Genomic DNA, 230,686 nt, shown 5'->3' on the forward strand with positions numbered 1-230,686 from the left:
ACAAGTAGCAGTCTCGATTGGTGCTAAAGTGAAACGCGGCGAACACTTGTTGATTACAGAGGCTATGAAAATGGAAACAACGATTCAAGCTCCTTTTGCAGGGGTTGTGAAGGCAATATATGCAGGCCCAGGGGATTCTATCTCATCAGGAGACTTGTTAATTGAATTAGAACATTAAAAAACAGCTATCACATGTCGCTCAGACAGTGATAGCTGTTTTTCTACACCTGTATACAAAAATCGCGTAACAGCCTTTAAAAAGCCGCTACGCGCTCTTGTATTACTTCTTCTGGCTGCGAGAGACAAGAAGAACGAGATATGTTAATAAACCAAATAATAAAGTGATAAACAATGAATGTAACAATGCAAAATAGAGATTTAATTTAGTCAGTACGACAATCATCCCTGTTGTTGCTTGTGCAAGTACTAATCCGAACGCTGTAATCCAACCCCAGTAAATGACACGTTGATCACTATAATGTTTAATCGCTTTAATTGCGATGAACCCAATCCATACGACAATCAATGCTGCAGCTAAACGGTGACCCATCTGTATCCACTCATACATATTATTCGGTAAACTGAATTCGTTATTGCGGCACAGAGGCCAGTCTGAACATACTAGGCCAGAGCTAGTATGACGAACAAGAGCACCAGTGTAAATAACAAAGTATGAATAAATAGTTACGCCAATAGTGTGGAAACGTAATGATTTACCTATGCGTATTTTATCTGCGTCAAACTTCTGGTCTACTTCAAACACTAATAAAGTCAGTAAGAAGACTGACGCAAAGGATATGAGTGAAATCCCAAAGTGCAAGGCTAGAATGAAATCACCTTGTCCCCATAATACTTGCGCTGCTCCAATCAAAGCCTGTAGAATCAAGAAAAATACTGCCATAAAAGCTAAAAATTTCGTTTCACGGACATGGCCAAGTGCTTTCCATGACCATACAGCCAGTATGACGATGAAAATACCTACTGAACCGGTAACTAAACGATGTGAGAACTCGATTAATACTTCTGCTGTGATGTCATCAGGAATCAGTTGTCCGTTACATCCTGGCCAATGTCTTCCACACCCCATACCGCTGTCGGTTTTGGTAACTAGCGCGCCACCCAGTAAGATAGCGAGCATTCCGATTGTAGAAGCTACTCCAAACCATTTTAAAAATCTGTTGTATCGCAAGTACGAAACACCTTCTTCTATTGAATTGACCATCAAAGGGTCGATTTACGTAAAATTTTGCCTGAACTCCAGAAATATTTTTATTGAGATATACAGTCGGATCTCAAAGGTTTCTATGGAATTGAAGCATCTATTGCAAGCTTTATGATAACGAAAAATTGCCAGAAACACAATGCATGAAGGTAATAAACCACTGATGTATAAGGCTTTTCACAAATTGTTCATAAAATAGTCTCTTTAACTTCACAAATGACAGTCGGAAATGCATTACTATATAGAAGGTGAAGGATAAAGACACAAAGGTTGCACAAACCGCTATAAATTGAGAAATGGTCTGGAAATGTGAGACGATTTTAGATATAGTAGGTGATAGGGTCTTCGCTGAAAACTTTGAAAGGAGGGTTATTATGTCAAACGGTCGAACGCTTTCGACAGTTGCAGATCCAAACGTAGAGACCATTACCTTGTGGAAAGACTTTTTGGCGCTGATCAAAATAGGAATTGTTAACTCAAATTTGATCACTACGTTCACCGGTCTTTTTTTGGCATTTCAATTCACTGGTAAAAGTTTTCTCCATAACTTCGATCTACTGGTATTTGCGATTTTAGGTACTGGATTGATCATCGCATCTTCGGGCGCAATGAATAACTTGATTGATCGCGATATTGATCCTGTCATGTCGAGAACAAAGTCGAGACCGACAGTAACAGGTAGATTTAAAGCTCCCGCTGTGATGACATTAGCCGTTACATTCCTAGTGGCCGGTGAAGTATTGTTATTCTCTGCATCAGCTATGGCAGGATGGCTTGGTATCTTGGGTGTATTCGCTTATGTTGTTTTGTATTCCATGTGGTCTAAACGTAAGCATGTAAGCAATACTGTAGTAGGAAGTCTTTCAGGAGCAATTCCACCCCTAATCGGATGGGCAGCTGTTGATCCTACACTGCCAATGGGAGCATGGGCATTGTTTTTAATTATGTTCATATGGCAACCACCGCACTTCTATGCGTTGGCAATGCGTAGGACAGAAGAGTATCGGGCGGCTAACATTCCGATGTTACCAGTAGTAAAAGGATTTGAACGGACGAAAAAGTCCATGCTTATGTGGGTATTGTTACTATTTCCACTGCCTTTTTTGTTACCACAGCTCGGTACCGGATTTATAGTATTTGCAACACTGTTGAATGTTGGGTGGCTTTATCTAGCTATCAAAGGATTTAAAGCCAAAGAAGATTTAAAGTGGGCAACCGGAATGTTCGTATATTCTTTAAATTATATGACAATCTTGTTTGTATCCATGATTATTTTCTCTATATTCATCTAACGTATCGGAATTCTTTCTTTAAAACAGGAATTCATCATAAAGGGGCACTCAGTCCTCCATAGTAGAAAAACATTTTTTTAGAAAGAGAGGTATTAGTTAGCGATGATTAAAGGACTCAAAAAGTGGCGTCTCTTTTCTTTACTAGCGGTTTTCGCTCTGTTCATGGCAGGTTGTGGTAATGAAGAAATTTCAACCTTCCAACCAGCTGGACAAGTCGCTAATGACCAGTTCAAGTTGTTGCTATTAGCATCAGGAATTATGTTACTGGTTATCATTGTTGTAGTAATTATTTACACTGTTGCATTATTCCGCTTCAGACGTTCGAAGTTGGGTGAAGATCACATACCAGAGCAAGTGGAAGGAAGTCACACACTTGAGCTGCTTTGGACATTCATTCCAATAGTATTACTTTTGATTCTAGCTATTCCTACTGTTCACTACACGTATAAATTAGGTGATGTGAAAGCAATGGGAGCAGTTGATGAAGATGGTAACGCCGAGAACTTAGTAGTAGACGTTACCGCGAAGTTGTATTGGTGGGAGTTTGAGTATCCTGATCTAGGTATTGTTACTGCTCAGGAACTAGTAGTACCTACTGATGAAAAAGTTTATTTCAACTTGATCGCAGCGGACGTAAAGCACTCATTCTGGATTCCGTCAGTTGGTGGTAAGCTAGATACGAACGTTGAGAACGTGAATAAATTCTATCTATCATTTGAGAAAGAATCTGAAGGCTTGAAAGACGGCGTTTTCTACGGAAAATGTGCTGAGCTATGTGGACCTTCTCACGCGTTGATGGACTTTAAAGTAAAAACATTACCGAGAGATCAATTTGACAGCTGGGTTGCAGCTATGCAAGAAACAGCAGAAAAACCTGTTGTTGCAAATGCTGACGGCGAAGAAGTCTTCTCTCAAAGCTGTATCGGTTGTCACGCTGTTTCAGGTGTAGGTGAGTCTGGTGCACAAGGACCAAACTTGGCTTCATTCGGTGATCGTAATCGTGTAGCAGGTTTCCTTGAACACGATGAAGAGAACTTGAAAGAGTGGATTCGTGATACACAGAAATATAAACCTGGCAATACGATGCCTTCATTCAGTAAAGATCAAATCTCTGATGAAGACTTAGATGCATTAGCTGAATACTTAATGGGCTTAAAGGTTGCAAAATAATTTTCAAGCGGAATTTGAATAGGAGGTAACACAGTGAGTTCAGTTGCTCAAAAAAGTGGCTTTGGCGCAACGCTATGGGATTGGCTGACAACAGTCGACCATAAGAAGATCGGAATTCTGTATCTCCTCGGGGGATTATTCTTCTTCGTTCTAGGTGGTATTGAAGCGATGATCATTCGTCTTCAGTTGATGACACCAAACAACGATCTCGTAAGCGCAGGGCTTTTTAATGATTTAATTACAATGCACGGAACGACCATGATTTTCTTGGCAGCAATGCCGATTCTCTTTGGTTTTATGAACGCAATCATGCCGCTTCAAATCGGAGCGCGCGACGTAGCGTTCCCATTCATTAACTCATTAGGTTTTTGGATGTTCGCATTTGGTGGTTTATTCCTTAACATCTCTTGGTTGTTCGGTGAAGTTCCTGATGCTGGATGGACATCTTATGCATCGTTATCACTTCACTCACCAGGACACGGTGTTGATTTCTATGCAATCGGTTTACAAATCGCGGGTGGTGGTACGTTGATGGCGGGGATTAACTTCCTTGTAACTATCATTAACATGCGTGCACCAGGGATGACGTATATGCGTATGCCTTTGTTTACATGGACTACGTTTGTAGCGTCTGCGATGATATTGTTCGCATTCCCTCCGTTGACTGTTGGATTGTTTTTCCTAACGTTTGACCGTATGTTTAGTGGTAACTTCTTTGATCATACGATGGGCGGAAACACGATTATCTGGGAGCATATTTTCTGGATCTTCGGACACCCTGAAGTATATATCTTGATCTTACCTGCATTCGGTATTTTCTCAGAGATATTCTCAGTATTCTCTCGGAAACGTCTTTTCGGTTATACTGCGATGGTATTCGCTACAGTACTAATCGGTTTCTTAGGATTCATGGTATGGGCTCACCATATGTTTACAGTTGGTCTTGGGCCGACAGCGAACGCAATATTTGCGGTAGCTACTATGGCGATTGCTGTACCTACAGGTGTTAAAATCTTTAACTGGTTGCTTACAATTTGGGGCGGTAGTATTAAAGTTACGACTCCAATGCTTTATGCTTTAGGTTTTATTCCTTCATTCGTAATGGGTGGAGTAACAGGCGTAATGCAAGGGGCAGCACCACTTGATTATCAGCTACACGATTCATATTTCATCGTAGCTCACTTCCACTACGTAATTGTAGGTGGGGTAGTACTAGCTATTTTTGCAGGTCTCCACTACTGGTGGCCAAAAATGTTCGGTACTATGTTGAATGAGTTATTAGGTAAAATTACTTTCGTATTCTTCTTTGTCGGTTTCCACATGACATTCCTAATTCAACACTGGTTAGGTTTCTGGGGAATGCCACGTCGTGTTTGGACATTTATGGATGGACAAGGTTGGAACATTGCGAACTTAGTAAGTACAATCGGTGCTCTTTTAATGGCAATTGGTTTTACAGTAATGTTAATCAACATCATTATGACAACTATTAAAAATGAGCGCGTTGGAAATGACCCTTGGGGCGACGGACGTACACTTGAGTGGGCGATTCCATCTCCACCACCTTTCTATAACTTCCCAGCAACTCCATTAGTTCGTGGTTTAGACACTCTATGGATTGAGAAGATGGAAGGTAGTAAGGAAATGATTACACCAGCTGAACCTATTACGGACATTCATATGCCGCACGGTTCAATCATCCCAATGTTGATGACTCTTGGATTATTCATTGCTGGATTCGGTGCAATGTTCCACCAAGAAACTTCATGGGGATTAGGAGTATTGATCTTTGGTCTTGCTTTCACATTCGTTGCAATGGCAGCTCGTTCATTGAAAGATGATCTTGGTTATTATGTAACGAAAGAGCAAATCTTGCAGGATCAAGAAAATATTAAAAGGGGGCGTAACTAATGGATTTGAATACAAAATTCACCCCTGAAACGTGGCCTGCTCATCCTGAGAGAGCTACTATGGAAGCAAAGAATAAATTCGTTGGTTTCTGGCTATTCCTTGGCGGAGAGACTATTCTCTTCGCTACGTTGTTCGCAACGTATATGGCTTTGAAAAACAAAGGTCCAAGTGGCTTTGGTTTCACAACGCAAGAATTATATACACTACCGTTAGTATTTGTTATGACAATGCTTCTTTTAACATCTTCACTAACAAGTGTGTACGCAATGTATCATTTGAAGAGTTTCAACTTCAAAAAAATGCAGTTATGGTTAGGTCTAACAGCATTATTAGGACTTGGATTCTTGATGTTAGAAGTGTATGAGTTTTCTCATTACGTTCAAGAAGGATTTACATTCAGTAATAGTGCGTTCAGTTCCGCGTTCTATACACTAGTAGGAACACACGGATTCCACGTTGCGGTTGGTTTAGTATGGATCACATTGTTGATCTTCCGTAACTCAAAGCGTGGATTGAACTTGTATAACGCAACTAAGTATTATACATTTTCACTTTACTGGCACTTCATTGACGTAGTCTGGGTATTCATCTTTACTGTAGTCTACTTGATGGGAGTGGTCGGTTGATGTCAGAAGTTCAAATGATTAAAAGATCTCCTGCTGAACAGTCACTGTCTCAACGTCGTGCAAAAGAAGCAATGCGCAGCCAAGTTGCGATGTTTGCTCTGATGATTTTCTTAACACTTGTATCATTTTCTATGGTGTTTGCTCATCTAAATGACGTTGCTGGTTTCTCAAAATTCTTTATCATTCCAACATTATTCCTCTTTGCAGCTGTACAAGTAGGTCTTCAACTTTACTACTTCATGCATATGAATGAAAAAGGACATGGCATTCCACAAATGTTTATGTTTACAGGTGCAATGTTAGGATTTTTAATCCCACTTACATTTGTAACAATCGTTTGGTGGTAAGCAACAAAAAGAGCTTATGGATTCTTCCATAAGCTCTTTTTCTATTCACTTTTAGATGAAATTGTCAAAGTTCGTACATTGAGTTATGCGATGTATGCTCGTATAATAGGCATAGGAAAGACTTTCGTTAACTTTGTGCTGTGATGGTGAGTGCATTGGGAATATCTCAGCACTACACACAGAATAGATTCAGCGAATTGATTATAAAAGGAGAGTGATTGTTTTGCCGTTAAGTATTTTTGGTTTTAGAGCTTTGTGGAGTCCTTATTTCTTAATAGCCATAGCACTTGGAATCGTTTTATATTATCTCATTACAGTTAAATGGCGTGATCGTTTCGAAGGGTCACAGCCGTTAAAGAAACACCAAGCTGTTTATTTTTTATCTTCCATGGTGTTGCTCTATATTGTCAAAGGTTCTCCAATGGATTTAATTGGTCATATTTTATTTTCCGTCCATATGGCTCAAATGGCTATATTGCTTTTAATCGTAGCACCGTTCTTCATTATCGGCATACCAAACTGGGTATGGGAAAAGCTTCTATCCTTCACGATTTTCAGAAAAGTATTCATGCTATTGACTAAACCGCTCATTAGTTTGTTAGTATTTACATTTATGTTCTCAATGTACCACTATCCACTCATATTGGACCAAGTGAAGTTAAGTTTGCCATTGCACACTATTTTCACCATCACGCTTTTCTTCTCTGCTATTTGTCTCTGGTGGCCTGTAGTCAATACGGTAAAAGGACAGCCACAATTACACGGTTTGAAAAAAATCGGTTATGTAATATTGAGCGCTTTGCTCATTACACCTGCCTGTTCTTTAATCATCTTTGTCGACGTACCTGTTTACGAAACATACAGCAGTGGTGAAGCGTGGCTACAAGCGATGGCATTATGTGTGCCAAGTGGAACTCTAGCTGGACTGTCAGGCCTTGGCATCTCGGGACCTGAGCTGTTCACAAATATGCCTACGCTGTACGATCAGCAATTAGGTGGTATCCTGATGAAAGTCATCCAGGAACTCGTTTATGTAGTTATTATCGGTCGCATTTTCTTAAGCTGGTCACAGTATGAAAGAGATAATGCGGAAGAAATTACTAGACAAGATTTACTCAAACGCCAGAACTTGACGATGCATGGCTGATTGAGCGAAAAGGAGTTAGTGTAGGATGGGACTACCACTATTACCGACGATCAGTACATTTTTCATCATCTTATCTGCGATTTTGGTTGCGGTTGGCTGGAATTTGATACGACAAAGAAAGATAGAAGCGCATCAAAAAACGATGATCGCAGCCGCTGTGTCTGCAGTTCTGTTCTTTATTATTTATATCTCTAGAACGGTATTTATAGGTAATACTGCTTTTGGTGGACCTGATGAGTTGAAAATTTATTACACAGTGTTTTTAATATTCCACATCATATTAGCAACGACAGGGGCCGTATTGGGAGTTATTACGATCAATGCAGGCTTGAAGAACAATCTTGCACGCCATCGTAAAATCGGTCCTGTTACAAGTATCATCTGGTTCTTCACGGCCATTACAGGAGTTGCAGTGTACTTGTTGCTGTATGTCTTCTACACAGGTGGAGAGACTACTTCTGTATTTAAAGCAATTCTTGGTATATGATATTTTACGTAAAACAGAAGCTACTCCCAATAGGGCGTGGCTTCTGTTTTTTATCGTTATATGCTATACATACTAAAAAGGATACCTACATCGAGGTATCCCTTTTAGTATTAAATCTTGAAATTCAGTTTAATGATGCCTGCTTCTCTTGCTGTATTAAAGAGTATGACGAGCAATGGTCCAATGAAGAAACCGAGAACGCCGAACAGTTTCAAACCGATGAACATCGCAATCAAAGTAGGTAATGGAGACAAACCGATTTGGGAGCCCATTACTTTTGGTTCAATAGTTCTTCTAATAACCAAGAGGATTACAGCTAATATTGCTAATTTTGTCCCCATTGCGATATCGCCTGAAATATACTGATAGATCGACCAAGGTGCCAAAATAATAATGGAGCCGAGTATCGGAATAATATCTATAATCCAGATGACCAAAGCCATCACTACCGCATACTTGGGAATAATCATTAGTAAACCGATAAAGGAAACGACTAGGATAATTAAACTAACAAGTAATTGAGCTTTGACGAATCCTAATATGACATACCGTAATCTGTTCATCATATAGTGTACTTTCTCTGCCGTAGCTTCTGTTAAATGAAAATAAAAGGTCTTTTTCAGGTTTGGTAATTCCAACATGAACAAAAATAATGCGATCATGAACACAATAAAGCTGACGAGGAAATTTGGAATGTCCGATATTAAGGCCAAAATGCGGTCGTAACTTAAAAGTGTAATGATTGAAATTCGAATTGATTCAATAATTTCATTGAATTCATTCTCCAGCATAGCCAAGATATCCTCAGGCATGCCAACCGTGTACTGAAATAGTTTACTTTGTGTGTTAATCCACACACTTGAGAGGGAGTTTAAATAGTTCGGTATTTCTTTTGTAAAATGAACTATTTTACCAATGAGTGTAGTGACTGTATAGAAAAGGAAAAGTACACTGATTCCAACAAATACAATAAAATTCACAATGACAGAAACTTTACGCTTCCATTTAAACCGTACTTCTACCCATTTTACAAGAGGGTCTAAAAAAAGGGCCGTTAGCAAAGCCAAAATGATGGGAATGGAAACGGGTAAAATATAGAATATAATGACCAATAGTACGATGATACTGAATGCAATCATGATATTTCGTTTTGTAAGCAATTTCAAAAGTGATCGTCCTCCACGTAGATACTGTTTTTATTATAACCAAATTAGTGGAGTAATAGTAGAAAAGCCGAAGAACATTTAGCTCTCCGGCTTTTTCGTATCATTACAAACTATATTGCTTTAACTCGTCATATACTTTCTTTAATGTTAGTTCGCAGTCCTTAACTAAGCTAGCAGGGAAGTCTTCTTCTTCGCCATACTCCACACCGTGTGGGTAGTAGTGCTTTCCTAGAACTGGTTGCTTTAGACGAACTGTAGCTTTTCTACCATCGATGTCGCCTTCTACGAGTTCACCGAAAACGCGCAAGTAGTATGTACCTTCTTTAACAATATACTTCTTGTCGAAAGTTACACGCTCATAATCCCATTGTCCGTCAATTTCAAGATTATTTTTATTCATGATTTCTTCCATTACTCGTAAATCTGCTACAAGGCCTTTAAGACCAATATTTTCAACATACATCTGTATATCCCCCTCTATGTTCGTCCTGACGAATACGTATACTATTATATCATAAAACAAATCGATTTTAGTTGCAATGACAACATTGTGTCAACGCTTTCTTTCCTGGCTTATATAGGTGACTATAGTGTATGTCTTCTGTACAATATAAGAAAGTTGCTGTTTTAAAATAGATTTTCATTTTAAATAAATATTCATTTCAAGATGATTTCTTGCGTTGCGCAATACTATCATAGAAGTAGCATATAAAGAGTGGAAAGGGAGATCACATGTGGAGAGTAGGATGGAAGATTCTTGTTTTGCTTTTGATTGTAATGGGAGTCTTTTATTTCATGACTGATAAAATAAGTGAAAATCTGCCTCTTGAGTCGCCAGTACAACACGGCTCACCGATTGCTGTACCTGAAAAAGGTCCACCGATAGCCGGCGAGGGTATGCCGAGACCAGAAGAAGGCATGTCAGTACATGTCGGGCAGAAAGTTGATGAGTTGGAAGAGGAATTTGGTAAACCGTCTAGGATTGAACCTTCGAGTTTTCAGTACGAATGGTGGGTATATACGGAACAACCGCGTTTTATGGCGGGAGTTTTGAATGGGAAAGTGAACCAAATATATACCGCTGATGGTACAACAGATGTAGCACCGTTTAAAATCGGACAAAATGTACAGGATATTCATCGTTTTACACCGATTGAATCAGAAATTGATGTAACGATTAAAGAAAATATTTATACATTTTCATTAAATAGTGAAGATATTAAAAATCGTATCCTAATACCATATGAGAATTTATTTGTACAATTATATATTGATCAAGAAGATGGTGGAATCGAAGGTGTACGGTTTATCAGTCCAAGTACTTTGGTTAAACATCAGCCTTATGATATGACCTATCTTGGAGAAATGATGGAAGCGCCAAAACCATCATCGACTGTTCAGACAGAAGTAGATCGCGCGATGGAGAGACAAACGTTTGAATTAACCAATCAATTGCGTGAAGAACATCAACTGCCTCTTTTATCATATAACGATAAGCTGGCCACACTTTCAAGAAAGCATAGCCAGGAAATGATATTCCGTAAATATAGTTCTCATGAAGAAGGACCTGTGGAAGTGTTTGCAGATCGTTTAAAAGATGTTGGACTAACTCCAAGCAAAGCAGGTGAAAACATAGCATTTAATTATATCGATGCGATTGAGACCGTGCACGGTTGGTTAAATTCTCCAAAACACCGGGATGTCTTACTGAATCCGAATTTCACGCATACCGGCATTGGTGTTTATAATAAATACTATACTCAGTCTTTTATAGCGCAGAATGAATTAGAAAACTCCATACATGACGACTAAGGAAGAATCCATGTACCTTCCTCATTTGATGCGATGCCTCGTATATGAAGGGGCATCGTTTTTTGCTTTGCATAAACTGCTGCTTTTTCTTGAATAACGGGTCGATTACATTTTAGTAATGGAAGGAATTCATCGAATGTGAGTTGGTCAAACCGTTTATAGTGAGAAGTGGTATGAGGATCTGCTGACATGACACCCGGCACATCTTTAAAAAATTCTACATGACGGGCTTGCAATGCAGAAGCTAATGCAATCGCCGTCAAGTCACTGCCACCTCTACCGAGCGTCATAAACTTCCCATGTATATTCATCCCTTGAAATCCAGGGACAATGATGCATGAGTGAGTTTGAAGCGTATTGACGATATGTGTACTATTAATTTTATCAATCGTTGCATTGCAGAATTCTCCGGATGTTCGAATGCCTGTATTTTGTCCATAGATAATCGTGTTGTCTATACCTTCCGTAGATAATTCTGCAGATAATACGGCTGCAGCGATTAATTCACCGCATGCAGCGGCCAAATCTCTGGCTTCGCCGGATTTTGAGAAGGAGTCCGTAAGGGTTAGCAAATCGTCTGTGGAATAGGCGTCGCCTCCTCTTCCCATTGCAGAGACTACAACGATGACGGCACGGTGTTTCGACAATGCTTGTCGAATATGCTGGATACACTTTGCTCGTTGTTGTTGATTCTGCATGGCAATTCCGCCGAACTTCTGGATAATCATAGGATCCCAACTTTCTTCGTGACATTCTTCTTACGCCTTTCATAGAATACTTTATGCTTCGTTTCATTATATTCTCTGATGAATAAAATGTTCGGGAAGGGGCGAGAGACCTTGCTTTTATCTGAATTACTTAAGGATTGGCCATGCACTATTTTACAGGGCTCAATTCGGCGGACAGTCGATGGAATCACGGAATCTTCAAAGAGGGTCAAGAAAGATTATGTATTTGTGGCAAAGAAAGGCGTTATGGCAGATGGAATGGCATTTATTGAAGAAGCGATAGTAAATGGAGCAAAAACTTTGGTAATCGATCGAGATAACCTAGATCTAACACGTATACCGGCAGAAATTACGGTAGTTCTCATACCCGATAGTTCGCTATTTATATCATATGGAAGCGCAAAGTTTTCAGATAATCCTGCCGAAGAATTACTTATTATTGGCGTTACGGGGACAAACGGTAAAACAACAGTTAGTCACTTTATCGGTCAATTATTAAGAGAACTGGGACATAAAACAGCCGTTATAGGAACGACAGGTCTTTATATTGACGGCAAGCTGGCAGAGTCGATTCAAAACTCCATGACGACGATTCCGGCTGAACAATTTCATCCTATTTTACGCAGATGTATTAATCAACAGGTGACCCATGTTGTTCTCGAAGCGTCTTCAATTGGATTATCCACTAATCGTTTAGCACACTGCCCGTTAACTGTAGGTGTTTTTTTAAATATTGGAATGGATCACTACGCTGAACATGGAGGTAGACAGCCGTATATCGATGCAAAAAAACTACTAATTCCATTGGCTGATCAGCTTGTGATGAATGAAGATGACGAGACAATTCACGCGATAGGGGAGGAGTTATCTGAAGCACCTATTTATTTCAGTAGACGACATATTAATGGCAAGCTACAACAACAGGTACTACTCTCAAATCTAGGTCATCATAACGAAATGAATGCAAGAGCAGCTATAGCGGCTCTTACGGCACTTGGCTATTCATTACGCGTGATAAAAGCTCACTTGCATGCGTTACGACTACCGGTTGGACGTTTGGAGAAATATGAAGAGGCGGGAGTTGAAGTGTATGTAGACTATGCACACACACCGGATGCATTGCAAGCGGTGTTGGAAGCTTTGTCTGAGTCCTCCAAACGGTTGACTACTGTATTTGGATGTGGAGGGGAAAGAGACCGTGAGAAGCGTCCACAAATGGGTGCAGTAGCCGCTCATTACAGTTCACATGTGATATTAACATCAGATAATCCGAGAACAGAAGAGCCATCCCAAATTATTGTGGACATTTTGGCAGGCATGGTGGGATTTGCAACACCTGTCGAAATCTTCGTCAATCGTCACCAGGCAATTCGTTATGCCATTACACAAGCGCAGCCAGGCGAGATTGTGCTCATAGCAGGAAAAGGGCATGAACAAATACAACAAATAGAGAATCAGACGATGCACTTTTGTGATATGGAAGAAGTGAAGAAATCATTTAGTTATAGAAATACCAAAAACTAAAAATCTTAATGAATAGTCGAGGAAGCAGTTTTTTGTTATGATAGGTATGATAGGAGGTGCGGCAATTGGTAATGATGACAGATGAGTGGATGCGAGTCATCGATATGGCGGAAGAACTTTCCGAGATGCTGCTGTGTTCTGAAGTGGTGAAAACCTATCAAGACGCACATGACCGTGTATATTCAAACGCTGATCTGCGAAAAAAGATCATTGATTTTACTAAAATGAAAGAACAATATGAGGACGTGCAGCGCTTTGGGCGCTATCATCCAGATTATAAAGTAATTATGAAGGAAATTCGTCTTCAAAAGCGTGAACTAGATTTACAAGATGAAGTGGCTGCGTTACGCCTGGCTGAAAACGACGTACAGGATTTGTTGGATGAAATAGGTATCCTAATTGGTCAGTCCGTTTCAGAAGCTGTGAAAGTACCAGCTGGCGACGGGACTTTCTCTAACAGTTCTTGTGGCGGCGGTTGTGGATCAGGCGGCAGCTGTTCTTGTTCAGCATAAATCATTTCATAAGAATGAGTAACCCCCTGCAGAAAAATCTGCAGGGGGTTACTTTTTTAAAATGATAGTAGAGAAAGAAGAAGGGAAAATGAATCGACGTTTCGGAGAGAAGTTTGCCTCACGCGCTAACGACGAGTCATCTAGTCACTTTGTATCTCTAATTTTCATTGAAGAACGTCAATAAGTGTTGTGGGTGACTTGTTATAAAACCGTCCACATCCAATTTGGCTAGTTTCGGAAGTTCGTCCGTCTCATTCAACTCATAAAATACCTTGATATTGAGATCTTGCAAAAAGCGAACAAATCCTTCTGAAGCCAGTGGGAATACACCGAGTTTTTCGGGTAGGCAGAATAGGTCTGCGTTCGGCCGGTACAGATGACCGAATTTGCTCGTGTAAGCGACGTATGCTTTTTTTATTTCTTCGCTACCGGCACCTAATGCAACCGAATTTTGCGCATATAGATTAAACCGATCAATTTGTTCATCGAATAGGCTAGTCACTACCACGCGTTCAGTAGCATCCATTTCTTTTAGTAATCGCCATAGTTTGGAAGGAATTAAACTTCCTTCATACGTTGTAGGACAATCACTCATAGAAACGACAAGTAATAGTTGAGGAAACTTTTCTAACAGTTCACGTAAAGACACAACAGATAGATCTCCATGCAGAGTATCAAAATTTTTAGCGTTATTATATTCGGTAAGGAGTTCATCTACTGTATAGTCGGCGATTTCATTGGAAAGCAAAAGTTCTTGGTTGGGCACTAAAAGAATTTCTTCATCTTTCGTAAGTTGTACATCGACCGCGAATCCGTGAACACCAAAATCAGCTATTTTCGTATAAGCGGTAAGTGGGTCAACTTCTGCATCAAGGCACAGTTGCGCGTTAGTTAAAATAGCTACTTCTGAAAAACTTAGCGCTATCTTTTCGGCGCGGGGTTCTTGCTTTGCTATCACTTTTGAAGCCGCCCAAGCAGCTACACTGGCAGCCCCCACAGTTAATGCGACGTTTGTTTTCCTTCCCAATTTAAAACCTCCTCCATCTTATAGTAAGTTCTCACTTTTTTGTTTAGCCGATGTTTATACTTCAACTGAACAGAAAATACTTGTATCCAGTCATCTTGTAAAAGAAAAGATCGAGTGGATTCAGATAAATGTCTTATTAAGTGTAACCTATTCCAGAGAAGGTGTGCAAACAAAGATTGAGGATCGGCCAGATATCACATATGTCCACGCAAACATTTCGTATGCAAGGTTGCAGGACTTTTCTCACCTATGGTATTGTATGGAGTAAGAAAGAGGGGGAGAATCATGATTGATCGACAAGGAATAATTGTCTATCTCCATCATTTAAAACAAGCAAAATCATTGCGCAAATTTGGGCATGTTCATTATATTTCAAAGCGAATGAAATACGTTGTGCTTTACTGTGATATGGAAGACGTGGAAACAACAATCACTAAGTTGGAGCGTTTATCGGCTGTACGGAAAGTATTGCCCTCACAGCGTCCCTTTGTCAGCACAATATATGAAAATGCAAAGCCAGATAAAGCAAAAGAATATGATTATAAAACAGGCTTGTAACTTGCTGCCGCCTATTAATTAAGCGGCGGCAACAAGTGATTTAAACGTAAGATACCAGTAATGTATTGGTAAAACAGCTCGTTCTCAGCGAATTCGGAGGAATGTTTTATTTCCACTCTGACGGGCTTTTTATTCAATGACTCTGCATGCTCAACAAACAAGTCATAACGTTTTGATGGTTTCTCTGCAGAATACCGAATTCCTTCTCTGCAAATATAGATTGGCATGAAGTGATTATTTTCAGTTGCAGGAGTAAGAGAAACGGCTAATGACAATTGTTCATTAGAATTGTGTTTGGATGAAAAAACATAGGACTTATGAATTCGGTGGGAGTTTGTAGACATTATTTCGAGTAATTCGTAGATGTCACTATAGCCTTCCCCTAGTTCGATAAAACGTTGTTGGATCATAATCAAGCGCTTCCTTTCAGGCGATTAGTAATGGTTCGTGTCCATCATACCATGTGATGAGGTGTTGTACGTTGAAAGTTATTATAAGGATACTGTTTCTTTTGGCGGCAGTAAACGGTGGACTCGTTTATTTGCATTATAGCCAATCGGTCAATGCAAATGGGGAAGGCACGAATTCAGGTACGTATCGTCAGGAAATCGAGGTCATCAACCGGGCGGATGGATTGTACATTCGTCACCACTTTTATAACTTATCCGAAGGTAGATACGAGATTATCTGGCCGGAAGGAAGCGTAGAGCGCGGATGCGAAGTAGAGGGTTCCTCTTCATGTGCTCGTCTGAATGATTCTAGTGTGGCGTTTGAAGTAGGTGAACGTCATCAACAATCTATTGCTTATAAATTGCCGAAAAAAACACCCCTTACCGGGCGTAAACTATTTAAGAAGCCATTTGTGTTTCTTCAGAATGCAAAACCATTAACTACAGTTCTTCACGTGACTGATGAGCAAGGTATTGGTGGCATGTGGGTGACGGGGTTGGAACGTGTAGGAAAAGCAAATAAAGAGCGGATTACCTATCGTTTATACCGTGGTGTAGGATTTGTAAATGAGCTGTATTGGCAACCGCAAGATATCCCAATTGCCTACTCTTCAAACAAGCTGACAATTTACGGTGAAGGTATCGACAAAAAGTATAATGAACGACTAGTGAAAATGCTGGAATCCATCGGTGGAAGTCATGTAAGTGTAGTGTTAGCTTCAGATAATCAGCCGCTGTATGCCGAGCGCTTTATTGTGGAGAAAACGAACAATATGTCGCAAGTAAGTAAACAAGTAGCCAGAATGAGTGTCCAGTCACGTTTTATTTTACAAGCGGACGAGCCGTCTATGAGTAGCATGATTGCATCTATTCTTGGAGACGAGCCTGTAGGAACAAAAGCGGAACAGGCAGCGTTTAGTCGATTGAAAGAATCTATCTCAGCAGAGCAGTATCAACAATTCCGTCAAAATGTCCAGAAGAAAATAGGTAAAGAGCTTACATCATCGGATTTGGATCAGTCGTTATCCACGATACTAGCGTTTGACACTCAGTATTTTAAAATGACGATGAAAGAGCAGCGGTATAACTATCCATTCCTGTTACTTGATCCACGCAGTGTATTGCTTGACGGAGAAAAAGTTCCAGAAGTGAAAGTCATCGTACAGGACGGTAAAAATTTTTACCCCGCAAAAGAGTTATTGACGAAGATGGGCTATTCGATACGTTCAAACGAGCAGTCGATTTATATCGACAGTCCAAATCGCACGTATCGTTTTTCTAAAGTACAACCTTTCTACATTATGAATAATCGCAAATATGATTATACGGAAAAGCCCTATACGTCCATCAATAAAAAGTTATACTTTGATGAAAATTGGTTACGACGAATCTTTTTAGTGTTAATTGATAAGTCGGATGAAACCGTTTCTATCGAACAAATTGAAAAGTTGATAAAGGAGATGGAAGAAGAGTGAGAGTCATTTCCGGTTCGAGAAAAGGTACGACTCTGAAATCCTTGCCAGGCACCTCTACACGACCGACATCAGACAAAGTGAAAGAGTCTGTTTTCAACAAAATCGGCCCTTATTTCGATGGAGGGATTGTTGTCGAGTTATTTGGCGGCAGTGGCTCCATTGCGATTGAGGCGTTATCAAGAGGAATGGAACAGGCAATTGTATTTGAAAAGAATCCTAAAGCGTGCGCTATTATTAAAACAAATGCAGAAAAGTGCCGAATGGAAGAATCTCTGCGGATTGAAAAAAAAGATGCCCGACAGGCTGCTGCAATTCTTAAGCAGAAAGAAATCTCTATTGATCTGCTATTTGTAGATCCCCCCTATGCAACGGTCGAATACTATGATGTGATTAAAGACGTAATAGCACAAGGATTATTGGCAGAAGATGCGACCATCATTTGTGAACATGATAAGCACATAGACTTGCCCGAACAGTACGATACATATAGTCAAATCAGTTCTGCCGTTTATGGAAGTACGGCAATTACGATTTACAAGAAAAGAGGCTAACAGCATGACGCAAATTGCAATCGTACCAGGGAGTTTCGATCCGGTGACGAATGGACATTTAGATATCATAGAACGAGCAGCAAAAACATTTCAGGAAGTACATGTTGCTGTAATGAATAACTCTTCTAAAAAACCGTTATTTACAGTGGAGGAGCGCATTGCGCTTATTCATGAAGCTACATCAAAGTATGACAATGTCAAGATCGATACATCTTCAGGACTGTTGATAGATTACGCACAAGAAATTAATGCATCTGTTATCGTTCGTGGCTTACGTGCAATTTCAGATTTTGAGTATGAAATGCAAATCACGTCGATGAACCGAGTACTGGATGAAAGTATTGAAACGTTCTTCGTAATGACAAAGAGTCAATATTCTTTCCTCAGCTCAAGTATTGTCAAAGAAGTGGCACGCTACGGAGGAGATGTCTCCACGCTTGTACCGCCACATGTCAATGTAGCATTAAAGGGGAAGTTCGAAAAGTACGGAAAGTAAATAATAAAAGGATGTCCTTTAAGGGCATCCTTTTTTATGCGGAATGAAGTGTACATACGAATAATTTTCCAAGTGTGAGTTAACAGTGAGTACGAAAAGATAGAAGCTCTAGTTAGCGACGTCTTCCCGGGGGAGAAATCTAGAGCCTCCTCGTCCGCTAACTGCAAAGATGTGCTCCTACTGCTCCTACCGCTCCGCTTTCGCTATCTGTGGGGTCTTAAGGATACTCTGATTCCCAATCGGTCGCTGCCAACTTCCGCTACTTGCTATCTCCGCATGTTCACTACTTCAATAAATCCAAATGAACAGCACAGGCACCAGCAACGTGTTCCAGACCCTTGCAATCACATAGGGGAGTATTCGTATGCCAGCGCTCTTGGCGATCGTCATGACCTGCATATGGATGCTCATACCGTTGATCGAAAGAATTGCCGCGATGAGCATCGGATACATCGCATCTTCGGCAAAATGTTCGGTAGCAGACTGGACGCCCGAAGTCATTTCAAACAGAGCGAGTAATAACGTTTTTGTCACTCCCATATCCACTGTGATGACGGAAGATATAGAATGCGATAACACATTGCCGAGAGAAGAGAAGAAAATCACTGTGGTGGCCACTAACAATATGACGGATGAACTGTCTTTAATAGAGCGAAGCAATGGAGATGTTTTATGTTGTATAGGGATGATCGGCGTAGTCGTCTGCTGATATCGGCTTCCCACAAGTGACATGGTCAGTACGAAAAATACGATATTAGCTAGATGGATGGCAATCAACAATTTCCAACCACTTGAAGTGCTGCCGAATAATTCGTTACCAACAAAGCCTATAATGAACATAGGTCCTGGTGCGTGACAGGATGCTACAAGTAAACTACTTTCAGCTGCAGAGATCTCACCATTTTTTTTCATTTCACTAACCGTCACGGCACCTACTGGGAAGCCTCCAAACGAACCAAGGACATAAGCTTTTATGTAACGACTCCATTGACTAGTGCCTTGCCTACTAGGCATCTTCAATAACCACTGAGTTAAAATGATATAGGGTAGCAAATAGGGAAGTAACGCATGCGTGAATAATTGGGCACCCGAAACGGCTCCTTCATGTGCGACATCGGGTTGTAAAATAAATAAAAAAATCAGCGCCCAGATGAAGAGTATATTACTCATAGTTCGGTACGGCAGGTTTGTGAATTCATAAGCATCTGTCGCACTCCTTCCTAATTTTTGAAATAGATTAAAATCTACCGTAATATATATGTAGTATTCGTACAGGCTATTAATGGAGGTGAACATTTATGAAAATGCGTAAATGGGGGATAGCAGCGTTAATCCTCGTGGTGGTAGCTGTTTTAGCACTTTATCCGTTAGATATGTATATTTCTCGACCAGGCGGAGCCTATGACCTGGCACCACTCGTAGAAGTAGTTGGCGGAGATACGGATGACGTGGGAACATTTAGTTTGATGACAATTGCAATTGGCAAGGCAACCCCTGTAACGTATGCTTGGTCAAAGTTTTCTAATAAAATGAAGTTATTGCCGGCTACGCAAGTGAGAAGGCATGGCGAAAGTGATGAAGAGTATGGAGTGCGTCAGAAAAAATTGATGACGGATTCTAAAACACATGCCATATCGGTAGCGTTTGAGAAGGCAGGATTGCCAATCGACAGAAAATTCGCGGGCGTCTTTGTAGCGGGTGTTCTACCGGTAGGTGCGTCAGCAGGAAAGCTTGAAGTGGGGGATATCATTCAATCGATTGATCAATTACAGCTCGCCTCAACAGAAGCGTTTATGCAAGAAATCAGTGATATGTCTGAAGGTCAGAAAGTTCATTTGCAAGTAGAACGGGGACAACAGAAATTGGATGTTCCAGTAGAATTAAAGGAACTTCCCGAGACGGATGGTCGAGTAGGCCTTGGGATAGAGTTTGAAGAGCAAGTCAAATTGGAAACAAAACCAAAAGTAAATATCCGTACAGAAGAAATCGGAGGGCCTTCAGCAGGATTGATGTTCACGTTGGAATTGATGAATCGTCTGGTGGATGTCGATTTAACGAAAGGGTATACGATCGCAGGGACTGGCGAGATGCTCGAAGATGGTTCAGTGGGGCGGATTGGTGGAATAGATTTTAAAGTAATGGCAGCTGATCGTCAAGATATCGAAATATTTTTCGCGCCTGATGATGAATTACCAGAAGAAGTGAAAAAGAAGAATCCGCAGCTTCGCTCAAATTATGAAGAAGCCAAAGAAACTGCGGATAAAATTGGTACGAAAATGAAAGTAGTCCCAGTAAAAACGATTGATGATGCATTAAGTTATTTGGAAAAGCTAGAAGAAAAGTAAGTTATCACAGCAAAATGGGCGGTGTTTTAAAATCGAGACCTGGCTCTCTTTGAATACCACACATATATATGTCTGTACTTTTAATATCCATCAGGAGTGATGGGTCTTTGTGAGAACCAGCTCGACTTATAAGCGGCAAAGTCACTTCTTTTTTCACTGTGCGCAAATAGCTTCTTCCGTTTACAGACAAACCTAGTAGCCGTAAATAAGACGGACTGGTAATTTGTGCGCGGGTCGATTTTCGATAACCAGTCAACACATGTACTAACATTCGTTGTATTCGTGTCCATGTGTAACGTTTGGATTTGACGGCTTGCATGAATTCTTGGAAAGTGGCGTGTTCTTTTGCAGCGCGCCATAAAGAAAACTCAATACCTTCCGTGATATCTGCAATGGAAGCCAACTGTTCAGGCCCTTCGCGAAGAATCACGAACCGAAGAAATGGGTAGAGATGATCCCAGCTTTGATGAGGCTGTTGATGAAGTAGTTTAAAGGAAGATGAAGGCATGAAAGATTGTACGTGTTCGACATCTGTCGCGAACAATTCTTTGCGTATTCCTGTTGCGCTGGCAATAGAATCTTCGGGTAACGCTTCATCATGATAATGTGTGCCTTTTCGCTCGAGCGTAACAGCCATCATGTTCGACTGAATTTCTCTTATGGCTTTCATATAATGAAAACCTAGGATGTTATTCGGTTCGGATAAATCAGCGAGTGGTTCATCAGTAGTGCGTGAAATTTCTTCATAAGCAATTCGCATTGCGTTCGGATAACTGATACCTTCTTGCATGGAACTCTTTATTGTTTTTTCATAAAGTTCATTATGTGTATTCATTGTGTCCAAACTATTCATAAATGGCGAGATGTGACCTTCTTCACTGCCAAAGCAAATATACTCGCATTGAAGGGCATCCAGGATTTGTATGGCCCCTTTCGCAAATTGAGGTGCATGGGCTGTGGAAAAAGCATAAGGTAACTCGATGACGAGGTCTGCACCACTCGCGAGGGCCATGCGCGTTCGTGTCCATTTATCGACAATCGCAGGTTCACCACGCTGAAGAAAATGCCCACTCATCACCGCGATGATGACATCTGCGCCCGTGAGCCTTTTTGCTTCATTGAGATGGAACAAATGGCCGTTATGGAAAGGATTATATTCGACGACAATACCAGTAGCAATCAATGAAATCCTCCTCTGTACTTGCGTATAATGAATTATACCGTTAAACTTATTAAGGTGACAAGAAAATATCTTGACATCCCATATTTAAAATACTATAATCAACATTGTTGTCTTGAGGTGATAGACATGAAATGGTCCATTCATCAATTACGGAAACATAGGCAAGGCCCGCTACTGTTTGACGAAGCAGTGAATTTGGATTCCGTGAAAAATCGGAATGAAGAAATTAGGGCAATTCAGCCTGTTCGAGTAAGTGGAACATGTACAATTGGTGAGAAAAAGTTAACATGCCGGCTTAAGTTAGAAGGTTCAATGACTTTGCCTTGTGCACGTACGTGGGAAGACGTCGATTATCCATTCTCCATTGAAACGGTTGAGCAATTCAGCTGGGACGAGGGGACACTTCAGACGGATGATGAAATTCATCCGGTTGATGGGGAAATAATTGATTTTACTCCTGTATTGGAAGAACTGATTTTGCTTGAAATCCCGATGCAAGTATTCTGTGAAAATGCAGATGAGATGCAGCAGGTGGAAGGCAAAGGTTGGTCCTATACAACCGATGAAGAATTGGAAGCGCAACGACAAGAAGCAGGAGAAAAAGTGGATCCTCGCTTAGCGGGATTGGCTAATTTTTTTGAAACCGATAAAGAGTAAACCCTTATAAGGAGGTGCCCCCCAATGGCAGTACCAAAGAGAAGAACTTCTAAAACGAAGAAAAATATGCGTCGAACTCATTTCAAAATCGAAGCGCCAGGTATGACTACTTGTAACAACTGTGGCGAAATGAAATTGGCACACCACGTTTGCAAATCATGCGGACACTACAAAGGAAAAGACGTTGTAGGCGAATAATTTAGATTCTACACAACGAATGTAAGACTACCTTGAGACCATGGCTCAAGGTAGTCTTTTTTGTTTTGTACAAAAATGGTATGCTAAATGAAAAAGGGGGAATTTTTTTGTCTTATTCTATAAAGATTGATCAATCAATAGCTTATTTTACAATTAATCGTCCTGCAATGCGAAACGCGGTAAATTATGATGTCATGAAAGGGCTTGAATCCTTTCTAGATAAAATCGAGGATGATCCTGAAGTTTCTTTCGCTGTCATTACAGGAGAAGGTGACTTGGCATTTTGTTCAGGCGGTGATCTTAGTGATTTTCACGGCTTTCAGACCGCGGAGGATGCATTCCCGATGCTGAGCAGGGGGGCTAGTATTTTATATCGAATCGCGACATTGCCGATGCCGACAATAGCGCTAGTAAATGGTGCAGCGGTTGGTGGCGGCTGTGAACTGGCAACGGCTTGTGATTATCGTTTGGTTGCATCGCATGCAAGAGCTGGATTCATTCAAGGTACGCTAGCAATTACGGCTGGTTGGGGAGGAGCCACACTGTTATTCGAGAAAAACGGCCCACATGACCGTTTACTGCAGTTTACAAGCATAGCGAGCATTCATTCACCTGAACAATTACTAGAGCTTGGCTGGGCAACTGAAGTGTATGAAGGGGATACACAAGCAGCGCTAGATCAATTTCTGGCTCCTCAGCTAAAAGTACATAGAAATGTACACCGTGCGTATAAATCGATCGCCACTAGGAAATGGAAAGCAAACGGGCTGGAGCACGCTATGCAAGAAGAGGCGCGTGTCTGCTCCGTTCTTTGGGAAAGTGACGCGCATCACGAAGCGGTTCAAAGATTTTTAACGAAAAGTAAGTAAACTTCCAGTCCCGACAGGCATACACTGTCGGGACTGTTTAAAATTTACTTGTAAACGGTTTCATGAATAAGATACACTAGTTAGTAAAGATAGTATTTTCAGCAAGTGTCAGCACTTAGAATAGAAGGAGTGATAGTATGCAAGAAGTAAAAGCAACTATGGCAGGGACAATCTTTCAGATTGAAGTGAAAGAAGGAGATACAGTGACGAAGGGACAAGTTGTCGTCATTTTAGAATCCATGAAGATGGAAATTCCACTAGAAGCTGAAGTGGATGGAACAGTGAGTAAGATCCACGGCACAGAAGGCGATTTTGTAGATGAAGATGAAGTGTTGGTTACCATTCAATCGTAACGAAAGGTGGGAAGTTCCTTGACTAATGAAACAACAAAGACAGCGTATAATGAAAAACTGCAAGAACTCACTGCTGATGTGATGGCGGGTGGTGCAGAAAAGTATCATGAAAAATTAGTACAACAAGGTAAGTTATTCGTCAGAGAACGGTTACGTCTTTTATTTGATGAAGGTAAATATGCCGAGGATGGTAAATTTGCGAACTGCGAAGCTAAAGATTTACCGGCAGATGGAGTAGTTACAGCTACGGGAAAAATCGATGGTCAAACAGTGTGTGTCATGGCTAACGACTCTACAGTTAAAGCGGGATCTTGGGGTGCGAGAACAGTAGAAAAGATTATCCGTATCCAAGAAACGGCTGAAAAGCTTCGTGTGCCATTACTTTATCTAGTGGATTCTGCAGGTGCACGTATTACAGATCAGCTAGACATGTTCCCGAATCGTCGTGGAGCTGGCCGCATATTCCATAATCAAGTGCGTTTATCGGGTGTCATCCCACAAGTTTGTCTTCTATTTGGGCCCTCGGCAGCAGGCGGTGCCTATATTCCGGCCTTCTGTGATATTGTCATTATGGTAGAAGGCAACGCCTCGATGTATTTAGGTTCACCACGGATGGCTGAAAAAGTCATAGGTGAGAAAGTAACACTGGAAGAAATGGGTGGGGCACGCATGCATTGTACAGTAAGTGGCTGTGGTGACGTGCTAGTAGATACTGAGGAGCATGCAATTTTAGAAGCTCGTAAATATCTCTCCTACTTCCCTGGGAATTTTGAAGCGTCTGCGAAATTTGCAGAACCACGCGAGGTGAAGCAAGGGCGTTCATTGGAAGAAATCATTCCCGAAAACCAGAATGCTCCATTTGATATGCATGAGGCAATCGATCAATTAGTGGATGACAATTCCCTCTTTGAAATCAAAAAGTTGTTTGCACCGGAAGTCATAACGACTCTTGCGCGTATTGACGGACGTCCTGTAGGGATCATTGCGAATCAGCCCAAAGTTAAGGGGGGCGTGCTGTTTGTGGACTCAGCGGATAAGGTAACGAAGTTCATTACATTATGTGATGCATTCTCTATTCCGTTGTTGTTCCTTGCAGATGTGCCGGGGTTCATGATTGGGACGAAAGTGGAAAGACAAGGAATTATCCGACATGGTGCGAAGTTAATTATGGCAATGAGCTCCGCTACTGTACCGAAGATTTCAGTCGTTGTACGTAAAGCATACGGAGCGGGCTTGTACGCAATGGCTGGTCCTGCATTCGAGCCAGATGTCTGTATCGCGTTGCCAACTGCGCAAATCGCCGTCATGGGTCCTGAAGCAGCTGTCAATGCGGTATACTCGAATAAAATCGAAGCCATTGCAGATCCGAAAGAGCGAATTGCATTTATTAAAGAAAAGCAACAAGAATATAAAAAAGAAATCGATGTCTATAAAATGGCCTCAGAATTGATCATTGATGAAGTGGTTGGGCCTCATAATCTACGGTCCGTGCTTGCTGAGAGATTTAGTTATTATGAAACGAAACAAATTACGAATTCTTCGAGAAAACATCCTGTCTATCCTGTATAATAAAACGTACCAACAGAGACGCCTTCACTGGGTCTCTTTTTTAAGGAGGAAAACTATGCGATTTGTAGTGGTAGGAGCGGGATCTATTGGATTATTGATCGGTTCTTATTTAGCTCAACACCAAGCAAATGTCAGTTTCTGGGTAAGGCGAGAGGAACAAGCGAAGCAGTTACGTGGTGGTCTTGTGAGAAGGCCAGAAAATAGTACATACGAAGTTGAATCAACAGTACATATTGAAGAGTTGCCAACAGATGCGTTATGGATTATTGCTGTGAAGTATGATGCATTGCCTATTGTACTCTCCGAGATTAGCGCTCTACCTATACAACCAAATTTATTGTTCATTCAAAATGGAATTGGACATTTGTCGCTGATTGAGCAGTATTCACTTGGGCATGTGTCATTCGCGACAGTCGAGCATGGTGCGGCAAGAATAGATGATCGGACAGTTTCACATAACGGTATTGGACCTATTAACATTGTGGAAAATGACAAAATTGCGCCAACTATACAATGGATGCAAGAAATTGACCCACAGAACTTTCCTATTACTAGGCAACAAAATGCAAAACAGTTACTATTTCGTAAAGTACTAATCAATTGTGCGATCAACCCACTGACGGCATTGTTGGAAATCAGGAATGGACAGTTATTAGACAATCCTTACTTCCATTTGTTATTCCGCCAGTTGTGTGAGGAATTGCTCAATAACTTTGAAGAGTATAGCGATCTATTGAGCTATAAAGATATAGAAGAAGTATGCCGTAAAACAGCGGATAATCAGTCTTCTATGCTGGTAGATAGAATAAAAGGACGGAATATGGAAATTGAAACTATTTTAACAGCAGTGTTGAAAGAAATTAATCAAAAAGGTGGCAGTGCTCCGTTTTTGCAAATTCTTGAGACTGCACTGCTTGGAATAAACAGGAGTGAATGTGGAGGATGTTGACGAATATACTCGGAGCGTTATTATTGTTCCCTTTTATTATTTTAGTTGTATTAATTATTGTTGCAAAAAAAATAGGATTACCTAAGAAAAAGAGAGTCGGATGGGCGGTAGACTGGACTACGCCGTTTATGGTTCTTACCGTTTTAATTTTGATTCGTGCGATTTGGGATGTTTGGGTACCTATCTTGTTAATCGGAGTATTGTGTTTGATTGCTATCGGATTTGCAGTTATAGAACGATCTAGGGAAAAAGAATTTCGTACATCTTGGGTGTTACGTCGAACATGGCGAGCGTATTTTCTACTCTTAACAGTAGCTTACTTTTTACTGTTTATTGTTGGAATTACGGTACAAATCATCCGCTACGTGAACTAATGAGTACTCATAAGCGTATCTATTCAACCTATTCGGAGGAGATGATATACTTGCGGTAGTATGGTACATAAAGGAGTTTGTGAGATGGACTTGGACACAATGGAGTTGCCAAAAAAGAATAAATTGATGGAAGCGTATCGTCACGATCCACAATTTTTCCATAGATTTTTTGAATATGAAATGACAACTGTAGGGTATGAAGACAGAGCAGAAGAATTACAGCGACGTTCTTTTCAAAGAGAGCAATTAGCTGCTGCGGTAGAAAGTTATATGTTGCCATTTGGAATATCAGACTTGGCTGCTCAGTATATACAAGAGCTGTCTAAAGATGCGTTGGTAGTGATTGGAGGACAGCAAGCGGGGGTTTTAACAGGGCCTTTATATTCTGTTCACAAAGCTATATCCGTAATATTATTGGCACAAAAACAACGAGAATTACTCAGGAAACCTGTAGTACCAGTTTTTTGGATTGCTGGGGAAGATCATGATATCAATGAAATCAATCATACATATACTGCAAAGGCAGGAAAAGCGATCAAACGGCAGTTTAAACAACCTACCATTTTAAAAACGATGGCTTCAGACACGTATTATGATCAAAAGGAAATGACCGCGTACATTAAGAAGATTTTTAAAAGTTATGGAGAGACATCTTATACGCAAAAATTATTGCATGATGTGCTGCAAACCGTAGAACAACAACAGAATTTCACGAATTTTTTCACTGCACTGATGAATGAACTATTTACTGAGCATGGATTATTATTTATGGACGCCGCTTATAAACCATTGCGTCAATTGGAATCGCCTTATTTCTCACAGATGATTGAAAACTCAGAAGCCATAGCGAAAAGCATTTACTATACAGAACAACAGCTTCTCGCTTACGGCTATGCAAAACCAATTGAATCGGAAGAGCAAGACGCCAATCTGTTTTATGTTCATGATACAGGCAGGGTACTACTCCGAAGAAAAGATGGCAAATTTGTCAATGAGCAAGCAGGAGTAACTTTTACAGAACAAGAAATGCATTATCTTGCAAAAAACGAGCCTTGGTTGCTAAGTAACAACGTAGCTACAAGACCTATTATGCAAGATCTCGTGTTCCCTGTTTTAGCATTTGTCGGTGGACCTGGTGAAATTGCCTATTGGTCTTTATTGAAAGAAGCATTTCAAATCATGGGAATTCATATGCCGGTAATCGTACCAAGGCTTTCCATTACTTTGGTCAACAGACAAGTCCAGGAAGCACTAAAGCTTACGGATATTACAATAAACCAAGTAATGAATCATGAACTACCGGAACTTCTGGAGAAATGGTTAGAGCAACAACGAGATGAACAATTCGATCGTTTGTTGACAGAAACGAAGAGTCAATTACAAACGCAATATGAACAGTTGCAGTCCCACCTAGAAGCAACAGATCCAGGACTCATACAATTACTTAGTAAAAACTTACAATTCCATAATAGTCAGTTCGATTATTTACTGAAGAAAAAAGAGCAGTCGATTTTGCTTAAGCATCACGTGCAATACGAGCGTTTTCATGTGATTTCAGAACAGCTATTTCCAGAAGGTTCCCTGCAGGAGCGTCTCTACTCGCCATACTTTTATATGAACCAGTTCGGTGAAGGGTTGATTGACGAGTTACTACAACAACCTTATACGTTTAATGGATCGCATCAGCTAGTCTATTTATAAGAAACCACTTAAACCCGTCATTCGTTCTATGAATGGCGGGTTTTGTTTGTGTGTAAAAGATTCTTTTGTAGATTTTTTTCTGGGAGTTGAATCTCTTTCGTTGCACTTCATGTTACAAAGCGAAGAAAAGATTGATGTTTTTTATGGATGAACTGGATCTAAAAACAAACGTACATAAGTTTAAATACAACACTATATCCCATACTAACTTCAGTAAGTGATCTGTTGCTCACCCTCGCTTTCCCTGCTGACTTGAATCATCACTAACAGAAGCTTCTAGCCTTTCGTACTTACCAGTTGACTCTCCGATTGTTTCTGGAAAATGTTGAAAGATAATAACTAGAGAAAATTGCGAAAAAAGTGGTTTTTTCGGGATACGGGCGAGAAAGTAAATCAGAAAGAAGTACTATTGACACATTTTAAAAAATATGCGAAGAAAAATGGCATAGTGGGTGGAGGAAAGTGGGGGGATGTGGTACATTATTTCATACAGTGGGGTGAATTATATGTTCATGGGTGAGTATCAGCATTCAATCGATATGAAAGGTCGACTGATCGTTCCTTCTAAATTTCGGGAGCTATTAGCAGAAGGCTTTATTTTAACCCGTGGACTGGATAATTGCTTGTTTGGATATCCACTGGATGAATGGCAAAAGCTTGAAGAAAAATTGAAAGCGTTGCCGGTTACAAAAAGAGATGCTCGTGCATTTACTCGTTTTTTCTTCTCAGGAGCATGCGAAGCAAGTTTGGATAAGCAGGGGAGAGTCAATATACCTGCAAACTTACTAGAATTCGCAAAGATTGAAAAGGACTGTATGATTATCGGTGTATCCAGCCGGATTGAAATCTGGTCTGCAGAACTGTGGGAAGCGTATTACGAGGAGTCAGAGGAATCATTCAATGACATTGCAGAAAACCTTATTGATTTTGAATTTTGAAAGCAGGCGGAATAACCATGTTTAACCACACAACAGTATTACTGCATGAAGCCGTCGAAGGCTTGAATGTAAAAGAAAACGGCATTTATGTGGATTGCACACTTGGTGGTGCAGGTCACAGTGAAGAAATTGCCAAACTACTTTCATCTGAAGGACAATTAATCTGCTTCGACCAAGATATGACAGCAATTGAAGCAGCGCAAAAAAAACTAGCGAACTTTACAGCACAAGTACACTTCGTACATGCCAACTTTAAAGACTTGAAAAATGAATTAGCAAAATTGGGAATCTCTCATGTAGATGGAATTTTATATGACCTAGGAGTTTCTTCTCCGCAATTGGATACACCTGAGCGAGGCTTCAGTTACCATCATGATGCACCGTTGGACATGCGTATGGATACATCTGCGCCATTGACAGCTTATGAAGTAGTCAATGAATGGTCGTATTCAGATTTGGTCAGAATATTCTTCCGCTATGGTGAAGAGAAGTTCTCAAAGCAAATCGTTCGTAAAATTGAAGAAGCACGCGCCAATGCGCCTATACGTACAACGGGAGAACTAGCTGAGCTTATTAAAACAGGTATTCCAGCAGCAGCCAGAAGAACTGGAGGCCACCCTGCTAAACGTGTTTTCCAAGCGATCCGAATTGCGGTCAATGATGAGTTGGGAGCAGCTGAACAATCTTTAACTGATGCGCTTACATTATTACGTGAAAATGGTCGGATTAGCGTCATTACGTTCCATTCACTTGAAGACCGCTTATGTAAAACTATTTTCAAGGAAGCTTCTTCTATGCCGGAATTGCCGCCAAACTTACCTATTATACCTGAGGGCATGGATCCAGATTTTCGTCTTATTACACGAAAGCCGATCATCCCTACAGATGAAGAAATAGAACATAATAAACGTGCCAGATCAGCGAAGTTACGAATTATAGAGAGAAAATAGAAAAGGGGAAACGAGCCATGGGACTAGAACAACGGAACTTAAATACGTCACAGACACCGGAGATCGAACAACATACAGACCAAAACCAGCCACAGGTTGTGCGCCGTGTGAAAAAACGTTTTTCTAAGGGCGAAAAGATATTGTTCACTTTATTTGCAGCATTTACAATCGGATCTTCATCTATGCTCTTACAGACACATTCTGATATAAACGCTGTAAATAAAGAAGTGCAGTTGATGAATACTGAAATTGAAAATACTGCCAAACAGAATAATGAATTGTCCATTCAAGTGAGTGACAAATCCACTTACGAACGTATTTGGAAAAAAGCACAAGAGAATGGTTTGAACCTTAACGAAGGTAACGTAAAGGTCGTACCTGGACGATGAAGAAGTTTCGCTTTCAATGGGGAGCCTTTCTAATGTTTGTAGTATTCGGAGGGCTCTTTTTCATATTATTCGGCAGAATTCTTTTTATTCAGATGACGGGCCAAGTAGATGGTAAAGAATTAGCGAAGATCGCTTCTAACCAATATGAAAGAAATGCAGTTTTACAAGCAAGTCGCGGGGCAATTGTAGATCGAAATGATGTGCCGATAGCATCGGATACATTAAGCTACCATGTGGTGGCTGTAGTGAACGAAGCTGCAAGTAAAAACAGCAAAAAGAAATATCACGTAGTCGATTATAAAGAAACGGCGAAAGTTTTAGCGAAGTATTTGCCGCTAAAAGAACGTGAAATTTACGATAAAATGAAAAATGCTAGAGAAGGCGCATGGCAAATTGAGTTTGGTCGTGCAGGCAAAGATCTTAATCGCGAAACGATGATGAAAATGAAGGAAGAACTCGATAGAAAAAAATTATCGGGTATTTTGTTTGTAGAAGGTAAAAAACGATTCTATCCTAACGGTCGATTTGCTTCTTACTTAGTGGGCTTTGCCCAGAAAGAAGAATTGGAAAACAACTTAACCGTTACCAAAGGGAAAATGGGGCTTGAAAAAACGTATAACAAGCAACTAACAGGTGTCGACGGAAAAGTGAATTACCAATCAGATGGTTGGGGGTATTTATTGCCCACCGCAAGCAAACAAATTGAAGAACCTCAAGATGGTCAAACGATTAAACTTACATTAGATAAGACAATTAGTAACTTCGTAGAAGAAGCGATGGATCAAGTTGAAGAAGAATATTCTCCGAAGAAAATGCTAGTTCTTGTGTCTAATCCTAAAACGGGTGAAATCCTGGCAATGAGTCAACGGCCGACGTTTAACCCAATGACGCGAGAAGGTTTGACAGAAAACTGGTTGAATGATGCAGTTGAGCAGACGATTGAACCAGGGTCTCCTATGAAAATGTTCACACTGGCTGCGGCGGTGGAAGAAGGTAAATGGGAGCCGGATGAATATTTTAAATCTGGATCGTATCGAATCTACGACCGAGTGATTAGAGATGTGAAAGTGGATGGCTGGGGCACGATTACTTTCATGGAAGGATTGCAACGTTCCTCTAACGTGGGAATGGCATACTTACTAGAAAGAATAGGCGATCAGAAATTCATTGAATACGTTCATAAATTTGGTTTTGGCAAACAAACTGGAATCGATTTGCCAAATGAAGCGCCAGGTGTTGTGCTAGATAATTATCCGGCTGAACGATTGACTACTTCCTATGGACAAGGATCTACAGTTACACCACTACAGATGATCCAAGCCGCTTCAGCTATCGCGAATAACGGTGTGATGATGAAACCATATGTGATCGACCAAATCATTGATCCGAATACGAACAAAGTGTTGGAGAACCATGAACCTGAAGAAAACGGCACACCAATCTCCGCAGCGACGGCTAAAGAAGTGCGTGAAATACTTGCGACAACAGTGACTTCAGAAAATGGTACTGCACAAAAGTATCATCTGGAAAATTACGCAGTAGGCGGTAAAACCGGTACAGCCGAACTTCCTAAAACAGAAGGAAAAGGGTATATGTCTGGCTCCGGGAACTACTTATACTCGTTCCTTGGAATGGCACCGATTGATGACCCACAGCTCCTAGTTTATGTAACTGTTCAGCAACCTGAACTAAAAGCAGGAGAACTAGGGTCTGACCCTGTATCGAAAGTCTTTAATCCGATTATGGAAAACAGCTTGAAATATTTGAACATAGCGCCAGATGATGAACAAGTGATTCCCGTGAAAAAAGTTGGGGATTATGAAGGAGAAGATGCAGAAACGGCTGCTTCTCTAGCAGTCGAGGACGGCTTCCAAACTGTGTTAATCGGTGAAGGCGGCAAAGTAACTAAACAAATACCAAAAGCTGACACGAAATTAACGGAGGACTCAATTGTTTTATTGGAAACAAAAGGGGATACGACATTCCCAGATATGACAGGTTGGTCTAAAAAAATGGTGCTCTCATTTACGAACCTTTCAAAGTTGGATATTCGAATCAACGGTGAAGGGTATGTGATTGGACAAAGCGTAACGGGAGGAACGTTAGTAAACAAGAAAGATCCGATTGTCGTTGAGCTTCGGACGCCTGAGCAGCAGTATAATAAAAAGAAAAGTAATGAAGATAAAGAAGAGAACGAAGAGGAGCAAATCATGGGCGGCTAATGTATAGCGCACGATTTCACAGCATACCTTAATAGAAAAAAAGGTAGTGAGTCATTGCGTTCATTTATTGATATGCAGTCAAAAAAACGTTTACGTGCAGCCTTCTTATGCTTTCTTATCTGTCTATTACTCGTTATAGGAAAACTATTCCACGTCCAAATCATCAAGCATGAATGGCTAAAAGAAAAAGCAGAAGAAAATTGGGATATTGAAATACCTTTTGGCGCTATGCGTGGAAATATTACAGACCGAAATGGTAAATTGATCGTTGGTAATAAACTAGCGCCTACACTGTATTTTATGCCAGCTCAAAATCCTGACATTTCCAACGACATACCTGCAATTGCCAAAATCCTTAACATGCCGCCAGAAAAGTTGGAAGAAAAGCTTAAGAAAAAAACATATATGGTGAAATTAGCTCCGGAAGGAAAAAACATCACGAAGGAGCAGGGGGATGAGATTACGAAACTGCAAGTAGCCGGCTTGTATGTAGGTGTCGATTTCGTCCGCCATTATCCATACGATGATCTGTTGGCACGTTTGATTGGTTTTACCGGCTATGACGGCAACGGCTTGGCAGGTATTGAGTATGCGTATGATGAGATTCTGAACGGAACAGGGGACAAAGTGCGACTGTTCACTGATGCTAAAGGAATTGCATTACCCCATGTAGAGGATAGCTTCGAACACGGAAAAGACGGCTCGACCTTGGAACTGACTATCGATCTGAAAATGCACCAAATTGTAGAGCGTGAACTGATCCAGGCGATGGAGAAATATGATGCAACACAGGCTCTTGCTATTATAATGAATCCAAAAACAGGAGAATTATTATCGCTAGCATCCGTACCTGGATTTGATCCACGTGAATACCAATCAGCGGATTCCACTATCTATAACCGGAATTTGCCTGTATGGATGACATACGAGCCAGGTTCCACATTCAAAATTCTTACATTGGCAGCAAGTTTGGAAGAAGACGTCATCGATTTGGAGAATGAAAGTTTTTATGACCCTGGTTACAAAGTCGTTGCAAACGCCAGATTACGATGCTGGAAACGAGAAGGTCATAAAGATCAAACATTTTTGGAAGTTGTAGAAAATTCATGTAACCCTGGATTCATTACGATGGGTCAGCGACTTGGTAGTGAAAGATTAGATCGCTATATTCGTGAATTCGGCTTCGGAAGCTCAACAGAATCAGGCATTGCTGGAGAATCGAAAGGTATTTTGTTTTCCAAGGAAGCATTTGGACCGGTTGAACAGGCAACCACTTCGTTTGGGCAAGGAATCTCTGTCACCCCAATCCAACAAGTGCAAGCAGTTGCCGCAGCGATTAATGGCGGTAAACTCTATAAACCCTATATTGTAAAATCAATAAAGGACTCTGAAGGTAAGACAATAAAAGAATTTGAACCTGAATTGAAAAGACAAGTAATCAGCGAAGAAACATCAGCTAAAGTGCGTTACGCGCTTGAATCCGTTGTGGCAAATGGATCAGGTCGTAATGCTTTTGCAGACGGACTACGAATAGGTGGTAAAACAGGGACAGCACAGAAAGTTGAGAATGGTCGCTACAAAGATGGTGACTATATCGTCTCCTTCATTGGTTTCGCCCCTGCAGATGACCCTGAACTACTCGTATACCTTGCTATCGATAGTCCAAAGAACTCTATTCAATTCGGAGGCGTCATTGCTGCACCGATTGTTGGACGGATCATTGAAGAAATTGCACCGATTGCTAACATCGAAAGAAGAAAAGAACAGTTGGAAAAAGAATACCGATGGGGGGACGCGATAACATTCCGTTCACCCGATTTACTTGGAATGAATGAAAAAGAATTGCTGTCTCAAAATTATACGTTCAAAATGAAGTGGCATGGAAAAGGTAAGAAAGTGATTCGACAGTTACCCGCTCCCAATACTTTGATGACGGTAGAGGACACCATTCATTTGTACACAGAATAAGCAGTACTTCATTGCCACGCAATTGATAGTAGAAGGAGAACTTAACATGACACTCGGCACTACAGTAACGATAATCGCTGTTTCATTTTTCGTATCAGCGATTATCGGGGTGATCATCATCCCATTACTTAGAAGGTTGAAATTTGGTCAAAGCATACGGGAAGAGGGTCCGCAAGCGCATTTGAAGAAAGCAGGCACTCCCACGATGGGCGGGCTCATCTTCCTTCTTTCCATATTAATTTCAACACTCACTTTATCTTACATAAACGACACATTAACTACTCATACGATTGTGTTATTGATCGTGCTGATCGGTTTCGGAATCATCGGCTTCCTAGATGACTTTATTATCATCGTCGCGAAACGCAACTTAGGATTGACATCACTTCAGAAATTAATCGGACAGATCATCATTGCGATCGTTGCCTTTTTCTTACTGAAACTCGGACCATTCGAAACGACGGTAATGATTCCTTTCACGGAATTTGGAATAGATCTAGGTGTGTTTTATGTGGCATTTTTGGTCTTTTGGCTTGTAGGTTTTTCAAATGCAGTCAACTTAACGGATGGATTGGATGGTCTCGTTGGAGGTACATCGACTATCGCATTCTCTGCATTCGGAGTATTTGCTTTAGCGTATGAGCAAAACGATATCGCGTTATTCGCATTCGTTGTAGCGGGCGCAATGCTTGGGTTTTTGTTATTTAATATTAAACCTGCGAAAGTATTTATGGGAGACACAGGTTCATTGGCATTAGGCGGTGCGCTCGCTATGATTTCAGTATTGATTAAACAGGAATTACTGTTGTTGATCATCGGAATTGTATTCGTAGTCGAAACGCTTTCTGTCATCATTCAAGTTATCAGCTTTAAATTGACTGGAAAACGTGTCTTTAAAATGAGTCCCATTCATCATCACTTTGAATTATCAGGCTGGTCTGAATGGAAAGTAGTGATTGTGTTCTGGGGTGTGGCATTGCTTGCTGCCCTTGTACCGGTCTTCTTGGAGGTCATGTAGATGAAGAATACAGAACAATTCATAGGGAAAAAAGTACTTGTAGTCGGTCTAGCGAAAAGTGGAGTGGCAGCAGCAGGTTTACTTCAACGTCTAGGTGCGGAAGTGGTAGTCAACGACTCTAAGCCGCTAGAAGGAAATGAAGAGGTAATAGAGCTTCAAACTCAAGGAATTGAAGTCATTGGTGGAGGGCATCCAAGTGATTTACTAGAACGAAATTTTGACTTCATCGTGAAAAATCCAGGGATCCCTTATAGTAATACATTAATAGCTAGTGCTGTGGAACGAAAAATCCCGATTTGGACCGAAGTGGAACTGGCAGGTATTCTCAGTGAAGCACCGATTATAGCCATTACGGGTTCAAACGGTAAGACGACAACCACTACATTGCTTTATCACATGCTCAATATGGCAAAGAAAAAACCGTTGATAGCTGGCAATATTGGCACTGTATCTTGTACAGTGGCAGAAAAAGCGCATGCGAATGAAGTAATTGTACTTGAAGCCTCTTCGTTCCAATTAGCTGGAACGGAAAGCTTTGCTCCGCGCATTGCAATTTTTACGAATTTATATGAAGCGCATTTAGATTATCATGGATCGATGAAAGAATACTTGGATGCGAAGTTGCAAGTGGCTCGCAATCAAACTTCGGAAGAATACCTGATTTTTAATGCGGATCAAAAGCTCATTAAAGAAGCAATAGAATCATTCGAATCTCAAAAAGTTCCTTTCTCAGTACTCGGAAAAACTAGAGAGGGTATTTCAGCAGATGAAGAATGGATTTATTGGTTAGGGGAACCTTTCATAGAAATTAAGCATATTAAATTACCGGGCCGTCACAATTTAGAGAATATCTTATCCGCAACAGCGGCAGCCATCTTGTCAGGGTGTGAAAAAACAGCGATAGAAAATGTATTGAGTTCTTTCACTGGTGTTCGCCATCGCATGCAATTTGTCCGTGAAGCGAAGAGCCGTACAATATACAATGACTCAAAAGCGACTAATACATTGGCGACGAAAAGTGCACTTTCCTCATTTAAGATGCCAATCGTCTTGATTGCAGGCGGACTGGACAGAGGTCATTCGTTTGAAGAATTACGGCCTTATATGAAAAATGTCCGTGCTGTCGTGACGATAGGGGAGACAGCAGAGCGTTTTGCAAAGTTTGCAATATCCTGTGGTGTGACAGAGACGGCCCAGGCATCTACTATGCAGGAAGCTGTGCAGAAGGCGTATGCGTGTAGCTGTGAAGATGATGTGATTTTATTATCGCCGAGCTGTGCAAGTTGGGATCAATACAAAAGTTTTGAAATTCGGGGCGACGAATTTATTGATGCAGTAATGAAGTTGTAAATTCTTTGTAATAGTTGGAGAGTAAAATGAAGAACTGACTGATTAATTTGAGGAAGGATGCGAACGCTGGAGAGAACCTACCGAATAATCTTTTTAACAACCGCCTTACTATTGTCGCTGATTGGATTAGTGTTTGTGCAATCGGCAGGATCTTATTGGGGAGAAGTGCATTATCAAGATTCTTCTCCATTTATCGTCAAGCAAGGCATTTATATGATTATTTCTTTGGCTGTTGCGTATGTGCTGGTCAAAAGTCCGTTAACATCACATCCTAAATTCTGGACCTATTGTTATATAGCTTCGATCCTCATGTTGGTAGCGGTATTAATCCCAGGTATTGGAGCGGTGCGAAACGGATCTCAAAGCTGGATTGCGTTCGGTCCAATCAGTTTGCAACCAGCGGAATTCGTAAAGGTAGCGTTGCTTGGAAAATTAGCAAGCGGTATGAAGAAACATAAAGACAAGTCTTGGCAATGGCAGCATTTCGCTTGGATATTATTACCGGCAACTTTGATCATGTTGCAACCTGACCTTGGCTCTGCCGTCATCATGATAGTATCTGCTTTTGTCATTCTTTTCTTAGCGGGCTATCCATTGTCATTCTTTATCTTTCTTTTCGTCTCAGGACTCGGTGCTTTTATCGCACTCATTCTAGCTGCACCGTATCGTTTGGATCGAATTAAGTCCTACATTGATCCGTGGAATGATCCTCTCGGTACAGGGTTTCAAAGTATTCAATCGTTATTTGCAATTGCCCCTGGTGGATTATTTGGTCATGGCTTCGGGAATAGTCGTCAAAAGTTTTTGTACTTGCCTGAACCTCAAAATGATTTTATCTTTTCCATCATCGCAGAAGAGATCGGCTTTATCGGAGCGGCATCTATCGTGTTGCTGTTTATCTTGTTATTCGCTTCTGCATTCGGTATAGCGATTCGACTGAACAACTGGAATTCGTTTTTAATTGTCACCGGTATGGTGTCCATGATTACTTTCCAAACATTTTTAAATATGGGAGTCGTCTCAGGTTTGCTTCCTGTGACAGGAGTGACGTTGCCTTTCATTAGTTACGGAGGGTCCTCGCTGTTGACCACGTGGCTAGCTGTTGGAACGATTCTACACTACTCTGCGAATAAAAGGGCAGGATGAAGGGAGAACAGGATGTGGAAAAAGTAATAGATATTGAAGATCGGATTCCATCCATGCGTAAAAAACGCAGAAGAAAGGCCAACATCAGCTTTCTTCTGCTCGTCGTGATATTCGTCCTTGTTCTTCTTGCCTTGTTGTATTTTCAATCTTCATTAAGTGATGTTTCAAAAATATCTATTAATGAGACTGTTTTACACGAAAGTGAGGAGTATAAAGATCAGAGTGGATTGTATAAGGGACAATCACTGTGGGGATTCCGTGCTAAAGATATTGAAAAAAATATCAAGGGGATTCCTGGTGTGAAAGATGCTAAAGTGAAACGTGATTTTTACAATGACGTTTCCATTCACGTAACGGAATGGGAACCAGTCGCTTATATAGAGAATCAAACACAATATGATCTATTGTTGGAAAATGGTGATCGCTTAGCAACGACTGATCCTGATATCCTTTCACATGCACCCATCCTAACTGGTTTTACCGATCCTGAAGTGACGGAACGAATGATCAATCAATTACAAGAGATGGATAGTACAGTTTTTGAACTCCTCTCAGAGCTTCGTTATCAAGAAGAAGATAAAATTGACGTATTTATGAGTGATGGATATGAAGTACATGCAGTGATTTTAGGTTTTGCTGATAAAATGTCCTACTATCCAGATATCATTGCTCAATTGCCTAAAGAAGAAAAAGGCGTGCTAGACATCGAAATTGGCGTGTACTTTAAAACATATACAGATTTCTACAAAGAACCAGTACCGATAGATGTGGAGCTTCCACAGCCTACTGAAGGGTCAAACGTAACAAAGGGCAAACCGGTCGAAGTAGAAATAAATAAGGAGGAAAAAAGTGAGCAAGAAACTGAAGAAAACTAGAGAGAAGCGCGGCAAGCAACTAGTGTTTTCCATCGTATTTCTAGTATTGGGCTTCATGCTTGCATTTTCCTATCGAACTATTGGCAGTAAGCAACAAGTGCTGGATTCAGAGCAAACCAATTTATTTCAGCAAGAGGAACAGTATCGCGCGGATTTAATCGATCAGCAAGAAAGAAACAAGGAATTGACAAATGAGTTACTCGAGAAACAACAACAAGTGCATTCGTATGAACAAGACTTCTCCGATAAAGAAAAGAATCATGCGGTTCTTGTAGAAAAAGCACGAGATTTACGATTATTGCTTGGAGATATTCCGTCAAAAGGTGCGGGGGTCAAAGTGACACTCGAAGATGCGGATTATGATCCTTCAGTACAAAACCCGAATGATTATATCGTCCATGAAAGTCACGTCTTACGTGTAATCAATGAATTGAAAATCGCAGGTGCGCAAGGAATGACGATCAACGGGCAACGGATTAATTCGAATTCGTACATAAAATGTACAGGCCCTGTTATTATGGTTGATGGTAGAACGTTTCCAGCACCTTTTATTATAGAAGCAGTAGGGGATCCGAAAGTGCTTTCTCCGGCGCTACATTTAAAGGGCAGTGTCATAGATGGCTTGTTGCGAGATAATATCGTCGTCACACTAGAAGAAATGAAGGAAGTTCAACTGCCTGCGATTCGTGACGAAGTATGATGGATTGTGGGGGGGTAGAGTGAAGCAAAAAACACACTGGAAGTTCACGTTGATTCTCGGTATAGTGGGATTTGTATTGGCTTTACAATATAATTCAATGAATACTACATCTCCACGGGACACACGGGATTTATGGGCGATTCGTAAAGAATTATCAAGTGAAAAGAAAATTCACTCTGAACTCTTGGATGAGATCAGGGGAATTGATCAGACGCTTGCAGCTTATAATGCATCACCTGAAGCCAATGCAGCAAGTGTATTGCAAGACACGTTGGATAAATTGTATAAACAAGCGGGATTCATGCCGACCACTGGTCCAGGATTTGTAATAGAGGTTGCGCCATCCCCAGAAAGTATTGCGTTCGGTTATGAAATAGAGCCAGTATCATCTGAACTGCTGGCTTGGTTTATTAATGTGGTGAATCAACAACAAGGTAATGAGTTGGAGATTGATGGCAAGCGCTTTACTACTTTGAGTTGGATCCGGGAAATCAATGGTAATCTGACAGTCAGTGGGGAAGTGGTTTCTACACCACCGTTCGATATTAAAGTCGTCTCACCTACGAAGGAAGCAAGTGAAAAATTGTACAATCAATTACTGACCACTACCATACAAGATGAGTTTTATTTGGACGACTTAATTTTGACAATTAGTGAACCAACGGACCGCGTTACGTTACAAGGCTGGACGGGCGGTTTTGAAAATCGATTTTTAAAAGAACAAACAAAGGAGTGATGACAAAATGTGGCTACCCTTACTTGGGCTCCTCCTTGGCGTTTCTCTAGGTTTGCTCTCGGATATACAGATTCCGCAAGTATATAATAATTATTTAACTATTGCGATTCTCGCTGCATTTGATACACTATTTGGTGGAATCAGAGCCTATCTTCAGCAAGTGTATGACGACCGAATATTCGTCAGCGGATTTTTCTTCAACATACTATTAGCAGCAGCACTTGCTTTTATTGGTGTACACTTAGGTGTAGATTTATACTTGGCAGCAGTTTTCGCATTTGGCGTACGATTATTCCAGAATATCGCGGTCATCAGAAGAATTCTGCTTGCGAAATGGACGGGTAGAAACAAAAATCCCGACACAAATGTGTAATATTAAATGTTTTTAGAAGAGGGTGTTGAAAATATTTAGACAAAGCAGTCATAATACAATAGAATGGAAGTTACTAGTTACATTAAGGAGGTGTCAATAATTGAGTAAATCAAATCATTACGTATCACTTGATATAGGATCATCCACAATTAAAGTCTTAATTGGGGAGATGGATCAAAATGCCCTGCATGTAATCGGTGTAGGAAATGTACAATCTGCTGGAATTCGCAAAGGAACAATTATTGATATTGATGCCACTGTCCAGTCAATCCGTAAAGCGATTGAACAGGCTGAAAGAATGACAGGCTTAAAAATTGAGGAAGTAGTTCTTGGCATACCTGCAAATGGTGTCCAGTTCCAAAACGTCAAAGGCGTTGTGGCAGTGAACTCTGAAAATCGTGAAATTACAGATGATGATCTAGAAAGAGTTATGAAATCATCACAAGTAATGAATGTTCCACCTGAAAGAGAATTCGTCAATTTAGTGCCAAAGCAATTTATTGTCGATGATTATGATGAAATCACAGATCCCCGTGGTATGATGGGAGTAAGATTGGAAATGGACGCAACGTTAATTACGACGTCCAAAACTCAACTACATAACATTTTACGCTGTGTAGAAAAAGCCGGTTTACAAATTCGTGAAATTTATTTGCAACCGTTGGCGGCAGGTACATTCGCATTATCTGAAGATGAAATGTATCATGGAAGTGCCTTTATCGATATTGGCGGAGGGTCAACTACGGTTTCGGTATTTGCTGAAAATCGTTTGATCAGTACGTCTGTATTACCAGTTGGCGGAGATCATATTACAAAAGACTTATCAATCGTCTTAAAAACACCTACAGAACAAGCTAGAATGATTAAGCATCAGTATGGACACGCTTATTATGATGACGCTTCGGATGAAGAATTATTTGAAGTACCAGTAGTAGGTTCAGATGCAAAAGATCAATACAGTCAGCGTTATATCTCTGATGTGATCGGTTCACGTCTTGAAGAATTGTTTGAATTGATTCTCGAAGATTTGTATGCAACAGGTATCCGTGACTTGCCTGGCGGTATCGTGATCACAGGTGGTACAGCTAAGCTGGACGGAATATTGCAGTTGGCTCGTGATGTCTTTAAAACAAGAGCTAGATTATACACACCAGAATATATTGGTGTCCGTGAGCCGATGTATTCTACTGCGGTTGGCTTGATTCGCTATGCGTATATGGAAGATGTGTTCTTTGGTTATGAAGAAGAGCCAGTTGGTTCACCTCAATCATCAGACTCCATTTATGAAGTTGCGGAACCTTTAGCTAGGCCAGTCAAACCGAAAAAGGAAAAAAGTCAAGGATTCATGAAACGCGCTAAAAAAGTATTCGACAATTTCTTTGAGTAAACATTGTGTTAGGTGGGAAATTGCAGATAATTTAGAGGAGGAAAATCAATGCTTGAATTTGAGACGAACATAGATGCATTAGCGGTAATTAAAGTTATTGGAGTAGGCGGCGGCGGAAACAATGCGGTCAACCGTATGATTGAACATGGAGTGCAGGGCGTAGAGTTTATCGCGGTAAACACGGATGCTCAAGCATTGCAATTATCATCGGCTGAAATTAAACTACAAATCGGTGAGAAGCTTACTAGAGGACTAGGCGCAGGTGCTAACCCTGAAGTAGGAAAAAAAGCAGCTGAAGAAAGTAAAGAGCAGATTGAAGAAGCTCTACGTGGCGCTGATATGGTCTTCGTTACAGCTGGTATGGGCGGCGGAACGGGTACGGGTGCAGCCCCGGTTATTGCTCAAATCGCTAAAGATATTGGCGCGTTGACTGTAGGCGTGGTTACACGTCCGTTCACTTTCGAAGGAAGAAAGAGATCTACTTCCGCAGCTGGCGGTATCGCAAGCATGAAAGAAGCAATCGATACGCTAATTGTTATTCCAAACGATAAATTGCTTGAGATTGTTGATAAGAACACTCCAATGCTTGAAGCGTTTAGAGAAGCTGACAATGTATTGCGTCAAGGTGTACAAGGTATCTCTGATTTGATCGCAGTACCTGGATTGATCAACCTTGACTTTGCTGACGTGAAAACAATCATGTATAACAAAGGTTCTGCATTGATGGGAATCGGTATGTCTACTGGTGAAAATCGTGCAGCGGAAGCAGCGAAAAAAGCTATTTCTAGTCCGTTGCTTGAAACATCCATCGATGGAGCCAAAGGTGTCTTAATGAATATTACAGGCGGCTCGAACTTGAGCTTGTTTGAAGTCCAGGAAGCAGCTGATATTGTTGCTACTGCATCAGACGAAAACGTCAATATGATCTTCGGTTCTGTGATCAACGACGACTTGAAAGATGAAATCATCGTAACAGTTATCGCGACAGGATTTAACGAAGAACAGTTAGCTCCTTCAAGACAAAGAGGTGCTGGTGTAACGGGTGGCATTCGCCCACAACGACCTGTACAACAGCAACCGCCAACACAAAGCAGATATGAAGAGCAACCACGTTACGAGCAACAATCTGAGCCTAGACAGCCACAGGTTAATCAGCATCAGCACGAAGAACAACTGGATATCCCAACGTTCTTACGTAATCGTACGCGTCGTAAATAATAAATAGAACAAGCTTCCCGCAGGAGATGAACTTCTCATGCGGGAAGCTTTTTTATGTTTGTTTAAGAGTGATTACGCTATGTGCTTAAAAATATGTCGAAGATTTTATCGTAAACCATCCAAAGCCCGACAGGTTTTTCATTAAAGCCATGATAATCTGTTTGTAAGGAGGCCGGCATATGTATGGAGAACTGATGATAGGGATCAATATGCTCTTTAACTACGCCATCCTATCATTCACTAATAAAGTTGGAAATCATCAAACGAGCAGGAGGAGGTTATGGAGCGCAGCATTTCTCGGAGCCTTCTTTATTACGTTGTTCCCGTATTCTGTGCTAGCGATGATCTTCACTTTCTTAGGAATGACGTATATTGCATTTGGACAAACGTTTGGTAGTTGGAAAAGTTCGATCCTCGCAGTACTGATCGCGGCTTTCTTCGCAGGAGGAATGTTGACCTTGATCTACGCACAGATTAGTATCAGCGTAAATCAGAGCTTTTTATTCGTAGCAATTGGTCTAACCTATCTTTCGTTATACATCGTGAAGCATAAATGGATTGATACACGCATGATGAATAAGTTAATGAGTTTCACGCTCGATTCAGAATTGAATTTATGGGGGGAAGTAATTCCGCTTAAGGTATTCATCGATACGGGTAATCATTGCGTAGAACCATTATCAGGAGATCCTGTACATTTTATTGGCTATCAGGCAGTAAAAGAACAGCTACCCGTCGACTTCGCTTCAGCACTAGAGTCATGGAATCCTGAAAAATCGCCAGACTTGGCTAGTTTTCCTACCACTTACCAAAGAAGTCTTCGGTTAATACGATTGCAGACTGTTCAAGGAGCTTCGTGGGCTGTCGGAATCAAGTACGATAGGTGGTTGCTCGAAGGTGAGTTAATGCCTGTAGGATATATTGTCTTGACTAGAGAACAGCGTCAATACCCTCAAGGTGCAGCAGCTATTTTACAAATGAGTGCGATGGATGTACTAAAAGAAGAAGGGAGAACGGCTATATGTTGATAGAAGTGAAAAAATGGGTGTCTTATATTGCGGGATTCTTCAGACGAAAAGGCGGCATATTTTATATTGGTGGACATGAATCCCTTCCTAAGCCTCTCGATAAAGAGCAGGAAGCAAAAATGATTGCAGCATTAATGAAAGGTGACCCAGCTGCACGTGACACATTGATCGAAAAGAACTTACGTCTCGTTGTCTATATCGCAAGACGTTTCGATAATACGAACACGAACATTGAAGATCTTATTAGTATAGGAACGATTGGACTAATCAAAGCAATCGAAACTTTTAAAGCGGATAAAAACATTAAGCTTGCAACGTACGCTTCCCGTTGTATTGAAAATGAAATTTTAATGCATTTGCGTAAAACAAATCGAATTCGTTCAGAAATTTCATTTGATGAGCCGTTGAATTCAGATGCGGATGGAAATGAGTTACTTCTATCAGATATCTTAGGTACAGATGAAGATATCATCACAGACGACGTAGAGAAAAAGCTGGAGCGTCAATATATGATTGATGCTATTTCCATTTTAGATGAAAGAGAACGTTATATTATGGAACAGCGATTCGGATTGATGGGAACGAATGAAATGACGCAAAAAGAAGTGGCGGATCTTCTTGGTATATCGCAATCTTATATATCTAGACTGGAAAAGAAAATAATTTCTGAGCTACGAGATCGACTAAATCAGCCCATTTCATAACTGGACTTATCGGCAGAAATTGGCGATTCGTGAATTCGCATATTCTAAAGAGTTGAGGACACACTACTCTGTACACTCACCTATAGAATGCGGAGGAAGAGCCAATGGTACGTACAAGAGTAGAGATTTGTGGGATCAATACGTCCGAGCTGCCTTTATTAACTGCAGATGTGATGAAAGAGACATTCATCCGTTTGCAAAGCGGTGACGAATTTGCCAGAGATGAATTGGTATTTGCGAATTTGCGTCTCGTACTTAGTCTTGTTCAGCGCTTTAACTATCGTGGAGAGCAGGCTGATGATTTATTCCAGGTTGGTTGTATTGGGTTGTTGAAAGCCATAGACAATTTCGATTTAAAACATAATGTCCGGTTTTCCACCTACGCTGTGCCGATGATCATTGGAGAAATCAAGCGACATCTTCGTGATCACCATGCTGTTCGTGTATCCAGATCATTACGTGATATCGCGTATAAAGCCATCAGGGCAAAAGAACAATATGTCAACGAACATCAACACGAACCAAGAATTTCAGATCTCGAGAAGATTACAGGCATACCGGAAGAAGATATACTCTTCGCCTTAGATGCTATACAAGACCCTATGTCGTTGCACGAGCCAATGAATAGCGATGGCGGCGATCCGATTTATATGATGGATCAGCTACATGATCAGAGAGTATCTGAAGACCGCTGGATGAACTACGTGTCCATTAAAGATAAGATGGGCGAGCTGGACGAACGTCAACAGCTAATCGTCTCCAAACGATTTTACCTCGGTCAGACGCAAACCGAAATCGCCAAGGAGCTCGGGATCTCACAAGCGCAAATCTCGAGAATTGAGAAGCATGCGATGGAACAGATTCGGCTTGGGATTGAGCAGAAGAAATAGTGATTGCGATTGATATACAGAGACTGTCCTTGCCACTTGAGAGTGGGGAGGGCAGTTTTTGTATTGTTAGCAATGCGAATGTGCGCCTAAAACGATAATCCACGTGTGTGATCATTGGCAGCATTATAGTATCCCAAACCCTATAACTATCACGGCAAGCGCTCATTAATTCGCCTAAGTGATCATAATAACTGTATAAGCGCTCATTAATCACCATAAGCGATCATACTTAGTCGGTGAACGCTCTAAATAGCCAATAAGTGATCAAACTGCTTTCGTAACCGCTCATTAAGCTTTTGCTCTATACCGTACATGAACTTATACATAGAAAAGTTAAAAAGTGCCACTATTTAAAATGAAGTCTGGAACTACTTACAGTCTAACGTGACGATGTAAGTGTAAGAGGTGGCGACTCCTGGAGGACCAGCGCAATATTTCACTTTGAAGTCAGTTTTCCGACGTTCTCATTAAAACTCACTATGCATAGTATGAAAGAAGGAGGGGAAACTATGCGTTTTTCCAGCTTGCAGAAAAAAGAAGTCATTGAACTGAAAAAAGGTTCTTTCCTTGGTTTTGTTCAAGATGCCACAATTGACATCGAAAAAGGTGAGATTGCGCAACTTCATATAGGCGAACTTGAACGCTCCTTTTTCTCAGACAGCAAGTCAAAGGGTGTTCAAAAAATCAATTACAAAGACGTCATGACGATTGGAAAAGATATTATCTTGATTGAGAATAAACGTCTCAACTAATGACTTATCGTTGATATATAATGCCCTAATTGATACAATGAAATAAAGATGATGAAAAGTAGTGATAATATGGAACAAGTAGAACAACGACTAGCAACTATACAAAAACAAATAAACGAAGCATGTGAAACGTCAAATCGTAGCTCGAATGACATTACGTTAATAGCTGTCACGAAGCAAGTGTCTCCCGCTAGAGCGCAGTCCCTACTAGATATTGGGATTACGGACTTAGGAGAAAATCGTCTCGAAGGATTGCTCGAAAAACAAGAAGCGATTGAAGATCGGGTAAAGTGGCACTTCATCGGTAACTTACAGACGCGCAAAGTTAAAGAATTAGTCAATACGATTGACTGCCTTCATTCTTTGGACCGGTTAAGTCTTGCGAAAGAAGTGAATAAGCGGGCAAGTAAGCCGCTAGATTGTTTTGTACAAGTCAATGTTTCAGGCGAAGAATCTAAATCCGGGATCACTCCGGATGAAGTAGATATGTTCTTTGAACAATTGGCAACTTACGAAAATATTCATGTAATTGGACTCATGACAATGGCGCAAAATACCGATGATGAATCTGTAGTTCGCAACACATTCCGTTCTTTACGTGAATTACGAGACAGAATCGCAGCTAAAGAATTGTCTTATGCACCGTGTACCAAACTGTCCATGGGTATGTCTAATGACTTTACAATCGCGATAGAAGAAGGTGCAACGCATATACGTATCGGCACTGCATTGGCCGGGTCAGAAAGCGGGGAAACTGAATGAGCCTCAAAAAACGACTAGAAAAAATGTTTTGGGTACAGGAAGAAGACTTAGTTCAACAACCGAAAGCTCAAAATAAACCAACAAAAGGTGAACAAGCAATGGCTCGTAAAGAGATGAAGAAGTTAGGTGGTAAGAAACGAGCTGTCAATAGTCGTCCTCAAGCATCTCAGCAACCACCATCATCTACACAAGCGCCAGTAATTAGTCTGCAAAGTCTACAAAAATCATCAAAAGTCATTCTACTCGAGCCGCGTTCATATGCAGAAGTAGAGGATATTGCAGAACATCTGAAAAACCGCCGTTCTGTCGTAGTGAACTTACAGCAGATAGAACGGGATCAAGGATTTCGTATTATTGATTTCCTGAGTGGTACAGTTTATGCCCTTGGTGGCGACATTCAACGAATTGGCGCAGATATATTTTTATGTGCACCCGACAACGTAGAAGTAGCCGGTAAAATTACGGAATTTCTATCAGAACAACAAGAACGATAGGCTACGCAACTTAGAACTTTCAACCAATGAAAGTCGAACAATTTGAATGAGGTGTACATGTTATTATGATCGCATTATTAAATAATTCTTATTTATTGATCTCTGGAGCCCTACAATTATATTCTATCCTGTTGGTCATTTATATTTTAATGTCATGGGTTCCTTCTACTAGAGAAACCAAATTTGGGCAGCTTATAGCAAAAGTAGCAGAACCATATTTAGGTTTTTTCCGTAAGTTCATACCGCCGTTTGGTATGATTGATTTTTCACCGATTGTCGCATTACTATCATTACAATTAATTAGCCGAGGGATTGGTCAGATTTATTTAATGATTTTCCAAGCATTAGTAAATTAAGTATAACCTTAACTGAAATTGGAAATCCTCACAAGGTGGGGATTTTTTTATATAAGGAGAAGAAATAGAATGGATTCGATATTTCAACATTTTCGTAAAGAAGAACAACCGTTTATTGAAAAAGTAAATAGTTGGGTGAAAGAAGTAGAAGATACGTACGCACCTAAGCTAACAGAGTTTATGGATCCACGTCAGCGCTTTATAACAGAATCAATTGTGAGGAATTCAGATCTTACGTTGACGGCTGAAGGTGGTTTTCACGATGCGGAACGCCAGCGTGTGTTAATCTATCCTGATTATTACACTCCGACCAAAGAGGATTTTCAAATCAGTATATATAAGGTGAACTATCCGCAAAAATTCGTCACAATGAAGCATTCCCAGCTTCTTGGATCTTTACTGTCTGTTGGAATTGAGCGTTCGCGGTTTGGTGATATTCAACTAACCGAAGAAGCAGTACAATTTGCGGTTGCTCAGGAAGTGTCTGAATACATCCATGTCCATTTCACTCAAGTCGGCAAAGTGAAAGTTTCTGTAGAGCCAGTTCTGAACACAGAAGACTTCATCAATGTAAAAGAAGAGTGGACAGAAGAGCTTCATATTGTGAGTTCATTGCGTTTGGATGTAGTTGTAGCGGCATTAACAAACAGTTCAAGAGCTAAAGCTTCGTCACTTATTAAGGCGGAGAAAGTAAAAGTGAACTGGGCTATGATTGATCAACAAGCATTTGAAGTAGAAGAATATGATGTTCTATCCATCAGAGGATATGGCCGCTTTAGAATCATGAGTATCGAAGGCCGTACAAAGAAAGATAAAATTCGGGTGATGATCGGTGCGCTAGTCTGAATTGAATCCTTGATAAATTAAGAAAAGTAGTGTTTAATCAAGTAGTAAACACAATCACATTGTAAACTATGTAAGCATACTGAAAGGAGAAAGCGTATTATGGCTTTAACCCCTACGGATATACATAACAAAACGTTTAATACGAAATTTCGTGGCTATGATGAAGATGAAGTGAATGGTTTTCTAGAACAACTGATGAAAGACTATGAAAATGTACTAAAGAAAAATGAAGATCTTGAAAAAACGGTTTCTGACAATGAAGTAAAGATTACTCACTTTAATTTAATAGAAGAAACGATGCAAAAATCGATTCTAATTGCACAAGAAGCTGCAGAAGACGTTCGTAAAAATGCTATTCAAGAATCAAAGTTAATCATTTCCGAAGCAGAAAAGAATGCAGATCGTCTTGTGAATGACGCACTTGCGCAGGCAAGAAAGATTGCACTCGAAGTGGAAGTGTTGAAGAAACAGTCAAAAGTATTCAAAAGTCGTTTCAAGATGATGGTAGAAGCACAACTTGATATGATCAATACAGAAGATTGGGACGACCTATTGAAGTATGAGTTGGATACATCTAGCGTAGAAAGTGTAGCTGAGCAAGAGTTAGATATTCCGAATGTAGACAGTCTAGACGAAGAACTAGTTAAGAAGAAGGAAGAAGCTTGACAACTTCCGAACACATTTTTATAATGAAAAGTAAATCAAAACGAAGAAGCGTTGACGGAAAGAGTACTTTCTGATATTGCCCATAGCGAGCCGGGGGCGGTGTAAGCCCGGTGGTACATCAAAAAGGAAAATCACTCCTGAGCTAGAACCTTTATGTAACTCTTGGTTCTCGGTATCACACTGCCGTTATTAGTGTCTAAGCGGCAATTGCTTTATGCAATTGCAAGTAGGGTGGTACCGCGAGAATGAACCTCGTCCCTTTTTGGGATGGGGTTTTTCTGATTTCTCAAGCGTAAGAGTGCCTGGAACTAGTTGATTTCATTTCTACAGAAAAAATGAATCACCCATATTTTAAGGAGGAATTATAATGGAATATAAAGATACATTGCTTATGCCGAAAACTGATTTCCCTATGCGTGGCAACCTGCCAAATAATGAGCCGAAAATGCAGGAAGAGTGGAATGAAAAGAATATCTATCAGCAAGTGCAGGAACGTACTGCAGATCGTCCGTCCTTCATATTGCATGACGGACCTCCCTATGCGAACGGTGACTTACACATGGGTCACGCACTTAACAAAGTATTAAAAGATTTTATCATTCGTTATAAATCAATGTCTGGCTTCCGTGCTCCGTATGTACCGGGGTGGGATACACATGGTTTGCCAATTGAGCAAGCACTTGTGAATAAAAAAGTTGATCGCAAGAAAATGAGCACAGCTGAATTCCGTAAAATGTGTGAAGAGTATGCACTTCAACAAATCGACAATCAGCGTACACAATTTAAGCGTCTCGGTGTTCGCGGAGATTGGGAAAATCCATATATCACGTTGAAGCCTGAATTTGAATCCCGTCAAATTCAAGTATTTGGTGAAATGGCTAAAAAAGGATATATCTATAAAGGATTAAAGCCTGTTTATTGGTCACCTTCAAGTGAGACAGCGTTAGCAGAAGCAGAAATCGAATATCAGGATAAAAAGTCCGCATCTATTTATGTAAGCTTCCCAATCCAAGACGGAAAAGGTGTACTGGATCATGATGTGAAGTTCCTGATCTGGACAACAACGCCTTGGACAATTCCTGCAAACTTAGGAATTTCTGTTCATCCTAAATTTACGTATGCAGTAGTAAAAGTACAAAACGAGAAATTTATAGTAGCAAAAGACTTAGTGGAGTATTTGGCGAAAGAATTGGAATGGGAAGAGTACTCAATCGAAAAGGAAATTCAAGGTGTAGAGCTTGATCGCATCGTTGCGAGACATCCATTCTATGATCGTGATTCATTAGTTATGCTAGGTGAGCATGTTACTGCAGATGCTGGTACAGGCTGTGTTCATACAGCACCAGGACACGGTGAAGATGACTTCTACGTGAGTAAGCAATACGGAATTGATGCATTATCTCCAATTGATGACCGCGGTGTCATGACGGAAGAAGCACCGTTTTTCGAAGGTATGTTCTATGAAGATGCGAATAAAGCAGTGACTGAAAAACTGGAAGAAGTCGGAGCGCTTCAAAAGTTGTCATTCTTCACTCACTCGTATCCGCACGATTGGCGTACGAAGAAGCCAGTCATCTACCGTGCAACTTCGCAATGGTTCGCTTCTATTGAATCGTTTAGAAGTGATTTACTCGAAGCAATTCGTACTACTACATTCACGCCATCTTGGGGTGAAACGCGTTTATTCAATATGGTCCGTGACCGTGGCGACTGGTGTATTTCTCGTCAGCGTGTATGGGGTGTTCCAATTCCGGTATTCTATGCGGAAAATGGCGAAGTAATTCTGACAGATGAAACGGTCAGTCATGTAGCAGATTTATTCCGGGAACATGGATCAAATGTTTGGTTCGAACGTTCTGCAAAAGAACTATTACCTGAAGGCTACACGCACGAAGGAAGTCCGAATGGCGAGTTCACGAAAGAAACAGACATTATGGATGTCTGGTTCGACTCTGGAACAACACATCAAGGTGTACTTGATGAACGTGATAACCTTCGTTATCCGGCAGATTTATATCTTGAAGGTTCGGATCAATATCGCGGTTGGTTTAACTCTTCATTGACGACTAGCGTAGCGATCAATGGTATTGCACCGTACAAAGGCATCTTGAGCCATGGTTTCACATTGGACAAAAATGGCCGTAAGATGAGTAAATCTCTAGGGAATGTAATCGTCCCTTCAAAAGTCATCAATCAACTTGGCGCAGACATCGTGCGTCTATGGGTATCATCTGTAGATTATACAGCTGATGTTCGTGTGTCTGATTCGAACTTTAAGCAAGTTTCAGAAGTCTACCGTAAGATTCGTAATACTATTCGTTTCTTGCATGGTAACGTAGCTGACTTTAATCCAGCTACAGATCGTGTAGCATTTGATGATATGCGTGCAGTTGATCAGTACGTCTATGTGAAGTTGCAAGATTTGACTGAGGAAGTGCTTACAGCATACGAGCAGTATGCGTTCCCTACTGTCTACCACGCAATCAATAATTTCTGTACAGGTGTACTCAGCTCGCTTTACCTGGACATTGCGAAAGATGTAGTCTATATCGAAGCTGAGAATCATCCAGATCGTCGTGCAATGCAGTCGGTGATGCATGATACCTTGATTACACTAGTCAAGCTCATCACACCAATCTTGCCACACACAGCAGACGAAATGTGGAAATATATTCAGTACGTTGAAGAAGATAGTGTCCAATTGACGGATATGCCTGAAGCTGATCATAAAGGCGAAGTAGCGGACAAGCTTCGTGAGCGCTTCGATAACTTGATGGATATTCGTGATGATGTTTTGAAAGCTCTTGAAGAAGCACGAAACGCGAAAGTAATCGGGAAATCTTTGGAGGCAAAAGTTACTGTTGTGTTGCCTGAAGCTCAACGTGGTATTTTGCAAGCAGAGGATATTGATTTCGCACAATTCTTCATCGTCTCGGACTTTGAAGAGAGTACAGATGCAGAGTTGCCGAATGCATTGAAACTAGAAAATGCAACGGTCTTGGTAGAACCTGCTGAAGGTGAAAAATGTGAACGATGCTGGACAATCTCTCAAACGGTTGGAGAAGATGCAGAACATTCGACACTATGTACACGATGCGCGACTGTTGTGAAAGAAAACTATGCGTAAGCAATTTTGATGTTACAGCCATCATCATTCATTCGTGGATGATGATGGCTTTTTTTGCATAGCGGGACTAAGAAACGTAATGGAAGACGAGTTTTTGTGGTAAACTAAAGAAGAAATTAGCTGGACGGAGGGTAATGAAGTGATCGTTTATTATGCAATCGCTGCACTGATCGTTGGCTTGGATCAGTTGACGAAATGGCTAGTTGTGAAAAATATGGAGTTGGGTGAACATATCTCTGTTCTGGATCCTTATATTGCATTGCTATCTCACCGTAATCGTGGTGCTGCATGGGGAATGCTTGAAGGGAAGATGTGGCTATTTTTTATTGTGACCATTGTAGTTGTAGCGGCTATAATTTATTTCTTCCATACAGAAGGTAAAAAGGATCGACTACTAGGTGTGAGTCTAATGTTATTGCTAGGCGGTGCGATAGGGAACTTTATCGATCGACTGGTAAGAGGAGAAGTAGTAGATTTCATTAGCGTCTTGATTCCTGTTATAAATTATGATTTTCCGATATTTAATGTGGCAGATGCCGCGCTGACAATTGCTGTCATACTTATTTTGTTACACGTAGTGCTTGATGAAAAAAAGAAAAAGAAAAAGGTGTCGTAATGGGAAGATTTGAATATGAAATAACAGAAGAACTTACAGGTAATCGAATAGACAAAGCATTGGCTACTCTACAACCGGACTGGTCACGTACGCAAATCCAGCAATGGGTAAAAGATGAACATATTAAGGTAAATGACAGTTCAGTTAAACCGAACTATAAAGTGAAAACAGATGATCAAGTCATTGTAGAGCTACCAGAAGTGGAAGAGTATGATGTAGAAGCTGAAAATTTACATCTTGAAATCGTTTACGAAGATCAAGACGTATTAGTTGTCAACAAACCGGTCGGAATGGTTGTTCACCCATCAGCAGGTCATGTGAGTGGAACTTTAGTGAACGGATTGATGCACCAAGTAACAGATTTGTCAGGCATTAATGGTGTCTTACGTCCTGGTATTGTGCATCGGATTGATAAAGATACTTCGGGGTTATTGATGGTAGCCAAAAATGATAAAGCGCACGTTTCATTAGTTAATCAGCTCGTCGCTAAATCAGTTAATCGTGTATATACTGCTCTAGTTCACGGACATATTCCGCATGATAACGGTACAATAGATGCACCAATCGGGCGTGACAAACGTGATCGTCAACGAATGGCGGTTGTGGACGAGGGGAAAAATGCAGTTACACACTTTAAGGTTCTTGAACGTTTTGGCGCATATACATTGGTTGAATGCCGCCTGGAAACAGGAAGAACTCACCAGATCCGTGTGCATATGAAATATATTGGTTATCCTCTTGTAGGAGACCCGAAATACGGTCAGAGAAAAACAATTGATTTTGGCGGTCAAGTACTGCATGCGGGTACTGTTGGTTTTGATCACCCGACAACAGGTGAATATATGGAGTTTACTGCGCCGTTACCTGAAAATTATAAACAATTACTCAATGAATTACGTTCGTAATAAGCGTTGACAAACGCTTATTACGAGTTGTATACTCTATTAAGCAATTGAATAGCGATACCTTTAACGTCAGTCCTGTGAGGCTGGGAAGGTTGCACGGAATTACATGATAGCTTACTGCGGTAAGTATCGATGTATGCTTTTTTCTGCACGTCCGCCCTCCAGTCTACTCTGACTGGAGGGCTTTTTTTATAAAAAAAGGTAAAAGGAAAGGGGATTCAATGATATGACGGAAAAAGCAGAAATACTAGATGAACAAGCTATCGCACGGGCGGTCACACGCATTGCCCATGAAATTATTGAAAAGAACCGAGGCATTGATCACTGTATATTAGTTGGCATCAAGACAAGAGGTGCGATATTAGCGAAACGCTTAGCAGATAAAATTGAACTGATTGAAGGTAAACCTATTAAAACAGGTGAACTGGACATCACATTGTACCGGGATGATCTTCAATTAAAGAATCAGCAAGGAGAAGCATTTGTACAACAGGTAGATATTGAACATGATGTAGCGAATCAAAAAGTCATCCTTGTAGATGACGTTCTCTATACAGGTAGGACGGTTCGGGCTGCATTAGATGCCATCATGGACTTAGGAAGACCTTCTTCCATACAGCTAGCTGTATTAGTAGACCGAGGTCATCGCGAATTACCGATACGTCCGGATTTTGTCGGAAAGAATATCCCGACTTCAAATGAAGAACGAGTAGTAGTGAGTGTGATTGAAAAAGATGGAACGGATGGAGTTACCATTCACACACGAACATTATAAGCGGCTGGGGGAAATGATAGATGAGTGTAAAAGTATTGGATGTACATGAAAAACCGCAACCTATTCGCTGGCTGGCACTAAGTTTACAGCATATGTTCGCCATGTTTGGCGCTACAATTTTAGTACCACAACTAGTAGGTTTAAGCCCTGCCATCGCTCTATTAACGAGTGGAATCGCAACGATCGTATTTATTATCGTGACAAAGTTTCAAGTACCAGCCTATCTAGGCTCTTCATTCGCTTTTATTGTACCGATTCAGATGGCGACACAATCGGGTGGTATAGGAAGCGCAATGATCGGTAGTATGTTCGTGGCATTGGTCTATGCGATTATATCGTTACTGATTTATAAAACTGGCTACAACTGGATTATGAAGTTATTACCACCTATTGTAGTGGGACCTGTCATTATGGTCATCGGATTGGCCATTGCACCGACAGCTATTAGTATGGCGAGCACGATTAATGTTAACGGAGCGGATGTATACAGTGGCTTACACTTTTCCGCGGCTTTAGTAACACTGGCTTCGGCAGTATTCTGCTTGATGTTCTTTAAAGGAATTATCAGCTTGATGCCAGTTCTCATAGGTATCGTAGTTGGATATATCTACTCCGCTTTCATTGGTATTCTAGATTTTAGCCAAGTGGTAGAAGCCAAGTGGTTTGCGGTACCGGAGATGCTGATTCCGGGTGTTGATTACGAGTTCGTCGTAACACCGACATTGCTGATCATTATGGTACCAATCGCGATTGTCACTATCTCTGAGCATATTGGGCACCAACTTGTTCTAGGAAAAGTAGTAAACCGAAATTATATTGAAAGTCCTGGATTACACAGATCATTGCTTGGCGATGGACTGGGGACACTAATGAGTGGTTTAGTCGGAGGACCACCCAAAACTACATACGGTGAAAATATCGGTGTACTTGCTATCACGCGGGTCTACAGTGTTTATGTGATCATGGGGGCTGCAGTATTTGCGATACTCTTCTCCTTTATAGGTAAAATTATGGCGTTGATTGCCACGATTCCTACAGCAGTACTCGGCGGGATATCCATTCTGTTGTTTGGTATCATCGCTTCATCAGGAATGCGGATGCTCATCGACCACAAGATCGACTTTGATAATCAGCGGAATCTTGTCATCGCATCCATCATTCTTGTCATAGGAATCGGTGGGGCGACTATCAACATAAGCGAAACATTCCAAATCGGTGGTATGGCACTGGCTGCAATTGTCGGAGTTCTGCTGAACCTAGTATTGCCAGGTAAAACAGATGATACTTTGATGGATGAGGAAGAATAAAAACAAAAAGCAGTTCGTGCATGAAGTACTTGCATTTCGTGAAGGAGGAACATCTGATGGAACATTTAGTTTCAATGAAAGACCTGACAGTGGAAGAAATCATGCTCATACTCGATCGAGCAGCGATTTTTAAGCGGCTAGGCTTCAGGGAATTGCCTGGAACATACACCGTCTGCAACTTGTTTTTTGAACCGAGTACGAGAACGAAAACAAGTTTTGAAATGGCAGAACGTAAAGTAGGCGCGCAAATCATCCCCTTTGAGACGAGTTTCTCAAGTACCTTAAAAGGTGAATCTTTGTATGATACGATTAGGACGTTGGAAGCAATAGGTTTGGATGCCTTAGTCATTCGTCATCCAGCAGATGGTTTCTATGAAGAACTAATTAAACGAACGAATGTTGCAATCATTAATGCAGGCGATGGGTCAGGTCAACACCCGACACAATCCCTGCTCGATATCTTCACAATACAAGAGGAATTCGGTCATTTTGAAGGACTGAAAGTATTGATTGCGGGAGATATCGCTCACAGTCGTGTAGCTCGCTCAAATGCAGAAGCTTTGCGGAAGTTAGGAGCTGAGGTCACGTTCCTTTGCCCACCAGAATGGGCGGGGGAATTCGACAGTGTCGATAATTGGGACGAAGTAATTGAAACGAGTGATGTTGTTATGCTCCTTCGAGTACAACACGAACGTCACAATACAGAGATGGCATATACGAAAGCTGCTTATCACGAGCAATACGGTCTAACTATAGAACGAGCAGCTAGAATGAAAAAAGGTGCAATCATCATGCATCCAGCTCCAGTAAATCGTGATGTAGAAATAGCGGATAGTTTAATAGAAAGTCCACAATCACGAATTTTTAAACAGGTAGAAAACGGTGTCTACATTCGGGCAGCTGTTCTAGAACTTATATTGAAGGGGCGGAAGTAATATGAACACGTTAATTCAACAAGTGCAAATGGTAAACGAAGAAGGCAAGATCGTTGAAACAGATATTAAAATTGCAGATGGAAAGATTACGGAAATAGGTAATCAACTAGCAACAGACGGATATGAAGTAATCGAAGGAAAAGGGTTACTCGTATCACCGGGGTTCATCGATGTACATGTACATTTGCGTGAGCCAGGTGGGGAACATAAAGAAACAATTGAAACAGGTACACATTCGGCAGCTAAAGGTGGATATACGACAATTTGTCCAATGCCCAATACGCGTCCAGTACCTGACACAATAGAAAACCTTGAAAAGGTCAATACATTAATTAAAGACAATGCTAAAATTCGTGTGCTTCCTTATGCGTCGATCACAATCAGAGAAGCGGGAAAAGAACGCACTAATCTTTCTGAATTAAAAGAACATGGCGCATTCGCTTTCACGGACGACGGTGTAGGTGTACAAGAAGCAGGTATGATGTACGAAGCGATGCAAGATGCAGCGAAGATCGACATGGCTATTGTGGCGCACTGCGAAGACAATACATTAATCTATGGTGGCGCAATGCACGAAGGAAAACGTAATAAAGAACTAGGCTTACCAGGAATTCCTTCCATCGCAGAATCCGTACATATTGCACGCGATATTTTACTTGCGGAAGCGGCGGGCGCACATTATCACGTATGTCATGTCAGCACAAAAGAATCGGTTCGCGTAATCCGAGACGCAAAAAGAGCAGGTATTCATGTAACAGGGGAAGTCAGCCCTCACCACTTGTTGTTGACAGAAGATGATGTGCCTGGAGATGATGCAGATTGGAAAATGAATCCTCCGCTTCGTGCCATCGAAGACCGCGAGGCATTACGTGAAGGTTTGATGGATGGCACATTAGATTGTATTGCAACTGACCACGCACCGCATACAGCGGATGAAAAAGCAGTAGGTTTTGCAAAAGCACCGTTTGGCATCACAGGATTTGAAACAGCATTTCCTTTACTCTATACAAATTTCGTCAAGCCAGGATACTGGACACTCAAACAACTTCTTGATTGGATGACAGTGAAGCCTGCAGAAGTGTTCAACTTGCCGTACGGTAAGCTTGAAGTAGGTGCTGAAGCAGATCTAGTATTACTTGATCTGGAAAAGCAACAAAAAATCGACCGTACGACATTTGTTTCAAAAGGTAAGAACACACCATTTGACGGAGTAGAATGCGCTGGATGGCCTGTAATGACAATTTTCGGTGGGAACATCGTATGGAAGGATGGTCAATGATGACAAAAAGATACTTAGTATTGGAAGACGGTTCCATTTTTGAAGGAAAAGCATTTGGAGCAGAAAATGCTTCAATAGGAGAAGCTGTGTTTGCAACAGGCATGACAGGATATCAGGAGACGATTTCAAATCCTTCAGGTTGTGGACAAATCGTTGTAATGACCTATCCGCTAATCGGTAACTATGGTATTAACCGAGACGATTATGAATCCATCGACCTAGCAATCAACGGTTTAGTCATCAGAGAGTTGACAGAAGAGCCTTCCAATTTCCGTAGCGGCATGTCACTAGGAGACTTGCTTATCTTAAAAGGGATCCCAGGCATCCAAGAGATTGATACGCGTAAACTAACACGCCTATTACGTGACAAAGGTTCGTTACGAGGTAAATTAACTGCTGCAGGAGAAGAGATCGATACCGATGCAACTGTTGCAGAACTTCAACAATATGAATTGCCGACAGATTTAGTAGCCAAAGTATCTACTAAGCGTCCATATCCAAGCCCAGGCTTAGGCAAGCGTGTCGTCGTCATCGACTATGGTATTAAACATGGCATTTTGCGTGAATTAAATAAGAAGGATTGCGATGTTATAGTCGTACCTCACGATACATCAGCAAAAGAAATTTCAGCGTTGTTCCCAGACGGAATTTTATTATCAAATGGACCAGGAAATCCTGAGGACGTAGAAGGTGCAGTCGAAACAATCAAGGAATTACTTGGCAAGAAACCTATCTTCGGTATCGGACTGGGCCATCAATTATTTGCCCTCGCATGCGGTGCTAAAACAGCGAAAATGAAGAACAGCCATATTGGCGGTAACTATCCAGTAAAAGACTTGAATACGAATCGTACCGATCTAACAGCGCAAAGTCATGGGTATGAAGTACTTGAAGATTCTTTAGCAGGAACAGGTCTTGAAGTGACACATAGAGCGTTAAATGACAATTGTATCGAAGGGCTTCGAAGTGAAAAGCTGGAAGCATTCGCTGTACAGTTTCACCCGGAAGCATCACCAGGACCACAAGATTCTAACTATATATTTGAGCGTTTCATTCAACTAATGACTGCAAGCAACCGAAAGGAGAATACTAATGCCTAAACGTACTGACATAAAATCCATCCTCGTGATCGGTTCAGGTCCAATTGTAATTGGACAAGCAGCAGAATTTGACTATGCAGGTACACAAGCCTGTTTATCTCTTAAAGAAGAAGGGTATCGAGTCATTCTGATCAACTCAAACCCAGCAACTATAATGACGGATACTGAAATGGCGGATAAAGTATATATCGAGCCTATCACACTTGAATTCGTTAGCCGCATTATTCGTAAAGAACGCCCAGATGCACTACTAGCGACTCTAGGCGGTCAAACTGGTTTAAACATGGCCATTGAATTGCACGAATCAGGAATTCTAGATGAACTAGGAATTGAGATTTTAGGTACAAAACTCGATGCAATCCATAAAGCGGAAGACCGCGATTTGTTCCGTACATTAATGAATGAAATGGGTGAACCTGTTCCAGACAGTGATATCATCCATAACATCGATGAAGCCTATGCATTTGTTAAGGAAATTGGTTATCCAGTGATCGTCCGTCCGGCGTTTACGCTTGGTGGAACGGGTGGCGGAATTTGTCACAATGATGAAGATTTAGAAGAAATCGTAGCGAGCGGTTTGAAATATAGCCCAGTTACACAGTGTCTTCTAGAGAAATCCATCGCAGGCTTCAAAGAAATTGAATATGAAGTAATGCGTGACTCCGCAGATAATGCAATTGTCGTATGTAACATGGAGAACGTCGATGCTGTGGGTATCCATACAGGAGATTCTATCGTAACGGCGCCATGTCAGACATTGACTGACCGTGAAAACCAGATGCTTCGTAACGTTTCATTGAACATCATTCGCGAGTTGAAAATCGAAGGTGGCTGTAACGTACAGCTAGCACTCGATCCGGATAGCTTTGATTATTACATTATTGAAGTGAACCCGCGTGTGAGTCGTTCATCTGCATTAGCTTCCAAAGCGACAGGTTATCCAATCGCGAAACTTGCTGCGAAAATTGCTGTCGGTTTAACGCTGGATGAAATGATGAATCCGGTAACAGGTAATACGTATGCTTGCTTTGAGCCTACATTAGACTATGTAGTAACGAAAATCCCGCGTTGGCCATTCGATAAATTCGAATCGGCGAAACGAAACTTGGGTACGCAGATGAAAGCGACAGGTGAAGTAATGGCGATGGGCCGTACTTTTGAAGAGTCCATCATGAAAGCTGTTCGTTCTTTGGAAACAGGTCAATTCGATTTATCACTTCCAGGTGGCAATGAAATGTCCGATGAATGGATCGAACAACGGATTCGCAAAGCTGGCGATGAGCGTCTATTCTTCATCGGAGAAGCATTACGTCGGGGTGTAACAATCGAAACTATACACGAGTGGAGCGCAATCGATTTATTCTTCTTACGTAAATTCGAAAACATCGTTCGGTATGAAGAGATATTGAAAGATAATCCGTATGATAAGGAAATTGGTTATAAAGCAAAACGTCTTGGATTCCCTGACATGACGATTGCGAAGTTATGGAAAACAACAGAACGTGAAGTATATGACTGGAGACAAGCTCAAGGTTTAGTTCCTGTCTATAAGAAAGTGGATACATGCGCTGGGGAATATGAGTCGGATACACCATACTTCTACGGTACGTATGAAGACGAAAATGAATCTGTAAGAACGGATAAGAAGAGCGTGATCGTCTTAGGTTCAGGCCCAATCCGTATTGGACAAGGTGTCGAGTTCGATTATGCGACCGTACATTGCGTATGGGCTATACAACAGTCAGGTTATGAAGCAATCATCGTCAATAATAATCCTGAAACAGTTTCGACCGACTTCTCAATCTCTGATAAGTTGTACTTCGAACCGTTAACGATTGAAGACGTCATGCATATCGTAGATCTTGAGCAACCTGAAGGTGTCATTGTACAGTTCGGTGGTCAAACAGCAATTAACTTAGCGGATGAATTGGAAGCGCGCGGCGTGAAAATTCTAGGTACATCACTTGAAGATATCGACCGTGCAGAAAATCGTGATAAATTTGAGAGTGCTTTGCATGAAATTGGTGTACCACAGCCACTTGGAAAGACGGCTTTATCAGTTCCAGAAGCAGTCGTTATCGCAACAGAAATTGGTTATCCAGTTCTAGTCCGTCCATCGTATGTATTAGGTGGTCGTGCAATGGAAATCGTCTACTATGAAGAGGAATTACTTCAATACATGGAGAACGCGGTAAAAGCTAGCCCTGAACATCCAGTATTGATCGACCGGTACTTAACAGGAACGGAAATCGAAGTCGATGCAATTTGTGACGGAGAAACGGTGTTAATTCCTGGCATCATGGAACATATCGAGCGTGCAGGCGTTCACTCGGGTGACTCAATTGCAGTCTACCCTCCACAAAACTTGTCGCAATCCATGATCGAAACGATTGCTGACTATACGAAACGTTTGGCACTTGGGCTCAAAATTCGCGGGTTAATGAATATCCAGTTCGTTATTTCAGAAGGACAAGTTTACGTAATCGAAGTGAACCCACGTTCAAGCCGTACAGTACCATTCTTGAGTAAAATTACGAATATCCCAATGGCAAATGTCGCAACTCAAGCGATCTTGGGTAAATCTATTTTGGAACAAGGCTATACCGACGGACTTGCACAAGCACCAGCAGGCGTCTATGTCAAAGTACCAGTCTTTTCTTTCGCAAAGCTTCGTCGTGTAGACATTACACTTGGGCCTGAAATGAAATCAACAGGTGAAGTAATGGGTAAAGATGTAACATTGGAAAAAGCTTTGTACAAAGGCTTAGTAGCGGCTGGAATGGAAGTAAAAGAATACGGTACTGTGCTAATGACAGTTTCCGATAAAGATAAAGAAGAAATTGTTGATATCGCAAAACGTTTCATTGAAACGGGATATCGTATTGTGGCAACAGAAGGTACGGCTAAAGTACTTGAAGCAGAAAATATTGAAGTGAGAACAGTAGGTAAAATCGGAACAGAAGGTCCGACGTTGATCGATGTTATCCAAAAAGGACAAGCGCAATTGGTGATCAACACTTTGACAAAAGGAAAACAACCGGCACGTGATGGCTTTAGAATTCGACGCGAAACAGTTGAAAATGGTGTACCTTGCTTAACTTCGATTGACACAGCTGCAGCGATGTTATCCGTCATCGAATCCATGACATTCCAGACGGATGCTATGCCAAAGCCGCAGGTGGTTCAATGATTATCCAAGATTTGATGACCGTCGAATCACAACAGGAAATCGCGAAAAATATTTTTGAAATGAAATTAACAGGCAAGTTGGTCGGAGAAATTACTTCTCCGGGCCAATTTGTTCACATACGAGTGTCGGATTCATTTGAACCGTTATTACGACGTCCGATTTCAATAGCCGAAATTAATCCTGAGAAAGATGAAATGACTATTATCTATCGCGCAGAAGGACGAGGCACTTCGCTTTTGTCTGAAAAGCGTGAGGGAGATATAGTGAATGTACTAGGACCCTTAGGAAATGGTTTTCCCGTTGAAGAAACAGCGGCTGGGCAAACAGCTGTATTGATTGGTGGCGGAATCGGTGTTCCTCCTCTTTATGAGTTGTCAAAACAGCTAACTGCAAACGGAGTGAACTGTATTCACATTCTTGGTTTCGAATCGGATCAAGTCGTTTTCTATGAAGAAGAATTTGCGGCTTTAGGTGAAACATATATCGCAACAGTTGATGGCAGTAACGGTACACAAGGATTTGTTACGAACGTCATGAGTGAGATATCTGATGACTTTGAAACGTTTTATAGTTGTGGACCTATGCCGATGCTTGATGCTGTACAAAAAGCGTATGTGCATAAAAAAGGATACTTATCATTTGAACAACGTATGGGTTGCGGAATCGGGGCTTGTTTCGCTTGTGTTTGTCATACGAATGAAAATGCAACAGATCAGCCATACGTCAAAGTGTGTTCGGATGGGCCAGTATTTCCAGCAGGGGTGGTGCAGATATGAATAGATTAGCGATGACGTTGCCAGGACTTGAATTGAAAAATCCAATTATGCCTGCATCCGGATGTTTCGGTTTTGGTAAGGAGTATGGTAATCTGTACGATTTGTCAAAGCTTGGAGCCATCATGATTAAAGCGACTACGGAAGAAATGCGTTACGGTAACCCAACACCACGTGTCGCTGAAACATCATCGGGCATGTTGAATGCTATTGGTCTTCAAAATCCTGGGCTACAAGGCGTGTTGAGTAATGAATTACCATGGTTAGAGAAATTCGATGTTCCTATCATTGCGAACGTCGCAGGATCTGAAACTGCTGATTACGTAGAAGTGGCGAAACAAATTTCAAATGCACCAAACGTTCATGCACTCGAATTAAATATTTCCTGTCCGAATGTTAAATGTGGAGGGATCCTGTTTGGCACAGATCCTGAAATAGCAAAAGAACTGACGGCAGCTGTCAAAGCGGTTTCTTCTGTACCTGTTTATGTAAAGCTGTCACCAAATGTCACGGATATTAAAGCAATGGCATTGGCGGTAGAAGCAGGTGGAGCAGATGGCATTACGATGATCAATACATTGGTCGGCATGCGTCTGGATGAAAAGACGGGTAAGCCGGTCATTGCGAATAAAACAGGTGGTTTATCTGGTCCTGCCATTAAACCAGTGGCAATTCGCATGGTCTATGAAGTAAGCCAAGTGGTTAACATTCCAATCATTGGAATGGGTGGCGTTACGTGTGTACAAGATGTCGTGGACTTTTTGTCTGCCGGTGCAAGTGCAGTAGCGGTAGGCACAGCAAACTTTGTTGACCCATTTATTTGTCCAACCATCATCGAGCAGTTACCAGCAAAATTGGATGAACTGGGAATTGACCACATTTCAGAATTGGTTGGAAGGAGTCATCGCGTATGAACCACTCACCAATTATCGCATTAGATTTTGATTCAGCTGAAAAGACATTCGATTTCCTAAAAGCATTTGATCACTCGGTCAATGTCAAAGTAGGAATGGAATTGTACTATAAAGAAGGACCTGCTATGATCGCACGATTGAAGGATGAAGGGTATTCCATCTTCTTAGACTTGAAATTACATGATATTCCGAACACGGTTAAATCAGCAATGAAAGTATTGGCTTCACTTGAAGTGGATATGGTCAATGTTCATGCGGCTGGCGGCAAGCCGATGATGGAAGCAGCACTTGAAGGACTGGAAGCTGGAACTGCTGTAGGCGTTAAACGTCCTGCATTAATCGCAGTGACTCAACTCACATCGACAGATGACCGTCAAGTGAAAGAAGAACAACTAATTAGCGTACCGCTTCGTGAATCAGTAGAACATTACGCGAAATTGGCTTCATCCGCACAGTTGGATGGTGTGGTGTGTTCCGTACAAGAAGCTAAAATCATTGAACAAGTATGCGGCAAGAATTTCTTCAAAGTGACACCTGGAATACGCTTGGCGCAAGGTGATGTCCACGATCAGAAGAGAGTGGCAACTCCGGCGAAAGCAAAGCAGGAAGGCTCTACACATATCGTAGTGGGCCGTGCGATTACAGGTGCCAACGATCCGCTTGAAGCTTATCAACATATAAAGACATTGTGGGAGGGAATTACATCATGACGAGAGAAAAAGAAGTTGCACACATCCTCTTAAATGTAGGAGCAGTTGCAATCAATCCAGAAGAGCCGTTCATTTGGGCTTCGGGAATCGAGTCACCGATCTACTGTGATAATCGTTTAACTATGGCAGATCCGGTAGGACGCAAAGAAATTGCAGAAGGACTTGCGGCATTGATCCGCGTTCATTATCCTGAAACTACAGTCATTGCTGGAACGGCAACAGCGGGTATCCCGCACGCAGCATGGGTTGCAGATATTCTAAAGTTACCGATGGTCTATATCCGATCTACTGCTAAAGCACATGGTAAGAGCCGTCAAATCGAAGGGAAAATCGAGCCGAATGCAAAGGCTGTTATTATAGAAGATTTAATTTCGACAGGTGGAAGCAGTCTGAATGCAGCGAATGCGTTGATCGCAGAAGACGTAGAAGTATGCGGAATTGTTTCGATCTTTACATACGAGTTGCAGAAAGCCGATGAGAAGTTTGCGGAGGCGAATCTTTCGTATCATAGCTTGACAAACTTTGCGGCGCTTGCTGAAGTTGCGAAGGAAGAAGGCGCGGTTAAGGAAGAGTCTATGAATGAATTGATGGAATGGCATGCAAAGTTGAAGCAAGGCACGTTGTAAGTGAATAAGTAAAAAACGGTTCCCAACTTCTGGAGCCGTTTTTTACTTTGAAAAGGAAAGAGGGGGCGTCGTTGATTGACGTTCTAGGGGGAACTATTCCCTACTGTTGAATGCTGAAGAATTGATTATAGGAGTAGAAAGCTGACCACTACTAATGAAAGTGGTCAGCTTTTTTAACTATACAATGATTTTATTTTCGGAGTTTACGTACTAAATCTTCGTCAGGTGTAACGAACGCTGTTTTCTGTTCAAAGTAAATGACGAAACCTGGCTTTGCGCCCGAAGGCTTTTTGACGTGACGAATTTGTGTGTAATCAACAGGTACGGAAGATGAATCCCGGGCTTTGCTGAAGTACGCTGAGAGTCCCGCTGCTTCTTCGATTGTTTGAGCATCTGGGTCGATGTCGTGAATGACGACGTGTGAGCCAGGTATGTCTTTTGTATGAAGCCATACGTGATCTCGAGCCGCTAGCTTGAATGTCAGGTAGTCATTTTGTTTATTGTTTTTTCCTACTGAGATTGGAATACCTGTGGAAGAAACGAATGCTTCCGGTTTTGGTTTCTTCAGCTTTACTTTCTTCTTACTTCTACGAGCACGCATGAATCCAAGTTCTACTAATTCTTGACGGATTTCTTCTATATCGATTGGAGAAGCTTGGTATACTTGCTGTTTGACCATTTCGAAGTATTCGATGTCGTCTTTAGTTTTTTCAAGCTGTTCTGCAATCCGAACAAGTGCTGTTTTTGCTTTTGAGTAACGTGAGAAATAGCGTTGTGCGTTATCAATTGGTGATTTTCTTGGATCAAGTGGAATGGTGACGGTTGTGCCTTGTTCGTAATAGTTTTCTACAGTTACTTCTTTATCACCTTTATGCAGCATGTAACTATTCGCGGTTAATAATTCACCATATAATTTTAACGTATCCAAGTCTTGTGCTGTTTCTTGTTCTTTTTGCAATTTCTTTGTTTTGTTTTCTAATTTGGTAATCTCATTTGACAACCAACGTTCTAAATCGATGGCCTGAGATTTCACGCGTTCCCGTTCCGCTCTCGCAAAATATACTTTGTCGAGTAAATCACCTAAAGTTGTGAACGTTTGCTTGGTTCCTTGTGCATGAGTTAATTCAATTGCAGAAAATAAAGTTTTTCTATCGTTCTCTACGACAGTTGGTTTCATCGCACCCAAGCTGAAGCTCTCAAGAAATGATCGCCACACAGTAAATGATTGCTTATCATCCTCTAAACGAGACAATAATTCCGCAGCGGTTAATGGGGAAAAACCTGCGAAATGTTTTACTACGTCTTTTGGGTCCTGCAAAGCGCCTACCAGTGTATTGAATTCCACTTCGGTTACCTCGAACGGATCCACTTTATCTTGTGGTGGTGCCGGAATATAAGGTTGCCCGGGTAAAACAGTACGGTAACTGTTCACAGAAGGTGGTAAATGTTTCATGCTGTCAATAATCATATCGCGTGAAGCGTCCAGTAAAATCAAGTTACTGTGACGCCCCATGATTTCAATGACTAACTTCCGTTCGATTTGGTCACCCAATTCATTTCTAGCTTGAACATGGATATTTACAATCCGGTCATTTTCAAGCTGTTCAATCGACGTAATCATCCCGCCTTCAAGTTGTTTGCGTAATACCATACAAAACAACGGTGGCTCTGGAGGGTTCGTTAACACTTCTTCAGTCAACTGCAATCGTGAAAATGAAGGATGTAACGATACTAATAATTTATGATTTTTATTATTGGCGCGGATTTGAAAAATAATTTCTTGAGAATTCGGCTGATGAATCTTCGAAATCCGACCAGTCTTCAGTTGTTGCAGTTCGCTTACCATTGCTTTCGTAAATAAACCATCAAATGCCATACGGATTCCTCTTTCATTTCGTTTTGTTCCATTTTAGCACTCATCGTATGATTATGGTATAATATGAACAGATTGCACACATGGGCCGTTTCATTTTAATGATAAATTTCTAGTATTTCCTAGACTTTCTTGTTAAAGTTACATGTTAGGAAGCATTATTAGTTGATTGGAGCGTAAGGCGGCGACTCCTAGGGGATTAGCGTGTGTCTTGAGACCCTGGACTGAACGAAGTGAAGGAAGCGGCTCAAGTCCACGCCCCCTGGAAAGCGTCCGCCTGAAGCACAAATCAACGGTGCGTAACAGGTATGGCGTGCTAATGAATACATAACAAAGAGGGATTACATGTACAAACATCGAGGACTCCTTATCGTCCTTTCTGGTCCATCCGGCGTCGGAAAAGGAACCGTACGAAAAGAATTATTTTCAAGTCCGGACACCAATTACGAATATTCCATATCCATGACGACAAGAAACCCACGTGAAGGTGAAGTTGACGGCGTTGACTACTTCTTCCGTTCAAAAGAGGTATTTGAAGAAATGATCGGAGAAGGAAAACTTCTCGAGTACGCAGAATATGTAGGGAACTACTACGGAACACCACTCGACTACGTTAACGCAACACTTGACGCTGGTCGTGACGTATTCCTTGAAATTGAAGTAGTCGGTGCAGCACAAGTGCGTGAAAAAGTACCAAACGGCCTGTTTATTTTCTTGGCACCTCCAAGTTTAAGTGACCTGGAAACTCGTTTGATTGGTAGAGGCACAGAAGCATCTGATATCATTGCAGACCGTGTATTAAAAGCAAGAGAAGAACTCGAAATGATGCACCTGTACGATTATGTAGTAGAGAACGACGAGGTCTCCAAAGCATGTGATCGAATCAATGCGATAGTTACGGCAGAGCATTGCAGAAGAGAACGTGTGGAACAGAGATACTTACAGATGTTGGAGGGAGAATAAACTATGTTATATCCATCAGTTGATTCACTAAAAGGAAAAGTAGATTCTAAATACACTTTAGTTACATTGGCAGCTAAGCGTGCGCGTGAACTACAAGAAAAGCAGAATGAATCACTTCAATCATACCGCTCGGTAAAAAGTGTTGGTAGAGCACTTGAAGAAGTAGCAGCAGGCGTCTTGATCAACATTGCAGCAGACGAATCAATTATTTACGAAGATGAAGTATGATTTGAAATAAAAACAACTCCCTTGGAATTCAACCGTTCTCAGGGAGTTTATTATTTTTGGAAAGGAAGAGAGTTCTATGAAGATCGATAATAAAAACATTTTACTCTGCGTCACAGGTGGTATCGCAGTTTATAAAGCTGTCGCGCTCGTCAGCAAATTGAGTCAGGCAGGCGCGAATGTAAAAGTCGTGATGACCGATTCTGCGAAAGAATTTGTTCAGCCATTATCCTTTCAAGTCATGTCACGCAATGATGTATATTTTGATACATTTGATGAAAAAGATTCCCGCGTCATTGCACATATAGATTTAGCTGACTGGGCCGATTTAGTGGTCGTGGCGCCCGCTACAGCTAACGTCATCGGCAAACTTGCAAACGGAATTGCAGATAATATGGTGACGACTATCTTACTTGCAACACAGGCAGACGTTTGGATTGCGCCTGCAATGAATGTACACATGTATGCCCATCCCGCAGTTATGCGTAATATTGACCAATTGCATATGGATGGCTACCAGTTTATCGAACCTTCAGAAGGTTTTTTAGCTTGCGGTTATGTAGGTAAAGGTCGCTTAGAAGAGCCTGAAAAAATTACTGAGTTAATTAGCAATCACTTTAACGAAGTTTCCTATCAGCCGTTACGCGGTAAAAAAGTTGTCATTACAGCGGGTCCAACCCGTGAACGTATAGACCCGGTCCGCTATGTATCCAATTTTTCAAGTGGCAAGATGGGTTACGCAATGGCGGAAGCAGCACAGAAATTGGGTGCTCACACTGTACTAATTTCAGGACCTGTCGAGCTATCAGTCCCAACAGGTGTTCAGGTGATACATGTAGAAAGTGCCGCTGAAATGTTTGATGCTGTAATCAGTCAGTATGATGATGCATCGATTGTAGTAAAATCGGCAGCTGTTGCAGACTATCGACCCAAAAGCATCCATGGTCAGAAAATGAAGAAAAAAGATGGCGACGATGTACTTGAATTGGAACGGACTACTGACATACTTAAAACACTTGGAAAGCGCAAAGAACATCAATTACTCATTGGCTTTGCAGCAGAAACGACAGATGTGATTGCTTATGGACAAAAGAAATTAGAATCTAAAAATCTGGATTATATTATCGTCAATGATGTCACCGATCCTGGTGGCGGTTTTGGTAGTGACACAAATGTTGTGACATTGCTTTCTAGAGAAGGAGACGCAATTCCTTTTTCCGCTATGCCGAAAGTTCAACTGGCCGAACAATTATTTGAAACCATTCTTCAGCAAGAAAGTAGTAAACTGCATGATCGCTGAAGTCATTGTAGATGTAGCAGCCTATCCAATTGACCGGCCGTTTGATTATGCCGTTCCTATTGATTGGGAGCATGTCATGGCACCGGGATTACGGGTCAAAGTTCCTTTTGGTCCACGAAAAGTTGCGGGCTATGTAACGGGGATCAAAGAGGAAAGCGAACTAGATCTTAATAAAATCAAACCAATAGCGGAAATTATAGATTTAGAGCCGGTTTTATCTACAGAATTATTAGCATTGTCAAAGTGGATGGCAACGGAAACGATTGCCTACGAAATCGATGCACTGCAAGTTATGTTACCTGCAGCTATGCGTGCTAAATATGAAAAGATCATGACTGTCATTAAGCCGGAAGAGCTTGACGACTCATTCCGTGCATTTTTGGGCAATCGCCAGCAAGTCACATTGAAAGCTATTCAAGATGCCAACTTATTAAATGAAGTAAAGAAATATAATGAACTAGGGATTGTTGAAATTGATACGGCAATCCAACAAAAAACTAAAATGAAAAAAGTGAGAATGATTCATGTACCGGATGCGAAGCAACTGAAAACTGCGCTGGATGAAGTACATCCAAATGCAAAAAAACAACAAGAACTACTTCGTTGGCTGTTGCTGCATCCTACGGAATCAATTGAAGCAAGTAAAATCCTCGATGAATCCGGCGTTACAGCTACTGTTTTAAAGTCACTTATAGATAAAGAAATAGTAGAACAATCGCAAGTTGAAGTGTACCGTGAATTAGAATCGCCTAAAATGCAAGATAGCGGTAAACCGGAACAACTAACAGACGAACAACAAGTTGCTCTTTCCGCGATTGAACAGTCGAGTGACAAGAACATTCAAGAAACCTTTTTACTTCACGGTATTACGGGAAGCGGTAAGACGGAAGTTTACTTACAGGCTATCGATCATGTGTTGAAACAAGGAAAAGAAGCGATTGTGCTCGTACCTGAGATTGCCTTGACACCTCAAATGACGGCCAGATTTAAAGGTCGGTTTGGAGAATTGGTTGCAGTTTTGCATAGTGGCCTGTCTGCTGGTGAAAAATATGATGAATGGCGCAGGATTCATCGTGGTGAAGTGAAAGTTGCGATTGGTGCACGTTCAGCAGTATTTGCTCCTTTTACAAACTTGGGGTTATTGATCCTCGATGAAGAACATGAGACTACCTATAAACAAGAAGAATCACCGAGATACCACGCACGAGATGTAGCTATTTGGCGTGCTGAGTACTATCAGTGTCCTGTTATTTTAGGAAGTGCGACACCTTCATTAGAGTCTTATGCTCGGGCTTCCAAAGGGGTCTATTCATTATTAACGCTATCAAAACGCGCGAAGAATCAAGCGTTGCCAAGTGTTGAAGTGGTGGATATGCGAGAAGAACTGAAAGCAGGAAACCGTTCGATGTTTTCTGTGGCACTTGCTGAAGGGATCCGAGATCGGTTAGCGAGAAAAGAACAAATTGTTTTGTTGCTTAATAAACGTGGATTTTCGAGTTTCGTGCTTTGTCGTGATTGCGGGACAGTTGTTGAATGTCCGAACTGCGATATTTCATTGACATACCACCGCGCTAGCGAAAGTTTGAAGTGCCATTATTGCGGTCATGAAGAGCGGGTACCTACGGAATGTCCGCAATGTACAAGCGAGCATATACGGTTCTTCGGAACTGGAACGCAGAAAGCGCAAGAAGAATTATATAATTTAGTACCTGAAGCTCGCGTAATTCGGATGGATATTGATACGACGAATACAAAAGGCGCTCATGAACGACTGCTATATGATTTTGGTGAAGGAAAAGCAGACATTTTACTTGGAACTCAAATGATTGCCAAAGGATTGGATTTTCCACGCATCACGTTAGTAGGCGTATTGGCAGCCGATACCTCTCTTCATCTGGCGGACTTCCGCGCTGCCGAAAAAACATTCCAACTATTGACACAAGTGAGCGGTAGAGCGGGACGTGATCAACTACCAGGTGAAGTGGTTATTCAGACATATGATCCTGAGCATTACGCGATTGAATTATCTAAAACACAGAATTACGTACCTTTTTATGAAATGGAGATGGATAGACGAAGACAACTCGGTTATCCACCGTACTATTATGTGACGGTTGTACAGTTCAGTCATGAAGATGTATTAAAAGCAGCTGACTATGCACACAAAGGCACTGAATTTATGGCAGAGCGTTTATCACCTGGTACAGTCATGATCGGACCGACAGCCGCCGCCATCAGTCGTCTCAACAATAGATATCGCTATCAAAGTTTGATAAAATACAAACATGAACCCGCACTTATACCGGTTCTGCAACAACTGTTGAAACACTACAAAACAAGTTGGGCAAAAGACGGCTTGGTCATGTCGATTAACCGTGAACCAACCTCGATCTTTTAACCTTTCTTCGAAGAAATGAGGAAATTATTTTGACTATATTAAAAATCGTACAGCACCCGTCGCCTATTCTCACGAAGCCATGCGAAGAAGTGACAGTATTTGATGATGAATTGGGTGTTTTACTTGATAATATGCATGAAACGATGATTGAACATGACGGTGTGGGCATAGCAGCACCACAAATCGGGAAATCCATTCGTGTAGCGATTGTAGACTTTGATGAAGAACAAGATATTATCGAAATGATCAATCCTGTCGTTACGGCAACTGGAGGATCGGAAGTAGAAGTAGAAGGATGCTTAAGTTTCCCTGGATTATTCGGAGAAGTAGAACGTCCTTTCTTCGTTAGGATTGAAGCGCAGGAACGTGATGGTAAGCTTTATGAATTAGAAGCAGAAGGCTATGAAGCGCGTGCAATTTTGCATGAGATTGACCATTTGAACGGAGTTTTATTCGATAAGAAAATTCAACGTATCGTGGACCCGTCTGAATTCGAAGACGACGAGGAGGATGACGAATGACAAAAATCATTTTCATGGGAACGCCTGAATTTTCTGTAGGTGTTTTGACGATGCTATATAATGATGGATATGAAATTCTTGCTGTTGTGACTCAACCGGATCGTCCGGTGGGCCGAAAGCGCGTATTGACACCTCCTCCTGTCAAGGAAGAAGCGCTACGTTTAGGTCTGCCCGTCATTCAGCCTGAGAAACTAAAAGGCTCTGTAGAGTTGCAGGAAATCCTCGAACTACAGCCGGATTTAATCGTAACAGCTGCATTCGGTCAATTGCTTCCGAATGAACTGCTAGAAGCACCGAAACTGGGTTGTATAAATGTCCATGCTTCTTTATTACCTAACTATCGTGGTGGTGCACCGATTCACCAGGCGGTCATGGATGGCAAGAAAGAGACCGGCGTCACAATCATGTACATGGCTGAGAAACTGGATGCGGGTGATATCATTTCACAAGTCACTACTCCAATTGAAGAAACAGACGATACGGGAACGATGTTTACAAAACTATCTATAGCAGGAACTACACTATTAAAAGAAACGTTACCATCGATTATTGAAGGCACGAATGAGCGTACAGTACAGGATGAGACGCAAGTGACATTTGCTAGAAACATCTCGAGAGAACAGGAAAGAATTGACTGGACGAGTTCTGCTCTTTCAATTTATAACCAAGTAAGAGGCTTACATCCTTGGCCTGTAGCCTATACAAAATTTGCTGGTGATCAAGTGAAGATTTGGTGGACACAAGTGGAAGAACAAGTATCTGATGCAATGCCAGGAGAAATCATCGGTCTAGAAAAAGATCGTATTATCGTACAGACAGGTGAAGGCTCATTGGCAATTACCGATTTACAACCAGCAGGAAAAAAACGAATGACAGCTACCGTATTCTTAAATGGAATCGGATCAAAATGGCAAGTGGGAGACAAGTTTGAATGACAAATTATAAAAAGAAAATTTGGCGTGGCAATGTACGTGATGCGGCATTATCCATGTTGATGCAAATAGAAGAAGAGCAAGCGTATAGTAATTTATTGCTTCATAAAACAATTGAAATCTATGATCTTCAACCAAAAGACCGTGCATTATTGACGGAACTAACTTACGGTACGTTACAACAACAAATGACACTGGATTATTACTTAGAACCATTTGTTAGAGGAAAGCTACAACCATGGGTACGACAGCTACTTCGTCTATCCGTTTATCAAATCATTTACCTATCGAAAATTCCTGAGCATGCGGTTGTCAATGAAGCAGTAAAAATTGCCAATAAGCGTGGACATAAAGGTGTTTCGTCGATGGTCAATGGAATTTTGCGTTCGATACTACGTGAAGGTGTGCCATCTTTAGATGAAATTGAAGATCCTGTCACTCGTTTGTCTATAGAGACAAGTCACCCTGAATGGTTAATCCGAAGATGGATTGAGCAATACGGCATGGAGGAAGCTACCGCTGCGGCAGTAGTCAACAATCAGCCGCCGATCACAACTGCGCGAATCAATAGAACGAAAACCAATATAGGTGAGGTAATCGGCTTGCTGAAAAAAGAAGGGATTACGGCAATTGCTGGCACTCTTTCTGACAGCAGTATACAAGTTGAATCGGGTAACCTCGCTTCTACAGAAGTCTTTAAACAAGGTTTATTGACAATCCAAGATGAGAGCTCTATGCTTCCAGCCATCGCGTTACAAGTGGAACCAGGTATGCGTGTATTGGATATGTGCGCTGCTCCCGGTGGTAAGACTACACATATTGCAGAACGTATGAAAAATGAAGGAGAAATTCAGGCGCATGATCTGCATCCACATAAATTACGTTTAATTGACCAAAACGCAGAACGGCTCGGGCTGACTTCTATTCATACAAATAGCGGGGATAGCAGAGAGTTATTGAAAACATACGAACCTCAATCGTTCGACCGTGTGCTAGTAGATGCGCCATGTAGTGGGCTAGGTGTTATTCGCAGAAAGCCTGAAATTAAATATAAAAAAACTCTACAAGATATTGAAAATCTGACAATCATTCAAAAAGAATTACTCGAAGTTGCCTGTCAGTTAGTAAAGAAAGATGGTCTTTTAGTATACAGTACATGCACGATTGATAAATCGGAGAACGAAGAGATTGTGGAATGGTTCTTGAAAGAGCAGCCAGACTTCGCACTCGTTCCACTCCATATACTTGAAGGAGACAATGAGCACCGCTATTTGCAGATATTACCGCACGACCATCAAAGTGACGGTTTCTTCGTAGCGACGTTACAAAGAATCAAGTAACCTGACCAATTGGAATGGAGGGTAGCCCATGGAATATGAAATACGGTCAGATACAGGACGAAAACGAACTGTCAATGAAGATGAAGCCGCCGTATTCGTTCATTCAGAAATGAAGACGATGCTCGCAGTCATTGCAGACGGAATGGGTGGTCATAAGGGCGGAGATTTTGCCAGTGCCACAGCGGTGCGTATGCTAGGTGAGCAATTCATGTCGGCTGATAAAGAAGTAGTAACGGAGCAGGATTGGATTGACTTGCTGTATGATGCAATCGTCGATATTAATCAGTTTTTGTATATAACCGCCCAAGAAGATGACACGTATAAAGGCATGGGAACTACGCTAGACCTTGCACTCATTTTGGATGATCACTGTGTAGTTTTTCATGTGGGAGACAGCCGGATTTATCAAGTGACAGGCAAAGCGATTCGTCAAATAACAAAAGACCATTCTTTTGTGAATGTGCTGATTGATAGCGGGGAAATTACGGAACAGGAAGCCGAAGTGCATCCACAGCGTAATTGGATTATGAAAGCGGTAGGTTCAGAGAAATCCATCGTACCTGATCGCTACTCATTTCCATTACCGCCACACTCGTATGTATTACTTTGTACAGATGGTTTGAGCAATAAAATCGAAAAAGAAAAAATGCTCGATATTATGTTGAATCAAAGTTCATTAGCCGACAAAGCAGATGAGTTTATCGACTTGGCGAACCAACGTGGTGGAGAAGATAATATTACAGTAATACTACTGGCTATTCCTGAAATCGAGGTGACTCCCGTATGATTGGAAAACGAATCGGAAAACGATACGAAATTATTCGGGTGATTGGTGACGGAGGTATGTCCAGAGTTTATTTGGCGCACGATATTATTCTCGACCGCGATGTAGCGATCAAAGTATTGCATTATGATTTTTCCAATGAAGATGAATTAAAAAAACGATTTCAGCGGGAAGCACTTTCCGCTACGAGCTTGACACATCCTCATATTGTCAATATTTATGATGTCGGTCAAGAAGATGAGCTCCATTACTTGGTGATGGAATACATAGCCGGCAAAACATTAAAAGATTACATCCACACTCATGGCGCATTGTTAGCAGAACATGCTGTGTCCATTATGAAGCAGCTTGTATCTGCCATATCACACGCTCATCATAACGGTATTGTTCATCGTGACATTAAACCTCAAAATGTGTTGATGAACGGTGAGGACGATGTGAAAATAACAGACTTTGGAATTGCAATGGCTTTGAATTCTACGGTACATACGAAGACGAACTCTGTTATCGGAACTGTCCACTACCTGTCTCCTGAACAAGCTAGGGGCGGTATGGCTACGAAGCGATCAGATGTATATTCACTTGGTATCGTATTTTATGAATTACTGACAGGAGAATTGCCATTTTCAGCGGAGACAGCGGTCGCGATCGCGTTGAAGCACTTACAAGAAGAAACACCATCCGTCCGTGATCAGTATCCTGAAATACCTCAAAGTGTAGAAAATGTCATTCTTAAGGCAACAGCTAAAGATTCTAGCTATCGCTATGCGACTGCAGATGATATGTATGATGACTTATTAACCGTTTTATCACCCGAACGATTGAATGAAAGTAAATTTGCCTTGCCGTTTGATGATGATAAGACTATGGCTATTCCTGCTATTAAAAGTGTTTCGAAATCAGCAATGGCAGAAGAAACTATGAAAATAGCTCCCGTAAAACCTGACCCAGTAGCACCAGTGAAAATTAAAAAGAAGAAATGGCCATATGTATTGGTTGGAAGCATTCTGTTACTAGTGTTACTGACATTCTTATTGGTTATGATGATGAAACCCAAAGAGATTATCGTACCTAAAGTAGTGGGTGAAGAAGAACTTGTCGCTACAGAGATACTTGAAAAAGAGGGCTTTGTCATAGATGAGCGTTTTGAAGAGACATCTGATGAATACACCGTAGGACAAGTGATTAAAACAGTACCTCAAGCGGGAAAGAAGCGTAAAGAGGGCGACGGCGTGAAATTATTTATTAGCTCTGGAAAAGATCCTATGGTGCTTAGTGATTATACGGGGCGTAACTTTGAAGCGACTAAACGCTTTTTAGATGGTTATGGATTTTTACCTATTGAATCAGTCGAAGTCTTTTCTGACGAGCCAAAAGGAACCATTCTTAGCCAACAACCTGAAGCCGATCAGTCTGTCATTCCTGAAGAAACGGAGTTGATCTTCACAGTAAGTAAAGGCAGAGAGTTGCAATCACTAGATGATTTATCGGGTATGTCCGCTAAACAACTAGAAGACTATGCGAAGAAATCTGGCCTGAAGATCCACATCGTCAGTGAGGAACATTCGGATAAAGTGGATAAAGGATATGTTATTTCTCAGAAGCCTTCTAAAGGAGAAAAAATGGAGAAAGGACAACGTGTGGATGTTGTAGTGTCGAAAGGGCCAGCGTCCAAGCCGATTAAATTGTTAGTGAAGACAGTGACGATTCCATATAACTATCCAGAAGAGCTGAAAGATGAAAATGTTGAAAATGATGAAGAAGATGAAATAGATTCTGAAGGAGATCCGAAACCCGAACCGAAGCTCATTCCTCAGAAAGTACAGATTTATATACAGGATCGTACGCACACGATGAATGATCCTATTGAGGAATTTGAGATTACTGAAGATACGACACGTAAGCTTACGATCGAACTTCTAGAAGGTGAGCGCGGAGGATATAAAATTATGCGTGATCAAACGGTAATTGAGGAAGATAAGTTCAACTATACAGATTTAGAATAGAGGAGGAGTTCGATGGCTGAAGGCCAAATTCGTAAAGCAATCAGTGGGTTTTATTACGTAGAGCATAATGGGAATTTAATTCAATGTAAAAGCCGTGGGGTTTTTCGATTAAAGAAAATTAATCCCTTGGTAGGAGACTTTGTTACGTATGTGCCTGACGGAGCTAATGATGCGACGATCACAGACGTTCATCATAGGAAGAGTGAGTTAGTCAGACCGCCCATTGCCAATGTAGATCAAGTGTTACTGGTCTTTTCAGTCGTGGAACCAAATATGAGTCTTCGTTTACTAGACCGATTCTTAACAGTCATTGAATCACATCAGTTAGAACCGATTTTGTATATTTCTAAAGAAGATATTGCCAACCCCAAAACACTAGAAGAAAATGAAGTGAATCTTGCATATTATCGACGTATCGGTTATACCGTACTACGTAATGTAGAGAATAAGCATTCATTACTTGAAACACTTCGCCCATATTTTAGCGGTAAGACTACCGTACTTGCAGGTCAGTCCGGTGTGGGGAAATCCACGTTATTGAATACGATATTACCTGAACTTCAACTAAAAACCGGTGTCATCTCGGATGCTCTTGGACGGGGTAAACATACTACACGTCATGTAGAGTTATTAGAAGTGGCGGATGGTTTGGTAGCTGATACACCTGGGTTTAGTTCTTTGGATTTCGAACATATCGAAAAAGAAGAACTGCGAGATTATTTTGTGGAGATTTCAGAAGCGGGTACGGATTGTAAATTTAGAGGATGTCTTCATCTAAAGGAACCGGGTTGTGCAGTTAAAGCACAAGTGGAAGAAGGAAAGATTTCGGAAGGTCGCTATAAGAACTATTTGCTATTCTTGCAAGAAATTACGGATAGAAAGCCGAGGTATTGATTATGATTAAAATTGCCCCATCTATTTTAGCAGCAGACTTTGCAAGACTTGGTGAAGAAGTGAAAGAAGTAGAGAAAGCAGGAGCTGAATTAATTCACATCGATGTAATGGACGGACATTTCGTACCAAATATCACAATGGGCCCCATTGTCGTCGAAGCGTTGCGTCCTTTGACGGAGTTACCGCTTGATGTCCATTTGATGATTGAGAATCCAGACGCTTATATCGAGGACTTTGCGACAGCGGGTGCGGATTATATTACTGTACACGTAGAAGCATGCCGGCATTTGCATAGAACATTGCAATTGATCAAATCGACGGGTGCTAAACCAGGAGTTGTATTGAATCCTCATACACCGATTGAGCAAATCATGCATGTCCTTGAAGATATCGATATGGTGCTGTTCATGACAGTCAATCCAGGTTTTGGTGGACAGTCGTTTATTCATTCGGTCCTACCGAAAGTGAAGCAACTCTCTGATATTATTAAACAACGAAATTTATCTATTGAAATCGAAATAGATGGCGGTATTAACGAAGAAACGATCAAACCTTGTGTGGAAGCAGGTGCGACGATTTTTGTTGCAGGCTCCGCGATTTATGGTAAAGAAGACCGTGCCAAAGCACTTCAAGCTATTAAATTAGCTGGTGAAAGTGTGATGGCGAAATGAAATATGCTATCGTGTGTGCAGCAGGCCCTATAGAAGAAGTGGTTGACTTAGCTGAATATGATCAAGAAGATACCGTGTATATCGGTGTAGACCGTGGTGCGTTGTATTTATTGGAAAAGGGAATTCAGCCCAACGAAGCAGTTGGCGATTTTGATTCTGTGACGGAAGAGCAGTTTAAGCAGATCAACACGAACGTAGAAATTGTCCATCGTGCGAATGAAGATAAAGATGAGACAGACACAGAACTGGCTGTGCAGCGAGCGCTAGCATATGAACCCGATTACATTGTCTTGACTGGTGTGACGGGTGGTCGCTTGGATCACTTACAGTCTGCTTTGCATTTATTGTATCGCATGCAAGCAGAAAATCGTAAAGTGAAATTCAAGATACACAATACGACGAATGATATCCGTGTCATGCTACCTGGTGTGAGACGAGTTAAGAAAGATTCACGCTATCCGTATACTTCTTTTTTCTCGTTTGGCCCCGTCGTAACAGGGTTGACGTTGACAGGATTTAAATACGAAACGGTAAATGAGCGATTAGAAATTGGTGTAACTCGTTTTACAAGTAATGAAACAGTGGCGGATGTTTGTACTATCTCTTTCCGTGAGGGCATATGCTTAATGGTAAGGAGTTCAGATTCCTGAAAGGAGTTGGGGGATTTGCGAGTATACACATTCACGCTTCCGAAGTTTGTCAGTAACATTGTGAGAAAGTGCGCAGTAGCTTTTCAAAAGGATGGCCGTACTAAATCAACCGTTGCTGCCAATCCAAAAGCCGCCAAGACAAAAAAACGCAAAAAAGAAAAATCACAAAGCGCCTAAGAAGGTGCTTTGTGTTTTTTTTTGATTTTACATAAGCAAAAAAGCACTGGTGATTCCTCGACCATTTGTCGAGGTTAACCGGTGCTTTCAGCTTTTAATCATTATACTCGTTGTACTTTGCCTGATTTTAAAGCTCTTGCAGATACCCAAACGCGTTTAGGTTTGCCGTCGATTAGGATTCTAACTTTTTGAAGGTTAGCGCCCCAAGTGCGCTTGCTAGAGTTCAAAGCGTGAGAACGAGTGTTTCCAGAACGAGCTTTACGTCCAGTAATAACACATTGTTTAGCCATTTTAGTTCCTCCTCGTGAATTATTTAGCGATTCACGTTACAATTCGCATACCATAGTACTTTATCATAAGCATCGAGTCGATGCAACATTTTATTTTGATACTCTCAAGGTTTTTTCCTTTACACTATATTTTAAGGGTTTCAATACTTTCATTCCTGATGAATTACCGTATAATGTACGTATGATGTGTCTAGAGATGGGGAGGAGAAGAGGAATGTCAATCGAACTGAAAAATGAGCATGGTACGATAGATATTACAAATGATGTAATTGCGCAAGTGGTTGGAGAGGCTGCGGTCGAATGTTATGGAATTGTGGGTATGGCTTCCCAACACCAAATTCGCGATGGTCTTACAGAAATTCTTCGCAAAGAAAACTTTTCCCGTGGCGTAATTGTACGTAACGAAGGCGATGCATTCCATATCGATATTTACGTCATCATGAGCTATGGCACGAAAATTACTGAAGTCGCCTATCAAGTACAATCAAAAGTGCAATATATAGTGAAAACGACATTGGGGCTATCAGTGAGTTCTATAAATATTTTTGTTCAGGGTGTTCGTGTAACGAACGTGTAAAAGGAGGCCTTTTAGTCAATGAGTTCAATCAATGGATTGCAATTTGCGAAGATGGTAGAAATGGGTTCGCATCATCTTCATCAAAATGCGGATTATGTGGATTCTTTAAATGTATTCCCGGTGCCAGATGGCGATACGGGAACGAATATGAATTTATCCATGACATCCGGTGCGAAAGAAACAGAAAGAAATGCTCAGGAACATATCGGTTTGACGGCACAGGCATTTTCAAAAGGGTTGCTTATGGGTGCTCGTGGAAATTCTGGTGTAATTTTATCTCAGTTATTCAGAGGGTTCAGCAAGCAAATTGAGAATGAGGCGGAAGTAAACGTAAAGCAATTTGCGGAAGCACTTAAATATGGTGTGGATACAGCCTATAAAGCTGTTATGAAACCTGTAGAAGGAACCATTTTGACAGTCGCCAAAGATGCAGCAAACGCGGCAGTTGAGCATATAGAAGATTCATCGGATTTAACAGCACTACTAGAAATTATTGTGGAAGAGGCTAAAGCTTCGCTGAAACGGACACCTGATCTATTGCCTGTGTTAAAAGAAGTGGGAGTAGTAGACAGTGGTGGACAAGGTCTCGTTTACGTATATGAAGGATTTTTGGCATGCCTAAAAGGTGAAGACTTACCTGAGAAGGTAGTCATGCACTCAATGGATGACTTAGTTATGACAGAGCACCACCGCAGTATACAAGGATTCATGAACTCAGAAGACATCGAGTTCGGCTACTGTACGGAATTCATGGTCAAATTGGATTCGGCTAAGTTGCTCGGTAAACCATTTGATGAGGCTATATTCCGTCAAGATCTAAGCGAACTAGGTGACTCACTGCTTGTCATTTCGGATGATGAAGTAGTAAAAGTACATATTCACACGGAAGAACCTGGAGATGCTTTATCTTACGGGCAGAAGTATGGTTCATTGACGAAGATGAAGATCGATAATATGCGTGAACAACATAGTGATATTATGGATCGAGATGAAGCGTCAATTTCGAAACCAGTCCAGCATAAATACGCGATCGTAACGGTCTCGATGGGCGAAGGAATTGCAGAACTTCTAAAAAGTATCGGAGCATCTGCCGTGATCGAGGGCGGACAAACGATGAATCCTTCTACGGAGGATATAGTTAAAGCAATTCAAGAGATCGGTGCAGAAAAAGTTTTGATCTTGCCGAATAATAAAAACATCATCATGGCTGCTGAACAAGCGGCTGAAGTGTTGGAGATTGAAGCTGCAGTCGTAGCAACGAAATCCGTACCGGAAGGCTTAGCGGCTATTTTGGCATTCAACCCTGAAGCAACGGTAGAAAAGAATGCCAAAGCAATGTTACAAGCGGCATCTGTTATTAAAACCGGTCAAGTCACTTATGCTGTTCGTGATACATCGATTGATGGTGTAACGATCCGTAAAGACGACTTCATGGGAATCGCACAAGGGAAAATCACTAGCTCCGAATCTTCATTGGAAGGCGTGACGAAGAACCTCATTTCTTCTATGATTGATGAAGAAGATGAGATCGTCACAATTATTTATGGTGAAGATGTAACCGCTGAAGAAGCAGAAAAGATTAGTGGTTATATCGAGGAACAATTCGAGCATGTGGATATAGAATTGTATGCTGGTAAACAACCGCTCTATCCTTATATTATCTCTGTTGAATAAAATACATTACGTTGTCCTGTAAGTAGGGACAACGTTTTTATTTTCCTGTCTTTTCATGGTAAACTGAAAAGAAGAACATTCGTTTTCTAACCAGGTTATAGAAAGGAGGTAATATTCACGTGGAGAACATCTTGAAAAATAGTGTAGGTACAGTAAAAGGAATCGGCAAAGCAACCACTGAACAATTTGAAAAACTGGGAATTTTGACGATTGAAGATTTGTTGTATACTTTCCCATATCGTCACGAGGATTTTCGTATGAAAGATTTGACTGAAACGCCGCATGGTGAGCGTGTCACAGTAGAAGGTCGGGTAGAGTCCGAACCGGCAGTGTTTTATTCCGGGAAAAACCGTTCAAGAATGCAAGTCCGTTTATTGGTCGGCCATCATTTGGTGAAGGCTGTATTTTTCAATCAGCATTACTTAAAAGATCGTCTGATCACGGGAATGCAAATAAACGTTACCGGTGCATGGGATCGGGGCCGTCAAACGATTACGGTGAATCGTCTACATACAGGTGAGCAAACTGACTTTGAGCCGGTTTATAGTTTGAAGGGGATTATGCATCAAAAAACGTTTCGTCGCTATATGCGAACTGTAATAGACTTAACAGCTCAAGATATAGAAGAGACACTACCGGTCGAGATGATGCAAGCATACAAGCTACCTTCTATAGCGCAAGCCTTAGAAATGGTCCATTTCCCAACTAAAGCTGAAGACGTGAAGCATGCTCGTAGACGTTTCGTTTATGAAGAATTATTACTGTTTCAGTTGAAAATACAAGGAATGAAAAAACTACGTAAAGAACAAGAAAAAGGACTTATTATCCAATACGATTTGGATTTGCTAAAGAAGTTCATCAGTACGTTGCCATTTGAATTAACGAATGCGCAAAAACGTGTAGTGAATGAATTATGTGCAGAGCTGAAATCACCACTCCGCATGAATCGATTACTGCAAGGAGATGTGGGGTCAGGTAAGACAGCTGTCGCAGCCATCGCTCTGTATGCAGTAGTTACAGCAGGATTTCAAGGAGCATTGATGGCACCGACAGAAATATTGGCTGAACAACACGCCGAATTATTAGCCAACTGGTTCGAACCATTCGGTGTGACGGTCGCTTTTCTTGCTGGATCTACAAAAGCGAAAGCAAGAAGAGAGTTGCTGGAACGCTTAGAAGCGGGGGATATTGACTTGCTAATCGGAACGCACGCGCTCATCCAACCTGAAGTGCAGTTTCATAAACTGGGCTTTGTCGTGACGGATGAACAACACCGTTTTGGAGTGCAACAACGTCGTGTCTTGCGTGATAAAGGCTTAAACCCTGATGTGCTATTCATGACTGCGACTCCTATTCCAAGAACATTAGCGATAACGGTATTTGGTGAAATGGATGTTTCGATCTTAGACGAATTACCAGCAGGGCGGAAAGAAATTGAAACACATTGGTTGAAGGAAGACTCTTTAATACCTGTGTTACAGAAGATGGAAAAAGAGTTGCGTGGGGGAAGGCAGGCGTATGTCATTTGTCCATTAATCGAGGAATCCGATAAATTGGATGTTCAGAACGCAGTAGAGGTGCACGCCGAATTGAGTAATTATTTCGGTGGTCGCTATACGGTAGGTTTGATGCATGGTCGATTGCCTTCAGCTGAGAAGGATCAGGTCATGCGGGAATTCAGCGAAGGACAGTTAAACATCCTTGTTTCCACGACAGTTGTAGAAGTAGGCGTCAATGTGCCGAACGCAACTTTTATGCTGATTTATGATGCAACAAGATTTGGCCTAGCTCAGTTACACCAATTAAGGGGGCGCGTTGGACGAGGATCAGATCAGTCATATTGTGTATTGCTCGCTAATCCTTCAACAGAAGAAGGAAAGATGCGGATGCAATCGATGACAGAAACAAATGACGGATTTGTTTTAGCGGAAAAAGATTTGGAATTGCGAGGGTCAGGAGATATTTTCGGCAGGAAGCAAAGTGGAATGCCGGAATTTAAAATGGCAGACTTGGTCCATGATTTTAAAGCACTCTCTATAGCCCGTGAGGATGCGGAACGCTTATTGAATTCGGATACGTTTTGGAAAAATGATGAGTATGCTACGTTACGTGGACGTCTTGAACAGTCAGGTGCACTCACTGATAAGCGGATAGACTGATAGAAGTGAAACATAGTATATTAGATAACCACTTGCAATCTGATATGCCTCTTTATATACTTAGTATTAATACCAAGTGCTAATCTGGAGGGATGTAGTAATTGAGAGTTCCGAAACAGGAGAGGCAACAATTACTCGTAACGCTGCTTGAAGGAGATCCATTTCTGACAGATGAAGACATTGCTAGACATTTTTCCGTGAGCATTCAAACCGTTCGATTGGATCGGCTAGAGTGTCATATTCCAGAATTGAGAGAGCGGTTAAAAACCGTAGCGTCACAACAAATGTTAGGTACAGTGAAGTCTATGCAAGCTGAAGAAATATTTGGAGAAATTATTGATGTGGAATTGGATGATAAAGCAATTTCAATCTTTGATGTAAAAGATGTGCATGTCTTTAAACGAAATGGTATTGCCAGAGGTCATCATTTGTTTGCTCAGGCGAATTCATTGGCTGTTGCAGTCTTAGATGATGATTTGGCATTGACGGTTCGTTCTACACTGCACTTCCAAAAGCCGGTTAGAGCCGGGGATCGTGTAGTGTCTCGTGCTACTGTGCGCAAGGAAACCTTGAAAAATAAAAGTACGGTCGTCGATGTCCTATCAACAGTAGAAAATGAGCCTGTTTTTTCGGGAGAGTTTCAGATGTACCGTACAACAAAAAAAGGCGGGTAAGTACATATGATTATTGCAGTAGACGCAATGGGTGGAGATAACGCACCCGGAGAGATTGTTAAAGGAGTATTACAGAGTCTTCATGCATTTGATGACATAACGATACATATATTTGGTGATGAGCAAAAAATGGCCCCATACCTCGAAACGCATCCACGTCTTCAAGTAGTGCACTGCTCTGAAATCATTGAACCTGATGATGAGCCCGTGCGTGCAATTCGAAAGAAAAAAGATGCTTCCATGGTTCGTATGGCGCAAGCTGTAAAAGACGGAGAAGCACAGGCATGTGTGTCAGCTGGTAATACAGGTGCACTCATGTCGGCAGGACTCTTTATCGTGGGGCGCTTGGATGGCATTCAAAGACCTGCACTGGCACCGACATTACCGACGATTGACGGTAGTGGTTTCGTATTGTTAGATGCTGGAGCGAATTCAGACAGTAAACCTACACAATTGGCACAGTTTGCTGTCATGGGTAGTATTTATGCTGAGAAAGTACGCGGAATCGACAAGCCTCGTGTAGGACTATTAAATATTGGAACGGAAGCTGGAAAAGGTAATGAGCTGACAAAACATGCCTACGAAGAGTTACAAGCTGCACCCATTAATTTCATTGGTAACGTGGAGTCGCGTGATTTGTTGAATGGCGTGGCGGATGTAGTTGTTACGGACGGCTTTACTGGGAATATGGTGTTGAAAACTATTGAAGGCACTGCCATGAATGTGTTTTCCATGATCAAAGATGTGTTCATGTCTTCGTTGAAAACCAAGCTTGCCGCGGGATTAGTGAAAGATGATCTCAAAGGTTTGAAGAAGAAGATGGATTACTCGGAGTATGGTGGAGCAGGCTTATTTGGTTTGAATCATCCTGTCATCAAAGCACATGGTTCATCGAATGCCAATGCACTTTTTAATGCAGTTCGCCAAGCCAGAACCATGGTACAATACCAAGTATGCGAAACGATTAAAAAAACAATCGGAGAGGAAGAGGAATCTTGAGTAAACTGGCATTTGTTTTCCCGGGACAAGGCTCACAAGCTGTAGGGATGGGGAAAGTATTCACAGAGAAGAATGAAGCGTGTAAGGCATTCATGCAAAAAGCTGATGAAGCTCTTGGTTTTGAACTGAGCTCATTGATGCTCCAAGGCCCTCAAGATGAATTGACGTTAACTTATAATGCTCAACCGGCTCTACTCACAGTTGGAGCGATGATCGCAGCACGTTTGGAAGAAGAAGGCATTACTCCAGACTATACAGCGGGACATAGTCTAGGTGAGTATACAGCTCTTGTTGAGTCCAAAGTTCTTTCATTTGAAGACGCGGTAGTGGCCGTTCATAAAAGAGGCTTGTATATGAATGAAGCTGTACCAGCGGGTAAAGGTGCTATGGCAGCCATACTTGGAATGGATCGTGATGTATTGGAGTCGATCACAGCGAATATCACCGAGTCAGGACATCCTGTACAACCAGCCAACTTAAACTGCCCTGGGCAAATTGTTATTTCTGGCGCAAAAGAAGGTGTGGATAAAGCATGTACAGCTTTGAAGGAAGCAGGTGCGAAACGTGCATTGCCCTTGAATGTAAGTGGACCTTTCCACTCCGTTCTCATGCAACCTGCAGCCGGAGAGTTACAAAAGACGCTTGAAGGCATCGATATGAAGGATGCAGAAATCCCGATCATTGCAAACGTTACAGCGGATGAAGTAACGAAGCAGGATGAAATAAAAAAAATATTGGTTGAACAATTGTACTCACCCGTACGCTGGGAAGAGTCTATTGAAAAACTACTTGAATTGGGTGTAACTCGTTTCGTAGAGTGTGGGCCAGGAAAAGTATTGAGCGGACTGATTCGTAAAATTGACCGTACAGCTAAAGTGTACCCAGTATATGATGAAGAAACGCTTGAAAAGTTGCTTGAAGAAGCGAAAGGATGGTCATGATGGGAAGATTCGATGGAAAAACGGCGGTAGTCACAGGGGCATCCAGAGGGATTGGGCGCACTGTCGCTTTACGTTTAGCTTCAGAAGGTGCTAAGGTAGTCGTCAATTATAGCGGTAGCCAAGATCGTGCAGAAACTGTAGCGGCTGAAATTCGTTCTGCAGGCGGGGAAGCACTTGTATTTCAAGCAAATGTCTCCGATGCTGATCAAGTAAAAGCTATGATGGATGAGACAATTAAACAATTCGGTAGTATTGATATCCTCGTCAATAATGCGGGTATCACGCGAGATAATTTATTGATGCGCATGAAAGAAGACGAGTGGGATGATGTATTATCGATTAACTTAAAAGGGGTATTCCTCTGTACAAAAGCTGTTACGCGCCAAATGATGCGTCAGCGTGCAGGAAGAATCGTTAATATGGCTTCTGTCGTAGGTGTTGTGGGAAATGCAGGGCAAGCAAATTATGTGGCGGCAAAAGCAGGCGTCATTGGTTTGACGAAAACAACTGCAAAAGAATTGGCAGCGCGTAATATTTTAGTAAATGCTGTTGCTCCAGGATTCATCACGACGGATATGACAGATGAATTGGGCGATGATATGAAAGAGCAATTATTGTCAACTATCCCTTTAGGCAAGCTAGGAAGTGCGGAAGATGTAGCGGGCACCGTTGCATTCTTACTATCCGATGAAGCTAAATATATAACCGGTCAGACCATCAATGTAGACGGCGGCATGGTGATGTAAACGAACTACTTCTTTGAAAGGGCTATTTATGGTTGCGTAACGAGGGGACTACCCTCTATAATTCAATAGTAGCTAATGAGCCGACTTTGGCCTTGAGAGGAGGTGACTATGTTGTCAACAGTACTTGAGCGCGTAACAAAAGTAGTTGTCGACCGTCTAGGCGTCGATGAAAGCGAAGTAAAACCTGAGGCTTCTTTCCGTGAGGATCTAGGAGCTGATTCACTAGATGTAGTAGAACTTGTTATGGAATTTGAAGATGAGTTTGAAACGGAAATTTCTGACGATGATGCAGAGAAAATTGCAACTGTCGGAGATGCAGTAACGTACATTACAGCAAAAGTAGGCGAATGACCTTTTTGGTGAGACACTTTCTTCCTTTCATCTGAAAAGGAGAAAGCGTCTCTTTTCGCTTTACAAGTGTGTACAGACTATTAATAGATGAGAGGCAGAGTAGTTTATGAAAAATAAAAGAACTTCGAAAGAAACCGTATCACACCCTACATTGCCACAAGCTGTACGCGAGAAATTCAGTACGCTCCAGCAGGAATTAGGCGTTCAATTCAAGGATGATAATTTATTGTATAATGCATTCACCCATTCATCCTATGTCAATGAACACCGTCGCAAGAAATTTTCCGATAATGAACGATTGGAGTTTCTTGGAGATGCCGTATTAGAACTAGGAGTATCCAAATTTTTATTCCGTACAGAACCGGCAAAAAGCGAAGGGGAACTAACGAAACTTCGTGCAGCGATTGTTTGTGAGCCATCACTAGTCAAGTTTTCAAATGAATTGAACTTTGGAGATTATATTCTTCTTGGTAAGGGAGAAGAACTAACTGGAGGTAGAATGCGTCCAGCATTACTAGCGGATGTATTTGAAGCATATATCGGTGCGCTCTACTTGGATCAGGGCATGGAAGTCGTTGAAGAGTTTCTAAAGCGAATCGTTTTTCCGAAAATTAGTATCGGAGCTTTTTCGCATGTGACAGATTATAAGAGCCGCCTGCAAGAGTTGGTGCAGCAGAAAAATAACGGACCCCTTCAATATGAAGTCATTGAAGAAAAAGGTCCTGCACATGCGAAAAAGTTTGTTACTGTAGTTAACCTCAATGAACAACAACTTGGAAAAGGAATCGGTAAATCCAAGAAAGAAGCAGAACAGGAAGCTGCCCGTCGAGCGATAGAATATTTATTGATGCAGACAACCGAAGGGGAGAACTAATCGTGTTTTTGAAGAGGCTGGAAATCGCAGGCTTTAAATCTTTCGCGGAAAAAATCCATATAGATTTCGTACCGGGAGTAACGGCCATCGTAGGACCTAATGGAAGTGGAAAAAGTAATATTATTGATGCGATTCGTTGGGTGCTGGGTGAACAATCTGCAAAATCATTGCGTGGCAGTAAAATGGAAGATGTCATTTTTGCAGGTAGTGATTCTCGGAAAGCGGTTAATTTTGCAGAAGTCACACTCATTTTGGATAATACACAAAATCTATTTCCACTTGACTACACTGAAATCAGTGTAACGAGAAGGGTTTTTCGATCCGGAGATAGTGCATACCTACTGAATGGTCAGACCTGCAGATTAAAAGACGTCACCGCGCTATTTATGGATTCAGGATTAGGTAAAGAAGCATTCTCTATTATATCGCAAGGTCGGGTAGATGAGATTTTGAATAGTCGTGCGGATGAAAGACGTAATGTCTTTGACGAAGCGGCAGGTGTCTTGAAGTATAAAACTCATAAACTGCAGGCGGAGCATAAATTGTTTGAGACAACTGATAATTTAGATCGAGTACTGGATATACTAAAAGAAATCGATGATCGGCTCGTCCCCCTTGAAAGGGAAGCGGGTTTGGCTCGTAAAGCGTCTAATTTGCGTACTGAACTTCGAGAGGCAGATGTTCGTTTACTCCATCACGATGCATCTGCCTTGCAACAGCAGATCTCTGAAAAAGAGGTAGTTGTGAACAATGATGAAGCAGAACAGCGAAAGATTTCAGCGATTCTCACACAATATGAACAGGAACTTGATCTTGACAAGAAAGACCTGATGAAAGCAGAGTTGCAACTGGATGATTTCCAAAACGAATTGATCAAACAGACAGCTGAAGCGGAAAAGTGGGAAGGTAGAAGATTACTGTCCGTTGAAAAGACCCGCAATACGAAGCAGCAAGTGGAGCGCATTAGACAAGAGCTACAAACTGCAGAGCAAACACACCGAATGGCCAAAGATAAACTTAGTACTATGCAGATGAAGCAGAAAGCGGCCAAGCATGAACTGGAAGAAGTTACAAAAGAAAGTAAGCAAGTCACGGCCATGTTAAACAGTTCATTAAAAGAAACTGAACAGCAAATTGAACAGTTAAAATCGGTCTATATTGAGCGTCTCAATGAAGAGGCTACTGTGCGTAGTGAGATCAAGCATGTAGAGGAGCGGCTTCAGGGAGAAAAGTCTTCTACAGAAAAGATTACGGTTCAGACTACGTTGCTTTCCGAACGCAAACAACAACTTGCTAAAGAACAGCGGGAAAAGACTCAGCAAATGAATACCGTTCAACAACAGCTAGACGAGCTAGAGAAGTCAGCTAGAACTTGTCAACAACAATTAACAGATGAAGAGCAGCGTCTATCTACACAACAGCAAATTTTGCAGAAAGCATTGCGAAAACAATCTGAAATGCAAGGAAGACTTCGTGCCCTGGAAAGTCTTGAAAAGGATTTTTCAGGGTTCTATTCTGGTGTCAAAGAAGTACTTCATGCGAAGCAACAACAACGTATACAAGGAATCGAAGGGGCTGTAGTGGAGCTCATTACGACAGAGCCGGCTTATACAAAGGCAATCGAAACAGCTCTTGGCGGTGCCATGCAACACATCATTACCACGACTGAGCGTGATGCAAGACAAGCTATCGGTTATTTAAAAACGAAAAACTTCGGTCGCGCTACGTTCTTACCAATGGATATCTTGAAGCCGCGTGAGCTTCCTATGAATAGCCGGCAAATACTCACTCAACGGCAAGGGTTCATCGGTACTGCGTTTGAACTGATTCAAACGTCCGCTGCCTATGAATCAGTCGCCAAAAACTTATTGGGCCAGACGATTATTGCTAGTGATTTAGAAGCCGCATCAGGTTTAGCAAAGACAATAGGCCATCGTTATCGCATAGTGACACTCGATGGGGATATTATCAACGCAGGCGGTTCATTGACGGGTGGTGGTGCGAAAGGTCAGTCCACGTTGTTTTCCCGTAAGGCGGAGCTGGAGACACTTTCAAATCAATTACAACAAATGGACGAATCGATTCAACAGGCTACTGCACAAACATCTGAAACTCGCAATTTAGTTGGCGCGAGTTTACATCTTCGTGATCAATTGCGCGTAAAGTTAGAAGAAACCCAACAGAAAAAGTCCTTTATTCATGCGTCTTTACAGGAAACAGAAATGGAATTGCGTTCCGTCGAAATGGAAATATCCACAATTGAAATCGGGCGTACAGATACAGTTTCTGCAGAAAAGCAGTTATCTACTAAAAAACAAGAGTTACAAACTCATCATGAAGCATTGAAAAGTGAACTTCAAGAGACGTTGGAAAAGCTAGAGAGCTTGGAGAGACTGGTAGAGAACAGACGCGAAGAGCAACAGTTATTACAGAAGAGATTGCATGATCTACAGCAAAAAATCGCTGTATTAAAAGAGCAAACCGCCTATCATTCGAGCAGTATAGTAGAAACGATCACTCAATTAAATGAATTAGAGTTAACAATTAGCCGCTTGCAAGAAGAACAGCAATATGTGCAGGAGTTTGTAATTGGCAAAGAATTAACTCCTGAAGAAATAGAGAAGCGAAGTCAACTAGCGAATGATGCAAAACAATACGTGCAACAAACGATTGAGGTAGAGAAAGCTAAGCGTGTTGAACAAGCTAAACGTGTTCGCGACCATGAACAGCGTATAAAAACGATCCGACAACAAGTAAGCACTATTTCAGAGCGCTTAAACACAATGAGGATCCAGTTATCCAGACTTGAAACGCAATATGAAACGGTCAGGGATCGGTTGGATGAAGAGTACGGTTTAAGACCGAATGAATTGCAGATTGAGTCATTGGACATTCCGTTACTTCGCAAAACAGTGGAAGATTGTAAGAAACAACTAGCAATTATAGGACCGGTTAACCCGAATGCGATTCAGGAATTCGAAGAGGTATCAGAGCGTCATGAATTTTTGCAATCACAGCGCAATGACTTAGTCGAAGCTAAAAATACGTTACAAGAAGCCATGGCAGAAATGGATCAGGAAATGAAGAGTCGATTTGAGACAACCTTTGAGGCGATCCGCAGTCATTTCCGTCGCGTGTTTAAGGATATGTTTGGTGGTGGAGAAGCAGATCTAGTTTTAACAGATCCAACGAACTTACTCACTACTGGGATTGATATCGTGGCACGACCCCCAGGAAAGAAATTGCAGAATTTACGTCTTTTATCCGGCGGAGAACGCGCATTAACCGTTATTTCCTTGTTGTTCTCTATTTTAGAAGTTCGCCCTGTTCCATTTTGTATTCTCGATGAAGTGGAAGCTGCACTGGATGAAGCGAACGTAGTACGATATAGTAATTATTTGAAGAAAGTTTCGGATCAGACACAATTCATCGTAATCACACATCGAAAAGGTACGATGGAAGGTGCGGACGTCCTATATGGCATTACGATGCAGGAATCAGGTGTCTCGAAACTACTTTCTGTTAAACTATCTGAAGTGGCAGAAGAAATCAGTAGCTAAGGAGTGAAATGAATGTCTTTCTTTAAGAAGATAAAAGATAAAATATCAGGGACGAATGAAGTGGTAGCAGAGAAGTTTAAAGATGGACTGACGAAGACACGCGATTCATTTACATCGAAAGTGAACGATTTAGTATTTAGATTCCGTGTGGTTGATGAAGAATTCTTCGAAGAACTGGAAGAAGTATTACTTCAAGCGGATGTCGGTTTTGAAACCGTTATGGAACTGATTGATTTGCTGAAAGAAGAAGTCCAACGCAAGAACATTAAAAACACGACTGGTATGCAGTCATTGATTTCAGAGAAACTTGTAGAAATCTATAATTCAGGCGAAGTAGTTTCTAGTGAGTTGAATATCGAAGAAGGTAGACTGAACGTAATATTGATGGTTGGCGTGAACGGTGTGGGGAAGACGACAACGATCGGTAAAATGGCTGCCCGCCTTAAAAATGAAGGGAAAACCGTTATGCTTGCTGCTGGGGATACATTCCGCGCAGGCGCCATTGAACAGCTTGTTGTCTGGGGAGAGCGTACTGGTGTAGAGGTTGTCCGTCAAGCGGAAGGTTCAGATCCGGCTGCCGTTATTTTTGACGCAGTGAAAGCAGCTAAGAAGCGTAACGTAGATGTTTTAATTTGTGATACAGCGGGCCGCTTACAAAATAAAGTAAACTTGATGAATGAGCTTGAAAAAGTACATCGCATCATTGGTCGTGAAATTGAAGACGCTCCTCATGAAGTATTGTTAGCTTTGGATGCGACGACTGGTCAGAACGCATTAATCCAAGCGCAAACATTTAACGAAGTGACGAACGTAACAGGTATTGTATTGACAAAACTAGATGGTACAGCAAAAGGCGGCATTGTACTGGCAATTCGTAATAAGCTCGATATCCCCGTGAAGTTTGTCGGTCTTGGTGAAGGTATCGATGACTTACAACCTTTCGACCCAGAGAAATATGTCTATGGGTTATTTGCGAACGGATTAGAAATGGAAGAAGCAGAAGAAATTGAAACCGAAACTGAAGAAGACAAGTAAAAGTACTTGACAGCAATACGTGTGCACGATATTATATAATAGTGACTGAAGGAGGTCGTGATCTTGCTTGAAAAAACGACAAGAGTGAACTTCCTCTTTGATTTTTATCAATCATTATTAACTGACAAACAACGTTTATATATGCAATTATATTATTTAGATGATCTTTCTCTCGGTGAAATTGCTGAGCAATATGGCGTATCGAGACAGGCAGTGTACGACAATGTGAAACGGACTGAGGCTATGCTCGAAGATTACGAGAAGAAACTCAATCTGTTCGAAAAGCATGAAGGTCGACTTGAAATTGTAGAGTTGCTAGAAGAAATGGCGCCTACTGAAAATTCAAATCGCTTCATGAAATTGCTACATACCTTAAAAGACTTTGAATAGGGGGGATTGTCTATGGCATTTGAAGGTCTAGCCGAACGCCTGCAAGGAACCATGAATAAAATTACAGGCAAAGGTAAAATCAACGAAGCTGACGTAAAAGAAATGATGCGTGAAGTGCGTTTTGCACTAATTGAGGCAGACGTTAACTTGAAAGTCGTTAAACAATTTGTCAAGACGGTCAGCGAGCGCTCAGTAGGTCAGGATGTAATGAAGAGTTTGACGCCTGGTCAGCAAGTGGTGAAAATCGTAAAAGACGAATTAACGAATCTAATGGGTGGAGAACAAAACCCTATTCAGTTCGCGCGTAAATCGCCTACGGTCATCATGATGGTAGGCTTGCAAGGTGCTGGTAAAACGACAACTACTGGTAAATTGGCCACAGTTTTACGTAAAAAACATAATAAGAAACCTCTGCTTGTGGCGGCGGATATTTATCGTCCGGCAGCGATCCAACAACTCGAAACATTAGGTAAACAGATCACGGTACCTGTATTTTCTATGGGAACTGATCAATCACCTGTTGAAATTGCTCGCAAAGCGATGGAAGAGGCAGAACGTGAGCATAATGACGTTGTAATCATTGATACAGCGGGTCGACTCCATGTGGATGAAGCACTCATGCAAGAATTGAAAGATATTCGTGAGTTGACTAATCCTGATGAAGTCTTCCTCGTAGTGGACGCGATGACAGGTCAAGATGCAGTCAACGTTGCCAAAAGTTTCGATGATACAATAGGAATCACTGGCGTCATCCTGACAAAACTTGATGGGGATACACGTGGTGGTGCGGCGTTATCGATTCGTACCGTTACTGAAAAACCAATAAAATTTGTTGGTATGGGTGAGAAGATGGATGCACTCGAACCATTCCATCCAGAGCGTATGGCATCACGGATTCTTGGTATGGGCGATGTCATGTCTTTGATTGAAAAAGCACAGGAAAATGTGGATGAGGATAAAGCGAAAGAGTTAGAGCAGAAATTGCGCACTCAAAGCTTTACACTTGATGACTTTCTCGATCAAATGCAACAAGTAAAGAAGATGGGACCACTCGACGAAATTTTGAAAATGATGCCGGGTGCAAACAAAATCAAAGGACTCGACAATGCTAAAGTGGATGAGAGTCAGATGGGTCGTGTAGAAGCAGTCATTTATTCTATGACGCTTGCTGAACGGGAAAACCCAGAAATTATTAATGCGAGCCGTAAAAAAAGAATTGCTACAGGGTCTGGAACTTCCACACAGGAAGTCAACCGTTTGCTGAAGCAGTTTGAGGAAATGAAGAAAATGGTTAAGCAAATGACCAACATGCAACAAAAAGGTAAGAAGAAAGGTAAAATGCCTGGTTTTGATGCGTTTTTTAAATAAAATAGAGGGTGTTAAGAAAAAACCCTTTACAAACAAATAAAAACTTGGTAATATACTATCTTGTGTGAAACTATTCGGAGGTGTAGATAATAATGGCAGTTAAAATTCGTCTAAAACGTATGGGAGCTAAGAGATCTCCTTTTTATCGTATTGTAGTAGCTGATGCACGTGCACCACGTGACGGCCGTCAAATCGATCAGGTTGGTACATACAACCCGCTTACAAAGCCAGCAACAGTTGAAATCAACGAAGAATTGGCTTTGAAATGGCTTCAAGATGGAGCTAAACCATCTGATACAGTTCGTAACTTGTTCTCAGAACAAGGTATCATGGAAAAATTCCATAACGCTAAATACAGCAAGTAATTTGGAGGGGTGGACATGAAGCAGCTGATTGAAACAATTGTAAAACCGTTAGTCGATTACCCGGACGACGTGAAAGTGGTATCTGAAGAACAGTCTCAACGAGTCGTTTATCAGTTATCAGTGAATGCGGAGGATATGGGTAAAGTGATCGGGAAGCAAGGTCGTGTGGCAAAAGCGATCCGTACGATTGTTTACTCAGCAGCAGGCAGCCACCACGGCAAAAAAGTGTATTTGGATATCTTGGATTGATCCAAAAGGAAGGAGCCTCGGTTCCTTCCTTTTTTGCACGAATAAATACTTTTAGTCATATAATGGAGGCGAAATAATGGAATGGTTTAATGTAGGCACGATTGTGAATACGCATGGTATTAAAGGTGAAGTTCGCGTAATGTCCAAAACAGATTTTCCAGATGAACGATATGAAGTGGGAAGTGAGCTCGCGATCTTCATGCCGAAAAGCAAAGCACCTACGTTTGTCAAAGTGATCAGTCATCGTAAGCATAAAAACTTTGATTTACTAATGTTCGAAGGATATCCGAATATTAATGACGTCGAGAAGTTTCGCGACGGTGTGATCAAGGTATCGGAGAAAGAATTGACAGAACTCGGGGAAAATGAATTTTATTATCATGAAATCATTGGCTGCCGTGTGATTACAGAAACAGGTGAAGAAATCGGTACGGTTACAGAAATTATCGAAACGGGTGCCAATGATGTATGGGAAGTAACGCCTACTGAAGGCAAGCCGCATTATATTCCCTATATCGAAGATGTTGTAAAGGATATCGATATTGATGAGCAGATTATCAAAATTGAATTGATGGACGGATTACTTTCATGATGAAAATCGACGTTCTCTCTTTGTTCCCAGAGATGTTTGAGGGTGTACTTCATTCTTCCATCATGAAAAAAGCGCAAGAACAACAAGCTGCATCGTTTAAAGTCACAGACTTTCGTGACTTTTCGACAAACAAACATAGAAAAGTGGATGATTATCCGTACGGAGGCGGTGCGGGAATGGTATTAAAACCCGAACCACTCTTTGCGGCTGTCGAAGCCGTCACTAACACTAGTAATGGTAAGCCTCGCGTTATCCTCATGTGTCCGCAAGGCGAACGATTCACGCAGAAGAAAGCAGAAGAACTTGCGAAAGAGCAGCATCTAGTTTTCATCTGTGGTCACTATGAAGGATACGATGAGAGAATTCGTGAATATTTGGTTACGGATGAAATCTCACTCGGTGACTTTGTATTAACTGGTGGAGAAGTGGCTTCTATGGCGATCATTGATAGTGTTGTGCGATTACTTCCTGACGTTCTAGGTAACGACCAGTCGGCTGTCCACGATTCGTTTTCGACGGGTATGTTGGAACATCCACAATACACTCGACCTGCTACGTTCAACGGCCTTGAGGTGCCTTCTGTGCTGTTGTCGGGCAATCATGCCGAGATTGATAAGTGGAGAGAAGAGCAGGCATTCATTCGCACGGCACAACGCCGTCCTGAATTATTGCAAGAAGCGCCGTTAACAGATTATCAAAAAAAACTCTATCAGCAATGGAAACAAAAAAGAGACTAAATTTGCTTGATTCGTTAACAGGCGTGTGCTATGATTTATAAAGCGCTTTTTAAGAGCGCCTATTTTACTGTTGTTCCGCTGCAAAGCAAAACGTGCAAGAGCATCAGAAAAGAAGGAGAGAAAAAATATGCAAAAACTAATTGCAGATATTACAAAAGATCAGTTACGCACTGAACACCCTTCATTCCGTCCTGGCGATACACTTCGCTTGCACGTGAAGATCATCGAGGGAACTCGTGAGCGTATCCAGTTATTCGAAGGTATTGTTATCAAACGTCGCGGTGGCGGAATCAGCGAAACTTTCACTGTGCGTAAAATTTCAAACGGTGTTGGAGTGGAGCGTACATTCCCATTACACACGCCTAAGCTAGCTCAAATTGAAGTGACTCGTCGCGGTAAAGTTCGTCGTGCGAAGTTGTACTACCTACGTAAACTACGTGGTAAAGCAGCACGTATCAAAGAACTCCGCTAATAAGATAAACAGAAACGAAGGGGGCCTTGCACTTGGCCTCCTTTCTTTTTGCTCAGAAAGACAATTGGCTGTACAATAATAACAGACAGGGCAGGAGGCTGGATTGATGGAAGAGAAAAAAACGAGAAGTGAAGGACTAGAATGGATTAAAGCATTATTAATAGCGTTTGGATTAGCCGCCATTATTCGTATCTTTTTATTCACACCCATCGTCGTTGATGGTATTTCCATGATGCCAACGTTGGAACATGGTGACCGCATGATCGTTAATAAAATCGGCTATACGATAGGTGAACCTCATCGTTTTGACATCGTAGTATTCCATGCACCTGAGCAGAAAGATTATATTAAACGTGTAATTGGTCTGCCAGGAGATACAGTGGAGTATAAAGATGATGTCCTTTATGTAAATGATGAAGCGTATGAAGAACCGTATCTCGAACAATACAAATCTGAAGTACAGGATGGCACACTGACGGAAGATTTCACACTGCAAGATGTGCCGCAAATCGATGCGCAAACAGTTCCGGAAGATCACATATTTGTTATGGGTGATAACCGTCGGAAAAGTAAAGATTCTAGACATATTGGAGCCGTATCAATCGATGAAGTCATCGGTAGTACGAGTGTAGTATTCTGGCCGATTAAAGATTTCGGTCTTGTGAAATAACGAAAGGAGACGATTCGAATGACTATTCAATGGTTTCCGGGCCATATGGCGAAAGCGAGACGAGAAGTCTCAGAAAAGTTAAAATTAGTTGATATAGTATTTGAATTAATTGATGCTAGATTGCCACTTTCATCACGTAATCCTATGATAGACGAAGTCACGCAACAGAAACCGAGATTGCTGATTTTGAATAAGATGGACTTAGCGGATGAAATACAAACTAAACGCTGGATTACCTACTTTGAAAAGCAAGGCTTACGTACAGTTGCTATTAATTCATTTGAAGGTAAAGGTCTCCAAACAGTCACCAGGGCTGCTAAAGAAATTTTGCAGCCGAAGTATGATCGCATGAAGCAGCGAGGCATACGTCCTGGGGCAATTCGCGCCATGATTGTCGGCATTCCAAACGTTGGTAAATCTACGTTGATTAACCGATTAGCTAAGAAAAATATCGCTAAAACAGGAAATAAGCCAGGCGTAACGAAAGCGCAACAATGGATCAAATTCGAGAAAGAATTAGAACTTCTGGACACGCCGGGAGTGCTTTGGCCGAAATTTGAAGATCAACAAGTAGGTTATAAATTAGCTCTAACGGGGGCAATTAAAGACTCCGTATTGAATATGGAGGAGCTTGCAGTATATGGACTTCGGTTTTTGGAGTCGCATTATCCTGATAGACTGGCACAGCGCTATGAAATGACAACAGTGGGTGACAATATCCAATCGTTGTTCGATAAAATCGGCGAACGTCGAAAAGTATATACAGTAGGCGGAGAAATCGATTATGACAAAGTAGCAGAAATGATCGTACAAGACATCCGCGACCAGCAAGTAGGTAAATTAACATTCGATTTTCCTGAAGAATTCGAATGACTAGAAGCAACGGCTTGGAACTCTGTTTCCGAACCGTTGCTTTTTTGTCGAAAAAACCATATGGAAACCGATATAATACGTAGACAAACATATTTTAGATGGACAGGTGAAGAAATTGACAACGATACAGCAAATAAAAAAACAATTACTAGAGTTACAAGAACCAAATGATTGGCTTACAGAACTTGAAAACGACACTAGAAAGGGTGTCCAGCAAGCAATTATTCAATGGCGCACTCGATATACTAAAAAACAAGCACTTATTCAAGAATTTCAAAAGAAAATAGCGTTTGATGATTCCTATAGATCCTCAAGAGTTTTGTTAGTCGCTGGAATTGACGAAGCTGGGAGAGGACCTCTGGCGGGACCGGTAGTTACAGCTGCGGTTATACTACCTGAAGATTGTTCGGCCCTTATCGGATTGGACGACTCGAAAAAAGTTTCCAAGGAGAAGAGGCAGGAATTTGCTCGACTAATTAAGGAACAGGCTGTGGCGTACGCCATACACGTGCAGCCTGCTAAAGTAATAGATGAATTGAATATATACCAGGCAACAAAGCAATCAATGGAAGTAGCTATAAGTGAACTTGAGATTGCGCCACATGCGGTTTTAGCAGATGCCATGAATTTGCAAACAGTTTGCCCGTGTTATTCCATTATAAAAGGAGATGAAAAAAGCTTAACTATCGCAGCTGCTTCTATATTAGCCAAGACTACACGTGATGAACTGATGAATGAATTGCATGAGGAGTTTCCTTGGTATGCATTTAATGAAAATGCAGGATATGGAACTGCGAAACATTTACAAGGACTTGAAACGCATGGATTTTCCGAACACCATCGCAAATCATTCGAGCCGATCAAAACGATGTGGAGGGATCGACAATGAATTTACATTCATTATCTGCTTCATTTGCAAAAACTGCTACGGAAACTCAGCCGCTATCTCTAAAAGAAGGACAAATGATACATGGAAAGATCACACAATTATTTCCTGGTCAAATGGCGCAAGTTCAAGTTGGAAATCAACAGTTGTTTGCTAAATTGGAAGTACCCATGCAAGCGGGAGATCATTATTACTTCAAAGTCAATGGCACTGAACCTGAATTGCAGTTGCAGGTTGTTTCCGGTCCAATGCGTGGTGGAGAAGGTCAGTCGGCTCAATTAACCCAGTTAATGGATTCACTGCATGTACCTAAATCACAAGAAATGAAAGATATACTCGTGACGATGATTAAGCAAAAAATTCCTATGACAAAAGAAAATATGCTTGAGGCTGTCCAACTTCTGAAATCGTTACCAGATGGAATGAAAGCTGAGGCACTTGCTACGCTTGGTAAAATCGCTGAAGCAAAACTACCTTTCACGCCAGTTATATTTCAATCGCTTCTACAAGCTCAGACAGGCACGATTGCGCAGCAAATGACGACGTTACTAGCTACCATCCAAAATGAGCCTAATCTTCCTCCAACGATGCGTGAGCAGCTTCTAACGACGATGCAATCTCTGACTTCCCCTATGAGCCGGGTGATAGGGAAGGAACTGCTTAGTCAAAGTGTATCTCAATTGCTAAATCCACAAACGAGTAAAGCGGATCGGTTTGAAGTACTGCGCTTATTAAAAAATGCTGATATACTGCCAGCTCGAACATCGTTGGCCAATTTGCCTCAAGTACTGGCTGACCTGGTCACTAAAGCGAGTATGCAACCTGCTAGTGCTACAAGTAGCATAACGAATCAAGCAGATGCTAGTAAAACCATCCACTCTTTATTAAGTCAACTGGGTCAAACACCGGCCGCAAATCACCAAACAATAAAAGCGATTGTGAAAAATATTACACAACAATTACCGAACACAGCGCTTTTGGAACCTGTAAAAAATGCGTTGCAGACTGTAATTAATCAGTTGACCGAACAACCGCTGACGGATCGTTCTAAAGCTACTGTGGTTGAACAATTTAGTAAAGTGTTTATCCAAGCTCAAGCTATCGCAACACAAACAACCGCGACATCGGGACTAACTAGCATAGCGCAACAAGCTGTAGTTACCCCAGCTACCATGCAATCGGTCCATACAGCAATTGGTCAAATAAGCCAATTGCCAGTAGCAAACCAAGAAGCAATTAAAATAAACGTACAGCATTTGACCCAACAGCTGAGTAGTAATCCAGCTTTACCTGAATCAATGAAAAATGCATTACAAAATGTATTGAATCAATTTGCTCAGCAACCAATGACAGATGGTGCAAAAACAATGCTAGTCGAACAACTTAGTCAAACATTGGTGCAACAAGCGAGCAAGCAAGAAACAGCCGTTGTGCCATTACAGCAACAAACTATCATGAAAGAGGTACAACAGTCAGTTCCGTCGCTCTTAGTACCGCCTGAGAAAGTGGATGAGGTACTTCGGGCATTGATGCAAACGGCTGAAAAATCAGGGAATAATCAAGTGAAACAACTCATCCATACAGCTGAAGCTCAAGCATCACAGACGATGAACGGAGCTGCCATGAAAGAGACTATCCAACACGTATTCAGTACATTAGGAGTGAATTATGAAGCAATGCTTGGAGGAAAAGAATCTGATGCAGCCAATTTGGCAAGTACATTAAAACCACAATTACTAGCCATGCTTCAGGACCCATCGCTTTCACCCGCATTACGTGATGCAGCAGAGACAATGGTGCTTCGCATGAATGGGACTTTACTCCAATCAGGGGATACAGGCACACAACAACAGCTGATTATGCAACTACCACTTGAACTATTCGGTAAGAAAATCGATGCTACGCTGCAATGGAATAGTCGGATGAAGGAAAATGGGAAAATCGATCCGGCGTTTGCGCGGATATTGTTTTATTTAGACTTGGAATCACTATCGACAACATTGGTTGATATGCATGTGCAAAACAAAGTTGTAAACTTAACGGTTTTTAATGATTTACCATCTCTAAAAACGACTGGACCACTCTTTCAAGATGTATTAAAGGATGGCCTAGAAGGAGTTGGCTACAAACTTTCTGGTGTTACTTTCAAACCATTCACAGAAAAACAGCACGATATCAAAAAAACGGTCAGCACCTTCCAATTAGATGAGGGAGGAGTAGATTACAGGATATGAAAGAACAACAACGATTTACTAGAAAAGAAGCCATTGCACTGTCCTATGACCCTGAAGTATCAGATGCTCCGAAAGTAATAGCCAAAGGTAAAGGGAAAATAGCGGAGAATATTCTGGAACGTGCGAAAGAACATGCTATTCCTGTGCAAGAAGATCCAAGTCTGCTGGAGTTACTTGGTCAATTAAATGTCAATGAAACAATACCAGAAGAACTATATCAAGCTGTATCGGAAGTATTCGCTTATATATATCGTTTAGATCGTGAAAAAAGTAAGATGAAATAAGAGGGAGTTTAAATTGTTGAAAATTAAAGAATTTTGTTTTGCAATAGCGATTCTTGGACAAAGTGTGACGGTTTGATTACAATAAAGCAGTAGTTGAACTTCAAGCAATTGTAAATCGAATGGAGGCAGTACGTATGAACATCCATGAATATCAAGGGAAGCAGCTATTAAGAGATTATGGAGTGGCTGTTTCAAAAGGCCGTGTCGCGTTTTCACCGAAAGACGCAATGGCAGTGGCAAAAGAAATTGGGACAGTACCTATCGTGGTAAAGGCCCAAATCCATGCAGGTGGACGAGGTAAAGCAGGCGGAGTCAAGATTGTGAAAACTCTTGACGAAGTGCGCGCAGTGGCAGCTGATTTAATCGGTAAGCAACTCGTTACACACCAAACAGGTCCTAAAGGACAAGAAGTAAAGCGTCTTCTTGTTGAAGAAGGAATTGATATCGAAAAAGAATTTTATATTGGTCTTGTCGTTGACCGGGCAACAGATCGTGTAACATTGATGGGATCTGCAGAAGGCGGCGTGGAAATCGAAGAAGTGGCAGAACATAGCCCTGAAAAGATTTTCTATGAAGTAATCGACCCAGTAGTTGGATTGGTTCCTTTCCAAGCGCGTCGTATGGCGTTTAATATGGAAATTCCTAGCAATTTAATTAATAAAGCAGTAAGCTTTTTCCTAGGTTTATATAAAGTGTTCAGCGAAAAAGATGCATCTATCGTTGAAATTAATCCACTTGTTGTTACAAAAGATCAACGAGTACTTGCGTTGGATGCGAAATTCAACTTTGACGACAATGCTACATTCCGTCATAAGGACATTATGGAATTACGCGACTTTGATGAAGAGGATCCGAAAGAAATTGAAGCATCCAAGTATGACCTAAGCTATATTTCCCTTGATGGAAATATTGGTTGTATGGTAAATGGAGCCGGTTTAGCGATGGCTACAATGGATACGATCCATTTCTACGGCGGAGAACCCGCTAACTTCTTGGACGTTGGGGGCGGTGCAAAGAAAGAAAAAGTTGCTGCCGCTTTCAAAATCATTTTATCCGATCCAAAAGTTAAAGGTATTTTTGTCAATATCTTTGGTGGAATCATGAAATGTGACGTAATTGCTGAAGGTGTCATTGAAGCAGCTAAAGAAGTTGGTCTTCAAGTACCACTTGTTGTACGTCTTGAAGGAACGAATGTAGAACGCGGGAAAGCCTTGCTGAAAGAATCCGGTATTAATATCGTTGCAGCGGATTCCATGGCAGAAGGCGCGAAAAAAATCGTTGAGTTGATAGGATAAGAAAGGCAGGTACAAATCATGAGTATTTATGTGAATAAAGATACAAAAGTCATTGTACAAGGAATTACAGGTTCCACTGCCCTGTTCCATACACAGCAAATGTTGGAATATGGTACGAAAATTGTCGCTGGCGTAACGCCTGGTAAAGGCGGTCAGACGGCGGAAGGCGTGCCGGTATTTGACACTGTGGAAGAAGCAGTAAAAGAAACAGGCGCAACAGTTTCCATTATTTATGTACCTGCACCATATGCAGCAGACGCAATTATGGAAGGCGTTGACGCAGGACTAGAAATGGTAATCTGTATTACAGAACATATTCCTGTCCTTGATATGATTAAAGTGAAACGTTATATGGAAGGCAAAGAGACGCGATTGATTGGTCCGAACTGTCCGGGTGTTATTACGGCAGACGAGACGAAAATTGGTATCATGCCAGGCTATATTCATACAAAAGGGCACGTGGGCGTAGTTTCTCGTTCAGGTACATTAACTTATGAAGCGGTTCACCAGTTAACTCAAGAAGGCATTGGTCAAACTACAGCTGTCGGAATTGGTGGAGACCCGGTAAATGGTACGAACTTTATCGATGTCTTGAAAGCATTCAACGAAGATCCAGAAACATATGCAGTAGTCATGATCGGTGAAATTGGTGGTACTGCAGAAGAAGAAGCAGCCACTTGGATTAAAGAAAATATGACGAAGCCTGTAGTAGGCTTTATCGGCGGTCAAACTGCACCTGAAGGTAAGCGTATGGGACACGCAGGTGCTATAATTTCCGGTGGTAAAGGGACAGCTGCAGATAAAATCAAAGCTCTACAAGCAGCTGACGTTCAAGTTGCGGAGACACCTTCAGTCATAGGTGAAACATTAATTAAAGTTCTGAAAGAAAAAGGACTATACGAGAAATGTAAAACAAAGTAAACTGAAAGGAGTAGCTTAATTGCTACTCCTTTTTTCGTGCTCATGCTTGTAGTGTCGAACGGAGGAGAATTCGATGCTATATACCCATCAGCAACTACAATTACTGAACATACAATATATCCATCCCGTACCTTTTAATCGTTTTACAAGGCTTTTGAAGGAAAACCCTTCATTAGAAGATTTACATTCTTATTCAGCTCTGCAATGGTCGCGGATTTTTAATATACCGATAGAAAGATTGGAACAGTTTTCAGTGAAATTTAATGAGATATCTTGTTTTCCGATAGTAGAAATGCTGAAGGAAAACGGTGTAACCCCCATTACTTATTTTCATTCGAATTATCCTAGTGAATTAAGACAATTATGTGATCCTCCTGCGGTTCTTTATACTAAAGGGAATGAGGTTTTGTTGAAAAAGCAACTTCGTGTAGGGATCATTGGCTCTCGTAAAGCTACAAGCTATTCCAAAATGGCGCTGGAATTTATTGTGCCACCGCTCGTCGATCATCAAATCCCAATTGTTTCAGGCTTAGCAGATGGAGCGGACACGATGGCTCATCAAGCGGCTATCGAATATGGCGGGGAAACAATTGGCGTACTAGGTCATGGGTTCTCACATATGTATCCAAAAAAGAATCAAAAAATAGCTGAAGAAATGGCGAAAAATCATTTACTCGTGACGGAGTATCCACCATACTTTCCGCCAGCAAAATGGACATTTCCTATGCGCAATCGAATTATCAGTGGTTTGTCTAGCGCGCTAGTCATTACAGAATCTGTCGAAAGAAGCGGAACGATGAGTACAGTGGAGCATGCTCTTGATCATGGAAAAGAAATATTTGCAGTACCTGGTGCTATAGATTCCCCTCTTTCAGCGGGTCCAAATAAGCTGTTGGATGAAGGAGCCAAGCCGTTGTGGAGTGGTTATCAGATTGTTGATTCTTTACTATAAACCGGCATAACCTCTTTTTGGCAGATGTTTAAAAGGTTGCATTATCCTGAAAACTGTTATACATTTTGCAACAGATATTCTTTTGCTGAATAAATATAAAGAAATCTCTCTGAGGAGGGAACGATATGGCAGATTACTTAGTAATAGTGGAATCGCCTGCTAAAGCGAAAACGATTGAACGTTACTTAGGAAAAAAGTATAAAGTTAGTGCATCACTTGGTCATTTACGTGATTTACCCCGCAGTCAAATGGGTGTAGATACCGAAAATAACTATGAACCGAAGTATATTACGATTCGAGGAAAAGGACCGATACTTCAAGATTTAAAAAAAGAAGCAAAAAAAGCGAAGAAAATTTTTCTCGCGGCTGACCCGGATCGTGAAGGGGAAGCAATAGCTTGGCATTTATCACATCAATTAGGTGTAGATATCGAATCAGATTGTCGCGTAGTATTCAATGAAATTACAAAAGAAGCAATCAAAGAATCATTTAAACATCCACGACCTATTGATATGGATTTAGTAGACGCGCAACAAGCCAGAAGGATTTTGGATAGATTAGTAGGCTATAACATCAGTCCGATCCTTTGGAAGAAAGTTAAGAAGGGATTATCCGCAGGGCGTGTGCAATCAGTGGCTTTGCGTTTGATCATCGACCGGGAAAATGAAATCAATGCATTTGAACCAGAAGAGTACTGGTCCATCACTTCACAATTCACTAAAGGTGATAAAACTTTTGAAGCACAATTTTATGGCGATGCTTCAGAAAAAGTGAAACTGACGAATCAGGAACAAGTGGAAAAAATAGTCAACTCAATAAAACCGGACGAATTCGAAGTATCCAAAGTAGTGAAGAAAGAACGTAAACGTAATCCGGCATTGCCGTTTACAACATCATCCCTTCAGCAAGAGGCAGCACGTAAGCTGAACTTCCGCGCGAGGAAGACGATGATGCTTGCACAACAATTATATGAAGGAATTGCGATTGGAAAAGAAGGTACAGTCGGTTTGATTACGTATATGCGTACCGATTCGACGAGGATTTCTGATACCGCAAAAGAAGAAGTGAAATCATTCATCCATACGATGTATGGTGAAGAGTATATTTCAACTAGTACGAAAAAAGCGAAAGCTAAAGCGAAGACACAAGATGCGCATGAAGCAGTAAGACCGACTTCAGCTATGCGACCACCAGATGCAATGAAAGCGTTCTTAACGAGAGACCAACATCGTCTATATAAACTGATCTGGGAACGTCTCATCGCAAGTCAGATGGCGCCAGCGGTTTTGGATACAGTAACTGCTGATTTTTTAAATGGAGATATTCGTTTCAGAGCATCGGGATCACAAGTGAAATTCCCAGGCTTTATGAAAGTTTATATCGAAGGCAATGATGATCAACAAGAAGAAAAAGAGAATATACTACCGCCGCTTGAAGAAGGCGAGCGAATTAAATATGCAGACATAGATCCAAAACAGCATTTCACACAACCGCCACCAAGGTATTCGGAGGCACGTTTAGTGAAGACACTTGAGGAGCTAGGTATAGGTAGGCCTTCTACGTATGCACCCACACTTGATACCATTCAAAAGCGTGGCTATGTCACACTAGATGCCAAGCGGTTTATTCCAACAGAACTTGGGGGAATCGTACATCAGGCAGTTAATCAATACTTCCCAGATATTATCGATATCGAATTTACAAGACAGATGGAGCAGCGTCTTGACCATGTGGAGGAAGGCACAATCGAATGGCGTACAGTGATCGATGATTTCTATCGCGATTTCGAAAAGCACGTAGAAGTAGCCGATGCCGAAATGGAAAAGATTGAAATTAAAGATGAGCCAGCGGGTGAAGATTGTGAAAAATGTGGTTCTCCGATGGTTTATAAGATGGGCCGCTACGGAAAATTCATGGCGTGCTCTAATTTCCCGGACTGTCGTAATACAAAAGCCATTATTAAACCAATTGGCGTGAAATGTCCAAAGTGTAAAGAAGGCGAAGTCGTTGAACGTAAAAGTAAAACGAAGAGAATCTTCTTTGGTTGTGATCAATATCCTGAATGCGACTACGTTTCATGGGATAAACCGATCACAAGACCATGTCCGAAATGTCAGCACACAATGGTCGAAAAACGCCTGAAAAAGGGTGTTCAAATCCAATGTACTGATTGTGATTATAAAGAGGAACCGCAAGGCTAAAGTGATAAAAGTAATTCAACATAATGAGAAAGAGGTAGTTGTAATGACGCAAATTGTAAATGTGATTGGTGCAGGATTAGCTGGAAGTGAAGCTGCTTGGCAATTAGCTAATAGAGGAGTCCAAGTGAAATTATTCGAAATGCGTCCCGTGAAGCAAACCCCAGCCCATCATACAGATAAATTTGCGGAGTTAGTATGCAGCAACTCGTTGCGTGCCAATAACCTGACGAACGCAGTAGGTGTGATCAAAGAAGAGATGCGTCAATTCAATTCATTAATTATTCAAGCTGCGGATGATTGTGCAGTACCTGCTGGCGGTGCGCTTGCAGTAGACCGTCATGAATTTGCTGACAACGTTACTGAAAAGATCCGGAATCATCCGAATATAGAAGTCATTAATGAAGAAGTGACAAAATTACCGGAAGGAATTACGGTAATCGCATCTGGACCACTAACGTCGCCGGCGTTAGCTGAAGAAATTCGACAGCTAACTGGAGAAGATTATTTATACTTCTATGATGCCGCAGCTCCCATCGTAGAAGCCGATTCCATCGATATGGATAAAGTTTATTTGAAATCACGTTATGATAAAGGTGAAGCTGCTTATTTAAACTGTCCTATGAACACGGAGGAATTCGAGCGTTTCTATGAAGCCTTAACTTCAGCTGAAGTGGCTCCTTTAAAGGATTTTGAAAAAGAGCTTTACTTTGAAGGATGTATGCCAATCGAAGAAATGGCGAAGCGCGGTGTAAAAACGATGTTATTCGGTCCGTTAAAACCGGTTGGACTAGAAGATCCTAAAACAGGAAAAGAACCAAAAGCGGTTATTCAATTACGGCAGGATAACGCAGCTGGAACATTATATAATCTAGTAGGATTTCAGACGCATCTTAAATGGGGAGCACAAAAAGAAGTATTGAAACTAATACCTGGATTGGAAAATGTGGATATCGTGCGCTATGGTGTGATGCATCGTAATACATTCATCAACTCACCTAGAGTCTTGAATTGCACGTATCAACTTAAATCACAGCCGACTGTTCTGTTTGCGGGTCAGGTAACAGGTGTAGAAGGTTATGTAGAGTCAGCGGGATCAGGATTGATTGCTGGTATTAATGCAGCACAATTGGCAAAAAGCGAGAAACCTGTTCGATTTCCGAGAGAAACCGCACTTGGCAGCATGGCGCGTTATATCACAGAAGCTGATCCAAATAACTTCCAGCCAATTAATATCAATTTCGGATTATTCCCTGAGCTGAATAGAAGATATAGAACGAAAGCCGAACGTGCAAACAAACATGCAACACGCGCATTGGATGCAATACAAGAATTTAAATCAACGACAAATGTATAACTAAAATCTTTGCTTTAATAACTTGAGGTCGTACTGAAGACAGAACTCCATCTAATCGGGGTTCTGTCTTCAGTTTTTTAGTTGTAGTAGCATTATGCAACTTCCTAATGTATATATCGTCTTATATTGAGGAAGAAATGATGATCAGTATGATGAAAAATTACTTAGCTATTAAAGCAATTTGACTGTTATGTGACGAAAATAGTTCTTATATCTAAAAATGATCAACAATCAGTTTTTCAAAGTTGCCCAAATTTCCTTGCTAATGTATAGTGTTTTAGGGACAACATTCGGCTTTGATAGTTTATTTCGAACTATATGTAATCAATAATCTTTCGAATCTTCAGGTGCACGTTGTACGAGGATAAATTCGTATCGAGGTGATAAAATGATTCCTGAAATAAATCAATTGGCAGAAGAATATGTATCCTATATTCGTCTAGAGAAAAACTACTCATCCTACACGGTCGCGGAGTATGAAAAAGATCTTCGGGATTTTTTATTATTCTTGCAAGAAGAGGGAATAGAGAAAATGGAAGACGTCGACTACCCCGTAGCTAGACTGTATGTTACACGTCTATATGATCGTTCTTATGCGAGAACAAGCATTTCCAGGAAAATATCAGCTATCCGGTCGTTTTTTAAATTCATTAATGCGCGATACGGGATTGAAGATCAAGCATTTCGATTATTGTATCATCCGAAGCAAGAAGAACGCCTTCCTGCTTTTTTCTATGAGCAAGAGCTAGAAAAGCTTTTTGAAGTGACGATGGGAGAAGATTTTCGCTCTTTGCGAGATCGTGCTTTACTCGAGTTGCTTTATGCAACGGGGATCCGGGTCGGTGAACTAGTAGAAATCGAAGTGCAAGATGTGGATCATTATTTAGGAATTGTGAAAGTAATGGGTAAAGGACGAAAAGAACGTTTTGTGCCATTCGGGAGTTTTGCAGAGGAAGCTTTGCAACACTATATAGACAGTAGTCGTCCAAGATTGATGAAGCAAAAGAAGCATACAAAATTGTTCGTCAATCTACGTGGAGATCCTTTAACAGATCGTGGTGTGCGCTACGTATTAGATGACTTAATGAAAAAAGCATCCTTGCATACTAATATAACGCCACATATGATCCGTCATACGTTTGCGACTCATTTACTTGGCGCTGGAGCAGATCTCCGGTCCGTACAAGAACTTCTGGGACATAGTCATCTATCGTCAACTCAGGTCTATACCCATATCACAAATGAACATTTACGCCAGACTTATTTACAAACGCACCCTCGTGCTTAGGAGGAACTATAATGAAATTTCATGCAACTACGATATTTGCTATTCATCATGATGGGCAATGTGCTATGTCAGGTGATGGGCAAGTGACGATGGGTGAATCAGTCGTCATGAAACACACAGCGAAGAAAGTCCGTAGATTATATAACGGCAAAGTCTTAGCTGGTTTTGCTGGTTCTGTAGCGGATGCATTTACGCTATTTGACTTATTTGAAGCGAAACTCAATGAATACGATGGAAATCTTCAACGGGCGTCAGTTGAACTTGCTAAAGAATGGCGTGGAGATCGAATCCTGCGTAAGTTAGAAGCGTTGTTACTCGTTATGGACGAAAATACACTGTTACTTGTCTCGGGTACTGGTGAAGTAATAGAACCGGATGACGGAGTATTGGCAATTGGTTCCGGAGGTAATTATGCACTAGCAGCCGGACGTGCACTGAAGAAACATAGCAGTGAATTGACAGCGAAAGAAATAGCTGAAATTTCACTTGAGACAGCGGCCGATATTTGTGTGTTCACCAATCATAATATTATCGTGGAGGTGCTTTAAGTGATGAAGCAAGAAATGACTCCTAAAGCGCTCACAGCGTATTTAAATCGTTATATTATTGGGCAGGAAAAAGCTAAAAAAGCAGTTGCAGTGGCTATGCGAAATCGTTATCGTCGTATGCAATTGACTGCTGAAGAACAAGAAGAAGTCATTCCGAAAAACATTTTGATGATCGGACCTACCGGTGTCGGTAAAACAGAAATTGCACGAAGGATTGCAAAGCTGATCCATGCACCTTTCGTAAAGGTAGAAGCGACAAAATTTACGGAAGTCGGATATGTTGGAAGAGATGTTGAGTCAATGATTCGCGATTTAACTGAAGTCGGAGTACGCATGGTAAAAGAGGATATGCGCGAAGCGGTTAAAAAGCAGTCTCAAAAGCTTGCGGAAGAACGTTTAGTAAAGTTACTAGTGCCTGAAGCAAAAAAGAATACAGAAGGTCAAAATCCTTTCGAAATGTTTTTCGGTCAAAAAACGCAGCCTGAGCCTGAACAAACTGAAGATCAATCCGAAATTAGACGAAAGCGTTCAGACATAGCTGTACAACTTGCGAATGGTCAAATCGAAGAAAAAATGGTGACGGTAGAAGTGCAAGCGCAACAACCATCTTTATTCGATGCATTGCAAGGGTCCGGTATGGATCAAATGTCAGGCATGCAAGACGCTTTATCATCACTCATGCCGAAGAAGAAAGTTCAGCGTCGCATGAAAGTAAAAGACGCGAGAATCGTATTGGAAGCAGAAGAAGCGGATAAGTTAATTGATCAAGATGAAGTAGCACGCAAAGGAATTGAATTAACAGAACAAGCGGGAATTATTTTCCTTGATGAAATGGATAAAATCGCAAGTAGCAACCAAAAGTCTTCTGGTGAAGTATCTCGCGAAGGTGTCCAACGCGATATTTTGCCAATAGTCGAAGGTTCTACAGTCACAACAAAATACGGGGCTGTTAAGACAGATTATATTTTGTTCATTGCTGCTGGAGCCTTCCATATGTCGAAGCCATCTGATATTATTCCGGAGCTTCAAGGTAGATTCCCGATTCGTGTAGAATTAGACAAATTGACAAAAGATGATTTTGAGCGCATACTGCGAGAACCGGATTTTTCTTTATTAAAACAATATGAACGCCTTCTTGCGACAGAAGAAGTTGAAATTGAATTTACAGACGAAGCGATCAGCAAGCTGGCTGAAATTGCATACGAAGTAAATAATGAAACAGAAAATATTGGTGCTAGAAGATTGCATACGATTTTGGAAAAGTTGCTAGAAGATTTATCATTCGAAGCGGCGGAAATCGGCCCTGCATCTATTAAGATCACACCAGCTTATGTGGACGAAAAGCTGGATGGAATTGTAAAGAACAAAGATTTGTCACATTTTATTCTATAAGGAAGTCGTAATAGTTTATTTAACGATTGAAAACCTTTAGAATATTCATTAAAGTCAGAAGAAATCCTTGAGGAGGAACAATAGAAATGAGTTTATTAGTTAAAACAAGAAAAATCAATGCAATGTTACAAAAAGGTGCAGGCGGTCCTGTTAACTTTAAAGAGATGGCAGAAGAGCTAAGCGACGTAATCGATTGTAATGCTTTTATCGTAAGCAGAAAAGGTAAATTACTTGGTTTAGAAATCCACCATCAAATCGACAATGATCGTATGAAGAAGATGTTCGAAGATCGTAAATTCCCAGAAGAGTATACGACTCGCTTGTTCCAGATTAATGAGACATCTCCAAATATCGATATCGAGAGCGAACATACAGTATTTCCTATCGAAAACAAAGAACTATTCCAAGAAGGTTTAACTACGATCGTACCAATCATTGGTGGTGGCGAGCGCTTGGGTACTTTGATTCTTGCACGATTAAAAGAAGGATTTACAGAAGATGATTTAATCCTTGCTGAATATGGTGCAACGGTAGTCGGTATGGAAATCTTACGTGAAAAGTCTGAGGAAATTGAACATGAAGCTCGCAGTAAAGCGGTTGTACAAATGGCAATCAACTCATTGTCTTACAGTGAGCATGAAGCAATCGAGCACATCTTCAAAGAGTTAGACGGAAATGAAGGGTTGCTTGTAGCATCTAAAATTGCTGACCGTGTTGGAATTACACGTTCAGTTATCGTCAATGCACTTCGTAAACTTGAAAGTGCTGGTGTTATTGAATCGCGTTCTTTAGGAATGAAAGGTACGTATATTAAAGTATTGAACGATAAGTTCCTAGAAGAGCTTGAAAAGCATAATTCATAATAGTAAATATCAATTTAAAATAATGTTTAAACACTGAAGGGCCTTCCGTAATTACGGATTCCCTTCAGTGTTTTATTTTTTTTATATACTTTCTCTATGTTAGAGCGGAACTCATATACAGTTTTATATATTACGTAGGAAATATTAATTAGATCCGTATTAATTCATAAAAGGTGTTGGTGAGCTGGGAAGCATCATATCATCTGTCAGAGCAAGCCGTTTACACTATACGACAAATTGTGATAAAATAACCCGATTTTATAAAAAAACCACACTTACTAATTATATTAAAAATAAATTCATATCAGACTAAGTGATTAGTGTTAATGTATAGACTACTCTGAATACCGTGTAGTGGTTACTTTATACTATAAAATCATTTAGAAAACATTGGACAAAAATCATTAGTCTCAGCTACAATAGGAAAGTAGAATAATAAGAAATAACCTTTTTGATTAAAGATATTATTAAAGATTAGTATGAACTATAAAGAATTCTAAAATAACCGCGAAAAATGTACTAATTTACGGAAAGGTGGGGAAACGATGGAGATTTATGGTGGTACCATCAACCTGCTTGAAAAAGGATTGGACTACTCATCTGCGAAAGGTAAAGCAATTTCGCAAAATATAGCGAATGTAGACACTCCCAACTATAAAACTAAAAATGTCAATTTTAAAGAAGTGTTTTCTGATGAGAAAAGTAAAGGCATAGAGGCATACAAAACCGACTCGAAGCATTTAGACTTTACACATTCTACGACAAGTAAAACATTCGATGTATCTAATTTACGTTATCGACAAGATCGCAATGGTGTTGATATGGACAAAGAACAAGCAGATTTAGCTGCAAATCAAATTTATAACTCTGCTTTGATAGAACGATTAAACGGGAAATTCAATTCATTACAAAGTGTTATTAAAGGAGGTCGTTGATCATGAGTATATTTCATAGTCTGAACTCGTCGACTTCTGCATTGACTGCTCAACGGTTACGTATGGATGTCATATCTTCCAATATGGCGAATGTTGATTCTACTCGGGCCAAGCAAGTAGAAGGCGAGTGGGAGCCGTATAGAAGAAAAACAGTCACTTTACAACCGAAGGAAGGTCAGTTCTCTTCATTCTTGCAAGCAGCAAGAGGTGTTCACTCACATGGTAATGCGGGAAATGGTGTGGCCGTAACACGTGTGAAAGAAGATCGGGAGACTCCGTTCAAATTGGTATTTGATCCCTCTCATCCTGATGCGAATGAAGAAGGTTATGTAGAGATGCCAAATATTGACCCATTGCGCGAAATGATTGATTTAATGTCTGCAACGAGATCGTATGAAGCGAATGTAACTGCGTTGAATGCAAATAAATCTATGCTTATGAAAGCGCTGGAGATCGGAAGATAATATAGTAGTATTCAAATAGGAGTGAACTAGATGGCTATACAATCTATTACAGGTGCTATGCCTGCAATGACGATGCAGCAACCCGAAGTGAAAGCACAGCGAACACCTTTTGAAGCTCAACAGAATTTCTCGGCAATGTTGAACGACGCAATTCATCAGGTAGACAACACGCAAAAGGTCTCAGATACTATGACAGCGAAGCTTGCTAAAGGTGAAGATGTCGATTTACACAATGTGATGATTTCGGCACAAAAAGCGAGTATTGCATTAAATGCAACAGTAGAAATGCGAAATAAAGTAGTAGAAGCATACCAAGAAATCATTAGAATGCCTGTCTAACAGATAGAGAGCACTGGGCACAAGTGGAATCTGGCCTAGTGAGGCTGACCGGGGGATTAGAATGAAAGAAAGATTGACAAAGCTCAGAGCCGATCTCAAAGCTTTCTGGGGAAGTCGGACAAAAAATCAAAAGATTATATATATAACGACAGCGGCGGGCATAATAGCACTGGCGGTTTTTTTTAACAATGACTATGTCCCGTACTACATATGTAACGCTCTATTCAGAAGTGTCACCTTCTGAAATTGGACGGATAAAAGAAGTCCTAGATGGACAGGGAGTGCCATATTTAGTGGAACCGGGTGGTACTGCAATTTCAGTGCCTGAAAAACAACTGGATAATTTACGTGTATCACTAGCGGCAGAAGGTTTCCCAGATTCGGGTCTAATCGATTATTCATTCTTCTCGGATAATGCCGGGTTTGGTACTACGGATAATGAATTTAATATGATTAAGCTTGCTGCAATGCAAACAGAATTAGCTAATCTAATAAAGGGTATAGAAGGTATTAAGGATGCAAAAGTAATGCTTACTTTACCGACAGAGGGAATTTTCGTAAATGACACGACATCGGAAGCTAGTGCAGCGATTATGTTGAAGACAAATCCCGGACAAAGCTTTTCTGAACAACAAATCACATCACTTTATAATCTAGTATCAAAAAGCTTGCCTAACCTATCTAATGAGAATATCGTCATTCAAAACCAATATTTTGAGTACTTTGATCTAAAAGATGCAGGAGATTCTTACGGAGCTAGTGTGACGGATCAAATGGGTGTGAAAAAGACCATTGAGCGCGACTTGCAACGACAGGTTCAAATGATGCTCGGTACGTTGATGGGGCAAGACAAAGTAGTTGTATCCGTTACGACAGATATCGACTTTAAAAAAGAGCAACGTGAAGAGAATCTTGTGACACCGGTGGATCCTGAAAACATGGAAGGTATTGCACTGAGCGTGCAAAGGATAACTGAATCATTCTCAGGTACCAATCCGGCAGTAGGCGGTACACCTGAAGGGGAAGATCCGACTGATAATCGGACTACCTATGTTGAAGGTGAAGGTGGAGACGGAGATTACGAGCGTCTAGAAGAAACAATTAATAATGAAGTAAATAGAATTAGAAAAGATATAGTAGAGAGCCCATACAAAATTAGTAATATCGGTATCCAAGTGATGATTGAACCCCCTACTGCTGATGATCCAACCTCATTGGAGCCTGAAGTACGACAGGATGTTGAACGTATTTTAGAGACGATAGTACGTACTTCATTGGATACAGAAGTAGCTGGAGAATTAACAGAGGAAATACTGGCTGAGAAAATAGCAGTTTCAGTTCAACCATTAAAGGGGAAAAACATCGCGTTTGAAGATACTAAGACATTCATTCCATGGTGGGTATATGTGATTGGCGGTGTATTGCTACTTGCAATTATTGTTTTAGTTGTGCTGTTCTTGCGTAAGAGACGCAATGAAGCAGAAATGGAAGAAGAGCTGGCGTTGGAACAAGCTCAGACTCAATTAGATTCAGTACAAATCGATGACATCAACATGGAACAAGAGACAGAAGCGACAGCGCGTAGAAAACAATTGGAGAAAATGGCTAAAGAAAAACCTGAAGAGTTTGCGAAACTATTGCGAACATGGATCGCCAAAGAATAACGGAGGGGTTTAGTTGGTTAAGAAAAACAAAGACATGTCAGGGAAACAAAAAGCTGCCCTTCTGCTTATCTCATTGGGTCCTGAAGTCTCAGCCTCAGTCTATAAGCATTTGAATGAAGAGGAGATCGAGCAACTGACGTTGGAGATTTCAGGTGTGAAAAAAGTAGAATCCTCAGTAAAAGAAGAGATTATTGAAGAGTTTCATCATATCGCTCTTGCACAGGATTACATTTCTCAAGGTGGTATTGGCTATGCCAAGACAGTACTTGAAAAAGCACTCGGAAAAGAACATGCCCAAGCAATTATTAACCGTCTGACATCTTCCCTACAAGTGCGACCGTTTGATTTCGCTAGACGTGCAGAACCTTCACAAATACTAAACTTTATCCAAAATGAACACCCACAGACAATTGCATTAATTTTATCTTATTTGGAGGCGGAACAAGCAGGATTAATCCTGTCACAGCTTCCACAAGAAACGCAAGCGGATATTGCAAAACGAATAGCTACAATGGAATCGACTTCTCCTGAAGTAATCAGTGAGATCGAAGCAGTACTTGAACGAAAATTATCATCTACTGTAACTCAAGACTTTACCGAAACAGGCGGCGTAGACGCGGTAGTTGAAGTGTTAAATGGTGTAGATCGTTCGACAGAGAAAACAATTCTCGATGCTCTTGAAATTCAAGATCCTGAGCTTGCTGAAGAAATCCGGAAAAGAATGTTTGTCTTCGAAGATATTATCACATTGGATAACCGATCAATTCAACGCGTCATACGTGATTGTGAAAATGAAGATTTGATTTTAGCGATGAAAGTGTCTAGTGAAGAAGTAAAAGATATACTATTCAAAAACATGTCACAACGTATGGCAGAATCATTCAAAGAAGAAATGGATGTAATGGGACCTGTGCGACTGCGTGACGTGGAGGAAGCACAGTCTCGAATCGTAGGAATCATCCGTAGACTTGAAGATGCGGGAGAAATCATCATAGCGCGTGGTGGAGGAGATGACATCATTGTCTAATCTGTTTCGTTCCGAGCGAACTATAATGAATCAAAGTCCGACAAAAGCGATATCAATACGCAACTTGCAGTCGGTGGAACCAACTGATGAAGCGGAAGAGCCAGTGAGCACAGGCATGATGTTTATGGAGCGCAATCGCTTATTGCAGGAGATAGAGCAACGAAAGAATATTATAGATACTGAAATTCAACAGCGATTGGAACAAGCGGCGGCGGATATCGAATCGATGCATGCGGCTTGGGCAAGTGAAAAAGAAGAACTGCAACAACAAGCATATGACGAAGGGTTTCAAGTCGGATTCGACGATGGACGCAATAAGGCAATCGCGGAAATGAGTGAAATGATAGAGTCTGCGAACGAAATTACTACATTATCTTATGAGAATGCTACGCAATATTTAATAAATCAAGAACGGGTGATTTTAGATATTGGAATGCACTCAGCAGAACGAATAATTAATAAAGTGATAGAAGCAGATGATGAGGCGTATTTATCCATCGTAAGGAAAGGGATTAAGGAAGCACAGGAGAGCAAAGAGATAAAATTATTCGTACCAACTGAACAGTTTAAAATGGTAACGACACATCGCTCTGAGCTAGCTTCAATATTTCCGCCAGAAACTCCATTCCTTATTTTTGTCAATGAAGATTTCAATGCAACAGATTGTTTTATCGAAACGAACCATGGCCGAATCGTAGTGAGTGTAGATGAGCAACTGAATGAACTGAAAGAACAATTGGTGAAAATTATGGAAGATGGTGTGTGAATGTGAAAAAAGCCGAAGATTTAATTCCAATCATTCCAAATATCAACACCTTTAAAAAATATGGTCGGGTAATACGGGTTGTTGGATTGCTAATTGAATCCAAAGGTCCTGAGTCATCGATTGGAGATGTATGTTTTATCCATTTGAACGTTCCTGAAGGAGGACGCTCTCTAATTCAAGCAGAGGTTGTAGGTTTTAGGGAAGAGATTGTCATGCTGATGCCTTACACGGATATACGCAATATATCAAGTGGCTGTCTAGTTGAAACTCTTGGCAAGCCACTTGAAGTAAAAGTAGGCATGAATTTATTAGGACAAGTCCTCGATTCTTTAGGTAAGCCTATTGATTCAAGTGCATTGCCTAAAGGCTTGGCAACTGTTCGTACAGAAAACAGTCCACCGAACGTTTTGACACGACCTACAATTAATGACAAGTTAGCTGTAGGTGTGAAAGCCATCGATGGCATGTTAACGGTAGGTAGCGGTCAACGTGTAGGTATTTTCGCGGGATCCGGTGTCGGCAAGAGTACATTATTAGGGATGATCGCACGCAATACGGAAGCGGATATTAACGTGATTGCCCTAATAGGTGAACGTGGCCGTGAAGTACGTGAATTTATCGACAGAGACTTGGGTCCAGAAGGTCTTAAGAAAACAATTGTAGTAGCGGCCACTTCTGATCAGCCGGCACTTATGCGAATTAAAGGCGCTATGACAGCAACGGCCATTGCAGAATACTTCAGGGATAAAGGACTGAACGTGATGTTGATGATGGATTCAGTCACACGTGTAGCCATGGCACAGCGTGAGATTGGTCTGGCGGTTGGAGAACCACCAGCAACACGGGGATATACTCCTTCTGTTTTCGCTATTTTACCTAAGCTTTTGGAACGTAGCGGAACTAATGAAAAAGGAGCCATTACTGCATTCTATACCGTGCTAGTTGACGGTGACGATATGAATGAGCCTATAGCGGATGCTGTTCGAGGTATTCTAGACGGTCATATAGTCTTGGACCGTACACTTGCCAATAAAGGTCAGTACCCTGCAATCAATATTTTGAAAAGTGTCAGTCGTCTGATGAATCATATTGCAGATCCTGAACATTTGAAGGCAGCCGCGAAATTACGCGAACTGTATTATGCCTACGACAAATCCGAGGATTTAATTAATATTGGTGCATATAAAAAAGGGACGTCTCGTGAAATTGACGAAGCGATTGAATATGAGCCAATCATTACCGATTTTCTAAAACAAAAATTTAATGAGAATATCCAATTGGAAGATACGGTAAATGAAATGATCGCGTTAGCTTCTGGAGGAGGAGAGCGCAGATGACTTCATTCCTTTATCGTTTTGATAAAGTGCTGAATTTACGTGAACAAGAACGTGATGAAACAGAAATGGCTTATAAAGAAGCAATCGAAGAATTTGAAAAGATCGCAACACAATTGTATGACCAGATGAAAAAGAAAGAAAATATCTTGGAAGAACAGCAACAACGAATGACTACAGGTTTTTCCATTGATGATTTGCACAGCTATTCTCGATTCATAAACACACTTGATTTGACGATTGACCATATTCAGCAAGAAGTAATGAAATCCCGAACGAAAATGAATTGGTATGAATCTCAATTATTAGACAAGAATATTGAAGTGAAAAAGTTTGAGAAGATGAAAGAAATTGGAAAAGAACAATATGATGCTGAAATGGAACACGTAGAGACAAATCGAATTGACGAGCTATCGACGATGAAGTTTCGTTCAAGAGAAGACGGGTGGTAAAGTGGCTAAGTTGAAAAAGAAAAGAGTGGTTGGAGAATCAGTGGATAGGCAAAGCAAAAAGTCTATTGGCTTTTTCCAAATATTGCTCGCGTGGATCATCATCCCTCTTATGTTCACAACGGCTGTCGTTCTGATTATAGCCAAAGTAGCTGATGTCAATGTCTTTGATCAGGCGAAGGAGTGGACATCAAAAGTTCCATTCCTTGAACAAAAAGAAACGGATGAAAAGGTCGAGGGAGATCTAATATTGGAGGAACGTGTCATTTCTCTTCAAGCAGAGATTCAAGAAAAAGAAGCGCAGTTATTTGAAGTTCAAGATGAACTCACACAAGTAAAAGATTCGAACGAAACACTTGTAATAGAGAAAGAAAAGCTGAATGAAGAAATCGAGAAATTAAAACTTGCGCAAAGTGAATCTACACGTGATTTCAAAGAAATTGTCACAACGTACGAGCAAATGTCAGCCAAATCCTCAGCTCCTGTCATTACGAAAATGGGAGACGCGGAAGCTGTTCAAATATTATCTAGTCTAAAGCCCGCTACTTTAGCATCTATACTAGAGAAAATGTCCCCTGAAGATGCCGCAAAATATACTTCTATGCTCACGAAGTAGTACAATAGTGTATGAGGGAGGTGAAATAGTGAATTTAGGACTACTAATGAACATTGGTGCACCAAGCATGCCTATGAATTCATCCGCTTCAACAGCGAATGTTGAAGGGAAAGGATTTGGTAGTGTGTTCCAAGATCTTATGTCTGCTACAGCTTTGCCTGTTGCAATCAAGTTAATAGATACGGAACAAGAGTTAACCGAATTACTTGGTGATGTTCTAAACGCTGGCTCTTTGGAAGAGCTAGAAGGATTCCTTAAAGAGTTAGAGCGGCCTGTTAAGTCAACAGCTGTTGCCGGTTTTTTAAAAGATTCAGGAATGCTTCGGGATATTACGGAAAATGATGTAGCTGTTAAAACGTTGCTTTCAGGAATACTAGAAGGAGACCAGCTCCAAAATAAACCAGTAGAGTTAAGTGAAGATGCTGAATTAAGGTTAACGGATCTACCAAACTTGCAGGAGTTCCCTAGTCTGCAACAATTAGCACATCTTATTAGTGAAAAACCTGATAAACTAGTAGAAACGATTACAAACGTCCTAGAAGATGTTGGTATGACCAAAGAACAGCTTGATCAGATGGCAACTACAGGGGATATCTGGTTCATGCTCGATGTACTACAGAAATTACCTACTGAAAAAGTTCAAGCTGCGATTGAGAAAATACTACCTAAAGTAACAGTGGAATTAACGGTATTGCTTAAAGCAATTGAACTAGCGGCACCTAAAATGGATTTATTTACAAAACAGATAGATCTTGTAGAAACGATCAAGCCAATTCTTTCACAATTTGCAGGTCAACTGGAACAAAAGATTGTTCAACCTGAAGTGAAGCAACCTTTACAAATTCCACCGACAATGCAGCATATCGTTCGGTTCATGACAGAACAATCTGCCGCGGATACAAAGCAACAAGATCAACAGTCGAAGCCAAATGAAACTGTAACTCCAGTTTTAGCCGCTACGCAGAATGAAACAAGACCGGTCTTCCAAATGAATGCTACAGAGAAAGTACCGGAGAGCCGAAGTGAGGCATTGATGCGGGAATTCCAAGCAGTACTAAACAGGGCGAATTTCGGTCAAACAAATGGAATGAATCGGATTTCAATTAAATTATATCCAGAACATCTTGGACAAATACGTGTTGAACTTTTGGAAGTGAATGGTGTTATGACTGCAAGGATTTTAGCATCTACTGCGATGGCGCGTGAAATGCTCGACAGCCAAATGCATCAGTTGCGCCAAGCTTTCACACAACAGAACTTACAAGTAGAACGGATCGATTTATCACAAACGCTACAAGATCCTTCAAAGAGTGATCGGGAACAGGCATTTAATAAACAAAATCAGCAACAAAAAGAACAAGCTACCGAACAAAATGAAACACCAGATGAACAGGAACAAACATTCCAAGAATTCATGATTGAACTGGAGGTGTAAATATTGCCAGAAGGAACAAATTCCACAACAACGAAAAATGCAATTACAGATTCGATGTATTTAGTTAATAAGCAACGCGACCAGCGCAAGACTGGACCCGATACGATGGGGAAAGACGCATTTATGAAAATCTTAATTGCTCAGATGGCAAACCAAGATCCAACCAACCCGATGAAGGATACCGAGTTTGTCGCTCAGATGGCACAGTTTTCATCATTGGAACAAACAATGAATCTAGCAAAGGCGTTTGAGAAATTCGCAGATTCACAAAATCAGAGTCAGTTAATTCAGTACAATAGCTTTGTGGGAAAAGAAATACGTTGGCATGAAGTTTCAGATAAAAAAGGTGAAGACGATAAGCCGATTATTAATGAAGGTACTGGTGTTATACAGTCGATCAAGTATATTGACGGTTCGGTCATCTTCACGATGGCGGATGGTAAGGAATTATCACCTGGAAATATTTCTGAAGTAATGGGGAACGGATCTACTTCAGGCTCGGGTGCAGGTGGTCAACCAAATAGTCTAGTTCAGGCGAGTATGCTGATTGGTAAGACGGTAGGCTATATGGAAGGCGAAGACGAACGTACAGGTAAAGTTGTATCAGTTACAAATAAAGAAGGTAGTCTTCATTACGTATTACAAGACGGTACAAAAATCGAAGGTAATCAATTTACAACTATTAGTGAATAATTGAATGGAGCGATGTCATGAACAAGATCGATGCCCATCGCATTCCATCACCGCCACTCATACGCCAAGGACAGATACCAGCACAATCAAAGCAGTCATTTCTTGAACACTTACAGCAAGCAACACAGCCAGAGAAATTAAAGATTAGTAAACATGCTAACGACCGGATGCAAGAACGTGGAATTCAAATGACCGACGTAGAATGGGCGCGTATCTCAGAAAAAGTGGATGAGGCGAAAAGGAAGGGAATTCGTGACTCACTTGTGTTGACTGATCAAGCCGCACTCATAGTCAGTGCGAAAAACTCAACCGTCATCACCGCGATGAACCGCATGGAAGCGAAAGATCAACTGTTTACAAATATTGATGGCACGATATTACTCAGCTAAATTCGGCAGGACCTTAACAGGATGCCAACCGCACCGTCGACTGAATGACGCGGTGCACTCTAAAACCGAGAGGGGAAACTTTATTATGATTCGCTCAATGTACTCAGGGATTTCTGGCCTAAAGAACTTCCAAACGAAACTAGATGTAATTGGTAACAATATTGCTAACGTAAATACGTACGGCTTTAAGAAAGGGCGTACGGTTTTTAAGGATTTGTATTCTCAGACTGTGGCGGGGGCTACTGGACCCGGAGATACGAGAGGTGGAGTGAATCCTAAACAAGTGGGATTAGGTTCGCAAATAGCAGCTATTGATACAATGCACAGTCCGGGTTCTACACAATTCACAGGAAACACTCTAGATTTAGCTATTGAAGGTGACGGTTTTTTTGTAGTTGAGGATGGAAATGGTGAAAAACTATATACTCGTGCAGGAAATTTTTATCTCGATAAAGATGGAAATATTGTGGATGGAGATGGAAGATATCTTTCGGCAGAGGGTGGGGGGCCTATCGAAGTTCCGCTAGAAGCGACATCACTTTCAATAGGGCAAGATGGAATAGTTAAATATGTACTGAATGGTGTTTTAGAGGGTGAAGATGTAGTGGCATTAGCAAAATTCTCAAATCCAGGTGGTTTAACAAAAATAGGTGGCAACTTGTACCAGGAAAGTGCTAACTCAGGAGTTGCAGAAGATGGAACAGGGGCACCATTAGTAGATGGCCGTGGTGCTATCAAATCCGGCTCCCTAGAAATGTCCAACGTAGACCTATCCGAAGAATTCACAGAAATGATCGTTGCACAACGCGGTTTCCAAGCCAATACGCGGATCATTACTACGTCAGATGAGATTTTACAAGAACTAGTAAACTTGAAGCGATAACATAGCATAGTTTGAGAAGGAGGGTCGGGCCGGCCTTGGCCTGGCCCCTTACATATGATTAAAGTGACAAGATTGAATCGTACGACTTTCACGTTAAACGCATTGTACATAGAGAGAGTCGAGTCGTTTCCAGATACGACGATCACGTTGACGACTGGATCAAAGTATGTCGTTCTTGATTCAGCTGAAGAAGTAAATAACCGAATCATTGAATTTTATCAAGCGGTCCAGCTGCTATCCAATCCGCATATCCGGGGTGATGAAGAAGATGAAGAATAAATTATTGACGATTTCACTAATTATTTTAGTGAGTATTACATTAATCGGTGTCGTGGCGGTCGTATTGATATTGAATTTCAATAAAGACAGTGACGGAGAAGAAAAAGCACCTTCAATAGATGAAATAATTGAGTCGTCCGTAGATATGGAAGAAATCACAACGAACTTGTCTGGTCGTAATTTTGTCCGTGTGTCACTGAAAATCCAGACAGATAGTAAAAAGGCAGCAGAAGAATTGACAAAACGTGACTTTCAAGTGAAGAACCTAGCGATTCAAGAACTGTCTGAAATGACAGCGAAAGATCTTGAAGGAAAAGCGGGGAAACAGCAATTTGAAGATACCATAAAAGCAAAGCTGAACGAGCTAATGCAAGATGGTGAAATACAGAAGGTGTATATTGTCTCTTATATCATCCAGTGACGGCTAAAATGATCTACTAGAGATGTATGTGCTATGGGAGGTGGGTCTATGTCGGGAGACGTATTGTCCCAAAATGAAATAGATGCGCTGCTGTCTGCTTTATCGACGGGTGAAATGTCAGCAGAAGAAATGAAGAAGGAAGAAGAAACAAGAAAAGTACGTGTCTATGACTTTAAGCGTGCACTTCGTTTCTCTAAAGACCAAATTCGAAGTTTGACTAGGATCCATGAAAACTTTGCTAGACTACTGACGACGTACTTCTCAGCGCAACTACGTACGTATGTACAAATTAATGTGATGTCGGTAGATCAGATTCCATTTGAAGAGTTCATTAGCTCGATACCCAATATGACATTGATCAATATATTTGATGTATCCCCTCTTGAAGGGAATATTTTGATGGAAGTCAATCCGAATGTTGCCTATTCCATGTTGGAGCGACTCATGGGTGGCTTTGGATCGAGTTCAGGAAAAACGGATAATATGACAGAGATTGAAACGAAGATTTTGACAAATTTGTTTGAACGTTCGTTTGACAGCTTACGGGAAGCTTGGTCAGGGCTAATTGATATAGATCCATATTTAACAGAGATGGAAGTCAATCCTCAGTTTCTTCAAATGATTTCACCTAACGAAACCGTAATCGTTATTTCATTTAATATTATGATTGGTGAATCTAGCGGGATGATCAATATGTGTATCCCTCACGTTGTATTGGAACCAATTATTCCAAACCTCTCTGTGCAGTACTGGATGCAGACAAATAAAAAAGAACCAACCGCTGAGCAAAGCATACAATTGGAAAGACGTATTAAAAATGCAACACTCCCTATAGTTGCTGACCTTGGGAAAGGCGAAATATCTATTGAAGATTTCCTGCATTTGCAGCTTGGGGATGTAATTTCATTGAATACAAGTATTGAGGAGCCTTTAACGATCAGGATAGGAGATAAGCCTAAATTCACAGCACAGCCAGGGAAGTTACGAAATCGTATGGCTGTTCAAATACTGGAAATATTGAATACGGGAGAGGATGACGATGATGAGTGATAATATTCTCTCACAGGAAGAAATTGAAGCGTTGTTACGGGGTGAAACATTAGAACCTGCCCAAGCAGATGAACCTGAACCTGAAACTATCGATATTAGTGATTACTTGACCGAAATGGAGCAAGATGCATTAGGTGAAGTAGGTAATATTTCATTCGGTAGTTCTGCAACTGCCCTTTCCGCTTTACTGGGACAAAAAGTAGAAATCACAACACCCAAACTATCTCTGATCCAACGGGATAACTTGGAGGATGATTTCGTCCATCCGTATGTAGCCATCAAGGTTGAATATACAGAAGGATTAAGTGGTGTCAATCTGTTAGTAATTAAACAAAGTGACGCGGCAATCATTGCAGACTTAATGCTTGGAGGCGACGGAACAGCTCCTAATCAAGAGTTAAGTGAAATCCATTTGAGTGCAGTACAAGAAGCAATGAATCAAATGATGGGGTCTTCAGCGACTTCGATGTCTACCATTTTTAATAAAAAAGTAGATATTTCACCGCCCACTATTGATTTAATGAATATACAAATAGATCAGGGAACCGAAAATATTCCAGCGCATAATTTATTAATCCGCGTGTCATTCAATTTGAAAGTTGGCGAATTGATTGATTCTGATATTATGCAATTGTTCCCACTGGAGTTCGGTAAAAAATTGGTATCTACATTAATGGGAGAAGAAGAAGCGGCCACTATGACAGAAGTACCACCGAGTCCACCGGAACCCCAATATTCGGAACCTGAGCCTGCATATACACCGGATCCTGCGCCAATGCAACAACAGCAACCTGTATATCAAGCACCACCCATGCAACAAACTGCAGTACCACGTCAGACGCAAGCTCCAGTGCATGTCCAGCAAGCAGAGTTTGCGAGTTTCCAAGCGCCTACTTTGAATAAGGAAGAATCAAATAATTTAAATTTACTACTTGATATACCACTTCAAGTAACAGTAGAATTAGGACGTACGAAGCGTTCTGTTAAAGAAATACTCGAAATGTCTGGTGGTTCCATTATTGAACTGGATAAATTGGCAGGGGAGCCTGTCGATATATTAGTCAATAATCGCTATATTGCAAAAGGGGAAGTAGTAGTCATTGACGAAAACTTCGGAGTCCGCATTACGGATATATTAAGTCAAATGGATCGATTAAACAATTTACGATAGAAGAAACTTGGAGGGAATATGAATGGGAAAACGAATTTTAGTAGTAGATGACGCGGCATTTATGCGCATGATGATCAAGGATATCTTAACAAAGAATAATTATGAAGTAGTAGGAGAGGCAGCAGATGGTGCTCAAGCCATTGAAAAATATAATGAATTGAAACCAGACTTGGTTACAATGGATATTACGATGCCTGAAATGGATGGAATTGCAGCATTAAAAGCAATTAAAAGTACGCACCCATCTGCGACCATCATCATGTGTTCTGCAATGGGGCAACAGGCAATGGTAATCGATGCGATCCAAGCAGGAGCAAAGGACTTTATCGTTAAACCATTCCAGGCTGACCGTGTGATTGAAGCAATCGACAAAGCGCTGAGCTAAGAGCAGCATATGAATGTAAAACAAGTAACTCAGTATTTACTACTATTCGTTCTGTGCTTTACTATCACACCATTTGCACATGCAGAAACTGATCCTGATGTCAGCGTATCAGACTGTATTGGAAGAGATAAAGATTGCGAAGAGAAAGCTCCGGTTGCTGAGAATGATAATAAATTAGTGACAAATAATGAATTGGACGAACCTAAAGGACTTACAGCAAAAGATTACATAAGAACTCTTTTTGCTTTTGCATTTGTAATTGGTTTGCTCGTGTGGTTACTACGCTTCATGAACAAACGCAATAGAAATTTCGACTCTAATCGACTTATGACGAATATGGGTGGTGTTCCGTTAGGTCAAAATAAGTCTATTCAACTAGTGAAAATGGGTAACCATTATTTCGTAGTAGGTGTTGGTGAAAATGTACAACTATTAAGAGAAATAGAAGATCCTGATGAAATTGCTGAACTACTTGCACGTTATGACCAAGGCAATGAAGTTCAAAAAGGTATACTTTCACAACTGTATACACGGTTTTTCTCAAAGGCTGAACACTCACCATCAGAAGAAGCCACTTTCAGTCAATTGTTTTCTACCAAAATGGACGAAATCAAAACTGAGCGCAAAGAACAGTTAAAACGTTTAAATCGGAAGGAGAGCGACCGCGATGGTTGATTTTCTGGACACGTTTTCCGACAGTGATCCCACCAATGTCTCTACTTCCATTAAGATGTTGCTATTACTAACGGTATTATCACTTGCACCAGCAATTTTAATCCTAATGACTTCGTTTGCTAGGATTATCATAGTGTTGTCATTTGTACGGACGGCGCTAGCTACACAGCAAATGCCTCCCAACCAAGTGTTGGTTGGATTAGCATTATTTCTGACGTTCTTCATCATGTCACCGGTGTTATCTCAAGTGAATGAAGAAGCATTGACACCATTGTTTGATGAAGAAATCAGTTTGGACGAGGCATACGAGCGGGCCAGTGTGCCATTCAAAGAATTCATGAGTCAACATACTAGGCAGAAAGATTTGGAGTTATTCATGCGGTATAACCAGATGGAGCGACCGGATACAATTGAAGATATTCCGCTTACTATGATGGTGCCAGCGTTTGCACTCAGTGAAATTAAGACTGCATTTCAAATGGGTTTTATGATTTTTATTCCTTTTCTCGTTATTGATATGATCGTTGCTAGTGTGCTAATGTCTATGGGGATGATGATGCTTCCACCCGTTATGATTTCATTACCGTTCAAGATATTATTATTTGTTCTAGTAGACGGTTGGTATCTCATTATCCAGTCATTGCTACAAAGCTTTTAGGGAGGAATTTGAATGACGAGTGAATTTGTTATATCCATTGCAGAACGGTCAGTTTGGGTTATTCTCCTTGCATCAGGACCTCTCCTAATCGTAGCTTTAGTGACAGGACTTGCCGTGAGTATATTTCAGGCAACTACACAAATCCAAGAACAGACATTGGCATTCGTACCAAAAATCGTAGCGGTTATGGTTGCTATCATATTTTTTGGGCCTTGGATGTTATCTTATGTTACCGGCTATGCCAGCGAAATCTTTTCCAATCTCTCCAGGTATGTTGGGTGATTAAATGAATGAACTTATTCCATCCTTACCCGCATTTTTACTTATCCTTACTCGTGTTACCTCATTCTTCGTGACACTGCCATTATTCTCTTACAAGACCATCCCTGCTACGCAACGGCTACTATTCGGGGCAATATTGGCATGGATGATGTCTTACTCTATTACGATGCCAGAAATTGAGATCGATGGTCAATACATATTACTTGTACTTAAAGAAGCGGTAGTCGGCTTATCAATCGGCATTGCCGCTTTTATTATTATGTCGGCTATTCAAGTGGCTGGTGGATTTATTGACTTTCAAATGGGCTTTGCCATTGCGAACGTCATTGATCCTCAAACGGGCGCGCAGTCACCATTGCTTGGACAATTTCTTAATTCGCTAGCGATGTTATTATTATTAGTTGTAAATGGCCATCATTTGCTTTTGGATGGGATATTTTATAGCTATGAATTTGTACCCATCACGGCTATGTGGCCACCTTTTGGTAGTCCTAATATGGCAGAATTTATCGTCTTGACCTTCGCCAAATCCTTTGCGATTGCGTTTCAAATGGCGATTCCAGTCGTAGCTACGTTATTCCTGGTCGATTTGGCACTCGGTATAACCGCTCGTGCTGTGCCACAACTGAATATTTTTGTAGTTGGATTTCCAATTAAAATTGGCGTTAGTTTCTTGGTAATCGTGACAATGTCTAGTGTCTTCATAGTCGTAATGAAGAAAATGTTTGAAATTATGATTGTAACGATGAGAAATCTGATGATACTGCTTGGAGGTGGCTAACTTGTTACTAAGGCTGAATTTACAATTTTTTGCCGGTGAGAAGACGGAAAAAGCTACCCCGAAAAAGCGGGAAGATTCCAGAAAGAAAGGGCAAGTACTAAAGAGTCAAGACGTAACAGCTGCAATTGTACTGTTCTCTATTTTTACATTTATGTTCTTTTCCGCAGGTTTTATGAGGGATAATTTCTTCGTGTTTTTCCGAGAATCCTTTACTCATCTTATTCCTATCAAGTCGCTGGATGAAGAACAAGTCATGTTAGTATACATAAGCGTTATTAAACAAATGGCAATCATATTATTGCCGATAATGTTGATCGCAGTTATTGCGAGTATTGCAGCGAACCTGCTACAGTTTGGTCTCTTATTTACTGCAGAGACGTTAAAGTTTGATTTAAAGAAAATAGATCCAATTAAAGGATTAAAGCGAATTTTTTCTATTCGTGCAATTGTAGAGTTATTAAAATCCATATTAAAAATTTCGTTTATTGGAACCGTTACAACACTTATTGTATGGAGTAATCTAGGACAAGTGCTCGACTTGGCATTTAAAACACCGCAAGTCACACTCGTGACTGTTGCAAAATTAGTCGGAATGATGGGGATTATCGCGTCACTAGTATTATTATTCATTTCCATCTTGGATTTTCTTTATCAGAAATTTGACTATGAAAAAAATCTAAAAATGTCTAAACAAGATATTAAAGATGAAAGTAAAAATATGGATGGGGATCCGCTGATCAAGTCCCGCATTAGACAGCGTCAGCGTGAAATGGCAATGCGCCGGATGATGCAGGAGATACCTGAAGCAGATGTTGTGATTACCAATCCTACTCACTTTGCCATTGCGTTAAAGTATGATGAAGATCAGATGGATTCACCAATTGTCGTTGGAAAAGGTGCAGATTTTGTCGCACAAAAAATTAAAATGATTGCGGCTGAACACGACATTGTGATGGTAGAAAATCGACCTTTAGCACGTGCTATGTATGACGAAGTAGAAATTGGTGATCGAATACCTGAGCAGTTCTTTAAAGCAATTGCAGAAATTCTAGCCTATGTATATCGCATTCAAAAGAAAATATAAGTTAAATAAGAAAGTAGGGGTGGCATGCAGTTTAAAGATATAGGAGTACTCGCGGCGGTTATTATGATCATAGCGATGCTTGTCATCCCGTTACCACCTTGGTTATTAAGTTTCTTGATTATTATTAATATTACACTTGGGTTAATGGTTTTACTGACTGCGATGAATATGCAGGAAGCATTGCAATTCTCTATCTTTCCATCGTTATTATTATTACTCACATTATTCCGTCTAGGTCTTAACGTTTCTACAACACGTGCGATTCTTTCAGAAGGTAATGCAGGTGGAGTAGTTGATACATTTGGTACATTCGTTACTGGTGGAAATATTATTGTGGGACTCGTAGTTTTTGTTATTTTGATCATCATTCAGTTTATTGTAATAACGAAAGGCTCGGAGCGTGTTTCCGAAGTTGCTGCACGTTTTACTCTCGATGCTATGCCAGGTAAGCAAATGAGTATTGATGCCGACTTAAACGCAGGTATGATTTCAGATGTAGAAGCCCGAACACGTCGTGAAAAAGTAAGTAACGAAGCTGATTTCTATGGTGCAATGGATGGTGCGACCAAATTCGTTAAAGGGGATGCTATTGCCGGGATCATTATTGTTATGATCAACTTATTGGTTGGCATGATTATTGGTGTCGTGCAGATGGGATTGCCGTTTGCGGAAGCAGCACTTCAATTTTCTACACTTACTGTCGGGGATGGTATTGTTTCACAAATACCAGCACTTCTAATTTCCACGGCAACAGGTATCGTAGTTACACGAGCTGCATCAGAAGGAAACTTAGGGACAGACATTACGAATCAATTACTAGGTCAGCCTAAATTACTTTATGTAGCATCCATTACAATTTTTTTACTGGGCCTTGCCACACCGATTAATGACATATTAACCATTCCGATAGCGGGTGCACTGGCAATTGGTGCGTTTATGATGTCACGTAAAGAAGATGAAGATCCAGATGAATTATTAGAGATGGAAGAAAATGTAGAGGCTGAAGGGTTAAAACGGCCAGAAAATGTCGTTGACCTCTTGAATGTGGATCCAATTGAGTTTGAATTCGGCTATGGCCTTATCCCACTTGTAGATGCAACGCAGGGAGGGGATTTACTGGATCGAGTCGTTATGATTCGTCGGCAGTTAGCGATAGAACTTGGACTCGTCATTCCAGTTGTTCGTATCCGTGACAATATTCAATTACAACCAAATGAGTATCGAATCAAAATTAAGGGAAATGAAATGGCTAGGGGAGAACTTTTGCTAGACCACTATCTAGCTATGAGTCCCGGCGGCGAAGATTTAATAGAAGGAATAGATACTGTAGAACCTTCGTTTGGGTTGCCGGCGAAATGGATTACAGAGGAAACGAAAGAAGAAGCAGAAATCATGGGTTACACAGTAGTGGATCCACCAAGTGTTGTATCTACACACTTGACTGAAGTTATTCGTGCAAATGCTTCCGATTTACTTGGACGTCAGGAAACCAAGCAACTAGTAGATCACGTACATGAAACATATCCAATTTTGGTCGATGAACTTACGCCGACTCCATTGTCAATAGGCGAAATACAAAAAGTGCTTGCTAAATTATTGAATGAACAAGTTTCGGTTCGCAATTTACCCATCATTTTTGAGACGCTTGCAGATTACTCCAAGTACACGTCCGATGTAGATGTACTAACAGAATACGCCAGACAATCACTGGCACGTCAGATTACTGGTCAATTTGTTGTAGGTAATGGCGCGTTAAAAGTACTAACAGTCTCTGGTAAAGTAGAGAAACTCATTGCAGATAGTATCCAACAAACTGAACAAGGGAATTTTCTTTCCATTGATCCATCACAATCTCAAACAATCTTGGAACGAATTGCGCAAGAAGTCGAACGGGTAGCTATGCTTGACCAATCACCTGTAATTTTATGTTCACCTGCCATTCGTATGTACTTACGTCAAATAACGGAGCGGTATTTCCCACAGATACCTATACTGTCTTATAATGAATTGGAAGCATCAGTGGAAGTCCAAAGTGTAGGGGTGGTGGATATTTAATGAAAATGAAAAAGTATACAGCATCTACTATGGTTGAAGCTATGAGGAAAGTCCGTGAAGATTTTGGAGAAGACGCTGTCATCCTTAGTTCAAATGTCACAAAAACAAAAGGGTTTCTTGGTCTCTTTCGTAAACGTTCAGTAGAAGTTGTCGCAAGCTATGATAAAACGAATGCTGGGCGTACATATGAATCACAAGTTCGTTCTGTGCAACCGCCTGTTGCGGAACCAGAGTCTGTTGAACGTATGCAACGAGAAATGCGAGAGATCAAGCAAATGCTGAAAGATATACAGCAAGTGGATCATACATTTGAAAAATATCCTGATGAACTACTACCCATATTGAAGAAGTTACAGACGCAAGGTCTGGCAAACGAATATATCATGGAAATCGGCAATCTAGTTTACAGTCGAATGAAGCAAGATAAAATCGATTTTACTGAAGAACAGCAAATGGAATTGATTAGAGCATGGTTTAGTGATCGTCTTGGCGACATACCTTTTGGTGGAATTTCTTATCAGAAAAAGTTTATTAATGTACTTGGTCCGACTGGTGTGGGGAAAACAACGACCATTGCGAAAATCGCTGCACGTGCATTGTTGGAAGAAAAAAAGAAAGTCGGTTTTATTACGACTGATACGTATCGAATTGCGGCCATTGAACAATTGCGTACATACGCCAATTTGCTTCAGGCGCCAGTTGAAATTGCTTATAACGAAGAAGATTTTCGTATAGCGATCGAAAAGTTGAAAGATCTCGATCTCATATTTATCGATACAGCAGGACGGAATTATAAAGAAGCAAAATTTGTCGATGATTTATCAAAGCTCATTGACTTTTCATTAGATATGGAAACATTTCTTGTGTTATCTACGACGTCAAAAGAACAGGATATGGATACGATCATCAGACAATTTGATCAGTTTCCAATTAAAAAATTTATATTTACCAAAACAGATGAAACCAATTCGGTTGGGTCAATTATTAATTTAATGCTGAAATACGGAATAGGCGTATCCTACATCACCGATGGGCAAGAGGTACCGGAAGATTTAACAGAAGCCAGTTTGGAAAAGATAGTAGATCTTCTATTAGTAGGTGATTCACGTGCATGATCAGGCTGAAGCACTGCGACTAAAAATGATGAATAGTCAAAGACAAGTAGCTCGCTCAATTGCTGTCATCAGTGGTAAAGGTGGAGTAGGTAAATCGAACTTCACTGCTAATTTCTCATACGCACTTGTAGCGAAAGGAAAGAAAGTATTAATTGTCGATATGGATATTGGGATGGGAAATATTCATATATTATTTGGGGCTACACCCACGTATCATCTAAAAGATTATTTGACTGACCAACAACAGTTACAGAAAGTCGTAACTCCCATCGAAGAAAATCTTGCGTTTATTGCAGGTGGTTCTGGACTGGAAAATGTAGTGGAGTGGTCGGGACAAATGTTTGACCGATTGATTGAAGCGTTTTCTGTATTGCAGACGGAATATGATGTCATTTTATTCGATATGGGTGCAGGAGCGACGAAGAGTTCAATTGATTTGATCTTAGCGATGGACGAGGTTATTTTAATTGCGACACCAGAGCCTACCTCTATTACGGACGCGTATTCAATGATCAAGTTCATTTGTCTGCAAGATACGAATAAAACGATTCACATAGTCAGTAACCGTGTTCTTAAAGAGCAAGATGGGCGTGATTCTGTCGCACGTCTTCAGTTAGCGATTAGAAAGTTTTTATCCATGGAAACGAGCATTTTAGGTTTTTTGCCAGACGATATTCATGTGCGGAATGCGGTCATAGCACAGGTTCCTTTCGTCAAATTATATCCCAATGCAAAAGTTAGTAAGCGAATGATGGCGATAACTGATACATTTTTACACAATAATAAACCAAGTACTACTATTGAAAGCTCTGGATTCATAGACAAAATCAAAGGCGTTTTTCTGAAGGGGCGTGTGTAATTTGATTACCGCAAAGAAAAAACGAATTCTCGTAGTAGACGACTCAGCTTTTATGCGGAAGCTAATCTCGGATATGTTAAATAAACACCCCATGATGGAAGTCATCGGCATCGCTAGAAATGGTAAAGATGCAGTAGAAAAAGTGCGCGATCTTCAGCCAGATGTTCTTACAATGGACATTGAAATGCCTGTGATGAATGGACTGGAAGCTTTAAAGTTCATTATGGATCAAATGCCAGTCCCTGTAGTGATTTTATCGAGTACGACAAAACATAATACAGAGAATGCAGTTCTGGCAATAGAATACGGAGCTGTCGACGTGATAGCAAAGCCTGGTGGTGCGATTTCATTGAATCTTCATGAAATCGAAAAAGAAATTGTTGAGAAAGTGTTTGCTGCATCAAATGTAGTAATTCAAACACTTACGCGTCAAATAACAATGACACAAAAACGTTATACAACAACAACGAGCAACCAAAACCAAGCGAATGAAAGCAGAAGTGCTTCGATATTTCCAATACAAACAGTAAGCATACCTAAAAAAAAGACACTTATTGCTAAAAAGTTTGTTATAATAGGTACATCGACTGGTGGACCAAGGGCCTTGCAAGAAGTTATTACTAGGTTTCCGGCGGAATTCCAATACCCGATTCTAATTGTCCAACATATGCCACCTGGATTCACCAAATCATTAGCAGAACGACTGAATGGTTTGAGTGAAATAGTCGTCAAAGAGGCTGAACATGGAGAGCTAATTGAAAATGGAACGGCTTATATTGCGCCAGGCGGCTTGCATCTGAAGTTTGAGAAATCGAGAACAGGCTATCAAATTGTATTGGATGGAGACGAGGCACCTCGTTCTGGACATCGCCCGGCAGTAAACGTGTTGTTAGAATCAGCGGCAACACATAAAGAACTAGAATATGTAACGGCAATCATGACAGGTATGGGGTATGACGGTAAAGAAGGCATGGAACTATTGCGTACTTCATGTAAAACGATTACTATAGCGGAATCTAAAAATACGTCCGTTGTATATGGAATGCCCAAAGCTATAATTGATGCAGGCCTCAGCGACGAAATTAAAGATGTACAACAAATCGCAAATGCGATAATAGGAAATTTGAAGTAACTAGGGGGCTTTACAATGGATGTAAGTCAATATTTGGATATGTTCATCGAAGAAAGTAAAGAACACTTGCAAGCTTGTAGTGAACAGTTGCTAGCGTTAGAGAATAATCCTGATGACCTGGCCATTGTCAATGAAGTATTTAGGGCTGCACATACCCTTAAAGGAATGTCAGCGACAATGGGATATGAAGATATTGCAGATTTAACACATAAAATGGAGAACGTCCTTGATGCAATTCGAAACTCAAAAATCAGTGTTACAACAGAAATATTAGACGTAGTATTTGAAGCAGTGGATGATCTTGAATTAATGGTACAAGATATCGAATCAGGTGGTAACGGAAAGAAAGACGTCAGCAAGTTAGTGGACACTCTTAATCGAATAGAAGCCGGACAACCACTTGATTTAGTAACTGAGCCTGCAGCGACAACTGAGGAACCTTTCATTGAAGTCGTAACTTCGACGGGAATTCATTATGATGAGTTTGAATTGACGGTTATTTCCCAATCTGCTGAACAAGGCTTTAATGCTTTAGAAATCACAGTTACATTACGTGAGGATTGCTTGTTAAAAGTAGCTCGCGTATTTATGACGTTTGAGATTTTGGAAAAGTCAGGCGAAGTCATAAAAACCGTTCCTACAGTAGAACAATTAGAAAATGAAGATTTCGATCAAAAGTTTACGATTGTTCTATTGACTCAAGAAGACGCCGAAGATCTAAAGGCAAAAGTCCTAAAAGTTTCTGAAATAGAAGATGTACATATTACATACATTACGGATGAATACGTGCAAAAGTATAAACAAGCTGCATTGAATACAAAAGATCCAGAACCGGAAGTCGTGGAAACGATAATCGTACCTGTTGCGGAAGTTGCGACAACTAAAGAAGTACCTAAGGAAGCTGTAAAAACAAAAAAGGCCACATCTTCCAATTCTAATAAAACCATTCGAGTGAATATTGACCGACTAGATATTTTAATGAACTTATTTGAAGAACTTGTCATTGATCGTGGACGCCTTCAATCTATTGCCAGTGAATTGCATAACCCTGAATTGAATGAATCCGTTGAAAGAATGACACGGGTATCAGGAGATTTACAAAACATCATTTTGAACATGCGAATGGTACCTGTAGAAACAGTCTTCAATAGATTCCCAAAAATGGTTCGGCAATTGGCGCGTGATCTGAATAAGAAAATTGATTTGGAGATTGTCGGCGCTGAAACAGAGTTGGACCGAACCGTAATTGACGAAATAGGAGATCCCCTCGTGCATTTGATTCGAAATGCTTTAGATCACGGTATCGAAATGCCGGAGGAGCGCATTGCGAATGGCAAGCCAGAGATTGGAACTGTAACATTGCGCGCCTATCATTCAGGTAACCATGTATTTATCGAGCTAGAAGATGATGGAGCGGGTGTGAACCGCGAACGCGTAGTGGGTAAAGCAATTGAAAGGGGAATTATCAGTCCTGAAGCTGCCGATTCTTTGACGAATAAACAAGTAGCGGAATTGATATTAGCCTCAGGATTTTCAACTGCGGCTTCTATTACCGACGTATCAGGTCGTGGTGTGGGTCTGGATGTTGTGAAAAACACAATCGAATCTCTTGGCGGACATATTTCGATTGATTCTACTGAAGGAAAGGGTTCGTTATTCCAGGTTCAGTTACCTCTTACTCTTTCTATTATTTCGGTTATGTTAGTAGAGTTGGATAAAGAAATTTATGCAATCCCATTGTCGTCTATAATCGAAACTGCCATTATTCAAAAGTCTGATATTTTAAATGCGCATAATCAGCCAGTAATCGATTTCCGTGGAACAATTGTGCCGTTGGTGGACTTAAAAGATATATTCGAAATGAAAAATAGAAGCAATGAAGAAGATGAGTTTCAATCGATCGTCATCGTTCGTAAAGGTGAAAGTTTAGCTGGGTTAGTCGTAGATTCATTTATTGGTCAACAGGAAATCGTGCTGAAATCACTCGGCGAATACTTGCAGAATGTCTTTGCGATTTCAGGCGCGACAATTTTAGGAAACGGTCAAGTTGCATTAATTGTTGACTGTAATGCATTGATTAAATAATCGAGGTGATGACATGACAAAAGCAGCAGAAGTAAACGAAATGAAAGTGATCGTCTTTCAATTGATGAATAAGGAATATGCGATTGGACTTGACGTTGTAGAATCCATCGAGAAATCGCTATCGATTACACGAGTTCCCCGTATGCCTTCTTATGTAAAGGGGGTATTAAATTTACGTGGTGTAGTGACACCGGTAGTGGACTTACGTGAACGTTTTGATATGGAGTATAAAGAATTTGATGAAACAAGTTGCATTATTATTGTTTCGCATGCGGGTTCAGAGGTCGGTTTAATTGTAGATGATGCCAATGATGTGATGGATGTTCCAACGAGCGCAATAGGCCCTCAACCGGAAGTGGTGGGTTCTGTAGAATCAGAATTCATTTCTGGAGTGGCGAAAGTTGGTAAGCGATTGTTAGTCATGTTGAATTTGGAAAAAGTACTGCAACCAATAAAGAAGGGGAATACGGATGGATTCTAAAAATGACATCACCGAAATGCATCTGGATGTCTTAAAGGAAATCGGGAATATTGGCGCAGCGCATGCTGCAACTTCTTTATCTCAGTTGCTAGGTCAGAAAATTGACATGCGTGTACCTAAAGTCGAACTCGTTACATTTGATGAAATGTTTGATTTAGCAGGCGGCACTGAAAAAGTGGTAGCGGGTATCTTTTTGCGTATAGAAGGTGAAGTGACCGGCACCATGTTCTTCGTACTGACTATTGAATCTGCAACACAATTTATTCGTAAACTGACGGGTGATGTAGCATTTAGTATTAACGATGTAGGGGATTTGGGAATGGGTGCTTCTGCGCTACAGGAGTTGGGAAATATATTGTCAGGTTCTTATTTATCTGCACTTTCTGATTTCACTTCCTTAAATATCTACCCAACTGTACCTTCATTAAGTATTGATATGGTGGGTGCCATTGTTAGCTTCGGCCTGATCGAAGTTTCTCAGTACAGTGATGAAGTAATCGTCATTGAAACGGAAATATTACAAGAGGGCGAACAGGGAATGTCGAGTTTAGCGGGGCATTTCTTCTTGTTACCCGACCCGCAATCTTACCGCACAATATTCAGTTCGTTGGGTGTCTTATAGATGGCAAGCGTTCAAACGGTAGTGCGCGTAGGGATAGCGGATATGAATATTGCTAAATCCCCTCATACGATACGCACATCAGGACTGGGTTCGTGTGTTGGTGTAGTACTATATGATTCTTCGAAAAAAATCGCGGGCATGGTGCATGTTATGTTACCTGACAGTGAGTTGGGTAAATCGACAAAACTGAATGTGGCAAAATTCGCAGATACAGGCATTCACGCTATGTTGGAACTTTTGAAATCACAAGGAGTTAGACCTTTCAGCATTAAAGCAAAAATTGCTGGCGGAGCGCAAATGTTTCAGTTCGGTTCAAATGATACGATTCGTATCGGTCCACGCAATGTAGAAGCGGTAAAAAAAGAATTGAAAAGATATTCGATTCCGATTGTTGCAGAAGATACAGGCGGATCAAGCGGACGTACAATTGAATTTGATCCTGATACGAGTATCCTATCTGTTCGTACCGTCAATGCTGGAACACAGGAAATTTAACAGTGCAAACGAAGGCGGCTAATGCATTAGTCGCCTTTATCTATTGCGATTTGCTATACTTATACATAAGAGATGATATCGGTACAAGGAACCTGACAGGAAAGGCGTGAATTCGATGACAAATCAAGATGTAACTGAACGGTATCAGTGGAAGTTATGGATTGAAAATCGTGACCCTGATGCAGGTGATACGCTAGTTCGAATGTATACACCTCTTGTGAATTATCACGTTCAACGAATCAGTGCTGGACTGCCGAAAAACGTATCCCGTGATGAAATCAAATCTCTCGGCTATCAAGGACTTTTCGACGCGTTAACAAAATTTGATCCATCACGTGATTTGAAATTTGACACGTATGCCTCATTCCGAATTCGGGGTACGATTATAGACGGTTTACGAAAAGAAGATTGGTTATCACGCTCTTCGAGAGAAAAAACCAAGAAAATGGACGAGGAAATTAGTAAACTTGAACAGTCATACTTGAGAACAGTTACACCTGAGGAAGTAGCTGATCATTTAGGCATTACAACGGATCAAGTTTATCAAACCGTGCATGAACAGTATTTTGCTAATGTATTGTCCATCGATGAAAAAATGAATGATGAAGATGATCACGATCAAACATTCGTGTTACAGGATGAACAAACGAAAACACCTGAACAACAAGCGGTCAAAGGCGAATTAATTGAAGACTTGATAACAAAAATTAAAGAACTAAATGAAAATGAACAATTGGTACTCAGTTTATTTTATCAAGAAGATATGACGCTAACAGAAATCGGAGAAATTTTAAGCTTATCTACATCAAGGATCTCACAAATACATTCAAAAGCATTATTTAAGTTACGGTCGCTGCTGGCGGCTGAAATTACAGATGGAGGGATTTTATGAGTTTGAAAGCGATTGAACTTCAAATTGCAATCCCGAAAACATTTGAGGCAGGTAAAATAGCAGAGCAAAAGCAGCAACAGTCTCAACATGCTCAGGACAGTGCCAATATGCAAACAGAAAAGCAAGCGTTAAAAAGTAAGGAAACCGTTTTGGAATCATCACCATACGCAAAATTGGATGGAGATGATCAGCAACCAAGCGATGAGTCCCAACAAAAACAAGAGAAAGAACGACAGCAAGCCAAGCACCCATTTAAAGGTTCGTATGTTGATTATAGCGGATAATATCATGGGAATATTACTAGCTCTTTTGTTCATCTTACAAATCATTGGATTTATGCTACTAACATTGCTGTACTTGAAAATATCGAAATTCAATAATCTGGAGACAAAGCAACAACGACTGATGAAAGAAATGGATCAATCCGTATTAGCTTATCTAGAAGAAATTAGAGAGGAAAACGACCGTTTAATTCATCAACTGAATCAACGATCGAATGCTCAAGTGAAAGAAACTACTGACTCTGCGCCGCAAGAGCAATCAATACCAGAAGCTTCTGAAATGCCTGATCCGAGACCGAGGTTGCATCCGGTTCCTGTTCATTTTGCTTTGCGTTCCTACCAGAAAACGGTGGCGATCGAAAAGAATGAAAAAGAAAAGAACGCAGAATTACCCCCTAAATCACTTGACGACAAAGAAAAAGCAAAACAGCTCTATGCAGAAGGTAAATCAATAGAAGAAATTGCAAGAGAGTTGAATAAAGGTAAGACAGAAATTGAATTGATAATAAAATTCGACTAAAATTATACACAGTAGTTGCAAACAACGTAGAATTGTGTTAATTTAATAGATGGTATTACTACACACGCGTGCGGATGAATGAGTGGGTGCCATTATGGTCACTTATTCGCTGGAAGTACGCGGAGGATAAAAAACCAATAGGAGGAATTAAACATGTCAGTAATCTCAATGAAACAATTGCTAGAAGCTGGTGTACATTTCGGACACCAAACACGTCGTTGGAACCCAAAAATGAAGAAATATATCTTCGTGGAGCGTAACGGCATCTACATCATTGACCTTCAAAAAACGGTCAAAAAATTAGAGGAAGCTTACAACTTCATGCGCCAAGTCGGTGCTGATGGTGGTAAAGTTCTTTTCGTAGGTACGAAGAAACAAGCACAAGAAGCAATCAAAGAAGAAGCAGAACGTGCTGGAATGTACTATATCAACCAACGTTGGTTGGGTGGAACATTGACTAACTTCGGTACTATTCAAAAGCGTGTAGCGCGTATGAAAGCTATTGAGAAAATGGAAGAGGATGGCACGTTTGACGTACTTCCTAAAAAAGAAGTTTCTCAATTAAATAAAGAACACGAACGTCTTGTGAAATTCCTAGGCGGTATCCGTGACATGAAAGGCTTGCCAGATGTAATCTTTATCGTGGATCCACGTAAAGAGCGTATCGCGGTAGCTGAAGCAATCAAATTGAATATTCCACTCGTTGGAATCGTTGATACTAACTGTGATCCGGACGAAATCGACTATGTCATTCCTGCGAACGACGATGCAATCCGCGCAGTACGTTTACTAACAAGCAAAATGGCAGATGCTTTGATTGAATCCCGTCAAGGTGAAGACGACGAAGTAGCTGAAACAGTAAACGAAACAGCAACTGTTACTGCAGACTGAAATGAGTAAATGATGAGACGATAAGTGGCGTACCCCTTATCGTCTCTTTTTAAAGTAATAAGCAACTTCAAATGATATCTAATAGGAGGAATTTTCAAATGGCAACAATTACAGCCCAAATGGTTAAAGAACTTCGTGAAAAAACAGGCGCAGGTATGATGGACTGCAAAAAAGCATTAACTAAAGTAGACGGAGATATGGCCGCTGCAATGGAATATATGCGTGAAAAAGGCCTTTCAAGTGCAGCGAAGAAAGCAGATCGTATTGCAGCTGAAGGTGTCGCAAACATTTTAGTTCAAGGTAACGAAGCAGTTATTCTTGAAGTAAATGCTGAGACAGACTTTGTAGCGAAAAACGAAGGCTTCCAAACACTTGTTAAGGAAATCTCTGAGTTTTTACTTGCTACGAAACCTGCTTCAGTAGAAGAAGCCAACGCAGCGAAATTAGACAACGGTTTAACTGTGTCTGAGCATATTTCAAACGCGGTAGCTAAAATTGGAGAGAAAATTACTCTTCGCCGTTTTGAAATCCGTGAGAAAACAGATCAAGACGCTTTCGGACCATACCTACATATGGGCGGACGTATTGCTGTGTTGACTGTTCTTGAAGGTTCAACTGATTCTGATGCAGCGAAAGATGTAGCAATGCATATCGCAGCAATGAACCCTAAATACATTTCACGCGACCAAGTATCTGCTGAAGAAGTAGAAAAAGAGCGTAACGTATTGACTGAGCAAGCTTTGAACGAAGGTAAGCCAGAAAACATCGTAGCGAAAATGGTAGAAGGACGCCTTGGAAAGTATTTCGAGGAAATCTGTGTCTTGGATCAAGCATTCGTTAAGAATTCTGATCAAAAAGTTGGCGATTTCGTGAAATCAACTGGCGGAACATTAGTAGAGTTCATTCGTTATGAAGTGGGCGAAGGTATTGAAAAGCGTGAAGATAACTTTGCTGACGAAGTAATGAGCCAAGTTAAAGGTAACTAAGTATAATCCAATCGTACAGAGGGGCACATCCATCATGTGTTCCTCTTTTTTGAGAATAGGAAATTGCAGGAGGGCCAACATGAGTATTCCAAAATATAAGCGCATCGTGTTAAAATTAAGTGGGGAAGCATTAGCTGGTGATCAAGGCTACGGATTATCTCCGGAAGTTGTTAAATCAGTTGCGAACCAAGTGAAAGAAGTAGTAGAGCTTGGTGTAGAAGTAGCTGTAGTAGTTGGTGGCGGAAACATTTGGCGTGGGAAAGTCGGAAGTGAAATGGGAATGGACCGGACAACAGCTGACTACATGGGAATGCTTGCAACGGTTATGAACTCTCTTGCTCTTCAGGACGCTCTTGAAAAGCTAGGACCAGAAACTCGAGTCATGTCTTCCATTGATATGAGACAAGTAGCTGAACCTTACATACGCCGGAAAGCAATCCGTCATTTAGAAAAAAAGCGTGTGGTAATATTTGCGGCAGGAACTGGAAACCCTTATTTCTCCACAGATACTACCGCTGCTCTACGTGCTGCTGAAATCGAAGCAGATGTCATTTTAATGGCGAAGAACAACGTAGACGGTGTTTATTCTGCTGATCCGATGAAAGATTCAACAGCTACCAAATACTTAGAACTGTCCTATCTTGAAGTGATCAGTCAAGGGCTTGAAGTTATGGATTCTACTGCTTCAACTCTATGTATGGACAATGATATCCCGCTCGTAGTATTCTCAATTATGGAAAATGGTAATATCAAAAAAGCCGTACTTGGTGAAAAAATCGGGACGGTCGTCAGGAGGAATAAAAAATGACAAAAGAAGTAATGGATCAGACGAAAGAACGTATGGATAAAGCACATAGCGCCTATTCACGACAATTGGCATCTATCCGTGCTGGAAGAGCTAATGCGAGCCTGTTAGACAGAATTTCTGTTATTTATTATGGAGCGCCTACACCATTAAATCAAATGGCTGGAATTTCCGTGCCAGAACCACGTTTATTAGTAGTTCAACCTTATGACAAGACTACAATCAGCGAAATCGAAAAAGCTATCATGAAATCAGACATCGGTATTACACCGTCTAACGACGGGTCAGTTATTCGTCTTGCTGTACCTGCACTTACAGAAGAACGTCGTAAAGATTTGGTGAAAGATGTAAAGCGTGAAGCTGAAGATGCGAAAGTAGCGATTCGTAATGTTCGTCGCGATAGCAACGAAGATTTGAAGAAGCTTGAAAAAGATGCAGAAATTACTGAAGATGAATTACGCCGTTACAATGAACAAGTACAAAAGATGACAGATGAATTTATCGAAAAGATTGACCAAACTGCAAAAGATAAAGAAAATGAAATCTTGGAAATCTGAGTACAGAACTTTCTATAAGGAGGAGCGTCCTACTTTTAGGACGCTCTTTTCTTTCTTTTGCATGCTATTTACCATGCAATTTGGTAGGATAGTCAGTAGGAGTATCCGAATTGAGCCAAGTGGGGGAACGCTATGCTTAGAAAACTAATGCGAAAAAAGACGGTAGACATTCAATTCCTGGACGAACGGATTGAAGCCGTTAAAAATAGACAAATTCCTAACCATGTGGCAATTATCATGGATGGAAATGGAAGATGGGCGAAGCAACGTAAAATGCCACGTATTGCTGGCCACCATGAGGGAATGAAAACTGTTCGCCAAATTACTAATTTCGCGAACGCTTTGGGTGTGAAGGCACTCACTCTCTATGCATTTTCCACTGAAAATTGGAAGAGACCGAGGATGGAAATTGACTTTTTGATGAATCTTCCAGGCGAGTTCCTCAATACGTATTTACCTGAGTTGATGGAAAAAGGTATTAAAGTGGAAATGATCGGAGATATGGATGCGCTTCCGAGCCATACAGAGAAAGCAATTAGGAAAGCAATGGAACAAACTAAAGATAACCAAGGTTTGGTTTTGAATTTTGCGATGAATTATGGGAGTAGAGTGGAACTAGTTCATGCGATGAAAGAATTGGCGGAAGAAGTGGCTGCCGGAAATTTAAAAGTAGATCAAATTGATGAAAGTTTAATCGGATCCAAATTAATGACCGCGCACTTGCCGGAGCCTGACCTACTGATTCGCACAAGCGGTGAAGTACGTTTATCTAATTTTATGTTATGGCAACTTGCCTATGCAGAATTCATTTTTACCGAAGTATTATGGCCGGATTATGATGAAGACTGCTTTTTACAAGCAATAGAAGATTTCCAAAAGAGGGATCGGCGCTTTGGAAGCTTGGAAGGAGATCAGAAAAGATGAAGCAAAGAATCATCACGGCTATTGTAGCTCTCGCATTTTTTGTGCCATTGATTATTGTCGGTGGATTACCGTTTATTTTGATGATTTTTGCGATATCTACGATTGGCCTATACGAACTATTACGCATGCGTAATATGTCCCTTTTTTCTATCGGCGGATTTATCTCTTGGTTACTTCTACTCGTCATTTTACTTCCATCTAGGTGGACAGAACAAGTAGAAAGTTTCCTGAAATTAGAGAAACTTGAAATGATCTATGTATTGATATTATTGTTATTGGTTTATACTGTAGTAATGAAAAATAAATGGACATTCGAAGATATTGCATTCAGTGCAATTAGTGCGCTGTATGTCGGTATCGGATTCTATTATTTAATTGAAACTCGTTTATTTGGTTTAGAGTACATAGGCTATGCGTTACTTATTATTTGGTCTACAGATTCCGGTGCGTATTTTGTTGGACGTAAAATTGGTAAACGAAAACTCTGGCCGGATATTTCACCTAATAAAACGATTGAAGGTTTTGTTGGGGGCATAATTTCTGCGATCGTGATTACGTTGATTTATAATATGTTTTACCCTATCGCCACGTCATTCGTATCGTTTATTATCATTACAATAGTGGCATCAATTGTAGGTCAAATGGGGGACTTAGTTGAGTCTGCACTAAAACGTTTCTATAACGTAAAAGACTCCGGGAAGCTGTTGCCTGGACATGGTGGTATTATGGACCGATTTGACAGCTTGCTATTTGTACTCCCATTGCTTCATTTTGTTCAATTTATAGGATAATGGAAAGGAAGTTCATAATATGAAGAAAATCAATTTGCTTGGTGCTACGGGTTCTATCGGTACTCAAACATTAAGCATTATTGCAGCTCATCCTGACCGCTTTGAATTAACTGCAATGTCGGCAGGAAGAAATATTCAGAAAGTAAGTGAAATTATTGCAAAGTTTCATCCTAAATTAGTTTCTGTTTTGGAAGAATCAGACGCAATGCGCTTACAAAATGAGTTTCCTGAAGTTCAATTCGTTCATGGTGATGAAGGACTTATTGAAGCGGCGGTAGGACTGGAAGCGGATGTCTTGTTGAACTCAGTAATCGGTAGTGTAGGACTGAGACCGACACTCGCAGCGATTAAAGCGGGCATGACGATAGCTATTGCGAATAAAGAAACACTGGTAGCAGCAGGTAATCTTGTCGTAGAAGCAGCAAAACGACATAACGTCCCACTTGTTCCAGTAGACAGTGAACACTCTGCATTATTTCAGTCATTAAATGGTGAAAATCCGAAACGCATCACAAACTTAATATTAACAGCATCTGGTGGGAGTTTTAGGGACTATACGCGGGATCAACTTCAGAACGTTACAGTGGAACAAGCACTCGCGCATCCAAACTGGTCGATGGGCAATAAATTAACTATTGATTCAGCAACAATGATGAACAAAGGATTAGAAGTCATAGAAGCACATCATTTATTTGCGATGCCATATGATAAAATAGAATGTCTACTACATAAAGAAAGTATAATTCACTCAATGGTGGAGTTTGAAGATACAAGTGTCATGGCGCAACTAGGTTCACCTGACATGCGTGTTCCTATTCAATACGCACTGACCTACCCGGATCGTATTCCGATGGCCAACGCTAAGCGTCTTCGTCTCGATGAAATTGGTAAATTGCATTTTGAAAAAATGGATTATAAACGATTTAAAGCCTTGTCACTTGCATATGATGCAGGTAGGGAAGGGGGCACTATGCCTACAGCGATGAATGCGGCCAATGAAGTGGCGGTTCAACTGTTCATGGAAGGTCATATTTCTTTCATGCAAATTGAAGAAATAATTGAAGAAATGATGCAGCAACATCAAACTATTCGAAATCCTGATTTGGAAGAAATTTTGGAGACAGATCGCGATACGCGAAAAAGAGTCTATGGTATAGTTAAGTATCAAGATTAATTTCAGGCTGTCACAGCCGGTGAAGGTGGTTACTGAATGGAAACGGTTATTGCGTTTATAGTAATATTCGGGACACTTGTAGCATTTCATGAGTTTGGTCATTTCTTATTTGCTAAGAGGGCTGGCATCATGGTTCGAGAGTTCGCTATCGGAATGGGACCTAAAATTTTAGCGATCCGCAAAGGTGAAACGCAATACACAATTCGCTTGTTACCTTTAGGGGGATATGTGCGGATGGCTGGTGAAGATTTCGATACTGTCGAATTACAGCCGGGTTACCGCGTTGGTTTATTATTGAATGCACAAGACGAAATAGAAAAAATTTACTTAAATCGAAATGTTTCCAATCCGAATATTTTAAACGTGGAAGTTGAAAAGTCGGATCTGGATAAAGAATTATATATTGAAGGATATGACGAAGATGGACAATTCGTTCATCTGAAAATTTCCAGAACGGCTATGATTATCGAAAAAGGGCAAGAAACATTAATTGCTCCATATGATCGTCAGTTTGAATCTAAATCTTTGGGTAGCAGGGCATTGGCAATATTTGCAGGGCCGCTTTTCAATTTCATCTTAGCGTTTTTCATATTCTTGGCTTTAGGTTTAATGAATGGTGTACCAACCAATGAACCGATTATTTCGGAAGTGAAGCCGGATACTCCGGCAGAGATAGCTGGAATGAAAAAAGATGACTTAATCACAGGAGTAGACGGTAAGTCGATTGATTCCTGGCCGAAGTTTTCTGAAGCGATCCAAAAAAGTGCTGGAGTCCCGATGTCTATAGAAGTCGATCGAGCGGGCAAACAAGTTGTTTTAGACGTAGTACCTGATACAGTGGAAGATGCTGGACAGGAATTCGGTCAAATTGGTGTTATGTATTCAAGCCCACTGGAAAAAGGGTTTATCAAATCCATTGTTTTCGGTGCTGAACAGACATACACGTGGACTGTGAAGATCTTTGAATTATTAGGTATGCTAGTTACAGGTCAGTTTACAATAGACGCATTGTCCGGTCCTGTAGGCATCTATAAAGCGACTGAAGAAGTTGCTCAACACGGTATTTTCAATTTAATGAATTGGGGCGCTGTGCTAAGTATTAATCTAGGAATCATGAACTTACTGCCATTACCTGCGTTAGATGGTGGGAGACTATTGTTCTTCCTATTTGAAGGCTTAAGGGGCAAACCGATTGATAAACAAAAAGAAGGTATGGTGCATTTTGTAGGTATCATGTTATTAATGGTTTTGATGCTTGTTGTGACATGGAATGACATCCAACGATTTTTCTTCTAAAAAGGTGGAAGTATATGATGAAACAATCGAAAACGTTTATACCCACAATGCGTGAAAATCCATCTGAAACAGAGATGCGTTCGCATCAGTTATTGCTGCGTGCAGGCTATATCCGACAGAATGCCAATGGTGTTTACACATATTTAACTCTTGCACAAAAAGTCTTTAGAAAAATCGCGACGATTATTCGTCAAGAAATGGAAGCCATTGAAGGTATTGAAATTTCTTTGCCGGCGTTGCAAAGTTCGAGTATTCTAAAAGAAACTGAACGGTGGGATTCATACGGTAAGGAAATGTTCCACGTCGCTGACAGACAAACCAATCAATTGGCATTAAGCTCAAGTGATGAGGAAGCAATCATCGACTTACTACGTGATGAAGTTCGATCGTATAAAAAGTTACCATTAACGATTTTTCAAATTAAAACAAAGTTCCGTGACGAAATAAAGCCGCGTGCGGGTCTACTTCATAGCAGAGAATTTATTAGAAAAGACGCCTATTCATTCCATTCAACGCAAGAGAGCTTGGATGAAAAGTACTTGGAAGTTATGCAAGCATACACTAATATGCTAACTCGACTAGGCATGCATTTCCGCATGGTTATATCAGATGGTGGAACAGGTTCCCATGAGTTCATCGCGTTAACCGAAAACGGAGAGGATCGTATTGCTTATAGCGATAGTTCTACCTACGCCGCGAATATGGAGTTTGCTGAAGTTCATGTAGATTACGAAATGCCGGATGAAAAACAGTTGGAGATGATAAAAGTCTCCACTCCGAACCAACGAACCATTGAAGATCTCGCTACATTTTTATCAGTTAGTCCTGAGCGTGTAATCAAATCATTGGTGTATAAAGTGGATAATGATTTTGTCATGGTGGTTTGTCGAGGCGATCATACTGTCAATGAATATAAATTGAAACGGTTTTTACATGTAAAGCATATGGAATTGGCAACAGAACAACAGATAGAAGAATTACTAGGCTGTCATATCGGTTCGATTGGACCTGTGAAACTACCGATTGGTGTAAGGGTATATGCAGATCATGCAGTTAAAGCAATGGTGAATGTAGTAGCGGGAGCAAATATTGACGACTATCACTTATTGAACGTCAACCCGGAGCGCGATTTTGCTATTGATGATTATGTGGATATCCGTTTCGTTCAAGAAGGGGATGCTTCTCCTGATGGAATGGGTACGATTAAATTCACTGAAGGAATAGGTGTAGGACATCTCCGTAAACTAGGCACTGTCTTTAGTGAGCAGATGAAAGGAACATTCCTTAATGAACATGGCAGAACAAAGCCTTTCATTATGGGAAGTTATAGTCTCGGAATTTCTCGTTTACTAGCTACAATTGCCGAGCAGTTCAATGACGAAAAAGGCTTGAAGTGGCCGAAGCATTTAGCACCATTTGACATTCATTTAATTACAATGAATGTTAAAGATGAAATTCAAACGCAGCTGGCGGATGAGTTATATGCAGTTCTAGAGTCTTATCGATACGATGTATTGTATGACGATCGTGCAGAACGAGCAGGTGTGAAGTTTGCTGATGCAGACTTGATTGGTTTGCCAGTCCGCATTATAATTGGTAAGAGAGCAGACGAAGGTATTGTGGAAGTCATGTACCGCCACAGTGGAGAATCAATAGATTGGCAAAAAGAAGAAGTGTTGGAAAAACTACAATCCTTCTTTAGTGCAGATTAATCCAAGAAGGGGAGTCCGTTAACGGAACTTCCCTTCTTTTCGCGATAGAACGGAGGAATATATAATGGATGCCGCTCAAAAGTTTTTAACTTTGCTGCAACAGACGGGACTGACAGATGATCAGTTTATGACCTATTTTCAAAACGGTGAATTAAATCGTGTAACTGTACAGAAAAAAACAAGAGTGTGGAAATTCAATATAACACTGGATGAAGTGTTACCTATAGAGGTATTTCAGATTATGCAACAACGTGTTCATGAATCGTTTGCTGCTATAGCGAATGTACATCTTGAAATGGAAGCAAGAAAAAATGAAGTGAATGAACAATTAATTATAGATTATTGGCCGCTTATTATAGATGAGTTAGCGGATATTTCTCCTCCTATACGCCAATGTTTAGTGGAACAAAAGCCCACGATACACGGCGAGAAATTAATGCTTAATTGCTCGAGTGATTTGGAGTGTCAGACATTAAAGAATAAATATGTGGAACTATTATCGACGCTTTATCAACAATTCGGTTTTCCAAAGTATATGTTCGATGTTTCGATTGTTGAAAATCATAATGCTGAAGAAGAGCGTCAGCAATTCCTCACGCAAAAGCAGCAGGAAGAAGATGTGTTGTCCAAGCAAGCCTATCATCAGTTACAACAACGTGAATCGATGAAAAGTGAACAAGGAGATTCTGATAAAGTACTTGCTCTTGGTACACCGATCAAAGCTAACGAGCCAATCATTCCAATCCATGAAATACAGGATGAAGAAAGACGTTTGATTATAGAAGGTTTTGTATTTGATGCAGAAGTACGTGAATTAAGAAGTGGTCGTTCTTTATTGACATTAAAAGTAACGGATTATACCGATTCTATCTTAGTCAAAATGTTTTCGCGTGATAACGAAGACGCAGAAATTATGAAATCTTTCAAAAAGGGTATGTGGGTACGAGCTCGTGGCGGTATCCAGAACGATACATTCGTCAGGGACTTAATCATGATGGCACAAGATATTGCTGTTATTCCGACTATTGAACGGAAAGACAAAGCGCCTGATGGACAGAAACGTGTGGAGCTACATGCGCATACATCCATGAGTCAAATGGATGCAGTCGTTTCCGCTTCAGCATTAGTAGCGCAAGCAGCTAAGTGGGGACACCCAGCGATTGCGATCACAGATCATGCGAACGTTCAGTCTTTCCCTGATGCTTATAATGCCGGTAAAAAACATGGTATTAAAGTGTTATTTGGTTTAGAAATCAATCTGGTGGATGATGGTGTTCCAATTGTCTATGAAGAGCAACACCGCTTACTTGAAACAGATACGTATGTTGTATTCGACGTGGAGACGACAGGATTGTCAGCTGTATACGATACGATTATCGAGCTTGCAGCTGTGCGAGTGAAAGATGGAGAAATCATTGATCGATTTGAACGCTTTGCCAACCCGCATCATCCGTTGTCATCCGTTACGACAAATTTGACAGGTATTACAGATGACATGGTAGAAAATGCACCAGAAGTGGAAGACGTCATGGCGGAGTTTATAGAGTTTATCGGGGATGCAGTATTGATTGCACATAATGCTTCGTTTGATATGGGCTTCTTCTATGCATCATGTAAGCGTGCAAAAATAGAAACGGTCGCTTATCCAGTCATCGATACATTGGAGCTTTCTCGTTTCCTTTATCCAGAACTGCGAAATCACCGATTAAATACATTGGCTAAAAAATTCGATATCGAATTAACTCAGCACCACCGTGCCATTTATGATACAGAAGCTACAGCGTATCTATTTTTACGCCTGCTGTCAGAGGCGTTAGAAAAAGGTATCGAGTGGCTTGATGATCTCAATAAGAATATTGGAGAAGGAGATGCTTATAAGCGTTCACGACCTTCACATTGTACTTTGCTGGCAACAGATAATGAAGGGTTGAAAAATCTGTTTAAACTCGTATCAATTTCACATATGGACTTTTTCTATCGCGTGCCCCGTATACCTCGATCGTTACTTGTGAAGTATCGAAAGGGAATAATTGTCGGTTCGGGCTGTGATAAAGGGGAAGTATTTGAAGGGTTAATGCAAAAGCCGATGGAAGAAGTAGAGGAAATCGCAAGTTTTTATGATTACCTTGAACTTCACCCTAAGCCAGTCTACTCACATTTACTAGAACTTGATTTAATTCGAGATGAGTGGAACCTTGAAGACATTATGCGCAAAATGATCAAACTTGGTAAAAAAACAGGCTTACCGGTTTGTGCAACGGGGAATGTGCATTATCTAAATGAAACGGACGCCACTTATCGAAAAGTTCTTGTGCGTTCTCAAGGTGGAGCAAACCCGTTAAATCGGCACACGTTACCTGAAGTTCATTTCCGGACAACAGATGAAATGTTGAAAGAATTTGATTTTTTAGGCGAAGACGTAGCGAAAGAAATCGTAATTGACAATCCATTGAAAATTGTAGAGCGTGTAGGTGATGTGAAACCTATCAAAGATGATCTATACACACCGACAATTGAAGGTGCTGAAGACGAAGTACGCGATTTAACTTATTCTATGGCGCATCAAATATATGGTGAAACATTGCCGGAGATTGTTGAAGCACGAATCATAAAAGAATTAACATCTATAATTGATAATGGTTTCTCTGTTATTTATCTGATTTCGCATAAACTAGTTAAAAAATCTTTAGATGACGGCTACTTGGTCGGTTCGCGTGGGTCTGTTGGTTCGTCATTTGTTGCAACCATGATGGAGATAACAGAAGTAAATCCACTAGCGCCACATTACGTTTGTCCATCATGTAAAACATATGAGTTTTTTGATGATGGTTCAGTTGGTTCTGGATATGATTTGCCGGATAAAGAATGCCCGAATTGCCAGACGATGTTTAAAAAAGATGGTCAGGATATCCCGTTTGAAACCTTCTTAGGGTTTGCCGGCGATAAAGTTCCGGATATCGACTTAAACTTCAGTGGTGAGTATCAGGCGCATGCGCATAACTATACGAAAGAGCTGTTCGGAGAAGATTATGTGTTTCGGGCAGGAACGATAGGGACAGTCGCTGAAAAAACTGCATATGGATATGTTCGAGGATATATGAATGACAATGATATTCAAATGCGTGGTGCAGAAATTGATCGGCTAGTACAAGGCTGTTCAGGCGTTAAACGAAATACGGGGCAACACCCCGGAGGTATCATTGTTGTGCCGGACACAATGGACATCTTTGATTTTACACCCATTCAATTCCCAGCGAATGATCTTGAATCTAGTTGGAAAACAACACACTTTGATTTCCACTCCATCGATAATAATTTATTGAAACTAGATATTCTAGGTCATGATGATCCGACGATGATCAAAATGTTGGAGGATTTATCAGGTATCGACGCGATGACCATTCCGCCTGACGATAAAGGCGTTATGGAATTGTTTAGTGGAACGTCTTCCCTTGGCGTTACGGAAGAACAAATTGACTGTAAAACAGGGACTCTCGGTGTACCTGAATTCGGAACACGATTTGTTAGGCAGATGTTGGAAGAAACGAAACCGTCTACGTTCTCTGAATTGATTCAGATATCGGGACTGTCCCACGGTACTGACGTTTGGCTAGGCAATGCACAGGAGTTAATCCAAAATAAAACATGTCAACTGTCAGAAGTAATTGGCTGTCGTGATGATATTATGGTTTATTTGATCTATCAGGGGCTAGAGCCTTCACTTGCATTTAAGATTATGGAATCTGTACGAAAAGGGAAAGGACTAACTCCTGAGTTTGAAGAAGCGATGAAAGAGAATAAAGTGCCAGGCTGGTACATTGGATCATGTAAGAAGATCAAGTACATGTTCCCGAAAGCTCACGCCGCGGCATACGTATTAATGGCTCTTCGAATTGCATACTTCAAAGTTCATCACCCAATCATGTACTATGCGACATACTTCACCGTTCGAGCGACTGATTTCGATTTGGTGACAATGTGTAAAGGTTCAGCAAGTATTCGAGCGAAAGTTAAAGAAATCAATGCCAAAGGATTGGACGCTCTTCCAAAAGAAAAGAACTTAGTAGTTGTTTTGGAGATTGCGCTTGAAATGGTTGAGAGAGGATTTACATTTGCGAAACCTGATCTCTATAAATCGGATGCGACACAGTTTCTCATCGAAGACAATAAACTAATTCCACCATTTAACTCGATCCCTTCACTAGGAACTAACGTTGCGAAGACGATTGTAGAGGCGAGAAAAGACGGTGAGTTTTTATCAAAAGAAGACTTCCAGAAAAGAGGCCGGGTTTCTAAAACTGTAGTTGAGTATCTGGATAACCTCGGTTGCATGGAAGGAATGCCAGAAGCGAACCAACTATCCCTATTCTAATGGGCTTGTGGCGGTTGCTTCAGTTGCATTGTAAATGCCCTTGTGATACGATTAAAACAACTTTTGCTATACGTCTTGCGGAAAAGAGTGGGGCTTCCCGCTCTTTTCTGTTGTTATTTTGAATTTCGGGAGGGATACCATTTGAGTAAAATTATAGAGGAAGTCGAACAGTTAGCAAGACCAATCGTAGAAGAATTGGGTCTTGAACTGGTTGATGTTGAGTTCTTGAAAGAAGGTCGCGATTGGTTTTTACGCGTCTACATCGATACGCCTGAAGGCAACATTGACATAGATCAATGTGCGGCTGTTAGTAATAAATTAAGCGAGGAACTAGACCTTGTGGACCCGATTCCGCAAAATTACTTCCTTGAAGTGTCTTCTCCCGGGGCGGAAAGACCTTTGAAAAAAGATGAAGATTTTGAAAAAGCCGTGGGCCAATATGTGTTCATCAAAACGTATGAGCCGATTGATGGAATGAAAGAATTCGAGGGATATTTACTCGGGTACGGACCGGACCATGCAAAAGTGGAAATACGGATCAAGACGAGAAAAGTACTAGTAGAAATTGACAAAACAAAAATTGCACTTGCACGACTAGCAATTGATTTTTAAAGTGTAAATGAAACTCTGTCTAGCCTTGCGCTAGCGACAGATGAACCAAGAGCAACAACAATTGGAATGTAGGAGTGATGAACATGAGTAGTGAGCTACTCGACGCACTGACAGCTCTTGAGCAGCAAAAAGGTATTTCAAGAGACGTAATAGTCGATGCAATTGAAGCAGCGCTTGTAACAGCGTACAAACGAAATTTTAACCAAGCACAAAACGTGCGTGTGGACTTGAACTTAAACAAAGGCACAATGGCTGTCTATTCACGTAAAGACGTAGTTGAGGAAGTAGAAGATGAGCGTTTGCAAATTTCATTGGAAGATGCACAACTCATCAATCCAGTATATGAACTGACCGATATCGTTGAAGAAGAAGTCACACCGCGTGATTTTGGACGAATCGCAGCCCAAACCGCCAAGCAAGTAGTAACACAACGTGTACGTGAAGCTGAACGTGGTTTGATCTATGAAGAGTATATTGATCGTGAAGAGGACATTGTAAATGGAATCGTAGAGCGTATGGATCCGAAGAACTTATTCGTTGGTTTAGGAAAAGTGGAAGCGGTATTACCGTCAAGCGAACAAATTCAAACAGAAACATATGCGCCACACGATCGCATTAAAGTATACATTACAAAAGTTGAAAGAACAGCGCGTGGACCGCAAGTGTTTGTTTCGAGAACACATCCAGGCCTATTACGACGTTTATTTGAACTTGAAGTGCCTGAAATATATGATGGTACAGTAGAAATCAAATCGATTGCACGTGAAGCGGGAGACCGTTCAAAAATCTCTGTTTACACAACAAACGAAGAAGTAGATCCAGTAGGTTCTTGTGTAGGTTCAAGAGGGGCACGAGTACAAACCATTTCGAATGAATTGAATGGCGAAAAAGTCGATATCGTAGAGTGGTCTGAAGACCCGGTTATCTTCGTGGCAAATGCTTTGAGTCCTTCAAAAGTAATTGATGTACAAGTAAATGAAGAAGAGCGTTCCACTACGGTTGTTGTTCCAGATTATCAACTTTCATTAGCTATCGGAAAAAGAGGTCAGAATGCACGATTGGCTGCTAAATTAACGGGCTGGAAAATTGATATTAAAAGTGAAACAGATGCAAGGGAATTAGGGATCTATCCTCGTGAAGAATCTCTTGCAGTTCCGTTAGAAGAGTTAGAGGCTAATACAGATGAGTTCTTGGAAGCTTATGAGTATGAAGAAGAAACACCAGCTGAATCAGTTGAAGATTTTGATTTATACGCAGATGAAGAAAAAGAAGATTGATTTGGAAAGGATTGCATGCTGATGTCGAACAATCGGAAAATCCCTTTGCGTAAATGTGCAGCGACTGGTGACATGTTACCCAAAAAAGAAATGATTCGAATTGTCCGTACGAAAGAAGGCGAAGTATTCGTAGATTTGACAGGAAAGAAGTCAGGCCGCGGTACATATGTTTCCAAAACGGAGGATGCCGTAGAAAAAGCACGTAAGCAACACTCGATTGAACATCAATTGGGTGTCAAAGTACCGGAGCAAATCTATGAAGACCTTTTGCATGCAATTCGTCGAGAGGCAATTAAATGACAAAAGATCCGACAAAGATTTATCAACTACTTGGTATGGCAGCCCGCGCACGTAAAATTGCAACGGGTGAAGATTTAGTCGTACAGGCGGTTCGTTCAGGCGAAGCGCATCTGGTCATCCTATCAGGTGATGCATCTAAGAACACAATGAAAAAATTAACGAATAAATGTAATACGTATAACGTTGAGAAGTATGTATTTGGAGGCCGTGAAGAACTAGGGCATGCAATTGGAAAAGAAGCTCGAGTCGTCTTGGCACTTACAGATAAAGGATTCGCTAAAAAGTTATCCGAGCTTCTCAATGAATTTAATCGGGGGTGGGCTAATGACGAAAATGAAAGTACATGAATATGCCAGATCAATAGGAAAAACAAGTAGAGATCTTGCTGCAGAATTACTGAAGAGTGATATTGTGATTAAAAGCCATATGGAAGAACTGGATCCAGTTTCAATTGCAAAATTAGATGAAAAGTTCGGAGACTTGAAAAAGCCTGAGGTGAAAACTACTACAGTTAAGCCAGCGAGCAAACCAGCAAACCAAAGAACGGATCGTCCAAGCAATACAAATAAACCAGCCGCAGCACAAGGTACTAACCGTCCTGCTAGTAGCCAAGGCGGATCGAATCGCCCAGCTTCAACACGTCCTCAAGGACCATCTACATCAGCTCCAAAAGCGGGTAGCACTCAGCCACCACGTCAAGGGCAAGGTGCGGGTTCATCTCGTCCAGCTGGCGGAGGCGGACGTCCAGGCGGCGGTCGCGGTGGAAGACCACCAGCGCGCGGTATTAACCAAGGACGCCGTAGATACCGTCCGGCAGTACCAGCACAAAAGGTTGAAGTACCACTACCGGATAAAATTACTTTTTATGAGTCATTATCAGTAGGTGAGCTAGCTAAGAAATTAGGTAAAGAACCTTCTGAGATTATCAAAAAGTTGTTCATGCTAGGTGTAATGGCGACGATTAACCAAGAATTAGATAAAGATGCAATTGAGTTAATTTGTGCCGAATACGAGGTTGAAGTTGAAGAAGAGATCCGTATTGACGTAACTGACTTGGAAATTTATTTCGAAGATCCTGAAGAGGAAGAAGAAGTACCAGGTGAACTAACAGAAAGACCACCAGTTGTCACAATTATGGGTCACGTTGACCATGGTAAAACGACGTTGCTTGACTCAATTCGTAACACTAAAGTAACACAAGGTGAAGCGGGTGGAATTACGCAGCATATTGGTGCGTATCAAATTACAGCGAGCGGCAAGAAAATCACATTCCTAGATACACCAGGTCACGAAGCTTTCACAACGATGAGAGCACGTGGTGCGAAAATTACAGACTTAACCATTCTAGTTGTAGCAGCGGATGATGGTGTTATGCCACAAACAATTGAAGCGATTAACCATGCGAAAGCAGCAGAAGTTCCAATTATTGTAGCAGTTAATAAAATGGATAAGCCTTCTGCCAATCCTGATCGCGTTATGCAAGAATTAACTGAACACGGTTTAGTTGCAGAAGACTGGGGTGGCGATACAATTTTCGTGCCGATTTCCGCACTAAAAGGTGAAGGTATTGACCAGTTACTTGAAATGATTCTATTAGTTGCAGAAGTAGGAGAATTTACTGCTGATACTTCTATTAGAGCTAGAGGTACTGTAATTGAAGCGCAGCTAGACAAAGGAAAAGGTTCTGTTGCTACATTGCTTGTACAAAATGGTACATTACATGTAGGAGATCCAATCGTTGTCGGAAATACGTACGGTCGTGTTCGGGCAATGGTCAGTGACCTTGGTCGTCGCGTAAAAGAAGCAGGACCTTCAACTCCAGTAGAAATTACAGGGTTGAGCGATGTTCCGTTTGCAGGGGATCGCTTCGTCGTATTTAAAGATGAAAAAACTGCCCGCCAAATTGGTGAAACACGTGCTGGAGAAGCACTTCAAGAACAGCGTGTGGAGAAAACACGTGTAACACTTGATAACTTGTTTGATCAAATGAAACAAGGTGAAATGAAAGAATTGAACTTAATTGTTAAAGCAGACGTACAGGGTGCGGTCGAGGCAATGGCTTCTTCTCTTATGAAGATTGAAGTAGAAGGCGTTAACGTCAAAATTATCCACACAGGTGCAGGGGCGATCAATGAGTCCGATATTTCTTTGGCAGCTGCATCTAACGCAATCGTTATTGGATTTAACGTACGTCCAGATACGAATGCAAAACGTGCTGCAGAAGCAGAAGGCGTAGACATTCGTCTGCACCGCGTCATTTATAAAGTGATTGAAGAAATCGAATCAGCTATGACTGGCTTACTTGACCCTGAGTATGAGGAGAAGGTAATAGGTCAAGCGGAAGTTCGTGAAACGTTTAAAGTATCGAAGATTGGAACGATTGCAGGAAGCTATGTAATCGATGGTAAAATCACAAGAGACGCTGGCGTTCGCGTTTTGCGCGATAATATTGTAGTCTTTGAAGGCGAACTGGATACATTAAAGCGTTTCAAAGATGATGCAAAAGAAGTTGCAAAAGGTTATGAATGTGGTATCACAATTAAAAAATTCAATGATGTCAAAGAAGGAGATATCATCGAAGCGTACGTAATGGAAGAAATTAAAAGAGTATGATTGTTTACGCGGAATGTTCTTTCCACATCCCATCAGCGGCCTCATTAAAAGACAAACGAGCCGTCTTGAACCGGATGAAGGATCGGGTGAAAAACTCCTATAATGTATCGGTTGCTGAAATTGATCATCAGGACTTATGGCAACGTACCACATTTGCTTTAGTTTCTGTGGCATCTTCCAAAGATGCCGCAGAACGAGAAGTGAGACGTGCAATTCGTCTGTTTGAATCCAATCCCGATTGGGAAATGACTACGTGTACAGTAGACTACTTATGAGCAAAGAACGAGGTGAATTGCCATGTCAGTGCGTGCTAATCGTGTAGCCGAGCAAATGAAGAAAGAGTTGGGCGATATTATCGGCCAAAAACTAAAAGATCCGCGTATCGGATTTGTGACGGTGACTGGTGTAGATGTAACTGGAGATTTACAACAAGCGAAAGTCTTTATTTCTGTTCTAGGGACAGATAAAGAAAAGGAAGATTCTTTACTTGGCCTCTCTAAAGCAAAAGGTTTCATCCGATCAGAAATTGGTCAGAGAATCCGCTTACGCAAAACACCTGAAATTGAATTCGAGATCGATGAATCAGTCGCTTACGGTAACCGGATTGAAAGCTTGATTCGCAAAGTAAATGACGAAACCGAACAATAAACACGAGGAGGAAGTTCATAGTCGCTTAGGCGGCATGACTTCCTCCCTTCTTACATAGAGCAAGTTTTTTGAATGAATTGAGGAAGAAGGGGTAAGATGAACGGTATTCTGCCTTTGTGGAAAGAAAAAGGTATGACGTCGCATGACTGTGTCTTTAAACTACGAAAGATATTACGGACAAAAAAAGTGGGACATACAGGTACCTTGGATCCTGAAGTAGAAGGTGTCTTGCCTATCTGTATAGGAAGAGCCACAAAAGTCGCTTCTTATATTACAGATGCAGGTAAAGAGTATATCGCCACAGTTTCTATAGGGCGCTCCACGGAAACCGAAGATGCGCAAGGTGTGACTGTAACGAGTGATTTGACACACAAAGAATTCACGAGGAACCAAATTGAAGAGGTATTACAGCAACTAACAGGGGAAATCACACAAATTCCACCTATGTATTCGGCGGTAAAAGTAAACGGCAGACGTCTCTATGAATATGCGCGAAAAGGCATCGAAGTAGAACGGCCGGTACGTAAAGTACAGATCGATCAAATTGATTTATTGAATGAAGATCAATTTTTTAGTGGTGAAGAAATAACATTTTCTATTAGAGTGCGATGTGGTAAGGGAACGTATATCCGGACGTTAGCTGTACAAATTGGCGAACTTCTCGGATATCCAGCACATATGGATTCGTTAGTCCGAACTGTTTCCGGGAATTTTGATGAATCACATTGTAAAACTCTCGCAGAAGTGGCACAAGTGATGGAACTAGATCAAGTGCAGACGATCTTGCGTCCGATCGAAGAAGTATTGACTGAATTTCCGCAACTTGAAATCGAAGAGTCTTCATTGGAATCTATACAGAATGGTCAAGTGCTTCCCGCGGTACCGCTTCTAACTGATCATCCGTCCATCATGATGATGTTCGAAGGTCGTGTGTTGGCAATCTATCAAAATCATCCAACAAAACCTGGGTTAATGAAACCCGAAAAAATGTTGCTAGCTAGTGAGTGAGGAGAGATAGAAATGGAAATCTATAGATTACGATATCCCGATTCGGTAAACATTCGACAATATCATGCATCTTCTTTAGCTATTGGATTTTTTGACGGTGTACATAAAGGACATCAAGAAGTCATTCGCAATGCGAAAAAAATCGCAAATGATTTATCGGTAGAGACAGCTGTCATGACATTCGATCCCCATCCATCACAGCTATTTTCAGGAAAAAACGTTGGATATATTACACCGATTGAAGAGAAAGTCAGAGTGCTCGAATCACTTGGTGTGGATACGTTATTCATTGTCAGTTTTGATTGGGAACTGGCTAGTCTTTCACCGCAAAGATTTATCGATATCTTTATCAAAGAGCTTGAGGTCAAACATGTTACTGCTGGCTTTGATTTTACGTTTGGCTCGAAAGGTTCTGGGACGATGAAAGATATGCAAGAGCTTTCGGAGGGTAAGTATGGAACAACTGTCATTTCTAAAGTGACCTTCGATCAAGAGAACAAAGTATCGTCGACGGAAATTCGGCGACTGTTATCTAACGGTGATGTAGAAGCAGCAGCAGTACTTCTCGGTCGTCCATTCCGTACATTGGGTGAAGTGATACATGGAGAGAAACGGGGCCGTCAGCTAGGTTTCCCTACAGCTAATATCCAAACTGCTGAGGAACATATAGTTCCTGCCAATGGTGTATATGCCGTACGTTGCCTGATCGGAGATACTTGGTACCGAGGTGTCTGCAATATGGGTGTGAAGCCAACATTCCATGATCCAGAACACCGGATTCCTACAGCTGAGGTGCATCTGCTGGACGTGAATATGGATCTCTACGGACAGAAAATGGCGATTGAATGGTTGTATCGTATACGTTCTGAACAAAAATTCGATTCACTTGATGCATTAAAAACACAAATTGCTAAAGACAAGCAAACAGCAAAGGACTTATTAAACGACTAGTTGGTTGTTGCAACTGACATAATGCCGTGATATGATACAATAGTGTTCAATACACGAACCTCTTCTTGGCAACACGAGTCACCAACGTTTGCTCGGGAGACGGGGATACTTTTATTTAGGAGGTGAAAAGGATGGCTATTACACAAGAGCGCAAAGCTGAATTGATCAACGAATTCAAGACTCATGAAAATGATACTGGATCTGCTGATGTTCAGATTGCTATCCTTACTGAAGAGATCAATAACCTGAACGGCCACTTACGTACTCACAAGAAAGATCACCACTCACGTCGTGGTTTGTACAAAATGGTTGGTACACGTCGTCGTCTATTGAGATATCTTCGTGAAACTAACGTTCAACGTTACCGTGATCTTATTGCATCACTTGGCTTACGCCGTTAATAAGACTGAGAAGCGGGCTTTGCCCGCTTTTTTCTATGGAATTAAGATGAAATATTTCGCATACATGTATCACTTTTGATACACTATTACTAATTACATACTAGATGTATACAGTTTTACAATAGAGAGGAGTTCTACAATGTCAGAACAGAAAAAAGTTTATACACTCGATTGGGCTGGACGTACGCTTACAATCGAAGCCGGCCAACTTGCAAAGCAAGCTAACGGTGCGGTGCTCGTTCGATATGGCGAAACAACAGTACTTTCCACGGTGACAGCTTCCAAGAAACCAAAACCTCTAGACTTCTTCCCACTTACAGTGAATTATGAAGAACGCATGTACTCGGTTGGTAAAATTCCTGGAGGATTTATCAAGCGTGAAGGACGTCCTTCAGAAAATGCAGTGCTGACTAGCCGGTTGATTGACCGTCCAATCAGACCTTTATTCCCTGATGGCTTCCGTAACGATGTACAAGTAATTTCACTTGTTATGTCAGTAGATCAAGACTGTTCATCTGAGATTTCAGCAATGATCGGTTCATCTTTGGCTTTATCCATCTCGGATATTCCATTTGATGGTCCAATTGCAGGCGTTCAAGTAGGTCGTATCGATGGAGAATTCATCGTCAACCCTACACCGAGTCAGCTTGAAACTTCAGAAATTGATTTAGTCGTTGCAGGAACAAAAGATGCAATCAACATGGTAGAAGCAGGAGCTAAAGAAGTTTCTGAAGAGATCATGTTAGAAGCGATTATGTTTGGTCACGATCAAATTAAAAAATTAGTCGAATTCCAAGAGAAAATTATAGCTGAAATTGGCAAACCGAAGTTTGAAATAGAATTATTCGAGCTGGATGCAGACATCAGCAAAGAAGTTAAAGATCGTTGTGAAAATGAACTAATGGCAGCAATCCAGACTGAAGAAAAGCATGCACGTGAAGAAGCGATCAACGAAGTGAAAGCTTCGGTTCTTGAGCATTACACAGAAGCTGAAGCTGACGATGCTACAATTAAGCAAGTAAAAGCTGTTCTAGAGCAAATGGTGAAAGATGAAGTACGTCGTCTAATTACAGTCGACAAAGTTCGTCCAGATGGCCGTGGTCTTGACGAAATTCGTCCACTATCATCTGAAACAGGACTTCTACCTCGCTCCCATGGTTCTGCATTATTCACACGTGGACAAACGCAAGTGCTAAGTGTATGTACACTAGGTGCGCTTGGTGAAAATCAAATCATTGATGGTTTAGGTTCAGATGAGTCTAAGCGCTTCATGCATCATTATAACTTCCCGAACTTCAGTGTTGGTGAAACAGGCCCAATTCGTGGTCCAGGCCGTCGTGAAATTGGTCATGGTGCATTAGGAGAGCGGGCATTACAGCCTATGCTTCCGAATGAAGTGGAATTCCCATACACAATGCGTCTAGTTGCAGAAGTATTGGAGTCTAATGGTTCTTCTTCACAAGCATCAATCTGTGCCTCTACAATGGCTATGATGGACGCTGGTGTACCACTTAAAGCTCCAGTAGCAGGAATTGCTATGGGATTGATCAAAAAAGATGAAGATTATTCTATTCTGTCAGATATTCAAGGAATGGAAGATCACTTAGGCGATATGGACTTTAAAGTAGCAGGTACTAATAATGGTATTACTGCCCTTCAAATGGATATCAAAATCGACGGATTATCTCGTCAGATATTAGAAGAATCTCTTGCACAAGCAAAAATTGGTCGTATCAAAATTCTAGATCATATGTTGACTACAATTTCTTCAACACGTGAAGAATTATCTGAGTACGCTCCGAAGATTATCGTCATCCATATTAAACCGGACAAGATTCGTGATGTAATTGGACCTGGTGGAAAAGTAATTAATAAAATTATCGAAGAAACTCAAGTGAAAATCGATACAGAGCAAGACGGAACGATATATATCGCGTCACCAAACTCTGAAATGAATGAAAAAGCCAAGAAAATGATTGAAAATATCGTACGTGAAGCAAAAGTAGGCGAGTACTACTTGGCAAAGGTTAAGCGTATTGAGAAGTTTGGCGCATTCTTGGAAATCTTCCCTGGCAAAGATGGCTTGCTTCATATTTCTGAAATTCAGGAAGCACGTACCAAAGAAGTGGAAGATGTATTAAAATTAGATGATGAGCTATTTGTAAAAGTAATTGAAATCGACAGACAAGGTCGGGTAAATCTTTCACGAAAAGTAGTCATTCTAGAAGAAAAAGAAAAAGAGCAAAAACAAGAACCAAAACAAGAACAAGAACAAGCTAGCAAAGAGTAATCAATACGTTAAAAAAGCCTCTTCCTGCACAAGTTGCGGCGAAGAAGGCTTTTTGTACTTTATATAAGGAGTGAAGTCTATGATTCAAAAATATAATTGTTCAAATGGTGTACGTATTATCCATGAAAAGATGCCGCATTTACAGTCCGTAGCGATTGGTATCTGGGTTCATGCAGGTTCAGCTAATGAAACAAAAGAGCAAGAGGGTATCGCTCACTTTATTGAACACATGCTGTTTAAGGGAACAGATACACGAAGTGCTCGAATGATTGCTGAACAATTCGATCAGATTGGAGGCGATTTGAATGCCTTTACTTCTAAAGAAATGACCTGTTATTACACTACTGTTTTAAGTCATCATGCCTCATACGCATTGACAGTTTTATCCGATATGTTTTTCCATTCCCAGTTCAAAGAAGAAGAGATGGAAAAAGAGAAATCTGTCATACTGGATGAAATATCTTCTGTTGAAGACATGCCGGATGAAGATGTAGATGAAAGGTTATGGGCTGGAATGTTCCCGGAAGATGCAATTGGAAAACCAGTAGGAGGACGAATTGAAACAATCAAGTCATTTACGAAAGAAATGGTCGAGGAATTCATGGTAAAACACTACCGTCCGGAAAACTTGGTAATTTCGATTGCAGGAAACTATGATGAACGTTTGATCAAGCTGATAGAAGCAAACTTCGGAAGCTATCAAGGTAAAGAACAATCCTCTGTTTCGATACTAGATGAAAGTGTACCGAACTTTACGGCACAACAAATCATCAAAGCAAAAGATATTGAACAAGCCCATGTATGCTTTGGTTATCCTTCCTTGCCTTCAACGCACGATAAGATTTACGAGTTAAGTTTATTTGATAGTATCCTTGGCGGAACGATGTCTTCTAGGTTGTTTCAGGAAGTTCGAGAAAACCGCGGATTAGCCTATTCGGTCTACACGTATTATGCTGCATATGAAAACGCTGGATCCTTTGTAATATATTGTGGCACCTCTCCTGAAAACTTTCAAGAGACGTATCGTACAATCGACCAGGTCATCGCAGAAGTACTTCATGACGGTCTAACAGATAAAGAATTACGCAATGCTAAAGAACAACTTAAAGGCAGTTTTGTGCTTGGTTTGGAAGGCTCTGAATCGCGGATGTACAGAAACGGCCGTAATGAATTAGTGCTTGGTAAACACCAAACCATTGATGAAGTGGTCGAACACATTGAAAATGTAGAAAAACGAAGTGTTTATCGACTTGGACAGCAAATGTTGGCAAGTGATCGAGCGATATCGATAATCGCGCCTAAATCAAATATTCAACAATTAAAAAAACTGCAGAACTAGTCGACTTCCCACCTCCCATACATATGATGAAAGAGATCTTATATGAGGGAGGACTTCCATGCGATTATCAGAACTAGCACAAAAAGAGCTGATTCAAGTAGAAGAGGGCATGAGGTATGGCTTCTTGGCAGAAACTGATTTGCTGTTCGACCGCAAATCAGGAGCAATCATTGGATTTGAAATTCGGAAAAAGTTAGGGAAAACACTTTTTCGGCAAAAAGACCAGGATATTATTGAATATATTCCATGGCATGAAATTGTGCTGGTCGGGGAAGACAGAATTCTATTTGGCAAAACACATGAACTAAACAGAAAGGAAGTGGAAGGGTATGACTAAGTGGCTTGTAGTAGGGACTGATCAACGTTTGCGGATTGCCAATGAGCTTTTAGTAGAATTAGGGATTGATAGTAAATATATAAATTCTGATACGTTTAATGATCAGTTGAAGCAAACCCTGATTGATACAAAGCCAGATCATCTTCTACTTCCTTTGTTGTTAATGGAACAAAGCATACCCGTCGACTATTTGAAAGAAGGCTCTTCTGTCTATTCCGGTAATTCTTCAGCGGAATGGAGACAAGAGCTTGCGAATAAAGGTATTTCGCATACGAATTATTTGGAAAATGAACACTTTATTTGGAGAAATGCTCAATTAACTGCAGAGGCGTTCGTTCATGTTTTTTATGAACAAACCAAACGACAGATTGCGGGTAAGCATTTTTACATCGCAGGATTTGGCAGAGTAGGAAAAGCACTTGCCCATATATTAAAACAACTACAGGCTACTGTCACAATAGCTGCGCGTGCTGATGAGCAACTAGCGGAAGCGGGGATCTTAGGATATAACACACTGCAGCTCAATGAAACGACACAATTCACACGTGGCTACTTACTGAACACTATTCCTGCACCGTGGCTCGATTTAAATCAAAGTGGTGCTGTTCATGTTTTTGATGTTTCTTCAGCACCCGGGTGCCTAAAGCATGCCGATTCCTCTGAATACTATACGATACACCTCAAATTGCCCGGGAAGCACTTTCCCGAGGATGCGGCAGCTGTATTGGTTGACGCGATTTTGAGAATAAGTATAGATGAAAGGGGAACTAAATGCTCAAAGGAAAACGAATCGGATTAGGCATCACTGCTTCGCACTGCACATATGACCAATTGCTTCCGATGATCGCTTCGTTGCAAAAGGAAGGAGCGATTGTCGTTCCAATCATTACACATTCAGTTCTTCATGCTGCAACGCGTTTTGGTACAGGTGAAGAGTGGATTAAACGAATAGAAGAGGCGACTGGCGAGAAGGTAGTGTCAAGTATTGTCGAAGCCGAACCATTTGGTCCATCCAATCCACTAGACTGCATGGTAATTTCACCGCTCACAGGTAACTCCATGAGTAGGTTCGCTAATGCCGCTACTGACTCACCTGTTTTGATGGCAGCCAAAGCCACATTGCGTAATGGTAAACCAGTAGTACTTGGTATATCTACAAATGACGCATTAGGGCTTAATGGAATGAATCTCATGAAGTTATTGAATATGAAACATGTCTTTTTTATTCCGTTTGGTCAAGACGATTGCATAAAAAAGCCGAACTCTTTAATATCGGATTTCTCATTACTACCCGCTACTGTTGCATCCGCAATAGAAAGCAAGCAATTGCAGCCATTACTAATCATTCATAATAATGCATGAAAATAGATTTTTAAATTCTGCAAAATATGTTATAATTCGTTCAATAACAATTAACGAGACAAGGACATAACCATCTGTCCTTAATATTGCTTGTTAATAATTGAAAGGAAGATATAGATGAAGAATGTTAATGTTGCAATTGTCGGCGCGACCGGAGCTGTAGGAACAAAAATACTTGAGAAATTGGTGGAACGTAATTTCCCTGCCACTTCCATTAAGCTACTTGCATCTAAACGTTCTGCGGGCAACGAAATCAAAGCGGGTGGAAAAACGTACATTGTACAAGAAACAACACCGGAAGCTTTTGAAGGTATCGACATTGCATTCTTTAGTGCAGGTGGGAATATCTCTGAGAAGTTTGCACAAGATGCAGTGAAGAGCGGAGCGGTTGTAATTGATAACACAAGTGCATTCCGAATGGACCCTAACACACCACTCGTTGTTCCGGAAGTAAATCCACAAGAGTTGAAAAATCATTCAGGTATCATTGCGAATCCAAACTGTTCTACAATTCAGATGGTAGCAGCATTGAAGCCTATTAAAGATCAATATGGACTTAACAAGCTAATCGTATCTACTTACCAGGCAGTCTCAGGTGCTGGTGTGGAAGCGATTGAAGAACTAGCAGAACAAAGCAAGCAATTCACGGATCGTAGTGAAATTGAGGCAGGAGTATTACCATCCGCTTCTGCAAAGCGTCATTATCCGATTGCATTCAACGCGATCCCACAGATTGATTCATTTGATGAATCGGGCTATACATTGGAAGAACTGAAAATGATCAATGAAACGAAGAAAATATTCGGCGATCAAAACATGGCAGTAGCAGCCACTTGTGTCAGATTACCGGTTGTATCCGGACATTCAGAATCCGTCTATATTGAAATTGATCAAGATAACGTTACGGTTAAAGATATCCAGTCATTGATGGAGAATGCCCCAGGAATTGTCTTGCAGGATGATCCCGCTTCACAACTATATCCAATGCCGCTTTATGCAGAAGATAAAGATGAAGTATTTGTAGGAAGAATTCGTAAAGACTTGGATAACCCAAAAGGATTCCATCTCTGGATTGTCTCCGATAATTTATTAAAAGGTGCTGCATTAAACTCTGTGCAAATCGCAGAGGCTCTTATTAAATAAATTTTGTAGGTAGATTTATGAATGATAACGTAAAGGAATGATCTATGTGCAACTTGGAAATGTAGGGACAGCAATGGTCACCCCTTTTTCTCCTGACGGCACGATTGATTACGTTCAAACAGCGATCTTACTTGAGCATTTAATCGCAAATGGGACAGATTCTGTCATCGTCAGTGGTACGACTGGTGAATCACCAACGCTTACCATTACGGAGAAGAAGGAATTACTGGACTTTGTAATAAAGGTTGTGAATAAGCGTATTCCGGTGATAGCAGGTACGGGGACAAACAATACTACCGAATCTATAGAGCTGACTAAGGCCGCTGAGCTATCAGGGGCTGACGGAATTATGCTGGTGACACCTTACTATAATAAGCCAGACCAAAAAGGAATGTATGCACACTTTTCTAAAATTGCTAATGTTACGGCATTGCCTGTATTGCTATATAATATTCCAAGTCGTTCCATCGTCAACTTGCTTCCGGAGACGGTTATTGCATTATCGAAAATAGATAATATTAAAGCAGTCAAAGAAGCAAGTGGAAATTTGGAGCAGATGGCAGAAATCATTGAAGGAACTGCTGAAGATTTTGAAGTATACAGTGGAGACGACGGGCTGACTTTGCCATTGCTTGCAATTGGCGGAAGAGGAATTATTTCAGTTTCTGCACACGTGGTAGGCAATGAAATGCAAAAAATGATTCAAGCGTTCCAAAACGGCAATATAAAAGAAGCTGCTGACCTCCATCGTTCATTATTACCGATATTCAAAGCGTTATTCTCAAAGCCGAATCCTGTGCCTGTGAAATACGCGCTAGGAAAAGCAGGTGTACCAACGGGTGGCGTTCGTTTACCACTTATAGAAATGGACGAAAGTGAAGCCGCGATAATCGATGAAGTGCTTGAAAAATTTGAAAAAAGAACACGGATTCTGTAATAAACAAAAGCCGGACGACCATTCCGGCTTTTTTTGTTTGTACTGAACGCCTACTATCTCGTATAATGGTGTTTAGTCGTTGTGGGCGGGAATAGAATATAGGAGGAAACAATGTGACGAAAATACAAAATGAATTAATTAGAGTGATTCCACTGGGTGGAGTAGGGGAAATTGGAAAGTCTATGTATGTCGTTGAAGTCGACGATGAACTATTTGTTATGGATTCAGGATTAATGTTCCCAGAAACGGAAATGCTAGGTATTGACTTTGTAATACCTGATATGACGTATCTGGAAGAAAATAAAGATCGGATCAAAGGAATCTTCTTAACTCACGGTCATGAAGATGCAATAGGATCTATCGCTTATTTATTGCAGAAAGTACAAGCTCCTGTCTACGGTACAAAGTTGACATTAGCGTTAGCGAAAGAACATTTGAAGAAAATGCCGGCACCATCTAATGTCCGCTTCTTTGAAGTGACAAGCAAAAGCCGGATGAACTTCAAGCGCACGCATGTGACATTCTTTTACACGACGCACAGTATTCCGGATTCTCTAGGAATTGTCTTCCATACAAGTGAAGGTGCCATCGTTAATACAGGAGAGTTTAAATTTGACCAAGCAGCGAAAGGCAAATATCGCCCTGATTTTGCGAAAATGGCTACTCTTGGTGAAGAGGGTGTCTTTATCTTGATGTCCGATTCTACAGAAGCAGAACGTCCGGGGTATACGACGTCTGAATCTGTAATCGAAAAACGTCTATTCAAAACATTCCATGAAGCGCAAGGAAGAATTCTAGTAGCTTTGTATGCATCAAACTTCATTCGAATTCAGCAAGTACTAGACCAGGCAGCTGCAAAGAAAAAGAAAGTTGCGGTTGTTGGTAAAAGTTTGGAGAGCTACTTTGAAGTTGGGTTAAAACTAGGCTATTTACAAGTGGAAGAAGATGTAGTCATTCCAGTAAAAGACATGGAGCGCTATGATGATCAGGATATCGTGATTATTGTAACGGGTAACCAAGGTGAGCCACTGGAAGCGTTAGAGAAAATCGTCCGTAAACATCATAGAGAAATTAATATCAAAAGTTCAGATACAGTATTGATTACATTTACGCCATCACCTGTTATGGAAACTTCCATGTACAAAATGATGAATGAGCTAGCAAAGGCTGGAGCGACTGTACTGACGTCCACACGAAATGTACACGTTTCCGGTCACGGTTCTGCTGAAGATTTAAAAATGATGTTAAACTTAATGCAACCTAAATACTTTATTCCGATTCAAGGGGAATATCGTATGCTGATTGCACATTCTAAGCTCGCTCAAGAAATTGGTCTCCCTAAAAACCGAATCTTCATTGCGGATAAAGGTGATATTGTTGAATTTAAGAATGAAAAGCTTCGTATGGCAGGCAGAGTACAGGCTGGTAATGTTTTGATCGATGGTATTGGTGTAGGCGATGTAGGAAACATCGTGTTGCGTGATCGCAAGTTGTTATCGCAAGACGGAATCTTTACAGTCGTTGTAACGTTGAACAGAAAGCAAAAACGTATTGCTGCAGGACCGGAAGTCGTCTCTAGAGGCTTCGTCTATGTGCGCGAATCAGAGGAATTATTTGAAGAAGCGACAAAACTGATCACTAAAATTGTCGAGAAGTATGTGAATAAAGAAACGTTTGAATGGACAAACATTAAACAAGAGATCCGTGAGACATTGAGTTCGTATTTATATCAGCAAACAAAACGTCGCCCAATGATTATCCCAATCATCATGGAATACTGATCCATACTGTTTGTTGACGAATTAAAGAACAACTGGATTTCCATGCCTTTACGGCTGGAAATCTTTTTTTCAGAAAGGGGGTTAGCAAATGGCGAAGAAACGTGCTAAAAAGAGAGCGCCAGCCAAGAAAAGACAACAGAAAAAACAGCAAAGTCAAATGCAACCGCTCTGGTTTGAAATTTTAGGTGTCGTCTTAATTGGTATCGCAATAATCATGATCTTTGAATTTGGTATTATTGGCCAGGGTTTATCGGCTTTTTCTCGATTTTTATTAGGTAACTGGTATGTTGCATTGCCATTTTTGATTATTGTGCAAGCGTTGATTTTCATGATCAAAAGACAAATTGGCGGCTATAAGCACCGAATCGTCATCGGTTGTTTATTCATTTTAAGTAGTATGCTGTTGTTCAGTCATGTTCATTTATTTCAGACATTGTACGAAAGTAAAGTTCTGATGTCCAATTCTGCACTTAAGGAGACATGGAAAGTTCTGATCACTAATGATGGCATACATGACCAAACAGGGACGCTGGGTGGCGGTATGCTGGGCGCTGTACTGTTCGCAATGTTTTACTCATTAGTAGATTCATCAGGCGCTACAGTGGCTGGTGTGCTGTTACTGCTCATTGGTATCATCTTGCTGACAGGAAAGGCCTTGATTCCGTTTCTAGTAGAGCAAACACCGATCTTTGTGAATGATATAAAGAAGAAGTGGGCAGCGAGGGAAAAGAAATCAGTTAAGTCACCTGAAGAAAAACGTAAAGAAAGTGCGCGAAGCAATAGAAAGAATAAGCCTAAGCCGGTAACGACACTTGAAACGGAAGTAGTACAAGAATATCCGGAACCGGCAAGTGAACCGATTATCTCTAGCTTCACGGCGAAAATCGAACAGGCTGCACAACCAGAGATGGTACAACAAAAGCAGTCGAAAGTTAAAGAGGACGCAACTCTTGATCCTAAAGACCCTGCGGTTGATTATCCAGTAATGGGTGGAGAACAAGAAAACGAATCGTATATTTTACCATCCGTCAATCTTTTGGAACCACCTGTAGCAAGTGATCAGTCTGGAGAATATGATTTAATCCAAGCGAACGCCAAAAAACTAGAGAAAACGTTCCTAAGCTTTGGAGTCAAGGCACGCGTAACACAAGTCCATTTAGGACCAGCCGTCACTAAATATGAAATCCTGCCTGATACGGGTGTGAAAGTAAGCCGCATTGTTAGTCTAGCGGACGATATTGCCTTGGCATTGGCAGCCAGTGGTATTCGTATTGAAGCGCCAATCCCTGGTAAATCAGCAGTGGGAATCGAAGTACCGAACACTGCAGTAGCAATGGTAAGTTTACGTGAAGTGCTCGAATCTAAGGAGAATAGTCCTCCAGAGTCCAAGTTACTAGTAGGTTTAGGACGTGATGTAACGGGACAAGCCATGATGACGGAACTCAATAAAATGCCTCACGTATTAATTGCAGGTGCTACAGGTAGCGGTAAAAGTGTTTGTGTCAACGGCATCATTATGAGTATTATCATGCGGGCGAAGCCACATGAAGTAAAAATGATGATGATCGATCCCAAAATGGTAGAGTTGAACGTTTTCAATGGCATTCCACATTTGTTGGCGCCTGTTGTCACGGACCCGAGAAAAGCAGCGCAAGCATTGCAACGTGTTGTGTCCGAGATGGAACGTAGATATGAGTTATTCTCCCATACCGGCACGCGAAATATCGAAGGGTATAATAACCATATTGAACAATGGAATGAAGATCACGATGAGAAACATCCGCGCATGCCATATATAGTTGTCATAGTAGACGAGCTGGCAGACTTAATGATGGTGGCGTCAAGTGACGTAGAAGATTCCATCACACGTCTCGCACAGATGGCAAGAGCAGCGGGAATTCATTTAATCATCGCTACTCAGCGTCCAAGTGTTGATGTGATCACGGGTATCATCAAGGCTAATATCCCTTCCCGAATTGCATTTGCTGTATCTTCAGCGATCGACTCGCGGACTATTTTGGACGGTGGCGGTGCGGAGAAGTTACTAGGGCGAGGAGATATGTTATTCCTGCCAGCTGGCGCTTCAAAACCTACGCGTATTCAAGGCGCATTTGTCTCAGATGAAGAGGTAGAAGCGGTAGTGAACTTCGTGATCGAACAGCAAAAAGCTCAATATCAAGAAGAAATGATTCCGACTGAAGTAGAAGTGGTAGCGCCACATGAAGAAACCGATGATTTATATGATGAAGCGGTACAGATGGTAGTCGATATGCAAACTGCTTCTGTTTCAATGATTCAGCGTCGTTTCCGAGTTGGTTATGCAAGAGCTGCACGTATAGTGGATCAAATGGAAGCGCGGGGAGTCGTTGGACCGCCTGAGGGCAGTAAGCCAAGACACGTACTACTTACTAAGTCAGAGCTGGAAATGTAAGGATTCGTTCGTCTTTATTTTGATAAGTCAAAGTTATTCGTGATTTTGGCTAGATATTTCCTTCTACCTAAGTAAATGTTATAGTGAAGGTAGAAGGAAATTATCATTCCAGGCTATTGAAATAGAATGTGACATTCAATATTTGGCGGAACGGAAAGCGCTATCATACAATGCAGTACAACCACTGGTATAATGAATAACATAACGTGTAATGTAACAAAATTTCTTAGTAAGCTATTAAGAATGATTATTTTTTGAACGATTATTTAGGTAAATAGTAGTGTTGATCGGGGTATAAGACGTATAGCGTCCTGACATAATACCAAAAATAGCCAGGGGAGGTCATTATTGATGAAAAAAAGAAAGTTTGGTCTAGCAATGTCTTTAGTGTTAGCCGCAGGTACGATGTTAGCAGCATGTGGCTCTGACGATAAGGGCAAAAACGACGAGGGTGAAAAGCCAGCAGCAGGGGGGAGCGGTGAGAAAAGCGAATTCTCAATCGCTATGGTAACTGACGTTGGAGGAATTGATGATAAATCATTCAACCAATCCGCATGGAAAGGCGTTAAAGAATTCGGGGAAGATCAAGGATGGGAAAAGGGAACTGGCGGATACGATTATCTTCAGTCAACTGGTCCAGAAGATTATACAACTAATCTAAACAACTTGGCTCGTCGTGATTTCAACTTAATTTACGGAGTAGGTTTCTTGATGGAAGATGCAATTGAAGATATTGCAGCGCAACAAAAAGATACTCAATTCTCTATTATTGATGGTGAAGTAGATGCTCCAAACGTAGCTAGCATCCTCTTTAAAGAACAAGAAGGCGGATACTTAGCTGGAGTAGCAGCTGGATTAATGACAAAATCAGATAAGATTGGTTTCATTGGCGGTATGGACAACCCTGTAATCGAACGCTTCGAAGCTGGATTCCTTGAAGGCGTTAAAGCAGTTAAGCCTGAAATCAAAGTAGATTCAAAATATGTAGGTGCGTTTGATAAAGCGGAACTTGGTAAAGCTGAGGCAGGCCGTATGTACTCTTCAGGCGTAGATATTATCTTCCACGCTGCAGGCGGAACAGGTAACGGTATTTTCTCAGAAGCAAAAGAGCGTAAGCAAGCAGATAAAGATGCATACGTTTGGGTAATTGGTGTAGACTCCGACCAGTATGAAGAAGGTAAAGTTGGAGATGACAACATTACTCTAACATCTATGTTGAAGCGTGTTGACGTAGCAGTTAAAGACATTGCTGATCTTTCAATGGCTGGAAACTTCCCTGGTGGGGAAACAAAAGTATATGGCCTTCAAGATGATGGTTTAGGTCTAGCTGATTCACGTGGCGCAATTCCACAAGATGTATTGGATCAAATTGATGAACATGCACAAAAAATTGCAAATGGTGAAATTGAAGTACCTGAGTTTGTAGAAAAGAAGAAATAAGGTCATTAAACAGATGGAGGCCGGTTTGATATCCGGCCTTCATTTCATTAGGTTAATAAAATAAAGGTTCCTTGGTGTTTGTTCTGGAACTTTTATTTTATTAATTTTTAAGATTAATAATAAAATATACTAAATAGTATCGGCAGGCTACTTATTAAGAAATAGTAAAGCTTTCAACTTTTCATATAGAGGCTTAATCACGTATTATTGAAGATAAGAGTTGGGCTGCTTAAAGTTATTGAATTCAATTATGGGCAAGGAAGTGATTGGGATGGATTATGTAATTGAGATGCTAGATGTTTCAAAAAAATTCGGAAATTTCTATGCGAATGATCATATTACATTACAACTGGAGAAAGGCGAGATTCATGCATTGTTAGGTGAAAACGGTGCTGGTAAATCTACCTTAATGAACGTATTATTTGGTTTGTATCAACCGGATGGTGGCGAAATTCGTGTCCATGGTGAAAAGGTAGCAATCACTGATCCGAACGTAGCAAATGATCTAGGAATTGGGATGGTGCATCAGCACTTTATGTTGGTGGAGAATTTAACGGTTACCGAGAATATTATTTTAGGTAGTGAGCCAACTAAATCAGGCATTATCAACATTAAGGATTCCGCGAAAAAAGTTGCTGAAATTTCAAAAATGTATGGACTGGATGTAGATCCGTACGCCAAAATAGAAGATATTTCTGTAGGTATGCAACAACGTGTCGAAATTCTGAAGACGCTTTATCGTGGGGCAGATATCCTAATATTTGATGAGCCAACCGCATCATTAACTCCTCAGGAAATTGATGAACTGTTGAATATTATGAAAAAACTCGTTGCAGAAGGAAAATCAATCATCTTGATCACCCATAAATTAGCAGAAATTATGAACGTCTCAGACAAAGTAACTGTCATCCGCAAAGGTAAAGGAATCGGTACTGTTATCACATCGGAAACAAATCCCGAAGAGTTGGCGACGTTGATGGTAGGACGTCAAGTAACATTTAAAACGGAAAAAGGCCCATCTTATCCGACTGAAGAAGTTTTAAAGATAGAAAATCTACAAGTGAATGACTACCGAGGTGTTGCTAAATTAAAAGGCCTTAACCTCTCTGTCAGACGTGGTGAAATAGTGGGGATTGCCGGCATAGATGGTAACGGTCAATCCGAATTAATCGAAGCAATCACTGGCTTGACTAAAGTGAAGAGCGGTAAGATCTTCATCAATAATGAAGATGTTACAAATAAAAAACCACGAAAAATTACTGAAACCGGGATTGGACATATTCCGCAAGACCGCCACAAGCATGGACTTATATTAGATTTTTCAGTGGCGTATAATACCGCGTTGCAATCGTATTATCATGAACCATTATCTAAAGGTGGAATCATGAATTATAAAGTGATCAATGAAAAAGCGGGAGAATTAATTAAAGAATATGATGTTAGAACACAAGGTACACACGAATTAGCGAGAGCGTTATCCGGAGGGAATCAGCAAAAGCTGATCATCGGACGAGAAATTATGAGAAATCCTGATTTACTGATTGCCGCATTACCTACACGTGGTTTGGACGTTGGGGCAATTGAGTTTATTCATCGCCGTCTGATTGAACAACGTGACAGTGGCAAGGCAGTTTTACTCATTACGTTTGAATTGGATGAAGTCATGAATGTGTCAGATAAAATCGCGGTTATTTATGATGGAACTATTGTAGGTACGGTAATTCCTCAAGAAACAACAGAACAAGCACTAGGGTTAATGATGGCAGGCCATTCAAAAGATGTTGCTGAGAAAAAAGTACTAGCTGCTGAGAAGGATGGTGATGAACATCATGTCGAATAGAATGATCAATATACTAGTCCCGGTGATTTCAATTCTTTTAGGACTCTTGGTAGGCGCGGTCGTGATGTTGATCAGTGACTATAATCCAATCACAGGCTATATAGCATTATGGAATGGTATTTTTGGTGATTCTTATGCAATCGGTGAAACCATTCGTCAAATCAGTCCATACTTACTTGCAGGTCTTGCAGTAGCATTCGCATTTAGATCTGGACTTTTCAATATTGGTGTAGAAGGACAATTGATCGTTGGTTGGTTTGCTGCCGCTTACGTAGGGATGGCATTCGACCTTCCGAAAATCATTCACTTACCTTTCGCGCTCATAGCAGCTGCAGTGGCAGGGGCACTATGGGGACTTGTACCGGGTATTTTAAAAGCAACATTGAAAGTTCACGAAGTTATTGTCACCATTATGATGAACTATATTGCCTTACACGTAGTAAACGCATTAATTAAAACACTATCTGGTGGTGGATTTAAATTAGAGCGTATCCATGAATCGGCCTCGCTTCGATCAGAGTTTTTATCTAATTTAACGGACTACTCCACATTGCACTACGGAATTTTCGTAGCATTAGCAATGGTGGTTGTCATGTGGTTCATATTAGAGAAAACGAAGACTGGCTATGAATTGAAGTCTGTTGGATATAATGATCATGCAGCTCGCTATGCAGGGATGAGCGCTAATAAGAATATTGTTCTTGCTATGGTCATTTCTGGTGCGTTCGCTGGACTTGGAGGTGCGATGGAGGCACTTGGTACATTTGGCAACATGTCTTCCATGGGCGGCTTTACAGGGATCGGTTTTGATGGAATTGCCGTAGCCTTGCTTGGAGCGAATACGCCACTTGGTGTGATCTTCGGTGCAACGTTATTTGGCTCATTGAAATATGGAGCGAATAACATGCCGAATGAGGCGGGAATTCCGGTAGAAATCGTTTCAATTATTATAGCGTTGGTTATTTTCTTTGTTGCCTGTGGATATATCATCCGTGTAGGACTCATACGTTTGCGTAATAAGAAGGAGGCGAAGTGACATGTTAGATGTATTATATTTCATCATACCCATAACAATTGCTTCTGCAGCTCCTCTTATTTTTACAGCAATTGGCGGTGTGTTCTCTGAACGATCCGGAGTCATCAATATCGGATTGGAAGGCCTTATGATTATGGGGGCATTCATTGGTATTTTGTTCAACCTATTTTTCGCGGATACCTTTGGTGCATGGACACCTTGGATTGCGTTAATTGTAGCAATGCTCGTTTCGGCTTTGTTTGCAACACTTCATGCTATAGCGTCTATCTCGTTCCGAGCCGATCAAGTAGTTTCAGGTGTTGCAATTAACATGTTAGGACTAGCTATTGCATTATTCTCAGTAAAAATGATTTTTGGTAAAGGTCAAACCGATTTCATTCAACAAAAAATCCCAAGATTCAACGTACCGTTTTTGGAAGATATTCCAATTATCGGCCCTATGTTTTTTAAATTAGTTTATGGCTCTTCTATTATGGCGATCGCCGTTGCGTTCATCGCATGGTTTGTTATTTATAAGACGCCATTTGGTCTACGTCTTCGCTCGGTGGGAGAACATCCGATGGCGGCAGATACGATGGGAATCAAAGTAACAAGAATCCGCTATATTGCAGTTCTGATTTCTGGTGGACTAGCCGGTATTGGTGGAGCAGTTTATTCTCAGACTATCACGAATGATTTTGGACATGCGACAATTAATGGGCAAGGATTCATGGCCCTAGCAGCGATGATCTTTGGGAAATGGCACCCACTGGGAGCTATGGGAGCTGCGTTATTCTTCGGATTTGCGCAGGCGCTAGCAATTAGTTCTTCTAGTATTAAGTTCCTAGCAGATATTCCAGCAGTGTATTTCCATATATTCCCTTACGTTTTAACTATACTGGCTCTAGCTGGATTCCTTGGAAAAGCGAAAGCACCAAAAGCACTTGGTAAACCTTACATTAAAGGAAATAGATAAAAGTGATAAAAGCTATCTGGAGACACATACTCTTCAGGTAGCTTTTCTAGTTTTGTTAGAACTTTTAAGATTAACTAATACTAAATTGTCGCTTCTAAGTGGAAAGTAAAGACAAAGACGGCCTATATTTTTAAGTCCTTCAGTGCCTATCGCGGTTAAACGGCGCTCTCAGCACTAGAAACATCCAGCTTCGAGCGCCAACCTCTCGGGTCACTTCGGCCTTAAAGATAAAGGCAAAGAAAAACACCGCCTTTATTTTTAAGTCCTTCAGTGCCTGTCGAGGCTAAACGGCGCTCTCAGCACTAGAAAGAGTTGTATCATTTTCCAAATGGCGGGCTTAAATGTATAGTGAGACTAGGAATACATATAATAAGGTAAACGAGGTGTTTGTATGTTCAATAAAACAAAATTACAAGATGGCGTACATTTGTATATACGTAAAACGGAACAGTTCAAAACAGTTAACGTGACAATTAAGTGGAAAGCACCATTGGATCAGAAGAAAGCTTCTGAACGTACGGTATTGGCAAATGTGATGGAGGATTCAACGAAGCAGTATCCAACATTAAGTTCAATGCGCAAAGCACTTGACGAGTTATACGGCACAGTATTATTTACGGACGTTTCGAAAAGAAGCTCACAACATATGGTTTCACTTTATACGGAATGTGTAAACGATGAATTTTTTGCAGGCGAAGATATCTTTAAACAGTTATGGCAATTAATCCGTTCTGTAGTATTTGATCCAAATGTAACGAACAATGCATTTGATCCAGATGTAACAGAAAGGGAAAAACGTAATGTTCGTGATCGGATTCGATCTATTTATGACGACAAAACACGTTTCGCTCAGAAGCGCATGCTTGAAATCATGAGACCTGATCATCCGGCGTCGATCTCGGCTTATGGCACAGAAGCTGCGGTGTCTGAAATTACTAATGAAAGTCTCTATGCTACATACGAAGATATGATCAATAATGATTTGATTGATATTTATGTAGTGGGGGATGTAGACGAAAAGGAAATCATTGAGCAAATTAAACAGTTTCTACCGTTTGCAGCAAGAGACGCAGCGAAACAAAATGAATTACCAGATGTAAAAGTGTCAGATTCTGTGAATACGGTTAGAGAAAAACAGGACATGAAACAAGGTAAACTTCATCTTGGATTCCATACACCCGTATCATTCCATCATCCCGATTACCATAAGATGCAAATAACAAATGGTGTTTTTGGTGGATTTGCTCACAGTAAACTTTTCATGAATGTAAGAGAAAAGGAAAGTATGGCGTACTATGCAAATAGTGCATTTGCTTCGCATTACGGTATTGTCTATGTCACAGCAGGTATTGATGCGGATTTAGAAGAGAAAGCCGTCAAACTAATTCTGGAGCAACTGACAGCTTTACAAAATGGCGAGAGTACAGAAGTCGAGTTAAGTCAGACGATTGCACTTCTTGAAAATAGCATTTTAAGTGCAAACGATTCAGCCCGAAGTCAGATTGAGATTTATGATCAATATAAAGAGTTAGACGAGAACTTCACTGCTGAGCGATTAATCGAGAAGTGGGAATCGGTCACATTGAATGATATAAAAGATATGGCGAATACAATTCAATTACAAATTGTGTATTTGTTGTCAGGTAAGGAGGATGTTTCCAAATGAAAGAAGTAAATTTTGATCAACTACAAGAGAAAATTTATACTGAAACACTAGATAATGGCTTGAAAGTTGTCATTTTACCAAAACGTGGATTTTCTAAAACATTTGTCACATTTACAACGAAATATGGTTCTATTGATCGTACGTTCAAACCGCATGGCAAAGATGAATTCATCACAGTGCCTGATGGTATTGCCCATTTTCTTGAGCATAAAATGTTTGAAAAAGAAGATGGAGATGTTTTTCAGAAGTTTAGTTTAAATGGTGCTTCTGCAAATGCTTATACAACATTTGGTAGAACGGCCTATCTATTTTCCGCAACCAATAAACTAAAAGAAAATACAAAAGTATTACTCGACTTCGTTCAACAACCATATTTCACGAAGCAAACTGTCGATAAGGAAAAAGGTATCATTGCCCAGGAAATTACCATGTATGATGACCAGCCGGATTGGAGACTATATTTCGGTACAATTGAAAATCTCTATGAAAACCACCCAGTGAAAATCGACATTGCGGGTACTGTTGAGTCTATCCAGGACATTACAGCTGAACACTTATATACATGTTATGAGACGTTCTATCATCCGTCTAATATGTTGCTGTTTATCGTAGGAGCAGTGAATCCGGAGGAAATGATGGCGTTTGTTAAAGAAGATCAAGCACAGAAATCATTCGATAAACCTGAAGCAATCGAACGCCAATTCCCGTCCGAATCAAAAGAGGTGGATGTGCCCGAACGTACATTGACGATGGATGTTTCGAAACCGAAATTGAATATTGGTATGAAGTGTACCGAGACAAATCTACAGGGCCAAGAAATGCTTGAAACGGAATTGTCGGCAAACCTCGTATTAGATAGTCTATTTGGTCGCACGTCTGCATTTTATGAAAAAGCGAACGCGGAAGGTTTAGTTGATGAATCATTTTCATATGAATTCTCCATGGAAGAAGGCTATGGTTTTGCCATGGTTGGTTCTGATACAGATGAGCCCGAGCGCTTGGAAAAATTAATTCGTCATACAATTAAAGATGCAAAAACAAATTGGCCAGTACAAGACGAAGACTTGGACAGAATGCGTAGAAAGAAAATTGGTCAATTTATGCGTTCATTGAATTCCATTGAATTTATTGCTAATCAATATACAAGATATGAATTTAACGAAATGAATTTATTCGATGTCGTACCGACTTTGGAAAACTTATCGATGGATAAATTAAAACAAGCATTTGCCACGTTTTCTGATGACGACAGTTATACAATCTTCAAAGTCATGCCACCAAAAGCACAATGAGTATGCCACGTTTTGCACTCGTTTTAGGAGCCACTGGAGGAATTGGGGAAGTCATCTGTAAACAGCTAGCAGAAGCGGGATGGTCTTTGTATTTGCACTATAATACAAATAAAAACCAGCTCGATCTATTGCGTACGGAGTTAGAAGAGACGTATCCCAACCAGCAATTTCTCAGTGTGCAAGCTGACTTTAGAGTGGAGCAAGCAGCAGAAAAATTAGCGGCAAGCATTCAAAGCGTTCAAGCAATTGTTGTAGCCAACGGTCAAGCAGTTGTAAAACTGTTATCCGATACAAGCGAATTGGAAATGTCGGAATTATGGCAAGTCCATATGCAGAATCCAGCTCGTTTAATCGCACTATTATCCGAAAAACTACGCAAGCAAGATGTTTCCTATATACTATTTATCGGCTCAATATGGGGCAGTGCGGGGGCTGCAGGTGAAGTCATGTATTCTGCAGTCAAAGGTGCCCAACATGCCTTCGTCAAAGCATATGCAAAGGAATCAGCTTATTCTGGTATACGGGTCAATGCCATTGCACCAGGTTGGATTGACACCCGAATGAATCAGGAATTTTCTGCAGAGGAGCGTCAGATGGTACTTGAACAAATACCACTTTTGTCAGTCGGGACACCGCAGGAAATAGCGAATATGGTCGAATTTATGCTAAGTGGCAAAGCAGATTATATGACAGGTGAAATAATTCAAATTAATGGTGGCTGGTATATTTAAAGCCTTTGGAAAAGGACAATGCCTGTTGTCCTTTTCTTTTTTTCTTTTATTCGCTTTGGCTATCCGCTATTATAGAACTAAGTGCATACTTGTGCATTCTGGAAAAAGTAGTTTTATGAAGGAGTGTGTTGAATGGGAGAATGGTATGTCGAATATGAGTTGCAAGTCAATCGGCCTGGGTTGCTAGGGGATATTGCTTCCTTACTTGGTATGTTGCGAGTAGATATTGTGACCATCAATGGGGTGGATGGAAGATACCGTGGTATGCTCGTTCACACTGATCACGATCAGCAAATTAAACGTTTTGAGTTGATTGCCTCTACTATGGATGCAATTGTCATCCACAAGATCAGAGAACCTAAACTACGTGATGTATTGGCTGTTCGTCATGGACATTATATTCAGCGTGGAACGGATGACCGAAGAACTTATCAGTTCATAAGAAGTGAGCTTGGAATCTTAGTGGATTTTTTAGCGGAAATATTTAAACAGGATGGTCATAAACTAATCGGTGTACGTGGGATGCCGCGAGTAGGTAAAACGGAATCCGTAGTAGCGGCAAGTGTGTGTGCCAATAAAAAATGGGTCTTTTTATCTTCCACGATGATTAAACAAACGATTAGAACGAGTATGATGGGGGATGAGTTCTCTGATGATAACATCTTTATACTTGATGGGATCGTGACACGAAAAACTTCTGACGAACGTCATATGCAATTAGTACGTGAAATCATGGGGTTGCCGACAATTAAAGTGGTTGAGCATCCGGATATGTTTGTAAAGCAATCCGAATATACAATTGAAGATTTTGATATCATCATAGAGTTACGAACGACTGTGGATCAAGAAATCACTTACGATATTTTAGAAAAGAATGATCCAATATCCAACCGTAACCCTATGGGCGGCTTTAATATGTTTAATTGATTGAAAAGAGTTAGGTAGGTGTTGAATTTGATCGGAATAGGTGCTCGTTTAAAAGAAGCGAGGATTTCAAAAGGGTTGACGCTAGAAGATTTACAAGACAGTACGAAAATTCAACAACGTTATTTGTCAGCGATTGAAAATGAAGAGTTTCAAGTTATTCCTGGTGCTTTCTATGTTCGTGTTTTTATTAAACAGTATGCTGAAGCAGTTGACTTGGATGCGGATGAAGTATTGAGTCTTTATCAAGAAGTGTATGAACCGGGAGTACAAGAAAAGCAGGAAAAAGTTGTGCCAGCGACTATGCAACGTAGTATGGGTTCAAAGCAGAGTAACCAATTAAGAGAAGCAATGCCGAAAATAATTGTTGCACTATTTATCATTCTGATTTTAGTTATTGTTTATACTTTGCTTAGAGACAAAGCAACAAGTCCGGCTACAGACGATGAATTATCGGAACCCGGTTCATCAGTAGTCACTGACCCACAACAAGATCCGGTAGATGTTGAGAAGCCCAAGCAACCGTTTGAACACGCTTCTACTGATGGTGAAACATCTACATTCAAATTGTCTGATACTGACAAGATCAAAGTCGTTGTCAAAACTACGGGTGCGTCTTGGATTTCAGTAACAGATCAAGATGGCAAAGAATGGATGCCTGATCCAGGTGGTGCCCGTGTAGTACAAGAAGGCGAAACAATTGAAATTGAAGCGAATGATGTGGAAAGTTTGAGAATCCGAGTTGGGAATTACGAAAACGCGGAATTAACTGTCAATGGACAGCGTGTAGATTACCCAACAAATCTCATACCACAAAACATTGTGTTAAAAAAACCATAGAAAAATAGTCATCTCAAAAGGTGACTATTTTATTCTTTATAAGTAGATTTTACCGTTAGAAAGGCGGACATGTAATGAATTTACCAAATAAAATTACACTCTCAAGAGTATTTATGATCCCTATTTTCATCCTGTTTCTTGCAGTGGACTTTGGATGGGGAATGATTCAACTAGGTGGAGTGGAAATGCCTGTTGAACATTTAGTGGGAGCGATCATCTTCATCATTGCTTCAACAACGGACTGGCTAGATGGATACTTAGCTAGAAAAAACAACTTAGTGACCAATATGGGTAAGTTTTTGGATCCGTTAGCAGATAAATTACTAGTCTCAGCTGCTTTTATTTTATTAGTGGAAATGGGGACAGCTCCTGCTTGGATCGTCATCATTATTATTAGTAGAGAATTTGCCGTGACAGGTTTACGTTTGATTTTAGCAGGAGGCGGTGAAGTAGTAGCAGCCAACCAGTTAGGTAAAATTAAAACAGTCGCGCAACTTCTAGCGATTTCATTTCTTTTATTGCATAATATATTCTTCGAGGCAATTGGTATTCCATTCGGAACGATCATGTTGTATATCGCATTAGTATTTACAGTATGGTCAGGTGTCGATTACTTCGTTAAAAATCGTAAAATTTTAGTGGAGTCAATGTGAGGAGTGAAATGTATTCATGAAAGCAGAAATCATTGCGGTAGGATCTGAACTTCTTCTAGGACAAATCACGAATACTAATGCTAGGTTCATATCGGCCAGATTGGCTGAAGCTGGAATTGAGGTATATTGCCACACCGTTGTAGGGGATAATCCTACACGCTTGTCACAAACCATTCAACTGGCTCAGAAACGTGCAGATATCCTTATCTTTAGTGGCGGTCTCGGACCGACTAAAGATGACCTGACAAAGCAAACTATTGCCCATGAATTAGGTTGTGAGCTTGTATCTGATGATGATGCGATGAAAACCATCGAAGATTATTTTACTCAAGTTGGAAAAGTAATGACGGAGAATAATAAACAGCAAGCACTTGTTTTAAAAGGATCTACGGTATTGCCAAATCGAAATGGTATGGCTCCTGGCATAGCGATAGGCAAGAATGGTAAACAGTATATTTTACTGCCGGGCCCTCCCCATGAAATGGAGCCCATGTTTGAACAAGAAGCGATTCCATACTTGCTTGGTGTATACGGAAAACAAGATGTAATCACATCGAAGGTATTGAAGTTGCAGGGAATTGGCGAATCAGAATTGGAAGTGCGTATCCAGTCTATTCTAGAGAAGCAAACAAACCCTACAATTGCACCACTTGCTTCACCTGGTATGGTGAAGTTGCGTATTACCGCAAAAGCTAAAACGGAAGAAGATGCTCAGAAGTTAATATTACCTGTGGAACAGGAAATTCGTTCAATTGTAGGGGAGTTTATTTATGGTGTAGATGAAGATACGCTGGCTTCCAAAACGACTGAATTATTGCTTCAAAATGACTGGACTATTTCGGCGGCAGAAAGTTTAACTACCGGAATGTTTATGGCGGAACTTGGTTCAGAAGCTGGAATTGGTAATGCGCTAAAGGGCGGTCTTGTAGTATACAATAAAGAAATGAAAATCGAGCAATTAGGTATCTTATCATCATTGCTTGATTACCATGGGATTGTCAGTGCAGAGTGTGCTGAAGCGATGGCTGAAAGCGTTAGAGAGAGATTTTCTACAACATTTGGTGTTAGTCTGACAGGAGCTGCAGGTCCTGAACCTCATGATGGTCAGCCACCCGGTACAGTTTGGATCGGGATTGCAGCAGAAGGTATGAAGACAACATCTTATAAGCTTCAGCTTTCCGGGTCTCGCAATACAAATCGTAAACGTTCTGTTCAATTTGCCTTACATTACCTTATTCAGAAAATAAAAGAGAAAAAAGAACTGAAGTATTAAATTTTGCTATTAAATTAGCTACCAAAAATCAATTCATCCTAGCCTTTTGCGCTTGTTTTTCAATTTCTATAACCGATTTATCGAATGCCCGTTCGTTTAAATCTTGTGTATTCCATTTGAAAAAGGTATAATAAGAGTAGAAAAAGAGTTTGAGGAGGAATTGTAATTGAGCAATCGTAAAGCGGCATTAGATATGGCACTAAAACAAATAGAGAAACAATTCGGTAAAGGTTCTGTCATGAAAATGGGAGAGAAGACAGATCTTCAAATTGATACATCTTCGTCAGGTTCACTAGCTTTGGATGCGGCACTAGGAATAGGCGGATATCCACGTGGACGAGTCATTGAAATCTATGGACCAGAGAGTTCTGGTAAAACGACTGTTTCGTTGCATGCAATTGCAGAAGTGCAAGCAAGCGGTGGTACTGCGGCATTTATTGATGCGGAACACGCATTAGACCCTGTCTATGCACAAAAGCTAGGTGTCAATATCGATGAGTTGCTATTATCACAGCCGGATACAGGTGAGCAAGCATTAGAAATTGCAGAAGCACTTGTTCGTTCAGGCGCGGTAGATATTGTCGTAGTTGACTCTGTAGCAGCACTTGTACCAAAAGCTGAAATCGAAGGCGAGATGGGTGACGCACACGTTGGTTTGCAAGCTCGTTTGATGTCTCAAGCGTTGCGTAAACTTTCTGGTGCTATTAATAAATCAAATACTATTGCAGTATTCATTAACCAGATTCGTGAAAAAGTAGGCGTTATGTTCGGTAATCCAGAAGTAACACCAGGTGGACGTGCATTAAAGTTCTATGCTTCTGTTCGTCTTGAAGTGCGCAGAGGTGAAGCAATCAAGCAAGGCAACGACATTATGGGTAATAAAACTAGAATTCGTGTCGTGAAAAATAAGGTAGCTCCACCTTTCCGTACAGCAGAGGTAGACATCATGTACGGTGAAGGAATTTCAAAAGAAGGTGAAATTCTGGATTTGGGGTCTGAATTGGAAGTAGTCCAAAAGAGTGGTGCTTGGTATTCTTATGAAGGCGAGCGTTTAGGACAAGGTCGTGAAAACGCGAAACAATTCTTGAAGGAAAACTTAAAAATGCGTGATGAAATCGCGGTCAAAATTCGTGAATCATACGGTTTAAATGCTACAAACTATGTAATCGCAGCACATGATGAAGAAGATGAGCTGGATGACTTACTAACACTTTCAGATGAGAAGTAAGATATACTTGCAAAACCGCCAATTTTCAATTGGCGGTTTTTTTATATAAAATCACTACATTTCATTTTAGAGATAATTAGCTTGACTATGACATTCCTCACGCTGTTCTGGAACTATAAGTACATTTCAAGGAAAAGGCGAAATGTACAGTGGAAAGACTCGAGCAAAAAACAAAAAGCTTCTATAGAGTCATTTTTCCTTCATCATTCCTTGACACAATAAAAATACAACTATACAATTAAAGTGGCGTATTATATACGTCCTATATTTAACAAACCAATCAATTGTTTTTGGCGGTATGTTGATTTTAACTTAATTCAGCAAAATGAAAAGTTAAGCAAAAAGTAGTGACATCAATAGAAAATTAGTCCCGAAACAGCAGGTTTTCTACTACCCGTTGGATTAAGTTAAGCCTTCGGCGTTTTCACAGATCGTCGGGACATTACCGGGAATCTCCGGTAACAAGTAAAGTGAATATATTCGCCGTGGCAAAATTGATTATACAAGCCGACTGAAAAGAAAAGAATAAGCAGGAGGAGGTGACCTCAATGGGTATTGAAATACTCATCTCCGTTTTGCTAAGTCTCATCGTCGGTGCAGTTGTTAGCTTTTTTATATTGAAAAATGTGAATGATTCAAAAGTAACTGGTGCCAAGCATACTGCCAACCAACTCGTCGAAGAGGCGAAGCGTGAAGCGGAGTCAGTGAAGAAAGAGGCACTGTTAGAAGCGAAAGATGAAACTCACGAACTGCGGATTGAAGCAGAAACAGAAGTCCGTGAGAGAAGGACGGAATTACAGAAACAGGAAAACCGTCTCTTACAGCGTGAAGAAAACCTTGATCGCAAGGATGATGCGCTCAATAAAAGAGAAGCAGGTCTAGAGCGCAAAGAAGATGCGCTATTAGAAAGACAACAGCATATTGAAGAGATGGAACGCAAAGCGGAACAACTCGTTACTACACAGAAGACTGAACTGGAAAGAATCTCTTCGTTAACTAGAGATGAGGCAAAGCGCGTCATCTTGGAAGATGTTGAAGAAGAACTATCTACAGATATTGCTGTCATGACAAAAGAATCGGAGCAACGAGCTAAAGAAGAATCGGAGCGTAAAGCTCGTGAAATTCTATCGTTGGCATTGCAACGTTTTGCAGCAGATCATGTGGCAGAAACAACAGTTTCCGTCGTTAACTTACCGAATGATGAGATGAAAGGTCGCATCATTGGTCGTGAAGGACGAAATATTCGTACTCTCGAGACGCTTACAGGAATTGATCTAATTATTGACGATACACCAGAAGCAGTCATTCTTTCCGGTTTTGATCCAGTACGTAGAGAGACGGCAAGATTGGCTTTGGAGAAATTGGTTCAGGATGGACGAATTCACCCTGCACGTATCGAAGAAATGGTGGACAAGTCTAGAAGAGAAGTGGACGAGTTAATCCGAGAAAAGGGAGAACAAACTACATTCGATGTAGGTGTTCACAACTTGCATCCGGATATGATCAAAATTCTTGGACGTTTGCACTTCCGTACGAGTTATGGACAGAACGTCTTGAAACACTCTATCGAAGTAGCCTATTTAACTGGCTTACTGGCGGCAGAGCTAGGAGAAGACGTAACACTTGCTAGACGTGCTGGCTTACTTCATGATATCGGTAAAGCAATCGACCATGAGGTAGAAGGTAGTCACGTTCAAATTGGTAAAGAGTTGGCAGTGAAATATAAAGAACATCCAGTTGTCATTAACAGTATTGCTTCTCACCACGGTGACGAAGAAGCTACTTCTGTTATAGCAGTACTTGTAGCAGCGGCAGATGCATTATCTGCAGCAAGACCAGGTGCTCGTAGTGAAACATTGGAAAACTATATAAAACGACTGCAAAAACTCGAAGAAATTTCGGAATCATACGAAGGTGTAGAGAAGTCATTTGCCATTCAGGCAGGACGGGAAGTGCGAATCATTGTTCGCCCCGAACAGATCGATGATATTACCGCACATCGCTTAGCACGTGATATACGAAAACAAATCGAGGAAGAATTAAACTACCCAGGGCATATCAAAGTGACGGTCATACGGGAGACCCGCGCAGTAGAGTATGCAAAATAATACCTAATAAAAAAACAGCTTCCGGTTCGTTAGGAAGCTGTTTTCATTTTGGAAAGAGGATGTTACAGATGAAAGTAATATTTATTGGAGATATCGTAGGATCGATGGGAAGAGAAATGGTAATAGATTATTTATCGCGTTTGAAACGCAAATATCAAGCAGACGTTATTATCGCGAATGGTGAAAATGCTGCTTCAGGTAGAGGAATTACAAAATCCATCTATCATGATTTATTGCATGCTGGAGTAGATGTCATCACAATGGGAAACCATACATGGGATCAACGGGAAATTTATGATTTCATAGATGAAGTGGATTATTTAATTCGTCCTGCTAACTTCTCTGAACAAGCACCGGGTAAAGGCATGACGTCCATTACCAAAAATGGCGTTACACTTTCCGTAATTAATTTACATGGCCGTACATTTTTGCCGCCGCACGATGATCCATTTGCAAAAGCAGATGAATTAGTAGAAGAAGCGTTGCAAACATCACCATTAGTCTTTGTAGACTTCCATGCAGAAGCAACAAGTGAAAAGATTGCGATGGGTTGGCATTTAGATGGAAAAGTTTCCGTTGTTGTTGGGACACATACACATGTTCAAACCGCAGACGATCGAATATTGCCGGGGGGTACTGCATATTTAACAGATGCAGGTATGACAGGCCCGTATGATGAAATTTTAGGAATGAAAAAAGAAGATGTGTTGTATCGCTTCTATACCAACTTGCCAACTCGCTTTGAGGTGCCGAAAAGTGGAAGACCACAGCTAAACGGTATGTTTGTAGAATTGGATGACAAAACCGGTAAAGCACTCAAAATTGAGCGGATACGAATCAACGAAGATCATCCTTTCAAAAACTAATTATCTAGGTGTCTAAATCCTCCTTGCCTATCATAGGATGTTGTATGGAATATACACGTTCCATAGACATTGCAAAATAAGGAGGAAATATCGTGAGTCCCTTGAAAGTATCATCTCGCTCAAATCCGAACTCAGTAGCAGGAGCATTGGTTGCAGTTATTCGTGAACAAGGCTATGCCGAGATCCAGGCAGTCGGTGCTGGAGCACTAAATCAAGCAGTGAAAGCAATTGCAATCGCAAGAGGATTCGTAGCACCAAGCGGAGGCGACCTAATTTGCGCGCCAGCCTTCACCGATATCGAAATCAACGGGGAAGCTAGAACGGCGCTCAAACTTTTCGTTGAAAAAAAGGAACGTAAGTAGAATACAGAAGACCACGATCAATTTCGTGGTCTTTTTTTCATGACAAACCAGCGACATTTTTCCCCTTTGCTGTCATATCAGACAAAAGTTCAGTATAATAACAACAGGTATGCTTATTTCCCGATAAGTAATAGAAAGGGGCTTCTGCAATGAATGAAGAACAGCGCTTGCAAGCTGGACTCGCAACGAAAGACCGATCGAAACCAGACATCTTAGAAAAAGACTATAGCAAATATTTCGAGTCTGTGTATAGCGGGCCTTCTCTAAAAGACGCAAAAAAACGCGGGAAAGAAGAAGTGGAATATCACGATAACTTTCAAATAGATCAACGCTTTAAAGGAATGGGACAAGGTCGTAAGTTCTTTATTCGAACATTTGGCTGTCAAATGAATGAACACGATACGGAAGTGATTGCAGGGATTCTTATGGCATTAGGATATGATGCCACTGACAATGTTAAAGAAGCAGACGTTATACTGCTCAATACATGCGCAATCCGTGAAAATGCCGAGAATAAAGTGTTTGGTGAATTAGGTCATTATAAACCACTCAAACTGACAAACCCTGATTTATTAATCGGAGTATGTGGCTGTATGTCACAAGAAGAATCCGTTGTAAATAAAATCTTGAAAACGTATGATCAAGTAGATATGATCTTCGGCACACATAACATTCATCGCTTGCCGAACATTTTACATGAAGCGTATATGTCTAAAGAGATGGTTATTGAAGTGTGGTCCAAAGAAGGCGACGTGATTGAGGACTTGCCAAAAGTCCGTCATGGTAAGATCAAAGCATGGGTTAATATCATGTACGGATGTGATAAGTTCTGTACGTACTGTATCGTGCCGTATACGCGTGGTAAAGAACGTAGCAGACGTCCAGCAGACATCATTCAAGAAGTTCGTCAGTTGGCTGCAGAAGGCTATAAAGAAATCACCTTACTAGGGCAAAATGTGAATGCGTACGGCAAAGATTTTGACGATATTACATACCGTCTAGGTGATCTCATGGATGAGTTACGATTAATTGATATCCCAAGAATTCGATTCACTACAAGTCACCCTCGCGATTTTGATGATCATTTGATAGAGGTCCTTGCAAAAGGTGGAAACTTGGTCGATCATATTCATTTGCCTGTACAATCAGGTTCAACTGAGATGTTGAAGATTATGGCTCGTAAATATACTAGGGAAAGCTATTTGGAACTGGTTGATAAAATCAGAAGTGCAATACCTAATCTATCACTCACAACGGATATTATTGTAGGGTTCCCGAATGAGACAGAAGAACAGTTTCAAGAAACGATGTCTCTCTATCGCGAAGTTGGGTTTGATATGGCATTCACATATATTTATTCACCGCGTGAAGGAACACCGGCTGCGAAGATGCAGGACAATATACCGATGGAAGTAAAGAAAGAACGCTTGCAGCGCCTTCTTAAACTAGTGAACGACATGTCCGCCGAAGCAATGAAGCCATATGAAGGACAAACTGTTAAAGTACTAGTTGAAGGGGAAAGTAAGAGAAATCCTGATGTACTAGCGGGTTACACAGAAAAAAGTAAATTAGTGAATTTTGTAGCACCGCGCTCTGTGATTGGTGAGATAGTAGAAGTGCGTATTAAAGAAGCAAAATCATGGTCACTCAATGGTGAATTCATTGGAGTAGTCCAACAAGAAAAGGTGATGGGATAATGGAGAAGAAGTTTACAAAAGAAGAAATCATAGAAAAAGCACGTGATTTGGCACATATGTTGGCAAACACGGAAGAAGTAGAGTTTTATAAACGTGCAGAAGCGCAAATCAATGAAAACCAAAAAGTACGTGAAAAAATCGCTAGTATGAAATCACTTCAAACACAGGCAGTGAATTTCCAAAACTACGAAAAAGAGCGTGCATTAAAAGCGATTGAAAAGAAAATCGAACAAGTACAAGGTGAAATTGACGCGATTCCATTGGTACAAGAATTCAAACAGTCTCAAGACGAAGTGAATGATTTACTTCAATTGGTTTCTAATACAATAGCTAACAGCGTGACAGATGAAATTATTGAGTCTACTGGCGGCGATCTATTACGCGGTGAAACAGGATCATACGTAGAGAATACGCAGAAAAAATCCCTTTCTTAAATAAAAAATCGGCTAAGGAGAAAATTCCTTGCCGATTTTTTTCAATTTCTGGGCTGCTGTTGCATAGGATGGATAGAAGCCAAAGAAGGAGGAAGAAAACTGAAAAACTTACGACAAATTGTGACTAAAGCTGTTATTGCCAAAGGGAAGCATCGTTCGGAAACTACTGAGCTGCTGAAGCCGCCTAATCGCCCCTCCAGCATATTGGGTTGCTGGGTGATCAATCACACGCAACAAGCAAAGAAAGTTGGAGCGCATGTAGAAGTAACGGGTAGTTTTGACGTGAATGTTTGGTATTCACATCATGATCATTCCAAGACGTCTGTCTTTACTGAATCGATTCCTTATAAAGATAAGATCGCGTTGCATTACCGCGATGAGCCGACATCCGCAAAAGAAGAAACGATTGTCACGGTATTGCAGCATCCTAACTGTACAGAAGCCAGTATTTCTGAATGTGGCCAAAACTTCTCCATTTCCATTGAAAGAGAACTATTAGTTGAGATGATTGGTGAAACAAAAGTTTCTGTAACCATTCATCCCGATCCATATGATGAAGAATGGCCGATACTTGAAGCAGAATCTTCTTCTCTTGTGATGGAGGATAAAAAGGATAATGAAGTACCGAATAAAGAGAGACCACACCAACCACCAAAACGTAAAGATTCACCATTTTAAAGCCGGAGATTCACCGGCTTTTTTTTATTTTGCTTTAAGTAAAAAAACATGATGCAGGTCAAGTGGAATTTTCGCTAGTAGATGTAGTCTATAGATAGGAAGGTGATCCTATGGTGAAGATCAAATGGCTTATACTCCTATCTGCTTTGACACTGTTGACAGCATGTTCGAAAGAGAATGAAATACAAACACTAACAGCTCCTTCACCTGAGCAGAAATTAGTGACGAATGAGCAAGGCCTGACATTTTCGATTCTAGAAGATCAATATGAGGAAGGTATGCCGTTATTCCACACGAAAGTAAAGAATGACAGTAAAAGTATTTATGAGTACGGTGAATATTATCAAATAGAAGTATTAAAAAATGATGAATGGTACACTCTGACACATTCGAATTCAGTGTTTTATGAAAATCCACACTTTACTAATTTAGGTAATTTGATTGCACCGGGCAAGGAAATCCAACAAAGTTTTTCCGTAGAAACTCTTGGAGTGACTCTCGTACCCGGCCAATATCGCCTAGTGAAAATATTTCTGACGCCAATAGCTCCCTATTATACGATAACACTCGCTGTACCATTTACAGTGACTTCTAAACACAGAGCACCAGAATAGCACAAAATTGGAATAGAACAGATTAAACTATCCTAGCTAATCAAAAGCAAGAATAGTTTATATTTTTTAAATACCGTTTTTATTTGATTATATATGTCTATTTACCTTTTAAAACCACATCAACCCCTTTTGATTCGTTAACTCTTAGGGTGTTTGGTATAATGTATAGAAAATGAGCGAGAAAAAGAGGGTTTACCATGTCTGAACATACACCAATGATGCAACAATATTTGAAAATTAAAGAGCAATATACAGACGCATTTTTATTCTTCCGTTTGGGAGATTTCTATGAGATGTTTTTTGAGGATGCCGTTAATGCATCTGCATTATTAGAAATTACGTTAACTAGTAGGGATTCCGGTGCACGAGAACGTATACCAATGTGCGGTATACCTTATCACTCCGCTACTGGATATATTGAAACATTAATCCATAAAGGTCATAAAGTAGCGATATGTGAACAAATGGAAGACCCACGCAACGTAAAGGGAATTGTTAAACGTGAAGTCGTTAAAGTTATTACGCCTGGAACATTAACAGAAGGTAAAACAATTGATGTCGAGGCAAATCATTTTATAGGTGCTATCGATAGCTTAGGGTATCAACGTTATGCACTAGCGTATCTTGATGTCGGTACTGGAGAAGGGAAAGTAGAGTTAATTGAAGGAAGCGAGCGAACACTGCTGGCAGAAATCGAAGCACTTAACATGAAGGAAATTATCGTTGATCAACAACTTCATGTTATTTTGACAGATCTGTTCGAAAGTCGCGAAATCATGCTTTCAATTGAAGATACGGAGCATTCGGGATCAATTGGTCATGATACATATGACCATTTGCCAGAAGAGTTGCAGGAAGCTTGCCGTAAGTTGCAGTCGTATCTACTACGCATGCAAAAGATGGTTTTTGGTCATATTCGGCCTTTCATCTATATAGAGAAAGATGCTAAGTTATCGATTGATGCGAACTCGATGCGGAATTTAGAGCTTGTACAAACTATTCGTTCAGGCAAAAAAGAAGGTACGTTGTTCTGGGTACTTGATGAAACCGTTACAGCGATGGGTGCGAGGAAATTACGGATGTGGATTCACCAGCCTTTGGCGCAGCGACAAGCGATTGAAGATCGTCTAGAAACTGTAAACAACTTACTTGATGAGTATTTCTTGCGTGAAGAGTTACTAGAAGAATTGCATGACGTTTATGATGTAGAACGCCTTGCCGGCAGAATATCTATGGGTAGTGCAAGTGCACGTGATCTTGCACAATTACGCAATTCATTGTCACATATACCAAAACTAAAACAATTGCTTGAACAATCGAAGCGTCCGATGTTACAGCGCTTTGCTGACCGAATGGATCCTTGCGGAGAAACATTCCAGTTGTTGACGGATGCGATAGCAGTCAACCCACCGATATCTAGTAAAGACGGTGGACTCATTTTGGACGGTTATCATGAAAAATTAGATGAGCTTCGAAATGCTTCCCGTAATGGAAAGACATGGTTAGCGCAACTTGAGCAAAAAGAGCGACAACTGACCGGAATTAAAACGTTGAAAATAGGCTATAATCGGATTTTTGGGTATTATATTGAAATCACTAAATCCAATATTCATTTAGCTGACTTATCTCGCTATGAACGTAAGCAGACACTCGCGAATGCAGAGCGATACATAACGACGGAGCTGAAAGAAAAAGAAGAACTGATCCTAAACGCGGAGGCAGACAGCCAGACATTGGAATTGGATTTATTCCAGTCAATTCGCGAACAGGTGAAGGGCGATGTACAACGAATTCAACAACTAGCATCTGTCATCAGTGAACTGGATGTTTTGCTGTCATTTGCTAAAGTATCTGAAAAGAATCAATATGTTCGACCAGTGTTCCATACAGGGAAGGCTGTCGACATTGAAAATGGCCGACATCCAGTCGTGGAGAAAATGATGAACCATTCATTATATATCCCAAATTCTTGTATGCTAGCTGAAGATGAAAATATGTTGCTTATTACAGGCCCCAACATGTCGGGTAAAAGTACGTATATGCGTCAAGTAGCTTTGACTGTAGTGATGGCACAAATCGGTTGTTTCGTGCCTTGTGAAAAGGCTATACTGCCCATCACAGATCAAATATTCACACGTATAGGAGCTGCGGATGACGTGGCGTCGGGACAGAGTACATTCATGATGGAAATGATGGAGTCTCAATATGCATTGGCTCATGCGTCCTCCCACAGTCTATTGTTGTTTGACGAGATTGGGCGCGGAACTTCAACGTATGATGGGATGGCACTCGCACAAGCGATGATGGAGTATATCCATGAAGAAATTGGTGCGAACACACTGTTTTCTACCCATTATCATGAACTGACACAATTGGAAGATGTGTTAGATCGCTTATTGAACGTACACGTTGCGGCGAAAGAGCAAAATGGTAAAGTCGTGTTCCTGCATAAAGTATTACCTGGAGCAGCCGATCGAAGCTACGGGATTCATGTAGCAGAACTCGCAGGTCTTCCTGCAGATGTAGTAGGACGTGCAAAAACCTTGTTACAGCGATTTGAAGAAGATAGTACAACGAAAGGCGCGTCATCTGTGTCAGAACAGCTTGCCTTGTTTGAAACGGACAGCGAGCCTATGCTTTCCGCAGAAACACAAAAATTGCTCGATGAAATAGAAGCGGTGGACTTGATGAATATGACACCTATGCAAACCATGCAGAAAATAATGGAGTGGAAAGAACGCCTGACCACAGAGAAGAAGGGGTGAAGCGGATGAATCAAATTCACATCATGGAAGACACACTAGCCAATAAAATAGCGGCGGGAGAAGTGGTGGAACGTCCTGCTTCTATCGTTAAGGAACTAGTGGAAAATGCGATTGATGCGCAAAGTACTAAAATTGAAGTATCTCTAGTGGAGGCGGGTTTGACTTCGATCCGTGTTACCGATAATGGCAAGGGGATGTCTGAAGAAGATGCCATTCGCTGTTTTGAAAGGCATGCTACTAGTAAAATAACTAATGAACATGATCTGTTTCGAATTCGTACGCTTGGGTTTCGAGGAGAAGCCTTAGCAAGTATTGCCGCAGTATCAAAAGTATCGTTATGGACTTCTGATGGTGTAGAAGGTGCTGTAGTGGAGATAGAAGGCGGTAAAGTACTGAAGTATGAAGCGGGAGCATTACGAAAAGGCACAGATTTTCTTATACAACATTTATTTTTTAATACGCCCGCACGTTTGAAATATATGAAAACGATTCAGACGGAACTTGGACATACGATAGATTTATTGAATCGATTAGCATTAAGTCATCCTGACATTTCCTTTTCGTTAACTCACGATCATCATGAAGTTCTTAGAACATCGGGTTCAGGAGACTTATTACGGGTATTATCAGATATATACGGTGTAGGAGTTGCCCGTAAGATGATCCCGTTTCAAAAGGAAGATGCTGATTTTAAGGTGAAAGGTTTTATTACACTTCCTGAGATGACACGCGCATCTAAAAATTATATTTCACTTCTGATGAATGGCCGTTGGATTAAAAGCTATGCGGGAACGCAAGCAGCTATTGATGCGATGCATACGTACTTACCTATAGGAAGGTTTCCGATTGCAGTTATTGATATTACAGCAGATCCTATTTTGACAGATGTCAACGTTCATCCTGCGAAGCGTCATATCCGTATTAGTAAAGAAGGAGAATTACTTTCTTTGATAAAGGCAGCAATTAGAGAGGCAATTCAAGGAGTCACTATAATTCCTGACGCGGTAAAGAAAGAGAAGCCTGTTAAAAGAGACTCGCAACAGCAGACAATTTGGACACCTTCTTATCGTCGGCCGGAAGTAGCGGTTCCATTAGAAGGACAAGAAGTACAGTCTTCCATTACGCCTGTGGAAGCGCCTATTACAGAGCAAGCTACACCGGTCTTTCCAGAAGCTGTTTTTGAACCGCAAGAAGAACCCATGCCGCAAGAGCCTACTGTCTATGAGCAGCAACAGCAGGAAATGAATCATTTTCCTTCCATTGCACCGATCGGACAAGTTCATGGAACATATATAGTGGCGCAAAATGAAGACGGATTTTATTTGATCGATCAGCACGCTGCGCAAGAACGAATCAAATATGAATACTTCAAAGTGAAGCTTGGACAAGTGGATGCTGGTGAACGGCAGCAATTGCTCTTACCACTAGTTTTTCATTACTCAGCTGATGAGCAAGTAAAGATTGAAGAGTGTAAAGATGCACTGGAAGAAGTCGGTGTGTTTTTGGAAGCATTCGGTCCAGCGACGTATACCGTGAAAGAGTATCCTTCATGGTTCCCTGAAGGACAAGCTACCTCGATCATAGAAGAAATGATTGAGCAAGTACTCGAGAAACGCAAAGTCGATGTCGAGAAACTGCGTGAGGAAAGTGCCATTATGATGAGTTGTAAAAAATCGATCAAAGCAAATTATTACTTAAGACAAGAAGACATGGAACAATTACTGACTGATCTAGGTGCATGTCATAATCCTTATACATGTCCGCATGGTCGTCCAGTATTGATCCATTTTACAACGTATGAATTAGAGAAAATGTTTAAACGAGTGATGTAACAGAGCACATCAGAGAGGAGCGATTTTATGTTTTCTACATTAGAAAGATCAAGCAGAATTCAGGACTTGAGAAACTTTTCATTCGATGTTTTAGTTGTCGGTGGAGGGATTACAGGTGCCGGAATCGCATTGGATGCGGCTGCAAGAGGATTTTCGGTTGCCCTAGTTGATATGCAAGATTTTGCGGCGGGAACATCTAGCCGTTCAACTAAACTGATACATGGCGGTTTACGCTATTTAAAACAACTAGAAGTGAAAATAGTGGCAGAAACGGGAAAAGAACGGGAAATTGTCTTCCGTAACTCTCGTAACATTACCAAATCAAGACCGATGCTATTGCCGATTTATCAAAAAGGAACGTATGGCAAGTATTCCACTTCTGTCGGGCTTCTCGCCTACGACCTACTGGCGGGTGTAAAGCCGGCAGAACGACGGGAAATGTTGACGAAAGAAGAAACAGCTGAACTTGAACCATTACTGAAAAAGGAACGCTTAAAAGGTGGCGGGTATTATGTGGAGTATCAAACCGATGATGCGCGCTTGACGATTGAAGTACTGAAGAAAGCGGCAGAAAAAGGCGCACTTTGCTTGAATTATATGAAGTGCGAACAATTCAACTTTGAGAAAGATCGAATCGTTGGAGCAGTATTAAGTGATCAACTAACCGGTGAACGATTTTCCGTAGGGGCTTCTATGGTGATCAACGCATCTGGTCCGTGGGTAGATGAGTTGCAGCAGAAAATTAGCAGCAAACATACGAAACAATTGCATATTACGAAAGGTGTCCATATCGTAGTAGATCAATCTATCTTCCCGTTGCAACAAGCAATCTATTTTGATAACTCGGATGGTCGTATGTTATTTGCTATTCCACGGGATAATAAAACGTATATAGGAACGACTGATACATTTTATACCGAGGATAAACAGCATCCTATAGCGACCGAAGAGGATATACATTATATTATCGATGCGGTTAGTGAGATATTCCCAAGCATTCATCTTCAACGTCAACATGTAGAATCTACGTGGGCAGGAATTCGTCCATTGATTGCACAAGAAGGTAAGGATGCCTCTGAAATCTCACGAAGAGATGAAGTGTGGGAAACAGTTCCTGGATTGCTGACGATTGCAGGAGGGAAGTTAACAGGCTACCGTCAGATGGCGGAAGTCGTAGTGGATCGAATTAGTGAACAGCTAGTAAAGCCATCTATCAAGCGATGTGAAACGAAGGATATCCCCGTTTCAGGAAGTGATTTCATAGACGATGAAGCGTTGAAGCAATTTATTGACCTACAAGCGGAAAGAGCACCTAAATTCGGCTTAACTCCACAGCAAGGAGCGCGTCTTGCTTCATTTTACGGAAGAAATAGTGATGAAGTTTTCCAATTAGCCCACTCGATTTCAGCAGAAGAGAACAATTTGCCGATAAGTTTACGCGCAGAGATCTTATATGGAATTCATCATGAAATGGTCACAACGCCAAGCGATTTCTTTATCCGCAGAAAAGGTGATTTATATTTCCAAATCGATGTTGTAGAATCATTAGCGACACAAGTAACCGACTATATGGCAAAGTTGTTGCAGTATACAGAAAGTGAGAAAGCCACTCATGAAAATGATTTGCAAAATGCGATTGCGGAAGCGAAGGGAAGTGTAAGTTCATGACAGACCAATGGATAACAATGCGTGACGGGACTAAAGTGTATGGGACAAGTTATACACCGGAGACTGAGCCGATTGGCCGTGTGCACATCATTCATGGATTAGCAGAACATAGCGGACGCTATAAAAGATTCGCACAGTACTTGCAGTCGCAAGGGTATGTCGTGACGTTGCATGACCAAAGGGGACACGGTAAGACAGCTATAGAAAATGGGCATGTTTACGGCTATATAGGTGAGTCTGCTACATTCGACCAATTGGTAGATGATGCATTCGAAGTGAATCAATGTTATCAACTACAATACCCGGAACTTCCCGTTGTACTACTCGGTCATAGCATGGGTTCATTCGTTGCTAGGCGCTATATCCAGCTTTATAGTCAGACGATTAGTCAAGTGATCTTATCGGGCACTGGATCTAATTCTGAGTTCACTGCACATGCTGCGATTGCGTTGGCTGCGTATAGGGAAGATAAGTTCCCTAAAGAGCAACCGGATGTGTTTTTGAACAACTTGGTCTTCGGCAATTATTCGAAACAATTTCCTGATGAAGGTGAATTTGCTTGGCTATCGCGCGATGTAGAAAGCGTGGCTGATTACGAAGAGGATGAGGCATGTGGTTTCGTACCGACTGCTCAACTATTTCGTGTGTTGCTTGAAGGAATGAATTCAATGGAAGTGCCTGAATTTTTGTTGAATATTCCGAATGAACTACCGATTTTATTATTCTCAGGTACAGATGATTTAGTAGGAGACCGCGCTAAAGGTGTGTGGAAAGTAGCCAAACAATTCGACAAAGCGAAACAACAGCAAGTTACTGTTCAGCTCTATGAAGGCGGAAGGCACGAGATGCTTCAGGAAACCAACTACAAACAAGTGTATATGACTATCGTAGAATGGATGAAACGACATGAACTTACCCGTTGATGTACTAGCAGTAGTAGGACCGACTGCTTCAGGGAAAACAGCGCTTAGCATAGCCCTGGCAAAATTATTTAATGGAGAAATCATTAATGGAGATGCTATGCAAGTATATAAAGAATTGGATATCGGCACAGCAAAGATTCATCGTTCTGAAATGCAAGGAATTCCACACCATTTCTTTGATGTAAAAGAACCAACAGAATCGTTTTCCGTAGCGGAATATCAGCTAGCGGTGAGACAATGGATAGCGGATATTCAATCTCGTGGAAAACTACCTATTATTGTTGGTGGCAGTGGAATGTATGTTCAGTCCGTTTTGTTTGATTATCGATTTACTGAACAAGCCGCCGACCCTGAAGTGCGAGCGCGCATAGAACGGGAACTTGAACTAGAAGGCGCAGATGTCTTGCACGCGAAACTTGCAGAATTAGATGCGAAAAGTGCAGAGAAAATCCATCCGAATAATCATAGACGTCTAGTGCGTGCGCTAGAGATCCTTGAAGTGACGGGTCAAACAAAGCAAGACCATGAACAGCAACAAGGAAATCAGCCGATGTATCATTCTGTAATTATTGGTCTGGATCTTCCCCGTGATCTACTCTATGAACGAATCGATATGCGTGTGGAACAAATGGTTCAAGCGGGTTTGTTTACAGAAGTACAGCAACTCTGGAATAAAGGGATTCGGCACACCCAATCTGTACAAGCGATAGGTTATAAAGAACTGATTTCCTATTTTGACGGACAATTAACAAAAGAGCAGGCAATAGAAGCGGTAATGAAAAACACACGTAATTATGCAAAAAGGCAGCTGACCTACTTTCGTAATAAATTGCCTGTCCAGTGGGTAGATGCTAATCAGTCGGGGGAAGAAGTTTTTCAAACAACCTGTAAGATAATAAAGGATTTTCAGAAGTGAGTATGGAATAACTAAATAACAGGGACGAGGAGGCAATCGAATGGCACAAGGAAATATGCAAGATACGTTTTTGAATTCTTTACGGAAGAACAACACATTCGTGACAATCTTTTTACTAAATGGTTTTCAACTAAAGGGTCTAATCAAGTCGTATGATAATTATACGGTTCTATTGGAAACAGACGGTAAGCAACAGCTTATTTATAAGCATGCGATTTCTACGTATGCCCCTGCAAAACCAGTTATTTTAAAAGACGAACTATAAACAGGCGCTTGCCTGTTTTTTTGTTGTCTTTCATTTGGTATATACACTTCATCTGGTAAAATAGAATATGACAAAATGAAATGAGGTACTACACATGCAAATAACACCCATAAATGATGAATTACTGATTAAATCACAAGAAGCGGAGGAACTAATTGCTCCGTACGTGAAGACAGTAGAAGAAATTGCGTTTTTTAACCAAAGAAAAGTCTTACAAGCATTCAAAAAAAATCAGGTAAGCGACTTTCATTTATCCGGCTCTACAGGTTATGGTTATGATGACAGTGGCCGTGATGTATTGGAACAAGTATACTCAGATGTATTCGGAGCGGAAGACTGTCTTGTCAGAAATCAAATTATCTCAGGCACGCATGCCATTACAATTAGCTTGTTTGGGATATTGCGTCCGGGTGATGAACTTCTTTATATTACGGGTAAACCATACGATACGTTGGAGTCTATCATTTCCGGCAATGGCAAAGATACGGGTTCACTAGAGGACTTTCACATTTCTTATCAGCATATTGATTTGAAAGAGGATGGCTCTGTTGATTATGAGAAAGCCAAAGTGACGATTTCATCGAAGACGAAAGTCGTAGCAATCCAACGTTCGAAAGGTTATTCAAGCAATCCATCATTCAGAATCCATGAAATTGAAGCGATTATTAAGGAAATCCGTAAAATCAAAGAAGATGTCGTGATATTTGTAGATAATTGCTATGGAGAATTTGTGGAAATGAAAGAGCCCGTAGAAGTTGGAGCAGATCTGATGGCAGGATCGCTCATCAAAAATCCAGGCGGCGGACTTGCCAGAACAGGTGGATACATAGCAGGTAAGAAAGACTTGGTTGAGAAGTGTGCATATCGAATGACTTCTCCAGGCCTTGGAGCTGAGGCAGGAGCCTCACTAGATACGTTACTTGAGATGTACCAAGGATTCTTCTTAGCCCCACACGTAGTAAGTCAAGCGGTCAAAGGCGCGCTATTCACATCGGCATTTTTCGGTAGCTTTGGTATGGATACCACACCGCATTACAGTGAGCTTCGAACGGATTTAATCCAATCAGTGAATTTTTTAAACGCCGAACAAATGATTGCATTCTGTCAGATGATCCAGCAAAACTCACCAATTAATGCTCAATATGCACCGGAGCCATCCTATATGCCCGGTTATGCCGATGACGTCATAATGGCAGCGGGTACGTTCATTCAAGGATCCAGTATCGAATTGACAGCTGACGGCCCAATTAGACCACCCTACACAGCATATATTCAAGGTGGATTGACCTATGAGCATGTAAAATCCGCAGTACTAGATTCTATGGAACAATTGCTTGAAAAGAAGTTGGTATAAAAAAAGTGTATCGAGAACCTATTAAGGTTTCTCGATACACTTTTTTGTTGATTAATGAATCATACGGAAAACACCAATCACTTTTCCTAAAATAGAAACTTGATCTACAATGATTGGCTCCATAGAGGAGTTTTCTGGTTGGAGTCGGAAATAGTCTTTCTCTTTAAAGAAACGTTTAACTGTCGCTTCGTCTTCTTCTGTCATAGCTACAACGATTTCACCATTACTTGCGGAGTGGGTTTGTCTGACAATCACACGGTCTCCGTTTAAGATGCCAGCTTCAATCATACTATCTCCTACAATCTCTAACATGAAGATTTCATCCTCTGATGAACCGAATGTATCCGGCAATGGGAAGTACTCTTCGATATTTTCAATTGTCGTAATTGGATTACCAGCTGTAACTTTACCAATCAATGGCACATGCATAACGCCACTCTTTAACTCGTCCAGTCCTTCAGGATCCAAAATTTCGATGGCACGAGGTTTTGTCGGATCTCGGCGTATAAAACCTTTGCTTTCGAGCCGTGATAAGTGACCGTGAACCGTGGAACTTGATGCAAGACCGACAGCTTCTCCAATTTCACGAACGGAAGGGGGGTAACCTTTTAAACGCACTTCATCTTTTATGAAAGCAAGTATTTCTTCTTGTCTCTTTGATATTTTCTTCAACAGATTCACCTCTTCTACTAGTTTGCGAGCAATGGAATACTGAACCACTATTTTGAATATAGTATAACATGTGTTCGATTAGTAATCAAACAAAGGTTCTAATTTTGCTTGACATGGAATCATATGTTCTCTTATAATTAAGAACAGGTATTCCGAACGTGCATTCTAAATGCGCAAATTAGAGGAGGAGTTATTATGGAATTTGTTAAAGAATTTATTAAAAACAATTATTATTTCGCTGTATTATTAATAGTATGTGTGTCATTTGCCTGGGTTCAATTCGATAAAATAGCCGTGGAAGATCACTATATGGAAATCGTTGTTAATGAAGGAGATACACTATGGCAACTGGCTTCTAACTACTCAGAAGATATACCAACCACTCATTGGATCGAACAGGTACGTTCATTAAATGAATTGCCTACCGATCAAATCGTTTCAGGTGAATTACTGCGTGTGCCTGTTAAAATTAATAAACAAACAGATATCCGGGTGGCTGAAATAGGAGTGGGAACTAAATGACAGAAAAGACGTGTGTAATATACTGCCGAGTGAGTACAGAAAAAGAAACACAAGAGCAGTCTATTGTAAGGCAGCAGGAAGAACTAGAAAAGTTAGCTACTGAGTTATCCTATGATTGTGTTGGAATTTACACAGATCGGCAGAGTGGGTATGATATGGATCGTGAAGGCCTTCTATCCATGTTGGATCAAATCCAAAATGGTTTAGTGGATGCAGTATTCATTCAAGATGAGACACGATTAGGTCGAGGGAATGCAAGGGTCGCGATATTGCATGTAATTGCAAAAAGTGAAACGGCTGTGATTACCAATCATTCAAACGGTACAATAGAACTGAATGAAATGGATTCCATGTTACTAGAAATTCTCGCAATCGTAGAGGAATATCAACGTAAACTACATAATGCAAAAATACGTAGAGGGATGAAGCGTGCTGTTGACAGAGGCTATGATCCATCAAAGAATCTGCGGAATATTGATCAGGGACCGGGGCGTGAAAGACTTGAACTACCAATAGAAGAAATTGTCTCGCTTCGCAACAAAGGTCTCACATACGAAGAAATTGCAACGGTATTGAATGGACTTGGCCATGCTGTCAGTAAAGCGACGGTTCATAGAAGATATAAAGAGTTTATTGCACAAGAACACTAATAGGTTGCACTTTTCCTTCAGGTTGTTTACATTTTATTAAACGACTAACTTATGGAGGGTTTTAAAGATGCTATCAGAAAAGAAAATAAAACGTATTAATGAATTGGCGAATAAAAAGAAAACAACAGGATTATCGATCGAGGAAGCAAAAGAACAGACGCGGTTGAGAAAGGAATACTTGGAATCATTCCGTTCAAGCATGCGTGAAACGATCGAATCGGTCAAAGTAGTAGATCCTGAAGGAAATGATGTAACACCTGAAAAAGTTAAACTAGCGCGAGCGAATCAAAAGCCGCTAAATTGATGATAGGTAAAGGATTAACATTGTAATTAACTCTAGAATTGACTACACTAGAGAAGGAATATGTACTATAAAACACTCATATGAGACAGGACGGAAAGGATGTACAGCATGACCGAAAAAATCGATCAACTGGCAATAACGACAATCCGAACATTATCAATCGATGCAATTGAAAAAGCAAATTCTGGTCACCCGGGATTACCGATGGGTGCAGCACCGATGGCGTATACACTATGGACACAACATTTACACCATAATCCATCAAACCCACAATGGTTCAATCGTGACCGTTTTGTACTTTCAGCAGGACACGGCTCCATGTTACTTTACAGCTTGTTGCACTTAAGTGGCTACGGTTTGACTATTGATGACTTAAAGAACTTCAGACAATGGGATTCAAAGACACCTGGACATCCGGAGTATGGACACACTGCAGGAGTTGAAGCGACAACAGGACCACTTGGACAAGGGATTGGTATGTCCGTTGGTATGGCAATGGCTGAAAAACATCTTGCGGCAACGTATAACAAGCCCGGTTTCGATATTGTCGATCACTACACATATGCACTTTGCGGTGATGGAGATTTGATGGAAGGTGTGGCGGCAGAAGCAATTTCTATGGCAGGCCACCTTCAATTGAATAAACTGATCGTGCTATATGATAGTAACGATATTTCTTTAGATGGCGATTTAGATATGTCGTTCTCTGAAAACATTAGAAAACGCTTTGAATCATATGGCTGGAACTATGCACGCGTAGAAGATGGCAATGATACAAAATCTGTTTCAGATGCAATTGAAAAAGCAAAAGGCAATACAGGAGGACCGACAATCATTGAAGTGAAAACTGTCATTGGTTACGGATCACCAAATAAGTCTGGTAAAGCAGATGCACACGGTGCACCGTTAGGTGAAGATGAAATGGCGCTTACGAAAGAGTATTACAAGTGGACATTTGAAGAAGACTTCTACGTTCCAGAAGAAGTTTATGACCGTTTTAATTCAGCAACAGATCAACTGGGTGTTCAATCAGAGAATCAATGGAATGAACTATTCGCAAGCTACGAAAACGAACATAAAGAATTGGCAACACAGTTAAAATTAGCGATGGCAAACGAACTTCCAACTGATTTAAAAGAACAAATGCCAGTTTATGAAGCAGGTGCTTCTGTAGCGACTCGTTCAGCATCTGGTGAGTCAATCAATGCATTAGCGAAAGCAGTTCCGGCATTATTTGGTGGTAGCGCGGACCTTGCGGGTTCAAACAAGACAACGATTAAAAATGCAGGTGATTTCACTGCAGACGACTATGCTGGCCGTAATATATGGTTTGGTGTTCGTGAATTCGCTATGGGGACTGCTCTAAACGGCATGACTCTTCACGGCGGAGTGAAAGTATTTGGTGGAACATTCTTCGTGTTTAGTGATTATGTACGTCCTGCTATTCGATTGTCTGCATTAATGGGCTTACCCGTAACATATGTATTCACACATGATAGCGTAGCGGTCGGAGAAGACGGACCTACTCATGAACCAGTTGAGCAATTGGCTTCATTACGTGCAATGCCTGGATTGACTATCATCCGTCCTGCTGACGGAAATGAAACATCTGCAGCATGGCATATAGCTGCTACTTCAAAAGACACACCAACTGTCTTAGTCTTGTCTAGACAAAACCTTGAAGTATTGCCTAAATCACAAGAACTAGCGATGGAATATGTACCAAAAGGTGCGTATGTCATATCACCTGCTTCTAAAGAGCAAGCGGATGGTTTACTGCTTGCAAGCGGCTCGGAAGTAAGTCTTGCAGTTGAAGCGCAGAAAGCTCTTAAAGAACAAGGTGTCGACGTCGCTGTCGTCTCCATGCCTTCATGGGATCTATTTGAGAAACAGGATCAAGCGTACAAAGATTCTGTTCTTCCAAAGAACATCAAGAAGAGAGTAGCGATTGAGATGGGAGCTTCCCTTGGCTGGCATAAATACTCAGGCGATGAAGGAACTGTCATGGCAATTGATACATTTGGTGCAAGTGCGCCAGGCGACTTAGTCATTGAAAAGTATGGCTTTACTGTAGAAAATGTTGTAAGAGAAATGACAAATCTATTAAATAACTAAGCATACGCAACACACGGCTCTTTCTATCAAAGAGCCGTGTGTTTTTTTGCGCAGCTTTACGACAATAATAGTGATGAAGTTTTCCGCAAACTGACACGATTTACTGAGGACAAGTTCTATGATAGACAGTAGGAGGTGTTCGTTATGAGGAAGTATGAAATTTTCAAGATCAAGTCAGCGTATCAGTCCTTCATAATGGGACGTGAACGATTATTATTTGAGCTGCTAACAGTAGGTCCTTCTACGAACTATCAAGAAATTGAATATTTATGTGATCGGTTAAATCAAAGAGAACTAGATACTATTATTCAGAATAACTTGGCAAAAAGTTTTGATGAATTGGATTCATATCATAATGAATATCGATTGACACACTTAATCAAGGGAGAAGTATTCATCAAAATGGGTACGCACAGTATACAGGTGTATTGCCAAGGGTCACGCATGTTGGATTTAGATTTATTTGTAGCACTATCCACTTCAACTGATCGTTTTTTTGCGGTGATGAATGAACAGCAAGAATGCGGCTGGCTCAAACCACTTAAACACTCTGAACGCATGATACTAGAAAATTCGATGATGTAAAAACTTCCGCACAATTTGCGTACAGTCATTGCTATTCACTGCTGCTATGTTGTATAATCCTTCTTGGTAGTATGTAATCGAACTATTTTTATGAGGGGGGTTTGGCAGTAATGACTTTATGGATAGCAATTTTATTGATCGTCGTCGCTTTGATCGGCGGAGTAGCTCTCGGCTTTTTCATAGCACGTAAATATATGATGAATTATTTGAAGGACAATCCGCCAATTAATGAACAAATGTTACGTATGATGATGATGCAAATGGGACAGAAACCTTCACAAAAGAAAATTAACCAAATGATGGCTCAGATGAGCAAGGTTCAAGACAAGCCAGCTAAAAAAAAATAAGTAAAACTCCGTGATTAGCAGAATTGCTAACACGGAGCTTTTTTATTTTCTATTGTATAGCATTATCAAGAATATAAACGAAAACGACTGAGGAATGTTTGAACCGTTTGCAGATATTCATCTGGATTATCATTATATGATTTAGCGTGAGCACCTTTTGCGAAAAGCTTCATCATTTTATCGCCTTCTTTTAATTCGTATAACTCTTCCGTCATTTGAGGCAAAATGAATGTGTCTTCCATGCTATGAATGAATAATACGGGTTTATCAATAAACTTCATCACTTCGCGGGGGGAAACAGCTGCAGAAGTATAACCATCACGAATCTTCAAAAACAAATTGGCGATTCGCAAGCTCATTGAGGTCTTAAAAGGCATCTCTGTACGAATGATATGCAATAGTTGCTCTGAGAAATCAGAAAATGGACAATCAGATATATAGAAATCCGCCTCATCTTCATACGTACCTGCGTACAACAGCGTAGTGGCAGCTCCCATAGATTCTCCATGGATGCCAATTAAAGCGCGCTTACCTACACGTTCACGAACAGCTGTCACAACTTCTTTTAAGTCTATTTTTTCATAAAATCCAAAACTTGTTGTTTTGCCGCCAGAATCACCATGCCGCCGATGATCAAAAATAACAGAATTAAATCCTAAACGTTCAAACAGTCGTGCATATTTGATAGAATTCACTTTATTTTCCGTTACGCCATGACAAATGACAACCGTTCGTGTTGTATCTAAAGGTCGCAAGAAGATCGCGCGTAAGTTATAGCCGTTAGGTGAGGGAATCCAAATATCATCTTTTCTTATAGTTTCAAACCACTGACGATCAAAGCGTTTAGCAATCATTTCACGCTGCAAAATAACTTCTGAGTCTTTTGTTTTTAAATACATTAGACGATTAGTGAGAAGAATCCCGAAAATTGTAAGAAACGCTGTCATCACACTTGACGCTATACCGACAATATACACTACTCTACGTTTCACCAAAATCCTCCTTTCTATTTACTTCTTCGTTTATATAAGTTATACATCGCCGTTTCAATGGGATGTGACAGATAAGGTGCAACTTCATCTACTGCTGCACATATTTTATCCAGATCAATCCCTGTTTCTACATTGATTGACTGCAAAAGATATAACGCATCTTCCGTTGCGACATTACCTGTAGCGCCAGGTGCAAAAGGACAGCCACCGAGACCACCTGCAGATGTATCGAATCGATCAACACCTGCTTGTAAGGAGGCGTAAATATTAGCTAATCCTAATTTACGGGTATCATGGAAGTGTGCTGTAATTAAAATATTTGGAAACTGTTTTTTTAGTTCTCGAAACAAAGTATAGCTGGCTAAAGGGTTGGCCATACCGTCAGTATCTGCCACACTTAATTCATCTACACCCATATCGACAAACTTCTTGCAAAGTGCCAGAGTTTGTTCAAGTGGAATAAAACCTTCATACGGACAGTGAAATGCTGTTGAAATACAAGCTCTTACAAAACGCTGATCTATTTTGAGCTGATGGACAATAGGTCGCAACGTCTCCACGCTCTCCGTAGTGGAGCGATTGATATTATGTTGATTGAATGTATCACTCACGCCTACAAACACCGCCATGCTATCTGCACCAGCTTTGAGTGCATTCTCAACACCACGTGCGTTTGGCGTGAGAACAATCTGCCTGCCTTGTTTGCTAACTCGTGCCATAATCTCTTTGGAATCTGACATTTGTGGTACCCACTTTGGCGATACGAAAGAGGTAACTTCCATTTCATGTATACCTGCTTGCTGCAAAGAATGTATAAAAGCTAATTTTTGATCAGTAGGAATACTGTTTTTTTCATTTTGTAAGCCATCGCGCGGTCCAACCTCGATTAACGTTACGTTTTTTGGTAAGCTATACATAAACATCCCTCCCTCAATCTATTGTACGTAATTAAAGCGAATAAGGGCAATGTATAACCCTTGACAATTATCTGGATAATTTCAATAAGAGGCATCTCAATTATCAAATAGAAAGTAGTGTTTACTATGTCAAAAAAACAACGAAAAGCATCGACGAAACAAGAGAGCAAAATCGTAGATGAGTCTGCAACTTCACTTTCAGATTTAATGAGCGATGATATGTTAGCTAAATTAAAAGGAATGAAGCAGGAAATGAAAGTAGAAGAAGAATTAAAATTGGAACAGGAAAAAGAAATACGTATTCAAGAGCGCAAAGAACGTGAGAAAAATAAAAGTTTTGAAGAATTACTAGAGGAATATGGATATGATGGAACCAAGTATTAAGAGTACTACTTAAATAGATGTGGGAATAGCTGTACTAGTAAAATGATTGCTATATTAAAAGCCTTTTGCAAAGGAGAGGGAATAATGAAGTTTTTGTATATTACGTATTGTGATAAACTAAATACTCAAAAAGAACCTACATCCCAAAATCTTTTGAAGCGCGTTCATTCAGCCCCAATTGAGCATCCAATTGTTCATTGGGTGCAAAGAAATTTAGAAACTATTGAGAAAACAGGGCCTATTATATATTATGATTTTCCTGAAAAAAAGGTAGAGAGTTTTTATAATATGTTATTAGATGCACATGCGGAAAAAAACAATGATTCTCCAAGACCTTGGAAGTTCTTGCCCATCCCTTCGGAAGAACAGTATGTATATCCGATTGCGCAATATGACAAAGAATATGGCATCACGTATTATGAATCTATATACAAATACATAACGGTTCTTGGGGTCATATTAAATATCTTTGACTTTGAAGCGAATCAATTAATTATACACATTCAATAAGATCGAAGAACGTATCCAGGAGGATGTAAGATGAAACAGCTTGATGTAAGGCTTTATGAATATTTACTAGCAAAATTGCCGAAAATCACTACTTCTTGGTTAGCGATGAGAATAATAGAAAAAGATTCTATTTATTCACTCAGCGCGCACCCAGAAATGGAAGAAACACTTCGTGAACAAAATAGATTAACGAATTTAACCATCATTAGTAGTTTACTTGATGATCCTGAAATCTTTGAAAAAAACAAAATAAAATGGGCTGCCGTTGTCGCTCTAAGTAGAGTCAACAGCAATACCCCCATAGAAGAAGTTATAGAGGCGTTAAGTAAACTTCGTTTAACATACTGGCAAATAATAAATGATTTTAAGTTGGCCAATATAGACGACATTAAACTAGAAGATTATATGCGTTGGAGTGAAACGATCAATAGTGCATTTGATCAAATTTATATTAATTTCGCGGAAACCTATAATGAATATATCAACAGCAAGTTTGATATCCAACAAAGCTTAATTAATGAGTTAAGCTCACCCATCATTAAAATTACCGATAAAATTGGTATAGTACCGCTAATTGGTGATATGGATGAGCTGCGTGCACGTATTATGTTGGAAAGTATTCCGGAGAGAAGTTTAGAGTCTGACATTGAACATTTATTCATTGACTTATCGGGAGTGACCGTAATTGATACACTGGTAGCTCAGAAGATTTTTCAAGTTACAAAAGTGTTATCTCTATTAGGAACAAGATGCACCATTACAGGTATCTTACCGGCAATTGCCCAAGCGTCGACAGAGCTTGGTTTAGATTTTACGAATATCCAAACATTTAGTTCTTTGCAATTAGCTTTCTCAAAAGAATTTATTATTGTAGAACAGTAAAAAGCCAAGTCACTTATGAGTGACTTGGCTTTTAGATTTCACTTATTTTTTTCTTGGAAATCAAGCATGAATTGCTGTAACGCCTGACATGCTTCAAATGGTACTGCGTTGTATGCAGACGCACGACATCCGCCTACAGAACGGTGACCATTTAGCCCGACGAATCCTGCCTCTTTAGCTTCTTGTAAGAATTGTTTTTCCAACTCTTCATCCGCTACACGGAAGGTGATGTTCATCAATGAGCGACTTTCTATTTCAGCATGTCCTGTATAGAAACCATTACTGTTGTCGATTACCTCATAGATCAAGTTCGCTTTTTCTTCATTGCGCTTTGCGATTTTTTCCAAGCCGCCTTGTTGTTGCATCCAACCAAGCACTTCACCCAACATGTAAATACCAAATGACGGAGGAGTGTTATATAAAGAGTTGCTAGACGAATGTGTACTATATTTCAAAATAGCTGGAATCGCGCTATTCGCATTATCTAACAAGTCTTTGCGGATAATCGCAACTGTAACACCTGAAGGTCCAAGGTTTTTTTGAGCACCGGCATAAATCATTCCGAATTTACTAACGTCTAATGGTCTTGACAGAATATCACTGGACATATCAGCAATCAACGGAACATTGCCAGTGACAGGGAACTCGTGGAATTGTGTACCGAAGATTGTGTTGTTTGATGTAATATGCACGTACGCATCCGTTTCTTCAAATGTAATTTCTTCTGAAGATGGAACGCGATTATAATTTGCATTTTTTGTAGAAGCAGCTTCGTATACTTCACCGATTGTCCCTGCTTCTTTAAGTGCTTTGTCTGACCATGCGCCTGACATAATATAGCTTGCTTTTTTTCCTTTTGCTAAGAAGTTCATCGGTACCATTGCAAATTGTAGACTAGCTCCACCTTGCAAGAATAGTACTTCATAGTTTTCAGGAATTGTGAATAAAGAACGTAAGCGTTCAATTGCTTGATTATGTACTTGTTCATAAGTAGCACTGCGGTGACTCATTTCCATAATAGACATTCCTGATTCTTTAAAATTCACTAGTTCAGCTTGTGCTTTTTCAAGAACTTCTCGTGGGAGAGCGGATGGACCCGCGTTAAAATTATAGACAGACTTTTGATTACTCAACAAACTCACTCCTTCATTAGTTTACAACCCTAAAGTAAAGTATATATGAAAAATCATACATGGGGAATAGCTATCTGCCAATTCGCAATAAATTACTCAACTCAATAAGATGCTCGTCTTGTTTGTTTTGTTGGGGAAATGGGTAAATTGTAATCAAGTAGCATCTACATAATGATGTAAAATCCAGCTCACATAAAGCCGAAACGGGGGAGACAGAATGAAAACAGGTGGACGTAGAAAAAGTTCAAATGTTGAGGATCGAAGAGGGAAGAGTGGTGGAGGCGGAGGTGCGATCGCATTAGGTGGTGGCGGTCTTGGGATTGTCGGTATTATATTGTTTCTTATATTAGGTGGAAACCCAACTGATTTATTAGATAGTAGTTCAGCTGTACCTGATCAACCGTACGTGGAAACCGAACAAGATAAAGAATTGGCAGATTTTGTATCGGTTGTACTCGCGGATACAGAAGACATTTGGTCGGAGTTATTCGCTCAACAAGGAATTCAGTATGAAAACCCTACACTAGTTCTATATTCAGGACAAGTGGATACAGCTTGTGGATATGGAAGTGCAGCTGCAGGACCGTTTTATTGTCCGGGTGATCAAAAATTGTATATTGATTTAGCATTTTATAATGAATTACAAAGTTCGTTTAAAGCACCTGGTGATTTTGCTATGGCCTATGTAGTAGCTCACGAAGTAGGACACCATGTGCAAACATTACTCGGAATTTCAGATCAAGTGATGCCGCTACGTCAAAAAATGAGCGAAGAAGAATTTAATAAATATTTAGTGAGATTTGAATTACAGGCAGATTATTTTGCGGGAGTCTGGGCGCATCATGCAAAGGGACGCGGATATTTGGAGCAAGGGGACTTGCAAGAAGCAATCACTGCTGCGGGTGCGGTTGGTGACGACACGATCCAAAAACGTGCAAGAGGGTATGTTGTTCCAGAAAGTTTCACACACGGTACAGCAAAACAACGAATTTATTGGTTTGAACATGGATTTGAATTAGGTACCATTGATGGTGGGGACACATTTAATCAAACCGAAAAATAAAAGTCGCGAAGGTCATTTTGTTTATCAAAGTGACGTTCGCGATTTTTTTATTTTGTTGCGGCTATGGCAGGCTCAGCTGGAATGATCCCTTCTTTTTCATTTCGTAGTCTTTTAATATCCACTCGTATGAGTAAGGAAATGACTAGAGCAACTGCGAATAAGCTAGCAAAGAACAGTAGGCTACTCTCGTAACTACCTGTCGTATCTTTCATCCAAGCGGCAAACATCGGCCCTGCCACACCAGCAGCAGACCATGCTGTCAAAATATAGCCGTGGATGGCTCCAAGTTGTTTCGTTCCGAATATATCACCAATATATGCCGGAATAGAAGCGAAACCTCCTCCATAGCACGTATAGATTACGGCTAGAATGACTTGGAAAATAATTGCGTTTGTGGTGAAGGGTAAAATAGCGAACAGAACAAGCTGAATGACAAAGAACGTAGTATACGTATTCGGACGTCCGATAAAATCCGAAATCGCAGCCCAGCCAAGTCTTCCGGCCCCGTTAAAAATGCCTAGCACACCAACTAATGCTGCTGCTTGAATAGTCGTCATGCCGATACTATCAATCGCCATTGGTTTGGCAGCGGATAGAATTGCAATACCACACGTGACATTAATAAATAACATTAGCCATAAATAATAAAAGCGTTTTGTTTTGACTGCTTGATTTGCTGTCAATTGAGCAAGATCTTCTTTAACTTCAGTTTTACCTGAACGAACTTTTTCAATGAATCCAGGCGGTGCCCATCCTTCTTCCGGCTTTTCTAGGTAAAGAGAAGAGAGCATCATGATAAGAAAATACGATACACCAAGAATATAAAAAGTGTTTTGTAAACCAACGTTGACAATCAAGTATTCCATGATTGGACTACTGATGGCTGCTGCGAATCCAAAGCCCATGATGGCGAGTCCCGTAGCTAGCCCTCTGCGGTCGGGGAACCATTTGACGAGCGTAGAAACAGGTGCAATATATCCTACACCTAAGCCAATTCCACCGAGCATACCGTAAAAGACATACAGCAAAGGTAATGAAGACATTCCTACTGCCAGTCCGGAACCTGTCACTCCGACCCCGAAGAACACAGCTGCAAGTAATCCTGCTTTTCTTGGACCATATTTCTCTACAAAGTGACCTAAAAAAGCAGCTGATAAACCAAGAAATAAAATGGCTATACTAAACGTTAGCTGTACTTGGCTTGTAGTCCATCCAAATTCTTCAATAAGTGGATTAGTGAAGTTACTCCAGGCATAAACAGATCCGATGGAAATGTGAATACCTACTGCAGATAACGCGATCAACCATCTGTTCTTCGTTTTTTTCATTTGTAGTCCTCCTTTTTAACAAAAAATTTCCACAGTTCTAATTCCAGTAAACAAACCTCTTAACTAGTCGGTGGAGTAAATGAATAGTCGACAGTCCACTAGTTCGCGAAGTGGAAATGAAAGGAAGATAATTAAACAATTACTGGAATGTAACTTAGGATTAAGGAGTATATTATTATCAATTCACAAGATTGTCAATATTACTTTTTCCTGTAGTCGGAAAAAGAGAATTGTCATCCATAACGATTCTTTCAGGATGTGTGTATACGTTAAAGGATCCTCCACGTATGAAACCGACCGTAGTTATTCCTAAATCGTCTGCTAAGCTCAAAGCTAATTCCGTAGGTGCAGATTTTGATAGGACAATTTCACAACCGATCTTGGCAACTTTAAGTAAAATTTCGGAGGAGATTCGTCCGCTGAACACAATGATCTTATCTCGCACAGAGATATCGTTCTTTAGACAGTGCCCATAAATTTTATCTAACGCATTATGGCGGCCAATATCCATACGGGATAACAACAATTGATCAGGTACACATAAAGCTGCATTGTGAACACCGCCGGTATGTCGGAACATTTCTGCCTGATCTTCCATTTGATTCATCAAGGAAAATATTTGTACGGGTGTGAGTTTAACAGAGATACTGTCCATCTTTTTCGCTGTCAGTGCATCGTTTGCAAAGATAAATCCTTGTCTGCTCATGCCGCAACAAGATGTGATATACCTTTTATTTTGCAATTGTTCAAAGAATGGATAGGCTTTGTCGGTATCGACGTAAATAAAGCCATTTTCCAGATCAAGACGAATGTCCTTTACTTGTTCCCACTTCGGTACTATTCCTTCTGAAGCTAAGAAGCCTACTGTCATATCCTCGATATATTCTGGCGTACATACAATCGTCGCAAATTCTTTGTTGTTTAGTTTAATTGTGATTGCGTATTCAACTGCAACCGAATCTTCTTTTTCAAAGACTGTCCCATCCTGAAATCGAATAATGGATCGTTGTTGTTGCTGTTCCATAATTCTTCCTCCCTTTTAGTCAATCGATCGATCGAATAAAAATACTGAAACCGCAATATCATCATCAATTTTAAAATCGCTGAATAAATGCAGAAACTTCGCGTCGACTAATTGTTCCAATCCTTCTGGCGGCTCTTTTGCATAGACTGCCTGAATCATGCTAGTTCGCGCGCGGTGGACCATTTCTTTTCCCTCTGGCGTTCCTGCAATGAATTTCTCTGTAGGAGTCAAATTACCGTAGAGTGTAGAGACCACCATATTATCGATAAATATTGTATGAATTCGTTCGGGACCTTTGCCAAATAAGTCTTTTCGTAATTTACGGATGATATCATTAAATTCATGAATTTTCTTCATAGGACACTTCCTTGTAGTATTTACAGAATAGTCTAATTATTTGAGGATAGCCATTGTATTATACGCTTTATTACTTTATACTAAATACATAACAGATGGAAATCTAGTATGTGATTGCTAGGAGTCCATCAACCTACATGTAATAGTAAGTATGGATTGGTTCTTTAGCAAGTCCTGTTAAGAAACTATTCCACCATAAAAAAATACCGTAATGACGGTTTTTTTATGGTGGATTTTTTATTTGAGAAGGAGGACGCCTGTATGTCAATTTCAATCAATGATAAGATTTTTAACTTCGAACCAGGGTCGACACTCATTCAAATTATCAATGCAAATAAGATTGAGCACCCACAAATATGTTATTTGCCAGAAGTCGATCCAATACAGACATGTGATACGTGTATTGTCGAAGTGAATGGTGAATTAACACGAGCTTGTTCAACACAAGCTGTCGACGGCATGGATGTTAAATTAGCGTCCCCGCGTGCAAAGGAAGCACAAACGGAAGCAATGGATCGGATTTTAGAGAACCATTTACTTTATTGTACCGTTTGCGATAACAACAATGGGAACTGTAAAGTACATAATACCGTGGCACTTATGGAAGTGGAAGAACAAAAATATCCATACGAGCCGAAATGCACGAAAGATGCAGTAGATTTCACTCATCCATTCTACCGTTACGATCCGAATCAATGTATCGCTTGCGGTCAGTGCGTGGAAGTGTGTCAAAACTTACAAGTGAATGAGACGCTTTCAATCGACTGGGAGCGTGATCGTCCAATTGTTCTATGGGATGGCGGAGCGAAGATTAATGATTCTTCTTGCGTAGGCTGTGGCCATTGTATTACGGTTTGTCCATGTAATGCCCTGATGGAAAAAACGATGCTTGGTGAAGCTGGATTTATGACTAAAATGAGTGACGAGCTGATGGAGCCTATGGTGGATTTGATCAAAGATGTAGAACCAGGTTACAGCAGTATCATGGCGATTTCCGATGTAGAATCAGCGATGAGAGAATCTACAATTAATAAAACGAAAACTGTCTGCACATTCTGTGGAGTAGGTTGTTCATTTGAAGTATGGACAAAAGATCGTACCATATTAAAAATCCAACCGGTTTCCGATGCACCTGTCAACCAGATTTCTACTTGTGTCAAAGGGAAATTTGGTTGGGACTTTGTGAATAGTGAAGAACGTATCACAACGCCTCTTATTCGTAAAGGTGACGACTTTGTTGAAGCGTCATGGGATGAAGCATTGGATTTAGTCGCAAAAAATCTAGGTGAAATCCGTGACGAGCATGGCAGAGACGGAATCGGCGTCATCTCCTCGTCAAAAATCACAAATGAAGAGAACTATGTCATTCAAAAATTCGCTCGACAAGTATTTGGTACAAATAACGTAGATAATTGTTCTCGTTACTGCCAGTCTCCCGCGACAGACGGATTATTCCGTACGGTAGGTATGGGTGGAGACGCTGGCACGATTAAAGATATTGCCGAAGCAGGCTTGGTCATCATTGTAGGTGCAAATCCCGCAGAAGGTCATCCAGTTCTTGCTACACGTGTAAAGCGAGCACACAAGCTACACGGTCAAAAGTTAATTGTAGCTGACCTCAGAAAGCATGAAATGGCTGAACGCGCAGATATCTTTATGACACCTCAGCAAGGAACTGATCAAGTATGGCTAATGGCAGTGACAAAATACTTAATCGACCAAGGCTGGCATGATCAGCAATTCATTGACGAAAATGTACTTCATTTTGAAGATTTTAATGAAGTGTTGGATCGCTATACGCTTGAATATGCAGAAAAAGTAACTGGCGTTTCAAAAGAAGTATTAATTCAAACAGCTGAAATGATCCGTGATGCAGATGGTACATGCATATTATGGGGAATGGGAGTTACACAAAATACAGGCGGTTCCGATACTTCAGCAGCAATTTCTAATCTATTGCTTGCATCAGGAAATTATCGTCGTCCAGGCGCAGGTGCTTATCCATTACGCGGACACAACAACGTACAAGGTGCCTGTGATATGGGGAGCTTGCCTGGTTGGTTGCCTGGCTATCAGCATATTACAGACGATGCAGCACGAGAGAAATTTGAACGTGCTTATGGTGTAGAGATAGAAAGTAAACCAGGACTTGATAATATTCAAATGCTTCACTCGATTGATGAAGGTGTTATGAAGGGGATGTACATTGTAGGAGAAGATATGGCACTGGTGGATTCCAATGCAAACTATGTTCATGATGTACTGTCGAAGCTTGATTTCCTTGTTGTACAAGATATCTTCTTCTCACGCACAGCACAATACGCAGACGTCATTTTACCTGCAGTGCCATCACTTGAAAAAGACGGTACATTCACAAATACGGAGCGCCGTGTACAACGACTTTATAAAGCATTGCCGAATAAAGGTGACTCTCGCCAAGATTGGTGGATCATCCAAGAAGTGGCAAATCGCTTAGGTGCTAACTGGAATTACACACATCCAGGTGACATATTTGCTGAGATGACAAGTTTGAGTCCTATGTTCGGAGAAGCTTCTTACGAGATGTTAGAAGGTTGGGGGAGTTTCCTTTGGGGAAGTCTAGAAGGGAAGAACACGCCACTTCTATATACAGATGGATTTAATTTCCCAGACAAGAAAGCACGCTTTGCATTATCGGATTGGATTGAACCAGTAAAGTTCCCTGATGAATTTGATCTTCATATTAACAATGGCCGTATGCTCGAACATTTCCATGAAGGAAATATGACGAATAAATCTGAAGGTATCCAAGAGAAAGTTCCTAATATATTTGTTGAGATTTCACCTGAATTGGCAAAAGAGCGTGGAGTAGTCACAGGTACTTATGTAAGACTTATTTCTCCGTATGGAGCAGTGAAACTACCTGCATTGGTAACAGATAGGGTACGGAAAAATGAATTATTCTTACCGATGAATTCTGTTGATAAGGAATCTGCCATCAACTTCCTAACCGGACCTGCGACTGATGAACGAACGAATACACCCGCTTACAAGCAGACAAAAGTTCGCATGGAAGTGCTCGCGAAGCAAGGAGACAATCCACTACCTAAGAGCAACCACCGTGATAAGAAACGCCATCCTCAAAATGGTGTAGAAGTAGAGCGGAAATGGAATCGACCAGGATATGTCCAATTAACAGATCAATAACTAGTGAGGTGAATATCAATGGCGGCACCCATAACTTCTATTAAAAGAACAGAACGATCCGAATTGGAAATACAGCAGGATAAGTTGGCGGAACTACAGAAACAAATTGCTGAACAGGAAGAGTCTTTGCAGAAAATCATGGAGATCACAGGTGAATTGCATAAGATTGGCGCACTAGACGCATTACAAGCCATGCTTCATTCAAAAGAAAAGATTACCGGCATAGCGTTAGGTCAAGTATCCAGAGAACCTGTCACCAACCTGCTCAATAATTTGATGGCAGGAGCTGGAATTCTAACTGCATTAGACCCAGCCACCATTCAGCAACTCTCAAAAAGTGTCCAAAAAGGATTGTCGGAAGCAGAGCAAGGGAATGATGAAGGTCAGAAAACAGGCGTTCTTCAACTGATGAAAGCTATCAATGATCCTGATATCAATCGTGCGTTAACTTTCGGTATGAACTTCTTAAAAGGGATGGGGAGAGGTTTAGAAAAACCTGCTGAGTAAGATTTTTGCGAAAAACATCACTTTGCTTCATACTGTATGAGAAGCGTTTACACGTTCCCTAGCCTTACTGGCTGGGGAACTTATTCATTACGTAACATTATTTGTAGGAGATGAAAATATGTCGGCCCAAAGTAAAATTGCAACACATTTACAAGAACAATCTACAGCACAGAAAAACATCGGAAGACTGCTTGTGAAATGCTCAGATAAACCGGGAATTGTATCTGCAGTCTCCGCATTTTTGCTACAATATGAAGCAAATATCGTAGAATCCAGCCAATATTCAACTGATCCAGAAGGTGGCATGTTCTATTTACGTATCGCATTCCATTTAGACAATCTAATGGAGAAAAAAGAAGAAATGGAAGAACATTTTAATGACATTGCGAACCAATATGAAATGGACTATCACTTTTCGTACGCCGTAGAACTAAAACGAACGGCGATCTTTGTTTCCAAAGAACCGTATTGCTTAATGGAATTGCTATGGGAATGGCAGAATGGTGATTTAAATACTGACATCGTTGTGGTTATCAGTAACCATGAAGATGCTCGCGGAATGGTCGAAGCACTTGGTATTCCTTTCTACTACATTCCGGCGAACAAAGATATACGCCAAGAAGTAGAGAAACAGCAAGTGAAGTTAATGGAAGAATACGATGTGGACGTACTCGTGTTAGCACGTTATATGCAAATACTAACACCTGAATTCGTTAGTCACTTCCCGAATCAAATTATCAATATTCATCATTCGTTCTTGCCGGCCTTCATCGGTGCGCGTCCTTACGAAAGAGCTTTTGGACGTGGTGTAAAACTGATTGGTGCAACGTCACACTATGTAACGAACGATTTAGATGAAGGTCCAATCATTGAACAGGACATCGAGCGCGTAGATCACCGTGATGATATTGTTCAATTGAAGAAGATTGGACGCACTATCGAGCGACGTGTTCTTGCACGTGCAGTGAAGTGGCATCTTGAAGATCGAGTGATTGTAGAGAATAATAAAACCATTGTCTTCCATTAAGAGACACGAAACCGCCGCTCAAATGAGTGGCGGTTTTTTTAATGTATAGGTGACTTGAAGGTCGCTCCATGTGTTTCTTGTGTGTTCATGATGGTCAAGAACGCAGAAGGGTCTATGTCGGTAGTGATTTGCTTTAGCTTTGAAATTTCTAGTCTTGTCACGACTACATAGATGACGTCTTTTTCGTTATCCGAATAGCCACCCCGACCGTGCAACATTGTAATGCTGCGGCCGAGTCGTAGACGAATCGCTTCACCCAGCTCTTCATATTCATCGGAGATAATAAAGACGGCCTTGGTTTCGTCTAGGCCTTGAATCACAATGTCGATCGCTTTTGAGGCTATATAGTATGTAATGATCGAGTACATCGCTTTTTCGGGTCCGAGTACAAAGCCTGCCCATCCGAAAATGAAGAGGTTGAAGAACATTACGAATTCTCCGACACTGTACGGGATTTTCTTTGTAAGTAAAATGCCGAGAATCTCCGTCCCGTCTAGCGCCCCGCCATTACGTATGATGGTTCCAACACCTGCGCCAAGCAACAATCCTCCAAAGACTGTAGCCAGTAACGAATCTGTGACGAATGGACCTAGTTTTTTTAGTGGAAATTCTACAATCGCAAGCAAAGCAATCGCATAGGAAGAGGAGAAGAAAAAGTTCTTGCCGATATGTTTATAGCCGAAGAACAAGAAGGGCAAATTTAAGATCAAAATCAAAATCCCAAAAGGTACTCCAGAAATGAAATTCAATATAAGTGCGATCCCGATAATACCCCCGTCAATTACGGAATTAGGGATTAAAAATAAATCTAAAGCAACTGCTGTAATTACAACACCAATAGAAATGAATAAATAGCGTCTAAGTAAATGCCCCACGGTTTCTTTTTTATGCTGTTTGCTCATAAAACTCCCCTTTTTTCAAACGTATTTATTCTATCTTAACGGAATTTTTAAAAAGAAAGTAGTGAAAATCTAAGGTTGTCAATTTTTCTTCCGAAGGACATGATGAATCTTTTACTCTTTCAGAACATAAGATGATACATCATAGCCTAATTGGAGGAGATATGTTGGATATCATTCGTCAGTTGCATAACTATCGCAAAGAAGAAAATCAGTTGAAGTGGGAAGGTACATTTTTGGAGTATCTAGAATTAATTAAAGAGCGTAAAGAAGTGGCACAGACTGCACATTCCCGTATTTATGAAATGATTAAAAGCGCAGGAATTGAAAAGAAAGACGGTAAGAAGATTTATAATTTCTTTGATGAAGAGTTATATGGTCTGGAAGAGTCTATCGAACGTTTAGTGGAAGAATATTTTCATCCGGCAGCCAAGCGTTTAGATGTAAAGAAGCGCGTACTGTTACTGATGGGACCTGTTAGTGGTGGTAAATCTACTATCGTTACGATGTTGAAACGTGGGCTAGAAGCGTATTCCCGCACGGATGAAGGAGCGGTGTATGCGATCAAAGGATGTCCGATGCATGAAGACCCATTGCACTTGATTCCGGAATCATTGAGGAAGTCATTCTTTGAAGAGTATGGCATAAGAATCGAAGGTAGTTTATCGCCTTTAAATCAGTTGCGTCTTGAAGAAGAATTCGGAGGTAAAATTGAAAATGTTGTAGTGGAACGCATTCTGTTCTCAGAAGACCGTCGTGTCGGGATTGGAACATTCACACCATCCGATCCGAAGTCACAGGACATCGCTGACTTAACTGGAAGTATAGACTTCTCCACTATTGCTGAATATGGTTCAGAGTCGGATCCACGTGCATACCGATTTGATGGAGAATTGAATAAAGCGAATCGGGGCATGATGGAGTTCCAAGAAATGCTGAAGCTCGATGAAAAGTTTCTTTGGCATTTATTGTCTTTAACACAGGAAGGAAATTTTAAAGCAGGAAGATTTGCATTGATTAGTGCAGATGAACTAATCGTTGCGCATACGAATGAAACGGAATATCGTTCATTCATTAGTAATAAAAAGAACGAAGCGCTTCACTCAAGGTTGATTGTCATACCAGTTCCATACAATCTAAAAGTAAGTGCGGAAGAAAAGATTTATGAAAAAATGATTCGTGACAGTGATATGGCTCACGTCCACATTGCGCCGCATGCATTGCGAGTGGCTGCTATTTTTTCTGTTTTGACACGTTTGAAAGCATCCAAGAAACAAGGCATCGATCGCTTGAAGAAATTGCGCTTGTATGATGGTCAGAATGTCGAAGGTTTCAACGATGCAGATGCGGAAGAACTGAAGAACGAATTTATAGATGAAGGCATGGACGGAATCGATCCACGCTACGTCATCAACCGTATTTCTTCTGCAATTATCCGAAAAGAAGTACCAAGCATCAATGCACTAGATGTATTGCGTTCATTAAAAGACGGCTTCGATCAACACGCTTCCATTTCGAGTGAAGACCGTGACACGTATATGAACTATATTTCAATGGCGCGTAAAGAGTATGATGAAATTGCGAAAAAAGAAGTCCAGAAAGCTTTTGTCTATTCTTACGAAGAGTCTGCCAAAACATTAATGGATAATTACTTGGATAACGTTGAAGCATACTGTAATAAAAACAAACTACGTGACGCACTTACTGGGGAAGAAATCAATCCCGATGAAAAGCTAATGCGTTCGCTGGAAGAACAAATAGGAATTTCCGAGAATGCGAAAAAAGCATTCCGAGAAGAAATTCTGATTCGCATCTCGGCATATGCAAGAAAACACCAGCGCTTCGACTATCGCTCTCATGACCGTTTACGTGAAGCGATTCAGAAAAAACTTTTCACCGATCTAAAAGACGTCGTGAAGATCACCACAACTTCTACAACGCCTGACGAGACACAACTGAAGAAAATGAACGAAGTCGTAGCACGCCTAGTAGACGAACATGGCTACAACTCTATCTCAGCAAACGACCTACTGCGTTACGTAGGCAGTTTATTAAATCGATAAATTGGATGAGTACTGTGAATTGAATTGGCGTAATGATGGGATTGCAACTCGGGTTTAAGTTCGCACTCCGAAGAGCAAATCCCGGTTCCAGAACTAATAGAAGCCTATACAAATCAAAACCAAGAGACCTCAAATCATGAGGTCTCTTTTTAGTTTTGTTGCCGTTTAGTCAATATTCAAATAGCTATCGCATATGATAGGGAAACAAATTGTTCGAAAGATAGGCGGGGATACGAGTGGAAGAAAACCAGAAAAGTCGATTCGTTGTCACTGAAGAAAATTGGTCTCTCCATCGCAAAGGCCATCAGGACCAGCAACGCCATCTAGATAAAATAAATGAAGTACTAAAAAGTAACTTACCCGACTTGATTAGTGAAGAGAACATCATACTTTCAAATGGAAAAGACATGGTGAAGATTCCAATACGCTCACTAGATGAATTTAAAATTCGTTACAACCACGACAAGTCCAAGCACGTTGGCCAAGGCGAAGGTGACAGTGCGGTAGGAGACGTAGTGGCGCAAGGAGAAAAGAAAGCGCAGCCAGGTGAAGGAAAAGAAGCAGGCGATCAGCCGGGGCAAGATATCTATGAAACGGAAGTCTCGATTGAAGAGTTGGAAGAGATGTTCTTTAAAGAATTAGAGCTGCCAGACTTGGAACAAAAAGAACAATCAGTAACAACGATTGAAGATATTGATTTCACGGACATCCGTAAAAAGGGACTAATCGGTAATATTGATAAAAAACGGACTTTATTATCTGCCATAAAACGTAATGCGATGAAAGGAAAAGCTGAAGTTGCTCCAATTCTAGGAGATGATCTACGGTTTAAAACATGGAATCCCGTGGAAAAACCGCAATCGAAAGCGGTTGTCATCGCAATGATGGACACGAGTGGTTCAATGGGTAAATTTGAGAAGTATATGGCACGAAGTTTCTTCTTTTGGATGACAAAGTTTTTACGGACAAAGTATGAAACGGTAGAAATTGAATTCATTGCGCATCATACGGAAGCGAAAGTAGTATCAGAGGAAAACTTCTTCAACAAAGGAGAAAGTGGTGGGACCAGATGTTCATCTGCCTATAGTAAAGCATTGGAAGTTATTAAAGAATCTTATCCTCCAACTAGGTATAATATCTATCCTGTACATTTTTCGGACGGGGAGAATATGACAAGTGACAATAAGAAGTGTTTGGAACACGTGGATGAATTATTAGCGATATCGAATATGTTTGGATATGCCGAAGTCAATGAACATCGTAGAATGTCAACGTTGATGTCTGCGTATAAATCAATTGAACATCCAAAATTCAATTATTATATTTTGCAAAAAAATCGCGATGTCTACTTTGCGCTCAAGAAGTTTTTCGAAAAGCGAACGGAGGGATTACGCTGACTGATCAACGGGCATTATATTATGCAATTGATGAGATTACGGAGATTGCCAGTGGGTTTGGACTCGATTTTTATCCGATGCGGTATGAAATTTGCCCAGCGGATATTCTGTATACGTTTGGTGCCTATGGAATGCCTACACGTTTCACGCATTGGAGTTTCGGTAAACAGTTCCATAAGATGAAATTGCAATATGATATAGGATTAAGCAAAATTTATGAGCTAGTGATCAATTCAAATCCTTGCTATGCATTTTTATTAAATACGAATAGTTTGATTCAAAATAAATTAATCATTGCGCATGTATTAGCGCATTGTGACTTCTTCAAGAATAATATCTATTTCTCTAAGACGCGTAAAGACATGGTTGAAAGCATGGCGGCTACAGCCGAACGAATTGCAGACTATGAGGTACGTTACGGAAAGAAATGTGTGGAAACGTTTCTTGATGCGGTATTAGCCATTCAAGAACATGTAGATCCAAGTATGATGCGAGACATTATCCCGGCACCGTTTATTGTCCAACAACCTCGTAGATCAGCATATGAAGATTTATGGGACCTGGATCAACGGACAATTCCCGGTCAGCAAGCGATTGAAATGCACAAAAAGAATCCGAAGGAACAAGAAAAGGACATCTTATTATTTATTCTAGAAAATAGTCGTAATCTAACGGAATGGCAATCAGACATCTTGACGATGTTACGTGAGGAAATGCTGTATTTCTGGCCGCAGTTGGAAACGAAAATCATGAATGAAGGGTGGGCTTCTTATTGGCATCAAACCATCCTCCGACAAATGGATTTAACGCCTTCAGAAACAATTGAGTTTGCAAAACTTAATGCTAGTGTACTACAGCCTTCTAAGACCTCCATTAATCCGTATTATCTCGGTGTTAAAATGTATGAGGATATTGAGAAGCGCTACGATGTTTTAG

228 protein-coding genes, 1 pseudogene and 1 other annotated feature (2 of these 230 only partly in view) are annotated in these 230,686 nt (G+C 40.8%); of the genes and pseudogenes, 211 read left to right on the forward strand and 18 right to left on the reverse strand.

The genetic code is table 11. The features are described 5' to 3' along the window. Positions 1 to 178, forward strand: partial view of a pyruvate carboxylase gene (locus CSV64_RS00260; protein WP_099633065.1) — the final stretch only. 3,269 nt of this gene lie to the left of the window's left edge; the window shows 178 of its 3,447 coding nt (coding positions 3,270-3,447); its start codon lies beyond the left edge, outside the window; it ends in the stop codon at positions 176 to 178. A 102-nt stretch (positions 179 to 280) separates the two neighbouring features. Here the strand turns inward: CSV64_RS00260 and CSV64_RS00265 are convergent, their stop codons facing one another. Then, on the reverse strand, positions 281 to 1,222 hold the full coding sequence (locus tag CSV64_RS00265) for a COX15/CtaA family protein (RefSeq protein WP_099633066.1): 942 nt from the start codon (positions 1,220 to 1,222) through the stop codon (positions 281 to 283). 374 nt (positions 1,223 to 1,596) lie between these two features. Between CSV64_RS00265 and cyoE the strand changes: the two genes are divergently transcribed. From cyoE to CSV64_RS00300, 7 genes are all read left to right on the forward strand, one after another. Continuing rightward, entirely contained in the window at positions 1,597 to 2,514 is a 918-nt protein-coding gene (cyoE, locus tag CSV64_RS00270; RefSeq protein WP_099633067.1) for a heme o synthase, read from the forward strand. A 102-nt stretch (positions 2,515 to 2,616) separates the two neighbouring features. Next, complete coding sequence (gene coxB / locus CSV64_RS00275) at positions 2,617 to 3,684, forward strand: cytochrome c oxidase subunit II (protein WP_099633068.1); 1,068 nt, start codon at positions 2,617 to 2,619, stop codon at positions 3,682 to 3,684. 33 nt (positions 3,685 to 3,717) lie between these two features. Then, the gene (locus CSV64_RS00280; protein WP_099633069.1) at positions 3,718 to 5,595 is read left to right on the forward strand and encodes a cytochrome c oxidase subunit I; all 1,878 of its coding nucleotides are present in this window, start codon (positions 3,718 to 3,720) and stop codon (positions 5,593 to 5,595) included. Next, positions 5,595 to 6,221 carry a cytochrome c oxidase subunit 3 gene (locus CSV64_RS00285; RefSeq protein ID WP_099633070.1) on the forward strand — a complete coding sequence of 209 codons (627 nt, stop codon included), beginning with the start codon at positions 5,595 to 5,597 and terminating at the stop codon, positions 6,219 to 6,221. Before CSV64_RS00280 ends, CSV64_RS00285 begins: the two co-directional genes overlap by 1 nt. Next, a complete protein-coding gene (locus tag CSV64_RS00290) occupies positions 6,221 to 6,568 on the forward strand; it encodes a cytochrome C oxidase subunit IV family protein (protein ID WP_099633071.1) in 348 nt (115 codons plus the stop codon). Before CSV64_RS00285 ends, CSV64_RS00290 begins: the two co-directional genes overlap by 1 nt. 223 nt (positions 6,569 to 6,791) lie before the next feature. Then, on the forward strand, positions 6,792 to 7,715 hold the full coding sequence (ctaG, locus tag CSV64_RS00295; RefSeq protein ID WP_099633072.1) for a cytochrome c oxidase assembly factor CtaG: 924 nt from the start codon (positions 6,792 to 6,794) through the stop codon (positions 7,713 to 7,715). A gap of 25 nt (positions 7,716 to 7,740) precedes the next feature. Then, a complete protein-coding gene (locus CSV64_RS00300) occupies positions 7,741 to 8,202 on the forward strand; it encodes a DUF420 domain-containing protein (RefSeq protein WP_099633073.1) in 462 nt (153 codons plus the stop codon). A gap of 110 nt (positions 8,203 to 8,312) precedes the next feature. Here the strand turns inward: CSV64_RS00300 and ytvI are convergent, their stop codons facing one another. Then, the gene (gene ytvI / locus CSV64_RS00305) at positions 8,313 to 9,368 is read right to left on the reverse strand and encodes a sporulation integral membrane protein YtvI (RefSeq protein ID WP_099633074.1); all 1,056 of its coding nucleotides are present in this window, start codon (positions 9,366 to 9,368) and stop codon (positions 8,313 to 8,315) included. Positions 9,369 to 9,471: 103 nt separating this feature from the next. Continuing rightward, positions 9,472 to 9,831 (reverse strand): YugN family protein, encoded by a 360-nt coding sequence (locus CSV64_RS00310; RefSeq protein WP_099633075.1) that lies wholly within the window; start codon positions 9,829 to 9,831, stop codon positions 9,472 to 9,474. A 332-nt stretch (positions 9,832 to 10,163) separates the two neighbouring features. Here CSV64_RS00310 and CSV64_RS00315 point away from each other — a divergent pair, with 332 nt between their 5' ends. Next, on the forward strand, positions 10,164 to 11,180 hold the full coding sequence (locus tag CSV64_RS00315) for a CAP domain-containing protein (RefSeq protein ID WP_158232982.1): 1,017 nt from the start codon (positions 10,164 to 10,166) through the stop codon (positions 11,178 to 11,180). On the opposite strand, the gene CSV64_RS00320 is transcribed toward CSV64_RS00315, so the two are convergent. Beyond that, positions 11,177 to 11,908, reverse strand: coding sequence for an amino acid kinase family protein (locus CSV64_RS00320; RefSeq protein ID WP_099633077.1), 732 nt, complete (start codon positions 11,906 to 11,908; stop codon positions 11,177 to 11,179). The genes CSV64_RS00315 and CSV64_RS00320 overlap by 4 nt on opposite strands. Before the next feature lie 111 nt (positions 11,909 to 12,019). Here CSV64_RS00320 and CSV64_RS00325 point away from each other — a divergent pair, with 111 nt between their 5' ends. The 3 genes from CSV64_RS00325 to CSV64_RS16940 all read left to right on the forward strand — a co-directional run bounded on the left by CSV64_RS00325 (position 12,020) and on the right by CSV64_RS16940 (position 14,128). Then, positions 12,020 to 13,432 carry a UDP-N-acetylmuramoyl-L-alanyl-D-glutamate--2,6-diaminopimelate ligase gene (locus CSV64_RS00325; RefSeq protein ID WP_158232983.1) on the forward strand — a complete coding sequence of 471 codons (1,413 nt, stop codon included), beginning with the start codon at positions 12,020 to 12,022 and terminating at the stop codon, positions 13,430 to 13,432. A 71-nt stretch (positions 13,433 to 13,503) separates the two neighbouring features. Further along, positions 13,504 to 13,944, forward strand: a complete 441-nt coding sequence (locus CSV64_RS00330; protein WP_099633307.1) for a YlbF/YmcA family competence regulator — start codon at positions 13,504 to 13,506, stop codon at positions 13,942 to 13,944. Between the two features lie 61 nt (positions 13,945 to 14,005). After that, the gene (locus tag CSV64_RS16940) at positions 14,006 to 14,128 is read left to right on the forward strand and encodes a hypothetical protein (protein WP_255397594.1); all 123 of its coding nucleotides are present in this window, start codon (positions 14,006 to 14,008) and stop codon (positions 14,126 to 14,128) included. On the opposite strand, the gene CSV64_RS00335 is transcribed toward CSV64_RS16940, so the two are convergent. Further along, entirely contained in the window at positions 14,102 to 14,971 is an 870-nt protein-coding gene (locus tag CSV64_RS00335) for a glycerophosphodiester phosphodiesterase (protein ID WP_099633079.1), read from the reverse strand. The genes CSV64_RS16940 and CSV64_RS00335 overlap by 27 nt on opposite strands. A 285-nt stretch (positions 14,972 to 15,256) precedes the next feature. On the opposite strand from CSV64_RS00335, the gene CSV64_RS00340 reads away from it, so the two are divergent. After that, entirely contained in the window at positions 15,257 to 15,529 is a 273-nt protein-coding gene (locus tag CSV64_RS00340; protein WP_029052395.1) for a YlbG family protein, read from the forward strand. A 14-nt stretch (positions 15,530 to 15,543) separates the two neighbouring features. Here CSV64_RS00340 and CSV64_RS00345 read toward each other — a convergent pair whose 3' ends face one another. Beyond that, positions 15,544 to 15,939: a DUF7147 family protein gene (locus tag CSV64_RS00345; protein WP_099633080.1), complete on the reverse strand. Its 396-nt coding sequence runs from the start codon at positions 15,937 to 15,939 to the stop codon at positions 15,544 to 15,546. Between the two features lie 71 nt (positions 15,940 to 16,010). On the opposite strand from CSV64_RS00345, the gene CSV64_RS00350 reads away from it, so the two are divergent. Genes CSV64_RS00350 through coaD form a run of 3 tightly spaced genes read left to right on the forward strand, consistent with a single transcriptional unit; the run spans position 16,011 to position 18,500 of the window. Then, positions 16,011 to 17,453, forward strand: a complete 1,443-nt coding sequence (locus CSV64_RS00350) for a hypothetical protein (RefSeq protein WP_143565187.1) — start codon at positions 16,011 to 16,013, stop codon at positions 17,451 to 17,453. Next, the gene (gene rsmD / locus CSV64_RS00355; protein WP_099633082.1) at positions 17,450 to 18,004 is read left to right on the forward strand and encodes a 16S rRNA (guanine(966)-N(2))-methyltransferase RsmD; all 555 of its coding nucleotides are present in this window, start codon (positions 17,450 to 17,452) and stop codon (positions 18,002 to 18,004) included. The genes CSV64_RS00350 and rsmD overlap by 4 nt, the downstream gene beginning before the upstream one ends. A 4-nt stretch (positions 18,005 to 18,008) precedes the next feature. After that, a complete protein-coding gene (coaD, locus tag CSV64_RS00360; RefSeq protein WP_099633083.1) occupies positions 18,009 to 18,500 on the forward strand; it encodes a pantetheine-phosphate adenylyltransferase in 492 nt (163 codons plus the stop codon). Positions 18,501 to 18,788: 288 nt separating this feature from the next. On the opposite strand, the gene CSV64_RS00365 is transcribed toward coaD, so the two are convergent. Further along, positions 18,789 to 19,670: a hypothetical protein gene (locus tag CSV64_RS00365; RefSeq protein ID WP_143565188.1), complete on the reverse strand. Its 882-nt coding sequence runs from the start codon at positions 19,668 to 19,670 to the stop codon at positions 18,789 to 18,791. A gap of 128 nt (positions 19,671 to 19,798) precedes the next feature. On the opposite strand from CSV64_RS00365, the gene CSV64_RS00370 reads away from it, so the two are divergent. Further along, entirely contained in the window at positions 19,799 to 20,845 is a 1,047-nt protein-coding gene (locus CSV64_RS00370) for a SepM family pheromone-processing serine protease (protein ID WP_099633085.1), read from the forward strand. Between the two features lie 4 nt (positions 20,846 to 20,849). Here CSV64_RS00370 and CSV64_RS00375 read toward each other — a convergent pair whose 3' ends face one another. After that, positions 20,850 to 22,028: a nucleotidyltransferase gene (locus CSV64_RS00375; protein ID WP_099633086.1), complete on the reverse strand. Its 1,179-nt coding sequence runs from the start codon at positions 22,026 to 22,028 to the stop codon at positions 20,850 to 20,852. A gap of 126 nt (positions 22,029 to 22,154) precedes the next feature. Between CSV64_RS00375 and CSV64_RS00380 the strand changes: the two genes are divergently transcribed. From CSV64_RS00380 to pyrE, 44 genes are all read left to right on the forward strand, one after another. Beyond that, entirely contained in the window at positions 22,155 to 22,685 is a 531-nt protein-coding gene (locus tag CSV64_RS00380) for a YceD family protein (RefSeq protein ID WP_099633087.1), read from the forward strand. Between the two features lie 24 nt (positions 22,686 to 22,709). After that, positions 22,710 to 22,883, forward strand: a complete 174-nt coding sequence (rpmF, locus tag CSV64_RS00385) for a 50S ribosomal protein L32 (protein ID WP_085133152.1) — start codon at positions 22,710 to 22,712, stop codon at positions 22,881 to 22,883. A 107-nt stretch (positions 22,884 to 22,990) separates the two neighbouring features. Then, on the forward strand, positions 22,991 to 23,752 hold the full coding sequence (locus CSV64_RS00390) for an enoyl-CoA hydratase/isomerase family protein (RefSeq protein WP_233190374.1): 762 nt from the start codon (positions 22,991 to 22,993) through the stop codon (positions 23,750 to 23,752). A 137-nt stretch (positions 23,753 to 23,889) separates the two neighbouring features. Next, positions 23,890 to 24,105, forward strand: coding sequence for an acetyl-CoA carboxylase biotin carboxyl carrier protein subunit (locus CSV64_RS00395; RefSeq protein WP_099633088.1), 216 nt, complete (start codon positions 23,890 to 23,892; stop codon positions 24,103 to 24,105). A gap of 81 nt (positions 24,106 to 24,186) precedes the next feature. Beyond that, on the forward strand, positions 24,187 to 25,674 hold the full coding sequence (locus CSV64_RS00400) for an acyl-CoA carboxylase subunit beta (protein WP_099633309.1): 1,488 nt from the start codon (positions 24,187 to 24,189) through the stop codon (positions 25,672 to 25,674). Between the two features lie 55 nt (positions 25,675 to 25,729). Continuing rightward, a complete protein-coding gene (locus CSV64_RS00405) occupies positions 25,730 to 26,623 on the forward strand; it encodes a 2-dehydropantoate 2-reductase (RefSeq protein ID WP_158232984.1) in 894 nt (297 codons plus the stop codon). Continuing rightward, the gene (locus CSV64_RS00410; RefSeq protein ID WP_158232985.1) at positions 26,617 to 26,997 is read left to right on the forward strand and encodes a DUF3397 family protein; all 381 of its coding nucleotides are present in this window, start codon (positions 26,617 to 26,619) and stop codon (positions 26,995 to 26,997) included. The genes CSV64_RS00405 and CSV64_RS00410 overlap by 7 nt, the downstream gene beginning before the upstream one ends. A gap of 84 nt (positions 26,998 to 27,081) precedes the next feature. Further along, positions 27,082 to 28,698 carry a bacillithiol biosynthesis cysteine-adding enzyme BshC gene (gene bshC / locus CSV64_RS00415; RefSeq protein WP_158232986.1) on the forward strand — a complete coding sequence of 539 codons (1,617 nt, stop codon included), beginning with the start codon at positions 27,082 to 27,084 and terminating at the stop codon, positions 28,696 to 28,698. Between the two features lie 506 nt (positions 28,699 to 29,204). Further along, a complete protein-coding gene (gene mraZ / locus CSV64_RS00420; protein WP_099633092.1) occupies positions 29,205 to 29,636 on the forward strand; it encodes a division/cell wall cluster transcriptional repressor MraZ in 432 nt (143 codons plus the stop codon). Positions 29,637 to 29,653: 17 nt separating this feature from the next. After that, positions 29,654 to 30,586 carry a 16S rRNA (cytosine(1402)-N(4))-methyltransferase RsmH gene (gene rsmH, locus CSV64_RS00425; protein WP_099633093.1) on the forward strand — a complete coding sequence of 311 codons (933 nt, stop codon included), beginning with the start codon at positions 29,654 to 29,656 and terminating at the stop codon, positions 30,584 to 30,586. A 17-nt stretch (positions 30,587 to 30,603) separates the two neighbouring features. Beyond that, positions 30,604 to 30,975, forward strand: a complete 372-nt coding sequence (gene ftsL / locus CSV64_RS00430) for a cell division protein FtsL (protein WP_099633094.1) — start codon at positions 30,604 to 30,606, stop codon at positions 30,973 to 30,975. A 32-nt stretch (positions 30,976 to 31,007) separates the two neighbouring features. Next, a complete protein-coding gene (locus CSV64_RS00435; protein ID WP_233190375.1) occupies positions 31,008 to 33,197 on the forward strand; it encodes a penicillin-binding protein in 2,190 nt (729 codons plus the stop codon). Between the two features lie 72 nt (positions 33,198 to 33,269). Then, positions 33,270 to 35,165: a penicillin-binding transpeptidase domain-containing protein gene (locus CSV64_RS00440; RefSeq protein WP_099633310.1), complete on the forward strand. Its 1,896-nt coding sequence runs from the start codon at positions 33,270 to 33,272 to the stop codon at positions 35,163 to 35,165. A 46-nt stretch (positions 35,166 to 35,211) separates the two neighbouring features. Next, positions 35,212 to 36,183, forward strand: a complete 972-nt coding sequence (gene mraY / locus CSV64_RS00445) for a phospho-N-acetylmuramoyl-pentapeptide-transferase (protein WP_099633096.1) — start codon at positions 35,212 to 35,214, stop codon at positions 36,181 to 36,183. Next, positions 36,184 to 37,533, forward strand: a complete 1,350-nt coding sequence (gene murD, locus CSV64_RS00450; RefSeq protein WP_099633097.1) for a UDP-N-acetylmuramoyl-L-alanine--D-glutamate ligase — start codon at positions 36,184 to 36,186, stop codon at positions 37,531 to 37,533. Positions 37,534 to 37,590: 57 nt separating this feature from the next. Continuing rightward, on the forward strand, positions 37,591 to 38,679 hold the full coding sequence (ftsW, locus tag CSV64_RS00455; protein WP_099633098.1) for a putative lipid II flippase FtsW: 1,089 nt from the start codon (positions 37,591 to 37,593) through the stop codon (positions 38,677 to 38,679). Positions 38,680 to 38,693: 14 nt separating this feature from the next. Continuing rightward, on the forward strand, positions 38,694 to 39,554 hold the full coding sequence (locus CSV64_RS00460) for a cell division protein FtsQ/DivIB (protein WP_158232987.1): 861 nt from the start codon (positions 38,694 to 38,696) through the stop codon (positions 39,552 to 39,554). Next, entirely contained in the window at positions 39,529 to 40,254 is a 726-nt protein-coding gene (locus tag CSV64_RS00465; RefSeq protein WP_233190376.1) for a DUF881 domain-containing protein, read from the forward strand. The genes CSV64_RS00460 and CSV64_RS00465 overlap by 26 nt, the downstream gene beginning before the upstream one ends. Before the next feature lie 19 nt (positions 40,255 to 40,273). Next, on the forward strand, positions 40,274 to 40,990 hold the full coding sequence (locus CSV64_RS00470; protein WP_099633100.1) for a DUF881 domain-containing protein: 717 nt from the start codon (positions 40,274 to 40,276) through the stop codon (positions 40,988 to 40,990). Positions 40,991 to 40,997: 7 nt separating this feature from the next. Further along, positions 40,998 to 41,363 (forward strand): small basic family protein, encoded by a 366-nt coding sequence (locus tag CSV64_RS00475; RefSeq protein ID WP_099633101.1) that lies wholly within the window; start codon positions 40,998 to 41,000, stop codon positions 41,361 to 41,363. A 100-nt stretch (positions 41,364 to 41,463) separates the two neighbouring features. Continuing rightward, positions 41,464 to 42,750, forward strand: a complete 1,287-nt coding sequence (ftsA, locus tag CSV64_RS00480) for a cell division protein FtsA (RefSeq protein ID WP_099633102.1) — start codon at positions 41,464 to 41,466, stop codon at positions 42,748 to 42,750. Positions 42,751 to 42,798: 48 nt separating this feature from the next. Continuing rightward, the gene (gene ftsZ / locus CSV64_RS00485) at positions 42,799 to 43,968 is read left to right on the forward strand and encodes a cell division protein FtsZ (protein WP_099633103.1); all 1,170 of its coding nucleotides are present in this window, start codon (positions 42,799 to 42,801) and stop codon (positions 43,966 to 43,968) included. Positions 43,969 to 44,147: 179 nt separating this feature from the next. Beyond that, positions 44,148 to 44,996 carry a sigma-E processing peptidase SpoIIGA gene (locus CSV64_RS00490; RefSeq protein ID WP_099633104.1) on the forward strand — a complete coding sequence of 283 codons (849 nt, stop codon included), beginning with the start codon at positions 44,148 to 44,150 and terminating at the stop codon, positions 44,994 to 44,996. Further along, the gene (gene sigE / locus CSV64_RS00495; RefSeq protein ID WP_099633105.1) at positions 44,990 to 45,700 is read left to right on the forward strand and encodes an RNA polymerase sporulation sigma factor SigE; all 711 of its coding nucleotides are present in this window, start codon (positions 44,990 to 44,992) and stop codon (positions 45,698 to 45,700) included. The genes CSV64_RS00490 and sigE overlap by 7 nt, the downstream gene beginning before the upstream one ends. 104 nt (positions 45,701 to 45,804) lie before the next feature. Next, a complete protein-coding gene (gene sigG / locus CSV64_RS00500) occupies positions 45,805 to 46,590 on the forward strand; it encodes an RNA polymerase sporulation sigma factor SigG (protein WP_099633106.1) in 786 nt (261 codons plus the stop codon). Between the two features lie 509 nt (positions 46,591 to 47,099). Then, a complete protein-coding gene (locus CSV64_RS00505) occupies positions 47,100 to 47,342 on the forward strand; it encodes a PRC-barrel domain-containing protein (protein ID WP_158232988.1) in 243 nt (80 codons plus the stop codon). A 69-nt stretch (positions 47,343 to 47,411) separates the two neighbouring features. Then, positions 47,412 to 48,104, forward strand: coding sequence for a YggS family pyridoxal phosphate-dependent enzyme (locus CSV64_RS00510; RefSeq protein ID WP_233190377.1), 693 nt, complete (start codon positions 47,412 to 47,414; stop codon positions 48,102 to 48,104). Continuing rightward, positions 48,101 to 48,598: a cell division protein SepF gene (locus tag CSV64_RS00515; RefSeq protein WP_099633109.1), complete on the forward strand. Its 498-nt coding sequence runs from the start codon at positions 48,101 to 48,103 to the stop codon at positions 48,596 to 48,598. The genes CSV64_RS00510 and CSV64_RS00515 overlap by 4 nt, the downstream gene beginning before the upstream one ends. Before the next feature lie 65 nt (positions 48,599 to 48,663). Beyond that, entirely contained in the window at positions 48,664 to 48,954 is a 291-nt protein-coding gene (locus CSV64_RS00520; protein WP_099633110.1) for a YggT family protein, read from the forward strand. Between the two features lie 69 nt (positions 48,955 to 49,023). Next, entirely contained in the window at positions 49,024 to 49,800 is a 777-nt protein-coding gene (locus CSV64_RS00525) for a YlmH family RNA-binding protein (protein WP_099633111.1), read from the forward strand. A gap of 99 nt (positions 49,801 to 49,899) precedes the next feature. Further along, positions 49,900 to 50,466 (forward strand): DivIVA domain-containing protein, encoded by a 567-nt coding sequence (locus CSV64_RS00530; RefSeq protein WP_099633112.1) that lies wholly within the window; start codon positions 49,900 to 49,902, stop codon positions 50,464 to 50,466. Between the two features lie 42 nt (positions 50,467 to 50,508). Further along, positions 50,509 to 50,729: a binding site (T-box leader), on the forward strand. A 104-nt stretch (positions 50,730 to 50,833) separates the two neighbouring features. Continuing rightward, complete coding sequence (gene ileS / locus CSV64_RS00535; protein WP_099633113.1) at positions 50,834 to 53,593, forward strand: isoleucine--tRNA ligase; 2,760 nt, start codon at positions 50,834 to 50,836, stop codon at positions 53,591 to 53,593. Positions 53,594 to 53,732: 139 nt separating this feature from the next. After that, entirely contained in the window at positions 53,733 to 54,209 is a 477-nt protein-coding gene (gene lspA / locus CSV64_RS00540; protein ID WP_099633114.1) for a signal peptidase II, read from the forward strand. Beyond that, positions 54,209 to 55,114, forward strand: coding sequence for an RluA family pseudouridine synthase (locus tag CSV64_RS00545; RefSeq protein ID WP_099633115.1), 906 nt, complete (start codon positions 54,209 to 54,211; stop codon positions 55,112 to 55,114). The genes lspA and CSV64_RS00545 overlap by 1 nt, the downstream gene beginning before the upstream one ends. A 226-nt stretch (positions 55,115 to 55,340) precedes the next feature. Then, entirely contained in the window at positions 55,341 to 55,889 is a 549-nt protein-coding gene (gene pyrR, locus CSV64_RS00550; RefSeq protein WP_099633116.1) for a bifunctional pyr operon transcriptional regulator/uracil phosphoribosyltransferase PyrR, read from the forward strand. A gap of 20 nt (positions 55,890 to 55,909) precedes the next feature. Then, positions 55,910 to 57,196 (forward strand): uracil-xanthine permease family protein, encoded by a 1,287-nt coding sequence (locus CSV64_RS00555; RefSeq protein WP_099633117.1) that lies wholly within the window; start codon positions 55,910 to 55,912, stop codon positions 57,194 to 57,196. Between the two features lie 56 nt (positions 57,197 to 57,252). Next, positions 57,253 to 58,131, forward strand: a complete 879-nt coding sequence (locus tag CSV64_RS00560; RefSeq protein WP_099633118.1) for an aspartate carbamoyltransferase catalytic subunit — start codon at positions 57,253 to 57,255, stop codon at positions 58,129 to 58,131. 1 nt (position 58,132) lies between these two features. Next, the gene (locus tag CSV64_RS00565; RefSeq protein ID WP_099633119.1) at positions 58,133 to 59,410 is read left to right on the forward strand and encodes a dihydroorotase; all 1,278 of its coding nucleotides are present in this window, start codon (positions 58,133 to 58,135) and stop codon (positions 59,408 to 59,410) included. Beyond that, complete coding sequence (locus tag CSV64_RS00570; protein ID WP_099633312.1) at positions 59,410 to 60,510, forward strand: carbamoyl phosphate synthase small subunit; 1,101 nt, start codon at positions 59,410 to 59,412, stop codon at positions 60,508 to 60,510. The genes CSV64_RS00565 and CSV64_RS00570 overlap by 1 nt, the downstream gene beginning before the upstream one ends. Beyond that, positions 60,503 to 63,700 (forward strand): carbamoyl-phosphate synthase large subunit, encoded by a 3,198-nt coding sequence (gene carB / locus CSV64_RS00575; protein ID WP_099633120.1) that lies wholly within the window; start codon positions 60,503 to 60,505, stop codon positions 63,698 to 63,700. Before CSV64_RS00570 ends, carB begins: the two co-directional genes overlap by 8 nt. Next, positions 63,697 to 64,476 carry a dihydroorotate dehydrogenase electron transfer subunit gene (locus CSV64_RS00580; protein WP_099633121.1) on the forward strand — a complete coding sequence of 260 codons (780 nt, stop codon included), beginning with the start codon at positions 63,697 to 63,699 and terminating at the stop codon, positions 64,474 to 64,476. The genes carB and CSV64_RS00580 overlap by 4 nt, the downstream gene beginning before the upstream one ends. Further along, positions 64,473 to 65,387: a dihydroorotate dehydrogenase gene (locus tag CSV64_RS00585; RefSeq protein WP_099633122.1), complete on the forward strand. Its 915-nt coding sequence runs from the start codon at positions 64,473 to 64,475 to the stop codon at positions 65,385 to 65,387. Before CSV64_RS00580 ends, CSV64_RS00585 begins: the two co-directional genes overlap by 4 nt. Beyond that, positions 65,384 to 66,097 (forward strand): orotidine-5'-phosphate decarboxylase, encoded by a 714-nt coding sequence (gene pyrF, locus CSV64_RS00590; protein WP_099633123.1) that lies wholly within the window; start codon positions 65,384 to 65,386, stop codon positions 66,095 to 66,097. Before CSV64_RS00585 ends, pyrF begins: the two co-directional genes overlap by 4 nt. Continuing rightward, positions 66,094 to 66,723, forward strand: coding sequence for an orotate phosphoribosyltransferase (gene pyrE, locus CSV64_RS00595; RefSeq protein WP_099633124.1), 630 nt, complete (start codon positions 66,094 to 66,096; stop codon positions 66,721 to 66,723). The genes pyrF and pyrE overlap by 4 nt, the downstream gene beginning before the upstream one ends. 190 nt (positions 66,724 to 66,913) lie before the next feature. Here the strand turns inward: pyrE and CSV64_RS00600 are convergent, their stop codons facing one another. Further along, positions 66,914 to 68,599 (reverse strand): Rqc2 family fibronectin-binding protein, encoded by a 1,686-nt coding sequence (locus CSV64_RS00600; RefSeq protein WP_099633125.1) that lies wholly within the window; start codon positions 68,597 to 68,599, stop codon positions 66,914 to 66,916. Between the two features lie 342 nt (positions 68,600 to 68,941). Between CSV64_RS00600 and gmk the strand changes: the two genes are divergently transcribed. The 13 genes from gmk (at position 68,942) to spoVM (ending at position 81,457) form a co-directional block, all read left to right on the forward strand. Beyond that, positions 68,942 to 69,559, forward strand: a complete 618-nt coding sequence (gmk, locus tag CSV64_RS00605) for a guanylate kinase (RefSeq protein WP_099633126.1) — start codon at positions 68,942 to 68,944, stop codon at positions 69,557 to 69,559. A 3-nt stretch (positions 69,560 to 69,562) separates the two neighbouring features. After that, positions 69,563 to 69,787, forward strand: a complete 225-nt coding sequence (gene rpoZ, locus CSV64_RS00610) for a DNA-directed RNA polymerase subunit omega (RefSeq protein WP_099633127.1) — start codon at positions 69,563 to 69,565, stop codon at positions 69,785 to 69,787. Between the two features lie 76 nt (positions 69,788 to 69,863). Beyond that, positions 69,864 to 71,084 (forward strand): bifunctional phosphopantothenoylcysteine decarboxylase/phosphopantothenate--cysteine ligase CoaBC, encoded by a 1,221-nt coding sequence (coaBC, locus tag CSV64_RS00615; protein ID WP_099633128.1) that lies wholly within the window; start codon positions 69,864 to 69,866, stop codon positions 71,082 to 71,084. Next, positions 71,074 to 73,482, forward strand: a complete 2,409-nt coding sequence (gene priA / locus CSV64_RS00620) for a primosomal protein N' (RefSeq protein ID WP_099633129.1) — start codon at positions 71,074 to 71,076, stop codon at positions 73,480 to 73,482. The genes coaBC and priA overlap by 11 nt, the downstream gene beginning before the upstream one ends. A gap of 29 nt (positions 73,483 to 73,511) precedes the next feature. Further along, a complete protein-coding gene (def, locus tag CSV64_RS00625; protein ID WP_099633130.1) occupies positions 73,512 to 74,003 on the forward strand; it encodes a peptide deformylase in 492 nt (163 codons plus the stop codon). Continuing rightward, a complete protein-coding gene (gene fmt / locus CSV64_RS00630; RefSeq protein WP_099633131.1) occupies positions 74,000 to 74,938 on the forward strand; it encodes a methionyl-tRNA formyltransferase in 939 nt (312 codons plus the stop codon). The genes def and fmt overlap by 4 nt, the downstream gene beginning before the upstream one ends. Next, positions 74,935 to 76,275 (forward strand): 16S rRNA (cytosine(967)-C(5))-methyltransferase RsmB, encoded by a 1,341-nt coding sequence (rsmB, locus tag CSV64_RS00635; protein WP_099633132.1) that lies wholly within the window; start codon positions 74,935 to 74,937, stop codon positions 76,273 to 76,275. The genes fmt and rsmB overlap by 4 nt, the downstream gene beginning before the upstream one ends. Positions 76,276 to 76,303: 28 nt before the next feature. Then, a complete protein-coding gene (locus tag CSV64_RS00640; RefSeq protein WP_099633133.1) occupies positions 76,304 to 77,062 on the forward strand; it encodes a Stp1/IreP family PP2C-type Ser/Thr phosphatase in 759 nt (252 codons plus the stop codon). Further along, the gene (gene pknB / locus CSV64_RS00645) at positions 77,059 to 79,065 is read left to right on the forward strand and encodes a Stk1 family PASTA domain-containing Ser/Thr kinase (RefSeq protein WP_099633134.1); all 2,007 of its coding nucleotides are present in this window, start codon (positions 77,059 to 77,061) and stop codon (positions 79,063 to 79,065) included. The genes CSV64_RS00640 and pknB overlap by 4 nt, the downstream gene beginning before the upstream one ends. 12 nt (positions 79,066 to 79,077) lie before the next feature. After that, positions 79,078 to 79,959 (forward strand): ribosome small subunit-dependent GTPase A, encoded by an 882-nt coding sequence (gene rsgA / locus CSV64_RS00650; protein ID WP_099633135.1) that lies wholly within the window; start codon positions 79,078 to 79,080, stop codon positions 79,957 to 79,959. 2 nt (positions 79,960 to 79,961) lie between these two features. Next, entirely contained in the window at positions 79,962 to 80,630 is a 669-nt protein-coding gene (gene rpe / locus CSV64_RS00655; RefSeq protein WP_099633313.1) for a ribulose-phosphate 3-epimerase, read from the forward strand. Then, positions 80,627 to 81,280, forward strand: coding sequence for a thiamine diphosphokinase (locus CSV64_RS00660; RefSeq protein ID WP_099633136.1), 654 nt, complete (start codon positions 80,627 to 80,629; stop codon positions 81,278 to 81,280). Before rpe ends, CSV64_RS00660 begins: the two co-directional genes overlap by 4 nt. A gap of 15 nt (positions 81,281 to 81,295) precedes the next feature. Next, positions 81,296 to 81,457, forward strand: a complete 162-nt coding sequence (gene spoVM, locus CSV64_RS00665) for a stage V sporulation protein SpoVM (protein ID WP_099633137.1) — start codon at positions 81,296 to 81,298, stop codon at positions 81,455 to 81,457. A gap of 101 nt (positions 81,458 to 81,558) precedes the next feature. Here spoVM and rpmB read toward each other — a convergent pair whose 3' ends face one another. Continuing rightward, on the reverse strand, positions 81,559 to 81,747 hold the full coding sequence (rpmB, locus tag CSV64_RS00670; protein ID WP_029052334.1) for a 50S ribosomal protein L28: 189 nt from the start codon (positions 81,745 to 81,747) through the stop codon (positions 81,559 to 81,561). Between the two features lie 214 nt (positions 81,748 to 81,961). On the opposite strand from rpmB, the gene CSV64_RS00675 reads away from it, so the two are divergent. The 121 genes and pseudogenes from CSV64_RS00675 (at position 81,962) to CSV64_RS01275 (ending at position 206,886) form a co-directional block, all read left to right on the forward strand. Then, positions 81,962 to 82,324 carry an Asp23/Gls24 family envelope stress response protein gene (locus CSV64_RS00675; RefSeq protein ID WP_085428607.1) on the forward strand — a complete coding sequence of 121 codons (363 nt, stop codon included), beginning with the start codon at positions 81,962 to 81,964 and terminating at the stop codon, positions 82,322 to 82,324. 18 nt (positions 82,325 to 82,342) lie between these two features. After that, positions 82,343 to 83,998 (forward strand): DAK2 domain-containing protein, encoded by a 1,656-nt coding sequence (locus CSV64_RS00680; protein ID WP_099633138.1) that lies wholly within the window; start codon positions 82,343 to 82,345, stop codon positions 83,996 to 83,998. 119 nt (positions 83,999 to 84,117) lie between these two features. Continuing rightward, the gene (recG, locus tag CSV64_RS00685; RefSeq protein ID WP_099633139.1) at positions 84,118 to 86,157 is read left to right on the forward strand and encodes an ATP-dependent DNA helicase RecG; all 2,040 of its coding nucleotides are present in this window, start codon (positions 84,118 to 84,120) and stop codon (positions 86,155 to 86,157) included. A 101-nt stretch (positions 86,158 to 86,258) separates the two neighbouring features. Beyond that, positions 86,259 to 86,831, forward strand: coding sequence for a transcription factor FapR (gene fapR / locus CSV64_RS00690; RefSeq protein ID WP_099633140.1), 573 nt, complete (start codon positions 86,259 to 86,261; stop codon positions 86,829 to 86,831). A 6-nt stretch (positions 86,832 to 86,837) separates the two neighbouring features. Beyond that, entirely contained in the window at positions 86,838 to 87,830 is a 993-nt protein-coding gene (gene plsX / locus CSV64_RS00695; RefSeq protein ID WP_099633141.1) for a phosphate acyltransferase PlsX, read from the forward strand. Next, the gene (fabD, locus tag CSV64_RS00700; protein WP_099633142.1) at positions 87,827 to 88,771 is read left to right on the forward strand and encodes an ACP S-malonyltransferase; all 945 of its coding nucleotides are present in this window, start codon (positions 87,827 to 87,829) and stop codon (positions 88,769 to 88,771) included. The genes plsX and fabD overlap by 4 nt, the downstream gene beginning before the upstream one ends. After that, positions 88,771 to 89,517 carry a 3-oxoacyl-[acyl-carrier-protein] reductase gene (gene fabG, locus CSV64_RS00705; protein ID WP_099633314.1) on the forward strand — a complete coding sequence of 249 codons (747 nt, stop codon included), beginning with the start codon at positions 88,771 to 88,773 and terminating at the stop codon, positions 89,515 to 89,517. The genes fabD and fabG overlap by 1 nt, the downstream gene beginning before the upstream one ends. Positions 89,518 to 89,628: 111 nt before the next feature. Continuing rightward, complete coding sequence (locus tag CSV64_RS00710; RefSeq protein ID WP_085133672.1) at positions 89,629 to 89,868, forward strand: acyl carrier protein; 240 nt, start codon at positions 89,629 to 89,631, stop codon at positions 89,866 to 89,868. Between the two features lie 106 nt (positions 89,869 to 89,974). Beyond that, a complete protein-coding gene (rnc, locus tag CSV64_RS00715; RefSeq protein ID WP_099633143.1) occupies positions 89,975 to 90,742 on the forward strand; it encodes a ribonuclease III in 768 nt (255 codons plus the stop codon). Between the two features lie 2 nt (positions 90,743 to 90,744). Beyond that, complete coding sequence (smc, locus tag CSV64_RS00720; protein WP_158232989.1) at positions 90,745 to 94,302, forward strand: chromosome segregation protein SMC; 3,558 nt, start codon at positions 90,745 to 90,747, stop codon at positions 94,300 to 94,302. Positions 94,303 to 94,314: 12 nt separating this feature from the next. Continuing rightward, positions 94,315 to 95,337: a signal recognition particle-docking protein FtsY gene (gene ftsY / locus CSV64_RS00725; RefSeq protein WP_099633145.1), complete on the forward strand. Its 1,023-nt coding sequence runs from the start codon at positions 94,315 to 94,317 to the stop codon at positions 95,335 to 95,337. 63 nt (positions 95,338 to 95,400) lie between these two features. Next, positions 95,401 to 95,727, forward strand: coding sequence for a putative DNA-binding protein (locus CSV64_RS00730; protein WP_369802859.1), 327 nt, complete (start codon positions 95,401 to 95,403; stop codon positions 95,725 to 95,727). A 12-nt stretch (positions 95,728 to 95,739) separates the two neighbouring features. Next, positions 95,740 to 97,095, forward strand: a complete 1,356-nt coding sequence (gene ffh, locus CSV64_RS00735) for a signal recognition particle protein (RefSeq protein ID WP_099633146.1) — start codon at positions 95,740 to 95,742, stop codon at positions 97,093 to 97,095. A gap of 92 nt (positions 97,096 to 97,187) precedes the next feature. Further along, positions 97,188 to 97,460, forward strand: coding sequence for a 30S ribosomal protein S16 (rpsP, locus tag CSV64_RS00740; protein ID WP_029052320.1), 273 nt, complete (start codon positions 97,188 to 97,190; stop codon positions 97,458 to 97,460). Between the two features lie 15 nt (positions 97,461 to 97,475). Continuing rightward, positions 97,476 to 97,709 carry a KH domain-containing protein gene (locus CSV64_RS00745; protein WP_081244337.1) on the forward strand — a complete coding sequence of 78 codons (234 nt, stop codon included), beginning with the start codon at positions 97,476 to 97,478 and terminating at the stop codon, positions 97,707 to 97,709. 76 nt (positions 97,710 to 97,785) lie between these two features. Continuing rightward, positions 97,786 to 98,301: a ribosome maturation factor RimM gene (rimM, locus tag CSV64_RS00750; protein ID WP_099633147.1), complete on the forward strand. Its 516-nt coding sequence runs from the start codon at positions 97,786 to 97,788 to the stop codon at positions 98,299 to 98,301. Continuing rightward, complete coding sequence (gene trmD / locus CSV64_RS00755; protein ID WP_099633148.1) at positions 98,298 to 99,038, forward strand: tRNA (guanosine(37)-N1)-methyltransferase TrmD; 741 nt, start codon at positions 98,298 to 98,300, stop codon at positions 99,036 to 99,038. Before rimM ends, trmD begins: the two co-directional genes overlap by 4 nt. Positions 99,039 to 99,165: 127 nt before the next feature. Further along, positions 99,166 to 99,510, forward strand: coding sequence for a 50S ribosomal protein L19 (rplS, locus tag CSV64_RS00760; RefSeq protein ID WP_085133217.1), 345 nt, complete (start codon positions 99,166 to 99,168; stop codon positions 99,508 to 99,510). A gap of 103 nt (positions 99,511 to 99,613) precedes the next feature. Next, positions 99,614 to 100,180, forward strand: coding sequence for a signal peptidase I (lepB, locus tag CSV64_RS00765; RefSeq protein WP_369823470.1), 567 nt, complete (start codon positions 99,614 to 99,616; stop codon positions 100,178 to 100,180). Between the two features lie 18 nt (positions 100,181 to 100,198). After that, complete coding sequence (gene ylqF / locus CSV64_RS00770; protein ID WP_099633150.1) at positions 100,199 to 101,053, forward strand: ribosome biogenesis GTPase YlqF; 855 nt, start codon at positions 100,199 to 100,201, stop codon at positions 101,051 to 101,053. A gap of 115 nt (positions 101,054 to 101,168) precedes the next feature. Next, a complete protein-coding gene (locus tag CSV64_RS00775; RefSeq protein ID WP_099633151.1) occupies positions 101,169 to 101,942 on the forward strand; it encodes a ribonuclease HII in 774 nt (257 codons plus the stop codon). Further along, on the forward strand, positions 101,939 to 104,173 hold the full coding sequence (locus CSV64_RS00780) for a hypothetical protein (RefSeq protein ID WP_099633152.1): 2,235 nt from the start codon (positions 101,939 to 101,941) through the stop codon (positions 104,171 to 104,173). The genes CSV64_RS00775 and CSV64_RS00780 overlap by 4 nt, the downstream gene beginning before the upstream one ends. Beyond that, a complete protein-coding gene (locus CSV64_RS00785; protein ID WP_099633153.1) occupies positions 104,170 to 104,457 on the forward strand; it encodes an EscU/YscU/HrcU family type III secretion system export apparatus switch protein in 288 nt (95 codons plus the stop codon). The genes CSV64_RS00780 and CSV64_RS00785 overlap by 4 nt, the downstream gene beginning before the upstream one ends. A gap of 134 nt (positions 104,458 to 104,591) precedes the next feature. Further along, positions 104,592 to 105,752 (forward strand): ADP-forming succinate--CoA ligase subunit beta, encoded by a 1,161-nt coding sequence (gene sucC / locus CSV64_RS00790; RefSeq protein ID WP_099633154.1) that lies wholly within the window; start codon positions 104,592 to 104,594, stop codon positions 105,750 to 105,752. Positions 105,753 to 105,770: 18 nt separating this feature from the next. Continuing rightward, a complete protein-coding gene (gene sucD / locus CSV64_RS00795) occupies positions 105,771 to 106,673 on the forward strand; it encodes a succinate--CoA ligase subunit alpha (protein ID WP_099633155.1) in 903 nt (300 codons plus the stop codon). A 73-nt stretch (positions 106,674 to 106,746) separates the two neighbouring features. Continuing rightward, positions 106,747 to 107,625, forward strand: a complete 879-nt coding sequence (gene dprA / locus CSV64_RS00800) for a DNA-processing protein DprA (protein ID WP_099633156.1) — start codon at positions 106,747 to 106,749, stop codon at positions 107,623 to 107,625. A 125-nt stretch (positions 107,626 to 107,750) separates the two neighbouring features. Then, positions 107,751 to 109,826, forward strand: coding sequence for a type I DNA topoisomerase (gene topA, locus CSV64_RS00805; RefSeq protein ID WP_099633157.1), 2,076 nt, complete (start codon positions 107,751 to 107,753; stop codon positions 109,824 to 109,826). A gap of 43 nt (positions 109,827 to 109,869) precedes the next feature. Continuing rightward, positions 109,870 to 111,180, forward strand: coding sequence for an FADH(2)-oxidizing methylenetetrahydrofolate--tRNA-(uracil(54)-C(5))-methyltransferase TrmFO (trmFO, locus tag CSV64_RS00810; RefSeq protein ID WP_099633158.1), 1,311 nt, complete (start codon positions 109,870 to 109,872; stop codon positions 111,178 to 111,180). Positions 111,181 to 111,568: 388 nt separating this feature from the next. Then, complete coding sequence (gene xerC / locus CSV64_RS00815) at positions 111,569 to 112,468, forward strand: tyrosine recombinase XerC (RefSeq protein ID WP_099633159.1); 900 nt, start codon at positions 111,569 to 111,571, stop codon at positions 112,466 to 112,468. 8 nt (positions 112,469 to 112,476) lie between these two features. After that, on the forward strand, positions 112,477 to 113,016 hold the full coding sequence (hslV, locus tag CSV64_RS00820; protein ID WP_099633160.1) for an ATP-dependent protease subunit HslV: 540 nt from the start codon (positions 112,477 to 112,479) through the stop codon (positions 113,014 to 113,016). A 3-nt stretch (positions 113,017 to 113,019) separates the two neighbouring features. Beyond that, complete coding sequence (gene hslU, locus CSV64_RS00825) at positions 113,020 to 114,408, forward strand: ATP-dependent protease ATPase subunit HslU (protein WP_099633316.1); 1,389 nt, start codon at positions 113,020 to 113,022, stop codon at positions 114,406 to 114,408. 86 nt (positions 114,409 to 114,494) lie between these two features. Then, positions 114,495 to 115,271, forward strand: coding sequence for a GTP-sensing pleiotropic transcriptional regulator CodY (gene codY / locus CSV64_RS00830; RefSeq protein WP_099633161.1), 777 nt, complete (start codon positions 114,495 to 114,497; stop codon positions 115,269 to 115,271). Positions 115,272 to 115,816: 545 nt separating this feature from the next. Then, entirely contained in the window at positions 115,817 to 116,206 is a 390-nt protein-coding gene (gene flgB / locus CSV64_RS00835; protein WP_099633162.1) for a flagellar basal body rod protein FlgB, read from the forward strand. A gap of 2 nt (positions 116,207 to 116,208) precedes the next feature. Then, positions 116,209 to 116,670: a flagellar basal body rod protein FlgC gene (gene flgC / locus CSV64_RS00840; RefSeq protein ID WP_099633163.1), complete on the forward strand. Its 462-nt coding sequence runs from the start codon at positions 116,209 to 116,211 to the stop codon at positions 116,668 to 116,670. Between the two features lie 30 nt (positions 116,671 to 116,700). Next, positions 116,701 to 117,009 (forward strand): flagellar hook-basal body complex protein FliE, encoded by a 309-nt coding sequence (gene fliE, locus CSV64_RS00845; protein WP_099633164.1) that lies wholly within the window; start codon positions 116,701 to 116,703, stop codon positions 117,007 to 117,009. 61 nt (positions 117,010 to 117,070) lie between these two features. Then, positions 117,071 to 118,673 (forward strand): annotated as a pseudogene (gene fliF, locus CSV64_RS00850) (flagellar basal-body MS-ring/collar protein FliF). Positions 118,674 to 118,686: 13 nt separating this feature from the next. Then, positions 118,687 to 119,700 (forward strand): flagellar motor switch protein FliG, encoded by a 1,014-nt coding sequence (fliG, locus tag CSV64_RS00855; RefSeq protein ID WP_099633166.1) that lies wholly within the window; start codon positions 118,687 to 118,689, stop codon positions 119,698 to 119,700. Then, positions 119,693 to 120,466 carry a flagellar assembly protein FliH gene (gene fliH, locus CSV64_RS00860; RefSeq protein ID WP_158232990.1) on the forward strand — a complete coding sequence of 258 codons (774 nt, stop codon included), beginning with the start codon at positions 119,693 to 119,695 and terminating at the stop codon, positions 120,464 to 120,466. The genes fliG and fliH overlap by 8 nt, the downstream gene beginning before the upstream one ends. A gap of 2 nt (positions 120,467 to 120,468) precedes the next feature. Beyond that, positions 120,469 to 121,803, forward strand: coding sequence for a flagellar protein export ATPase FliI (fliI, locus tag CSV64_RS00865; RefSeq protein WP_369823475.1), 1,335 nt, complete (start codon positions 120,469 to 120,471; stop codon positions 121,801 to 121,803). After that, positions 121,800 to 122,252, forward strand: a complete 453-nt coding sequence (fliJ, locus tag CSV64_RS00870; RefSeq protein ID WP_099633169.1) for a flagellar export protein FliJ — start codon at positions 121,800 to 121,802, stop codon at positions 122,250 to 122,252. Before fliI ends, fliJ begins: the two co-directional genes overlap by 4 nt. A 1-nt stretch (position 122,253) precedes the next feature. Continuing rightward, the gene (locus CSV64_RS00875; protein ID WP_099633170.1) at positions 122,254 to 122,865 is read left to right on the forward strand and encodes a MotE family protein; all 612 of its coding nucleotides are present in this window, start codon (positions 122,254 to 122,256) and stop codon (positions 122,863 to 122,865) included. 28 nt (positions 122,866 to 122,893) lie between these two features. After that, positions 122,894 to 124,300 (forward strand): flagellar hook-length control protein FliK, encoded by a 1,407-nt coding sequence (locus tag CSV64_RS00880; protein ID WP_158232991.1) that lies wholly within the window; start codon positions 122,894 to 122,896, stop codon positions 124,298 to 124,300. Between the two features lie 3 nt (positions 124,301 to 124,303). Then, positions 124,304 to 124,993, forward strand: a complete 690-nt coding sequence (flgD, locus tag CSV64_RS00885; protein WP_233190378.1) for a flagellar hook assembly protein FlgD — start codon at positions 124,304 to 124,306, stop codon at positions 124,991 to 124,993. Positions 124,994 to 125,010: 17 nt separating this feature from the next. Then, positions 125,011 to 125,382: a TIGR02530 family flagellar biosynthesis protein gene (locus tag CSV64_RS00890; protein WP_099633172.1), complete on the forward strand. Its 372-nt coding sequence runs from the start codon at positions 125,011 to 125,013 to the stop codon at positions 125,380 to 125,382. 85 nt (positions 125,383 to 125,467) lie between these two features. Beyond that, positions 125,468 to 126,265: a flagellar basal body rod protein FlgG gene (gene flgG / locus CSV64_RS00895; protein WP_099633173.1), complete on the forward strand. Its 798-nt coding sequence runs from the start codon at positions 125,468 to 125,470 to the stop codon at positions 126,263 to 126,265. 54 nt (positions 126,266 to 126,319) lie between these two features. Further along, the gene (locus CSV64_RS00900) at positions 126,320 to 126,544 is read left to right on the forward strand and encodes a flagellar FlbD family protein (protein WP_099633174.1); all 225 of its coding nucleotides are present in this window, start codon (positions 126,320 to 126,322) and stop codon (positions 126,542 to 126,544) included. Further along, positions 126,534 to 126,965 (forward strand): flagellar basal body-associated protein FliL, encoded by a 432-nt coding sequence (gene fliL, locus CSV64_RS00905; protein WP_099633175.1) that lies wholly within the window; start codon positions 126,534 to 126,536, stop codon positions 126,963 to 126,965. Before CSV64_RS00900 ends, fliL begins: the two co-directional genes overlap by 11 nt. A gap of 48 nt (positions 126,966 to 127,013) precedes the next feature. Beyond that, entirely contained in the window at positions 127,014 to 128,015 is a 1,002-nt protein-coding gene (gene fliM, locus CSV64_RS00910) for a flagellar motor switch protein FliM (RefSeq protein ID WP_099633176.1), read from the forward strand. Next, a complete protein-coding gene (gene fliY / locus CSV64_RS00915; RefSeq protein ID WP_099633318.1) occupies positions 128,008 to 129,186 on the forward strand; it encodes a flagellar motor switch phosphatase FliY in 1,179 nt (392 codons plus the stop codon). The genes fliM and fliY overlap by 8 nt, the downstream gene beginning before the upstream one ends. A gap of 22 nt (positions 129,187 to 129,208) precedes the next feature. Then, on the forward strand, positions 129,209 to 129,571 hold the full coding sequence (locus tag CSV64_RS00920; protein WP_085133244.1) for a response regulator: 363 nt from the start codon (positions 129,209 to 129,211) through the stop codon (positions 129,569 to 129,571). 9 nt (positions 129,572 to 129,580) lie between these two features. Beyond that, on the forward strand, positions 129,581 to 130,246 hold the full coding sequence (locus CSV64_RS00925) for a flagellar biosynthetic protein FliO (RefSeq protein ID WP_099633177.1): 666 nt from the start codon (positions 129,581 to 129,583) through the stop codon (positions 130,244 to 130,246). After that, positions 130,239 to 130,904, forward strand: coding sequence for a flagellar type III secretion system pore protein FliP (fliP, locus tag CSV64_RS00930; protein WP_029053195.1), 666 nt, complete (start codon positions 130,239 to 130,241; stop codon positions 130,902 to 130,904). The genes CSV64_RS00925 and fliP overlap by 8 nt, the downstream gene beginning before the upstream one ends. A 12-nt stretch (positions 130,905 to 130,916) precedes the next feature. Beyond that, positions 130,917 to 131,186, forward strand: a complete 270-nt coding sequence (gene fliQ, locus CSV64_RS00935) for a flagellar biosynthesis protein FliQ (protein WP_099633178.1) — start codon at positions 130,917 to 130,919, stop codon at positions 131,184 to 131,186. A gap of 4 nt (positions 131,187 to 131,190) precedes the next feature. Next, positions 131,191 to 131,967: a flagellar biosynthetic protein FliR gene (gene fliR / locus CSV64_RS00940; RefSeq protein WP_099633179.1), complete on the forward strand. Its 777-nt coding sequence runs from the start codon at positions 131,191 to 131,193 to the stop codon at positions 131,965 to 131,967. Next, on the forward strand, positions 131,960 to 133,051 hold the full coding sequence (gene flhB, locus CSV64_RS00945; RefSeq protein ID WP_099633180.1) for a flagellar biosynthesis protein FlhB: 1,092 nt from the start codon (positions 131,960 to 131,962) through the stop codon (positions 133,049 to 133,051). Before fliR ends, flhB begins: the two co-directional genes overlap by 8 nt. Positions 133,052 to 133,075: 24 nt before the next feature. Further along, on the forward strand, positions 133,076 to 135,106 hold the full coding sequence (gene flhA / locus CSV64_RS00950; protein WP_099633181.1) for a flagellar biosynthesis protein FlhA: 2,031 nt from the start codon (positions 133,076 to 133,078) through the stop codon (positions 135,104 to 135,106). Further along, positions 135,106 to 136,221 carry a flagellar biosynthesis GTPase FlhF gene (flhF, locus tag CSV64_RS00955; RefSeq protein WP_099633182.1) on the forward strand — a complete coding sequence of 372 codons (1,116 nt, stop codon included), beginning with the start codon at positions 135,106 to 135,108 and terminating at the stop codon, positions 136,219 to 136,221. The genes flhA and flhF overlap by 1 nt, the downstream gene beginning before the upstream one ends. After that, entirely contained in the window at positions 136,214 to 137,080 is an 867-nt protein-coding gene (locus tag CSV64_RS00960; RefSeq protein WP_099633183.1) for a MinD/ParA family protein, read from the forward strand. The genes flhF and CSV64_RS00960 overlap by 8 nt, the downstream gene beginning before the upstream one ends. A gap of 52 nt (positions 137,081 to 137,132) precedes the next feature. Next, positions 137,133 to 138,212: a protein-glutamate methylesterase/protein-glutamine glutaminase gene (locus CSV64_RS00965; protein ID WP_369823477.1), complete on the forward strand. Its 1,080-nt coding sequence runs from the start codon at positions 137,133 to 137,135 to the stop codon at positions 138,210 to 138,212. A gap of 15 nt (positions 138,213 to 138,227) precedes the next feature. After that, on the forward strand, positions 138,228 to 140,297 hold the full coding sequence (locus CSV64_RS00970) for a chemotaxis protein CheA (RefSeq protein WP_099633185.1): 2,070 nt from the start codon (positions 138,228 to 138,230) through the stop codon (positions 140,295 to 140,297). Positions 140,298 to 140,310: 13 nt separating this feature from the next. Beyond that, entirely contained in the window at positions 140,311 to 140,778 is a 468-nt protein-coding gene (locus CSV64_RS00975) for a chemotaxis protein CheW (protein WP_099633186.1), read from the forward strand. Further along, the gene (locus tag CSV64_RS00980; protein ID WP_099633187.1) at positions 140,768 to 141,400 is read left to right on the forward strand and encodes a chemotaxis protein CheC; all 633 of its coding nucleotides are present in this window, start codon (positions 140,768 to 140,770) and stop codon (positions 141,398 to 141,400) included. The genes CSV64_RS00975 and CSV64_RS00980 overlap by 11 nt, the downstream gene beginning before the upstream one ends. Next, on the forward strand, positions 141,401 to 141,895 hold the full coding sequence (locus CSV64_RS00985; RefSeq protein ID WP_099633188.1) for a chemotaxis protein CheD: 495 nt from the start codon (positions 141,401 to 141,403) through the stop codon (positions 141,893 to 141,895). A 115-nt stretch (positions 141,896 to 142,010) separates the two neighbouring features. Continuing rightward, positions 142,011 to 142,787: a FliA/WhiG family RNA polymerase sigma factor gene (locus CSV64_RS00990; protein WP_099633189.1), complete on the forward strand. Its 777-nt coding sequence runs from the start codon at positions 142,011 to 142,013 to the stop codon at positions 142,785 to 142,787. Beyond that, entirely contained in the window at positions 142,784 to 143,071 is a 288-nt protein-coding gene (locus CSV64_RS16795; protein WP_233190379.1) for an RNA polymerase subunit sigma, read from the forward strand. The genes CSV64_RS00990 and CSV64_RS16795 overlap by 4 nt, the downstream gene beginning before the upstream one ends. 4 nt (positions 143,072 to 143,075) lie before the next feature. Next, positions 143,076 to 143,588 (forward strand): helix-turn-helix domain-containing protein, encoded by a 513-nt coding sequence (locus CSV64_RS01000; RefSeq protein WP_143565189.1) that lies wholly within the window; start codon positions 143,076 to 143,078, stop codon positions 143,586 to 143,588. A 153-nt stretch (positions 143,589 to 143,741) separates the two neighbouring features. After that, positions 143,742 to 144,479, forward strand: a complete 738-nt coding sequence (rpsB, locus tag CSV64_RS01005; protein WP_029053181.1) for a 30S ribosomal protein S2 — start codon at positions 143,742 to 143,744, stop codon at positions 144,477 to 144,479. 98 nt (positions 144,480 to 144,577) lie between these two features. Further along, positions 144,578 to 145,465 (forward strand): translation elongation factor Ts, encoded by an 888-nt coding sequence (gene tsf, locus CSV64_RS01010; RefSeq protein WP_099633191.1) that lies wholly within the window; start codon positions 144,578 to 144,580, stop codon positions 145,463 to 145,465. 79 nt (positions 145,466 to 145,544) lie between these two features. After that, a complete protein-coding gene (gene pyrH / locus CSV64_RS01015; RefSeq protein WP_099633192.1) occupies positions 145,545 to 146,273 on the forward strand; it encodes a UMP kinase in 729 nt (242 codons plus the stop codon). After that, positions 146,270 to 146,827 carry a ribosome recycling factor gene (frr, locus tag CSV64_RS01020; protein ID WP_099633193.1) on the forward strand — a complete coding sequence of 186 codons (558 nt, stop codon included), beginning with the start codon at positions 146,270 to 146,272 and terminating at the stop codon, positions 146,825 to 146,827. Before pyrH ends, frr begins: the two co-directional genes overlap by 4 nt. Before the next feature lie 132 nt (positions 146,828 to 146,959). Continuing rightward, the gene (locus tag CSV64_RS01025; protein ID WP_099633194.1) at positions 146,960 to 147,751 is read left to right on the forward strand and encodes an undecaprenyl pyrophosphate synthase; all 792 of its coding nucleotides are present in this window, start codon (positions 146,960 to 146,962) and stop codon (positions 147,749 to 147,751) included. Beyond that, positions 147,748 to 148,542, forward strand: a complete 795-nt coding sequence (locus CSV64_RS01030) for a phosphatidate cytidylyltransferase (RefSeq protein WP_099633195.1) — start codon at positions 147,748 to 147,750, stop codon at positions 148,540 to 148,542. Before CSV64_RS01025 ends, CSV64_RS01030 begins: the two co-directional genes overlap by 4 nt. Before the next feature lie 19 nt (positions 148,543 to 148,561). Then, entirely contained in the window at positions 148,562 to 149,716 is a 1,155-nt protein-coding gene (locus tag CSV64_RS01035; RefSeq protein ID WP_099633196.1) for a 1-deoxy-D-xylulose-5-phosphate reductoisomerase, read from the forward strand. A gap of 36 nt (positions 149,717 to 149,752) precedes the next feature. Then, on the forward strand, positions 149,753 to 151,012 hold the full coding sequence (gene rseP, locus CSV64_RS01040) for an RIP metalloprotease RseP (protein ID WP_099633197.1): 1,260 nt from the start codon (positions 149,753 to 149,755) through the stop codon (positions 151,010 to 151,012). 17 nt (positions 151,013 to 151,029) lie between these two features. Continuing rightward, positions 151,030 to 152,724, forward strand: coding sequence for a proline--tRNA ligase (locus tag CSV64_RS01045; protein WP_099633319.1), 1,695 nt, complete (start codon positions 151,030 to 151,032; stop codon positions 152,722 to 152,724). A gap of 64 nt (positions 152,725 to 152,788) precedes the next feature. Continuing rightward, positions 152,789 to 157,096, forward strand: a complete 4,308-nt coding sequence (locus CSV64_RS01050; RefSeq protein ID WP_099633198.1) for a PolC-type DNA polymerase III — start codon at positions 152,789 to 152,791, stop codon at positions 157,094 to 157,096. Positions 157,097 to 157,237: 141 nt separating this feature from the next. Beyond that, positions 157,238 to 157,708 carry a ribosome maturation factor RimP gene (gene rimP, locus CSV64_RS01055; RefSeq protein ID WP_085133267.1) on the forward strand — a complete coding sequence of 157 codons (471 nt, stop codon included), beginning with the start codon at positions 157,238 to 157,240 and terminating at the stop codon, positions 157,706 to 157,708. A gap of 83 nt (positions 157,709 to 157,791) precedes the next feature. Further along, positions 157,792 to 158,985 carry a transcription termination factor NusA gene (gene nusA, locus CSV64_RS01060; RefSeq protein WP_099633199.1) on the forward strand — a complete coding sequence of 398 codons (1,194 nt, stop codon included), beginning with the start codon at positions 157,792 to 157,794 and terminating at the stop codon, positions 158,983 to 158,985. Between the two features lie 21 nt (positions 158,986 to 159,006). Beyond that, complete coding sequence (gene rnpM, locus CSV64_RS01065) at positions 159,007 to 159,285, forward strand: RNase P modulator RnpM (protein ID WP_083036161.1); 279 nt, start codon at positions 159,007 to 159,009, stop codon at positions 159,283 to 159,285. Next, entirely contained in the window at positions 159,282 to 159,632 is a 351-nt protein-coding gene (locus CSV64_RS01070; RefSeq protein ID WP_099633200.1) for a YlxQ family RNA-binding protein, read from the forward strand. The genes rnpM and CSV64_RS01070 overlap by 4 nt, the downstream gene beginning before the upstream one ends. Further along, on the forward strand, positions 159,610 to 161,898 hold the full coding sequence (gene infB, locus CSV64_RS01075; protein WP_099633201.1) for a translation initiation factor IF-2: 2,289 nt from the start codon (positions 159,610 to 159,612) through the stop codon (positions 161,896 to 161,898). The genes CSV64_RS01070 and infB overlap by 23 nt, the downstream gene beginning before the upstream one ends. After that, positions 161,895 to 162,173: a DUF503 domain-containing protein gene (locus CSV64_RS01080; RefSeq protein WP_099633202.1), complete on the forward strand. Its 279-nt coding sequence runs from the start codon at positions 161,895 to 161,897 to the stop codon at positions 162,171 to 162,173. Before infB ends, CSV64_RS01080 begins: the two co-directional genes overlap by 4 nt. Positions 162,174 to 162,195: 22 nt before the next feature. Continuing rightward, positions 162,196 to 162,546, forward strand: a complete 351-nt coding sequence (gene rbfA, locus CSV64_RS01085; protein ID WP_099633203.1) for a 30S ribosome-binding factor RbfA — start codon at positions 162,196 to 162,198, stop codon at positions 162,544 to 162,546. A 96-nt stretch (positions 162,547 to 162,642) separates the two neighbouring features. Further along, the gene (gene truB / locus CSV64_RS01090) at positions 162,643 to 163,554 is read left to right on the forward strand and encodes a tRNA pseudouridine(55) synthase TruB (protein ID WP_099633204.1); all 912 of its coding nucleotides are present in this window, start codon (positions 162,643 to 162,645) and stop codon (positions 163,552 to 163,554) included. 12 nt (positions 163,555 to 163,566) lie between these two features. Beyond that, on the forward strand, positions 163,567 to 164,505 hold the full coding sequence (gene ribF, locus CSV64_RS01095) for a riboflavin biosynthesis protein RibF (protein ID WP_099633205.1): 939 nt from the start codon (positions 163,567 to 163,569) through the stop codon (positions 164,503 to 164,505). A gap of 131 nt (positions 164,506 to 164,636) precedes the next feature. Beyond that, complete coding sequence (rpsO, locus tag CSV64_RS01100; protein WP_029053162.1) at positions 164,637 to 164,906, forward strand: 30S ribosomal protein S15; 270 nt, start codon at positions 164,637 to 164,639, stop codon at positions 164,904 to 164,906. 139 nt (positions 164,907 to 165,045) lie between these two features. Then, positions 165,046 to 167,196: a polyribonucleotide nucleotidyltransferase gene (gene pnp, locus CSV64_RS01105; protein ID WP_099633206.1), complete on the forward strand. Its 2,151-nt coding sequence runs from the start codon at positions 165,046 to 165,048 to the stop codon at positions 167,194 to 167,196. Between the two features lie 79 nt (positions 167,197 to 167,275). Further along, positions 167,276 to 168,535 carry a M16 family metallopeptidase gene (locus CSV64_RS01110; RefSeq protein WP_099633207.1) on the forward strand — a complete coding sequence of 420 codons (1,260 nt, stop codon included), beginning with the start codon at positions 167,276 to 167,278 and terminating at the stop codon, positions 168,533 to 168,535. Positions 168,536 to 168,593: 58 nt separating this feature from the next. Continuing rightward, the gene (locus CSV64_RS01115; RefSeq protein ID WP_099633208.1) at positions 168,594 to 168,872 is read left to right on the forward strand and encodes a YlmC/YmxH family sporulation protein; all 279 of its coding nucleotides are present in this window, start codon (positions 168,594 to 168,596) and stop codon (positions 168,870 to 168,872) included. Beyond that, on the forward strand, positions 168,865 to 169,671 hold the full coding sequence (locus CSV64_RS01120) for a hypothetical protein (protein ID WP_099633209.1): 807 nt from the start codon (positions 168,865 to 168,867) through the stop codon (positions 169,669 to 169,671). The genes CSV64_RS01115 and CSV64_RS01120 overlap by 8 nt, the downstream gene beginning before the upstream one ends. After that, complete coding sequence (locus CSV64_RS01125; protein ID WP_099633210.1) at positions 169,644 to 170,234, forward strand: dipicolinate synthase subunit B; 591 nt, start codon at positions 169,644 to 169,646, stop codon at positions 170,232 to 170,234. The genes CSV64_RS01120 and CSV64_RS01125 overlap by 28 nt, the downstream gene beginning before the upstream one ends. A gap of 117 nt (positions 170,235 to 170,351) precedes the next feature. Beyond that, positions 170,352 to 171,377, forward strand: a complete 1,026-nt coding sequence (gene asd, locus CSV64_RS01130; RefSeq protein WP_099633211.1) for an aspartate-semialdehyde dehydrogenase — start codon at positions 170,352 to 170,354, stop codon at positions 171,375 to 171,377. A gap of 46 nt (positions 171,378 to 171,423) precedes the next feature. After that, on the forward strand, positions 171,424 to 172,314 hold the full coding sequence (gene dapA, locus CSV64_RS01135; RefSeq protein WP_369823472.1) for a 4-hydroxy-tetrahydrodipicolinate synthase: 891 nt from the start codon (positions 171,424 to 171,426) through the stop codon (positions 172,312 to 172,314). A 113-nt stretch (positions 172,315 to 172,427) separates the two neighbouring features. Beyond that, positions 172,428 to 174,095 (forward strand): ribonuclease J, encoded by a 1,668-nt coding sequence (locus CSV64_RS01140; RefSeq protein WP_099633213.1) that lies wholly within the window; start codon positions 172,428 to 172,430, stop codon positions 174,093 to 174,095. Between the two features lie 88 nt (positions 174,096 to 174,183). Next, positions 174,184 to 176,526, forward strand: a complete 2,343-nt coding sequence (locus CSV64_RS01145; RefSeq protein ID WP_099633214.1) for a DNA translocase FtsK — start codon at positions 174,184 to 174,186, stop codon at positions 176,524 to 176,526. A 351-nt stretch (positions 176,527 to 176,877) separates the two neighbouring features. Then, entirely contained in the window at positions 176,878 to 177,966 is a 1,089-nt protein-coding gene (locus CSV64_RS01150; RefSeq protein WP_099633215.1) for a BMP family lipoprotein, read from the forward strand. Between the two features lie 271 nt (positions 177,967 to 178,237). Beyond that, positions 178,238 to 179,806: an ABC transporter ATP-binding protein gene (locus CSV64_RS01155; protein WP_099633216.1), complete on the forward strand. Its 1,569-nt coding sequence runs from the start codon at positions 178,238 to 178,240 to the stop codon at positions 179,804 to 179,806. Next, positions 179,796 to 180,842 (forward strand): ABC transporter permease, encoded by a 1,047-nt coding sequence (locus CSV64_RS01160; protein ID WP_099633320.1) that lies wholly within the window; start codon positions 179,796 to 179,798, stop codon positions 180,840 to 180,842. The genes CSV64_RS01155 and CSV64_RS01160 overlap by 11 nt, the downstream gene beginning before the upstream one ends. A 1-nt stretch (position 180,843) precedes the next feature. Continuing rightward, complete coding sequence (locus tag CSV64_RS01165) at positions 180,844 to 181,797, forward strand: ABC transporter permease (RefSeq protein ID WP_099633217.1); 954 nt, start codon at positions 180,844 to 180,846, stop codon at positions 181,795 to 181,797. A gap of 391 nt (positions 181,798 to 182,188) precedes the next feature. Then, entirely contained in the window at positions 182,189 to 183,463 is a 1,275-nt protein-coding gene (gene yfmF, locus CSV64_RS01170; protein WP_099633218.1) for an EF-P 5-aminopentanol modification-associated protein YfmF, read from the forward strand. Then, positions 183,460 to 184,755, forward strand: coding sequence for an EF-P 5-aminopentanol modification-associated protein YfmH (gene yfmH / locus CSV64_RS01175; RefSeq protein ID WP_099633219.1), 1,296 nt, complete (start codon positions 183,460 to 183,462; stop codon positions 184,753 to 184,755). The genes yfmF and yfmH overlap by 4 nt, the downstream gene beginning before the upstream one ends. Before the next feature lie 2 nt (positions 184,756 to 184,757). After that, positions 184,758 to 185,486, forward strand: coding sequence for an elongation factor P 5-aminopentanone reductase (gene ymfI, locus CSV64_RS01180; protein WP_099633220.1), 729 nt, complete (start codon positions 184,758 to 184,760; stop codon positions 185,484 to 185,486). A gap of 132 nt (positions 185,487 to 185,618) precedes the next feature. Then, entirely contained in the window at positions 185,619 to 186,413 is a 795-nt protein-coding gene (locus tag CSV64_RS01185; protein ID WP_099633221.1) for a DUF3388 domain-containing protein, read from the forward strand. An 18-nt stretch (positions 186,414 to 186,431) separates the two neighbouring features. Next, a complete protein-coding gene (locus CSV64_RS01190) occupies positions 186,432 to 187,250 on the forward strand; it encodes a helix-turn-helix domain-containing protein (RefSeq protein WP_099633222.1) in 819 nt (272 codons plus the stop codon). A gap of 74 nt (positions 187,251 to 187,324) precedes the next feature. Beyond that, positions 187,325 to 187,903, forward strand: a complete 579-nt coding sequence (pgsA, locus tag CSV64_RS01195) for a CDP-diacylglycerol--glycerol-3-phosphate 3-phosphatidyltransferase (RefSeq protein ID WP_099633223.1) — start codon at positions 187,325 to 187,327, stop codon at positions 187,901 to 187,903. Between the two features lie 16 nt (positions 187,904 to 187,919). Further along, entirely contained in the window at positions 187,920 to 189,176 is a 1,257-nt protein-coding gene (locus CSV64_RS01200; protein ID WP_099633224.1) for a competence/damage-inducible protein A, read from the forward strand. 166 nt (positions 189,177 to 189,342) lie between these two features. Continuing rightward, on the forward strand, positions 189,343 to 190,404 hold the full coding sequence (gene recA / locus CSV64_RS01205) for a recombinase RecA (RefSeq protein ID WP_099633225.1): 1,062 nt from the start codon (positions 189,343 to 189,345) through the stop codon (positions 190,402 to 190,404). Between the two features lie 548 nt (positions 190,405 to 190,952). Continuing rightward, positions 190,953 to 192,512: a ribonuclease Y gene (gene rny / locus CSV64_RS01210; RefSeq protein WP_099633226.1), complete on the forward strand. Its 1,560-nt coding sequence runs from the start codon at positions 190,953 to 190,955 to the stop codon at positions 192,510 to 192,512. 68 nt (positions 192,513 to 192,580) lie between these two features. Continuing rightward, positions 192,581 to 193,378: a TIGR00282 family metallophosphoesterase gene (locus CSV64_RS01215; RefSeq protein ID WP_099633227.1), complete on the forward strand. Its 798-nt coding sequence runs from the start codon at positions 192,581 to 192,583 to the stop codon at positions 193,376 to 193,378. A 92-nt stretch (positions 193,379 to 193,470) separates the two neighbouring features. Beyond that, the gene (locus CSV64_RS01220) at positions 193,471 to 193,740 is read left to right on the forward strand and encodes a stage V sporulation protein S (protein ID WP_099633228.1); all 270 of its coding nucleotides are present in this window, start codon (positions 193,471 to 193,473) and stop codon (positions 193,738 to 193,740) included. A gap of 149 nt (positions 193,741 to 193,889) precedes the next feature. Further along, positions 193,890 to 195,437, forward strand: coding sequence for a tRNA (N6-isopentenyl adenosine(37)-C2)-methylthiotransferase MiaB (miaB, locus tag CSV64_RS01225; RefSeq protein ID WP_099633229.1), 1,548 nt, complete (start codon positions 193,890 to 193,892; stop codon positions 195,435 to 195,437). Further along, the gene (locus CSV64_RS01230; protein ID WP_199168358.1) at positions 195,437 to 195,871 is read left to right on the forward strand and encodes a YlbF/YmcA family competence regulator; all 435 of its coding nucleotides are present in this window, start codon (positions 195,437 to 195,439) and stop codon (positions 195,869 to 195,871) included. Before miaB ends, CSV64_RS01230 begins: the two co-directional genes overlap by 1 nt. 120 nt (positions 195,872 to 195,991) lie before the next feature. Continuing rightward, positions 195,992 to 196,549, forward strand: coding sequence for an outer spore coat protein CotE (gene cotE / locus CSV64_RS01235; RefSeq protein WP_099633231.1), 558 nt, complete (start codon positions 195,992 to 195,994; stop codon positions 196,547 to 196,549). A 110-nt stretch (positions 196,550 to 196,659) separates the two neighbouring features. Next, positions 196,660 to 197,163 (forward strand): immunoglobulin-like domain-containing protein, encoded by a 504-nt coding sequence (locus tag CSV64_RS01240; RefSeq protein WP_099633232.1) that lies wholly within the window; start codon positions 196,660 to 196,662, stop codon positions 197,161 to 197,163. A 197-nt stretch (positions 197,164 to 197,360) separates the two neighbouring features. Continuing rightward, positions 197,361 to 199,928 (forward strand): DNA mismatch repair protein MutS, encoded by a 2,568-nt coding sequence (gene mutS / locus CSV64_RS01245; RefSeq protein WP_099633233.1) that lies wholly within the window; start codon positions 197,361 to 197,363, stop codon positions 199,926 to 199,928. A gap of 5 nt (positions 199,929 to 199,933) precedes the next feature. Continuing rightward, on the forward strand, positions 199,934 to 201,760 hold the full coding sequence (mutL, locus tag CSV64_RS01250) for a DNA mismatch repair endonuclease MutL (RefSeq protein WP_099633234.1): 1,827 nt from the start codon (positions 199,934 to 199,936) through the stop codon (positions 201,758 to 201,760). 27 nt (positions 201,761 to 201,787) lie between these two features. Next, positions 201,788 to 203,428: a glycerol-3-phosphate dehydrogenase/oxidase gene (locus CSV64_RS01255; RefSeq protein ID WP_099633235.1), complete on the forward strand. Its 1,641-nt coding sequence runs from the start codon at positions 201,788 to 201,790 to the stop codon at positions 203,426 to 203,428. Further along, on the forward strand, positions 203,425 to 204,351 hold the full coding sequence (locus CSV64_RS01260; protein WP_099633236.1) for an alpha/beta hydrolase: 927 nt from the start codon (positions 203,425 to 203,427) through the stop codon (positions 204,349 to 204,351). The genes CSV64_RS01255 and CSV64_RS01260 overlap by 4 nt, the downstream gene beginning before the upstream one ends. After that, positions 204,335 to 205,267 (forward strand): tRNA (adenosine(37)-N6)-dimethylallyltransferase MiaA, encoded by a 933-nt coding sequence (gene miaA, locus CSV64_RS01265; protein ID WP_099633237.1) that lies wholly within the window; start codon positions 204,335 to 204,337, stop codon positions 205,265 to 205,267. The genes CSV64_RS01260 and miaA overlap by 17 nt, the downstream gene beginning before the upstream one ends. A gap of 40 nt (positions 205,268 to 205,307) precedes the next feature. Next, complete coding sequence (gene hfq, locus CSV64_RS01270) at positions 205,308 to 205,532, forward strand: RNA chaperone Hfq (protein ID WP_099633238.1); 225 nt, start codon at positions 205,308 to 205,310, stop codon at positions 205,530 to 205,532. A 94-nt stretch (positions 205,533 to 205,626) separates the two neighbouring features. Continuing rightward, on the forward strand, positions 205,627 to 206,886 hold the full coding sequence (locus CSV64_RS01275) for a methionine gamma-lyase family protein (protein WP_099633239.1): 1,260 nt from the start codon (positions 205,627 to 205,629) through the stop codon (positions 206,884 to 206,886). Between the two features lie 51 nt (positions 206,887 to 206,937). On the opposite strand, the gene lexA is transcribed toward CSV64_RS01275, so the two are convergent. Then, complete coding sequence (gene lexA / locus CSV64_RS01280; RefSeq protein ID WP_099633240.1) at positions 206,938 to 207,558, reverse strand: transcriptional repressor LexA; 621 nt, start codon at positions 207,556 to 207,558, stop codon at positions 206,938 to 206,940. 195 nt (positions 207,559 to 207,753) lie between these two features. Here lexA and yneA point away from each other — a divergent pair, with 195 nt between their 5' ends. From yneA to CSV64_RS01310, 6 genes are all read left to right on the forward strand, one after another. Further along, complete coding sequence (gene yneA / locus CSV64_RS01285) at positions 207,754 to 208,080, forward strand: cell division suppressor protein YneA (protein WP_099633241.1); 327 nt, start codon at positions 207,754 to 207,756, stop codon at positions 208,078 to 208,080. Then, positions 208,077 to 208,730 (forward strand): YneB family resolvase-like protein, encoded by a 654-nt coding sequence (locus CSV64_RS01290; RefSeq protein ID WP_099633242.1) that lies wholly within the window; start codon positions 208,077 to 208,079, stop codon positions 208,728 to 208,730. The genes yneA and CSV64_RS01290 overlap by 4 nt, the downstream gene beginning before the upstream one ends. Positions 208,731 to 208,797: 67 nt before the next feature. Beyond that, complete coding sequence (locus tag CSV64_RS01295) at positions 208,798 to 209,034, forward strand: DUF896 domain-containing protein (RefSeq protein ID WP_099633243.1); 237 nt, start codon at positions 208,798 to 208,800, stop codon at positions 209,032 to 209,034. A 108-nt stretch (positions 209,035 to 209,142) separates the two neighbouring features. After that, positions 209,143 to 211,149, forward strand: a complete 2,007-nt coding sequence (gene tkt, locus CSV64_RS01300; protein ID WP_099633244.1) for a transketolase — start codon at positions 209,143 to 209,145, stop codon at positions 211,147 to 211,149. Between the two features lie 144 nt (positions 211,150 to 211,293). Further along, a complete protein-coding gene (sirA, locus tag CSV64_RS01305; RefSeq protein WP_099633245.1) occupies positions 211,294 to 211,734 on the forward strand; it encodes a sporulation inhibitor of replication protein SirA in 441 nt (146 codons plus the stop codon). A 110-nt stretch (positions 211,735 to 211,844) separates the two neighbouring features. Beyond that, positions 211,845 to 212,081, forward strand: coding sequence for a YneF family protein (locus tag CSV64_RS01310; RefSeq protein WP_099633246.1), 237 nt, complete (start codon positions 211,845 to 211,847; stop codon positions 212,079 to 212,081). A gap of 65 nt (positions 212,082 to 212,146) precedes the next feature. Here CSV64_RS01310 and CSV64_RS01315 read toward each other — a convergent pair whose 3' ends face one another. After that, positions 212,147 to 213,073, reverse strand: a complete 927-nt coding sequence (locus CSV64_RS01315) for an alpha/beta hydrolase (RefSeq protein WP_099633247.1) — start codon at positions 213,071 to 213,073, stop codon at positions 212,147 to 212,149. A gap of 14 nt (positions 213,074 to 213,087) precedes the next feature. Continuing rightward, positions 213,088 to 213,990, reverse strand: coding sequence for a hydroxymethylglutaryl-CoA lyase (locus CSV64_RS01320; protein WP_099633248.1), 903 nt, complete (start codon positions 213,988 to 213,990; stop codon positions 213,088 to 213,090). 126 nt (positions 213,991 to 214,116) lie between these two features. Here CSV64_RS01320 and CSV64_RS01325 point away from each other — a divergent pair, with 126 nt between their 5' ends. From CSV64_RS01325 to CSV64_RS01335, 3 genes are all read left to right on the forward strand, one after another. Beyond that, positions 214,117 to 214,374 (forward strand): YqkE family protein, encoded by a 258-nt coding sequence (locus CSV64_RS01325; protein WP_099633249.1) that lies wholly within the window; start codon positions 214,117 to 214,119, stop codon positions 214,372 to 214,374. Between the two features lie 84 nt (positions 214,375 to 214,458). Continuing rightward, on the forward strand, positions 214,459 to 214,884 hold the full coding sequence (locus CSV64_RS01330) for a hypothetical protein (RefSeq protein WP_099633250.1): 426 nt from the start codon (positions 214,459 to 214,461) through the stop codon (positions 214,882 to 214,884). A gap of 30 nt (positions 214,885 to 214,914) precedes the next feature. Continuing rightward, positions 214,915 to 215,766 (forward strand): STAS domain-containing protein, encoded by an 852-nt coding sequence (locus tag CSV64_RS01335; protein ID WP_099633251.1) that lies wholly within the window; start codon positions 214,915 to 214,917, stop codon positions 215,764 to 215,766. Positions 215,767 to 215,804: 38 nt separating this feature from the next. On the opposite strand, the gene serC is transcribed toward CSV64_RS01335, so the two are convergent. After that, entirely contained in the window at positions 215,805 to 216,902 is a 1,098-nt protein-coding gene (gene serC / locus CSV64_RS01340; protein WP_099633252.1) for a 3-phosphoserine/phosphohydroxythreonine transaminase, read from the reverse strand. A gap of 214 nt (positions 216,903 to 217,116) precedes the next feature. Here serC and ypfJ point away from each other — a divergent pair, with 214 nt between their 5' ends. After that, positions 217,117 to 217,962, forward strand: coding sequence for a KPN_02809 family neutral zinc metallopeptidase (gene ypfJ, locus CSV64_RS01345; protein ID WP_099633253.1), 846 nt, complete (start codon positions 217,117 to 217,119; stop codon positions 217,960 to 217,962). 47 nt (positions 217,963 to 218,009) lie between these two features. On the opposite strand, the gene CSV64_RS01350 is transcribed toward ypfJ, so the two are convergent. The 3 genes from CSV64_RS01350 to CSV64_RS01360 form a co-directional block, all read right to left on the reverse strand. Further along, positions 218,010 to 219,290: an L-lactate MFS transporter gene (locus tag CSV64_RS01350; protein WP_099633254.1), complete on the reverse strand. Its 1,281-nt coding sequence runs from the start codon at positions 219,288 to 219,290 to the stop codon at positions 218,010 to 218,012. 178 nt (positions 219,291 to 219,468) lie between these two features. Next, a complete protein-coding gene (fdhD, locus tag CSV64_RS01355) occupies positions 219,469 to 220,314 on the reverse strand; it encodes a formate dehydrogenase accessory sulfurtransferase FdhD (protein ID WP_099633255.1) in 846 nt (281 codons plus the stop codon). A 15-nt stretch (positions 220,315 to 220,329) separates the two neighbouring features. Beyond that, on the reverse strand, positions 220,330 to 220,671 hold the full coding sequence (locus CSV64_RS01360; RefSeq protein WP_099633256.1) for a Na-translocating system protein MpsC family protein: 342 nt from the start codon (positions 220,669 to 220,671) through the stop codon (positions 220,330 to 220,332). A gap of 261 nt (positions 220,672 to 220,932) precedes the next feature. Here CSV64_RS01360 and fdhF point away from each other — a divergent pair, with 261 nt between their 5' ends. From fdhF to purU, 3 genes are all read left to right on the forward strand, one after another. Then, complete coding sequence (gene fdhF / locus CSV64_RS01365; protein ID WP_099633257.1) at positions 220,933 to 223,857, forward strand: formate dehydrogenase subunit alpha; 2,925 nt, start codon at positions 220,933 to 220,935, stop codon at positions 223,855 to 223,857. A gap of 18 nt (positions 223,858 to 223,875) precedes the next feature. Continuing rightward, positions 223,876 to 224,364, forward strand: coding sequence for a helical membrane plugin domain-containing protein (locus CSV64_RS01370; RefSeq protein WP_143560984.1), 489 nt, complete (start codon positions 223,876 to 223,878; stop codon positions 224,362 to 224,364). A gap of 118 nt (positions 224,365 to 224,482) precedes the next feature. Further along, positions 224,483 to 225,391: a formyltetrahydrofolate deformylase gene (gene purU, locus CSV64_RS01375; RefSeq protein WP_099633259.1), complete on the forward strand. Its 909-nt coding sequence runs from the start codon at positions 224,483 to 224,485 to the stop codon at positions 225,389 to 225,391. 38 nt (positions 225,392 to 225,429) lie between these two features. On the opposite strand, the gene CSV64_RS01380 is transcribed toward purU, so the two are convergent. After that, positions 225,430 to 226,293 (reverse strand): YitT family protein, encoded by an 864-nt coding sequence (locus CSV64_RS01380; protein WP_099633260.1) that lies wholly within the window; start codon positions 226,291 to 226,293, stop codon positions 225,430 to 225,432. Positions 226,294 to 226,454: 161 nt separating this feature from the next. Here CSV64_RS01380 and CSV64_RS01385 point away from each other — a divergent pair, with 161 nt between their 5' ends. The 3 genes from CSV64_RS01385 to CSV64_RS01395 form a co-directional block, all read left to right on the forward strand. Further along, the gene (locus CSV64_RS01385) at positions 226,455 to 228,353 is read left to right on the forward strand and encodes a PrkA family serine protein kinase (RefSeq protein WP_369823473.1); all 1,899 of its coding nucleotides are present in this window, start codon (positions 226,455 to 226,457) and stop codon (positions 228,351 to 228,353) included. A 236-nt stretch (positions 228,354 to 228,589) separates the two neighbouring features. Beyond that, entirely contained in the window at positions 228,590 to 229,750 is a 1,161-nt protein-coding gene (gene yhbH / locus CSV64_RS01390; protein ID WP_099633262.1) for a sporulation protein YhbH, read from the forward strand. Continuing rightward, a protein-coding gene (locus CSV64_RS01395; protein WP_099633263.1) for a SpoVR family protein crosses the window boundary here: on the forward strand, positions 229,741 to 230,686 show its 5' portion. It continues 452 nt past the right edge of the window; 946 of the gene's 1,398 nt are visible here — the first part of the coding sequence; it begins with the start codon at positions 229,741 to 229,743; the stop codon falls past the right edge of the window. The genes yhbH and CSV64_RS01395 overlap by 10 nt, the downstream gene beginning before the upstream one ends.

Source organism: Sporosarcina sp. P32b (assembly GCF_002743335.1).
Taxonomy (GTDB): domain Bacteria; phylum Bacillota; class Bacilli; order Bacillales_A; family Planococcaceae; genus Sporosarcina.

What these genes read in the sequence shown, in the direction of transcription:
- CSV64_RS01000 (WP_143565189.1), top strand. Translation starts at nt 143,076, where the DNA reads ATGGGAATATTACTAGCTCTTTTGTTCATCTTACAAATCATTGGATTT.
- CSV64_RS01160 (WP_099633320.1), top strand. Translation starts at nt 179,796, where the DNA reads ATGTCGAATAGAATGATCAATATACTAGTCCCGGTGATTTCAATTCTT.
- rpsP (WP_029052320.1), top strand. Translation starts at nt 97,188, where the DNA reads ATGGCAGTTAAAATTCGTCTAAAACGTATGGGAGCTAAGAGATCTCCT.
- rimM (WP_099633147.1), top strand. Translation starts at nt 97,786, where the DNA reads ATGGAATGGTTTAATGTAGGCACGATTGTGAATACGCATGGTATTAAA.
- CSV64_RS00985 (WP_099633188.1), top strand. Translation starts at nt 141,401, where the DNA reads ATGGCAAGCGTTCAAACGGTAGTGCGCGTAGGGATAGCGGATATGAAT.
- asd (WP_099633211.1), top strand. Translation starts at nt 170,352, where the DNA reads ATGAAGAATGTTAATGTTGCAATTGTCGGCGCGACCGGAGCTGTAGGA.
- CSV64_RS01045 (WP_099633319.1), top strand. Translation starts at nt 151,030, where the DNA reads ATGAAACAATCGAAAACGTTTATACCCACAATGCGTGAAAATCCATCT.
- rny (WP_099633226.1), top strand. Translation starts at nt 190,953, where the DNA reads ATGGGTATTGAAATACTCATCTCCGTTTTGCTAAGTCTCATCGTCGGT.
- CSV64_RS00975 (WP_099633186.1), top strand. Translation starts at nt 140,311, where the DNA reads ATGACAAAAGCAGCAGAAGTAAACGAAATGAAAGTGATCGTCTTTCAA.
- pknB (WP_099633134.1), top strand. Translation starts at nt 77,059, where the DNA reads ATGATTGGAAAACGAATCGGAAAACGATACGAAATTATTCGGGTGATT.
- yfmH (WP_099633219.1), top strand. Translation starts at nt 183,460, where the DNA reads ATGAAAGAAGTAAATTTTGATCAACTACAAGAGAAAATTTATACTGAA.
- rsmB (WP_099633132.1), top strand. Translation starts at nt 74,935, where the DNA reads ATGACAAATTATAAAAAGAAAATTTGGCGTGGCAATGTACGTGATGCG.
- CSV64_RS00320 (WP_099633077.1), bottom strand. Translation starts at nt 11,908, where the DNA reads ATGATTATCCAGAAGTTCGGCGGAATTGCCATGCAGAATCAACAACAA.
- rpmB (WP_029052334.1), bottom strand. Translation starts at nt 81,747, where the DNA reads ATGGCTAAACAATGTGTTATTACTGGACGTAAAGCTCGTTCTGGAAAC.
- mutS (WP_099633233.1), top strand. Translation starts at nt 197,361, where the DNA reads ATGTCTGAACATACACCAATGATGCAACAATATTTGAAAATTAAAGAG.
- trmFO (WP_099633158.1), top strand. Translation starts at nt 109,870, where the DNA reads ATGACGCAAATTGTAAATGTGATTGGTGCAGGATTAGCTGGAAGTGAA.
- rpsO (WP_029053162.1), top strand. Translation starts at nt 164,637, where the DNA reads ATGGCTATTACACAAGAGCGCAAAGCTGAATTGATCAACGAATTCAAG.
- rseP (WP_099633197.1), top strand. Translation starts at nt 149,753, where the DNA reads ATGGAAACGGTTATTGCGTTTATAGTAATATTCGGGACACTTGTAGCA.
- CSV64_RS01145 (WP_099633214.1), top strand. Translation starts at nt 174,184, where the DNA reads ATGGCGAAGAAACGTGCTAAAAAGAGAGCGCCAGCCAAGAAAAGACAA.
- mraZ (WP_099633092.1), top strand. Translation starts at nt 29,205, where the DNA reads ATGTTCATGGGTGAGTATCAGCATTCAATCGATATGAAAGGTCGACTG.
- fliL (WP_099633175.1), top strand. Translation starts at nt 126,534, where the DNA reads ATGAAGAATAAATTATTGACGATTTCACTAATTATTTTAGTGAGTATT.
- nusA (WP_099633199.1), top strand. Translation starts at nt 157,792, where the DNA reads ATGAGTAGTGAGCTACTCGACGCACTGACAGCTCTTGAGCAGCAAAAA.
- CSV64_RS01380 (WP_099633260.1), bottom strand. Translation starts at nt 226,293, where the DNA reads ATGAGCAAACAGCATAAAAAAGAAACCGTGGGGCATTTACTTAGACGC.
- hfq (WP_099633238.1), top strand. Translation starts at nt 205,308, where the DNA reads ATGGCACAAGGAAATATGCAAGATACGTTTTTGAATTCTTTACGGAAG.
- CSV64_RS00435 (WP_233190375.1), top strand. Translation starts at nt 31,008, where the DNA reads ATGTTTGTAGTATTCGGAGGGCTCTTTTTCATATTATTCGGCAGAATT.
- CSV64_RS00440 (WP_099633310.1), top strand. Translation starts at nt 33,270, where the DNA reads ATGCAGTCAAAAAAACGTTTACGTGCAGCCTTCTTATGCTTTCTTATC.
- yneA (WP_099633241.1), top strand. Translation starts at nt 207,754, where the DNA reads ATGGAATTTGTTAAAGAATTTATTAAAAACAATTATTATTTCGCTGTA.
- fabG (WP_099633314.1), top strand. Translation starts at nt 88,771, where the DNA reads ATGGGAAGATTCGATGGAAAAACGGCGGTAGTCACAGGGGCATCCAGA.
- trmD (WP_099633148.1), top strand. Translation starts at nt 98,298, where the DNA reads ATGATGAAAATCGACGTTCTCTCTTTGTTCCCAGAGATGTTTGAGGGT.
- CSV64_RS00545 (WP_099633115.1), top strand. Translation starts at nt 54,209, where the DNA reads ATGGGAAGATTTGAATATGAAATAACAGAAGAACTTACAGGTAATCGA.
- CSV64_RS00370 (WP_099633085.1), top strand. Translation starts at nt 19,799, where the DNA reads ATGAAAATGCGTAAATGGGGGATAGCAGCGTTAATCCTCGTGGTGGTA.
- CSV64_RS00400 (WP_099633309.1), top strand. Translation starts at nt 24,187, where the DNA reads ATGGCGGGTGGTGCAGAAAAGTATCATGAAAAATTAGTACAACAAGGT.
- CSV64_RS00315 (WP_158232982.1), top strand. Translation starts at nt 10,164, where the DNA reads ATGACTGATAAAATAAGTGAAAATCTGCCTCTTGAGTCGCCAGTACAA.
- pyrF (WP_099633123.1), top strand. Translation starts at nt 65,384, where the DNA reads ATGAACCACTCACCAATTATCGCATTAGATTTTGATTCAGCTGAAAAG.
- CSV64_RS00300 (WP_099633073.1), top strand. Translation starts at nt 7,741, where the DNA reads ATGGGACTACCACTATTACCGACGATCAGTACATTTTTCATCATCTTA.
- CSV64_RS00310 (WP_099633075.1), bottom strand. Translation starts at nt 9,831, where the DNA reads ATGTATGTTGAAAATATTGGTCTTAAAGGCCTTGTAGCAGATTTACGA.
- coaD (WP_099633083.1), top strand. Translation starts at nt 18,009, where the DNA reads ATGACGCAAATTGCAATCGTACCAGGGAGTTTCGATCCGGTGACGAAT.
- flhA (WP_099633181.1), top strand. Translation starts at nt 133,076, where the DNA reads ATGCAGTTTAAAGATATAGGAGTACTCGCGGCGGTTATTATGATCATA.
- rpsB (WP_029053181.1), top strand. Translation starts at nt 143,742, where the DNA reads ATGTCAGTAATCTCAATGAAACAATTGCTAGAAGCTGGTGTACATTTC.
- CSV64_RS00920 (WP_085133244.1), top strand. Translation starts at nt 129,209, where the DNA reads ATGGGAAAACGAATTTTAGTAGTAGATGACGCGGCATTTATGCGCATG.
- CSV64_RS01260 (WP_099633236.1), top strand. Translation starts at nt 203,425, where the DNA reads ATGACAGACCAATGGATAACAATGCGTGACGGGACTAAAGTGTATGGG.
- frr (WP_099633193.1), top strand. Translation starts at nt 146,270, where the DNA reads ATGACAAAAGAAGTAATGGATCAGACGAAAGAACGTATGGATAAAGCA.
- CSV64_RS00330 (WP_099633307.1), top strand. Translation starts at nt 13,504, where the DNA reads ATGATGACAGATGAGTGGATGCGAGTCATCGATATGGCGGAAGAACTT.
- pgsA (WP_099633223.1), top strand. Translation starts at nt 187,325, where the DNA reads ATGAATTTACCAAATAAAATTACACTCTCAAGAGTATTTATGATCCCT.
- CSV64_RS00380 (WP_099633087.1), top strand. Translation starts at nt 22,155, where the DNA reads ATGAAATGGTCCATTCATCAATTACGGAAACATAGGCAAGGCCCGCTA.
- CSV64_RS01215 (WP_099633227.1), top strand. Translation starts at nt 192,581, where the DNA reads ATGAAAGTAATATTTATTGGAGATATCGTAGGATCGATGGGAAGAGAA.
- carB (WP_099633120.1), top strand. Translation starts at nt 60,503, where the DNA reads ATGCCTAAACGTACTGACATAAAATCCATCCTCGTGATCGGTTCAGGT.
- CSV64_RS01370 (WP_143560984.1), top strand. Translation starts at nt 223,876, where the DNA reads ATGGCGGCACCCATAACTTCTATTAAAAGAACAGAACGATCCGAATTG.
- CSV64_RS00525 (WP_099633111.1), top strand. Translation starts at nt 49,024, where the DNA reads ATGGATTCGATATTTCAACATTTTCGTAAAGAAGAACAACCGTTTATT.
- coaBC (WP_099633128.1), top strand. Translation starts at nt 69,864, where the DNA reads ATGAAGATCGATAATAAAAACATTTTACTCTGCGTCACAGGTGGTATC.
- fliJ (WP_099633169.1), top strand. Translation starts at nt 121,800, where the DNA reads ATGACTTCATTCCTTTATCGTTTTGATAAAGTGCTGAATTTACGTGAA.
- ymfI (WP_099633220.1), top strand. Translation starts at nt 184,758, where the DNA reads ATGCCACGTTTTGCACTCGTTTTAGGAGCCACTGGAGGAATTGGGGAA.
- CSV64_RS01185 (WP_099633221.1), top strand. Translation starts at nt 185,619, where the DNA reads ATGGGAGAATGGTATGTCGAATATGAGTTGCAAGTCAATCGGCCTGGG.
- coxB (WP_099633068.1), top strand. Translation starts at nt 2,617, where the DNA reads ATGATTAAAGGACTCAAAAAGTGGCGTCTCTTTTCTTTACTAGCGGTT.
- CSV64_RS00405 (WP_158232984.1), top strand. Translation starts at nt 25,730, where the DNA reads ATGCGATTTGTAGTGGTAGGAGCGGGATCTATTGGATTATTGATCGGT.
- CSV64_RS00980 (WP_099633187.1), top strand. Translation starts at nt 140,768, where the DNA reads ATGGATTCTAAAAATGACATCACCGAAATGCATCTGGATGTCTTAAAG.
- CSV64_RS00745 (WP_081244337.1), top strand. Translation starts at nt 97,476, where the DNA reads ATGAAGCAGCTGATTGAAACAATTGTAAAACCGTTAGTCGATTACCCG.
- CSV64_RS01240 (WP_099633232.1), top strand. Translation starts at nt 196,660, where the DNA reads ATGGTGAAGATCAAATGGCTTATACTCCTATCTGCTTTGACACTGTTG.
- CSV64_RS01350 (WP_099633254.1), bottom strand. Translation starts at nt 219,290, where the DNA reads ATGAAAAAAACGAAGAACAGATGGTTGATCGCGTTATCTGCAGTAGGT.
- rpmF (WP_085133152.1), top strand. Translation starts at nt 22,710, where the DNA reads ATGGCAGTACCAAAGAGAAGAACTTCTAAAACGAAGAAAAATATGCGT.
- gmk (WP_099633126.1), top strand. Translation starts at nt 68,942, where the DNA reads ATGTACAAACATCGAGGACTCCTTATCGTCCTTTCTGGTCCATCCGGC.
- CSV64_RS00565 (WP_099633119.1), top strand. Translation starts at nt 58,133, where the DNA reads ATGAACACGTTAATTCAACAAGTGCAAATGGTAAACGAAGAAGGCAAG.
- CSV64_RS00345 (WP_099633080.1), bottom strand. Translation starts at nt 15,939, where the DNA reads ATGATCCAACAACGTTTTATCGAACTAGGGGAAGGCTATAGTGACATC.
- miaB (WP_099633229.1), top strand. Translation starts at nt 193,890, where the DNA reads ATGAATGAAGAACAGCGCTTGCAAGCTGGACTCGCAACGAAAGACCGA.
- flgC (WP_099633163.1), top strand. Translation starts at nt 116,209, where the DNA reads ATGAGTATATTTCATAGTCTGAACTCGTCGACTTCTGCATTGACTGCT.
- CSV64_RS00560 (WP_099633118.1), top strand. Translation starts at nt 57,253, where the DNA reads ATGGAACATTTAGTTTCAATGAAAGACCTGACAGTGGAAGAAATCATG.
- rnpM (WP_083036161.1), top strand. Translation starts at nt 159,007, where the DNA reads ATGTCGAACAATCGGAAAATCCCTTTGCGTAAATGTGCAGCGACTGGT.
- fdhF (WP_099633257.1), top strand. Translation starts at nt 220,933, where the DNA reads ATGTCAATTTCAATCAATGATAAGATTTTTAACTTCGAACCAGGGTCG.
- flgB (WP_099633162.1), top strand. Translation starts at nt 115,817, where the DNA reads ATGGAGATTTATGGTGGTACCATCAACCTGCTTGAAAAAGGATTGGAC.
- CSV64_RS00510 (WP_233190377.1), top strand. Translation starts at nt 47,412, where the DNA reads ATGGAACAAGTAGAACAACGACTAGCAACTATACAAAAACAAATAAAC.
- CSV64_RS01230 (WP_199168358.1), top strand. Translation starts at nt 195,437, where the DNA reads ATGGAGAAGAAGTTTACAAAAGAAGAAATCATAGAAAAAGCACGTGAT.
- CSV64_RS01120 (WP_099633209.1), top strand. Translation starts at nt 168,865, where the DNA reads ATGACTAAGTGGCTTGTAGTAGGGACTGATCAACGTTTGCGGATTGCC.
- codY (WP_099633161.1), top strand. Translation starts at nt 114,495, where the DNA reads ATGAGTTTATTAGTTAAAACAAGAAAAATCAATGCAATGTTACAAAAA.
- tsf (WP_099633191.1), top strand. Translation starts at nt 144,578, where the DNA reads ATGGCAACAATTACAGCCCAAATGGTTAAAGAACTTCGTGAAAAAACA.
- CSV64_RS01295 (WP_099633243.1), top strand. Translation starts at nt 208,798, where the DNA reads ATGCTATCAGAAAAGAAAATAAAACGTATTAATGAATTGGCGAATAAA.
- CSV64_RS00475 (WP_099633101.1), top strand. Translation starts at nt 40,998, where the DNA reads ATGTGGCTACCCTTACTTGGGCTCCTCCTTGGCGTTTCTCTAGGTTTG.
- CSV64_RS00515 (WP_099633109.1), top strand. Translation starts at nt 48,101, where the DNA reads ATGAGCCTCAAAAAACGACTAGAAAAAATGTTTTGGGTACAGGAAGAA.
- CSV64_RS01115 (WP_099633208.1), top strand. Translation starts at nt 168,594, where the DNA reads ATGCGATTATCAGAACTAGCACAAAAAGAGCTGATTCAAGTAGAAGAG.
- CSV64_RS00785 (WP_099633153.1), top strand. Translation starts at nt 104,170, where the DNA reads ATGAAAGAACAACAACGATTTACTAGAAAAGAAGCCATTGCACTGTCC.
- CSV64_RS00520 (WP_099633110.1), top strand. Translation starts at nt 48,664, where the DNA reads ATGATCGCATTATTAAATAATTCTTATTTATTGATCTCTGGAGCCCTA.
- CSV64_RS00395 (WP_099633088.1), top strand. Translation starts at nt 23,890, where the DNA reads ATGCAAGAAGTAAAAGCAACTATGGCAGGGACAATCTTTCAGATTGAA.
- CSV64_RS01200 (WP_099633224.1), top strand. Translation starts at nt 187,920, where the DNA reads ATGAAAGCAGAAATCATTGCGGTAGGATCTGAACTTCTTCTAGGACAA.
- truB (WP_099633204.1), top strand. Translation starts at nt 162,643, where the DNA reads ATGAACGGTATTCTGCCTTTGTGGAAAGAAAAAGGTATGACGTCGCAT.
- murD (WP_099633097.1), top strand. Translation starts at nt 36,184, where the DNA reads ATGAAGAATACAGAACAATTCATAGGGAAAAAAGTACTTGTAGTCGGT.
- CSV64_RS00580 (WP_099633121.1), top strand. Translation starts at nt 63,697, where the DNA reads ATGATTATCCAAGATTTGATGACCGTCGAATCACAACAGGAAATCGCG.
- CSV64_RS00990 (WP_099633189.1), top strand. Translation starts at nt 142,011, where the DNA reads ATGACAAATCAAGATGTAACTGAACGGTATCAGTGGAAGTTATGGATT.
- CSV64_RS16940 (WP_255397594.1), top strand. Translation starts at nt 14,006, where the DNA reads ATGATAGTAGAGAAAGAAGAAGGGAAAATGAATCGACGTTTCGGAGAG.
- CSV64_RS00965 (WP_369823477.1), top strand. Translation starts at nt 137,133, where the DNA reads ATGCGGAAGCTAATCTCGGATATGTTAAATAAACACCCCATGATGGAA.
- CSV64_RS00680 (WP_099633138.1), top strand. Translation starts at nt 82,343, where the DNA reads ATGAGTTCAATCAATGGATTGCAATTTGCGAAGATGGTAGAAATGGGT.
- fliE (WP_099633164.1), top strand. Translation starts at nt 116,701, where the DNA reads ATGGCTATACAATCTATTACAGGTGCTATGCCTGCAATGACGATGCAG.
- CSV64_RS00265 (WP_099633066.1), bottom strand. Translation starts at nt 1,222, where the DNA reads ATGGTCAATTCAATAGAAGAAGGTGTTTCGTACTTGCGATACAACAGA.
- rsgA (WP_099633135.1), top strand. Translation starts at nt 79,078, where the DNA reads ATGGCTGAAGGCCAAATTCGTAAAGCAATCAGTGGGTTTTATTACGTA.
- plsX (WP_099633141.1), top strand. Translation starts at nt 86,838, where the DNA reads ATGATTATTGCAGTAGACGCAATGGGTGGAGATAACGCACCCGGAGAG.
- CSV64_RS01080 (WP_099633202.1), top strand. Translation starts at nt 161,895, where the DNA reads ATGATTGTTTACGCGGAATGTTCTTTCCACATCCCATCAGCGGCCTCA.
- fdhD (WP_099633255.1), bottom strand. Translation starts at nt 220,314, where the DNA reads ATGGAACAGCAACAACAACGATCCATTATTCGATTTCAGGATGGGACA.
- CSV64_RS00660 (WP_099633136.1), top strand. Translation starts at nt 80,627, where the DNA reads ATGAAATATGCTATCGTGTGTGCAGCAGGCCCTATAGAAGAAGTGGTT.
- CSV64_RS01310 (WP_099633246.1), top strand. Translation starts at nt 211,845, where the DNA reads ATGACTTTATGGATAGCAATTTTATTGATCGTCGTCGCTTTGATCGGC.
- sirA (WP_099633245.1), top strand. Translation starts at nt 211,294, where the DNA reads ATGAGGAAGTATGAAATTTTCAAGATCAAGTCAGCGTATCAGTCCTTC.
- sigE (WP_099633105.1), top strand. Translation starts at nt 44,990, where the DNA reads ATGTTGATAGAAGTGAAAAAATGGGTGTCTTATATTGCGGGATTCTTC.
- CSV64_RS01275 (WP_099633239.1), top strand. Translation starts at nt 205,627, where the DNA reads ATGCAAATAACACCCATAAATGATGAATTACTGATTAAATCACAAGAA.
- CSV64_RS01320 (WP_099633248.1), bottom strand. Translation starts at nt 213,990, where the DNA reads ATGTATAGCTTACCAAAAAACGTAACGTTAATCGAGGTTGGACCGCGC.
- bshC (WP_158232986.1), top strand. Translation starts at nt 27,082, where the DNA reads ATGGACTTGGACACAATGGAGTTGCCAAAAAAGAATAAATTGATGGAA.
- CSV64_RS00490 (WP_099633104.1), top strand. Translation starts at nt 44,148, where the DNA reads ATGTATGGAGAACTGATGATAGGGATCAATATGCTCTTTAACTACGCC.
- CSV64_RS01030 (WP_099633195.1), top strand. Translation starts at nt 147,748, where the DNA reads ATGAAGCAAAGAATCATCACGGCTATTGTAGCTCTCGCATTTTTTGTG.
- CSV64_RS01360 (WP_099633256.1), bottom strand. Translation starts at nt 220,671, where the DNA reads ATGAAGAAAATTCATGAATTTAATGATATCATCCGTAAATTACGAAAA.
- CSV64_RS00585 (WP_099633122.1), top strand. Translation starts at nt 64,473, where the DNA reads ATGAATAGATTAGCGATGACGTTGCCAGGACTTGAATTGAAAAATCCA.
- miaA (WP_099633237.1), top strand. Translation starts at nt 204,335, where the DNA reads ATGAACTTACCCGTTGATGTACTAGCAGTAGTAGGACCGACTGCTTCA.
- CSV64_RS00530 (WP_099633112.1), top strand. Translation starts at nt 49,900, where the DNA reads ATGGCTTTAACCCCTACGGATATACATAACAAAACGTTTAATACGAAA.
- ribF (WP_099633205.1), top strand. Translation starts at nt 163,567, where the DNA reads ATGGAAATCTATAGATTACGATATCCCGATTCGGTAAACATTCGACAA.
- mutL (WP_099633234.1), top strand. Translation starts at nt 199,934, where the DNA reads ATGAATCAAATTCACATCATGGAAGACACACTAGCCAATAAAATAGCG.
- ftsL (WP_099633094.1), top strand. Translation starts at nt 30,604, where the DNA reads ATGGGACTAGAACAACGGAACTTAAATACGTCACAGACACCGGAGATC.
- CSV64_RS00925 (WP_099633177.1), top strand. Translation starts at nt 129,581, where the DNA reads ATGAATGTAAAACAAGTAACTCAGTATTTACTACTATTCGTTCTGTGC.
- rnc (WP_099633143.1), top strand. Translation starts at nt 89,975, where the DNA reads ATGAAAAATAAAAGAACTTCGAAAGAAACCGTATCACACCCTACATTG.
- mraY (WP_099633096.1), top strand. Translation starts at nt 35,212, where the DNA reads ATGACACTCGGCACTACAGTAACGATAATCGCTGTTTCATTTTTCGTA.
- xerC (WP_099633159.1), top strand. Translation starts at nt 111,569, where the DNA reads ATGATTCCTGAAATAAATCAATTGGCAGAAGAATATGTATCCTATATT.
- priA (WP_099633129.1), top strand. Translation starts at nt 71,074, where the DNA reads ATGATCGCTGAAGTCATTGTAGATGTAGCAGCCTATCCAATTGACCGG.
- flgG (WP_099633173.1), top strand. Translation starts at nt 125,468, where the DNA reads ATGATTCGCTCAATGTACTCAGGGATTTCTGGCCTAAAGAACTTCCAA.
- ileS (WP_099633113.1), top strand. Translation starts at nt 50,834, where the DNA reads ATGGAATATAAAGATACATTGCTTATGCCGAAAACTGATTTCCCTATG.
- hslU (WP_099633316.1), top strand. Translation starts at nt 113,020, where the DNA reads ATGAAGCAAGAAATGACTCCTAAAGCGCTCACAGCGTATTTAAATCGT.
- CSV64_RS01335 (WP_099633251.1), top strand. Translation starts at nt 214,915, where the DNA reads ATGAAACAGCTTGATGTAAGGCTTTATGAATATTTACTAGCAAAATTG.
- CSV64_RS00780 (WP_099633152.1), top strand. Translation starts at nt 101,939, where the DNA reads ATGAATTTACATTCATTATCTGCTTCATTTGCAAAAACTGCTACGGAA.
- ylqF (WP_099633150.1), top strand. Translation starts at nt 100,199, where the DNA reads ATGACTATTCAATGGTTTCCGGGCCATATGGCGAAAGCGAGACGAGAA.
- sucD (WP_099633155.1), top strand. Translation starts at nt 105,771, where the DNA reads ATGAGTATTTATGTGAATAAAGATACAAAAGTCATTGTACAAGGAATT.
- ftsZ (WP_099633103.1), top strand. Translation starts at nt 42,799, where the DNA reads ATGCTTGAATTTGAGACGAACATAGATGCATTAGCGGTAATTAAAGTT.
- CSV64_RS01150 (WP_099633215.1), top strand. Translation starts at nt 176,878, where the DNA reads ATGAAAAAAAGAAAGTTTGGTCTAGCAATGTCTTTAGTGTTAGCCGCA.
- CSV64_RS16795 (WP_233190379.1), top strand. Translation starts at nt 142,784, where the DNA reads ATGAGTTTGAAAGCGATTGAACTTCAAATTGCAATCCCGAAAACATTT.
- fliM (WP_099633176.1), top strand. Translation starts at nt 127,014, where the DNA reads ATGTCGGGAGACGTATTGTCCCAAAATGAAATAGATGCGCTGCTGTCT.
- CSV64_RS01255 (WP_099633235.1), top strand. Translation starts at nt 201,788, where the DNA reads ATGTTTTCTACATTAGAAAGATCAAGCAGAATTCAGGACTTGAGAAAC.
- fliY (WP_099633318.1), top strand. Translation starts at nt 128,008, where the DNA reads ATGAGTGATAATATTCTCTCACAGGAAGAAATTGAAGCGTTGTTACGG.
- CSV64_RS01050 (WP_099633198.1), top strand. Translation starts at nt 152,789, where the DNA reads ATGGATGCCGCTCAAAAGTTTTTAACTTTGCTGCAACAGACGGGACTG.
- CSV64_RS00340 (WP_029052395.1), top strand. Translation starts at nt 15,257, where the DNA reads ATGATTGATCGACAAGGAATAATTGTCTATCTCCATCATTTAAAACAA.
- CSV64_RS00600 (WP_099633125.1), bottom strand. Translation starts at nt 68,599, where the DNA reads ATGGCATTTGATGGTTTATTTACGAAAGCAATGGTAAGCGAACTGCAA.
- pyrH (WP_099633192.1), top strand. Translation starts at nt 145,545, where the DNA reads ATGAGTATTCCAAAATATAAGCGCATCGTGTTAAAATTAAGTGGGGAA.
- topA (WP_099633157.1), top strand. Translation starts at nt 107,751, where the DNA reads ATGGCAGATTACTTAGTAATAGTGGAATCGCCTGCTAAAGCGAAAACG.
- CSV64_RS01110 (WP_099633207.1), top strand. Translation starts at nt 167,276, where the DNA reads ATGATTCAAAAATATAATTGTTCAAATGGTGTACGTATTATCCATGAA.
- sigG (WP_099633106.1), top strand. Translation starts at nt 45,805, where the DNA reads ATGGTACGTACAAGAGTAGAGATTTGTGGGATCAATACGTCCGAGCTG.
- infB (WP_099633201.1), top strand. Translation starts at nt 159,610, where the DNA reads ATGACGAAAATGAAAGTACATGAATATGCCAGATCAATAGGAAAAACA.
- ypfJ (WP_099633253.1), top strand. Translation starts at nt 217,117, where the DNA reads ATGAAAACAGGTGGACGTAGAAAAAGTTCAAATGTTGAGGATCGAAGA.
- CSV64_RS00290 (WP_099633071.1), top strand. Translation starts at nt 6,221, where the DNA reads ATGTCAGAAGTTCAAATGATTAAAAGATCTCCTGCTGAACAGTCACTG.
- CSV64_RS01290 (WP_099633242.1), top strand. Translation starts at nt 208,077, where the DNA reads ATGACAGAAAAGACGTGTGTAATATACTGCCGAGTGAGTACAGAAAAA.
- CSV64_RS01070 (WP_099633200.1), top strand. Translation starts at nt 159,282, where the DNA reads ATGACAAAAGATCCGACAAAGATTTATCAACTACTTGGTATGGCAGCC.
- cyoE (WP_099633067.1), top strand. Translation starts at nt 1,597, where the DNA reads ATGTCAAACGGTCGAACGCTTTCGACAGTTGCAGATCCAAACGTAGAG.
- fmt (WP_099633131.1), top strand. Translation starts at nt 74,000, where the DNA reads ATGACAAAAATCATTTTCATGGGAACGCCTGAATTTTCTGTAGGTGTT.
- CSV64_RS00570 (WP_099633312.1), top strand. Translation starts at nt 59,410, where the DNA reads ATGACAAAAAGATACTTAGTATTGGAAGACGGTTCCATTTTTGAAGGA.
- fliP (WP_029053195.1), top strand. Translation starts at nt 130,239, where the DNA reads ATGGTTGATTTTCTGGACACGTTTTCCGACAGTGATCCCACCAATGTC.
- CSV64_RS01125 (WP_099633210.1), top strand. Translation starts at nt 169,644, where the DNA reads ATGCTCAAAGGAAAACGAATCGGATTAGGCATCACTGCTTCGCACTGC.
- CSV64_RS01035 (WP_099633196.1), top strand. Translation starts at nt 148,562, where the DNA reads ATGAAGAAAATCAATTTGCTTGGTGCTACGGGTTCTATCGGTACTCAA.
- CSV64_RS00365 (WP_143565188.1), bottom strand. Translation starts at nt 19,670, where the DNA reads ATGAGTAATATACTCTTCATCTGGGCGCTGATTTTTTTATTTATTTTA.
- CSV64_RS00675 (WP_085428607.1), top strand. Translation starts at nt 81,962, where the DNA reads ATGTCAATCGAACTGAAAAATGAGCATGGTACGATAGATATTACAAAT.
- tkt (WP_099633244.1), top strand. Translation starts at nt 209,143, where the DNA reads ATGACCGAAAAAATCGATCAACTGGCAATAACGACAATCCGAACATTA.
- flhF (WP_099633182.1), top strand. Translation starts at nt 135,106, where the DNA reads ATGAAAATGAAAAAGTATACAGCATCTACTATGGTTGAAGCTATGAGG.
- rsmH (WP_099633093.1), top strand. Translation starts at nt 29,654, where the DNA reads ATGTTTAACCACACAACAGTATTACTGCATGAAGCCGTCGAAGGCTTG.
- ftsY (WP_099633145.1), top strand. Translation starts at nt 94,315, where the DNA reads ATGTCTTTCTTTAAGAAGATAAAAGATAAAATATCAGGGACGAATGAA.
- CSV64_RS00900 (WP_099633174.1), top strand. Translation starts at nt 126,320, where the DNA reads ATGATTAAAGTGACAAGATTGAATCGTACGACTTTCACGTTAAACGCA.
- purU (WP_099633259.1), top strand. Translation starts at nt 224,483, where the DNA reads ATGTCGGCCCAAAGTAAAATTGCAACACATTTACAAGAACAATCTACA.
- CSV64_RS01165 (WP_099633217.1), top strand. Translation starts at nt 180,844, where the DNA reads ATGTTAGATGTATTATATTTCATCATACCCATAACAATTGCTTCTGCA.
- CSV64_RS00285 (WP_099633070.1), top strand. Translation starts at nt 5,595, where the DNA reads ATGGATTTGAATACAAAATTCACCCCTGAAACGTGGCCTGCTCATCCT.
- rplS (WP_085133217.1), top strand. Translation starts at nt 99,166, where the DNA reads ATGCAAAAACTAATTGCAGATATTACAAAAGATCAGTTACGCACTGAA.
- CSV64_RS00640 (WP_099633133.1), top strand. Translation starts at nt 76,304, where the DNA reads ATGGAATATGAAATACGGTCAGATACAGGACGAAAACGAACTGTCAAT.
- dprA (WP_099633156.1), top strand. Translation starts at nt 106,747, where the DNA reads ATGCTATATACCCATCAGCAACTACAATTACTGAACATACAATATATC.
- CSV64_RS01025 (WP_099633194.1), top strand. Translation starts at nt 146,960, where the DNA reads ATGCTTAGAAAACTAATGCGAAAAAAGACGGTAGACATTCAATTCCTG.
- CSV64_RS00505 (WP_158232988.1), top strand. Translation starts at nt 47,100, where the DNA reads ATGCGTTTTTCCAGCTTGCAGAAAAAAGAAGTCATTGAACTGAAAAAA.
- rbfA (WP_099633203.1), top strand. Translation starts at nt 162,196, where the DNA reads ATGTCAGTGCGTGCTAATCGTGTAGCCGAGCAAATGAAGAAAGAGTTG.
- sucC (WP_099633154.1), top strand. Translation starts at nt 104,592, where the DNA reads ATGAACATCCATGAATATCAAGGGAAGCAGCTATTAAGAGATTATGGA.
- pyrE (WP_099633124.1), top strand. Translation starts at nt 66,094, where the DNA reads ATGACGAGAGAAAAAGAAGTTGCACACATCCTCTTAAATGTAGGAGCA.
- CSV64_RS00410 (WP_158232985.1), top strand. Translation starts at nt 26,617, where the DNA reads ATGTTGACGAATATACTCGGAGCGTTATTATTGTTCCCTTTTATTATT.
- CSV64_RS00970 (WP_099633185.1), top strand. Translation starts at nt 138,228, where the DNA reads ATGGATGTAAGTCAATATTTGGATATGTTCATCGAAGAAAGTAAAGAA.
- CSV64_RS01325 (WP_099633249.1), top strand. Translation starts at nt 214,117, where the DNA reads ATGTCAAAAAAACAACGAAAAGCATCGACGAAACAAGAGAGCAAAATC.
- fliQ (WP_099633178.1), top strand. Translation starts at nt 130,917, where the DNA reads ATGACGAGTGAATTTGTTATATCCATTGCAGAACGGTCAGTTTGGGTT.
- rpoZ (WP_099633127.1), top strand. Translation starts at nt 69,563, where the DNA reads ATGTTATATCCATCAGTTGATTCACTAAAAGGAAAAGTAGATTCTAAA.
- CSV64_RS00890 (WP_099633172.1), top strand. Translation starts at nt 125,011, where the DNA reads ATGAACAAGATCGATGCCCATCGCATTCCATCACCGCCACTCATACGC.
- CSV64_RS01385 (WP_369823473.1), top strand. Translation starts at nt 226,455, where the DNA reads ATGTTGGATATCATTCGTCAGTTGCATAACTATCGCAAAGAAGAAAAT.
- CSV64_RS01155 (WP_099633216.1), top strand. Translation starts at nt 178,238, where the DNA reads ATGGATTATGTAATTGAGATGCTAGATGTTTCAAAAAAATTCGGAAAT.
- rpe (WP_099633313.1), top strand. Translation starts at nt 79,962, where the DNA reads ATGATTAAAATTGCCCCATCTATTTTAGCAGCAGACTTTGCAAGACTT.
- CSV64_RS00555 (WP_099633117.1), top strand. Translation starts at nt 55,910, where the DNA reads ATGAGTGTAAAAGTATTGGATGTACATGAAAAACCGCAACCTATTCGC.
- ftsW (WP_099633098.1), top strand. Translation starts at nt 37,591, where the DNA reads ATGCGAACGCTGGAGAGAACCTACCGAATAATCTTTTTAACAACCGCC.
- pnp (WP_099633206.1), top strand. Translation starts at nt 165,046, where the DNA reads ATGTCAGAACAGAAAAAAGTTTATACACTCGATTGGGCTGGACGTACG.
- fliR (WP_099633179.1), top strand. Translation starts at nt 131,191, where the DNA reads ATGAATGAACTTATTCCATCCTTACCCGCATTTTTACTTATCCTTACT.
- CSV64_RS01330 (WP_099633250.1), top strand. Translation starts at nt 214,459, where the DNA reads ATGAAGTTTTTGTATATTACGTATTGTGATAAACTAAATACTCAAAAA.
- yfmF (WP_099633218.1), top strand. Translation starts at nt 182,189, where the DNA reads ATGTTCAATAAAACAAAATTACAAGATGGCGTACATTTGTATATACGT.
- pyrR (WP_099633116.1), top strand. Translation starts at nt 55,341, where the DNA reads ATGACGGAAAAAGCAGAAATACTAGATGAACAAGCTATCGCACGGGCG.
- ffh (WP_099633146.1), top strand. Translation starts at nt 95,740, where the DNA reads ATGGCATTTGAAGGTCTAGCCGAACGCCTGCAAGGAACCATGAATAAA.